This window comes from Ectopseudomonas toyotomiensis (assembly GCF_900115695.1).
GTDB lineage: Bacteria > Pseudomonadota > Gammaproteobacteria > Pseudomonadales > Pseudomonadaceae > Aquipseudomonas > Aquipseudomonas toyotomiensis.
The window spans coordinates 1-230,686 of sequence record NZ_FOXK01000009.1; the positions used below are offsets into that span (position 1 = coordinate 1).

Annotated in this window: 201 protein-coding genes, 1 tRNA gene and 4 pseudogenes (1 of these 206 cut by a window edge); 102 read left to right on the forward strand and 104 right to left on the reverse strand. The window is 63.6% G+C overall.

Annotated elements, in window-relative coordinates:
* Positions 1–314, forward strand: a pseudogene (locus tag BM186_RS26765) (hypothetical protein); the annotation flags it as partial.
* Positions 315–404: 90 nt separating this feature from the next.
* Here BM186_RS26765 and tyrS read toward each other — a convergent pair.
* On the reverse strand, positions 405–1,604 hold the full coding sequence (gene tyrS / locus BM186_RS18195; RefSeq protein ID WP_074917175.1) for a tyrosine--tRNA ligase: 1,200 nt from the start codon (positions 1,602–1,604) through the stop codon (positions 405–407).
* Between the two features lie 181 nt (positions 1,605–1,785).
* On the opposite strand from tyrS, the gene BM186_RS18200 reads away from it, so the two are divergent.
* Positions 1,786–3,213 carry a peptidoglycan DD-metalloendopeptidase family protein gene (locus BM186_RS18200; protein ID WP_074917176.1) on the forward strand — a complete coding sequence of 476 codons (1,428 nt, stop codon included), beginning with the start codon at positions 1,786–1,788 and terminating at the stop codon, positions 3,211–3,213.
* Positions 3,214–3,216: 3 nt separating this feature from the next.
* Entirely contained in the window at positions 3,217–4,308 is a 1,092-nt protein-coding gene (locus tag BM186_RS18205; RefSeq protein WP_074917178.1) for an anhydro-N-acetylmuramic acid kinase, read from the forward strand.
* Between the two features lie 50 nt (positions 4,309–4,358).
* Here the strand turns inward: BM186_RS18205 and erpA are convergent, their stop codons facing one another.
* The 4 genes from erpA to argC all read right to left on the reverse strand — a co-directional run bounded on the left by erpA (position 4,359) and on the right by argC (position 6,956).
* Positions 4,359–4,709, reverse strand: coding sequence for an iron-sulfur cluster insertion protein ErpA (gene erpA, locus BM186_RS18210; protein ID WP_003463426.1), 351 nt, complete (start codon positions 4,707–4,709; stop codon positions 4,359–4,361).
* Between the two features lie 72 nt (positions 4,710–4,781).
* Positions 4,782–5,192 carry a bactofilin family protein gene (locus BM186_RS18215; RefSeq protein WP_072425059.1) on the reverse strand — a complete coding sequence of 137 codons (411 nt, stop codon included), beginning with the start codon at positions 5,190–5,192 and terminating at the stop codon, positions 4,782–4,784.
* Positions 5,182–5,925, reverse strand: coding sequence for a DUF6776 family protein (locus tag BM186_RS18220; RefSeq protein WP_241519896.1), 744 nt, complete (start codon positions 5,923–5,925; stop codon positions 5,182–5,184). Before BM186_RS18220 ends, BM186_RS18215 begins: the two co-directional genes overlap by 11 nt.
* The gene (argC, locus tag BM186_RS18225) at positions 5,922–6,956 is read right to left on the reverse strand and encodes an N-acetyl-gamma-glutamyl-phosphate reductase (protein WP_072425058.1); all 1,035 of its coding nucleotides are present in this window, start codon (positions 6,954–6,956) and stop codon (positions 5,922–5,924) included. The genes BM186_RS18220 and argC overlap by 4 nt, the downstream gene beginning before the upstream one ends.
* Positions 6,957–7,090: 134 nt before the next feature.
* Between argC and hemJ the strand changes: the two genes are divergently transcribed.
* The 5 genes from hemJ to BM186_RS18250 all read left to right on the forward strand — a co-directional run bounded on the left by hemJ (position 7,091) and on the right by BM186_RS18250 (position 11,636).
* Entirely contained in the window at positions 7,091–7,519 is a 429-nt protein-coding gene (gene hemJ, locus BM186_RS18230; RefSeq protein WP_017675639.1) for a protoporphyrinogen oxidase HemJ, read from the forward strand.
* 10 nt (positions 7,520–7,529) lie between these two features.
* Entirely contained in the window at positions 7,530–8,492 is a 963-nt protein-coding gene (locus BM186_RS18235; RefSeq protein ID WP_072425057.1) for an NAD(P)H-dependent flavin oxidoreductase, read from the forward strand.
* On the forward strand, positions 8,489–9,751 hold the full coding sequence (locus tag BM186_RS18240) for an alanine racemase (protein WP_074917180.1): 1,263 nt from the start codon (positions 8,489–8,491) through the stop codon (positions 9,749–9,751). The genes BM186_RS18235 and BM186_RS18240 overlap by 4 nt, the downstream gene beginning before the upstream one ends.
* A 124-nt stretch (positions 9,752–9,875) precedes the next feature.
* Positions 9,876–10,838 carry a DUF805 domain-containing protein gene (locus tag BM186_RS18245; RefSeq protein WP_074917182.1) on the forward strand — a complete coding sequence of 321 codons (963 nt, stop codon included), beginning with the start codon at positions 9,876–9,878 and terminating at the stop codon, positions 10,836–10,838.
* 9 nt (positions 10,839–10,847) lie between these two features.
* A complete protein-coding gene (locus BM186_RS18250; RefSeq protein ID WP_072425055.1) occupies positions 10,848–11,636 on the forward strand; it encodes an SDR family NAD(P)-dependent oxidoreductase in 789 nt (262 codons plus the stop codon).
* Positions 11,637–11,644: 8 nt separating this feature from the next.
* Here BM186_RS18250 and BM186_RS18255 read toward each other — a convergent pair whose 3' ends face one another.
* Positions 11,645–13,126, reverse strand: a complete 1,482-nt coding sequence (locus tag BM186_RS18255) for an AAA family ATPase (protein ID WP_093051928.1) — start codon at positions 13,124–13,126, stop codon at positions 11,645–11,647.
* A 123-nt stretch (positions 13,127–13,249) separates the two neighbouring features.
* Here BM186_RS18255 and BM186_RS18260 point away from each other — a divergent pair, with 123 nt between their 5' ends.
* Entirely contained in the window at positions 13,250–14,077 is an 828-nt protein-coding gene (locus BM186_RS18260) for a formylglycine-generating enzyme family protein (RefSeq protein WP_074917184.1), read from the forward strand.
* 61 nt (positions 14,078–14,138) lie between these two features.
* Positions 14,139–14,786 carry a 2-polyprenyl-3-methyl-6-methoxy-1,4-benzoquinone monooxygenase gene (coq7, locus tag BM186_RS18265; RefSeq protein WP_074917186.1) on the forward strand — a complete coding sequence of 216 codons (648 nt, stop codon included), beginning with the start codon at positions 14,139–14,141 and terminating at the stop codon, positions 14,784–14,786.
* 45 nt (positions 14,787–14,831) lie between these two features.
* Here coq7 and BM186_RS18270 read toward each other — a convergent pair whose 3' ends face one another.
* Positions 14,832–15,254, reverse strand: a complete 423-nt coding sequence (locus tag BM186_RS18270; RefSeq protein ID WP_017675647.1) for an OsmC family protein — start codon at positions 15,252–15,254, stop codon at positions 14,832–14,834.
* A gap of 234 nt (positions 15,255–15,488) precedes the next feature.
* Here BM186_RS18270 and crp point away from each other — a divergent pair, with 234 nt between their 5' ends.
* Positions 15,489–16,133: a cAMP-activated global transcriptional regulator CRP gene (gene crp, locus BM186_RS18275; RefSeq protein WP_017675648.1), complete on the forward strand. Its 645-nt coding sequence runs from the start codon at positions 15,489–15,491 to the stop codon at positions 16,131–16,133.
* A gap of 49 nt (positions 16,134–16,182) precedes the next feature.
* Here the strand turns inward: crp and trpC are convergent, their stop codons facing one another.
* From trpC to BM186_RS18355, 16 genes and pseudogenes are all read right to left on the reverse strand, one after another.
* On the reverse strand, positions 16,183–17,022 hold the full coding sequence (trpC, locus tag BM186_RS18280; RefSeq protein WP_072425051.1) for an indole-3-glycerol phosphate synthase TrpC: 840 nt from the start codon (positions 17,020–17,022) through the stop codon (positions 16,183–16,185).
* On the reverse strand, positions 17,019–18,065 hold the full coding sequence (gene trpD, locus BM186_RS18285) for an anthranilate phosphoribosyltransferase (protein ID WP_072425050.1): 1,047 nt from the start codon (positions 18,063–18,065) through the stop codon (positions 17,019–17,021). Before trpD ends, trpC begins: the two co-directional genes overlap by 4 nt.
* On the reverse strand, positions 18,062–18,658 hold the full coding sequence (locus BM186_RS18290) for an aminodeoxychorismate/anthranilate synthase component II (RefSeq protein WP_021488787.1): 597 nt from the start codon (positions 18,656–18,658) through the stop codon (positions 18,062–18,064). Before BM186_RS18290 ends, trpD begins: the two co-directional genes overlap by 4 nt.
* A 13-nt stretch (positions 18,659–18,671) precedes the next feature.
* Positions 18,672–20,162, reverse strand: coding sequence for an anthranilate synthase component I (gene trpE, locus BM186_RS18295; RefSeq protein ID WP_072425049.1), 1,491 nt, complete (start codon positions 20,160–20,162; stop codon positions 18,672–18,674).
* A 67-nt stretch (positions 20,163–20,229) separates the two neighbouring features.
* Positions 20,230–21,050 (reverse strand): annotated as a pseudogene (locus tag BM186_RS18300) (phosphoglycolate phosphatase).
* The gene (rpe, locus tag BM186_RS18305; protein WP_012019851.1) at positions 21,047–21,721 is read right to left on the reverse strand and encodes a ribulose-phosphate 3-epimerase; all 675 of its coding nucleotides are present in this window, start codon (positions 21,719–21,721) and stop codon (positions 21,047–21,049) included. The pseudogene BM186_RS18300 and the gene rpe overlap by 4 nt, the downstream one beginning before the upstream one ends.
* Positions 21,722–21,915: 194 nt before the next feature.
* Positions 21,916–23,376: an NADP-dependent succinate-semialdehyde dehydrogenase gene (gene gabD / locus BM186_RS18310; protein ID WP_074917190.1), complete on the reverse strand. Its 1,461-nt coding sequence runs from the start codon at positions 23,374–23,376 to the stop codon at positions 21,916–21,918.
* A 54-nt stretch (positions 23,377–23,430) separates the two neighbouring features.
* A complete protein-coding gene (locus BM186_RS18315) occupies positions 23,431–24,810 on the reverse strand; it encodes a hypothetical protein (protein WP_072425046.1) in 1,380 nt (459 codons plus the stop codon).
* A gap of 77 nt (positions 24,811–24,887) precedes the next feature.
* Complete coding sequence (locus tag BM186_RS18320) at positions 24,888–26,036, reverse strand: iron-containing alcohol dehydrogenase (protein ID WP_074917192.1); 1,149 nt, start codon at positions 26,034–26,036, stop codon at positions 24,888–24,890.
* 177 nt (positions 26,037–26,213) lie between these two features.
* Entirely contained in the window at positions 26,214–27,584 is a 1,371-nt protein-coding gene (locus BM186_RS18325) for a sigma-54 interaction domain-containing protein (protein ID WP_072425044.1), read from the reverse strand.
* 103 nt (positions 27,585–27,687) lie between these two features.
* Positions 27,688–28,515 (reverse strand): ABC transporter permease, encoded by an 828-nt coding sequence (locus tag BM186_RS18330; protein ID WP_017675659.1) that lies wholly within the window; start codon positions 28,513–28,515, stop codon positions 27,688–27,690.
* 172 nt (positions 28,516–28,687) lie between these two features.
* Positions 28,688–29,935 carry an ABC transporter permease gene (locus BM186_RS18335; RefSeq protein WP_074917194.1) on the reverse strand — a complete coding sequence of 416 codons (1,248 nt, stop codon included), beginning with the start codon at positions 29,933–29,935 and terminating at the stop codon, positions 28,688–28,690.
* A gap of 66 nt (positions 29,936–30,001) precedes the next feature.
* Positions 30,002–31,033, reverse strand: coding sequence for an ABC transporter substrate-binding protein (locus tag BM186_RS18340; protein ID WP_074917195.1), 1,032 nt, complete (start codon positions 31,031–31,033; stop codon positions 30,002–30,004).
* A 53-nt stretch (positions 31,034–31,086) separates the two neighbouring features.
* On the reverse strand, positions 31,087–32,184 hold the full coding sequence (locus tag BM186_RS18345) for an ABC transporter ATP-binding protein (RefSeq protein WP_074917197.1): 1,098 nt from the start codon (positions 32,182–32,184) through the stop codon (positions 31,087–31,089).
* A gap of 237 nt (positions 32,185–32,421) precedes the next feature.
* On the reverse strand, positions 32,422–33,051 hold the full coding sequence (locus BM186_RS18350) for a response regulator (protein WP_074917199.1): 630 nt from the start codon (positions 33,049–33,051) through the stop codon (positions 32,422–32,424).
* A complete protein-coding gene (locus BM186_RS18355) occupies positions 33,048–35,453 on the reverse strand; it encodes a PAS domain-containing sensor histidine kinase (RefSeq protein ID WP_074917201.1) in 2,406 nt (801 codons plus the stop codon). Before BM186_RS18355 ends, BM186_RS18350 begins: the two co-directional genes overlap by 4 nt.
* Positions 35,454–35,566: 113 nt before the next feature.
* On the opposite strand from BM186_RS18355, the gene BM186_RS18360 reads away from it, so the two are divergent.
* On the forward strand, positions 35,567–36,556 hold the full coding sequence (locus BM186_RS18360) for an alpha/beta hydrolase family protein (protein ID WP_074917203.1): 990 nt from the start codon (positions 35,567–35,569) through the stop codon (positions 36,554–36,556).
* A 20-nt stretch (positions 36,557–36,576) separates the two neighbouring features.
* Here BM186_RS18360 and BM186_RS18365 read toward each other — a convergent pair whose 3' ends face one another.
* Genes BM186_RS18365 through BM186_RS18375 form a run of 3 tightly spaced genes read right to left on the reverse strand, consistent with a single transcriptional unit; the run spans position 36,577 to position 39,032 of the window.
* Positions 36,577–37,338 carry a DnaJ domain-containing protein gene (locus tag BM186_RS18365; protein ID WP_074917205.1) on the reverse strand — a complete coding sequence of 254 codons (762 nt, stop codon included), beginning with the start codon at positions 37,336–37,338 and terminating at the stop codon, positions 36,577–36,579.
* Positions 37,339–38,010 carry an N-acetylmuramate alpha-1-phosphate uridylyltransferase MurU gene (gene murU, locus BM186_RS18370; protein WP_074917207.1) on the reverse strand — a complete coding sequence of 224 codons (672 nt, stop codon included), beginning with the start codon at positions 38,008–38,010 and terminating at the stop codon, positions 37,339–37,341.
* Entirely contained in the window at positions 38,007–39,032 is a 1,026-nt protein-coding gene (locus BM186_RS18375; protein ID WP_074917208.1) for an aminoglycoside phosphotransferase family protein, read from the reverse strand. The genes murU and BM186_RS18375 overlap by 4 nt, the downstream gene beginning before the upstream one ends.
* 124 nt (positions 39,033–39,156) lie before the next feature.
* Between BM186_RS18375 and BM186_RS18380 the strand changes: the two genes are divergently transcribed.
* The 11 genes from BM186_RS18380 to BM186_RS18430 all read left to right on the forward strand — a co-directional run bounded on the left by BM186_RS18380 (position 39,157) and on the right by BM186_RS18430 (position 53,449).
* The gene (locus tag BM186_RS18380) at positions 39,157–41,985 is read left to right on the forward strand and encodes an LPS-assembly protein LptD (RefSeq protein WP_074917210.1); all 2,829 of its coding nucleotides are present in this window, start codon (positions 39,157–39,159) and stop codon (positions 41,983–41,985) included.
* Positions 41,966–43,258, forward strand: a complete 1,293-nt coding sequence (locus BM186_RS18385) for a peptidylprolyl isomerase (protein WP_093051895.1) — start codon at positions 41,966–41,968, stop codon at positions 43,256–43,258. The genes BM186_RS18380 and BM186_RS18385 overlap by 20 nt, the downstream gene beginning before the upstream one ends.
* Before the next feature lie 96 nt (positions 43,259–43,354).
* On the forward strand, positions 43,355–44,350 hold the full coding sequence (pdxA, locus tag BM186_RS18390; protein WP_074917214.1) for a 4-hydroxythreonine-4-phosphate dehydrogenase PdxA: 996 nt from the start codon (positions 43,355–43,357) through the stop codon (positions 44,348–44,350).
* 113 nt (positions 44,351–44,463) lie between these two features.
* Positions 44,464–45,273, forward strand: coding sequence for a 16S rRNA (adenine(1518)-N(6)/adenine(1519)-N(6))-dimethyltransferase RsmA (rsmA, locus tag BM186_RS18395; RefSeq protein WP_059392267.1), 810 nt, complete (start codon positions 44,464–44,466; stop codon positions 45,271–45,273).
* A gap of 29 nt (positions 45,274–45,302) precedes the next feature.
* The gene (gene apaG, locus BM186_RS18400; RefSeq protein WP_074917216.1) at positions 45,303–45,683 is read left to right on the forward strand and encodes a Co2+/Mg2+ efflux protein ApaG; all 381 of its coding nucleotides are present in this window, start codon (positions 45,303–45,305) and stop codon (positions 45,681–45,683) included.
* Positions 45,683–46,501 carry a symmetrical bis(5'-nucleosyl)-tetraphosphatase gene (locus BM186_RS18405; RefSeq protein ID WP_074917218.1) on the forward strand — a complete coding sequence of 273 codons (819 nt, stop codon included), beginning with the start codon at positions 45,683–45,685 and terminating at the stop codon, positions 46,499–46,501. The genes apaG and BM186_RS18405 overlap by 1 nt, the downstream gene beginning before the upstream one ends.
* 38 nt (positions 46,502–46,539) lie before the next feature.
* Positions 46,540–46,869, forward strand: a complete 330-nt coding sequence (glpE, locus tag BM186_RS18410) for a thiosulfate sulfurtransferase GlpE (protein ID WP_074917220.1) — start codon at positions 46,540–46,542, stop codon at positions 46,867–46,869.
* Between the two features lie 283 nt (positions 46,870–47,152).
* Entirely contained in the window at positions 47,153–49,075 is a 1,923-nt protein-coding gene (locus tag BM186_RS18415) for a PrkA family serine protein kinase (RefSeq protein WP_074917222.1), read from the forward strand.
* 230 nt (positions 49,076–49,305) lie between these two features.
* A complete protein-coding gene (locus BM186_RS18420; protein WP_021488764.1) occupies positions 49,306–50,577 on the forward strand; it encodes a YeaH/YhbH family protein in 1,272 nt (423 codons plus the stop codon).
* Between the two features lie 10 nt (positions 50,578–50,587).
* A complete protein-coding gene (locus tag BM186_RS18425) occupies positions 50,588–52,153 on the forward strand; it encodes a SpoVR family protein (RefSeq protein ID WP_072425026.1) in 1,566 nt (521 codons plus the stop codon).
* A 57-nt stretch (positions 52,154–52,210) separates the two neighbouring features.
* Positions 52,211–53,449: a multifunctional CCA addition/repair protein gene (locus BM186_RS18430; protein WP_074917224.1), complete on the forward strand. Its 1,239-nt coding sequence runs from the start codon at positions 52,211–52,213 to the stop codon at positions 53,447–53,449.
* A 130-nt stretch (positions 53,450–53,579) separates the two neighbouring features.
* On the opposite strand, the gene folK is transcribed toward BM186_RS18430, so the two are convergent.
* Both folK and folB read right to left on the reverse strand, forming a co-directional pair.
* Positions 53,580–54,113 carry a 2-amino-4-hydroxy-6-hydroxymethyldihydropteridine diphosphokinase gene (gene folK / locus BM186_RS18435; RefSeq protein WP_072425024.1) on the reverse strand — a complete coding sequence of 178 codons (534 nt, stop codon included), beginning with the start codon at positions 54,111–54,113 and terminating at the stop codon, positions 53,580–53,582.
* Complete coding sequence (gene folB, locus BM186_RS18440; RefSeq protein ID WP_003463543.1) at positions 54,104–54,460, reverse strand: dihydroneopterin aldolase; 357 nt, start codon at positions 54,458–54,460, stop codon at positions 54,104–54,106. Before folB ends, folK begins: the two co-directional genes overlap by 10 nt.
* 75 nt (positions 54,461–54,535) lie before the next feature.
* Here folB and plsY point away from each other — a divergent pair, with 75 nt between their 5' ends.
* Positions 54,536–55,105: a glycerol-3-phosphate 1-O-acyltransferase PlsY gene (gene plsY, locus BM186_RS18445; protein WP_041980093.1), complete on the forward strand. Its 570-nt coding sequence runs from the start codon at positions 54,536–54,538 to the stop codon at positions 55,103–55,105.
* Positions 55,106–55,161: 56 nt separating this feature from the next.
* Here the strand turns inward: plsY and tsaD are convergent, their stop codons facing one another.
* Positions 55,162–56,187 (reverse strand): tRNA (adenosine(37)-N6)-threonylcarbamoyltransferase complex transferase subunit TsaD, encoded by a 1,026-nt coding sequence (gene tsaD, locus BM186_RS18450; RefSeq protein ID WP_074917226.1) that lies wholly within the window; start codon positions 56,185–56,187, stop codon positions 55,162–55,164.
* A 203-nt stretch (positions 56,188–56,390) separates the two neighbouring features.
* Here tsaD and rpsU point away from each other — a divergent pair, with 203 nt between their 5' ends.
* The 12 genes and pseudogenes from rpsU (at position 56,391) to egtD (ending at position 72,490) form a co-directional block, all read left to right on the forward strand.
* Positions 56,391–56,606, forward strand: coding sequence for a 30S ribosomal protein S21 (gene rpsU, locus BM186_RS18455; RefSeq protein ID WP_003290642.1), 216 nt, complete (start codon positions 56,391–56,393; stop codon positions 56,604–56,606).
* A gap of 146 nt (positions 56,607–56,752) precedes the next feature.
* Positions 56,753–58,753, forward strand: coding sequence for a DNA primase (gene dnaG / locus BM186_RS18460; RefSeq protein WP_074917241.1), 2,001 nt, complete (start codon positions 56,753–56,755; stop codon positions 58,751–58,753).
* Between the two features lie 67 nt (positions 58,754–58,820).
* Positions 58,821–60,668 (forward strand): RNA polymerase sigma factor RpoD, encoded by a 1,848-nt coding sequence (gene rpoD, locus BM186_RS18465; protein ID WP_074917243.1) that lies wholly within the window; start codon positions 58,821–58,823, stop codon positions 60,666–60,668.
* Between the two features lie 155 nt (positions 60,669–60,823).
* Positions 60,824–64,558 carry a bifunctional diguanylate cyclase/phosphodiesterase gene (locus BM186_RS18470; protein WP_074917245.1) on the forward strand — a complete coding sequence of 1,245 codons (3,735 nt, stop codon included), beginning with the start codon at positions 60,824–60,826 and terminating at the stop codon, positions 64,556–64,558.
* Between the two features lie 16 nt (positions 64,559–64,574).
* Positions 64,575–64,651: transfer RNA gene (locus BM186_RS18475), tRNA-Ile, on the forward strand.
* Between the two features lie 267 nt (positions 64,652–64,918).
* Positions 64,919–65,179: a helix-turn-helix transcriptional regulator gene (locus tag BM186_RS18480; RefSeq protein ID WP_074917247.1), complete on the forward strand. Its 261-nt coding sequence runs from the start codon at positions 64,919–64,921 to the stop codon at positions 65,177–65,179.
* Between the two features lie 2 nt (positions 65,180–65,181).
* Positions 65,182–66,516, forward strand: a complete 1,335-nt coding sequence (locus BM186_RS18485) for a type II toxin-antitoxin system HipA family toxin (RefSeq protein WP_074917248.1) — start codon at positions 65,182–65,184, stop codon at positions 66,514–66,516.
* Positions 66,517–66,873: 357 nt separating this feature from the next.
* A pseudogene (locus BM186_RS18490) lies at positions 66,874–67,643 on the forward strand (nuclease-related domain-containing protein).
* 69 nt (positions 67,644–67,712) lie between these two features.
* Positions 67,713–69,077: an AAA family ATPase gene (locus BM186_RS18495; protein ID WP_074917251.1), complete on the forward strand. Its 1,365-nt coding sequence runs from the start codon at positions 67,713–67,715 to the stop codon at positions 69,075–69,077.
* Positions 69,078–69,108: 31 nt separating this feature from the next.
* Complete coding sequence (locus tag BM186_RS18500; protein ID WP_074917253.1) at positions 69,109–69,900, forward strand: DUF4435 domain-containing protein; 792 nt, start codon at positions 69,109–69,111, stop codon at positions 69,898–69,900.
* A 344-nt stretch (positions 69,901–70,244) separates the two neighbouring features.
* Positions 70,245–71,525 (forward strand): ergothioneine biosynthesis protein EgtB, encoded by a 1,281-nt coding sequence (gene egtB, locus BM186_RS18505; RefSeq protein ID WP_074917255.1) that lies wholly within the window; start codon positions 70,245–70,247, stop codon positions 71,523–71,525.
* Between the two features lie 2 nt (positions 71,526–71,527).
* Positions 71,528–72,490 (forward strand): L-histidine N(alpha)-methyltransferase, encoded by a 963-nt coding sequence (gene egtD / locus BM186_RS18510; RefSeq protein ID WP_074917256.1) that lies wholly within the window; start codon positions 71,528–71,530, stop codon positions 72,488–72,490.
* Positions 72,491–72,698: 208 nt separating this feature from the next.
* On the opposite strand, the gene BM186_RS18515 is transcribed toward egtD, so the two are convergent.
* A complete protein-coding gene (locus tag BM186_RS18515; protein WP_003084988.1) occupies positions 72,699–72,857 on the reverse strand; it encodes a YqaE/Pmp3 family membrane protein in 159 nt (52 codons plus the stop codon).
* Positions 72,858–73,016: 159 nt separating this feature from the next.
* On the opposite strand from BM186_RS18515, the gene BM186_RS18520 reads away from it, so the two are divergent.
* Entirely contained in the window at positions 73,017–73,652 is a 636-nt protein-coding gene (locus tag BM186_RS18520) for a LuxR C-terminal-related transcriptional regulator (RefSeq protein WP_072425011.1), read from the forward strand.
* A gap of 3 nt (positions 73,653–73,655) precedes the next feature.
* Here BM186_RS18520 and BM186_RS18525 read toward each other — a convergent pair whose 3' ends face one another.
* Entirely contained in the window at positions 73,656–75,287 is a 1,632-nt protein-coding gene (locus BM186_RS18525; protein WP_074917258.1) for a hybrid sensor histidine kinase/response regulator, read from the reverse strand.
* Positions 75,288–75,483: 196 nt separating this feature from the next.
* Between BM186_RS18525 and BM186_RS18530 the strand changes: the two genes are divergently transcribed.
* Positions 75,484–75,852 (forward strand): hypothetical protein, encoded by a 369-nt coding sequence (locus tag BM186_RS18530; protein ID WP_017675741.1) that lies wholly within the window; start codon positions 75,484–75,486, stop codon positions 75,850–75,852.
* Positions 75,853–75,859: 7 nt separating this feature from the next.
* On the opposite strand, the gene BM186_RS18535 is transcribed toward BM186_RS18530, so the two are convergent.
* The 4 genes from BM186_RS18535 to BM186_RS18550 all read right to left on the reverse strand — a co-directional run bounded on the left by BM186_RS18535 (position 75,860) and on the right by BM186_RS18550 (position 79,962).
* Complete coding sequence (locus BM186_RS18535) at positions 75,860–76,960, reverse strand: GGDEF domain-containing protein (protein ID WP_074917259.1); 1,101 nt, start codon at positions 76,958–76,960, stop codon at positions 75,860–75,862.
* A gap of 83 nt (positions 76,961–77,043) precedes the next feature.
* The gene (locus BM186_RS18540; RefSeq protein WP_074917261.1) at positions 77,044–78,339 is read right to left on the reverse strand and encodes a TRAP transporter large permease; all 1,296 of its coding nucleotides are present in this window, start codon (positions 78,337–78,339) and stop codon (positions 77,044–77,046) included.
* Positions 78,329–78,805, reverse strand: coding sequence for a TRAP transporter small permease (locus BM186_RS18545; protein ID WP_072425007.1), 477 nt, complete (start codon positions 78,803–78,805; stop codon positions 78,329–78,331). The genes BM186_RS18540 and BM186_RS18545 overlap by 11 nt, the downstream gene beginning before the upstream one ends.
* Positions 78,806–78,960: 155 nt before the next feature.
* Complete coding sequence (locus BM186_RS18550; protein ID WP_074917264.1) at positions 78,961–79,962, reverse strand: DctP family TRAP transporter solute-binding subunit; 1,002 nt, start codon at positions 79,960–79,962, stop codon at positions 78,961–78,963.
* 298 nt (positions 79,963–80,260) lie between these two features.
* On the opposite strand from BM186_RS18550, the gene BM186_RS18555 reads away from it, so the two are divergent.
* From BM186_RS18555 to BM186_RS18565, 3 genes are all read left to right on the forward strand, one after another.
* Complete coding sequence (locus BM186_RS18555; protein ID WP_074917266.1) at positions 80,261–81,721, forward strand: sigma-54 interaction domain-containing protein; 1,461 nt, start codon at positions 80,261–80,263, stop codon at positions 81,719–81,721.
* A 386-nt stretch (positions 81,722–82,107) separates the two neighbouring features.
* Positions 82,108–83,493 carry a GntP family permease gene (locus tag BM186_RS18560; protein ID WP_074917269.1) on the forward strand — a complete coding sequence of 462 codons (1,386 nt, stop codon included), beginning with the start codon at positions 82,108–82,110 and terminating at the stop codon, positions 83,491–83,493.
* A gap of 74 nt (positions 83,494–83,567) precedes the next feature.
* Positions 83,568–85,121 carry an acyl CoA:acetate/3-ketoacid CoA transferase gene (locus BM186_RS18565; protein ID WP_074917272.1) on the forward strand — a complete coding sequence of 518 codons (1,554 nt, stop codon included), beginning with the start codon at positions 83,568–83,570 and terminating at the stop codon, positions 85,119–85,121.
* 155 nt (positions 85,122–85,276) lie between these two features.
* Here BM186_RS18565 and speB read toward each other — a convergent pair whose 3' ends face one another.
* Together speB and BM186_RS18575 are read right to left on the reverse strand one after the other, a co-directional pair.
* On the reverse strand, positions 85,277–86,242 hold the full coding sequence (gene speB, locus BM186_RS18570) for an agmatinase (RefSeq protein ID WP_074917273.1): 966 nt from the start codon (positions 86,240–86,242) through the stop codon (positions 85,277–85,279).
* Positions 86,243–86,293: 51 nt separating this feature from the next.
* Entirely contained in the window at positions 86,294–87,367 is a 1,074-nt protein-coding gene (locus tag BM186_RS18575; protein WP_074917274.1) for an extracellular solute-binding protein, read from the reverse strand.
* Positions 87,368–87,507: 140 nt separating this feature from the next.
* Between BM186_RS18575 and BM186_RS18580 the strand changes: the two genes are divergently transcribed.
* From BM186_RS18580 to BM186_RS18595, 4 genes are all read left to right on the forward strand, one after another.
* Entirely contained in the window at positions 87,508–88,401 is an 894-nt protein-coding gene (locus tag BM186_RS18580; protein WP_074917275.1) for a LysR family transcriptional regulator, read from the forward strand.
* Positions 88,402–88,482: 81 nt separating this feature from the next.
* On the forward strand, positions 88,483–89,037 hold the full coding sequence (locus BM186_RS18585) for an NADPH-dependent FMN reductase (RefSeq protein ID WP_074917276.1): 555 nt from the start codon (positions 88,483–88,485) through the stop codon (positions 89,035–89,037).
* 105 nt (positions 89,038–89,142) lie between these two features.
* Positions 89,143–89,724, forward strand: coding sequence for a TetR/AcrR family transcriptional regulator (locus tag BM186_RS18590; protein WP_074917277.1), 582 nt, complete (start codon positions 89,143–89,145; stop codon positions 89,722–89,724).
* Complete coding sequence (locus BM186_RS18595) at positions 89,721–90,599, forward strand: alpha/beta hydrolase family protein (protein ID WP_074917278.1); 879 nt, start codon at positions 89,721–89,723, stop codon at positions 90,597–90,599. The genes BM186_RS18590 and BM186_RS18595 overlap by 4 nt, the downstream gene beginning before the upstream one ends.
* A 95-nt stretch (positions 90,600–90,694) precedes the next feature.
* Here BM186_RS18595 and BM186_RS18600 read toward each other — a convergent pair whose 3' ends face one another.
* The 6 genes from BM186_RS18600 to BM186_RS18625 form a co-directional block, all read right to left on the reverse strand.
* The gene (locus tag BM186_RS18600; protein ID WP_074917279.1) at positions 90,695–92,650 is read right to left on the reverse strand and encodes a PhoX family protein; all 1,956 of its coding nucleotides are present in this window, start codon (positions 92,648–92,650) and stop codon (positions 90,695–90,697) included.
* A gap of 160 nt (positions 92,651–92,810) precedes the next feature.
* Positions 92,811–93,599, reverse strand: a complete 789-nt coding sequence (locus BM186_RS18605) for an energy transducer TonB (protein ID WP_074917289.1) — start codon at positions 93,597–93,599, stop codon at positions 92,811–92,813.
* Positions 93,596–94,045 (reverse strand): protein TolR, encoded by a 450-nt coding sequence (gene tolR, locus BM186_RS18610; protein WP_012019904.1) that lies wholly within the window; start codon positions 94,043–94,045, stop codon positions 93,596–93,598. The genes BM186_RS18605 and tolR overlap by 4 nt, the downstream gene beginning before the upstream one ends.
* Positions 94,046–94,055: 10 nt before the next feature.
* Positions 94,056–94,766: a protein TolQ gene (gene tolQ / locus BM186_RS18615; protein ID WP_074917291.1), complete on the reverse strand. Its 711-nt coding sequence runs from the start codon at positions 94,764–94,766 to the stop codon at positions 94,056–94,058.
* A 94-nt stretch (positions 94,767–94,860) separates the two neighbouring features.
* Positions 94,861–96,822 (reverse strand): phytase, encoded by a 1,962-nt coding sequence (locus tag BM186_RS18620; protein ID WP_074917293.1) that lies wholly within the window; start codon positions 96,820–96,822, stop codon positions 94,861–94,863.
* Between the two features lie 61 nt (positions 96,823–96,883).
* Complete coding sequence (locus BM186_RS18625) at positions 96,884–99,394, reverse strand: TonB-dependent receptor (protein WP_074917295.1); 2,511 nt, start codon at positions 99,392–99,394, stop codon at positions 96,884–96,886.
* A 364-nt stretch (positions 99,395–99,758) separates the two neighbouring features.
* Here BM186_RS18625 and BM186_RS18630 point away from each other — a divergent pair, with 364 nt between their 5' ends.
* From BM186_RS18630 to BM186_RS18640, 3 genes are all read left to right on the forward strand, one after another.
* Entirely contained in the window at positions 99,759–100,676 is a 918-nt protein-coding gene (locus BM186_RS18630; RefSeq protein WP_074917297.1) for a GGDEF domain-containing protein, read from the forward strand.
* Between the two features lie 10 nt (positions 100,677–100,686).
* Positions 100,687–101,718 (forward strand): AraC family transcriptional regulator, encoded by a 1,032-nt coding sequence (locus BM186_RS18635; RefSeq protein ID WP_072424989.1) that lies wholly within the window; start codon positions 100,687–100,689, stop codon positions 101,716–101,718.
* Positions 101,719–102,166: 448 nt separating this feature from the next.
* Complete coding sequence (locus tag BM186_RS18640) at positions 102,167–102,826, forward strand: endonuclease (protein WP_074917300.1); 660 nt, start codon at positions 102,167–102,169, stop codon at positions 102,824–102,826.
* A 128-nt stretch (positions 102,827–102,954) separates the two neighbouring features.
* On the opposite strand, the gene hutC is transcribed toward BM186_RS18640, so the two are convergent.
* From hutC to hutI, 6 genes are all read right to left on the reverse strand, one after another.
* Positions 102,955–103,668 (reverse strand): histidine utilization repressor, encoded by a 714-nt coding sequence (gene hutC, locus BM186_RS18645; protein ID WP_074917302.1) that lies wholly within the window; start codon positions 103,666–103,668, stop codon positions 102,955–102,957.
* Between the two features lie 88 nt (positions 103,669–103,756).
* On the reverse strand, positions 103,757–105,292 hold the full coding sequence (gene hutH / locus BM186_RS18650) for a histidine ammonia-lyase (protein ID WP_074917304.1): 1,536 nt from the start codon (positions 105,290–105,292) through the stop codon (positions 103,757–103,759).
* A 13-nt stretch (positions 105,293–105,305) separates the two neighbouring features.
* Positions 105,306–106,967 (reverse strand): urocanate hydratase, encoded by a 1,662-nt coding sequence (hutU, locus tag BM186_RS18655; RefSeq protein WP_074917311.1) that lies wholly within the window; start codon positions 106,965–106,967, stop codon positions 105,306–105,308.
* Positions 106,968–107,005: 38 nt separating this feature from the next.
* Complete coding sequence (locus BM186_RS18660) at positions 107,006–108,331, reverse strand: YjiH family protein (RefSeq protein ID WP_074917313.1); 1,326 nt, start codon at positions 108,329–108,331, stop codon at positions 107,006–107,008.
* Between the two features lie 88 nt (positions 108,332–108,419).
* A complete protein-coding gene (hutG, locus tag BM186_RS18665) occupies positions 108,420–109,355 on the reverse strand; it encodes a formimidoylglutamase (RefSeq protein WP_074917315.1) in 936 nt (311 codons plus the stop codon).
* On the reverse strand, positions 109,345–110,562 hold the full coding sequence (gene hutI / locus BM186_RS18670; protein WP_074917317.1) for an imidazolonepropionase: 1,218 nt from the start codon (positions 110,560–110,562) through the stop codon (positions 109,345–109,347). The genes hutG and hutI overlap by 11 nt, the downstream gene beginning before the upstream one ends.
* A gap of 266 nt (positions 110,563–110,828) precedes the next feature.
* On the opposite strand from hutI, the pseudogene BM186_RS18675 reads away from it, so the two are divergent.
* The 4 genes and pseudogenes from BM186_RS18675 (at position 110,829) to BM186_RS18690 (ending at position 113,743) form a co-directional block, all read left to right on the forward strand.
* Positions 110,829–111,322: pseudogene (locus BM186_RS18675) on the forward strand (HutD/Ves family protein).
* A gap of 67 nt (positions 111,323–111,389) precedes the next feature.
* Entirely contained in the window at positions 111,390–112,550 is a 1,161-nt protein-coding gene (locus tag BM186_RS18680; RefSeq protein ID WP_072424978.1) for a Na/Pi symporter, read from the forward strand.
* 19 nt (positions 112,551–112,569) lie between these two features.
* Positions 112,570–112,797, forward strand: a complete 228-nt coding sequence (locus tag BM186_RS18685) for a hypothetical protein (RefSeq protein ID WP_072424977.1) — start codon at positions 112,570–112,572, stop codon at positions 112,795–112,797.
* A 4-nt stretch (positions 112,798–112,801) separates the two neighbouring features.
* Positions 112,802–113,743 carry a PstS family phosphate ABC transporter substrate-binding protein gene (locus tag BM186_RS18690; protein WP_074917318.1) on the forward strand — a complete coding sequence of 314 codons (942 nt, stop codon included), beginning with the start codon at positions 112,802–112,804 and terminating at the stop codon, positions 113,741–113,743.
* Positions 113,744–113,819: 76 nt separating this feature from the next.
* On the opposite strand, the gene ppk2 is transcribed toward BM186_RS18690, so the two are convergent.
* The 11 genes from ppk2 to bioB all read right to left on the reverse strand — a co-directional run bounded on the left by ppk2 (position 113,820) and on the right by bioB (position 126,180).
* Positions 113,820–114,752, reverse strand: coding sequence for a polyphosphate kinase 2 (ppk2, locus tag BM186_RS18695; protein WP_083431627.1), 933 nt, complete (start codon positions 114,750–114,752; stop codon positions 113,820–113,822).
* A 250-nt stretch (positions 114,753–115,002) separates the two neighbouring features.
* Positions 115,003–116,781 carry an acyl-CoA dehydrogenase C-terminal domain-containing protein gene (locus BM186_RS18700; RefSeq protein WP_074917319.1) on the reverse strand — a complete coding sequence of 593 codons (1,779 nt, stop codon included), beginning with the start codon at positions 116,779–116,781 and terminating at the stop codon, positions 115,003–115,005.
* 166 nt (positions 116,782–116,947) lie between these two features.
* Positions 116,948–118,267 carry a GGDEF domain-containing protein gene (locus tag BM186_RS18705; RefSeq protein ID WP_394327908.1) on the reverse strand — a complete coding sequence of 440 codons (1,320 nt, stop codon included), beginning with the start codon at positions 118,265–118,267 and terminating at the stop codon, positions 116,948–116,950.
* 115 nt (positions 118,268–118,382) lie between these two features.
* Positions 118,383–120,188, reverse strand: coding sequence for a phenylacyl-CoA dehydrogenase (locus BM186_RS18710; protein ID WP_072424973.1), 1,806 nt, complete (start codon positions 120,186–120,188; stop codon positions 118,383–118,385).
* A 170-nt stretch (positions 120,189–120,358) separates the two neighbouring features.
* On the reverse strand, positions 120,359–121,096 hold the full coding sequence (locus BM186_RS18715; protein WP_072424972.1) for a putative metalloprotease CJM1_0395 family protein: 738 nt from the start codon (positions 121,094–121,096) through the stop codon (positions 120,359–120,361).
* Between the two features lie 54 nt (positions 121,097–121,150).
* A complete protein-coding gene (locus BM186_RS18720) occupies positions 121,151–121,450 on the reverse strand; it encodes a hypothetical protein (RefSeq protein ID WP_072424971.1) in 300 nt (99 codons plus the stop codon).
* A 99-nt stretch (positions 121,451–121,549) separates the two neighbouring features.
* Positions 121,550–122,236, reverse strand: coding sequence for a dethiobiotin synthase (gene bioD, locus BM186_RS18725; RefSeq protein WP_074917321.1), 687 nt, complete (start codon positions 122,234–122,236; stop codon positions 121,550–121,552).
* A gap of 59 nt (positions 122,237–122,295) precedes the next feature.
* On the reverse strand, positions 122,296–123,129 hold the full coding sequence (gene bioC / locus BM186_RS18730) for a malonyl-ACP O-methyltransferase BioC (protein ID WP_074917322.1): 834 nt from the start codon (positions 123,127–123,129) through the stop codon (positions 122,296–122,298).
* A 19-nt stretch (positions 123,130–123,148) separates the two neighbouring features.
* Positions 123,149–123,871: an alpha/beta fold hydrolase gene (locus tag BM186_RS18735; protein ID WP_074917323.1), complete on the reverse strand. Its 723-nt coding sequence runs from the start codon at positions 123,869–123,871 to the stop codon at positions 123,149–123,151.
* Positions 123,864–125,033, reverse strand: a complete 1,170-nt coding sequence (gene bioF, locus BM186_RS18740; protein ID WP_074917324.1) for an 8-amino-7-oxononanoate synthase — start codon at positions 125,031–125,033, stop codon at positions 123,864–123,866. Before bioF ends, BM186_RS18735 begins: the two co-directional genes overlap by 8 nt.
* A gap of 88 nt (positions 125,034–125,121) precedes the next feature.
* Positions 125,122–126,180: a biotin synthase BioB gene (gene bioB / locus BM186_RS18745; RefSeq protein ID WP_074917335.1), complete on the reverse strand. Its 1,059-nt coding sequence runs from the start codon at positions 126,178–126,180 to the stop codon at positions 125,122–125,124.
* A 196-nt stretch (positions 126,181–126,376) separates the two neighbouring features.
* On the opposite strand from bioB, the gene BM186_RS18750 reads away from it, so the two are divergent.
* From BM186_RS18750 to rarD, 5 genes are all read left to right on the forward strand, one after another.
* A complete protein-coding gene (locus BM186_RS18750; protein WP_072424965.1) occupies positions 126,377–126,670 on the forward strand; it encodes a hypothetical protein in 294 nt (97 codons plus the stop codon).
* A 43-nt stretch (positions 126,671–126,713) separates the two neighbouring features.
* Positions 126,714–127,454 carry a ComF family protein gene (locus BM186_RS18755; protein WP_074917337.1) on the forward strand — a complete coding sequence of 247 codons (741 nt, stop codon included), beginning with the start codon at positions 126,714–126,716 and terminating at the stop codon, positions 127,452–127,454.
* A 61-nt stretch (positions 127,455–127,515) separates the two neighbouring features.
* Positions 127,516–128,280, forward strand: coding sequence for a TOBE domain-containing protein (locus BM186_RS18760; RefSeq protein WP_074917339.1), 765 nt, complete (start codon positions 127,516–127,518; stop codon positions 128,278–128,280).
* Positions 128,281–128,378: 98 nt separating this feature from the next.
* Positions 128,379–129,353, forward strand: coding sequence for a serine/threonine protein kinase (locus BM186_RS18765; protein ID WP_074917341.1), 975 nt, complete (start codon positions 128,379–128,381; stop codon positions 129,351–129,353).
* 271 nt (positions 129,354–129,624) lie between these two features.
* Positions 129,625–130,518, forward strand: coding sequence for an EamA family transporter RarD (rarD, locus tag BM186_RS18770; RefSeq protein WP_074917343.1), 894 nt, complete (start codon positions 129,625–129,627; stop codon positions 130,516–130,518).
* 295 nt (positions 130,519–130,813) lie between these two features.
* Here rarD and BM186_RS18775 read toward each other — a convergent pair whose 3' ends face one another.
* Both BM186_RS18775 and BM186_RS18780 read right to left on the reverse strand, forming a co-directional pair.
* Complete coding sequence (locus tag BM186_RS18775; RefSeq protein ID WP_074917350.1) at positions 130,814–131,332, reverse strand: glycine cleavage system transcriptional repressor; 519 nt, start codon at positions 131,330–131,332, stop codon at positions 130,814–130,816.
* A 34-nt stretch (positions 131,333–131,366) separates the two neighbouring features.
* Positions 131,367–131,816 (reverse strand): GNAT family N-acetyltransferase, encoded by a 450-nt coding sequence (locus BM186_RS18780; protein ID WP_074917352.1) that lies wholly within the window; start codon positions 131,814–131,816, stop codon positions 131,367–131,369.
* A 356-nt stretch (positions 131,817–132,172) separates the two neighbouring features.
* On the opposite strand from BM186_RS18780, the gene BM186_RS18785 reads away from it, so the two are divergent.
* From BM186_RS18785 to BM186_RS18795, 3 genes are all read left to right on the forward strand, one after another.
* On the forward strand, positions 132,173–134,350 hold the full coding sequence (locus BM186_RS18785) for a malate synthase G (protein WP_074917354.1): 2,178 nt from the start codon (positions 132,173–132,175) through the stop codon (positions 134,348–134,350).
* Between the two features lie 221 nt (positions 134,351–134,571).
* Positions 134,572–136,503 (forward strand): putative nucleotidyltransferase substrate binding domain-containing protein, encoded by a 1,932-nt coding sequence (locus BM186_RS18790; protein ID WP_074917355.1) that lies wholly within the window; start codon positions 134,572–134,574, stop codon positions 136,501–136,503.
* On the forward strand, positions 136,500–137,201 hold the full coding sequence (locus BM186_RS18795) for a 3'-5' exonuclease (RefSeq protein ID WP_074917357.1): 702 nt from the start codon (positions 136,500–136,502) through the stop codon (positions 137,199–137,201). Before BM186_RS18790 ends, BM186_RS18795 begins: the two co-directional genes overlap by 4 nt.
* A gap of 198 nt (positions 137,202–137,399) precedes the next feature.
* Here BM186_RS18795 and trhP read toward each other — a convergent pair whose 3' ends face one another.
* The 4 genes from trhP to BM186_RS18815 form a co-directional block, all read right to left on the reverse strand.
* Positions 137,400–138,707 carry a prephenate-dependent tRNA uridine(34) hydroxylase TrhP gene (trhP, locus tag BM186_RS18800; RefSeq protein ID WP_074917359.1) on the reverse strand — a complete coding sequence of 436 codons (1,308 nt, stop codon included), beginning with the start codon at positions 138,705–138,707 and terminating at the stop codon, positions 137,400–137,402.
* A 244-nt stretch (positions 138,708–138,951) separates the two neighbouring features.
* The gene (locus BM186_RS18805; RefSeq protein ID WP_074917361.1) at positions 138,952–139,458 is read right to left on the reverse strand and encodes a hypothetical protein; all 507 of its coding nucleotides are present in this window, start codon (positions 139,456–139,458) and stop codon (positions 138,952–138,954) included.
* A gap of 91 nt (positions 139,459–139,549) precedes the next feature.
* On the reverse strand, positions 139,550–141,319 hold the full coding sequence (locus BM186_RS18810) for a sodium:solute symporter family protein (protein ID WP_074917363.1): 1,770 nt from the start codon (positions 141,317–141,319) through the stop codon (positions 139,550–139,552).
* A 6-nt stretch (positions 141,320–141,325) separates the two neighbouring features.
* The gene (locus BM186_RS18815) at positions 141,326–141,586 is read right to left on the reverse strand and encodes a DUF4212 domain-containing protein (RefSeq protein ID WP_074917364.1); all 261 of its coding nucleotides are present in this window, start codon (positions 141,584–141,586) and stop codon (positions 141,326–141,328) included.
* A 246-nt stretch (positions 141,587–141,832) separates the two neighbouring features.
* Between BM186_RS18815 and BM186_RS18820 the strand changes: the two genes are divergently transcribed.
* Positions 141,833–143,965 carry a TonB-dependent siderophore receptor gene (locus BM186_RS18820; RefSeq protein ID WP_074917366.1) on the forward strand — a complete coding sequence of 711 codons (2,133 nt, stop codon included), beginning with the start codon at positions 141,833–141,835 and terminating at the stop codon, positions 143,963–143,965.
* Positions 143,966–144,066: 101 nt separating this feature from the next.
* Here BM186_RS18820 and BM186_RS26655 read toward each other — a convergent pair whose 3' ends face one another.
* The 4 genes from BM186_RS26655 to BM186_RS18835 form a co-directional block, all read right to left on the reverse strand.
* Complete coding sequence (locus BM186_RS26655) at positions 144,067–144,231, reverse strand: hypothetical protein (RefSeq protein ID WP_158234279.1); 165 nt, start codon at positions 144,229–144,231, stop codon at positions 144,067–144,069.
* Positions 144,228–144,530 (reverse strand): hypothetical protein, encoded by a 303-nt coding sequence (locus BM186_RS18825; protein WP_072424951.1) that lies wholly within the window; start codon positions 144,528–144,530, stop codon positions 144,228–144,230. Before BM186_RS18825 ends, BM186_RS26655 begins: the two co-directional genes overlap by 4 nt.
* A gap of 48 nt (positions 144,531–144,578) precedes the next feature.
* Positions 144,579–145,922, reverse strand: coding sequence for a cell envelope integrity protein CreD (gene creD, locus BM186_RS18830; protein WP_074917368.1), 1,344 nt, complete (start codon positions 145,920–145,922; stop codon positions 144,579–144,581).
* A gap of 179 nt (positions 145,923–146,101) precedes the next feature.
* The gene (locus BM186_RS18835) at positions 146,102–146,485 is read right to left on the reverse strand and encodes a phage infection protein (protein ID WP_074917370.1); all 384 of its coding nucleotides are present in this window, start codon (positions 146,483–146,485) and stop codon (positions 146,102–146,104) included.
* 247 nt (positions 146,486–146,732) lie between these two features.
* Between BM186_RS18835 and BM186_RS18840 the strand changes: the two genes are divergently transcribed.
* Complete coding sequence (locus tag BM186_RS18840) at positions 146,733–148,364, forward strand: VRR-NUC domain-containing protein (RefSeq protein WP_074917372.1); 1,632 nt, start codon at positions 146,733–146,735, stop codon at positions 148,362–148,364.
* Positions 148,361–150,649, forward strand: coding sequence for an ATP-dependent DNA helicase (locus BM186_RS18845; protein WP_074917374.1), 2,289 nt, complete (start codon positions 148,361–148,363; stop codon positions 150,647–150,649). Before BM186_RS18840 ends, BM186_RS18845 begins: the two co-directional genes overlap by 4 nt.
* A 14-nt stretch (positions 150,650–150,663) precedes the next feature.
* Here BM186_RS18845 and creC read toward each other — a convergent pair whose 3' ends face one another.
* The 6 genes from creC to BM186_RS18875 form a co-directional block, all read right to left on the reverse strand.
* Positions 150,664–152,088 (reverse strand): two-component system sensor histidine kinase CreC, encoded by a 1,425-nt coding sequence (gene creC, locus BM186_RS18850; RefSeq protein WP_074917376.1) that lies wholly within the window; start codon positions 152,086–152,088, stop codon positions 150,664–150,666.
* A 3-nt stretch (positions 152,089–152,091) separates the two neighbouring features.
* Positions 152,092–152,772, reverse strand: coding sequence for a two-component system response regulator CreB (gene creB, locus BM186_RS18855; RefSeq protein ID WP_074917378.1), 681 nt, complete (start codon positions 152,770–152,772; stop codon positions 152,092–152,094).
* 268 nt (positions 152,773–153,040) lie between these two features.
* On the reverse strand, positions 153,041–153,481 hold the full coding sequence (locus BM186_RS18860; RefSeq protein ID WP_017675802.1) for a CBS domain-containing protein: 441 nt from the start codon (positions 153,479–153,481) through the stop codon (positions 153,041–153,043).
* Positions 153,482–153,539: 58 nt separating this feature from the next.
* Positions 153,540–155,570: a methyl-accepting chemotaxis protein gene (locus BM186_RS18865; RefSeq protein WP_074917380.1), complete on the reverse strand. Its 2,031-nt coding sequence runs from the start codon at positions 155,568–155,570 to the stop codon at positions 153,540–153,542.
* 162 nt (positions 155,571–155,732) lie between these two features.
* Positions 155,733–156,242, reverse strand: coding sequence for a retropepsin-like aspartic peptidase RloA2 (rloA2, locus tag BM186_RS18870; RefSeq protein ID WP_074917382.1), 510 nt, complete (start codon positions 156,240–156,242; stop codon positions 155,733–155,735).
* Positions 156,243–156,322: 80 nt separating this feature from the next.
* The gene (locus BM186_RS18875) at positions 156,323–157,564 is read right to left on the reverse strand and encodes an HD-GYP domain-containing protein (protein ID WP_074917387.1); all 1,242 of its coding nucleotides are present in this window, start codon (positions 157,562–157,564) and stop codon (positions 156,323–156,325) included.
* Positions 157,565–157,754: 190 nt separating this feature from the next.
* On the opposite strand from BM186_RS18875, the gene BM186_RS18880 reads away from it, so the two are divergent.
* From BM186_RS18880 to aauR, 7 genes are all read left to right on the forward strand, one after another.
* Complete coding sequence (locus BM186_RS18880; RefSeq protein WP_074917392.1) at positions 157,755–158,648, forward strand: acyltransferase; 894 nt, start codon at positions 157,755–157,757, stop codon at positions 158,646–158,648.
* A gap of 257 nt (positions 158,649–158,905) precedes the next feature.
* A complete protein-coding gene (locus BM186_RS18885) occupies positions 158,906–159,814 on the forward strand; it encodes a glutamate/aspartate ABC transporter substrate-binding protein (RefSeq protein ID WP_074917394.1) in 909 nt (302 codons plus the stop codon).
* A gap of 240 nt (positions 159,815–160,054) precedes the next feature.
* On the forward strand, positions 160,055–160,801 hold the full coding sequence (locus BM186_RS18890) for an amino acid ABC transporter permease (protein WP_072424940.1): 747 nt from the start codon (positions 160,055–160,057) through the stop codon (positions 160,799–160,801).
* On the forward strand, positions 160,798–161,466 hold the full coding sequence (locus BM186_RS18895) for an amino acid ABC transporter permease (RefSeq protein ID WP_162843951.1): 669 nt from the start codon (positions 160,798–160,800) through the stop codon (positions 161,464–161,466). The genes BM186_RS18890 and BM186_RS18895 overlap by 4 nt, the downstream gene beginning before the upstream one ends.
* Positions 161,463–162,197 carry an amino acid ABC transporter ATP-binding protein gene (locus tag BM186_RS18900; protein WP_017675811.1) on the forward strand — a complete coding sequence of 245 codons (735 nt, stop codon included), beginning with the start codon at positions 161,463–161,465 and terminating at the stop codon, positions 162,195–162,197. The genes BM186_RS18895 and BM186_RS18900 overlap by 4 nt, the downstream gene beginning before the upstream one ends.
* Positions 162,198–162,270: 73 nt before the next feature.
* A complete protein-coding gene (locus BM186_RS18905) occupies positions 162,271–164,139 on the forward strand; it encodes a sensor histidine kinase (RefSeq protein ID WP_074917396.1) in 1,869 nt (622 codons plus the stop codon).
* Positions 164,136–165,455 carry a two-component response regulator AauR gene (gene aauR, locus BM186_RS18910; protein WP_072424937.1) on the forward strand — a complete coding sequence of 440 codons (1,320 nt, stop codon included), beginning with the start codon at positions 164,136–164,138 and terminating at the stop codon, positions 165,453–165,455. Before BM186_RS18905 ends, aauR begins: the two co-directional genes overlap by 4 nt.
* Positions 165,456–165,610: 155 nt before the next feature.
* Here aauR and fdhA read toward each other — a convergent pair whose 3' ends face one another.
* From fdhA to BM186_RS18950, 8 genes are all read right to left on the reverse strand, one after another.
* Positions 165,611–166,810 (reverse strand): formaldehyde dehydrogenase, glutathione-independent, encoded by a 1,200-nt coding sequence (gene fdhA / locus BM186_RS18915; RefSeq protein ID WP_021490386.1) that lies wholly within the window; start codon positions 166,808–166,810, stop codon positions 165,611–165,613.
* Positions 166,811–167,081: 271 nt separating this feature from the next.
* Positions 167,082–167,945: a formyltetrahydrofolate deformylase gene (gene purU, locus BM186_RS18920; RefSeq protein WP_072424936.1), complete on the reverse strand. Its 864-nt coding sequence runs from the start codon at positions 167,943–167,945 to the stop codon at positions 167,082–167,084.
* Between the two features lie 123 nt (positions 167,946–168,068).
* The gene (locus tag BM186_RS18925) at positions 168,069–168,698 is read right to left on the reverse strand and encodes a sarcosine oxidase subunit gamma (protein ID WP_072424935.1); all 630 of its coding nucleotides are present in this window, start codon (positions 168,696–168,698) and stop codon (positions 168,069–168,071) included.
* Positions 168,691–171,714, reverse strand: coding sequence for a sarcosine oxidase subunit alpha (locus tag BM186_RS18930; RefSeq protein ID WP_074917398.1), 3,024 nt, complete (start codon positions 171,712–171,714; stop codon positions 168,691–168,693). The genes BM186_RS18925 and BM186_RS18930 overlap by 8 nt, the downstream gene beginning before the upstream one ends.
* Positions 171,711–172,037, reverse strand: a complete 327-nt coding sequence (locus tag BM186_RS18935; protein WP_072424933.1) for a sarcosine oxidase subunit delta — start codon at positions 172,035–172,037, stop codon at positions 171,711–171,713. Before BM186_RS18935 ends, BM186_RS18930 begins: the two co-directional genes overlap by 4 nt.
* A gap of 234 nt (positions 172,038–172,271) precedes the next feature.
* Positions 172,272–173,522, reverse strand: a complete 1,251-nt coding sequence (locus BM186_RS18940) for a sarcosine oxidase subunit beta family protein (protein ID WP_021490391.1) — start codon at positions 173,520–173,522, stop codon at positions 172,272–172,274.
* A 66-nt stretch (positions 173,523–173,588) separates the two neighbouring features.
* Positions 173,589–174,842, reverse strand: a complete 1,254-nt coding sequence (gene glyA / locus BM186_RS18945) for a serine hydroxymethyltransferase (RefSeq protein ID WP_074917399.1) — start codon at positions 174,840–174,842, stop codon at positions 173,589–173,591.
* Positions 174,843–175,535: 693 nt separating this feature from the next.
* A complete protein-coding gene (locus tag BM186_RS18950; protein ID WP_074917401.1) occupies positions 175,536–175,841 on the reverse strand; it encodes a hypothetical protein in 306 nt (101 codons plus the stop codon).
* A gap of 238 nt (positions 175,842–176,079) precedes the next feature.
* Here BM186_RS18950 and BM186_RS18955 point away from each other — a divergent pair, with 238 nt between their 5' ends.
* Positions 176,080–177,120 carry a threonine aldolase family protein gene (locus BM186_RS18955; protein ID WP_074917415.1) on the forward strand — a complete coding sequence of 347 codons (1,041 nt, stop codon included), beginning with the start codon at positions 176,080–176,082 and terminating at the stop codon, positions 177,118–177,120.
* Positions 177,121–177,196: 76 nt separating this feature from the next.
* On the opposite strand, the gene gbcB is transcribed toward BM186_RS18955, so the two are convergent.
* Positions 177,197–178,300 carry a glycine-betaine demethylase subunit GbcB gene (gene gbcB, locus BM186_RS18960; RefSeq protein WP_072424929.1) on the reverse strand — a complete coding sequence of 368 codons (1,104 nt, stop codon included), beginning with the start codon at positions 178,298–178,300 and terminating at the stop codon, positions 177,197–177,199.
* A gap of 313 nt (positions 178,301–178,613) precedes the next feature.
* On the opposite strand from gbcB, the gene gbcA reads away from it, so the two are divergent.
* The gene (gene gbcA / locus BM186_RS18965) at positions 178,614–179,906 is read left to right on the forward strand and encodes a glycine-betaine demethylase subunit GbcA (protein ID WP_074917417.1); all 1,293 of its coding nucleotides are present in this window, start codon (positions 178,614–178,616) and stop codon (positions 179,904–179,906) included.
* Positions 179,907–180,073: 167 nt separating this feature from the next.
* Here the strand turns inward: gbcA and typA are convergent, their stop codons facing one another.
* Together typA and thiI are read right to left on the reverse strand one after the other, a co-directional pair.
* The gene (gene typA, locus BM186_RS18970) at positions 180,074–181,897 is read right to left on the reverse strand and encodes a translational GTPase TypA (protein WP_072424927.1); all 1,824 of its coding nucleotides are present in this window, start codon (positions 181,895–181,897) and stop codon (positions 180,074–180,076) included.
* A 150-nt stretch (positions 181,898–182,047) separates the two neighbouring features.
* Positions 182,048–183,502 (reverse strand): tRNA uracil 4-sulfurtransferase ThiI, encoded by a 1,455-nt coding sequence (gene thiI / locus BM186_RS18975; RefSeq protein ID WP_072424926.1) that lies wholly within the window; start codon positions 183,500–183,502, stop codon positions 182,048–182,050.
* 328 nt (positions 183,503–183,830) lie between these two features.
* Between thiI and glnA the strand changes: the two genes are divergently transcribed.
* The 5 genes from glnA to ntrC all read left to right on the forward strand — a co-directional run bounded on the left by glnA (position 183,831) and on the right by ntrC (position 189,407).
* Complete coding sequence (glnA, locus tag BM186_RS18985; RefSeq protein ID WP_072424925.1) at positions 183,831–185,237, forward strand: glutamate--ammonia ligase; 1,407 nt, start codon at positions 183,831–183,833, stop codon at positions 185,235–185,237.
* A 273-nt stretch (positions 185,238–185,510) separates the two neighbouring features.
* The gene (locus BM186_RS18990; protein WP_072424924.1) at positions 185,511–186,077 is read left to right on the forward strand and encodes a DUF4124 domain-containing protein; all 567 of its coding nucleotides are present in this window, start codon (positions 185,511–185,513) and stop codon (positions 186,075–186,077) included.
* A gap of 5 nt (positions 186,078–186,082) precedes the next feature.
* Positions 186,083–186,700 (forward strand): DUF4124 domain-containing protein, encoded by a 618-nt coding sequence (locus BM186_RS18995; protein WP_072424923.1) that lies wholly within the window; start codon positions 186,083–186,085, stop codon positions 186,698–186,700.
* 188 nt (positions 186,701–186,888) lie between these two features.
* Positions 186,889–187,977, forward strand: coding sequence for a nitrogen regulation protein NR(II) (gene glnL, locus BM186_RS19000; RefSeq protein ID WP_017675830.1), 1,089 nt, complete (start codon positions 186,889–186,891; stop codon positions 187,975–187,977).
* Positions 187,974–189,407: a nitrogen regulation protein NR(I) gene (gene ntrC / locus BM186_RS19005; protein ID WP_072424922.1), complete on the forward strand. Its 1,434-nt coding sequence runs from the start codon at positions 187,974–187,976 to the stop codon at positions 189,405–189,407. The genes glnL and ntrC overlap by 4 nt, the downstream gene beginning before the upstream one ends.
* 212 nt (positions 189,408–189,619) lie before the next feature.
* Here the strand turns inward: ntrC and BM186_RS19010 are convergent, their stop codons facing one another.
* A complete protein-coding gene (locus tag BM186_RS19010) occupies positions 189,620–190,018 on the reverse strand; it encodes an NINE protein (protein ID WP_021490398.1) in 399 nt (132 codons plus the stop codon).
* A gap of 146 nt (positions 190,019–190,164) precedes the next feature.
* Here BM186_RS19010 and BM186_RS19015 point away from each other — a divergent pair, with 146 nt between their 5' ends.
* Both BM186_RS19015 and BM186_RS19020 read left to right on the forward strand, forming a co-directional pair.
* Complete coding sequence (locus BM186_RS19015; protein ID WP_074917419.1) at positions 190,165–191,376, forward strand: putative DNA modification/repair radical SAM protein; 1,212 nt, start codon at positions 190,165–190,167, stop codon at positions 191,374–191,376.
* Positions 191,376–192,263 (forward strand): TIGR03915 family putative DNA repair protein, encoded by an 888-nt coding sequence (locus tag BM186_RS19020; RefSeq protein ID WP_074917421.1) that lies wholly within the window; start codon positions 191,376–191,378, stop codon positions 192,261–192,263. Before BM186_RS19015 ends, BM186_RS19020 begins: the two co-directional genes overlap by 1 nt.
* Here BM186_RS19020 and BM186_RS19025 read toward each other — a convergent pair.
* Entirely contained in the window at positions 192,229–193,374 is a 1,146-nt protein-coding gene (locus BM186_RS19025; protein WP_045735677.1) for a PilT/PilU family type 4a pilus ATPase, read from the reverse strand. The genes BM186_RS19020 and BM186_RS19025 overlap by 35 nt on opposite strands.
* 127 nt (positions 193,375–193,501) lie before the next feature.
* Positions 193,502–194,536 carry a type IV pilus twitching motility protein PilT gene (pilT, locus tag BM186_RS19030; protein WP_003463935.1) on the reverse strand — a complete coding sequence of 345 codons (1,035 nt, stop codon included), beginning with the start codon at positions 194,534–194,536 and terminating at the stop codon, positions 193,502–193,504.
* Between the two features lie 71 nt (positions 194,537–194,607).
* Between pilT and BM186_RS19035 the strand changes: the two genes are divergently transcribed.
* From BM186_RS19035 to BM186_RS19085, 11 genes are all read left to right on the forward strand, one after another.
* Positions 194,608–195,300: a YggS family pyridoxal phosphate-dependent enzyme gene (locus tag BM186_RS19035; RefSeq protein ID WP_074917423.1), complete on the forward strand. Its 693-nt coding sequence runs from the start codon at positions 194,608–194,610 to the stop codon at positions 195,298–195,300.
* Between the two features lie 17 nt (positions 195,301–195,317).
* Positions 195,318–196,136 carry a pyrroline-5-carboxylate reductase gene (proC, locus tag BM186_RS19040; RefSeq protein WP_074917424.1) on the forward strand — a complete coding sequence of 273 codons (819 nt, stop codon included), beginning with the start codon at positions 195,318–195,320 and terminating at the stop codon, positions 196,134–196,136.
* 11 nt (positions 196,137–196,147) lie between these two features.
* Entirely contained in the window at positions 196,148–196,741 is a 594-nt protein-coding gene (locus tag BM186_RS19045; RefSeq protein WP_074917427.1) for a YggT family protein, read from the forward strand.
* Between the two features lie 145 nt (positions 196,742–196,886).
* Entirely contained in the window at positions 196,887–197,177 is a 291-nt protein-coding gene (locus tag BM186_RS19050; protein WP_074917609.1) for a DUF167 domain-containing protein, read from the forward strand.
* A 181-nt stretch (positions 197,178–197,358) separates the two neighbouring features.
* A complete protein-coding gene (locus BM186_RS19055; RefSeq protein WP_074917429.1) occupies positions 197,359–199,335 on the forward strand; it encodes a dynamin-like GTPase family protein in 1,977 nt (658 codons plus the stop codon).
* Between the two features lie 85 nt (positions 199,336–199,420).
* A complete protein-coding gene (metX, locus tag BM186_RS19060; protein ID WP_074917431.1) occupies positions 199,421–200,560 on the forward strand; it encodes a homoserine O-succinyltransferase MetX in 1,140 nt (379 codons plus the stop codon).
* A 2-nt stretch (positions 200,561–200,562) separates the two neighbouring features.
* A complete protein-coding gene (gene metW, locus BM186_RS19065) occupies positions 200,563–201,183 on the forward strand; it encodes a methionine biosynthesis protein MetW (protein WP_241519878.1) in 621 nt (206 codons plus the stop codon).
* 14 nt (positions 201,184–201,197) lie between these two features.
* Positions 201,198–201,614, forward strand: a complete 417-nt coding sequence (locus tag BM186_RS19070; protein WP_074917435.1) for a DUF4426 domain-containing protein — start codon at positions 201,198–201,200, stop codon at positions 201,612–201,614.
* Complete coding sequence (gene rdgB, locus BM186_RS19075) at positions 201,607–202,203, forward strand: RdgB/HAM1 family non-canonical purine NTP pyrophosphatase (RefSeq protein ID WP_074917437.1); 597 nt, start codon at positions 201,607–201,609, stop codon at positions 202,201–202,203. The genes BM186_RS19070 and rdgB overlap by 8 nt, the downstream gene beginning before the upstream one ends.
* Positions 202,200–203,360 carry a radical SAM family heme chaperone HemW gene (gene hemW / locus BM186_RS19080; protein WP_074917439.1) on the forward strand — a complete coding sequence of 387 codons (1,161 nt, stop codon included), beginning with the start codon at positions 202,200–202,202 and terminating at the stop codon, positions 203,358–203,360. Before rdgB ends, hemW begins: the two co-directional genes overlap by 4 nt.
* Positions 203,361–203,688: 328 nt before the next feature.
* Positions 203,689–204,012: a DUF3392 domain-containing protein gene (locus tag BM186_RS19085; protein WP_017675845.1), complete on the forward strand. Its 324-nt coding sequence runs from the start codon at positions 203,689–203,691 to the stop codon at positions 204,010–204,012.
* 128 nt (positions 204,013–204,140) lie between these two features.
* Here the strand turns inward: BM186_RS19085 and BM186_RS19090 are convergent, their stop codons facing one another.
* The gene (locus tag BM186_RS19090) at positions 204,141–206,039 is read right to left on the reverse strand and encodes a methyl-accepting chemotaxis protein (RefSeq protein WP_072424909.1); all 1,899 of its coding nucleotides are present in this window, start codon (positions 206,037–206,039) and stop codon (positions 204,141–204,143) included.
* A gap of 302 nt (positions 206,040–206,341) precedes the next feature.
* Positions 206,342–206,890, reverse strand: a complete 549-nt coding sequence (locus BM186_RS19095; RefSeq protein ID WP_074917441.1) for an AAA family ATPase — start codon at positions 206,888–206,890, stop codon at positions 206,342–206,344.
* Between BM186_RS19095 and BM186_RS19100 the strand changes: the two genes are divergently transcribed.
* Entirely contained in the window at positions 206,889–207,350 is a 462-nt protein-coding gene (locus BM186_RS19100; RefSeq protein WP_079782570.1) for an N-acetyltransferase, read from the forward strand. The genes BM186_RS19095 and BM186_RS19100 overlap by 2 nt on opposite strands.
* A gap of 7 nt (positions 207,351–207,357) precedes the next feature.
* Here BM186_RS19100 and BM186_RS19105 read toward each other — a convergent pair whose 3' ends face one another.
* From BM186_RS19105 to BM186_RS19125, 5 genes are all read right to left on the reverse strand, one after another.
* A complete protein-coding gene (locus BM186_RS19105; RefSeq protein ID WP_074917443.1) occupies positions 207,358–208,701 on the reverse strand; it encodes a DUF1329 domain-containing protein in 1,344 nt (447 codons plus the stop codon).
* Positions 208,702–209,087: 386 nt separating this feature from the next.
* Positions 209,088–209,804, reverse strand: coding sequence for a tRNA (guanosine(46)-N7)-methyltransferase TrmB (gene trmB / locus BM186_RS19110; RefSeq protein WP_074917445.1), 717 nt, complete (start codon positions 209,802–209,804; stop codon positions 209,088–209,090).
* An 88-nt stretch (positions 209,805–209,892) separates the two neighbouring features.
* The gene (locus tag BM186_RS19115) at positions 209,893–210,687 is read right to left on the reverse strand and encodes a thiazole synthase (RefSeq protein ID WP_072424905.1); all 795 of its coding nucleotides are present in this window, start codon (positions 210,685–210,687) and stop codon (positions 209,893–209,895) included.
* Positions 210,688–210,705: 18 nt separating this feature from the next.
* A complete protein-coding gene (gene thiS / locus BM186_RS19120; protein WP_061240208.1) occupies positions 210,706–210,906 on the reverse strand; it encodes a sulfur carrier protein ThiS in 201 nt (66 codons plus the stop codon).
* Between the two features lie 102 nt (positions 210,907–211,008).
* A complete protein-coding gene (locus tag BM186_RS19125) occupies positions 211,009–211,380 on the reverse strand; it encodes a DUF423 domain-containing protein (protein ID WP_074917447.1) in 372 nt (123 codons plus the stop codon).
* Positions 211,381–211,616: 236 nt separating this feature from the next.
* Between BM186_RS19125 and mtgA the strand changes: the two genes are divergently transcribed.
* Positions 211,617–212,345 (forward strand): monofunctional biosynthetic peptidoglycan transglycosylase, encoded by a 729-nt coding sequence (gene mtgA, locus BM186_RS19130; RefSeq protein WP_074917449.1) that lies wholly within the window; start codon positions 211,617–211,619, stop codon positions 212,343–212,345.
* Between the two features lie 94 nt (positions 212,346–212,439).
* Here mtgA and BM186_RS19135 read toward each other — a convergent pair whose 3' ends face one another.
* The 5 genes from BM186_RS19135 to ftsY all read right to left on the reverse strand — a co-directional run bounded on the left by BM186_RS19135 (position 212,440) and on the right by ftsY (position 217,112).
* Entirely contained in the window at positions 212,440–213,051 is a 612-nt protein-coding gene (locus BM186_RS19135) for a hypothetical protein (protein WP_074917451.1), read from the reverse strand.
* Positions 213,052–213,113: 62 nt separating this feature from the next.
* Positions 213,114–213,968, reverse strand: coding sequence for an RNA polymerase sigma factor RpoH (gene rpoH, locus BM186_RS19140; protein WP_072424901.1), 855 nt, complete (start codon positions 213,966–213,968; stop codon positions 213,114–213,116).
* 143 nt (positions 213,969–214,111) lie between these two features.
* Entirely contained in the window at positions 214,112–215,128 is a 1,017-nt protein-coding gene (gene ftsX, locus BM186_RS19145; protein WP_017675857.1) for a permease-like cell division protein FtsX, read from the reverse strand.
* A complete protein-coding gene (gene ftsE, locus BM186_RS19150) occupies positions 215,128–215,796 on the reverse strand; it encodes a cell division ATP-binding protein FtsE (protein ID WP_017675858.1) in 669 nt (222 codons plus the stop codon). The genes ftsX and ftsE overlap by 1 nt, the downstream gene beginning before the upstream one ends.
* Positions 215,793–217,112, reverse strand: coding sequence for a signal recognition particle-docking protein FtsY (gene ftsY, locus BM186_RS19155; RefSeq protein WP_074917453.1), 1,320 nt, complete (start codon positions 217,110–217,112; stop codon positions 215,793–215,795). The genes ftsE and ftsY overlap by 4 nt, the downstream gene beginning before the upstream one ends.
* A gap of 142 nt (positions 217,113–217,254) precedes the next feature.
* Between ftsY and BM186_RS19160 the strand changes: the two genes are divergently transcribed.
* The 4 genes from BM186_RS19160 to BM186_RS19175 all read left to right on the forward strand — a co-directional run bounded on the left by BM186_RS19160 (position 217,255) and on the right by BM186_RS19175 (position 221,743).
* Positions 217,255–218,622, forward strand: coding sequence for a M16 family metallopeptidase (locus BM186_RS19160; RefSeq protein WP_072424899.1), 1,368 nt, complete (start codon positions 217,255–217,257; stop codon positions 218,620–218,622).
* Positions 218,619–220,079 (forward strand): M16 family metallopeptidase, encoded by a 1,461-nt coding sequence (locus tag BM186_RS19165; protein WP_074917455.1) that lies wholly within the window; start codon positions 218,619–218,621, stop codon positions 220,077–220,079. Before BM186_RS19160 ends, BM186_RS19165 begins: the two co-directional genes overlap by 4 nt.
* Positions 220,079–220,696: a 16S rRNA (guanine(966)-N(2))-methyltransferase RsmD gene (rsmD, locus tag BM186_RS19170; RefSeq protein WP_074917457.1), complete on the forward strand. Its 618-nt coding sequence runs from the start codon at positions 220,079–220,081 to the stop codon at positions 220,694–220,696. The genes BM186_RS19165 and rsmD overlap by 1 nt, the downstream gene beginning before the upstream one ends.
* A 66-nt stretch (positions 220,697–220,762) precedes the next feature.
* Complete coding sequence (locus BM186_RS19175) at positions 220,763–221,743, forward strand: hydrolase (protein ID WP_074917459.1); 981 nt, start codon at positions 220,763–220,765, stop codon at positions 221,741–221,743.
* A gap of 42 nt (positions 221,744–221,785) precedes the next feature.
* Here BM186_RS19175 and BM186_RS19180 read toward each other — a convergent pair whose 3' ends face one another.
* Positions 221,786–222,445 carry a TetR/AcrR family transcriptional regulator gene (locus tag BM186_RS19180; protein WP_074917461.1) on the reverse strand — a complete coding sequence of 220 codons (660 nt, stop codon included), beginning with the start codon at positions 222,443–222,445 and terminating at the stop codon, positions 221,786–221,788.
* A gap of 209 nt (positions 222,446–222,654) precedes the next feature.
* Here BM186_RS19180 and BM186_RS19185 point away from each other — a divergent pair, with 209 nt between their 5' ends.
* The 6 genes from BM186_RS19185 (at position 222,655) to ggt (ending at position 229,203) form a co-directional block, all read left to right on the forward strand.
* The gene (locus BM186_RS19185) at positions 222,655–224,085 is read left to right on the forward strand and encodes a coniferyl aldehyde dehydrogenase (protein ID WP_074917463.1); all 1,431 of its coding nucleotides are present in this window, start codon (positions 222,655–222,657) and stop codon (positions 224,083–224,085) included.
* A gap of 42 nt (positions 224,086–224,127) precedes the next feature.
* Positions 224,128–224,673, forward strand: a complete 546-nt coding sequence (locus BM186_RS19190; RefSeq protein ID WP_074917464.1) for a twin-arginine translocation pathway signal protein — start codon at positions 224,128–224,130, stop codon at positions 224,671–224,673.
* A 124-nt stretch (positions 224,674–224,797) separates the two neighbouring features.
* On the forward strand, positions 224,798–226,396 hold the full coding sequence (locus BM186_RS19195) for a GMC family oxidoreductase (RefSeq protein WP_074917466.1): 1,599 nt from the start codon (positions 224,798–224,800) through the stop codon (positions 226,394–226,396).
* A gap of 104 nt (positions 226,397–226,500) precedes the next feature.
* Complete coding sequence (coaD, locus tag BM186_RS19200; RefSeq protein WP_017675875.1) at positions 226,501–226,983, forward strand: pantetheine-phosphate adenylyltransferase; 483 nt, start codon at positions 226,501–226,503, stop codon at positions 226,981–226,983.
* 199 nt (positions 226,984–227,182) lie between these two features.
* Complete coding sequence (locus tag BM186_RS19205; RefSeq protein WP_074917468.1) at positions 227,183–227,434, forward strand: YfhL family 4Fe-4S dicluster ferredoxin; 252 nt, start codon at positions 227,183–227,185, stop codon at positions 227,432–227,434.
* 110 nt (positions 227,435–227,544) lie between these two features.
* On the forward strand, positions 227,545–229,203 hold the full coding sequence (gene ggt, locus BM186_RS19210; protein ID WP_074917470.1) for a gamma-glutamyltransferase: 1,659 nt from the start codon (positions 227,545–227,547) through the stop codon (positions 229,201–229,203).
* A gap of 94 nt (positions 229,204–229,297) precedes the next feature.
* Here ggt and BM186_RS19215 read toward each other — a convergent pair whose 3' ends face one another.
* Positions 229,298–230,686, reverse strand: the 3' portion of a protein-coding gene (locus BM186_RS19215) for a Na/Pi cotransporter family protein (RefSeq protein WP_074917472.1). The gene runs 447 nt beyond the window's last position; 1,389 of the gene's 1,836 nt are visible here — the last part of the coding sequence; its start codon lies beyond the right edge, outside the window; its stop codon occupies positions 229,298–229,300.

Below are 230,686 nucleotides of genomic sequence, written 5' to 3' on the forward strand. Positions count from 1 at the left end.
AGTTGGTTAAGCCTTTCGTCTCAACCGAGGCGCGCATTCTACAGCAGCCTCTCTACCTGTCAAGCTGTTTTTCGATTTTGTTTCCGGAGAAACTTCTTTCTACTCAACCACTTGCGCCTTCGATCAGAACTTCTTCTCTCCAGCGGGAGGCGCATTCTACAGCGTTCAAAACCGCTGTCAACCACCTCTTTCAAACCGCTTTCGATCCATTCGACCGAAACTTCAACAGGATCAAACCACCACCCCGTCGACCAGCGCGCATTCTACACGCCAGATCCAGCTTTGCAAGCCCTTCACTCAACTTAACTTATTGATTAACAAGCAGTTTTTGAAGCGCTTCATCGCTGAAGTGGCGCGCATTCTACCGCCAGCAGAATGCGCGTCAAGCTTATTTTGCAGTTTTATTACTCGGCCTTGAGGGTGATGCGCGCAAAGGCCTTCTTGCCAGCCTGACAGACATGGGTCGAACCCACCTTGAACAGGAAAGCGCGATCAACCACCTCACCATCAACACGCACGCCACCCGAACCCAGCAGATCGCGAGCCACGGCAGCATTCTTGACCAGACCTGCCTTATTAAGGACGGATGAGATCGGCATATCTTCAATCGAGGTCAACTCAACCTCGGGCAGATCTTCCGGCAGCTCGCCATCTTTCATACGGTTACCAGCGGAACGGTGAGCATTGGCCGCAGCCTCTTCACCGTGAAAGCGCGCCACGAGTTCTTCGGCCAGCTTGATCTTGATGTCACGTGGATTGGCGCCCTGCTCGACATCACGCTTGAACTGCTCGATCTCTTCCATGGAACGGAAGCTGAGCAGCTCGAAGTAACGCCACATCAGCGCATCGGGCATGGACACCAGCTTGTTGTACATCACACCCGGCGCTTCCTGGATACCCACATAGTTGCCCAGCGACTTTGACATCTTCTTCACACCGTCGAGACCCTCCAGCAACGGCATGGTGACGATGCACTGCGACTCCTGGCCATAGGCGCGCTGCAGCTCGCGCCCCATCAGCAGGTTGAATTTCTGATCGGTACCGCCCAGCTCGACATCAGCCTTCAGCGCTACGGAATCATAGCCCTGCACCAAGGGATAGAGAAACTCGTGAATGGCGATCGGCTGGTTGCTGCTATAGCGTTTGTCGAAGTCATCACGCTCAAGCATCCGCGCCACTGTGTACTGCGACGTCAGACGAATGAAATCGGCAGGCCCCATCTGGTCCATCCAGGTGGAGTTGAAAGCCACCTCGGTCTTGGCCGGATCGAGAATCTTGAAGACCTGCTGCTTATAGGTCTCAGCATTATCCAGAACTTGCTCACGGGTCAGCGGCGGACGAGTAGCGCTCTTGCCGCTGGGGTCACCGATCATTCCGGTGAAATCCCCGATCAGAAAGATCACATGGTGACCGAGCTCCTGAAACTGACGCAGCTTATTAATAAGCACGGTGTGACCGAGATGCAGATCCGGCGCGGTAGGGTCGAAACCCGCCTTGATCCGCAGCGGCTGACCACGCTTGAGCTTTTCGACCAGCTCAGCCTCAACCAGAACCTCTTCTGCACCGCGCTTGATCAGCGCCAGCTGCTCTTCGACCGACTTCATGACAGAACCCGCAACTACTGGAAATTGAAAGGGAACCAACCATACAAGATCGCGGACTAATTACAAGTTTTGCCCAGGGTAAGCGCCCTGAGCGTCCGTTCGGCATGTCAAGGGTTGCCCCAAGCCGATTTTGGTTATATTTTATACAGTTAATGCATATTCCAAGAAAACGCCTCACGCCATGACGCAAAATATTCCTAAAGCCCCGCCCTACCCTAAAAGCCATATCCTGGCTGCTAGCGGTGTAGCTGCGCTGCTGAGCCTGGCTCTGCTGGTGTTTCCTTCGCGTGAAGTCGAAGCGCAGAAAACCTTTCTCGATCTGGATCTCGGTAACGATACCGAGCAGGTGCTGCAGGAAAAGGATGACCTCCGAGCGGGACTGCCAGTGCCTGGTGCCGCTTCGCCCTTCGCCAAGATCGAGCAAAGCGCGAACACCGCCGAAAACAGCGCAGAAGACGCTGACGAAGATCTCCTAGAAACAGCCGACACCACTCCTCCTTCCGACCCCAACCACCACAACATCACGGTCAGTAATGGCGATACGCTTTCTACCGTGTTCGCCAAGGTCGGTCTGAACGCCAATGATCTGCATGAAGCGCTCAATAGCAGCAAGGACGCCAAGCAGTTCAGCCGCCTCAAAGTGGGCCAGGTGCTGGACTTCGAATTGAACGAAGACGGCAAGCTGAAGAGTCTGCAGAGCAAGCTCAGCGATCTGGAAACCATTCGCCTCAGCCGTACCGACAAAGGCTTCGATTTCCAGCGCGACCAGGTCAAGCCTGAGGTGGTCACCGCATACAGCCGCGGCGTGATCAACAGCTCGCTGTTCCTTTCCGCCAAGCGTGCGGGCCTGTCTCATAGTCTGACCATGGACCTCGCCAACGTGTTTGGCTACGACATCGATTTCGCCATGGATATTCGCGAAGGCGACGAGTTCGAGGTGATCTATGAAGAGAAGGTGGTGAACGGCAAGCGCGTTGGCACCGGCAACATTCTCTCGGCGCGCTTCACCAATCGCGGCAAGACCTATACCGCCGTGCGCTACACCAGCAAGCAAGGCACCACCAGCTACTACAATGCCGATGGCGAAAGCATGCGCAAGGCATTCATCCGCACGCCGGTGGACTTCGCTCGTATCAGCTCGCGCTTCTCCACTGGTCGCAAGCACCCGATCCTGAACAAGATCCGCGCACACAAGGGTGTCGACTATGCTGCGCCACGTGGCACGCCGATCAAGGCGGCCGGTGACGGTCGCGTGACGCTGGCAGGTCGTAATGGAGGCTACGGCAATACTGTGATCATCCAGCACGGCCAGCGTTATCGCACCCTTTACGCACACATGCAGGGTTTTGCCAAAGGTGTGCGCAACGGTGCGAACGTCAAGCAAGGCCAGATCATCGGTTATATCGGTACTACCGGACTCTCCACCGGACCGCACCTGCACTATGAGTTCCAGGTCAACGGCGTACACGTCGATCCGCTCAGCCAGAAGCTACCGATGGCCGACCCGATTGCAGCGAGCGAGAAGCAGCGCTTCATGCAACTGAGCAAGCCGCTGATGGCACGCATGGACCAGGAAAAGGCCACCATGCTAGCCGCCAACCAGCAGTAAGCCGTGCCCCTCTATATTGGCGTGATGTCCGGCACCAGCCTGGATGGGCTGGACATCGCGCTGATCGATCAAGATCAGCGCCCTCATCTGCTTGCCACCCTCTATCGCCCCATGCCAGAACAGCTGCGTAGCGACCTGCTGGCGCTGTGCACCTCGGGTGATAATGAACTGGCGCGCGCAGCCATTGCAGAACAGCGCTGGGTCGAACTGGCCGCTGCCGCTATCAACGAACTCCTGCAGCAACAGAACCTGACCGCGCAGCAGATTCGCGCCATCGGTAGCCATGGCCAGACCGTGCGCCATGAACCGGCGCGCGGCTTCACCATCCAGATTGGCAACCCGGCATTGCTGGCCGAGCTTACGGGCATTTGCGTGGTCGCAGACTTTCGCCGTCGCGATGTGGCTGCAGGCGGTCAAGGGGCTCCCCTGGTCCCAGCCTTCCACCATGATCTGTTCGGCAATAGCCAGCGGCAGGTCGCCGTGCTCAATGTCGGCGGTTTCAGTAACCTCAGCCTGCTTTCACCCGGCCAGGAGGTTCTGGGATTCGACAGCGGCCCTGGCAACGTTCTGCTCGACGCCTGGATTCAGCATTGCCAGGGCCTGGCCTATGACCGTGATGGTGCCTGGGGAGCCAGCGGTACCGTCCACCCGGAGCTATTGAAACGGCTGCTGAGCGATCCCTTCTTCGCCACTCAGGGACCGAAGAGTACCGGTCGCGAGCTGTTCAATCTCGACTGGTTGCTTGGCCATCTGCAAGCATTGCCACAGTTGGCCGGCGAAGACGTTCAGGCGACCCTGGTAGAACTCACTGCGCGCAGTGTCGTCAGCGCCTTGCGCAACGCGCAAGCTCACACGGACGCTCTGCTGGTGTGTGGTGGCGGCGCTCACAACGCTTGCTTGATGAAGCGTCTGAACGAGATGCTGGCAGGAACCGAGGTCAGCAGCACCGCGACTGAGGGTGTAGACCCGGACTGGGTCGAAGCCATGGCCTTCGCCTGGCTGGCACATTGCGCACTTGAAGGCACTGCTGGCAATCGCCCGAGCGTAACCGGCGCCAAAGGCCTGCGCGTGCTCGGCGCCATCTACCCGGCCTGAAAACGAAAACGCCGCGCATCGAGCGCGGCGTCTGTCATCAGGCGGAGCATTCAGATCGAGAAGGACGACCCGCAACCACAGGTAGTGGTGGCATTGGGGTTCTTGATCACGAAACGCGAACCTTCCAGCCCTTCCTGATAGTCGACCTCCGAACCAGCCAGATACTGGAAGCTCATGGCGTCGACCACCAGACTCACGCCTTCACGCTCGACGATGGTGTCGTCCTCGGCCACGTCCTCATCGAAGGTAAAGCCGTACTGAAAGCCCGAGCAGCCGCCGCCCGTGACGAACACGCGCAGCTTCAGACGCGGATTGCCCTCTTCATCGACCAGGTTCTTCACCTTGCTGGCCGCGCCTTGGGTAAAGTGCAAGGGGGCAGGGGTGAAGGTTTCGACGCTCATTCTGGACTCCCGGCGCCATGCGCCATACTGCTTTGGGCGTGCATTATCCGCTTGCCCGACGAAATTGGTCAACTATTGCTCGATTTCCAGCGTAGCGGGAAGCTCGAGTGGCCGCTCACCATCCTTGAGGTGACAAAGGCGCCCCTCGATCTGCGCCCCCATGGCCATCTCCATCAGGCCGTAATGCAGGTTGCCGCGAACCCGTGAGCGTGAACCCAGCTCAAGATGGCTGCTGGCGAACACATCACCACTCACCTCTCCATCGATCACTATATGGGGTGCGCGTATCTCACCTTCAACCAGGCCGCCTGCACTTACACGCACCAGCCCTTCGGTAGCCAACAGATTACCGGTGACCCGACCATCCACTTGCACCGCGCCCTGAAAGCGCATGTCGCCCACCAGCTCGGCGCCAGCGGCAATCAGGCTGGTCTTACCGCTGAAGCGCTGCAAGTCGGGTTTGGTCTTGTCTTTACTCCACATGGGTGGCTATCGCTCCTGATTTTATCCATTCGAATGTACGGCTCAGCGGTTTGTCGCCCTCGACCTCCGCCTGAACCTTGACCTGACGCGGCTCGAAGCCCTCAGGTAGTTGTAGCTCGCCGAAACGCCCCGCTTCGGGGAAGGACTGGAAGTGCTTGAAAGAGAAGGCAATGCTGCTCTCGCTGACCTCGTCGGACAGCGCCGCCAGCTCCAAGGTGGCCGGCTTACCGTCCTGCAGTCCTTCGACCGTGACACGCAAACGCCCCTGCAATGCCTCATCACTGGTACCGACTCGGCTCATCAGCAATTTGTAGCGGAATCGCTGCGGCGCGTCCGTGGCTTGCAGCTCAAAGGCGCGAATACGAATGCCTTCACGACGACTGGCAGGCGCCAACACGCCTTTATAGAAGGCCAGATCCTGCTGCTGCTTGAAGATCTGCTCCTCCAGCAGCTTGATGGTGCGGCGATTCTGCTCCATGGCCTGCTGAGTGACCTTGTCACTGCTGCCGACCACAGCCAGGCGCTGGCGCAACAGCTCCAGTTCCTGCTCCTGTTCGGCAACACGGGTCAGCAGTGCGTGCGTATCCTCGGGCGTCCGCTGAGGCTGCACCTGTGGCCAGTACCATCCCAGGGCAAAGGCCGCCGGTACGGCGAGTACCAGCAGCAGTTGCAGCCAACGCCGTCTGCGCTCACGACGCGGATCGCTGAGGCGGACCTCCCAGCCCGGTATCACGGCAGCAGGGCCGCGTGCGACAGGCCGAGACGCTCGTCGAGACCGAAGAGGATGTTCATGTTCTGCACCGCCTGGCCGGAGGCCCCCTTGACCAGGTTGTCGATCACCGAGAGCACCACCACCAGGTCGCCGCCCTGCGGACGGTGCACGGCGATGCGGCAAACGTTGCCTCCGCGCACGCTACGGGTTTCCGGGTGGCTGCCCGCAGGCATCACATCGACGAAAGGCTCGCCAGCGTAACGCTTCTCGAACAGTGCCTGCAGATCGACCGAGGCATCGGCCACGCGCGCATAGAGGGTCGCGTGAATGCCACGAATCATCGGTGTCAGGTGTGGCACGAAGGTAAGGCCGACATCGCTACCTGCTGCCTGGCGCAGCCCCTGGCGAATCTCCGGCAGGTGACGGTGGCCCTTGACCGAGTAGGCCTTCATGCTCTCGCCGGCCTCACAGAACAGCGAGCCAACGCTGGCACCACGGCCGGCACCGCTGACGCCGCTCTTGCAGTCAGCGATCAGGCTGCCGGCATCGGCCAAGCCGGCTTCCAGCAATGGGATCAGCCCCAGCTGAGTGGCGGTCGGGTAGCAGCCGGGTACGGCGATCAGGCGCGCAGTCTTGATCGCCTCACGATTGACCTCGGGTAGACCGTACACCGCCTCGCTCAGCAGCTCGGGAGCCCCATGCGGCTGGCCGTACCACTTGGCCCACTCCTCGGCATCCTGCAGACGGAAGTCAGCGGAGAGGTCGATCACTCGCGTGCCCGCAGCGAGCAACTCACCAGCCAGCGCATGGGCCACGCCGTGCGGGGTGGCGAAGAACACCACATCACAGGCGCCCAGGGTGGCGACATCCGGCACGCTGAACGCGAGTTCGGGGTAGTGGCCGCGCAGATTGGGGTACATCTCGTCGACGCGCAGGCCGGCCTCGGAACGGGAAGTGATCACGCTCACCTCTGCCTGCGGGTGTTGCGCCAGCAGACGCAGCAATTCGACACCAGTGTAGCCCGTGCCGCCGACGATACCGACCTTGATCATCACATGCCCCTTTGCAAAAGCGATTGGAAAGTTGCCGATGATAAAGCCGCATCGGCCAAGCTCCAACCGCGGAGGTGACGCAGACCGTCAGCTGCCTCTACTATCGAGGCCATTTTTCAGCGCGGGAAGCGAAAATGCTCTATCTCTGGCTCAAGGCTCTGCACATCATCGCCATGGTCTGCTGGTTCGCCGGCCTGTTCTACCTGCCGCGTCTGTTCGTCTATCACGCCATGAGCAGCGATGCCGCCAGCCACGAACGCTTCTGCATCATGGAGCGCAAGCTGTATCGCGGCATCATGATCCCCTCGATGATCGCCACGCTGGGCCTGGGCATCTGGTTACTCAGCCTCAATTCGGCTTACTACTTCACGCAAGGCTGGATGCACGCCAAGCTCACGCTGGTAGTGGCGCTGGTGATCTATCACCACCTCTGCGGCGCTCAGCTCAAGCGCTTTGCCCGCGGCGAGAACAGCCGTAGTCACGTGTTCTATCGTTGGTTCAATGAAGCGCCGGTGCTGGCCCTGCTGGGCATCGTCATCCTGGTCGTCGTCCGCCCCTTCTGAGGAGTTCGCCATGTCTCTGCCTGCCCTGCTCGATCAACGCCTGCGCCTGCCTCTGGTAGCTGCGCCGATGTTTCTGGTGTCCAACCCGGCGCTGGTCAGTGCCTGCTGCAACAGCGGCATCGTCGGCAGCTTTCCGGCGCTGAACCAGCGCGAGAGCGCCGGTTTCGCCGCCTGGCTCGACGAGATCGAAGCCAGCCTGGCGAGCAACGCCGCGCCCTATGCCGTCAATTTGATCGTGCATAACAGCAACCCACGCCTGCAGGCGGATCTGGCCATCTGCGTCGAACACCGCGTGCCCATCGTCATCACCAGCCTGGGCGCGGTGAAGGAAGTGGTCGATGCGGTGCACAGCTACGGCGGCCTGGTGTTCCATGACGTGACCACCCGCCGCCATGCCGAAAAAGCTGCCGAGGCCGGCGTGGATGGCCTGATCGCCGTGGCAGCCGGCGCTGGCGGCCACGCCGGGACCTGGAGCCCCTTCGCCCTGCTGGCCGAGATTCGTCAGTTCTTCGACAAGACCGTGTTGCTGTCCGGCTGCCTCAACCACGGCCACGAAATTCTCGCCGCGCAGTTGCTCGGTGCCGACCTGGCCTATATGGGCACCCGCTTCATCGCCACGACCGAGAACAATGCATCGGCCGATTACAAGGCGATGATTCTCGAAGCGCGGGCCGCCGACATCATTCACACACCCGCCGTGTCCGGTGTACCGGCCAGCTTCATGCGCCAGAGCCTGGAACAGGCCGGCTACGACCTGAAACAGCTGCAGAACAAGGGCGATATCAACTACGGCGAGAAGCTCAAGCCGATGGATGAAGAAGCCAAGGCCTGGAAAACCGTCTGGTCGGCCGGCCAGGGCGTCGGTGGCATCGACGACCTGCCGTCGGTGCAGGAGCTGGTGTCGCGACTCGACCATGAATATCGCGCCGCACTGACACGTAGCCAAGCACTGGGGCAACGCTGGCCGCGATGAAGCGTCGCCATCTGCTGGGCCTGGGCGCGCTCGGTCTGCTCGGCGGCTGGGCGCTGCGCCCAACTGATCGAGGCCGCGAGCATGACGCCTACTTCGCCGAGCTCAACCGGCAGCTGCAGCGCGATGGCGAGGGCATCCCCACCCTGCTGCTCGACCTCGATCGCCTCGACGCCAACGCCGACCTGCTGGCCGTAAGACTGGGCGGTCACCTCCAGCTGCGCCTGGTGGCCAAATCACTGGCCAGCACCGGCCTGCTGGAATACCTGGCCAAGCGCCTGCAGACCCAGCGCTTCATGGTCTTTCATCAGCCGCAATTGAATCGCCTGGCCAGGAGTTTTCCCCAGGCCGACCTGCTGCTTGGCAACCCCATGCCGGTTGCCGCTGCGCTGAACTTCTATCGCCAGCTTGCGCACCACCTGGATTTCGATCCCGACCGCCAGGTTACCTGGCTGATCGACAGCCAGCAGCGCCTGATGCAATACGGTGAATTGGCCAAGGCGCTGGGGCGACCGCTGCGCATTGCGCTGGAAATCGACGTCGGCCTGGAGCGCGGCGGTTTCGCCACCCCGCAGGCGCTGGCTCAGGCGCTGCTGCAACTTCGTCAGCTGCCGGCACTGCGTCTGCAGGGGCTGATGGGATATGACGCGCATGTCGCACACAGCCCGCCCTGGCAGAATCAGTTACGAGCATTCAGCGAGACCGATGAGCGCTATCGACTATTCATCAGCAGCGCTCAGGGGTTCAGCGATCTTTGGCCAGCAACGCCGCTGCTCAACGGTGCCGGCAGCCTGACCTACCTGCTGCACAGCCAGCAGGAGACTTCGCTCAAAGAAGTCGCCGTCGGTTCCGCCCTGCTCAAGCCCGCGGAGTTCGACACGCCACTGCTCAAGGAGCATCAGCCAGCGCTGTGGATCGCCAGCCCCGTACTCAAGGTGGTCGACGGCGCCCTGCCCTACCTGCAACCGCAGCAGCCTCTGATCAGCGCCTGGAACCCCAACCGAGAGAACGCCTACTACCTCTACGGCGGTCGCTGGCCGGCACAGCCCGTCTCACCGGCCGGGCTCGACTACGACGAACTCTACGGCCGTAGCGCCAATCAGGAGCGCCTGGTGGGTGGTAAAGGCACACGACTGACGAGCAACGATTGGGTATTTCTGCGCCCCGCGATCAGCGAAGGTGTGCTGGGCGATTTCAGCGAAATACGTCTACTACGCCGCGGCCAGCTGGTCGGCCGCTGGAGCACAATAGGCGACAGCTGAAAAATAGCCATGAGCGGCGCTTCAGGCCGCTTGTATATTGGCCTCGCGGCACTCTAGGCTTATGCCTCGCTTGCTGCTCAACGGGCACTTCGCTCCCCCACTTCCCGCCGACAAGGAAGCTCGCATGAATCAACCGCGTTACAAGATCGTGTTCGACGGCCAACTGATGCCCGAGGCATCGTTGGAAATGGTCAAGACAAACCTGGCCCGCCTGTTCAAGAGCGACCTTGCCCGTATCGACAGTCTGTTCAGCGGAACGCCGGTGGCGCTCAAGCGTGATCTGGGCGAAGGCGAGGCGGAACAGTACCTCAACGCTCTGCAGAAGGCAGGGGCCAAGGTGCGCAAGGAGCTGGATCAGGCCGCCAGCCTGAGTCTGGTGCCAACCGAAGCCGAAACAGAGCAGGCCGTGGACGCGGCCACGCCGCATATGACCTGCCCCAAATGCGGTCATGAGCAGGCCAAGGCGAGCGAGTGCTCCGCCTGCGGCATCATTATCGAGAAATACCTCGCGCGCCAGGCACAGCTGGCCGAAGCCGCTCCGGCCCCAGCCCCTGTCGCAGCGGCTGCATCGCCCTATGCACCGCCACAGGCAAATGTCGCCGAGCAATTGCCGCAGTACTCCGAGCTCAAGGTCCTCGGCGTCAACGGCCGGATCGGCCGCGTGCGTTACCTGGGCTGGCTGATGGCGATGACGCTGTGTTTCATCCCGATCATGTTGATCGGTACCGGCATTGCCGCGATGTCCTCGACCCTGGCCATGTTGGCGCTGGGCATCGTCAGTATTGCCGCGGTGGTGATCGGCATCTTCATCGGCGTACAGCGTCTGCATGACATCGGTTGGTCCGGCTGGCTGCTGCTGGTGCACCTGATCCCGGTGGTCGGCAGCGTGTTCGCCCTGCTGATGCTGATCATCCCGGGCACTCAAGGCGCCAACCGCTACGGCCCACCACCGCCCCCCAACAGCACTGCAGTCAAGGTACTGGCCTGGTTGTTCCTGCTGGTACCAGTGACCGGTATCGTCGCCGCCATCGCCATTCCCCAATATCAGGGTTATGTCGAGCGTGCCGCCGAATATCAGGAGCAGTAATTCCCGACCATGCGCAGCTATGCATTGATCACCGGAGCGTCCAGCGGCATTGGCCTGGCCTTGGCCGAAGCCCTGGCACGCCGGGGGCGCAACCTGATCCTGGTGGCGCGCCGGCGTGATGCCCTGGAAAGCATCGCCTGCGAGTTGGCCCAGCGCTTCGGCGTCGAAGTGCTGTTTCGTCTCTGCGACCTGAGCGAGCCGCTGCAATTGTCCGGCCTGCTGCTGGAGCTGGAAGAAGGCCAGTGGCATGTCGATCTGCTGGTGAACAACGCCGGCCTCGGCTGCGCCGGTCCGTTCCTGGAGCAGGACTGGAGTCGCGAGCTGGAGCAGTTGGAAGTCAACGTGCTGGCGCTGACCCGCCTGTGTCACGCACTTGGTCAGCGCATGGCCGAGCACGGCAGCGGGCAGATTCTCAACGTCGCCTCGGTCGCGGCCTTCCAGCCCGGCCCCTGGATGAGCAGCTACTACGCCAGCAAGGCCTATGTGCTGAACTTTTCCGAGGGGTTGCGCGAAGAGCTGAGAAACCGCGGTGTGCGTGTGTCAGTACTTTGCCCCGGTCCGACCCACAGCGCCTTTTTCCGTGCAGCGCAGATGGACGTCACGCGGATTGCCGGCAGCAAGCTGATGATGAGCGCCGAGGAAGTGGCGCTGATCACCGTGCGTGCATTGGAAAAGAACCGCGCCATCATCATTCCCGGCTGGCGTAACCGCCTGCTGGCCCTGAGTCCACGCCTCGCGCCGCGCTGGCTGGTACGCAAACTCAGTGCTCGCCTGACCCGCCCCTTCACTGGCGCCTGACCGGGTACTCAGCCGGCATTGACCGTGCGCCCATCGGCCCACTCTCGCAACGCCATCAACCGCTCGGCCATTACCACCGACAGCGGCGCGGTGCTCTGCAGTGCGCGCAGCAGCAACCCCTGATCGACCGCCTGCTGCTGCGCCTGACCAGCGTACAGCGCGCTGACCACTGCCTGCTCGATCTCGGCACCCGAGTAGCCCTCGCTGGCAGCAGCCAGCTGCGCGAGATCGAAGTTGCCTGGTTCCAGTTCACGGCGTTGCAGGTGGATACGGAAGATGTCGGCCCGCACCTCGGCACTGGGCAGGTCGACGAAGAACAGCTCGTCGAAGCGCCCCTTGCGCACCAGTTCCGGCGGCAGACGGTCGATGGCATTGGCCGTGGCCACCACGAACACCGGTGCCTTGCGCTCGGCCATCCAGGTCAGCAGGGTGCCGAGCACGCGCTGGCTCACGCCACCGTCGTGGTCGCCACTGGCCAACCCCTTCTCCACCTCGTCCATCCACAGCACGCAGGGCGCCATCTGTTCGGCCAGACGTAGCGCCTCACGCAGATTACGCTCGGTCTCGCCGAAGAACTTGTTGTACAGGCAGGCGAAATCCAGACGCAGCAGCGGCAAGCCCCAGAGTCCGGCCACGGCCTTGGCCGCCAGGCTCTTGCCCCCGCCCTGTACGCCGACCAGCATCACGCCTTTCGGCGCATCCAGAAGCTTGCCTTCGAGAAAGCCGGCCTGACGTTCGGCCAGCCATCGCTTGAGGTTGACCAACCCGCCGACTTCTGCGAAGCGCGCAGTGTCGTATTCGAAGCTGAGCACACCCTCCAGATCCAGCAGCTGAAACTTGGTCTTGTTCAGCTCCGGGATGTCTTCCTGGGTGATCGCGCCATCATCGCAGATCACGTTGCGCGCCAGCGCCCGCGCCTCGGCATGACTGAGGCCGCGCAGGTTCTTCACCACCTGCTGCAAGGTACGGTTGTCGGTGCGCACGCGTGCGCCGCGATTGCCTTCGCTCCAACGCGTCGCCTCGTCACGCACGATGCTCAGCAGCTCGTCTTCCGACGGCAGCGCAAGACTGAAACGAGCCGCGAAACGCTGTACTTCGGCAGGCAGCTTGAGCGCATGCGACACCAGCACCAGCGTCGGCTTGTGCGCGGCCTCGCTCATGGCGATTTCCTTGAGCAGGCGCACCAGCCTGGGGTTGTCATCGAGGAAGGGATGCAGGTCGCACATCACGTAGAGGTTCGGCTGCGGATCGACCTTGATCATGCGCAGCGCCGCTTCGGGCTCCAGGGTCGGTGACTCGTCCACTGGTGCGCCGCCGAAACCCAGACGCTGCAGGCCCTCGGTCACCGACCAGGTGTGCAGACCGAGGCCGCGCTTGATCGCCAGGCCAGTCAGGGTCTCCAGCACGCGCAGCTCGTCCCAGGACTCGATCACCACCAGCTTGACCTTGGAGTCCAGCACCAGTCCAAGATCATGAATATCGTTCTTCAACACCGACTCCTTGTGAGATTTGGCCAGCCAGGCACGCAGGGTTACCATCCGCGGTTTCACAGAATCGAGAACTTACAGCATGGACCGCCTGAACACGCAGATCGTCGCCGGAGGCATCACGCCGTGCAAGTGCTGAAAGCGCGTTGCGTCACAGTATCCATGGCCATCGCAGCCGGCCTGCTGGTTAACCTGCCGGCCGTTGCTATCGAAACCATCAGCGACCCGTTGCCCGGCGGCGCTCAGGGCCCCGAAATGGTAGTGATTCCGGCTGGCGAGTTCCGCATGGGCGATGCCAGCGGTCGCGGCAATGACAACGAGCGGCCGCAACGATCGATTGCTTTCGATCAACCCTTCGCCATCGGCCGCTACGAAGTCACCTTCGCCGACTGGCAGAAGTACGCCGACGCCAACCAGTTGCCCATGCCTGACAACGAGGGCTGGGGCCTTTCGGCGCAGCGCCCGGTGATTCATGTGTCCTGGCGTGACGCTCACGCCTACACCCAGTGGTTGTCACGCGAGACGGGCGCGCGCTATCGCCTGCCGACCGAAGCCGAATGGGAGTATGCAGCGCGCGGAGGCAGCCAGAGCTACTACTGGTGGGGCGAGCAACTCGACAGCAGCGAGCAGGCGCCACGCGCTCACTGCCGCGGTTGCGCCAGCTCGCGCCTGTTACGCAACAAGACGGCAGCCGTCGGCCAGTTCCCGGCCAATGGCTTCGGCTTGCACGACACTGCGGGCAACGTCTGGGAATGGACGGCCTCGAACTTCACCCAGCGCTTCGACGGCAGCGAAACTCAGAGTGCCGGCCTGCTCGACAATAGCCCGCGCGTGGTGCGCGGCGGCGCCTGGAACAGCGGCCCGGTCTACCTGCGCAGCAGCATGCGCGACCTCAAACAGCCGCATCATCGCGACTATGCGCTGGGGTTTCGCGTGCTGCGCGAGTTGCCCTGAACGCGGACGACCTGGCGACTTTGCAGTAGACTAGCGCTGTTGTTACCTCTGGAGGTGCCCCATGGCCAGCGAACGCCAGTATTCCCCCGTCGACCGCCTGCTGCTGCAAGCCGATGCCGCGCTGCGCACGCTGCTGCCATTCAGCGGCGCGTCGAGTCGCCCCTCGCCTGCCATCGTGCAGAACGAGACCGAGCTGAGCAGTGAGGAGTCGCGCCACGTCGCCGGCCTGATGCGCATCAATCACACCGGTGAAGTCTGCGCCCAGGCGCTCTATCAGGGCCAGGCGCTGACCGCCAAGCTGCCGCAAGTGCGTAGCGCCATGGAGCATGCGGCCGATGAGGAACTCGACCACCTGGCCTGGTGCGAGCAGCGCATTCGTGAGCTGGGCAGCCAACCCAGCGTGCTCAACCCGCTGTTCTACGGTCTGTCGTTCGGTGTTGGCGCCGTTGCCGGGCTTGTCAGTGATCGCGTCAGCCTCGGCTTCGTCGCCGCCACCGAAGACCAGGTGTGCAAACATCTGGACGAGCACCTGGAGCAACTGCCCGAGCATGACGCCAAGTCGCGCGCCATCCTCGAGCAGATGCGCATCGACGAACAGCAACATGCCAACAGTGCCCTGGCGGCGGGCGGTGTGCGCTTCCCGGCGCCGATCAAGTTCGGCATGACCTTGCTGTCGAAGGTGATGACCAAGAGCACCTACCGCGTCTGAAACGAACGAGGGCGCCATTGGCGCCCTCGTCATTTTCAGCGAACCTCAGCCCAGTTCGACGATTTCGTAATCGTGGCTGATATCGACGCCGGCACGACCCAGCATGATCGAGGCCGAGCAGTACTTCTCCGCCGACAACTCCACCGCCCTTTTCACCTGAGCCTCTTTCAGTCCACGGCCCTTGACCACGAAGTGCAGGTGAATCTTGGTGAACACCTTGGGCTCCTCGCCTGCGCGCTCGGCGTCGAGGAACACTTCGCAGCTTTCTACCGGCTGACGGCCCTTGCGCAGAATGCTGACCACATCGAAGTTGCTGCAGCCACCGAGGCCGATCAGCAGCATCTCCATCGGTCGAACACCGAGATTACGACCACCGGCATCGGGCGGACCGTCCATCACCACGGCATGGCCACTACCGGACTCGCCGAGGAACAGAGCTTCACCGGCCCATTGCACACGCGCTTTCATCGATATTGGCTCCCAGAGTGGAAAAGTTCGGCAGATTAACACAGGCAGGCCGCGATCCGATGTGCGCCGAATGCGCGAAAGTTCCGCATAGTTACGTTACCCAGGTCGCAAAAAACTACCTAGTCATAGTATGTCTGTTAAGCTGGCGTCGGAATGCTGGCACACTTGGCCGGATAACAAATAAGAAATTGCCGTTGGACAAAGGCCTTCACTTTTCATATTCGGGACTCGGGCATGGTTGCTATTACCCTTACACCAAAAATCAAGAACCTCGACAAGCTTCTTGCGCATTGTCATCGTCGTCGTTACACAGCCAAAAGCACCATCATCTACGCAGGTGATCGCTGCGAAACCTTGTTCTTCATCGTCAAGGGCTCGGTCACCATCCTGATCGAGGATGACGATGGCCGTGAAATGATCATCGCCTATCTCAACTCTGGCGACTTTTTCGGCGAGATGGGCCTGTTCGAGAAGGATGGTTCAGAGAAGGAACGCAGCGCCTGGGTTCGCGCCAAGACCGAATGCGAAGTCGCGGAAATCAGCTACGCCAAGTTCCGCGAACTGACCCAGCAAGACCCCGAAATCCTCTTCGCCCTCGGCAGCCAGATGGCCGAGCGCCTGCGCAATACCACGCGCAAGGTCGGCGACCTGGCCTTCCTCGATGTCACTGGCCGTGTTGCGCGCACCCTGCTCGACCTGTGCAAGCAGCCGGACGCGATGACCCATCCGGATGGCATGCAGATCAAGATCACGCGTCAGGAAATCGGCCGCATCGTCGGCTGCTCCCGTGAGATGGTCGGCCGAGTGCTCAAGTCCCTGGAAGAGCAGGGCCTGGTACACGTCAAAGGCAAGACCATGGTGGTCTTCGGCACACGCTGAACAGCCCCAATAGAAAAAGCCGGCTTGATTGCCGGCTTTTTCATGCGCGTTATTCCGGGTCCGTACCGATCACTGCTGGTCGCCCACGCTCGGGAAAGAATAGACGCTGCAATTCGCTACCCGGACTTTCCGCCCTCATGAAAGCTTCTCCGACCAGGAAGGCATAGACCTGGTTGATCTCCATCAGCTCGACATCAGCGCGATTGAGAATGCCACTTTCGGTCACCACCAGGCGATCACGCGGAATACGCGGCAGCAGATCGAGGGTGGTTTCCAGGCTGACATCGAAGGTGTGCAGGTTGCGGTTGTTGATCCCCACCAGTGGTGTGTCCAACGTATTCAACGCCCGCTCCAGTTCGGCGCCGTCATGCACCTCGACCAGCACGTCGAGGCCGACGTCCTTGGCCACCGAGGCCAGCTCGGCCATGCGCACGTCATCCAGGCAGGACACGATCAGCAGCACGCAGTCGGCGCCCAGTGCGCGGGCTTCGACGATCTGGTACGGATCGACCATGAAGTCCTTGCGGATCACCGGCAACGCACAGGCCGCGCGGGCCTGTTGCAGGTACTGGTCGGCACCCTGGAAGAAATCGATATCGGTCAGCACCGACAGGCAGGTGGCGCCACCCGCCTCGTAGCTGCGGGCGATATCCGCTGGCACGAAGTCGGCGCGCAGCACGCCCTTGCTCGGCGAGGCCTTCTTGATCTCGGCGATCACGGCCGGTTGCTTGCGCGCCGCCTGCTCGAGCAGCGCACGAGCGAAGCCACGCGGTGCGTCGGCACTGCGCGCAGCAGCCTCGACCTCGGCCAGGCTGACCTGAGCACGGCGCGCCGCGACTTCCTCGAACTTACGGGCGACGATCTTCTCCAGTACGGTTGGCACGCTCACCCTTCGTTCTCCTGTTTGAATACCGCGGTAAAGGACACCAACTCTTCCAGCTTCTCGCGCGCCAGGCCGGTGTGCAGGGCGTCATGCGCCAGCTGCATGCCTTCGCGCAGGCTGCTGGCATGGTCAGCAGCATAGAGCGCCGCGCCAGCATTGAGCACGATCATATCAGCGGCTTTCTGACCGTTGTCGGTCTTGCGCCGGCCGAGGGCATCGTGGATCAACGCCAGCGACTGCTCGGCGTTGTCGACGGTCAGGCCGATCAGGCTCTGACTCTTGATACCGAAATCCTCGGGCTGGATGCGGTACTCGCTGACCGTGCCATTCCTGAGTTCGGCAATGAAGGTCGGCGCAGCCAGGCTGATCTCGTCCAACCCATCCTGCGCGTGCACCACCAGTACGTGCTCGCTGCCCAGACGCTGCAGCACTTCGGCCATCGGCCGGCACAGCGCCTGGCTGAATACACCGATGACCTGATGCCTGGCACCTGCCGGGTTGGTCATCGGGCCAAGCATGTTGAAGATGGTGCGCAGGCCCAACTCGCGGCGCGGACCGATGGCGTGCTTCATCGCCCCGTGATGAGACGGCGCGAACATGAAGCCAACGCCCACGCTCTCGACGCAGCGCGCGACCTGCTCGGGTTTGAGCCCCAGGTAGACGCCAGCGGCTTCCAGCAGATCGGCGCTGCCACTCTTGCCGGAGACTGCGCGGTTGCCGTGCTTGGCCACCTTGCCACCGGCCGCGGCGACGACGAAGGCCGCGGCGGTGGAGACGTTGAAGATGTTCATGCCATCGCCACCGGTGCCGCAGGTGTCGACCAGCCGCTCGGCGTCGATGACCACCGGTGCGGCCAGCTCACGCATGACGCTGGCGGCACCGACGATCTCGTCGATGGTTTCGCTCTTCATGCGCATGCCCATGAGGAAAGCGCCGATCTGCGCATCGGTGCACTGACCGGTCATGATCTCGCGCATCACCGCCTGCATTTCCTCGGTGGTCAAATCGAGCTGGGCGACGATGCGGCCCAGGGCTTCCTTGATATTCATGCGCGCACGCCTCCGGTCTGCTTGAGGAAGTTGGCGAACAGTTCGTGGCCCTGCTCGGTGAGGATGGATTCGGGGTGGAACTGCACGCCCTCGATGTTCAGGGTCTTGTGGCGCAGGCCCATGATCTCGTCGACCGAGCCGTCTTCATGCTGGGTCCAGGCGGTGATCTCCAGGCAATCCGGCAGGGTTTCGCGCTTGACCACCAGGGAATGATAGCGGGTCACGGTGAGCGGGTTGTTGAGGCCGGCGAACACGCCCTTGTCCTCATGAAACACCGGGCTGGTCTTGCCATGCATCACCTGGCGCGCGCGCACCACATCACCGCCATAGGCCTGGCCGATGCTCTGGTGGCCGAGGCAGACACCCAGGATCGGCAGCTTGCCGGCGAAATGCAGGATGGACTCGATGGACACCCCCGCCTCGGTCGGCGTGCAGGGGCCGGGCGAAACGACGATGCGCTCGGGCTGCAGAGCCTCGATCTCAGCGATGGTCAGTTCATCGTTACGAATCACGTGCACGTCGGCACCCAGCTCACCCAGGTACTGCACGACGTTGTAGGTGAAGGAGTCGTAGTTGTCGATCATCAAAAGCATGGTACGGCTCCTCTTATTCCTGGGCCTGGACGGCAGTCTGTTCGGCGAGCGCGACGGCGCGGAACATCGCGCGGCGCTTGTTCAGCGTTTCTTCCCACTCCAGCGCAGGCACCGAGTCGGCGACGATGCCGGCGCCGGCCTGTACGTGCAGCTCGCCGTCCTTGATCACCGCGGTGCGGATGGCGATGGCGGTGTCCATGTTGCCGTTCCAGGCGTAGTAACCGACTGCACCGCCATAGACGCCGCGCTTGACCGGCTCCAGCTCGTCGATGATTTCCATGGCGCGAATCTTCGGTGCACCGGACAGGGTGCCGGCCGGCAGGATGGCGCGCAGGGCGTCCATCGAGGTCAGGCCCTTTTTCAGCTCGCCGGTGACGTTGGAAACGATGTGCATAACGTTGGAATAGCGCTCGATGACCATCTTCTCGGTCAGTTTCACCGAACCGATTTCCGAGACGCGTCCGGTGTCGTTACGGCCCAGATCGATCAGCATCAGGTGTTCGGCGACTTCCTTGGCATCGGCCAGCAGGTCTTCTTCCAGCGCCAGGTCGGCCTCCTCGGTGGCGCCACGCGGACGGGTGCCGGCGATGGGCCGCACGGTGACCAGGTTGTCCTCGACGCGCACCAGCACTTCCGGCGACGAACCCACCACGTGGAAGTCGCCGAAGTTGAAGAAGTACATGTAAGGCGTCGGGTTGATGCAGCGCAGCGCGCGATAAAGGTCAATCGGTGCAGCCTTGAACGGGATCGACATGCGCTGGGAAATCACCACCTGCATGCAGTCGCCAGCCAGGATGTAATCCTTGATGGCGCTGACCGAGCGTTCGTAATCCTCGCGGCTGAAGCTGGAGCGGAACGCCGGCTCGGCACCTGCCGGCTTGTTCAGGTCCACGCCCAGGCGCGGGGTGAACGGCTGACGCAGCTTGTGCAGGATGTCCTGCAATTGCTGCTGGCCACGCTCGAAGGCATCGCTTTCAGCCGGATCGGCCAGGACGATGGCGTGCATCTTGCCGGCCAGATTATCGAACACCACCACAGCATCGGAGACGTTGAGCAGGATGTCCGGCGTGCCCAGCGCGTCGGGATTCACTCCGGCAGCCAGCTTGGGTTCGACGTAACGCACGCTGTCATAGGCGAAGTAACCGACCAGGCCACCATTGAAACGCGGCAGCCCGGCGATGGTCGGCACCTTGTAGCGCGCCTTGAACTGCTCGACGAAGGCCAGCGGATCGGCGCACTCATGACGCTCGACCTCGACGCCGTCGGTGGTGACCACGACCTCATGACCCTGCACACGCAGCACGGTACGCGCCGGCAGACCGATGATCGAGTAGCGGCCCCACTTTTCGCCGCCCTGCACGGACTCCAGCAGGTAGGAGTTGGGCGCATCGGCCAGTTTCAGGTAGATCGACAGCGGCGTGTCGAAGTCGGCGATGGTTTCGCAGGCAAGCGGAATGCGGTTGTAGCCTTCAGCGGCTAAACGCAGGAATTCTTCATGGGTCATGATCAGCCTCATGGCTCGGGGTAAACGGTCGGGTGCAAACGGGCCGCGCGGCGGCGGCAGGACGAGATCAGGCGCGCCAGCGCCAACGGGCCAGAGCCTTGATCACTTTCATCCAGAGTTTGCAGCTAACCACCACGGTGCGATCTCGACAGGCGGGGGAATAAGGAGAGCGGCCACGGTAGCGCAGCCGCTCGGGCTAAGCAACTATCAGAGCAACTCGGCCAGGCTATCGACCACCAGGCTTGGCCGCTCTTCAGCAATCGGCCGGCCGTGGTTGTAGCCGTAACTCACGGCGATGCAGGGCACCGCGGCAGCGCGCGCGGCCAGCACGTCGTTGCGCGAGTCGCCGACGAACAACGATTGCGCCGCCTCCACCCCAGCCAGACGCATCACCTGCAGCAGCGCCGCCGGGTCAGGCTTCTGCTGCGGCAGGGTGTCGCCACCGATGATCCAGCGGAAGTAACCGCCGAGGCCGACCTGCTCCAGCAGCGGCGCGACGAAGCGCTCCGGCTTGTTGGTCACCACGGCGAGCTCGACAGCCGCTGTGCTCAGCGCTTCGAGCAGCTCGTGCACGCCCGGGTACAGCGCGGTCAGGTTGTGGCAGTCGGCATAGATATCAAGAAAGCGCGCCAGTGCCTCTTCCGTCTCGACCTCGCCCACTGCAGCGTGATCCAGGCCGCCTGCCAGGGCACGGCGCACCAGCACCCGCGCGCCGTTGCCGACCCAGTCACGGACTCTTTCAACGCCAGCCGGCGCGCGCCCCAGTTCGACCAGCGTGCGGTCGACCGCTTCGGCCAGATCCGGTACCGAGTCGATCAGCGTGCCGTCCAGGTCGAACATCACCAGGCGCGGCAACTCACCGCCACACAGCGCGCGCAGCGGTTTCATCCACGCACCTGGGCCAGTTCGGCGCGCATGGCGTCGATCACGGCCTTGTAGTCCGGCTGGTTGAAGATCGCCGAGCCGGCGACGAAGGTGTCAGCACCTGCTTCGGCGATCTCGCGGATGTTCTGCACGTTGACGCCACCGTCGATCTCCAGGCGAATCTCGCGGCCACTGGCATCGATCAGCGCACGGGCCTCACGCAGCTTGTCGAGGGTACCGGGGATGAACTTCTGCCCGCCGAAACCGGGGTTGACGCTCATCAAAAGGATCATGTCGACCTTGTCCATCACGTACTTGAGCACGTCCAGAGGGGTGGCCGGGTTGAACACCAGGCCAGCCTTGGCGCCACCCGCCTTGATCAGTTGCAGCGAACGGTCGATGTGCTCGGACGCTTCCGGATGGAAGGTGATGTAGGAAGCGCCGGCCTCGATGAAGTCACCGATGATGCGATCCACCGGCTTGACCATCAAATGTGCGTCGATGGGTGCAGTGATGCCGTACTTGCGCAGCGCTGCACAGACCATCGGGCCGATGGTCAGGTTGGGCACGTAGTGGTTGTCCATGACATCGAAGTGGACGATGTCCGCCCCGGCGGCGAGTACGTTGTCCACTTCCTCACCCAGACGGGCGAAGTCGGCGGAAAGGATCGACGGGGCGATGGCGAAGGGTTGCATGGCGCACCTCTAAGGGCTTTGGTCACGGTGGCGCGCATTGTAGCGGCTGTAGAGCCTTCAATCGACCGGAGCCAGCTTCGCGTAGGGTGCGATATGCCGAAACTTTGTCCACCATGGGCCGGCAGCGGCGCAGTAAGAAAGGTGGACAAGCTTCGCGTTGTCCACCCTACGCACTCGCGCAATAGCGACCTGATTCAGATACCGCCGAGGCAGAGGTACTTGATCTCCAGGTACTCATCCAGGCCGTACTTGGAGCCTTCGCGACCCAGCCCTGAAGCCTTCATACCGCCAAATGGCGCCACTTCGTCGGAGATCAAGCCGGTATTGATACCGACCATCCCATACTCCAGCGCTTCGGCGACACGGAAAGTACGACCCAGATCGCGGGTATAGAAGTAGCCGGCCAGGCCGAACTCGGTGTCATTGGCCTGGCTCACCACCTCGGCTTCGTCGCTGAAGCGGAACAAAGGCGCCAGCGGGCCGAAGGTCTCTTCACGGGCCACGCGCATATCCGCAGTGACACCGGCGATGACCGTAGGCTCGAAGAAATTCCCGCCCAACGCATGCTCCTTACCGCCCTGCAGCACCTTGGCGCCCTTCTCCAGCGCATCGGCCAGATGAGCCTGCACCTTGGCCACAGCATTGCCGTCGATCAACGGGCCAATGACGACGCCTGCTTCATCACCCGGGCCAACCCGCAGTTTGGCCACGGCCGCGGCCAGTTTTTCGGCAAAGGCGTCATAGACGGCCTCGTGCACATACAGGCGATTGGCGCAGACGCAGGTCTGCCCGGCGTTGCGGTACTTGGCCACCAGCGCGCCTTCGACCGCGGCATCGAGATCGGCATCCTCGAAGATGATGAACGGCGCGTTGCCACCGAGCTCCAGCGAGAGCTTCTTCAGGGTCGGCGCACATTGCTCCATCAGCTTGATGCCAACGCCGGTGGAGCCGGTGAACGACAGCTTGCGCACGATGGGGTTGGCGCACAGCTCGGCGCCGACTTCGCGGGAACGCTCGGCATCGGCCGGCAGTACGCTGAACAGCCCAGCCGGGATGCCCGCGCGCTCGGCCAGCACAGCCAGCGCCAGCGCACTGAACGGTGTCTGCGGCGCCGGCTTGAGCACCATGGCGCAGCCAGCGGCCAGCGCCGGGCCGGCCTTGCGGGTGATCATCGCCGCCGGGAAGTTCCAGGGGGTGATCGCCGCGGTCACGCCAATGGGTTCCTTGGTCACGATCAGGCGCTTGTCCGGCTGATGACCGGGAATGGTGTCGCCGTAGACACGCTTGGCCTCTTCGGCGAACCACTCGATGAAGGATGCCGCGTAAAGCACTTCACCACGGGCCTCGGTCAGCGGCTTGCCCTGTTCGGCCGTCATGATCCGCGCCAGGTCTTCCTGATTGGCCAGCATCAACTCGTACCATTTGCGCAGCCGCGCCGCGCGCTCCTTGGCCGTCAACGCACGCCAGGCGGGTTGGGCAGCCCGCGCCGCCTCGATGGCCTGACGGGTCTGCGCGCCACCGATGTTCGGTACGCTGCCCAGCGACTTGCCGTTGGCAGGATTGAAGATTTCAGTCACATCGCCATTGCCGGCGTCGCACCACTGGCCGTCGATATAGGCCTGATGGCGCAGCAGATCGGGATCGTTCAGTTGCATGATTGTCTCCTGTTGCCGAGATCACCCCCTCGGCTGAATTAGGGATGGAAGGCCTCACTCAGCGGGCGGCAGATCCTTGGTAAAGGTCTGGTCGTTCTCGCCACGGAACATCCGTGCCCCATAGATCAGCGCGCACAGGCCAACGCCAATGGCGAAAGCCCAGCCGGCGCCCTTGATCGCCAGCACCGCACCGATCACCCCGGCGATACCCAGGTCGCGCTGGCTGCGTGCCTCCATGATGCCCAGGCGCACACTGACGTAGCCCTGGATCAACAGGGTCAGCGCCAGCGCAACGCCGAGGATCGGCTGCACCAGCGTGACCACCGGCAACAGCAGCAGACCGGTATTGGTGCCCCAACGGAACGAGCCAACCCCGCCGTAGATCGATTTCATCGCCTTGGCGCCACCCTTGAAGCGTTCGGTGATCACCACCTGCATGGCCGACCATTGCGGGCCACACATGGCCACGTCCGGCCCGAAGATGCTCATGAAGGCATTGCGCCCACCGAAGATCAGGTGCGAGCGATTGGGGTTGAAGTCGACCTTCTCGTCACGCCGTACATGGTCAGCTTCGCCGAGGATCGCCCTGGCGCCGAGCACGTCGCCGAACACCACCAGATAGGCGGCGAACACGGTGGGAATGGCGGTGACGAACATCATCAGTGGCGGCATGCCGAGGCCGAACACGGTGTATTCGTTCCACAGGGTGACGAAGTCCGGCTGGCTGATGCCCCACTCGATGCTGGGCCAGGGTGCCTCGCCGAAAATCGGCGCGACGATCACCGCCAGCAGGATGATCGGGAAGATGCCCAGCTTGGCGAAGTTCCACCAGAAGCGATTGCGCTTCTTCAGCTCCTGGAAATGGATGGAGAACACCAGGTAGAAGGCGATGCCGATGGCGATGGAAATGGTCCAGGGGAAGCTGTCGAAACGACCGCCTTCCTTGAATACCGTCACCACCGCGCTAAGGCCAGCGCCCATGATGATGCCGGCCTTGAGCGCCGAGGGCACCAGAGACACCACCTTGCGCGCCATGCCCGTCATGCCCAACCCTATAGAAAACGCGCCCAGCATCAACTGGAAGGCAATCAGCGCATGCACCCGCTCCGGGCCCTCCGGAAACTGGCTGCAGTAAGCCATCAGCAAAGGAATCGCCGGGGTGATCCAGCCCGGAACCACGGGGTCACCCAGCAGGTGGTGGGTCAGATACAGCAGACCGTTGAGCATGACCACCGCCAGCGCCACCTCGAAGGGCATGCCGAGAAATTCGGTCATCAGCGGAATCGCCGCCAGGTCCACCGCACACATGAGCAGGCCCTGCATGTAGTCGGAGATCTCGAAGCGGTAATGAATGAAAGGCAGACGCACCTTGAATGGCCCCACCGGCCAGTAGGGGGCTTCCACACCAAGGTCTTGTTGATGCAGTTCGGACATTTGAGTCACCCAGCTTTATTAGAGTTGTATTTCAGCCGGCCCCAGCACGCTGGGGCCTTTCATCTTCGTTGCGGTAATCAGTAGGCAGCGCGGTAGATCTGTTCGATGTCGCCAGCCGTCAGGCGCCGCGGATTGTTGCGCATCAGCCGGTCGATCTTGCTCGCTTCCTCGGCCATGGCCGGGATGGCGTCTTCCGGCACGCCGAAGCTGCGCATGCCCTTGGGAATGTCGACGCTGGCGCACAGTTCGGCCATGGCCTCGACGGCCAGGTCGGCGGCGGCCTTGTCGCTCAGGCCATGCGTTTGCACACCGAGAGCAGCAGCGATCTCGGCCATGCGCTCGACGCAGGCCAGCTTGTTCCAGGCCATCACGTAGGGCAGCAACAAGGCATTGCTGACGCCGTGAGCGATGTTGAAGCGTCCGCCCAGGGGGTAAGCCAGCGCATGCACGGCGCCCACGCCAGCATTGCCGAAGGCCATGCCGGCCATCAGGCTGGCGGTGGCCATGTCTTCGCGAGCGACCAGATCCGCCGGGTTGGCATAGGCCTTGGGCAGCGCCCTGGCGATCAGCTTGATGGCGCCAATGGCCAGGGCGTCGGTGATCGGCGAGGCGTTCACCGACAGATAGGACTCCACCGCGTGCACCAATGCATCGACGCCGCTGGCAGCAGTCACGCCGCGCGGACAGGTCAGGGTCATCAGCGGGCTGACCAGGGCCACATCGGGCAGCAGGTAGTCGCTGACGATGCCCTTTTTCAGTTGCGCCTGCTTGTCGGAGAGGATCGACACGTTGGTCACTTCCGAGCCGGTGCCGGCGGTGGTCGGGATGGCAATCAGCGGCGGCCCCTTGCGCTTGATCTGATCGACGCCGAACAACTCTTCCAATGCACCGTCATGGCCGACATAGCCGGCCACGGCCTTGGAGATATCGATGGCGCTGCCGCCACCGACGCCGATCAGACCGTCGTGACCGCCGTCGCGATAGACCTTGGCGCAGGCTTCGACGATAGCGATCTCCGGCTCCGGCTCGACACCGTCATAGATGCCATAGCGGCGCTCGCCGAGCTGCTTGAGGACATGCTCGACCGTACCGGACTTGATCAGGATGGTGTCGGTGACGATCAGCGGGTTGGTGATATTCAGTCGAGGCAGTTCGAGCGCCAGTTGCTCCACGGCACCCTGGCCGGTCAGCAGCTTGTTGGCGATCTTGAATGCGGCAGTGTTCATCAGCAGGCCCCTTATGCGTTGTTGTGCTGAGCGGGTTCGGGGCTTGCCATAGCCATTCCTGTGCCAGCTCGCCGAAAGCGGCGTGGTAGAAGGCTTGCGTCGATTTGTCACAGCACCCTGCGGGCTGCGCTTGATCAGAAAACCAATCAAAAGACCGTAATTCGATCCATTTTCCAATCAACCCTGTTCCCAGCGCTTCATCTTCTGCACCAGGGTCGCCTGGCTCAGACCGAGCACCTTGGCCGCTTCGCGGGTGGTCTTGTGCTGCATCAGCGCACGGCGGATGAGACGCCGCTCGAGGTTCTCCACCTGCTTGCGCAATGGCAGCAGGTCGTCTTCGCTGGCGTCGCTGCGGGCGATGCGCATCTCCTCCGGCAGGTCGAACAGCTCGATGCGTTCACCACTGCAGGTGACCACCAGGCGCTCGACCAGATTGATCAGCTCACGGATGTTGCCGGGCCAGGCGTAGTCGGTCAGTGCATCGAGCGCTTCGAGTTCCCAGCTCAGCGCTCGACCATAACGCTGGTTGAACTCGGCCAGGTAGAAATCCAGCAGCGGCTGAATTTCCTCGGGGCGCTCGCGCAGCGCCGGGATGTGGATCGGCACCACGTTGAGTCGGTAATAGAGGTCGGCGCGAAAACGCCCCTCGGCGACCATCGTACGCAGGTCGTGGTGGGTGGCGGTGATGATGCGTACGTCCACCTCTTTCAACTCCAGGCCACCGACCGGAATGAAGCGGCTCTCCTCGATCACCTTGAGCAGCTTGACCTGCAGCGGCAGCGGCAGATCACCGATCTCATCGAGAAAAACCGTGCCCTGGTGCGCCAGCTCCAGCAGACCGCGCTTGCCCTTGCTGCCGGCGCCGGTGAACGCGCCTGGCACATAGCCGAACAACTCGGCCTCGATCAGATTCTCCGGCAGCGCACCGCAGTTCAGCGCCAGAAACGGCTGCGCCGCGCGCGGGCTGCTCTTGTGGATGTACTGGGCGATCAGAGTCTTGCCGACGCCGGTCTCCCCCTGCAGCAGCACCTTCACGTCGCTGGCCGCGACCTGCCGCGCCTGCATGAAGACTCGCCCCGAAGCGGGCTTGTCGGCGACCGGGGAGGCATCGAGCAGATCGTCACGCTGCCCGGCATGCAGCCTGGCCGTGCTGTTGCGCAACTGCTTCAGCTGCTGCAACTCATCGCGCTCGTGCTTCATGCGCAGCAGCTCGGTCATGTCGCGCACGGTGCTGACCACGTAGCGCACGCGGCCATCGGCGGCGAAGATCGGCGTACCACTGACCAGCAGGCGCTTGCCCTGGCTGACGCTCTGCATCAGCGACAGCGCCTTGCCTTCCTTGAGCACACGCAAGGACACCGACTGCGAGATCACGCCCTGCTCTACCAGCGCCTGCATGTGCTGGCCGACGACATCCTCGGCACGCAGCCCGGTCAGGCGCTCATAGGCACTGTTGACCTTGAGGGTGATGCCATCGGCGTCAGTGATGTAGACGCCATCGTGCAACGCGTCGATCAGCTCACGAAAACCGGGATCATCGAAGTCCATCTGGCCGCCTTGTTACGAAGGAGAAACTACACATTCTACGCCCGGAAATGAGCAAGGCCCCGCCGGTTTCCCAGCGAGGCCTTGAACATGCAGCTACGGCGATTTATTCCGGCGTCGAAGTTCGCAGCTTCTCGCTACGCCCACGCAGCCACTCCAGAGTCAGCAGCAGCAACACCGAGAAGCCGATCAGCAGGGTCGCGGCGGCGGCGATGGTTGGCGACAGGTTCTCGCGGATGCCGCTGAACATCTGCCGTGGCAGGGTGGCCTGCTCGGGGCCGGCGAGGAACAGGGTCACCACCACTTCATCGAACGAGGTGGCGAAGGCGAACAGTGCACCCGAGATCACGCCCGGCGCGATCAGCGGCAGGGTCACCCGGCGAAACGCCGTCAGCGGCGAGGCGCCGAGGCTGGCGGCGGCGCGCACCAGGTTGTGGTTGAAGCCCTGCAGCGTGGCCGACACGGTGATGATCACGAACGGCACGCCGAGCACCGCGTGTACCAAGATCAGCGACAGGTAGCTGTTGCCCATGCCCAGCGGGGCGAAGAACAGGTAGCTGGCGACACCGATGATTACCACCGGGACGATCATCGGCGAGATCAGCAGGCTCATCACCAGCGCCTTGCCACGGAATTCGCCACGGGTCAGACCGATGGCCGCCAGGGTACCGAAGACCATGGCCAGCAGTGTGGCGGCCGGGGCGATGATCAGGCTGTTCTTCAGCGAGCGCATCCAGTCGGCGGACATGAAGAAGTCCTCGTACCAGCGCAGCGAGAAGCCCTGCAACGGGTAGACCAGGAAGGTGCCGGAGTTGAACGACAGCGGCACGATCACCAGCACCGGCAGGATCAGAAACAGCAGCACCAGGCCGCAGAGAATGCGCAGGCCGTAGTACCAGAGGCGCTCGACGGGTGACATGTAGGGGCTGAGCATGAGTTTTACTCCAGTGAGCTTTCAAGCTCCCCTCTCCCGCTTGCGGGAGAGGGGTTGGGGGCGCCCGGCGTAGGGGAGAGGGTTGAGTGAACAGCCACCCTCTCCCGCCCTTCGGGCACCCTCTCCCATAAATGGGAGAGGGTCATCAGATGGTCTGCTGCGCAGACCGCTTTTAGCCAAGCCTCAGCTTGCTGGCGCCAACCAGCCAGCTGTACACCACGTAGAGCACCAGGGTCGCGGCCAGCAGCAGGCCGCCGAGGGCCGTTGCCATGCCCCAGTTGATGGTGGTGTTGGTGTAGAAGGCGACGAAGTAGCTGATCATCTGGTCGTTCGGACTGCCCAGCAGTGCCGGGGTGATGTAGTAGCCGATGGACAGGATGAACACCAGCAGGCAACCGGCACCGACACCGGCCAGGGTCTGCGGGAAGTACACCCGCCAGAAGCTGGCGAACGGGTGGCAGCCAAGCGACACCGCCGCCCGCATGTAGCTGGGCGAGATGCCCTTCATCACGCTGTAGATCGGCAGGATCATGAACGGCAGCATGATGTGGACCATGGCCACGTACACGCCGCTGCGGTTGAACACCAGTTGCAGCGGTTGCTCGATGATGCCCAGCGATATCAGCGCACTGTTGATCAGCCCGCCGGACTGCAACAACACGATCCAGGCCGCCACCCGCACCAGAATTGAGGTCCAGAAAGGCAGCAGTACCAGAATCATCAGCAGGTTGCCCTGCCGCGTGGGCAGGTTGGCCAGCAGGTAAGCCAGTGGGTAAGCCAGCACCAGACAGATGGCGGTTATCACCAGACTCATCCAGAAGGTACGGGCGAAGATGTCCAGATAGATGGCCTGATCCGGCGTGGCCTTGGCCAGTTCGCCGAGGTCGTCGATGCGGTGATCGAGCGCGGCCAGCAGGTAATAAGGCGTTACCGACGAGGCATTGCGGCGGATCACCTGCCAGTAGGCAGGGTCGCCCCAGCGCTCGTCCATATCGAGGAAGGCCTCTTGGTAGGACGCCGGTTCCTCGCGCAGCGGCAGCTTGCGTGCGGTGCTGCTGACCAGGCTACGGAAGCCCGCCAGCTCCATGTTCAGGCGCTTGGACAGATCGCCCAGGCTCTGGTTGCGCCGCGCTTCGAGCATATCGCCGGCAATCGCCCGGTACGCCGCCTCATCCGGCAGGCCACGGCCATCCCAGGCAGCAATCGCCTCGACGGTGCGCGGCAGGCTGCCGACCACTTCCGGATTGTCCACACTGCGCAGCAGCAAGGCGCCGATGGGCAGCAGAAAGGTCAGCAGAAGAAACAGCAACAGCGGCAGGATCAGCGCCTTGGATTTCAGGCGATTGAAACGCTCGGCACGAGCCAGTCGCTGCTTCAGGCTCGGCCCGGGCAAATCATTGGCAGGCAGTACGGCGGCCATGGACAACTCCGCAAGCAAGAAAGAAATTCAGACGGCCCCGCAAAGAGGCGGGGCCGGATAGGCGACTTAGCGCGCGGCCCAAGCGTTGAAGCGCTGCTCCAGCTGCTCGCCGTAGTCAGCCCAGAAGGTCACGTCGATGGCCACCTGGTTGGCGATGTTTTCCGGGGTGGTCGGCATCAGGTTCAGACGTTCCGGCGCCAGCAGCTCGATGGCCTGCTTGTTGGCCGGGCCGTAGGCGATGTTCTCGGAGTAGGTCTTCTGCGCTTCGGGTTTGACCGAGAAGGCGATGAATTCCTTGGCCAGCTCCACGTTCTTGGCACCACGCGGGATGGCCCAGGAGTCGAAGTCGTAGATGCCACCGTTCCACACCACTTGCAGGTTGCTCTCGGCTTGCACGGCCGCGATACGACCGTTGTAGGCCGAGCTCATCACCACGTCGCCGGAGGCCAGGTACTGCGGCGGCTGGGCACCAGCTTCCCACCACTGGATATTGGGTTTCAGTTCGTCGAGCTTCTTGAACGCTCGATCCTGACCTTCCTTGGTGGCGAGCACCTTGTACACGTCCTTGACCGGCACACCGTCGGCCATCAGGGCGAACTCCAGGGTGTACTTGGCGCCCTTGCGCAGGCCACGCTTGCCCGGGAATTTCGCCACATCCCAGAAGTCGGCCCAACTGGTCGGTGCAGCGCTGAGTTTGTCGGCGTTGTAGGCGAGCACCGTGGACCAAACGAAGAAGCCCACGCCGCATGGCTGGATGGCGCCTTCGATGAAGTTGGACTCATCGCCGAACTGGGCAGGATCGAGCTCCTCGAACAGACCTTCGTCGCAACCGCGAGCCAGTTCCGGCGACTCCACCTCCACCAGGTCCCAGCTCACGCTGCGGGTGTCGACCATGGCTTTGACCTTGGCCATTTCACCGTTGTATTCGCCGCCCAGCACCTTGTTGCCGGTTTCCTTCTCGAAGGGTTCGTAGAACGCCTTGACCTGCGCCGCCTTGTTCGCGCCGCCGAAGGATACCGCTGTCAGGTCCACCGCCAGTGCCGGCATGGCGCAGCTAACGCCCAGGGCCAATGCCGCTAGCTTCAGGGATTTCGTCATTCTTATCAGCTCCTCTGTGTTACGGGGTAAAGGTGAAGCACTGCGCGAAGCGCTCACTCGGCTTGGAGTGGGTCGAGCGCGCGGACATGCTCGACAGACCAGCCGAGCGGAACCAGGTCACCAACCGCCAGCTGCGGATCGAGCTCGGCCACGGGTTGCTTGACGTAGAAATCGGATTTGCCGCAGACCTCCATGCGGATGCGCACGTGGTCGCCCAGGTAGATGAACTCGGCAATGCGCCCGGAGAAACGGTTCGGGCAGGCCTCGCTGTGGCCGTTGAGGCGGATGCGCTCGGGGCGGATCGACAGGCTCACCGCCTCACCCACGGCGCCGACGTTGACCGCCGTAGCACGCACTTCTTCACCCCGCGCCAGGCGTACCACGCACTGTTCGCCATCGCGGCTGACCAGCTCACCAGCCAGACGATTGTTCTCGCCAATGAACTGGGCGACGAAGGTGTTGTGCGGCGCTTCGTAGAGTTCGCGCGGCGGCGCGATCTGCTGGATCTCGCCCTGATGGAACACGGCTACGCGGTCGGACATGGTCAGCGCCTCGCCCTGATCGTGGGTGACGTAGACCACAGTCACGCCCAGGCGCTGGTGCAGGTGCTTGATCTCCATCTGCATGTGTTCGCGCAGTTGCTTGTCCAGTGCGCCGAGGGGTTCGTCCATCAGCACCAGTTGCGGTTCGAACACCAGCGCACGGGCCAGGGCCACACGCTGCTGCTGACCGCCGGAAAGCTGGCCGGGGTAACGGTTGCGGAAGCTGTCGAGCTGCACCATCGACAGCGCACGCTTGACCCGTTCGCTGATGTCGGTACGCGACATGCCGCGCACGCTCAGCGGGAAGGCCAGGTTCTCGGCAACGGTCATATGCGGGAACAGCGCGTAGTTCTGGAACACCATGCCGATGTCGCGCTTGTGCGGCGGCAGTTTGTTCAGCGAGCGGCCATCGAGGAGGATCTCGCCGGCAGTCGGCGTCTCGAAACCGGCCAGCATCATCAGGCTGGTGGTCTTGCCGGAACCGGATGGGCCGAGCAGGGTCAGAAACTCACCCTTGCGGATATCCAGGTTGAGGTCTTTGACGATCAGCGTTTCGCCGTCATAGCTCTTCTGCACGCCACGGAAACTCACCAGTACATCGTTTGCCATCACACCACACCCTTGTTCTTGTCTCAGGCCGATGACCCAAGATTAGGTCGGCGAGACAGGGTGAAAAATCGGGCGGGATGACAAGCTGATATCAGGCGCGAGGAGAATCTCGTGTAGGGCTTGCCCTACAAATTCCGAGTAGGCATCTCGGGCATCACGCCCGTAGGGTGTCACGGGGCCGCCTAGGCTGTGCGCACCAATATTCCGCCTCCAAGGCGTTGGTGCGCACGGCGCACCCTACAGCAACCGGTGCTCCATCGCGTAACGCACCAGATCGGCCATCGAATGGACGCCGAGCTTCTGCATCAGGCGCGCCTTGTGCGTGCTCACGGTCTTGTTGCTGATCGCCAGGTGCAGGGCGATATCGTTGACGCCCTCCCCGCGCACCAGACGCTCGAACACCGAAAACTCGCGTTCGGAAAGCTGCGCGTGGGGCGGGCGCGAATCAGTCAGGCCGACCTCGAAGACCATGCGGTCGGCCAGCGCCGGATCGATATAACGACCACCGCTGGCCACCTTGCGAATCGCAGTGATCAGCAGCGCCGGGTCGCTGTCCTTGGTCGCGTAGCCGGCAGCGCCAGCCTTGAGCGCACGCGCCGCCATCTGCGCCTCGTCGTGCATCGACAGCACCAGAATCGCCGGGGCCTCGGTCAGCGCGCGGATACGCGGAATGGCCTCCAGACCGTTGATGCCGGGCATGGAGATATCCAGCAGCACCACGTCGCAGGGCGTGCGACGCAGCACCTCGATCAGCTGCTCGCCATTGCAGGCTTCGCCAGCCACCTCGAGATCACGTGCCATGCCGATCAGTTGCTTGATGCCTTCCCGCACGATGGTGTGGTCTTCGGCCACCAGTACCCGAATCACGCTGCGATCTCCTCTTCCAGATTGATGCGCGCGCACAGGGTAGTGCCCTCGCCCGGCTGACTGTCAATCTGCAACTGGCCACCGAGCATGAGCATGCGCTCCTGCATGCCGACCAGGCCGAAGGATTGCCCGGGCTTGCGCAGCGCCGGATCGAAGCCCTTGCCATCGTCGACCACCGACAGACACAGGCTGCCGCCCTCCTGCCACAGACGCACCTCGACGCTATGCGCGCCAGCGTGGCGCATGACGTTGGTCAGCGCCTCCTGAAGAATGCGGAACATGCCGATGGCCTGGGCATCCGGCAGATGCGGCAGGTGCTCCGGCACCTCGACCAGGCAAGGAATCTGCGTGCGCTCCTCGAAGCGCCGCACTTGCCACTCGATGGCCGAGGCAATGCCGGCATCGAGAATCGGCGGCCGCAGCGCCGTGGCCACATCACGCACCAGCTGGAACAACTGCGCGATCAGACGCTTCATGCTGGCCAGGCGCTCGTCCAGCTCGGGCATCTGCCCGGCGCAAACCAGCTCGCACATCGCCGTCTCCAGCTTGAGCACGGTCAGCACCTGGCCCAGCTCGTCATGCACTTCGCGGGCGATGCGCGCCTTCTCTTCCTCACGCACGCTTTCCAGATGCGCCGACAGTTCGCGCAGGCGCGCCCGCGAATCGGCCAGCGCAAGCTCGGCCAGCTTGTTCTCGGTGATATCCCAGAGGATGCCGTCCCACACCACTCGGCCATTGCCCAGCGGACGCGCGGTGGTACGAATGTCCGCCCACAGCATCTCCTGCTCGGCGGTAAGGATGCGCCCCTGCCAATACCAGTCGCTCTCGCCTTCCAGCGCCAGCGTCTGGCTGTTCAGATAGCTGCTCAGATCCTGCGGGTGCACCAGGCTGCGAATGCCGCGCTCCTCACGCTGCAGCTCCTGCGCCGGCCAGCCGACCATTTCCTGACTGGCCTCGCTGATGTAGGCAAAATTGACCACCGCTCCCGGCCCGGCGCGCTCCAGGCGAAACACCAGGCCAGGCACGTTGCCAGCGATGCCCTTGAAGCGCGCCTCGCTCTCCTCCAACGCGGCACGCGCACGGCGGCGCTCGGTAACGTCACTGAGAAACACCACCAGGTACTCGGCCTGGCGATAGCGTAGAAAACTCAGCGATACGTCAGCCGGCATGCGGCTTCCATCGGCGCGCAGGCAGTCGACCTCGAAGCTGGGTGAACCCTCGTCCTGCTCGCGCACGCGCTTCCACAGGTTGAGCCAGCGGTCCATATGCAGGCCGGGCTCCAACTGACTCAATGGCTTGTCCACCAGCTCACCAGGGGCGTAGCCGAGCATGCGTTCGGCAGCGCGGTTGGCGTAGCGCAGGTGACTGTCCCAGTTGACCCAGAGAATGCCCACCGTGCTGTGGTCGATGGAGAACTGACTCAGGCGCAATGCCTCGGCGGCCTGCTGGTGACGATCCAGCTCGCCACGTGCGCCCAGCAGCCCTCGCTCGAGCAAACGCGTCTGCTGTCGTTGCCGATAAAGCGCGGTTGCCCCCAGCATCAGCAGCAGGCCGAAAAATAGCGCGAGCGTCTTCCAGAAGCCGACGAAATCGGTGGACTGCGGATAGCGCAAAGGCATCCAGGTGTCGCGCAATTCCTCCAGCTCGCGAGCCGGCAGTGTCTTCAGGGTCTGATCGACGATGCCGGACAACAGCGCTTGATCGCGGCGCGTGGCCAGGCGCAGGAGCTGCGGCAAACCGATATCGCCAACGATGCTCAGGCTGGAGAAACGTGATTCGCGCAGCAGCAGGCTGAGGCTCGCCTCGTCCAGCACCGCATAGCTGACCTCCTGATTCAGCACCAGCAACAGCGCCGAACGCTCCGAAGACGTCGCCCGCAGACGCAGGTTGGTATGAGTACGCTCCAGGTATTCGGCAGCCTGGCTCGGCGAGCGCAGGGCGACCATCTGCTCCAGCGGCAACTGATCGAGATCCACCGCACCATTGCCGCTGCGCTCGCCGACCACCAGGTGCGGCACGCGCAGGTAAGGCATGGAGTAATGCCAGATGCGCAGGCCGGCCGGCGTCTGCTGCAGGCCTGGCGCCAGATCCACCTCGCCCGCACTGGCGGCACGCTCCAGGGCCTCCAGATTCGGATACAGGCGCCAGTCAGGCGCGACGCCCATGCCTTCGAGCAGACGCTGCATCAGCTCGACATTGGCGCCCGTCAGCTGCCGGTTCTGGCCACGCAGAACCCAAGGTGCCTGCTGGATCAGGCCCACGCGCAGCACGGGATGCTCCTTGAGCCAGGCGCGCTGCTCGGCATCGAAAGCCGGGCGCAATGGCATGCGCGCGCTCTCCGCCCAAGCGGTGGAAACAGCCAGCATCAGCAGCAGGGCGAGGGAACGAAGAAGGGAATTCATGCACGGCGAATCCGGTGACGCGATCCCCTACCTTACTCCAGTCTTGCGCCAATCGCCTGACAAAAGCGGAGCCCGGCATTAGGCTCTGTAGCAGACGATCAGGAGCCTCATCGATGCGCCTTCATTCACTAGCACTGCTCGGTTTCTGCCTGCTCTCCTGTCCCGCCGCCTGGGCCGAGGAGCCGCCCGAGAATGCGCCGGCTGATAGCGCCGACGCCCCCGCAGCGAGCGAACGTCCTCTGTTGCCCGAACGCAGCGTCAGCGACGCGCAGACGCTGGAGCAACGTCTGGACAAACGTGAGCAGCAGATGCTGCAGGCCGGCGCCGAAAGTTTTCTCGCCCTGTGGCTGCCTGCCAACGTCGGCGAGCCCAGTGGTGCGGTGATTCTGCTGCCCGGTGATGTGGAAAACGCCGACGGCGCCGCCGCGATCGGCCCGCTGCGGCGCAAGCTGCCCGACGCCGGCTGGCACAGTCTGAGCCTGACGCTGCCGGACCCGGACGGTGACCCGCTGCCACTGCGCACTGCCGCCACTGCAACAGCGGCACCGCAAAGCGATGCCCCCACTACCGAGAGCGCCCCTGCCGCCGAAAGCCCGCCTGAAGCGGCCGTAGCCGAGGCTACACAACCAGCCGACAGCGGCGCGATCAGCCGAGAGCAAAGGCGTCAGGCGCATGTCGAGCGGGTGATGGCCCGCATCGATGCCGCCATCGCCTTCGCCAACCAGCAGCAGGCCAAGGAAATCGTCCTCCTAGGTCATGGCAGTGGCGCCTACTGGGCTGCGCGCTACCTGAGCGAGCGCCAGCCGGACAACGTGCAGAATCTGCTGATGGTGGCAGCCGAACTACCTGCCGGCTTTGCGCCGCCACTGGATGAGATGGTCGCGCAGCTGGCCGTGGCCACTGGCGACTTCTTCTACAAGGACCAAGCCACAGACCGCATGGCTGCGTTGAAACGCCTGCAGGCGAGCAAGCGAGCCAAGCTGCCCACCTACATACAGGTATCGATGAAAGCCCTGCCGGGTAACCTGGATGTTCAGCAAGAGCAGCTTTATCGCCGTCTACGTGGCTGGTTGACGCAGCATATTCGCACCGCAGGCAGCTAGCAGTCCGTTGAAACTACCTGCTAGCGAATGCCTCGGCGCTGGCGAATCAGCGCGTAGGCCTGATGCAGTTGGCGCGTGGTGTCGGTGGCTTCACGAATGCGCTCAGGCGAGGCGCCGGAGCCGGCCAGTTTGTCCGGGTGATGGCGGCTGAGCAGGCGCCGGTAGGCGCGCTTGATCTGCTCAGGCTCGCTGCCTTCATTCACGCCCAACAGCCGCAGCGCCTCCTGGTAACTGCCGCCAGCCGGTGCCGGCTGCTGACTGCGACGCGGCGCGTATTCCTCGCCCAGGCTATCGAGCCGGGTGCTGTCCCAGCCGAGCCACTTGCCCCAGAGCAGAATCAGCTCATGCTCACTGGCCGATACCCGTCCATCGACCCAGGCCATGCGCCAGCAGGCCCGCAGCATGGCATCGGCGAGCTCACGCTGACGCTGCAGCGGCGTACGCAGGTTGTCACGCCCGGTCTTGCCCCGGGCGAAGGCCTCGATGGCACGTCGCTGAGCCGCAGCGTCCAACCCCAGCCTTTGCATTTCCGAGCGAGCCTGCTGGATATGGCTCTGCACCACCCGACCGTCACTCTTGGCCAGACGCCCCAGCATCAGAAACAGCAGGTCGTCATCCGACGGCGCCGCACGACCGCCCAGACGCTCGCGCAGATTGTCCCAGCCATGCAGGCGCAAACGACGATCCAGCACCTGCCCGAGCAGACCGCCCAGCAGAGCACCTGGGATGCTGGCCAGGGCGAGCCCGGCCGCTGCCCCGAGCATGGTGGCCGGCCACAACACCTAGCGTGCCTCCTGCAGCAAGCGCTCGACTTCGGCCAGGCGCTCGTGCGTACCGACATCGATCCAGCAGCCACCATAATGCTCGCCGCTGACCTGCCCGGCCGCCATCGCCTCACGCAGCAGCGGCGCCAGCTTGAAGGCGCCGGGTTGAGAAGAGCCGAACAGACGCGGATGCAGCACGGCAAGACCGCTATAGGTCAGCCGCTCACCCATCGTGCCGCTGTCCTGCACCTGGCCGGCCGCCAGAACGAAGTCGCCCTGCGGGTGATGCGCCGGGTTATCCACCAGCACCAGATGCGCCAGACCGACGAGCGGCTCGCGTAGCGCGGCGAAGGCGTAGTCGGTGAAGATATCGCCATTGACCACCAGAAATGGCTCTGTACCCAACAGCGGCAGCGCCTTGAAGATGCCGCCACCCGTTTCCAGCGGCTCACCTTCGGGGGAATAGACGATACGCACACCGAAGCGCGAGCCATCGCCGAGGTAATCCTCGATCTGCTGGCCCAGCCAGGCGTGGTTGATCACCAGCTCGGTGAAGCCTGCAGCAGCCAGGGCGCGTATGTGGTACTCGATCAACGGCACGCCCGCCACCTGCACCAGCGGTTTGGGCGTATGCAGCGTCAAAGGACGCATGCGCTCGCCCTTGCCCGCCGCCAGAATCATCGCCTTCATGCACGTGCCCCTTCATCTTTCGCCAGGCTGGCGAACAGCTCACCCAACTCGGCGAGCTCCGGCCGACGTGCCAGCACAGCCTCTATATAAGAGAAGAAGCGCGGCACGTCGCCGAGGTATTTGGGCTTGCCATCGCGGTGGCAGATGCGCGCGAAGATGCCGATGACCTTGAGGTGGCGCTGCACGCCCATCAGGTCGCTGGCACGCAGAAAGTCTTCGAACGATGCCTGTAGCGGAATACCCGCCGCCTTGGCACGTTCCCAGTAGCCGTGCAGCCAGGCCTGCACGCGCGCCTCGGGCCAGCTGAGGAATGCATCCTTGAACAGGCAGGTGATGTCATAGGTGACCGGGCCGTTGACGGCATCCTGGAAGTCCAGCACGCCGGGGTTCGGTGCACTCTGCATCAGGTTGCGCGGCATGAAGTCGCGGTGCACCACCACCTTGGGCTGCGCCAGGGCGCTGTCGATCAACAGGCGACTGATACGCTGCCAGGCGACCTCCTGCTCGGGTGTAAAGGTAAGCCCCAGGTGGCGTTGTACGTACCACTCGGGAAACAGTTGCAACTCACGACGCAGCAACGCCTCATCGTAATGCGGCAGATGGCTGTCGAGGGGCAAGCGCTGCTGCAACAGCAAGGCCTCGATGGCATCGTCGAACAACTCGTCGGCATTGTGTTCGTTTATCACGTCCAGATAGGTCTGGCGGCCCAGGTCATCGAGAATCAGGAAGCCCTGCTCAAGATCGGCAGCCAGCACCTGCGGCACATGCACACCGGCGCTGGACAGCAATGCCGCGATACGCACGAAGGGCTCGCAGTTTTCCTGAGGTGGCGGCGCATCCATCAGGATCAGGCTGCGCTCACCGGCCTGCCAACGAAAATAGCGGCGAAAGCTGGCGTCGCTGCTGGCGGGAGTGAGCTCGGCCTCAGGCACCACTCCCCATTCGCGAGCTGCGAAGAGAGGGGGCAGTTGCTCGGCGAGCCAGGTTTGCAGCTGTTGCAGTCGTACATCGTGTTCAGACATCAAGGGGTCTCCGACGGCGCTAGCCGTTGCGCGGGTCATGCTTTATTATCCAGCATCTTTTTCAGCCCATCGAGAGGCGTGCGGCCCCTGGGCCGATAGCGCGCAGGAAGCCCGGACTAACAAGATGGCAGTAAAATACCCCGCGTTCCGCAAGAAATTCCCGCTGCTGGTCACCGGCAGCCTCCTGGCCTTACAGCCTGCGTTCAGCCTACAGTCCTTTGCCGCCGAGCAATACGATTGCCAGGCGTCGCCCACGGGCGGCTGGGCCTGCGCGCCGAAATCAGCGGCCAGCGCCCTGCCTCCGCGCCCGGTGCACAGCCGTGATGCTGTCAGCACCAGCGGTGCCACCAGCGAGGCGGTAGCCAAGCAGGATGCCGCCCCGGTGCTGGTCACCGAGAGCAAGGGCCGCGCCCTCGCTTCGCGCAGTCCCGATTACAGTCACTTGGACTGGGTCCCGCGCGATAAGTTGACTGCCGCGCAACTGGCAGAGGCCGGTCCTTACTGCGCAGGCGCCTACGTCGAGCCGCTGCGTCCGGGCATGGATGACACCACGCCGCTGGACGAGTCGCCGATGTACGTTTCCGCCAAGGCCTCGCGCTTCGAGCAGGAAAAGCAGATCGCCACCCTCGCCGGTGACGTCGTCCTGCGCCAGTCCGGTATGCAGGTCGAGGCCGACGAGGCCAGCCTGCACCAGACGGAAAACCGTGGCGAGCTGGTCGGCAACGTACGCCTGCGCGACAAGGGCATGCTGGTGGTCGGCGACCGCGCCGAACTGCAACTGGATAACGGCGAAGCCCGTATCGACAACGCCGAATACGTGATGCATCAGGCTCATGTGCGCGGCAGCGCGCTCTACGCCAAGCGCGAAGAGACCGCGATCATCCGCCTCAAGGATGGCACCTATACCCGTTGCGAACCGGGCGACAATGCCTGGCACCTGAAGGGCAACAACGTCACCCTGAACCCGGCGACCGGCTTCGGCACCGCGACCAACGTGACGCTGCGGGTCAAGGACATTCCGGTGTTCTACACCCCATACATCTACTTCCCGATCGACGACCGTCGCCAATCCGGTTTCCTGCCGCCGAGCATCGGCACGTCGAGCAGCAACGGCTTCTCGCTGCAAACGCCGTACTACTTCAACCTGGCGCCGAACTACGACGCCACGCTGTACCCGACCTACATGGCCAAACGCGGCCTGCTGATGGAAGGTGAGTTCCGCTACCTGACCGAGAGCAGCGAAGGCCAGATCGGCGCGGCCTACCTCGACGACAGCGAAGACGAGCGCAAACTACAGTCCGAGTACGAAGATCAGCGCTGGATGTACAGCTGGCAGCACAAGCAGGGGCTGAACTCGCGCCTGCTCGCCGAAGTCGACTACACCGACATCAGCGACCCCTACTACTTCCAGGATCTCGATACCGATCTGGGCATCGACAAGCAAACCTACGTCGACCAGCGCGGCACGCTGACCTATCGCGGTGACAGCTATACCGCACGCCTGAACGTGCATGCATACGAACTGGCCAACATCACTGATGTGACGCCGTATGACCGTCTGCCGCAGATCACCCTGGACGGCAAGCTGCCGTTCAATCCGGGTGGCCTGGACTTCACCTATGGCACCGAGTACGTGCGCTTCGATCGCAACCTGCGCTCGGGCTTCTTCGTCGACAAGGATGGTGTAACCGGTCGCCCGCAGGACCTCTGGTACGACGAGCGCCTGACCGGTCTTAACCGCGCAGACGGCGAACGCCTGCACCTGGAGCCGGGTATTGCCCTGCCGCTGAACTGGAGCTGGGGCTTCGTCAAGCCTCAGGTCAAGTACCTGCAAACGCAGTACCAGGTAAACCTGGACGGCCAGGGCAAGGCGGATCTTGCCAGCGCAACAAACGACCCCCTCAACCCGAACAGTCAGTGGTTCGGCGTCGACTACAATCGCTCGCCCAACCGCGGCGTTGGCCTGTTCAGTGTCGACAGCGGCCTGTATTTCGACCGCAACACCCAACTGTTTGGCAAGGACACCCGTCAGACCCTGGAACCGCGTGCGTTCTACCTCTATGTGCCGGAAGAAGACCAGACCGATATCCCGGTATTCGACACGGGCGAGCCGACGTTCAGCTACGCCTCGCTGTGGCGTGAAAACCGCTTCAGTGGCAAGGATCGCATCGGTGACGAGAACAAGCTGTCGCTGGGTGTGACCAGCCGCTGGATCGAGTCGAATGGCTTCGAGCGTCAGCGTTTCAGCATCGGCCAGGCCTTCTACTTCGAAGACCGCAAGGTACAGCTGCCGGGCATCGACTACCGTGCCCGCCAGGAAGCCACCGCCGACGTCTCGCCTTATGCGCTGGAGTACCTGTATCGCTTCAATCGCGACTGGCGCTTCTCCTCGACTTTCAACTGGGATCCGGACCAGCACGCCACCCGCTCGGGCAGCGCAATGTTCCATTACCAGCCGGAAGCCAATCCGAACAAGATCGTCAACTTCGGTTATCGCTATCGTAACGACACCGTGCGTTATGACCGTGACAGCGGTACCTGGACGACCAACCCGGACTACGGTAGCGAGACCCTTGCCGACGGCTCGCCGAACCCCAACTACATCAAGAACTACTACAAGATCGACCAGCATGACTTCTCCGTCATCTGGCCGCTGGCTCCGCAGTGGAGCCTGATCTCGCGCTGGCAGTACGACTATGGCCGCAACCGTACCCTGGAAGCCTTCGGTGGTTTCGAGTACGACAGCTGCTGCTGGAAACTGCGCCTGATCAACCGCTACTGGATCGATTACGACGAAGTCAGCCTCGACCCATCGCGCAACGACGAGCCGGACCGCGGCATCTTCCTGCAGATCGTCCTCAAGGGCCTCGGCGGCGTTGTTGGCAACAAGGTGGAATCTTTCCTCGACCAAGGCATTCAAGGTTACCGTGAACGTGAAGACCAAGCTTTCTGATCGCCTGCGCCCCCTGCTATTGGGCGCAGCACTGCTGGCAGCAATGGCTCAGGCCCAGGTTCGCCCACTGGATCGCGTCGTGGCCATCGTCGACAACGACGTGGTCATGCAGAGCCAGCTCGACGCTCGCCTGCGTGAAGTACAACAGACCATCGACAAGCGCGGTGGCGCCCTGCCTCCGGAGAACGTACTCAGCCAGCAGGTGCTCGAACGCCTGATCATCGAGAACATCCAGCTGCAGATCGGCGACCGCTCCGGCATTCGTATCACCGACGAAGAGCTGAACCAGGCCATGGGCACCATCGCCCAGCGCAACGGCATGAGCCTGGAGCAGTTCCGCGAAGCGCTGGCTCGTGATGGCCTGTCCTATGCCGATGCCCGTGACCAGGTGCGTCGCGAGATGATCATCAGCCGTGTGCGCCAGCGCCGCGTGGCCGAACGCATCCAGGTCACCGACCAGGAAGTGCAGAACTTCCTCGCCTCGGACCTGGGCAAGATGCAACTGTCGGAAGAGTTCCGTCTGGCCAATATCCTGATTCCGGTTTCCGAGGGCGCGTCCTCCAACGAAATCCAGGCCGCCGAGCGGCAGGCGCAGGAGGTGTATCAGCAACTGCAGCAAGGCGCAGACTTCGCCCAACTGGCGATTTCCCGTTCGGCCAGTGAAACCGCGCTGGAAGGCGGCGAAATGGGCTGGCGTAAAGCCGGTCAGCTGCCGCCGCCGTTCGACAACATGATCAGCCAGCTGAGCCCGGGCGAAGTCACCGAGCCGGTGCGTACACCGGGCGGCTTCATCATCCTCAAGCTGATCGAGAAGCGTGGTGGCGATACTCAGGTGCGTGACGAAGTGCATGTTCGCCACATCCTGATCAAGCCCAGCGAGATTCGCAGCGAAGAAGAAACCCGTCGCCTGGTCGAGCGCCTGTATCAGCGCATCGTCGATGGCGAAGACTTCGCCGAACTGGCGAAGAGCTTCTCCGAAGATCCGGGCTCTGCGCTCAATGGTGGCGACCTGAACTGGATCGACCCCAACGCGCTGGTGCCCGAGTTCCGTGAAGTGATGAACAACACTGCCAGCGGCGAGCTGTCCAAGCCGTTCAAGAGTCCTTACGGCTGGCACGTGCTGCAGGTCATGGGCCGCCGCGCCACTGACAGCAGCGCGCAGTTCCGCGAGCAACAGGCCGCAAACCTGCTGCGTAACCGCAAATACGACGAGGAGCTGCAGGCCTGGCTGCGCCAGATCCGCGACGAAGCCTACGTCGAGACCAAGCTGTAATAGCGGTATCGTCCCAAAAGCCCGGCCAAATGCCGGGCTTTTTCGTTATTGGCCCGGCAGCGTAAACTGACGCCCCAGCCCGCACAGAGAGCGACCATGACTGCGCAGCACTGCTTTGCCCTCACACCTGGCGAGCCCGCCGGTATCGGTCCTGATCTCTGCCTGCTGCTGGCCCGCCAGGCGCAGCCAGCGCCTCTGGTCGCCATCGCCAGTCGCGAGCTACTGGCAGAACGCGCTAAGCAGCTGGGGCTGAATATCGAATTGCTGACCGTCGGCCCGCAGCGATGGCCAGACAGCCCCGCAGCGGCTGGCAGCCTCTACGTCTGGGACACGCCCCTGGCAACGCCTGCCATACCCGGCAAACTGACGCCCGCCAACGCCGCCTACGTGCTGCAGACCCTCACCCGCGCAGGCCAAGGCTGCCTGGACGGAACATTTGCCGGGATGATCACGGCGCCCGTACACAAGGGCGTGATCAACGAAGCGGGTATCGCCTTCTCTGGCCACACCGAATTTCTCGCCGAACTGACCCACACCCAGCAGGTGGTGATGATGCTGGCGACCCGCGGCCTGCGCGTGGCGCTGGTCACCACTCACCTGCCACTGAAGGATGTCGCAGCAGCCATCACCGCCGAACGTCTGGAGCGTGTGACGCGCATCCTGCATGCCGATCTGCAAAGCAAGTTCGGCATCGCCGAGCCGCGCATCCTGGTGTGCGGGCTCAATCCGCACGCAGGCGAAGGCGGGCATCTGGGACGGGAGGAAATCGAGATCATCGAACCGACGCTGCAGCGTCTGCGCAGCGAAGGCATGAACCTGATCGGCCCGCTGCCGGCCGACACCCTGTTCACCCCCAAGTATCTCGAACATGCCGATGCCGTACTGGCCATGTACCACGACCAGGGCCTGCCAGTGCTCAAGTTCAAGGGCTTCGGTGCGGCGCTCAATGTCACGCTGGGCCTGCCGATCATCCGCACCTCGGTGGATCATGGCACTGCCCTGGATCTGGCCGGTACCGGCAAGGTGGACATCGGCAGCCTGCAGGTGGCACTGGAAACCGCCTACCAGATGGCCGCCAGCCGCCCGGAATGAACCACTGAGACCACGGCCCGCGCCCGCGGCGCCATTCGCTGGTAGACTGTGCGACTTTCTTTTTTGCATCCAGCCTCGAGCAAAACGCCTCGAGGCGCTGCGCGGAGCCGTACATGTCCGAATACCAACACCGCGCGCGCAAGCGCTTCGGCCAGAACTTCCTGCATGATGCCGGGGTGATCGACCGCATCCTGCGCGCCATTCGCGCCAAGGAAGACGAACGCCTGCTGGAAATCGGCCCAGGCCAGGGTGCCATTACCGAAGGGTTGCTCGGCAGCGGTGCGCAGCTCGACGTGATCGAACTCGACCTCGACCTGATCCCCATCCTGCAAGGCAAGTTCGGCGACAATCCGCGCTTTCGCCTGAATCAGGGCGACGCGCTGAAATTCGACTTCGCCCGCCTCGAAGCTGCGCCACGCAGCCTGCGCGTGGTCGGCAACCTGCCCTACAACATCTCCACGCCGCTGATTTTCCATCTGCTGGACAACGCGCCACTGATTCGCGACATGCACTTCATGCTGCAGAAGGAAGTGGTCGAACGCATGGCCGCCGGCCCGGGCGGTGGCGATTGGGGGCGGCTGTCGATCATGGTGCAATACCACTGCCGCGTGGAGCATCTGTTCAACGTCGGCCCTGGCGCCTTCAACCCGCCACCCAAGGTCGACTCGGCCATCGTCCGTCTGGTGCCGCATGAAACCCTGCCGCACCCGGCCAAAGACCATCGCCTGCTCGAACGCGTCGTGCGTGAGGCCTTCAACCAACGCCGCAAGACCTTGCGCAACACGCTCAAGCAGTTGTTGCCCGCCGATGCCATCGAAGCGGCAGGCGTCGACGGCAGCCTGCGCCCCGAGCAGCTGGATCTGGCCGCCTTCGTCCGCCTGGCCGACCAGCTGGCCCTGCAGCCTTCGGCCGAGCAGGACTAAACTGCAATCACGCCCAACGGATCATGCGCATGTCCGACCCTCGCTATCAGATCGACGTCAGTGTCACCACCCGCTACCTGGCTGCGCAGTCGCAGCCGGAGCAGAACCGCTACGCCTTCTCCTACACCGTGACCATCGTCAATAACGGCGAGCTAACGGCCCAGTTGCTGTCGCGTCACTGGGTCATCACCGACGGCGATGGCCGCGTGCAGGAAGTGCGTGGTGCCGGGGTGATCGGCCAGCAGCCGCATATCGCTCCCGGCGCCAGCCACACCTACAGCAGCGGGACGGTAATGGCCACACAGGTCGGCACCATGCAGGGCAGCTACCAGATGCTCGCCGAGGACGGCAAACGCTTCGACGCAACCATCGCGCCGTTCCGCCTGGCTGTACCGGGAGCCCTTCACTGATGGCGGTGTATGCCGTCGGCGACCTGCAGGGTTGCCTCAAACCGCTCAAGTGCCTGCTCGAGCAAGTGTCCTTCGATCCCGCACAAGACCAGCTGTGGCTGGTCGGCGATCTGGTCAACCGCGGCCCGCAGTCGCTGGAAACCCTGCGATTCCTCTACTCCATTCGCCATGCGATCACCTGTGTGCTGGGCAACCATGACCTGCACCTGCTGGCTGTCGCGCACAATATCGAGCGCCTGAAGAAGGGCGATACCCTGCGCGAGATTCTCGATGCGCCGGACCGCAACGATCTGCTCGATTGGCTGCGCATGCAGAAACTGGTGCACCACGACGCCGAACGCAAGGTGACCCTGGTACATGCCGGCATCCCGCCGCAATGGACGCTGAGCAAGGCACTGCGTCGCGCAGCCGAAGTCGAAGAAGCGTTGCGTGACGATGCCCGTCTACCGCTATTTCTCGACGGTATGTACGGCAACGAACCGGCCAAATGGAACAAGGAACTGCACGGCGTCACCCGCCTGCGGGTGATCACCAACTATTTCACCCGCATGCGCTTCTGCACGGCAGATGGCATGCTGGATCTGAAGAGCAAGGAAGGCGTCGGCAGCGCACCGCCAGGCTTCGCCCCCTGGTTCAGCCACCCGCAGCGAAAGATGCGCGGCGAGAAGATCATCTTCGGTCACTGGGCAGCGCTGGAAGGCAACTGCACGGAACCCGGCCTCTACGCGCTGGATACCGGCTGCGTCTGGGGCGGTGCGATGACCCTGCTCGACGTCGACAGCGGAGCACTTCACCGCTGCACCTGCCCCAAGGCATAAGCGCCCGAGGCGCACCACGAATCCAAAGGTCTGCGAACATGAGCGAATTCAAGCGTATTTCCCCACAACAGGCGCAGGAGCTGCGCACCCAGGGCGCCGTCGTGGTCGACATTCGCGACCCGCAGAGTTTCGCCAATGGTCATATCAGCGGCTCGCGTCACCTGGACAACCACTCGCTGCATGATTTCATCAGCCACGCCGACCTCGACGCGCCATTGATCGTCTCCTGCTACCACGGCAACTCCAGCCAGGGCGCCGCAGCCTACCTGGTCGGTCAGGGTTTCTCCGAGGTGTACAGCCTCGACGGCGGTTTCGAGCTATGGCGCGCCACCTACCCAAGCGAGACCGCGCAAAGTTCCGAAGAATAAATTTCTTCACGCGGCAAGCCGCGTCCGCTCTGGCCTGCCGCCACTTCCCGACGTACGGTAACATCCCGTTATCGTTGTCTCGCCCTTGACGCTCTGCAGAACGAACTATTCTGTTACTCAGGCCATCCCACTGAAGGTAGAGCCGGCAAACCGGCATCGGGCCATCGGTAACGACTTTTAGGTTTTGGGGGATTGTTCCCGACTTCTTCGGAGCCGGAGTTACCCAGCACCTGCACGCACGACCGATCCCGAGCCAGCTTTCAGCATCGAGCGAGGTGAAGTCATGAGCATTTTCAGTCACTTCCAACAACGTTTCGAGGCGACCCGCCAGGAGGAGTACTCGCTGCAGGAGTACCTCGAACTGTGCAAACAGGATCGCAGCGCTTACGCCACTGCGGCCGAGCGCCTGCTGATGGCCATTGGCGAGCCGGAACTGCTGGACACCTCCAGCGATTCACGGCTGTCACGCATCTTCTCCAACAAGGTCATCCGCCGTTACCCGGCCTTCGCCGACTTCCATGGCATGGAAGAGTGCATCGACCAGATCGTCTCCTACTTCCGCCATGCCGCTCAGGGCCTGGAAGAGAAGAAGCAGATTCTCTATCTGCTCGGCCCGGTGGGCGGCGGTAAATCCTCGCTGGCCGAGAAACTCAAGCAACTGATGGAGAAGGTGCCCTTCTACGCCATCAAAGGCTCACCGGTATTCGAGTCGCCCCTGGGGCTGTTCAACGCCACCGAGGACGGCGCCATCCTCGAAGAGGATTACGGCATCCCACGGCGCTACCTCAACTCGATCATGTCGCCCTGGGCCACCAAGCGCCTGCAGGAATTCGGCGGCGACATCAGCCAGTTCCGCGTGGTCAAACTGTACCCGTCGATCCTCAACCAGATCGCCGTGGCCAAGACCGAGCCGGGCGACGAGAACAACCAGGACATCTCCGCCCTGGTCGGCAAGGTGGATATCCGCAAGCTGGAGGAATACCCGCAGAACGACGCCGACGCCTACAGCTACTCGGGCGCGCTGTGCCGGGCCAACCAGGGCCTGATGGAATTCGTCGAGATGTTCAAGGCGCCGATCAAGGTGCTGCACCCGCTGCTGACCGCCACCCAGGAAGGCAACTACAACAGCACCGAAGGCCTCGGCGCGATTCCCTACAGCGGCATCCTGCTGGCCCACTCCAACGAGTCCGAGTGGCACAGCTTCCGCAACAACAAGAACAACGAGGCCTTCATCGACCGTATCTACATCGTCAAGGTGCCCTACTGCCTGCGCGTGACCGACGAGATCAAGATCTACGACAAGCTGTTGATCAACAGCTCGCTGGCCAGGGCCCATTGCGCGCCGGACACCCTGAAGATGCTTGCCCAGTTCTCCACCCTGTCGCGCCTGAAGGAACCGGAGAACTCCAACATCTACTCGAAGATGCGCGTCTACGACGGCGAGAACCTCAAGGACACCGACCCGAAAGCCAAGTCGATTCAGGAGTACCGCGACAGCGCGGGTGTCGATGAGGGCATGAACGGCCTGTCGACCCGCTTCGCCTTCAAGATCCTGTCCAAGGTGTTCAACTTCGACCCGCACGAGATCGCCGCCAACCCGGTACATCTGCTGTACGTGCTGGAGCAGCAGATCGAGCAGGAGCAGTTCCCTGCCGAGGTGCGCGAGCGCTACCTGCGCTACATCAAGGAATACCTGGCGCCGCGCTACATCGAGTTCATCGGCAAGGAAATCCAGACCGCTTATCTGGAGTCGTACAGCGAATACGGGCAGAACATCTTCGACCGCTACGTGCTGTACGCCGACTTCTGGATTCAGGATCAGGAGTACCGCGACCCGGAGACCGGCGAGATCCTCAACCGCGTGGCGCTCAACGAGGAGCTGGAGAAGATCGAGAAACCGGCCGGCATCAGCAACCCGAAGGATTTTCGCAACGAGATCGTCAACTTCGTGCTGCGCGCCCGCGCCAACAACAACGGCAAGAACCCCACCTGGCTCAGCTACGAGAAGCTGCGCGTGGTCATCGAGAAGAAGATGTTCTCCAACACCGAGGATCTGCTCCCGGTCATCAGCTTCAACGCCAAGGGCAGCAAGGAGGATCAGCAGAAGCACAACGACTTCGTCAAACGCATGGTCGAGCGCGGCTACACCGAGAAGCAGGTGCGCCTGCTGTCGGAGTGGTACCTGCGGGTTCGCAAGTCTCAGTAAGCCCTACCCGGCGCGCGGCGCGCGCCGTGTCATTCGCTGCTCGCCCGTGGCCACGGGCGGGCAAGAACCTGTTCAAAGTCTCGCGAGCTAGAGCGCTGCCAGGCGAAAACAGGTGAGGACCGGTCGGAGTCGCGTTCGACTTTACGAGCGATAAATGAGCAGTCCGAAACTGTTTTCAACGCAACAGGGCCGACGCGCAGCAGACTCTGAACAGGTTCGAAGGAGATGTCATGAGCTACGTGATCGACCGACGCCTCAACGGCAAGAACAAGAGCACGGTTAACCGCCAGCGCTTCCTGCGGCGTTACCGTGAACACATCAAGAAGGCGGTGGAGGAAGCCGTCAGCCGACGCTCCATCACCGACATGGAGCACGGCGAGCAGATCAGCATTCCCGGTCGCGATATCGATGAGCCGGTGCTGCATCATGGCCGCGGCGGCAAGCAGACCATCGTCCACCCCGGCAACAAGGAATTCACCACCGGCGAACGCATCCCACGACCACAAGGCGGCGGTGGTGGGCGCGGCAGTGGCAAGGCGAGCAACTCCGGCGAAGGCATGGACGAGTTCGTGTTCCAGATCACCCAGGAGGAATTCCTCGATTTCATGTTCGAGGACCTGGAGTTGCCCAATCTGGTCAAACGCCACCTGACCGGTGCGGAAACCTTCAAGACCGTGCGCGCCGGTATCAGCAACGAGGGCAACCCCTCGCGCATCAACATCGTGCGCACCCTGCGTTCGGCCCACGCACGGCGCATCGCCCTGTCTGGTTCCAGCCGCGCCAAATTGCGCGAAGCCAAGGCCGAACTGGAGCGATTGCGCCGGGAAGAGCCGGACAACTTCGGCGATATCCAGGCCATTCAGGAGGAAATCGAACGCCTCAGCGCGCGCATCCATCGCGTGCCGTTCCTCGACACCTTCGACCTCAAGTACAACCTGCTGACCAAGCAGCCCAATCCCAGCTCCAAGGCGGTGATGTTCTGCCTGATGGACGTCTCCGGCTCCATGACCCAGGCCACCAAGGACGTGGCCAAACGCTTCTTCATCCTCCTGTACCTGTTCCTCAAGCGCAATTACGACAAGATCGACGTGGTCTTCATCCGCCACCACACCAGTGCCAAGGAAGTGGACGAGGAGGAGTTCTTCTACTCCCGCGAAACCGGCGGCACCATCGTTTCCAGCGCCCTGAAGCTGATGCAGGAAGTCATGGCCGAGCGCTACCCGATCAACGAGTGGAACATCTATGCCGCCCAGGCGTCGGACGGCGACAACTGGAATGACGATTCACCGGTATGCAGGGATATATTGATCAACCAGATCATGCCGTTTGTGCAGTACTTCACCTACGTCGAGATCACCCCACGCGAACACCAGGCGTTGTGGTTCGAGTACGAACAAGTGGCCGAAGCCTTCGCCGACAGCTTCGCCCAGCAGCAACTGGTGTCCGCCGCGGACATCTACCCGGTGTTCCGCGAACTGTTCCAGCGTCGCCTGGTGAGTTGAGGGCCAAGCCATGAATGCCAGCAGCAGAAAGCGCGAGCCGATCTCCACCGGATCGGAGTGGACCTTCGACCTGATCCGCCAGTACGACAAGGAAATCGCCCGCATCGCCGAGCGCTATGCGCTGGACACCTACCCCAACCAGATCGAAGTGATCACTGCCGAGCAGATGATGGATGCCTACGCCTCGGTGGGCATGCCGCTTGGCTACCACCACTGGTCATACGGCAAGCATTTCCTTTCCACCGAAAAAGGCTACAAGCGCGGGCAGATGGGCCTGGCCTACGAGATCGTGATCAACTCCGATCCTTGCATCGCCTACCTGATGGAGGAAAACACCATCTGCATGCAGGCACTGGTGATCGCCCACGCGTGCTACGGCCACAACAGTTTCTTCAAGGGCAACTACCTGTTCCGTACCTGGACGGACGCCAGCTCTATCATCGATTACCTGGTGTTCGCCAAGCAGTACATCATGCAGTGCGAGGAGCGCTACGGCATCGATGCGGTGGAGGAGCTGCTCGACTCCTGCCACGCGCTGATGAATTACGGCGTCGACCGTTACAAACGCCCCTACCCCATCTCCGCCGAGGAAGAACGGCGCCGGCAGAAAGATCGCGAAGAGCACCTGCAGAAGCAGATCAACGACCTGTGGCGCACCATTCCCAGGAACGCAGACAAGGGCAGCGAGAAGGACAGCAAGCGCTTCCCGGCCGAACCGCAGGAAAACATCCTCTATTTTCTGGAAAAACACGCGCCCTTGCTGGAGCCCTGGCAGCGCGAGGTGATCCGCATCGTGCGCAAGATCGCCCAGTACTTCTACCCGCAGCGCCAGACTCAGGTGATGAACGAAGGCTGGGCCACCTTCTGGCACTACACCCTGATGAACGATCTATACGACGAAGGCCTGGTCACCGACGGCTTCATGATGGAGTTCCTGCAGTCGCACACCAGCGTGGTCTACCAGCCGCCGTTCGACAGCCCCTACTACAGCGGTATCAATCCCTACGCCCTGGGTTTTGCCATGTACCGCGACATCCGCCGTATCTGCGAAAACCCCACCGAAGAGGACAAACGCTGGTTCCCGGACATCGCCGGCAGCGACTGGCTGACCACGCTCAAGTTCGCCATGAACAGCTTCAAGGATGAGAGCTTCATCCTGCAGTTCCTCTCGCCCAAGGTGATTCGTGACTTCAAGCTGTTCGGTATTCTCGACGACGACCAGAAGGACGAACTGCTGGTGCCGGCCATTCATGACGAACCGGGTTACCGCACCATCCGCGAACTACTCGCCGCGCAGTACAACCTGGGCAACCGCGAACCCAACGTGCAGATCTGGAACATCGACCGCCGCGGCGACCGCTCGCTGACCCTGCGCCATCAGCAGCACGACCGCAAACCGCTGGGCGACTCCACTGGCGAAGTACTCAAGCACCTGCACCGGCTGTGGGGCTTCGACATTCATCTGGAGGTCTGCCAGGGCGACCAGCTGATCACCACCCAGCATGTACCACCACGCGGCAGTTCGGAGAACGACAGCGAATACCCGAGGCTGGACCTGATCATTCCGCCGATTTGATCGCCTGCGCGCTCGACACGTTCTTCGGTATCCTCTGCGCTCAGTGGAGGAATATACATGCAGATCTACAAAGTCGGCGGCGCCGTGCGCGATCGCCTGCTTGGCCGCCCCGTCAGTGAAGTGGATTGGGTCGTGGTCGGCGCCAGCGCCGAGCAGATGCTCGAACTCGGCTACCGCCCGGTGGGCGCCGACTTTCCGGTGTTCCTGCACCCGCAAACGGGCGAGGAATATGCTCTGGCCCGCACCGAGCGCAAGAGCGGGCGCGGCTATGGCGGTTTCACCTTCCACGCCAGCCCCGACGTCACCCTGGAACAGGACCTGATCCGCCGCGACCTCACCGTCAATGCCATGGCCGAGGACGACCAAGGTAACCTGATCGATCCCTATAACGGCCAGCAGGATCTTGAAGCCCGCGTCCTGCGTCACGTTTCCCCGGCGTTCGCCGAAGATCCGCTGCGTGTCTTGCGCGTGGCCCGCTTCGCCGCGCGCTATGCGCCGTTCGGCTTCAGCGTCGCGCCAGAAACCCTGATGCTGATGCGTGAGTTGGCCGAGTCAGGCGAACTGGCCCACCTCACCGCCGAACGCAGCTGGAAGGAAATCTCCCGCGCCCTGATGGAGCCGCGTCCAGACGTGTTCGTCCAGGTGCTGCGCGACTGCGGCGCGCTGGCCGCCCTGCTGCCGGAAGTGGACGATCTGTTCGGTGTGCCACAACCGCAGGCACACCATCCTGAAATCGATACCGGCGTGCATGTGCTCAGCGTGCTGCGCCAGTGTGCGGAGCACGACCAGCCGCTGAACGTGCGCTGGGCCAGCCTGCTGCATGACGTCGGCAAAGGCCTGACGCCCGAGGATGAGTGGCCGCGGCATATCGCTCACGAGCAAAAGGGCCTGCGCCTGATCCAGGCGATCAACGAACACTGCAAAGCACCCCGTGACTGCGCCGAGCTGGCAATGCTGGTCGGTGAGTTTCACACCCATGGCCATCGCGCGCTGGAGCTGCGCCCCTCGACGCTACTGGAACTGCTGCAACGCTTCGACGTGTTCCGCCGCCCGCAGCGCTTCGCCGAATTCGTCGCCGCCTGCGAGATGGATGCGCGTGGTCGCCTGGGCCTGGAGCAACGCGACTACCCACAGGGCGCCTACCTGCTGGGCGCCGCCGAGGCAGCACGGCAGGTACCGGTCAAACCGTTACTGGAGAAGGGATTCAAGGGCGCCGAGTTGGGCGAAGCGCTCAACCGCGAGCGCCTGGGGGCACTCAAGGCCTATAAGGAACAGCAAACAACGGGGCCCGGATGAAATCCGGGATAGCACCCGACGCAAGTCCCGGGTCTCATCCGGGCTACAACCGCAGGGTGTCGCGGGGCCGTGCGCGTACCGGTAACCGTGGTGCGCGCGGCGCACCCTACAAAGGCCTGGCCGCAGCCAACTAGACCGAATGCGTCTGCAGCAGCTCTGCCGGCGTCAGCTCGGTGCCACGCCACTGGAAAGCCGCCGGCCATAGCTGCTGATCGATCTGCGCCGACGCCCATAACTCGGCGAAGGAACGGCCAGCCACCGGGTGCTGCAGCTGCGGCGCCAACAGTGCCAGCGGCCAGAGCACGAAGGCGTTCTTGAGAATTTCCGCGCGCGGCAGGATCAGGCCGTTGAAGTTGCCGACCTGTTCGCCATACAGCAGCACGTCGATGTCCAGCGGCAAACCCTTGCGGTCCGGCGCGTAGCGGCCATTGTCGGCTTCGATGAATTTCAGCCGGCGGTCCAGCTCCAACAGCGGCAGCTCCGTCTCACCGACCACCACCAGGTTGAAGAAGTTACCGCTCTTGATTCCCACCGCATGGCTCTCGAACACCGGCGAGCAGCGCATGTCGCTGAGCAGCCCCGCCAACGCATCGAGACCGGCGGTGAGGTGAGCCTCGCGCTCGACATTGCTGCCGAGGCCGAGAAAGACCCGAGTCAGAGGCATCCGCGCTCGATCTCCACGCCCACGCCACCGCGAGCGGCTGGCACCGCGCCGGGCTTGGTCAGCTTCAGACGCATCCAGGGAATGTTGAACTCTTCCATCAGGGTCTGCACCAGGCGTTCGGCGAAGGTCTCGACCAGAATGAACTGCGACTCGGCCGCGAAGGCCTGGATGCGCGTGGACACGCTGGCGTAGTCGAGCGCCAGGTTGAGGTCATCACCGGCGGCGGCGGGGCGGTTGTCCCAGGCCATCTGCAGGTCCAGGCGCAGGCACTGGCGAATCTCGCGCTCCCAATCGTAGGCGCCGATCACCGTGTCGACTTCCAGCCCCTCGATAAATACTCTGTCCACCCGCACTCTCCGCGCCACGACAAGGGCGCTGCACCTCGTTAGAATCGGGCCACCCCATGCCCTGGAATGGCCACCATGTTCTGGCTTCTGGCAATCCTTGCCTACCTGCTCGGTTCGCTGTCCTTCGCCATCCTGCTCAGCCGCCTCGCTGGCGGGCCAGACCCGCGCGCCAGCGGCTCGGGCAACCCCGGCGCCACCAACATGCTGCGCGTGGCCGGCAAGAAGCTCGCTGTGATGACGCTGATCGGCGACCTGCTCAAGGGCCTGCTACCGATCCTGATCGCCAAGCTGCTCGGCCTCAGCCTGCACCAACAGGCCTGGATTGGCCTGGCGGCCGTCGTCGGCCATCTCTACCCGCTGTACTTCCGTTTTCGTGGCGGCAAGGGCGTGGCCACTGCCGCCGGCATGCTACTCGGCCTCTACCCACCGGCGGCCTTGCTCGCCCTGGCGGCCTGGGCCCTGGTATTTCTGCTGACCCGCACCAGCTCGCTGGCCTCGCTGATCGCCACACCGCTGACGCTACCGCTGCTGGCCTGGCAACAACCGGCGGCCCTGCTGCCGGCCTGCGTACTCACCGGGCTGATTGTCTGGCGTCACCGCAGCAATCTGCGCGATCTGTTCGCCGGCCGCGAGCGGCGTTTTTAAGCAACCGGTCGGACTGCAAAGCGCGGCTGAAGCCGCTCCTACAGAGCCTCGACTCGTTAAATCGCCGGCAGCGACTCCATCGGCCAGCGCGCCTGCACCTTGATCGCCAGATCCTCATGCTGCCCGGCCAGTAAACGCTGGCAACCGGCGTAGGCGATCATCGCGCCGTTGTCGGTGCAGAAACGCGGACGCGCGTAGAACACCTTGCCCTTCATTTCACCCAGCATGCGCTCCAGATGCTCACGCAGCGCCTTGTTGGCACTCACGCCACCAGCGATGACCAGGCTTTTCAGCCCGCTCTGCTTGAGCGCGCGCTTGCACTTGATGGTCAGAGTCTCAACCACCGCCTGCTGGAAGGCCAGCGCGATGTCGCGGCGGGCTTGGTCGAGGTCGTCACCGCTGTCGCGGCATTGCTGCCAGGTATTGAGCGCAAAGGTCTTGAGGCCGCTGAAACTGAAGTCCAGCCCCGGGCGATCGGTCATCGGCCGCGGGAAGACGAAGCGCCCCGGCGTGCCCTGCTCGGCCAGCCTGGCGATTTCCGGGCCGCCCGGATAATTCAGCCCCATCAGCTTGGCGGTCTTGTCGAAGGCCTCACCGGCGGCATCGTCCAGCGACTCGCCAAGCAACTGGTACTGGCCGATGCCATCGACTCGCACCAACTGGGTGTGGCCGCCGGACACCAACAAGGCGACGAACGGAAAGGCTGGAGGCTGCTCTTCCAGCATGGGTGCCAGCAAATGACCTTCCATATGATGCACGCCGATGGCCGGCACGCCCCAGGCAAAAGCCAGCGCCTGGGCGCAGGAGGCACCAACCAGCAGCGCGCCGACCAGGCCGGGGCCTGCCGTGTAGGCCAGGGCGTCGATATCGCTGGCCTGCTTGCCCGCCTCACCCAGCACCTGGCGGATCAGCGGAAGCATGCGCTTGACGTGATCGCGCGAGGCCAGTTCCGGCACTACGCCGCCGTAGACGCGATGCAGGTCGATCTGGCTGAACAGGGCGTCAGCCAGCAGGCCGCGCTCGCTGTCATAGAGCGCGACGCCGGTTTCATCGCAGGAGGTTTCCAATCCCAGTACGAGCATGGAGCTTGAGCCTTGATTTGCCGCGTGGAACAAAGGCGCGCATGATAAGCGCCGCCCGGCGGAGCGGCCAGCGCTTTTCGATCAGAGGCCTTTGCATTCCTCGGCTCGAGGGGGTAACATCCGCAACCCTTAAAAACCGACGCAACCCGAGCCATTTGCCGGGAGCGCGTTGAACACCGGTAATTAACGAAGGTACGACCTGGATGCCAGCCGTCAAAGTTAAAGAGAACGAACCCTTCGACGTAGCCCTGCGTCGTTTCAAGCGCTCCTGCGAAAAAGCCGGCGTACTGGCTGAAGTCCGTAGCCGCGAATTCTACGAAAAGCCGACCGCTGAGCGTAAGCGCAAGGCCGCTGCCGCTGTTAAGCGTCACGCCAAGAAAGTGCAGCGCGAACAGCGTCGCAGCGTCCGCCTGTACTAATACCGTACACGCAGCGCTCGAATGCCCGGCCCTGGCCGGGCATTGCATTTGAAAGACTCCGCCTCGCACCTTAGCGAGTGAGCGGAGTTTTTGCTTTTCTACCCATCGTTGTCCCGCGCTTGCGCCGGGCAGTATGCTGAGCGCCTATGGCCGGCCTGATACCGCAATCCTTCATCGATGACCTGCTCAACCGCACCGACATCGTCGATGTGGTGAGTTCGCGCATCCAGCTGAAGAAGACCGGCAAGAACTACAGCGCCTGCTGCCCGTTCCACAAGGAAAAGACCCCCTCCTTCACCGTCAGCCCGGACAAACAGTTCTACTACTGCTTCGGCTGCGGCGCCGGTGGCAACGCCCTCGGCTTCGTCATGGACCACGATCAACTGGAATTTCCCCAGGCGATCGAGGAGTTGGCCAAACGCGCCGGCATGGACGTGCCGCGCGAAGAAAGCGGCCGCGGACACAAACCCAGACAGCCGGTCGACTCACCGCTCTACCCGCTGCTCAATGCCGCCGCCGAGCACTATCGCCAGGCGCTGAAAAGCCATCCGCAGCGCAAATACGCGGTGGACTACCTCAAGGGCCGCGGCCTGACCGGCGAAATCGCCCGCGACTTCGGCATCGGCTTCGCCCCGCCCGGCTGGGACAACCTGCTCAAGCAACTGGGCGCCGACGCCCTGCAGCAGAAGGTCATGATCGACGCCGGCCTGCTGATCGAGAACGCCGAGAACGGCAGGCGCTACGACCGCTTCCGCGACCGCATCATGTTCCCCATCCGCGACAGCCGCGGCCGGGTGATCGCCTTCGGTGGCCGCGTGCTGGGCGACGACAAACCCAAGTACCTCAACTCGCCGGAAACCCCCGTGTTCCACAAGGGCCAGGAGCTCTACGGCCTGTACGAGGCGCGCAAGCACAACCGCGATCTCGACGAGATCATGGTGGTCGAAGGCTACATGGACGTCATCGCCCTGGCCCAGCAAGGCCTGCGCAATGCCGTGGCGACCCTGGGCACGGCCACCAGCGAAGAGCACCTCAAGCGCCTGTTCCGCATCGTGCCCAGCGTGCTGTTCTGCTTCGACGGCGACGCTGCCGGGCGCAACGCCGCCTGGCGCGCCCTGGAGTCCACCCTGTCGAGCCTGCAGGACGGTCGCCGCGCGCGCTTTCTGTTCCTGCCCGAAGGCGAAGACCCGGACACCCTGGTGCGCGCCGAAGGCACCGACGCCTTCCGCGCACGCATCAACCAGCACGCGCAACCGCTGGCCGACTACTTCTTCCAGCAGCTGTGCGAAGAAGCCGACCCGCGCTCACTGGAAGGCAAGGCACACCTGGTGACCCTGGCCGCGCCGCTGATCGACAAGATTCCCGGCAACAACCTGCGCGCCCTGATGCGCCAGCGCCTTAGCGAAATCACCGGCCTTTCCGGCGAAGCGCTGAGCCAGGTCGCCAGTGCACCGCGCAGTCACGCGCCGAGCACCACCAGCCAGGCGCCCAGCAGCGATTACCCGGATTACGGCGACATCCCCGACAGCGCCTACTACGACAACCTGCCGGACGTCGGCGGTTACGAGCAGCCCGCACCGCCCCAGCAGCACTACGAGCGCAGCAACGAAGGCGGTAAGGGCAGCTGGAAAAAAGATGGCGGCGGCAAATGGAACAAGAAGGGCAAGGGCGATTTCGCCCCACGTGCCCCGCGCACTGCCGTGAGCGTCGAATCACCGCACCTGATCGCCCTGCGCACGTTGCTGCACCATCCGCATCTGGCGCAGAAGGTCGAAGATGTCAGCCATTTCGCCGACGAAAACGACACTTACGCTCAGCTTCTCGTGGCCTTGGTCGGTGCCCTGCAGAAAACGCCCAACCTGCGTTCGCTGCAACTGATCGCCCGCTGGCACGGCACCGAACAAGGTCGCCTGCTGCGGGCGCTGGCGGAGAAGGAATGGCTGATCCAGGGCGACAACCTTGAACAGCAGTTTTTCGACACCATTACTACACTTGCAAATAGTCAATCGCAGAGGCGGCGTGAAAAGGCGCTCCGCAGCATCATTCATAAAAGCCCCAGCGAGCTCACAGACGAGGAAAAGACATTGCTCAGAGAGCACTACAGCCTGACCTCCTCGCAGAGCAGCAAGTCCCCAACTGGCGCCTAAAGCCAAAACCGAGGTATAATCCTCGGCTTGTTTTCAGCCCGCCAAGACCTTCAGTGGATAGGGTGTTATGTCCGTAAAAGCGCAGCAGCAATCTCGTATCAAAGAGTTGATCACCCTGGGTCGTGAGCAGAAGTATCTGACTTACGCAGAGGTCAACGACCACTTGCCTGAGGACATTTCAGATCCTGAGCAGGTGGAAGACATCATCCGCATGATCAATGACATGGGGATCCCGGTACACGAGAGTGCTCCGGATGCAGACGCCCTGATGCTGGCCGATGCCGACACCGACGAGGCTGCAGCCGAAGAAGCAGCTGCTGCCCTCGCCGCCGTCGAGACCGATATCGGCCGCACCACTGACCCGGTGCGCATGTACATGCGCGAAATGGGCACCGTGGAACTGCTGACCCGCGAAGGCGAGATCGAAATCGCCAAACGCATCGAGGAAGGCATCCGCGAAGTCATGAGCGCCATCGCTCACTTCCCCGGCACCGTCGACGGCATCCTCGCCGAGTACACCCGCGTCACCACCGAGGGCGGCCGCCTGGCCGAAGTCCTCAGTGGCTACATTGACCCGGATGACGGCAGCGTGCCTGACGAAGCCGCCGCCCCCGTTCCCGTCAAGGAAGGCGCCGCCGCTGAAGAAAGCGACGACGAAGAAGAAGACGAGAGCGGCGACGACGAGGAAGAAGAAGGCGATGGCGGCCCGGACCCGGAAGAAGCGGCTCGCCGTTTCACTGCCGTGGCCGAGCAGCAGGACAAAGTCCTCAAGGCGCTGAAGAAGCATGGTCGTGGCAGCAAGCAGGCCACCGAAGAGCTGGCCACCCTGGCCGAGCTGTTCATGCCGATCAAGCTGGTGCCCAAGCAGTACGACGCCCTGGTCACCCAGGTGCGCGACGCCCTCGACCGTCTGCGTGCGCAAGAACGCGCCATCATGCAGCTGTGCGTGCGTGATGCGCGCATGCCGCGTGCCGACTTCCTGCGCCTGTTCCCGGGCAACGAAATCGACATGGACTGGGCCGCCGACCTGGCCAAGGGCAAGGCCAAGTACGCCGAAGCCCTGGGCAACCTGCAGGGCGACATCCAGCGCTGCCAGCAGAAGCTGGCCGATCTGGAAGCCGAGTGCAGCCTGAGCCTGGCCGAGATCAAGGACATCAACCGGCGCATGTCCATCGGTGAAGCGAAAGCTCGCCGCGCCAAGAAGGAAATGGTCGAGGCCAACCTGCGTCTGGTCATCTCCATCGCCAAGAAGTACACCAACCGCGGCCTGCAGTTCCTCGACCTGATCCAGGAAGGCAACATCGGCCTAATGAAGGCGGTGGACAAGTTCGAATACCGTCGCGGCTACAAGTTCTCGACCTACGCCACCTGGTGGATTCGCCAGGCGATCACCCGCTCGATCGCCGACCAGGCGCGCACCATCCGTATTCCGGTGCACATGATCGAGACCATCAACAAGCTCAACCGCATCTCCCGTCAGATGCTTCAGGAAATGGGCCGCGAGCCCACTCCGGAAGAGCTGGGTGAGCGCATGGAAATGCCCGAGGACAAGATCCGCAAGGTATTGAAGATCGCCAAAGAGCCGATCTCCATGGAAACCCCGATCGGCGACGACGAAGACTCGCACCTGGGCGACTTCATCGAGGACAGCACCATGCAGTCCCCGATCGACGTAGCCACGGTCGAAAGCCTCAAGGAAGCCACTCGCGAAGTGCTGGCCGGCCTCACTGCCCGTGAAGCCAAGGTCCTGCGCATGCGCTTCGGTATCGACATGAACACCGACCACACCCTCGAGGAAGTGGGCAAGCAGTTCGATGTCACCCGTGAGCGTATCCGCCAGATCGAAGCCAAGGCGCTGCGCAAGCTGCGCCACCCGACGCGAAGCGAGCATCTGCGCTCCTTCCTCGACGAGTGATACCAGAACCCCCGGCCCAGGCCGGGGGTTTTGCTTTCTGGGCCGTGCGCCCGCTCACTCGCCAGCCAAAGGCAGCGCAGACGCTGCAATCAAACTGCCATCCCGGCAATGGCCGATCTACACTACGACGATACTGATCGCGAAACGAGGCCGTTATGCCCCGCTTGCCGGCCATTGTGCTGTTGTGCCTGGCGTACTGGATGACCCCGGCCCTAGCCCTGACACTCAACGAGGACGAGCGCACCTGGCTGGCAGCACACCCCGAACTACGTCTGGGTGTCGATGCATCCTGGCCCCCTTTCGAGTTTCGTGACGAACAGGGTAACTATCACGGCCTGACCGCCGCCTATGTACGGCTGATCGAAGAGCGTCTTGACGTGACGCTGCAACCCGTCGAGCCCAGCAACTGGAGCGCGATACTGGAGCAGGCGCGCATGGGCCAGGTCGACCTGCTCCCCGGCGTGATGTCGACACCCGAACGCCGGGAATACCTGATCTTCACCCGCCCCTACCTGGACTTTCCCATCGTCATCCTCGCCCGCAACGGCGGGCCGCAGCCGAGAACGCTCAATGAGCTGTACGGTTTGAAGATTGCCGTGGTGGCTGACTACGCCCCGCACGAGCTGCTGCGCCAGCAACACCCCGATCTCAACCTGCTGCCGCTGCGCAACGTCGCCGCCGCCCTGCAGGCGCTGGCGACCAACCAGGTCGATGCCATGGTCGGTGATCTTGCCTCCAGCGTCTGGAGCCTGCGCCAGCTCAAGCTCGACGGCGTCTACATCAGCGGCGAGACGCCCTATCGCTACCAGTTGGCCATGGCCGCCCCGCGTGACCAGAGCATGCTGGTCGGCATTCTCGACAAGCTCTTCGCCGAGCTCAGCGCCGAAGAAATCGCCGCCTTGCAGGAACCCTGGGTCGGCAGCGTGCTGGACAAACGCAGCGTCTGGCACGAAACCCTGCTCTACGGCCTGCCAGCCCTGCTCGGCCTGCTGGCGGTCATCGCCATCATCCTGCGCATCAACCACCGCCTGAAACGCGAGATGCGCAACCGTGAAGCGCTGGAGCAGGAACTGCGTAACCGCGAGCAGCACTTTCGCGACATGGTCGAAAGCCTCTCGGCCATCACCTGGGAAACCGAGTCCAGCGGGCTCACCTACACCTATGTCTCGCCCCATGCGGAAAAATTGCTGGGCTATCCCCTGCACGAATGGCTGGAGCCCGGCTTCTGGCAGTGCCACCTGCACCCGGACGATCACCAGCGTACCCTGCGCACCTGCCTGGAACAATGCTCGGCCGGCAACGACCACGCCCTGGAATACCGCCTGCTCGCCGCCGACGGGCGCACGGTGTGGGTGCGCGACATCGTCACCCTGCTGCAACGCGACGACCGCCAGGTGATTCGCGGCGTGATGGTCGACATCAGCGACGCCAAGCAGACCGAGCAGGCACTGCGCCTGTCGGAGCAGAAGTTCGCCTCGGTGTTCCAGCAATGCCCGGACATCCTGATCATTGCTCGACGCGTCGACGGTGTACTGCTGGAGGTCAACACCGCCTTCACCGAACAGACCGGCATCAGCGTCGAACAAGCCATCGGCAAGACCGCCACCGAACTCGATCTATGGGGCGTGCCTGGCATCGGCCCGAGCTTGCTGCTGCGTCTGCAGGACGAAAGCCTGCGCAACCTGGAAATGCCCTTCCGCCGCGCCGATGGCAGCCTGTTCACCGGCCTCATCTCGGCCAGTCAGTTCATGCTCGACAACACCCTGGCACTGGTTGTGGTGGTGCGCGACATCAGCCAGCTCAAGAGCACCCAGCAGCAACTGCAGATTTCCGAAGAGAAGTTCGCCAAGGCCTTCCACGCCTCGCCCGATGGCCTGCTGATCACCCGTCTGCGCGACGGCCTGCTGGTGGAGGCCAACGAAGGTTTCAGCCGCATCACCGGCTACAGCCTCGGCGAGATTGCCGAACAAAGCACCCTCAGCCTGGGCATCTGGGCCGACCCGAAAGATCGTGAACGCCTGGTGCAACGCATTCGTGAGCAAGGCAGCGTGCGCGACCTGATCGCCCCGGTGCGCACCAAGAGCGGCCAGTTGCGCCTCTGCGAACTCTCCGCGCAGCCGCTGCCCATCGGCGGCGACGAGTGCCTGCTGACCATCGCTCGCGACATCACCGAACGCCAGCAGATGCAGGAAGAACTGCAACAAGCCGCCACCGTTTTCGAAAGCACCGCCGAAGGCGTGTTGATCACCGACCTCGAACAGCGCATCACCGCGGTCAACCGCGCCTTTACCCAGATCACCGGTTACAGCGAGGCCGAAGCTCTAGGCCAGCGTCCCAACCTGCTCTCCTCCGGCCAGCACGACAACGCCTTCTACGCCGCCATGTGGCACAGCCTGGCGGCCAACGGCCACTGGCAGGGGGAAATCTGGAACCGGCGCAAGAACGGCGAGCTGTACCCCGAATGGCTGACCATCAGCGCCGTGCGCAACTGCGATAACCAGATCACCCACTTCGTCGGGGTATTCGCCGACATCTCCAGCCTCAAGCATGCCCAGGCACGCCTCGATCATCAGGCCCACCACGACCCGCTGACCGGCCTGCCCAACCGCCTGCTGTTCGAGAACCGTCTGCGCAGCGCCCTGGATGGCTCACGCGCCGACGACCAACTGGGCGCCGTGCTGTTTCTCGACCTCGACCGCTTCAAGCAGATCAACGACAGCCTCGGCCACCCGGTCGGCGACCAGTTGCTCAAGGCCATCGCCGCGCGCCTGAAACTGCAACTGCGCGATATCGACACCGTCGCCCGTCTCGGCGGCGACGAATTCATCATCCTGCTGCCCGGCCTGCACCAGCCGCAGGACGCCGAACAGGTCGCGCAGAAACTGCTCGAATGCTTCCGCGCACCGTTCCAGCTCGACAACCACGAGTTCTTCATCAGCGCCAGCATCGGCATCAGCCTCTACCCCAAGGACGGCCTCGACGTCGCCACCCTGGTCAAGAACGCCGACGCGGCCATGTACCAATCCAAGGCCAAGGGCCGTAACCGCAGCGAGCTCTATACCCGCTCGCTGACCTTCCAGGTCAACGAACGCATGGCCATGGAACAGGAACTGCGCCGCGCCCTGGAGCGCGACGAACTGTGCCTGTACTACCAGCCCAAGCTCTGCCTGCGCAGCCAGAGCCTGGTCGGCGCCGAAGCGCTGGTACGCTGGCCGCACCCGGTGTTCGGCGACATCCCGCCGGATCGCTTCATCCCGGTGGCCGAAGAAAGCGGGCTGATCCTGCCGCTGGGCGACTGGGTGCTGGAACAAGCCTGCCGCCAACTGCAGGACTGGCAGGAAAGCGGCCACGGCTTCGGCGCCCTCTCGGTCAACCTCGCCGGCGCCCAGCTGCACCAGCCCAGCCTGCTGCCGCGCATCAGCGCACTGTTGCAGCAATACAACCTGGCGCCGGAGCTGCTGCAACTGGAGATCACCGAGAACTTCATCATGAACCAGGCCGGCGAAGCGCTGGACATCCTCCACCGCCTCAAACAGCTCGGCGTGCAACTGGCCATCGACGACTTCGGCACCGGCTACTCCTCACTCAGCTACCTAAAGCGCCTGCCGCTGGACGTGCTGAAGATCGACCAGTCCTTCGTCCGTGGCCTGCCGGACGACCCGCACGACCTGGCGATCACCCGCGCCATCATCGCCCTTGGCAACAGCATGCAACTGACGGTGATCGCCGAAGGCGTGGAGACCAAGGCCCAGGAACTCTGCCTGGCCGCCGAAGGCTGCCTGCAAATCCAGGGCTACGTGGTCAGTTGCCCGCTTTCCGCCGAGGCCTTCACCCGGAAATTTCTCCCACCAGGTCAAGCGGTTGGCGCTGGCGAGAGCGCGCCGGTATAATCCGCCGGCCTTCTGGGGGCCTATAGCTCAGTTGGTTAGAGCAGAGGACTCATAATCCTTTGGTCCACGGTTCGAGTCCGTGTGGGCCCACCACCTTCAAAGCCGCGCATTGCGCGGCTTTTGTGTTTTTGCACACCTCAAATGGAACCACCCTCCTCACTCGCCGCTACGCCTCCACGCTCTGAGAAGCTGCGCAGCCATTGCCTACGAAAAATGTAGCCCAAGAGCCACAAGAAACGATTACCAGGCGTATCCTGTAGCCCACGAGACACAATAATTGATTCAGGCTACTTGTATAGCTGTAGCCCACGAGCTACATTTTTCGGCAATACTTCGATTTTTGACGCCCAAGGGCTACAAATGACCTCTCTTTACGACGTTTCGGAAATGCTGAAACAGGCGCGCGGTGACGCGAAACTGAGCCAGGAAGCGCTGGCCAGTCGTGCTGGCGTCTCGCGCACCACCGTAGCCCGTATGGAAACCCTGGCCAAAGGCGATATGAGCGTCTCGGTGCTGGTTCGCCTGCTGGAGGCGGCAGGCTACGACCTGAAGCTGGTCAAAGCCGGGCATCAACGCACGGTTGAAGACATCCTCGACGAGCAACGCTCAGGGAGTGCTTGAGCATGATCCTCGACGTCCACGTCAGCTCACGGCGGGTGGCCAAGCTCTATCGGGAGCGCGATGAATATGTGCTGAAGTACCTGCCGGGCACAGTAGCGGAAGACTTCGTCAGCCTGACGATGCCGGTACGGGAAGAAGCATGGCGCTGGCCGCGCGACCTTTTCCCGTTCTTCCGGCAGAACCTGCCCGAGGGGTATCTGCTGGGCGTCATTCGCGAGGAATTTGGCCCGCTACTCGATGGTACCGATCTGTCACTGCTGGGGGTGGTGGGCGGCACCGGTATCGGCAGAGTCTCGGTCACGCCAGCGGGTGTTCAACCCGGCGTCGATATGGCGCCGCTGGAGATAGAACACCTGCTCAAAGCGGAAAACACCAGCGAACGGTTCGCCGCACTGGTGCGGCAATACGCTCGGGTCGCCGTATCGGGGGTCGTGCCAAAGTTCATTGCCACCGACACCGTCGCCCCTCGGGAGCCGCTGGGCAAACCGACCCTGCGCACCGGCTTTCACATCATCAAGGGCTCTGACGAAACTACCCCTTTTCTGGGCTTCAACGAGTTCTACACCATGCGCGTACTGGAGCGGCTGAATGTCGTGCCGGTCGCTGCCTGCCGCATGTCTGACGACGGCAAGGTCCTGGTAGTGGATCGCTTCGACGTGGACGAACACGGCATCCCCCGCTACGGCGTCGAGGATGCCTGCGGGCTGCTGGGTTTACCGCCCCATGAAAAGTACGCGCCCACCACCGAACGGGTGTGGAATGCCACACGCGCCTATATCCCCGCTGACCGCTTGCAAGCGCAGCGCGAGCACCTGGGCTGGCACCTGCTGACCAACTACGTGGTACGCAATGCCGACTGCCACGCGAAGAATATCGCGCTGTTCTACTCCTCCCGATCTGACGTGCGCTTCACGCCGGTCTATGACCTGGTGACCACTCAGGCCTACCCGCGCTTTGCCAGCAACCCGCCTGGCCTGTCCGTTGGAGGCAGGCAAACCTGGACACCGGGTCGATCCCTGGAAACCTTCTTCAAGGCCGTACTGGGCATTGCCCCGAGCAAATACGCAGCCATGCTCGAGCAACTCTGCGAGTCCGCCGTAGAGGTCGGTAAGGAAGTCATCGAAGCCGCGAAGAACGAACTCGCCTGGCGCGAGGTAGCCAAACATATGGTGCACGCCTGGAACGAAGGCATGGAAACAGTCCGCAGCCCCAAAGCCGCCGCACACTTTCGTGGCCTCGATAGCGCCATCGAAGACGCCGGCTTCTCCGGCCCGCGCAAACCTGAACGCAGCAGAGAAGTGATTGGCCGCTCCGAATTGCTGGCGAAGAAGCGCTGACCAGCAAGCGACACGACAGTCCAACGAACATCAGGTGAGAAGACGGTGAGCCAGATAGCCATTATTCGGCTCACCAAATGAGCCGAATAGGTGCGCTAATCGGCTCATGAACAAAAACTCCTGCCAAATGACCCCGGCCTGGATCGGACAGCTATCTTGTCGGGCGCGCTCAGCCCTGCGCAATGCCCCCAAACCTGGCGTAACCGTCTAGCGGCCATAGGACAATGGTCGCGATCCCCTTGAGCGATTGAAAGCAATTAGCCATTATCCAGATCAGTGCCAGGCAACTGGATTTTGGCACGCCTGCTCGCTCGTACAACGAGCGCCACTCAAGCGGCTTTGCTCACGGAAGAAAATATGGACGTAGGCCTCATTCTTCGCCCGCTTATAGACAGCCTGCTCTGGCTGATCCCAGCAGCCCTGCTGATCGGCCTGCTCAAATCGCCCTGGGCCAAGGGACAGATCGGTGAACTGCTGGTGCGCCTGTTCGCCCATTGGCAGTTGGATAAGCAAACCTACCGCCACCTGCACAACGTCACCCTGAACACGCCGGACGGCACCACGCAGATAGACCACGTATTCCTCTCGCCCTACGGCATCTTCGTGCTGGAAACGAAGAACATGAGCGGCTGGATCTTCAGCAGCGAGAAGCAGGCGCAGTGGACGCAGAAGCTCTACAAACGCAGCATCAAATTCCAGAACCCGCTGCGGCAGAACTACAAGCACCTCAAAGCCCTGGAAGCCACCCTTGGCGTTAACCCCGAGCACCTGCACTCGGTCATCACCTTCGTCGGCGGCAGCACCTTCAAAACCGAAGTACCGGCCAACGTGACCCAGGGCATCGGCTTTATCCGCTATATCCAGTCATTTCAGCAGCCGGTATTCAGCGAGGCTGAAGTCGACGCCATGCTGCACGCCCTGCAAACCGGCCGCCGCGCGCCAACCCTCGCTACGCACCGCGAGCATGTACAGAACCTTAAGCGTCGAAGTGATCCGACAGCCGAGCGGCAGTTTCCGAAATGCGGTAATGCGCTGCTGGTTTGCAGCGTGAAGATAGGGCCAAAGGCGGCGCAGCAGTTTTGGGGATGCTCCGCGCCCCAAAATGTCGGCTCCGGCAAGTTACCTAAATACCAATCTCGGTAAAAAACTTAGTTACCCCCAATTATTCAATACACCTACATGCAAAGGAAAAATGAATGGAAAATCATCAAGAGGATGATTCAATCACAAGCAACACAGCAAGACTTATTGAATATGAGATCCACGGCTTATATGGACTTTACAATCACAAAATCACACTTAATCATATAGACGGTGTCACAATCGTACACGGCCCAAATGGAGTAGGAAAAACCGCACTCCTAAAAAGCATTAGCAATTTATTTAGCTGCGACTATGACTCTCTAGCCTCAATTCCTTTCTCGCAAATCAATGCACGCTTGAGTACCGGATGGGAGATAGTCGTGAAGCGAGTAGGCGTATCGGTTTCACAACTGGTACGTCGAAAGCACATGGGTCACCGCCTTGAAGTCGAAATAAAAAAAGACAAGAAAACACATGCTTCCCATAACTTCTCTGAAGAAGTGAATGTAGGTGGTCGAATTCCACCTTGGTACAATAGAATTGCACCTGGAGTATGGTTTGACGAACGCACCGGCGAAGAAATAAGCCACGACGAGATAGATGCCTTTCTGCACCGACCAAGCAGATCAAAGGAGAAGCGCAGGAATATAGAATCAATAGCTACAATACTTAAAACAGTTAGCGTTCACCTCGTAGAAACAAACAGACTTTACAAACCAATACAAGCCAATGAGTGGGGTAAGAAAGGCACAAAATTGGTTTCTGCAGTCAACGACTGCTCAGCGAAACTAGCTAACAACATCGGGACCGCTCTGAAAGACTATGGAAAACAATCTCAAGAGCTAGATCAGTCATTCCCTCATCGGTTTATTACAAAGTCCGCAAAGCCCCTAGAGCTCCTTGACTTAAAAACCAGACTCACCGAGCTAGCAAAACAACTTGAGAACTTAAAAAATCTAGGAATTCTAGATTCAGAAAACTTTCAATCATTCAACATTCAAGTCCTAGACCATGTAGACCCTCAAAAACTCGAAATCATGAGTCTATACGTTGAGGATAGCGAAGAAAAATTAAAAGCTTTTGAATCACTAGCCGACAGAACCGAGCTCCTTTTAAACAGCCTTAAAGACAAATTTAAAAACAAGAGAATCCGGTTAAGCAAAGACAAAGGCCTTTACGCTGAAGGCCCCGGAGACCTTGAAATACCACTAGACTCACTGTCATCTGGAGAGCAACACGAAATCGTCCTGCTATACGAGTTACTATTTAAGGTATCCAAAAATACCTTAGTACTAATTGACGAACCCGAGCTATCCCTCCACGTTAATTGGCAGAAAGCTTTCTTACCGGAGTTACTATCCATATCCAAGGTTTCTGATTTTTACTCAATAGTAGCAACACACTCCCCGTTCATTGTGGGTGGTCGGGACGATTTAATGACAGCCTTGGATGCGAACACCGATGAATCAATGGAATAAGAGTGTCGGAGATCTCATTGCGGAAATAAAGATGATGCAGACCGATTTCAAAGGTTTTTTCTGGCTTGTCGAAGGCCCTAGTGATATACGCTTTTTCGAATGCCGGCGGTACAAGGGAGTTGCGCTGGTTGCTGCCGGCGGGAAAAAAAATGTGATAGAAACTGTTACTGCTCTTACGCAAGACCCTGTAAGTTCTAAGCTCGTCGGCGTTGTAGATGCTGACGTAGACTGGCTGAAACCAATCGAAAATCGCCCATCAAATATTTTGTCAACTGATCCTCGCGATCTTGAGGGGCTATTGATCAGATCTAGATCATTGGACAAGCTACTGAGCGAGTATGCTGCCCCTCAAAAAATTGAAAACTTTGAAGCAAAAACTAAAAAAACAGTACGCGAATACGTACGAGATGTTAGCGAAAAATTCGGAAAAATAAGAGCAGCCAACTTACTTCACAATGACATTTCTTTAAAGTGCCTAAAACCACAAAATTTTATTCTCCCTAACAAATGGGATTACGATTTAGATAAGGTATATGAATTTTGCGTATCACGTGGCGCAGCAGCTAGCACAGATGAGCTCAAAGCACTTGTAGCAGGCCTGCCCTGCACAGACGCTTGGAACTATGTCAGAGGGCATGATGCGATAGGAATTCTAACTGGTGGCCTAATGACAGAAATTGGCCGCGGAGGAAGAATAGATAACTCAAGAGTTGAATCAGCACTCCGAATAGGAATAGAAGATGAAGAATACAAACTCAGCTATATTAGCCAGCAACTAAATCACTGGCACCCGACTGACACAAAAATAAATCAACACACCTAAAACATACTTACACAGCACAAAGATTATTAATACAGTTACAACCCAACAGCAAAGGCCAGGCATTGCGTGGCCTTTGTTACCTTCCATCACTCCCAAAACATCAAACAATCGAAACAACTGGAGAAAGACCACGATTACTTTAGGCTGAAACGATTCGCTTGCACAAAACTGTGCATGATCGGGTCAGCGCACACCTGATTGCCGCCATCAGAATGGCGGTATGAGGTAGCCCGTTGCTGCCCCCTGCCACGTAAACGCAACATTTTTCCCTGAACCTTTGCCCTTATTGCCCAGTCGGCTTTAAGTACCGTCGTGCTTCGCGGCGCCAGCAAAGGATGCGTGTTATGCGAGACCGCACCAGCAGGATCGCCGTTTCATCGCCGCACCTCGAACAGCTATGGCAACGCTACCAACGGGTGCGCGCTGCCAGTGAGCGGCTCTGTGAGCCGCTGGAGGCTGAAGATTATGTGATCCAGAGCATGGCGGACGTCAGCCCGCCGAAATGGCATCTGGCGCATGTCACCTGGTTCTTCGAGGCTTTCGTGCTGCAGCCCTTTCTGCCGGGCTATCGCCCGCTGGATGAGCGCTACGACCATCTGTTCAATTCCTACTACAAGACCCACGGCATGCCCTTCGAGCGGGCGCGGCGCGGGTTGTTGTCGCGGCCGACGGTAAGCGAGGTGTACGCCTATCGCAGCCATGTCGACCTGGCCATGGCGCAGTTGCTCCAGTCAGGCGGCGACCTTGCCGACGAGGTGCTGCAGCGGGTCGAGCTGGGGCTGGAGCACGAGCAGCAGCATCAGGAACTGCTGTTGATGGATATCAAGCACATCCTGGCGCAGAACCCGTTGCGTCCGGTCTATCGTCACGACCTCAAGCCGGGCAACGCGGCGGCCGGCGAAATGCGATGGGTCGAGTTTCCCGCTGGGCTGCGGCATGTCGGCCATGCCGGCGATGGCTTTGCCTTCGATTGCGAGCGGCCGCAACACCGGGTGTTCGTCGAGGCCTTCCAGCTGGCCAGCCGGCCGGTAAGCAATGGTGAGTATCTGCAGTTCATCCGCGATGGCGGTTATCGCAGCACGGCGTTGTGGCTGGCGGACGGCTGGGACCATATCCAGCGCGCCGGCTGGCAGGCGCCGCTGTACTGGCAGCGCGATGGTGACGACTGGCTGGAGCTGACCCTGGGCGGCCCGCGCGAGTTGGATCTGCATGCGCCGGTCTGCCACCTGAGCTATTTCGAGGCCGAGGCTTTCGCCACCTGGGCGCAGGCGCGTTTGCCACGCGAAGAGGAATGGGAAGTGGCCGCTCAGGACGAACCGCTGTGGGGCAACTTCGTCGAGAACGATCACCTGCAGCCGGTGGCGGCGGGCGCGGGTGATGGCCTGCAGCAGCTCTATGGCGATGCCTGGGAATGGACGGCCAGCGCCTACCGGCCCTACCCCGGCTTTCGGCCGCTGGGCGGCAGCCTGGGTGAGTACAACGGCAAGTTCATGTCCGGGCAGATGGTGCTGCGTGGCGGCAGCTGCGCCACGCCTGAAGACCACGTGCGCCCCACCTATCGCAACTTCTTCTACCCCACGATGCGCTGGCAGTTCTCCGGCCTGCGCCTGGCCAAGGAGCTCTGAGCATGGCATTGGCAATCCGTACCCACGAACAGTCGATCAGCCCGGAACTGGAGTCGCTGCGCGAGGAAGCACTGCGTGGCTTCGCGGCCAGCCCGAAGGCGATGTCACCGAAGTTCTTCTACGATCATCGCGGCTCGCAGCTGTTCGAGCTGATCTGCCTGCAGCCGGAGTACTACCCGACGCGCACCGAGGAAACCATTCTGCGTCTGGCGGCGAGCGATATCGCCGAGCTGGCCGGGCGCAACGCCAGCCTGGTGGAGCTGGGCAGCGGCGCCAGCCGCAAGATCCGCCTGCTGCTCGAAGCACTGCGCCCGGCGCGTTACCTGGGCATCGATATCTCCCGCGAGTTTCTGCATAGCAGCACCCGTCGCCTGGCGGCCGACTATCGCTGGCTCGACGTGCACGCGCTGTGCGCCGACTTCAGCCAGCCCTTGAAGCTGCCCGCCGAGGCGCTGGGGCAACGGCCGTTGGCGTTCTTTCCCGGCTCCAGCATCGGCAACTTCGACCCGGATCAGGCCCGCGCCTTTTTGCGCAACCTGCATCAGGCACTGCCGGCAGGCAGTGGCTTGCTGATCGGCGTGGATCTGGTCAAGGACCGCCAGGTGCTGGAGCGCGCCTACAACGATGCGGCCGGGGTGACTGCGCTGTTCAACCTCAACCTGCTCGAGCGCATTCGCAACGAGCTGCACAGCGACATCGACCCGCGCCGCTTCCAGCATAGGGCCTTCTACAACGAAGCCGAGTCGCGCATCGAGATGCATCTGGTCAGCCGGCAGGCGCAGCGAGTGCGCATCGAGGATCGCGTGTTCGACTTCGCCGCTGGCGAAACCCTGCACACGGAGAATTCCTACAAATACACGCCGAGCGGCTTTCGTGATCTGGCGGGCGCATGCGGCTTCGCCTCGGTCGCCATGTGGCGCGACCCGGCGCAATTGTTCAGCGTGCATTTTTTGCGGAGGGAATGAGGGGGCTTCGCCAGGGGCGAGATAAGCAAATTGCTGCGTGATCTTCTGCCCTCTCCCCCAACCCCCACCCTGTGCCCCAGCCCTTCGCAGAGCTCAGGTCGCGACAGCGGGCGAAGCAGTGCTTCGCTGTTTCCGCTGTCGCCCCGCAAGCGGGTGAGGGGAGCAAAGCGCTTTCGACATTAGTAGGCGAGCGCGCTCGGGACAGGCCTCAGCGTTTGGCGATGATGTACACCGCGTGGACGATGCCGGGGATGTAGCCGAGCAGGGTGAGCAGGATGTTCAGCCAGAACGCGCCGCCGAAACCGACCTGGAGAAACACGCCCAGCGGTGGCAGCAGGATGGCGATGAGGATGCGGATAAGGTCCATGCGGTACTCCTTTACATTCCATAAGGGGTACCTGAACAGACTGCGGCTGGCGCCTTGCAGTTCACTCGGGGCGACCAAGCCAGCGGCAATACTGAGAACCAGACGCTGGCGCCGCCAGGGATATGACCTTAGTCTGGCGCCAGGATGGAAGCGCCCAGTATGTCCGAACAATCACCACAAGAACGCATCATCGTCGCCGACGATCATCCGGTTTTCCGCGATGGCCTGTGTCGTATCGCCCAGCGCGTCTTCCCCCAGGCGTGCGTTGTGGAAGCCGGAGACATGGATGAAGTGCTGAGCCTGGCGCAAGCCGGCACGGCGCCAAGCCTGTTCATGCTCGACCTGCTGTTCCCCGGCCAGTCGCCGCAGGCCATCAGCGCGCTGCGCCAGACCTTTGCACGCAGCTCGATCGTGATCGTGTCGATGGTCGACAACCGCGAGTTGATCGATGAAGTGATGGCGGCAGGTGCGGACGGTTTCATCGGCAAGGCGACGCCGCCGGATGAAATCGCCGATGCCTTGCTGGCCGTGCGCGCCGGGGAGTTCGTCCTGACCCTGGGCCCTGCCGGCGTACCGGCCTTCGCCGAGGACCGTCATCTGCTGGAGCAACTGACGCCACGTCAGCAGGAGGTCTTGCGGCTGGTGGTGCGTGGTCTGTCGAACAAGGAAATTGCCCGCGAGCTGGCGATCTCGCCCTTTACCGTACGCATCCATGTGTCCTCGCTGCTGCGCACGCTGGACGTCAGCACCCGTGCCGCAGCCGCCGCCAAGGGAGCCAAGGCCGGGCTGGTGTGAGTATCACGCGGTCTTGAGCTTGAGTTTCAAGGCCACCAGCAGCGAACGCAGCTCGGCGGGCTGCACCGGTTTCGACAGGATCGGAATTTCGCTGTCGCCCACCTGCTCCTGCACACGACGCACGTCGTGCCCGGTCATGATGATCGCCGGTACCTTGCGCCCACTGCTGCGCCGCACATGCTGGATGCAGTCGGCCCCCGACGCTTCGGTGCCGAGGTCGAAGTCCGTCACCACCAGATCGAAATGCGCAGAGGCATCGGGCAGCGTGCTGAAGGTGGCGACTTCGCAGCCCCACTTCTGCAGCAAGGTGGCAGTGGCCAGCAGTACGTTCTGGTCATCTTCGATCAGACACACACGCAAGCCATCGAGCATGCGCGGCGCCTGCAGGCTGCTGCCCTTGGCGGAGGACATGGCGCGCGGCGCCTCGACGCGCTGCAGGCCGTCGATCACCGCCCGTGTGCCGCGGGCCTCCACGGAGTGAATGCTCACACGCATGTCCATCAGCGTGCCCAGGCGCCTGACGATGGCCAGGCCCAGGCCCATTCCCTCGACGTCGCTGTCTCGCTCCTGGCGCACGCGGTAGAACTCCTCGAAGACGCTGTCGAGATGGCCAGCGGCGATGCCGCGGCCCTTGTCGTAGATCTCGATGGCAATGCCTGGCCCACGACGGCGGCAGGCGATCAACAGCGGTTTGCCCGGCGCGTATTTCAGGGCATTGGACAGCAGGTTCTGCAGCATGGTGGTGAGCAGCACCGGGTCGGCCCGCACATGCAGCGGCGGGCAACGCAGGCGCATCTCGACCCCGGCCCAACGCGCCGCCTCGGCATTCTGCTGGATGAATTGCTGCAACAGGCTGCGCAGCTCCAGCGACTCCAGTTGCGGCACCACCTTGCCGCTGTCGAGCGAGTACATATCGAGAATCGTGCGGAATAGGCGTGCGACGCTGTGCAGTGATTTATCGATGTTCTCCACCAGGCGCCGCTGCTCGGTGCCCAGGCTGCTGTCGCGCAGGCAGGCGGTGAACAGGCTGATGGAATGAATGGGTTGGCGCAGGTCGTGGCTGGCCTGGGCGAGAAACTGCGACTTGGCCCGGTTGGCCGCCTGCTCGGCCTCGGCCGCCTGGCGCGAACGCTTGAGCAGGGCGTGCATGTAGGCCGGCGCCAGCAGGGTGGTGAGCAGCAGCGTGACGATCAGGTAGGGCTGCGATTGCCAGTGTGCCGACAGGCTGGCGGCCACGCTCAGCGACAGCAGCGCCATCAGGGTGGCCAGCAGCAGGTAGCCGGAACCGTAGCGCAAGCCATAGCCGATGGTGACCCACAGCAGAATCGCATAGACCGGCAGCATGGCTGCGCCGCCAAGCGCCATGGTCACCGCGATGCCGGCGTAGTCGGTGAGCATGGTGATCAGGCGGCGCCCACGATGGTTACCCGGACGCCGCCGGATATCGAACCAGATCAGCGTGGCGACGACGCTGAAGACGCACTCCAGGAGGAAGATCTTCCATACCAGCGCCGGGTCGATCAGCGACAGATGGTAGAGGATCACGATGTAGCAGGCCGCGACCGACATGAAGATCATCCGCACCCCGGCCTGGGCGCGTTCGGTGTCATACGCGGCGAAGACAGTCCCGGACATGACGTTTCCCTGCTGATTACAGCTCATGTTGTGGTGTCGGCACCTTAGGCCGGAGCTTGCGGCCGGCGCAAGGAACTGGTTGGCAGGCAAAGAGGCACTAGTACACCCGTACTATTTCGTGCGCCCCCAGCCATTCCTAGAATCCGGGCAACGCCTCGGCACTGGGTCGGGGCCCGGTCATAGAAGGGAATGTCTGATGAACATCAAAGGAACCCTGGGCGTCCTCATGAGCGCCACCGTGCTGGCCTCGCTGAGCGGCTGTCTGGCGCAAAACACGCAAACCCAGGGGCTGCAGAATACCCAGCTGGCCAACGATCCATGCGCGCCGAGCGCGACCAGCAACCTGATCGCCACCGGGCGCAGCCTGCTGGATATGGCCAACACGGTGCTGGAGACGCAGCAGAGCTTCAACGGCAACACCGCGACCTATGCCAAGCGCATGGAAGTTGCGGAAAACGCGCAGAAGGTCAACCAGGGCCACAACGTGCTGAATAACGTCGAGAACCTGGCCGGTGCCGGCCAGCAGCCCTGCGTGCCCGCTGCACCTGCCAACGCAGCACGCTAGCCGGCCCTCAAAGCCGCACGTCGAATTTGTCCAATAGCAGCTCGGTCGGTATGTCGGCGCTGACCAGCTGGTTGCGTCCGCGCTGCTTGCCGCTGTACAGGCGACGATCAGCAGCGCGGTAGAGCTCGGCGGCGCTGCGGCCGTCCACGGGCCAGGTGGCCAGGCCGAAGGTGGCGGACAGCGCGATCTGCTCACCGTCGTACTCAAGCGGCTGTTCGGCGATCTGCTTGCGCAGTTTGTCCACCAGCGGGTCGGCGCCGGTGCTGTCGGTATGACGCAGCAGCAGGCCGAACTCCTCCCCACCCAGGCGACCGAGAAAATCGGTCACGCGCAGGCGCTGCTGGAGGATCTGACAGATGTGCTGCAGCGCCATATCGCCCGCCTCGTGCCCCCACTGATCATTGACCTGCTTGAAGTGATCGACGTCGAGCAGCACCAGTACCAGATGTCCGTTGCTGCGCTCGGCCTCCTGGATGCTGCGTTGCAGGGCGTGCTGGAAGCTGCCGCGGCTGGCCACGCCAGTGAGCGAGTCGGTCTGCGCCAGGCGCTGCAGCTCCTCATAGGCCTGCATGCGCAAACCGTCGTAGATATGCACGAACACCAGGATCAGCACACCACACAGGGCGGCGTTGCCCAGGTCGATCAGGCCGTGTGTGTCCAGGGTCAGGTGGTTGTCGGCGAAGTACAGCAAAAGCCCGGCGCCCATGAACGGCGCGGTGAGCAGGAAGGCGCGCTGCTTGCCCAGCAGCAGGTAGGCCAGCAGCGGGATCATGTACAGCCAGACGAACGCCGCCGCTGAGGCGTCCGGCATGACGATGATGTAGAGGATGAAGCAGAAGGTCGGGATCAGGTACAGGTAGATCCACAGGTACAGATGGCGAGCGCGTTCGATGCGCCAGGCGCCGAACAGCAGCAAGGCGGTGCACAGCACTTCGAGGATGGCGAAGGGGTAGTTGCCGGCCAGGGCCTGCAGCACGGCAAAGCCGCCCAGGGTCAGGCCGGTGGCGAGCAGGATGGTGCGCATCAGCTTGCGCTTGCCCGATTCGCGCAGCCCTTCGCAGTGCCCTGCGCCTACATCCCTGTGATCGTTATAGTTGCCGTCACTCATCTTGGTGCCCAGCGCTGCCGCCCTCAGCGGTGCGCAGCCCCCCGCTGCGCACCATCAGGCAACTATAGACGGCCTTGCCTGTTTTACACCGCGTAACCCAGCACGCGCGGCAGCCACAGGGCGATTTCCGGGAAGATCGCCACCAGTAGCAGGGCGCTGGACATCACCAGCACGAACAGCAATGCCCAGCCCACGGTCTGTTCCAGGCGTATCTTGGCCACCTCCGCCGTGACCATCAGGTTGATCGCCACCGGCGGGGTGAACTGGCCGATGGCGATGTTCATCGCCAGCAGGATGCCGAACCACACCGGGTTCCAGCCGAAGTGCTGCATCACCGGAATCAGGATCGGCATCAGGATCAGGTAGATGGAAATGGCATCGAGCAGCATGCCGGCCAGCAGCACGGCGAGCATCACCAGCGCCAGCAACACCCAGCCGTTGTCCGACAGCGAGATCAGCCATTCGGCCAGATGACGGAAGGTGCCGAGCATGGTGCCGGCCCAGGCGAAGATGCCGGCCAGGGCGATGATCAGCATGACCACCCCGGAGATTACCCCGGCCTCGCCACACAGGCGCCAGAGGCTGCGCCAGTCCAGCTCGCGGGTGACGAACAGGCCGATCAGCACGCCGTAGGTCACGCCGACCACGGCGGCTTCAGTGGGGGTGAACAGGCCGCTGCGCAGGCCGCCGAGAATCAGCACCGGGGCGAACAGCGCCGGCAGCGCCTGCTTGAAGCTCTCGCCCAGCGGCGGACGCTCGCCCTGCTCCGGCGACTCCCAACCGTAGTGGCGCGACAACAGCCAGGCCGGCAGCAACAGCACCAGGCCGGCGAGAATGCCGGGGAACAGGCCGGCGGCGAACAGCGCGCGCAGGTCCACGCCTGGCACCACGATGGAGTAGAGAATCAGCGCGATCGACGGCGGAATCAGGATCGCCGTCGAGGCCGAAGCGGCGATCAGCGTGGCCGAGAAGGGTTTGGGATACCCCGCCTTGGTCATGCTCGGCAGCATCACCATGGCCACGGCGGCGGCATCGGCCGGGCCGGAGCCGCTCATGCCGCCCATGATCAGGCACACCAGCACCGCGACCATGGCCAGGCCGCCGTGACGCGGGCCGATCAGCGCCTGGGCGAAGCGCACCAATCTGAGTGCTACTCCGGCTTTCTCGAACACCAGGCCGGTGAGGATGAACAGCGGAATGGCGATCAGCGGGTACTTGGCCACGCCGTTGTAGGTGTTGGTGCCGAGGGTGGCGAGCATGTCCGGCGACAACCCGGCGATGATACCGATGGCCCCGGACAGGCCGAGGGCGAAGGCCACCGGCACACCGAGTGCCAGCAGCACGGCGAAACTGAGGATCAGCCAGAGATCAGGGCTCATCACTGATTCTCCCGCGCAGGCGATCGACGGTCATCTGGGTCAGGCGCACGAACACCAGCAGCGCCAGGATCGGCAGCCAGATCACGTACCACCAGTTGGGCAGGCCAAGGCCGGGCGACTCGGAATCCCACTGGAATTCCTCCCAGGCGAACTGGCCACCGAACCAGCACACCAGCCCCAGCACCAGCACGCCGGCCAGCCACTGCAGCAGGATCAGCGGCGTGCGCAGGCGCGGGAACAGGCGCTCGAGCAGGCCGATACGAATGTGTCGGTTGCTGCGCATGGCCACCGAGGCACCGGCGAAGGTGAGGATGACCAACAGGAACACCGAGATTTCCTCGGTGAAGGCGAAGGATGCATCGGTGAAATAACGCACCACGACGTTGGCCAGGCTGATCAGGCTGATGATCACCAGGGCCAGGGTGGCGAGCACGCGCTCCAGCGGCGCGTCGATTGGCTTGCTCATAGGAACCTCGAATGACCGGAGCAATGCGCGCCAGTGGTGACGCCCCTGCCCTCTCCCCCAGCCCCTCTCCCGCATGCGGGAGAGGGGAGCAGAGCGGGCTGCGGGACATCCATCACTACGCCCCGCAGTGTGGGCTTCCGGTCAGATAAAACGAATCAGGGCTGGGCCACGGCCTTGCGCGCGGCGTCCATCAGCGCATCGCCGATGCGCGGTGCCCATTTCTCATGCACGCTGGCGGTGGCTTCGACGAAGGCCGCGCGCTCGGCGTCGCTCAGTTCGATCACTTCCACGCCGCGCTCACGCACGTCGACCAGGCGCTGCGCCTGAGCGCCACGCGACAGCTCGATCTCCCACTTGCCGGCGTCGATGGCTGCCTGGCTGAGCAGCTCGCGATCTTCCTCGGGCAGGGATTTCCATACGCGCTGGTTGACGGCGAACACCAGCGGGTCGGCCATGTAGTCCCACAGGGTCAGGTACTTCTGGCCAACCTGGTCGACACGCGCCACGTCGAAGACCGACAGCGGGTTTTCCTGGCCGTCCACCGCGCCGGTGGTCAGTGCCGGCTTGGCATCGGCCCAGCTCATTTGCGTGGGGTTGGCGCCAAGGGCGGTGAAGGTGTCTTGGAACAGTGGCGAGCCGACCACACGGATCTTCAGGCCGGCCATATCGGCCGGGCTACGAACCGGCTTGGACGAGTTGGACAGTTGGCGAAAGCCGTTCTCACCCCAGGCCAGCGGCACGATGCCGCGCTGTTCGATGGCGGCGAAGGCCAGCTTGCCGGCTTCACCCTGGGTGATGGCGTCGAGGTCGGCATCGTTCTTCATCAAAAACGGCAGGGAGAACAGGTTGAGTTCCGGCACCTGCGGCGACCAGTTGATGGTCGAGCCCACGGCCATGTCGATCAGGCCGGAGCGCATGGCAGAGAATTCCTTGGTCTGGTCGCCGGCGACCAGTTGCGCATTGGGGTATACGCGCAGGGTGATGCGCCCCTCGGAGCGCTCGTTGACCAGATCGGCCCATTTCTGCGCGGCCTGGCCCCAGGGGAAGGCGTCGGAAAGTACGGTGGAAACGGAGTATTCACGCGCCTGCGCGGTGGCGCACAGGGCGGTCAGCGCAGCGCCAGCGGCGAGCGCGGAGAAGAGTCGTTTGAGTTTCATCGGGGCGTCCTTGTATGGATCTTGGTCATTGTCGTTGTGGCACCGGCAAAGCGGTGCGGATCCAGCGGCGAGCGGATGGCTCGCCTGGCGCGCCTGGTCGGCACGCGAAAGGGACACGGCAGGTGTCACGGCTGCCGGGCAGGCCTTGTGGGCGATCGGCAGGTGCCGGCGGGTTACGCGCGGCCGCCCAACTATTCCAGAAGCGCGCGGCGAATGCCATTGTCTGATGACTGTTGACGTTGCCCGGCCTGATCGGCGCTGCCCATAATCACCGGCATCTCATTTTCGGACAGTCCCCATGGCCATTTCCCGCGACGACCTCGACCAGCACGGCCTGATCATCGGCGTGTCGCCCGAGCGCTTTCGCGCGGTAGCCATGCCGCTGCTGTTCGATCACCTCAATGCTCAGTGCGAGGGCACCATCGCGGTCAATCGCCAGGCGCGCATCGTCTGGATCAACGACAAGTACGCACAGAAGGTCGGCATCGCCGATGCGCGCACGGCGCTGGGCAAGGAGATCGAGGAAGTGCTGCCGGCCAGCCGCCTGCGCGAGGTGGTGGAAAGCGGCCAGCCGAGCATGCTCGACCTGATGGCCTTCGGCAGCGAGCACTTCGTGGTCACCCGCATTCCGCTGCGCGACGAGGATGGCACCCTGGTCGGCGCGCTGGGCTTCGTGCTGTTCGACCGCGCCCGCCATCTCAAGCCGCTGATGGCCAAGTACGCCAACCTGCAGACGCAACTGCTCGCCACCCAGCACGAGCTGGCCAAGGCGCGTCGGGCGCGCTACACCATCGCCGGTTTCATCGGCGCCAGCAATGCAGCCAGTGAGGTAAAGCGCCAGGCCCGCCGTGCTGCGCAGCTCGACTCCACCGTGCTGATCCGCGGCGAGACCGGCACCGGCAAGGAGCTGCTGGCGCAAGGCATCCACAACCTGTCGCCGCGCGCCAACGGGCCATTCGTCGCAGTCAACGTCGCGGCAATTCCGGAAACCCTGGTGGAGGCCGAGCTGTTCGGCACCGCGCCCGGCGCCTTTACCGGCGCCGACCGCAAGGCGCGCATCGGCAAGTTCGAAGTGGCCAACGGCGGCACCCTGTTTCTCGACGAGATCGGCGACCTGCCGCTGCCGTTGCAGGCCAAGCTGCTGCGGGTGCTGCAGGAGCAGGAGGTGGAGCCGCTCGGCTCCAACCAGGTCAAGCCGCTTAACGTGCGGGTGATCGCCGCGACCCATATCGACCTGGAAGCCAAGGTGGCCGCCGGGCAGTTCCGCGATGACCTTTACTACCGCCTCAACGTGCTGGCCCTGCGCGTGCCGCCATTGCGCGAGCGTGCCAGCGACATTCCCGCACTGATCGAGCACCTGCTCGATGACCTGGCCAACCGCTCCGGCCTGGCACCCATGGAGCTGACGGACGATGCCCTCGCCCTGCTCTGCGCGCAACCGTGGAAGGGCAACGTGCGTGAGCTGCGCAACCTGCTGGAGCGGGCGCAGCTGGCGGTCGATGGGCGGCTGGATGGCGAAGCCTTGCGCGGTTTGCTGGTCGACCCAGTCGCACCGAGCGAGCCAGCGCCCGCTGTGCCAGTGGTGACGAGCATGGCGCAGACGCTGGCCGAACAGCTGGCGCAGGCCGAGCGCCAGGCGCTGCAGGCGGCACTGGCGGCCTGTGGCGGCAATCGCCAGTTGGCCGCCGAGCGCCTGGGGATCTCCCGCGCCGGGTTCTACGCCAAGCTGGCGCAGCATGGGCTGGGGCGAAAGGGCTGAGCACTTCGCAGAGCGTGTTGTAGGAGCGGCTGGGCGGCACTCCGCTTTAGCCGCGATGCTCCCAACAATGCTTCGCGGCTGAAGCCGCTCCTACAAATACCGTTGTCGGCTGCGCGTCCATATTTATGGAATTCTCTCCAAATAAATCCAAGAAACTAGACTAAGTCCAGAAAAATGGACACTTATCTACATCCGACCTACCTGCCCTGCACTCGGCACGAAAGCCTGAAATCCCCTGCCCACAAGCCTTCCCGCCCTATCGACCAAAGTCTCACCCCAGCCTGGCACGACTCTGGCTCTATATCCGGCAAAGGCGCGCTGCCGCATCCGCGCCTTCCCGATAAAACGGCCTCGAGCCGCTAGAACAACAACAAAAGGAACCACCCATGGGTACCCTCGGTATTCTGATTTCCCTCGCATTGTTGATGTACCTCGCCTATCGCGGCATCAACGTCCTGATCCTCGCCCCACTGCTGGCTCTGCTGGCGTTGCTGTTCGCCGGCGATATCGCTCTGCTGCTGCCCACCTACACCCAGGTGTTCATGAAGGCCATGGGCGGCTACGTGATCCAGTTCTTCCCGCTGTTCCTGCTCGGCGCCCTGTTCGGCAAGCTGATGGACGATTCGGGATCAGCGCGCGCCATCGCCCACGGTATCGTCGCCAAGGTCGGCAGCGAGCGCGCCATCCTGGCTATCGTACTGGCCTGCGGCATTCTCACTTACGGTGGCGTATCGCTGTTCGTGGTGGCCTTCGCCGTGTACCCGATCGGTGCCGCACTGTTCCGCGAGGCGGGCATTCCCAAGCGTCTGATCCCCGGTGCCATCGCCCTCGGCTCGTTCACCTTCACCATGACCGCGCTGCCCGGCACGCCGGCGATCCAGAACGCCATTCCCAACCCCTTCTTCGGCACCGACGCCTTCGCCGCGCCGGGCTTGGGGGTGATCGCCGGCCTGATCATGTTCGGCCTCGGCACCTGGTGGCTCACCGTGCAGTCGCGCAAGCTGATGGCCGCGGGTGAAGGCTATGGTGAGCACCGCGACGACCCGGTCGTCGAAGAGCGCCGCGACATTCCCGGCTTCTGGCTGGCGCTGCTGCCAATCTTCGTGGTGATCGCGCTGAACTTCCTGATGGCCAAGCAGATTCTGCCGGCGGTAGATACCAGCTACCTGGCCAAGCCGGAATACGGCGGCCTGCAGGACGCCAAGTCGCTGATCGGTATCTGGTCGATCATCGTCGCCCTCAGTGCCGCCATCGTGCTGCTGATCGCCCTGCACTGGAAGCGCTGGATGGACCTGAAGAAGAGCGTCAACGATGGTGCCTTCGGCTCCATGCTGCCGATTCTCAACACTGCCGCCGAGGTGGGTTACGGCACAGTGATCGCCTCCTTGGCCGGCTTCGTCATCATCCGTGACCTGGTACTGGGCGTCTCCAGCAACCCGCTGATCTCCGAAGCGGTAGCGGTGAACATCCTCGCCGGTATCACCGGCTCGGCCTCCGGCGGTATGTCCATCGCGCTGAAGACCCTCGGCGCGCAGTACCTGGAAATGGCCAACGCCGTCGGCATCAGCCCCGAGCTGCTGCACCGCGTCGCCGCCATGGCCTCGGGCTGCATGGACACCCTGCCGCACAACGGCGCGGTGATCTCGCTGCTGGCGATCTGCAAGCTCACCCACCGCGAGTCGTACAAGTTCATCTTCGTCAACACCGTCGCCTTCCCGATGGTAGCCCTGGCCGTGGTGATCACCCTGGGCACGCTGTTCGGCAGTTTCTGACGGGCCTGGCATGGCGCCCTCGGGCGCCATGCTGCCTGTACACCGTGTTGTTCAATCGCTTTCGAGTACCCGCAATGAGCAAGATCATGACCGCCGCCGAAGCCGTGGCGCGCATCCCGGACAACGCCAACCTGGCCACCGGCGGCTTCGTCGGTATCGGTTTCGCCGAGCAGATCGCCATCGCCCTGGAGCAGCGCTTCATGGCTGAACAGGCGCCGCGCGATCTGACCCTGGTGTATGCCGCCGGCCAAGGTGACGGCAAGGGTCGCGGCCTCAACCACCTGGCTCATGAAGGCCTGGTGCGCCGGGTGATCGGTGGCCACTGGGGCTTGGTGCCGGGGTTGCAGAAGCTGGCGGTGGACAACCGCATCGAAGCCTACAACCTGCCGCAGGGGGTGATCTCCCAGCTGTTTCGCGATATCGCTGCCGGCAAACCGGGGCAGCTGTCGCGGGTAGGCCTGGGCACCTACGTCGACCCGCGCCATGGTGGCGGCAAGCTCAATGCGCTCACCACTGCCGATCTGGTGCGGTTGATGCCCATCGATGGCGAGGACTACCTGTTCTACCCAACCTTCCCGATCAACGTCGGCATCGTTCGCGCTACCAGCGCCGACCCTGACGGCAACCTCAGTTTCGAGCGCGAGGCGCTGACCATCGAGAGCCTGGCCATCGCCATGGCCGCGCGCAATAGCGGCGGCCTGGTGATTGCCCAGGTCGAGCGGGTGGTCGAGCGCGGCTCGCTCAACCCACGGCAGGTGAAGATTCCCGGCATCCTGGTAGATTGCGTGGTGGTGGCCGAGCCGGCCAATCACCAGCAGACCTTCGCCACGTCCTATAACCCCGCCTTCGCCGCCGAAACCCGCGTACCGGTGGACAGCCTGACCCCGATGCCGCTGGACGTGCGCAAGCTGATTGCCCGTCGCGCAGCGCTGGAGCTGAAAGCGGACGCGGTGGTGAATCTCGGCATCGGCATGCCCGAAGGCGTCGCCGCAGTGGCCGCCGAAGAAGGTGTGATCGAGCGCCTGACGCTGACCGCCGAGCCCGGCGTGATCGGCGGCGTGCCGGCCTCGGGCCTAGACTTCGGCGCGGCGAGCAACCACAGCGCTCTGCTCGATCAGCCCTACCAGTTCGACTTCTACGACGGCGGCGGCCTGGATATCGCCTTCCTCGGTCTGGCCCAGGCCGATGCGGCGGGCAACCTCAACGTGTCCAAGTTCGGTAGTCGCCTTGCGGGGGCTGGCGGTTTCATCAACATCAGCCAGAACGCCAAGCAGGTGGTGTTCGTCGGCACCTTCAGCGCCGGTAAGCAGGACATCCGCATCGAAGACGGCCAGTTGCGCATCATCGAGGACGGCGAGTTGCGCAAGTTCGTCGCCGAGGTGGAACACCGCACCTTCGCCGGCCGCCTGGCCGCCGAGCGCGGCCAGCCGGTGCTCTACGTCACCGAGCGCTGCGTGCTGCGCCTGACTACCGAAGGGCTGGAACTGATCGAAGTGGCGCCGGGGGTGGACATCGAGCGCGACATCCTCGCGCGCATGGACTTCGCCCCCATCGTCCGCCAGCCGAAGCTGATGGACGCACGGCTGTTCCGGCCCGAGCCGATAGGCCTGGCGCAATGCCTGGACTAGCGCAAGGACAATCTTTGAGCGTGAACTCACGGGCCTGAACAGGCCCGTTTTTTGCCAGAAACTTATCGCGAATCGTAGGGTGGACCACGCTTCAGCAGTCCACCATGGGCAGCCGGCGCGAACACCCCAGGTGGAAATGAACAGCGCTTTCCACCCTAGATCCGTTCACCCAGCTTATGCCGCGCGGCATACAGGCAGATCATCTCCATCGCCAGGGTCGCGCCGGCCAGCGCGGTGACCTCGGCGTTGTCGTAGGGCGGCGCCACTTCCACCACGTCCATACCGACCAGATTGATGCCGCGCAGCCCGCGCAGGATCTCCAGCGCCTGATGGCTGGAAAGGCCGCCGCACACCGGTGTTCCGGTGCCGGGGGCGAAGGCCGGGTCGAGGCAGTCGATGTCGAAGGTCAGGTACACCGGATGCTCGCCCACCCGCGCGCGGATGCGCTCGGCGATCTGCTCCGGCGTGCTGCGGTGCACCTCGCGGGCATCGAGCACCTGGAAGCCCATCACGTCGTCGTTGGTGGTGCGCAAGCCGACCTGCACCGATCGCGCCGGGTCGACCAGGCCTTCACGCGCGGCGTGATAGAACATGGTGCCGTGGTCGATACGCTTGCCCTCCTCGTCCGGCCAGGTGTCGCTGTGTGCGTCGAAGTGGATCAGCGCCAGGGTGCCGTGTTTCTTCGCATGGGCCTTGAGCAGCGGGTAGCTGATGAAGTGGTCGCCGCCCAGGGTCAGCAGCGCGCTGCCGGCCTCGAGAATGCGCGTGGCGTGCGCCTCGATCAGCGCCGGGGTGTCCTGCGGCGTGCCGTGGTCGAAATAGCAGTCGCCGTAGTCGACGCAGGCGAGCACATCGAAGGGGTCGAACTCCCAGGGAAAATGCCGCGCCCAGGCCGACTGGATCGACGCAGCGCGGATCGCCCGCGGGCCGAAGCGGCTGCCGGGCCGGTTGGTGGTGGCGGTGTCGAAGGGCACGCCGCTGATGGCCAGGTCCACGCCGGTCAGGTCACGACTGTAACGCCGACGCATGAAGCTGGTGATGCCAGCGTAGGTGGGTTCGGCGGCGGTGCCGTAGAGGCTGGCGCGGGTGATGGCCTGGTCGTTATCGAAGGCTTGATCCATGGTCGGGTACTCGTTCGGTGATGTTCGCGAGCAAAGCTCGCTCCTACAGACTCAGTACTGGCTGCGGAAAGCTGTCCACAGGCGGGTGCGCTGACGCTGCTCGCGCAGGCTCAGCACCTGCTCGGCGAACAGGCGCTCGCGCACGGCTTCGGGCGGGTAGATATCCGGGTCGCCGCTCACCACCTCGTCCAGCAGGGGCGTGGCGGCGTGGTTGGCGTTGGCGAAGAACAGTTCGTTGGTCAGCTCGGCGATGGCTTCGGGCTGCAGCATGAAGTCGATGAAAGCGCGGGCATTGCCCGGATGCGGCGCATCGGCGGGAATGGCCATGGTGTCGAACCAGATCAGCGTGCCTTCACGCGGAATGCGGTAGAGCACCTCGAAGGGTTGCCCGGCCTCGGCAGCACGCGCAGCGGCCATGCCGGCGTCGCCAGTGTAGGTCAGCGCCAGGCAGGTCTCGCCCTTGGCCAGATCGTCGATCTGCCGGGCATTGCCGATGTAGCGCAGGTTCGGTTGCAGCGCCGCGAGCAAGGCGCTGGCCGCCTCCAGATCGGCGCCTTTGGCGCTGTAGGGCGGCTTGCTCAGGTAATTGAGGGCGATGGCGATCACCTCCTGCGGCGAGTCGAGCACGGAGATACCACAGTCCTTGAGCTTGCTGGCGTACTCGGGCTTGAACAGCAGGTCGAGGCTGTCCAGAGCCACGCCGGGTAGACGCTGCTCGACAGCTTGCTTGTTGATCGCCAGGCCCACCGTGCCCCAGGTGTAGGGCACACCGTACTGGTTACCGGGGTCGACGCTGGCCAGCTTGGCCAGTAGTTCGGGGTCGAGGTTGCCGGCGTTTTGCAACGCCCCCACCGGCTGCATCGCCTTGGCCTGGATGGCACGCGACAGGCCGCTGGAAGCGGGAAAGACCACGTCATAGCCGCTGCCGCCGGTCATCAACTTGCTCTCCAGCACATCGGTGCTGTCGAAGGTGTCGTATTTGACCCGGATGCCAGTCTCGGCCTGGAAGCGCGCGAGCGCCTGCGGCGCCACGTAGTCGGCCCAGTTGTACAGGTTAAGCTGTTTCGGCTCCGCCATCAGGGGCGTGGCGACGGCCAGGAGCAGCAGGCTTGCAGCAAGACGCATGGTTCTATCCTCGGGCAGACTTGGTTGGCCGTGCCTCTCTGCTGGAGGCTGGGATGTCTGCATCCTGCGCCCGGCGTTGCTTCGGATAAATACGAAGTGTTCTACTTCAACATTGACAGCTATCAATGTATGGAGCCCGCATGCTCAGCCAACTGCGCGACCTCGACCTGCAACTGTTGCGGCTGTTCGTCACCGTGGTGGAGAGCGGCGGCTTCAGCGCCGCGCAGGGTGAGCTGGGCATCGGCCAGTCGACCATCAGCACGCAGATGGCCAAGCTGGAAACACGCCTGGGCTTTCGCCTGTGCGAACGCGGCAAGGCCGGCTTTCGCCTGACGCCCAAGGGCGAGCAGGTGCTGGCCGCCACGCGCAAGCTGTTCGCCGCCATCGAGACCTTCAAGGGCGAGGCCCAGGGCATGGCCGACAAGCTGCTCGGCGAACTGCGCATCGGCCTGTCCGAAGCGTTGTCGGACGAGGTGCTACAGCGAATCGGCGAGGCCATCGGGCGTTTTCGCCAGCGCAACCAGGCGGTACAGATCGAGCTGGTCAGCGCCATGCCCGCCGAGCTGGAGCGACGTCTGCTGCAGGACCAGCTACAACTGGCCATCGGCTATTTTTCCGGCAGCCAGACGGCTCTGGACTATCAGCCGCTGTTCGACGAACGCCAGCGCCTGTACTGCGGCCGCCAGCATCCGCTGTTCGACCGGCAAACGCCGAGCGCCGATGACCTGCAGGCCTGCGACCGCGTGGTGCATCCCTATCGGTTCATCGCTGCCGACGAACCCTGGCAAGGCGGCAGCAGCAGCGCGCGCTGCGAACAGGTCGAAGGCAGCCTGGCGTTCATCCTCTCCGGTGCTCACCTGGGCTATCTGCCCGAGCACATCGCCCTGCCCTGGGTAGAGCGCGGCGGCTTGCGCGCGCTGCCCGGCAAGTGGGATTTCACCGTGCAGTTTCGTCTGGCCAGCCATCGCGGCCATCCCGCCAGCGAGGCGCAGAAGGCCTTCGCCGACGATCTGCTGGACGCGTTCGGCGAGTGACGAGGCGCGAACCCTGCACCTGCTGAAACATCCGGGGTCTATAGTGGTTGTTCCTTCCTCACCACACCTTCTGGAGTACACATGAGCAAGACCTACAACGTCGCCGTGCTGATCGGTAGCCTGCGCAAGGCTTCCATCAATCGCAAACTGGCACTGGCGCTGGCCGACCTGGCGCCGGCCTCGCTGAACCTGGAAATCCTCGAGATCGGCGACCTGCCGCTGTACAACGAAGACGCCGATGGCGATACCGCTCCGGCCTCCTATGCGCCGTTTCGCAGCAAGCTCAAGGCGGCCGATGCGGTGCTGTTCATTACCCCCGAATACAACCGCTCGATACCGGCGCCGATGAAGAACGCCATTGATGTCGGCTCACGCCCTTATGGCCAGAGCGGCTTCAGCGGTAAACCAGGCGCCGTGCTCAGTGCCTCGCCGGGCGCCGTTGGTGGCTTTGGTGCCAACCATCACCTGCGCCAGTGCCTGGTGTTCCTCGACGTGCATGTGCTGCAGCAGCCGGAGGCTTATCTCGGTGGCGCCGGCAACTTCTTCGACGAGAACGGCGTACTCAGCGACGGCATCAAGCCGTTCCTGCAGAAGTTCATCGACGCCTATGCCGCCTGGGTAGCCAAGCAGGCCTGATACCGCGCGCCGCCCACCGGGCGGCGCTTCACTATGCCGATATGCCCTCATCTGCGACCTGAATGACACTGGCCACTAGACCGACCGGTCTACATAATCCAGGCCATGACCAAGACCACTCGCGACAAACTGATCGACGCCATGATCGATGCCCTGCAACGCAAGGGTCTGCATGGCGTTGGTTTGAACGAACTGCTGGCCGCCGCCGATGCGCCCAAGGGCAGCCTTTATCACCACTTCCCGAACGGCAAGACCGAACTGGCCGTGGCCGCCATCGAGCGTGTCGGCCAGCGCGCCGAGCAGGCATTCGCTGCGCTCTTCGAGCGTCAGTCCGATCCACTCGATGCGCTGACTATCTGGCTACAGGGCGCGCTTGGCCAGTTGCAGGAAAGCGCCTTCGAGCGCGGCTGCCCGCTGGCCACCGTGGCCCTGGAAAGCGGTCCGCAGGATCATGAAATTCGTGCAGCCCTGGCCAATGCCTTCACCTCCATTCGCCAGGCACTGCAGCAGCAACTGCAACGTCACGGTTACCCACAGCCAGAAGGGCTCGCGGCCTTGTTCGTCGCACTCTACGAAGGCGGTCTGCTGCAAGCGCGTGTCGCCGGCAGCAGCGAGCCGCTGAAACAGGCCGTCGCCACCCTGCTCCACCTGACCCGCCAGCACCGCACGGAGTCCCCGCCAGCATGAACACAGCCATCCGCCGCGAAACCCTGCCCCTGCTCGCCCTCGACGACTACCAGCTGGCCGCCACGCGCTATCACGCCGAGCGCCCCCAGGCGCAACTGCTGATCGCCGGCGCCACTGGGGTGCCGCAGGGGTTCTACCGGCGATTCGCCGAGCATGCGGCCAGTCGCGGTTTCAATACCCTGACCCTGGACTACCGCGGCATCGGCCAATCCAGGCCAGACAGCCTGCGTGGCTTCGAGATGGAGTATCTGGACTGGGCCCATCTCGACCTGGCCGCGGCAGTGGATCAACACCGGCACGCCGAGCGCCCGCTGTTCATGGTCGGCCATTCCTTCGGCGGTCACGCCTTTGGCCTGCTGCCCAACCATGATCAGGTCGCCGGCTTCTACACCTTCGGTACCGGCGCCGGTTGGCATGGCTGGATGCCTAGGGCCGAACAGCTTCGCGTGCTGGCCATGTGGCGAGTGATCGGCCCGCTAATGACGCGCTACAAGGGCTACCTGGCCTGGAGCAAGCTGGGCATGGGTGAGGACCTGCCGCTGGGCGTGTACCGCCAGTGGAAACGCTGGTGCCGCTTCCCGCGCTATTTCTTCGACGACCCGCAGATGCCGGGGCTGGCCGAGCGCTTCGCTCAGGTGCGTACACCCATTGTGGCGCTCAACGCCCTGGACGACCTGTGGGCGCCACCCGCCTCGCGCGATGCCTTCATGGCTGCCTACGTCAACGCGCCCTATCGGGCGCGCACGCTCGACTCGCAGGCCGAGGGCCTGGGCGCGATCGGTCATATGGGTTATTTCCGCCCTGCGGCGCAGCGTCTGTGGGACGAGACGCTGGACTGGTTCGAGCAGCTGCACGCCGAGCGCCGCGCGGCCTGACCTCGTAGGGTGCGCTGCGCGCACCAGCCAAGGCGGGCACAGGCATCGGTGCGCGCGGCGCACCCTACGGAGAGGCTGCGTCGCTGCAGCAGCGATCAGCTGCCGATCACTCCGCCGTCGAGGCGGGTCACCAGCACGGTGGTCGAGCGCGGGCGGCTGCGGCCATCGCTGGCCGGGTAGCTGAGGCTCGGGTGCTGGATATTGGCCCACATCGCCTTGCCGTCCGGGCTCCAGGCCAGGCCGGTGATCTCGCAGCCGCGCGGGCCGACCATGAAGCGGCGCACCTCGCGGGTAGCGGGGTCGGCGCAGAGCATCATGTTGCAGCCCATGCCCTGCATCGGCGCCTCTTCGTCGTCATAGTCGGTCTGGATCCACAGCCGCCCAGCGGCGTCGAAGGCCAGACCGTCCGGCGAGGAGAAGATGTCACCGTTGACGGTGCCGGTGAGGTTGGCCGGCATTGGCTCGCCGCCAGCAGTCCGCGCGCCCCTGGCCTCGCCGGCCAGGAGGAACAGCTCCCAGGTGAAGGCGGTGGCGGTCGGGTCGCCGCCCTGCTCGTTGAAACGCAGGATCTGCCCGTGCAGGTTGTGCGGACGCGGGTTGGCGGCGTCCGTGGGCTGCTTGTCGCCACGGCCGTCGTTGTTGGTCAGGGCGACATAGACCTCGCGGGTGCCGGGGTGCACCGTGGCCCACTCGGGGCGATCCATCGGCGTGGCGCCGGCGCGATCGGCGGCGGCGCGGGCGTTGAGCAGCACCTCGGCCTGGCTGGCGAAGCCGTGCTCGGCGCTCAGGCCGTTCTGCCCGTGAACCAGGGCCAGCCACTGGCCGCTGCCGTCGGCATCGAAACGCGCGGCATACAGCGTGCCTTCGTCCAGCAGATCGCGGTTGGCCCGTGGATTGGCGGCGTCGAAGCGCCCGCTCGGGACGAACTTGTAGACGTACTCGCCGCGGGCGTCGTCGCCCGAATAGAAGGCCATGCGCCCGTCCTCGCCGAGCGCCAGCGCCGCGCACTCGCGACTGAAGCGGCCGAAAGCGGTGCGCTTGATCGGCTGCGCGCCGGGGTCGAAGGGATCGATCTCCACCACCCAGCCGAAACGGTGCGGCTCGTTGACATGGCCGCCGTGGGGCTGGTCGGCATAGGGCGTGGCGTCGAAGCGCGCGTCGGCGGTTTCCCAGGCGTAGTTCTTGCTGGTGCCCTCGGTGGCCAGGCCGTAGCGCTTGTGCGACACACGACGCTGGTAATCCTGTTGGTCGCGATTGATGAAGTAGTTGTGCCAGTTCTCCTCGCAGGTGAGGAAGGTGCCCCAGGGCGTGACACCGGTGGCGCAGTTGTTCAGGGTGCCGAGCACCGTCAGGCCTTCGGGGTCGCTGGCGGTCTTCATCATCTCCAGCCCGGCCAGCGGCCCGGCCAGGCGCATTGGCGTGAGCATGCTGATGCGTCGGTTGTAGGGCGAATCCATGACTCTGTGCCATTGGCCGTCCGAGCCTTTTCTCACCTCGATCACCGAGACGCCATGGGCGGCCTGCTCCTTGCGCACCTCGTCCAGCGGCCGCGGTCGGCTCTGATCGATCACCCCGGACGGATGCAACGGCGGGTTGACGTACTCGTGGTTCATCACCAGCAGGCCACGATCCTCTTCGCCCTCGAAGGCGAAGAAATTCATGCCGTCATGGTTGTCGCCGGCCTGCTTGAGCTGGGCCTGCCAGTCGTCGCTGGCGTCCGGACGCCAGTCCGTCGCGCCAGGCTCCACCGCATCGCCCCAGGAGAAGAACGGCACGGCGCGGTAGCCCGGTGGCACCAGCACCTGGTCGAACTGGGGATCGAACTGCAGCGGCACGCTGGTGAAGTTCAGCAACGGGCTGGCCGACGCCTTGCTACAAGCGGCCAGGCCGCCACCGAAGAAACCCAGGGCGGCCAGACCCAGGCCGCCCTTGAGCAGGTTGCGCCGGGTGGGGTCGATCAGCGTCGCCAGCGACGGGTTGGCGCTGGGGTTGATCGACTGGTCGTCGTGGGCTTCGAGGCGTTGGTGAAAGTCCTGCGGATCGTGCTTCATCGAGCTTCTCTGTGCTGGCTGGTGTTCCCGGATTGCATCCGGGTCGGGGATACGCGGTTAAATGCCCCCTCTCCCTAACCCTCTCCCCAGAGGTGCGAGGGGACTGATGGTGCGCGCGTCGGCCGGCTGCGTATGGGCCAGGTTCTGTTGCGCTGCGTGGTCATTCGATGCGGTAGGTGAAGGTGTTCCTCACGCTCTCCACCACCACGGCGCGGCCATCGATCACCCTTGGCTGGTAGCGAAAGCTCTTCGCCGCGCTCAGCGAGGGGCGGACGAACAGTGGGTGGCAGTCGGGTTCGGCCTCGGGGTTTTCCACCCGGCCCTGCTCGTTGACCCGGTAACGCACCGTGCACTGTCCTTCGAGGCCTTTGTCCAGGGCGCGCTGCGGATAGGCCGGGGCCTGCTTGGCAATCGGCAGGAACTCGCGGCTGGCGGCGGCCGCAGCCTCGGCCTGGCGCGCGCGTTCGGCTGCCGCAGCCGCCTGCTGACGCTCGACCTGTTCGCGCTGCTCGGCCAGGCGCTGCTGCTCGAGCTGCTCGCGGGCCTCGGCCTCGCGGCGCTGGTGCTCCTGTTCACGCCGCTGCGCCTCGCGCTGGCGTTGCTGCTCCTGTTCAAGGCGCTGCTGCTCGGCGCGTTTGCGCGCCAGGGCGGCCTGTTCCAGACGCTGGCGTTCGATGGCCGGATCGGGTTGCGCCGGCTGCGTCGGCTCGGGAATCACGGCAGGCGGCTCCGGCGGTACCGGCGGGGCCAGGGTCAGCAGTTGCAGCTGCACCGTGCTGACCTGCGGCGCGAGAGGCTCGCCGATCTGCCAATGGGCGAGCAGCAGTGCGCCCAACCCCAGGTGCAGGGCCAGGGTGGCCGCCAGCGCGCCGCAACGACGGCGCCAGTGCACGGACGGCACGAACGGGCGTCGTATGTCGTGCTCGGCGGGCAGGGTCAGGCTGCTCATTGCGGCGCCTCGGTGATCAGTCCCAGGCTGCTCACCCCGCCCTGCTGCAGGGCGGCGATACCGGCCACCACACTGGCGTAGTCGGCGGCCTGGTCGGCGCGGATGTACACCTGGGTGTCGCCCTGCTCGGCGACCAGTTGCGCCACTCGCGCACTCATCACCGCCAGGTCCACGGCCTGCTCGCTGGCCGCGCCCAGTTCGGTGTCCAGCTCGCTGCCGAGGTTCCAGTAGTAGCTGCCGTCGGCCTGCACCGACAGGGTGAGGATGCGCTGCTGGTTATCGCTGGGCAGCGCCTCGGCGGCCACCTTGGGCAGCTCGATATGCACCCCCTGGGTGAGCATGGGCGCGGTGACCATGAAGATCACCAGCAGCACCAGCATCACGTCAATGTAGGGCACCACATTCATCTCGGCCTTGGGGCCATGCTTGCTCTGCGGCCTGCGCATGACGTTCCCCTCAGGCCGCTACGGCGACGCGGCTGGCGCTGCTGTGCAGCCTGCGCTGCAAGCGTCCCTGCAGCTCGTTGCCGAAGCTGTAGTAGCGCGCGCCGAGGCCTGCCACGCGCGCGGAGAAGCGGTTGTAGGCGATCACCGCGGGAATCGCGGCGAACAGGCCGATGGCGGTGGCGATCAGCGCCTCGGCGATGCCCGGGGCGACGGTGGAGAGGGTGGCCTGCTGCACCTGCGACAGGCCGATGAAGGAGTTCATGATGCCCCAGACGGTGCCGAACAGGCCGACGTAGGGGCTCACCGAGCCGACCGTGGCGAGCAGCGGCAGGCCCTTTTCCAGGCGCTCCTCCTGTTCGGCGATGGCCACCAGCAGGCTGCGCTCGACCCCTTCGATCACCGCGTCGGCGGCAATACCGGGCTCGCGCTGCAGCTGCAGGTACTCGCCGTAACCGGCCTGAAACAGCTGCTGCACACCAGCGTCCTGATCGGCTTCGGCGGCGCACTCACGTTGCAGCTGGGCCAGCTCGGCGCTGCCGCGAAAGCGCTGCAGGAAGGCTTTCGCCTCGCGTTCGCTGCGGCGCAGCACGGCGCTACGCTGGACGATCAGGTACCAGCTGACCAGCGACGCCAGCACCAGGCTGAGCATCACCGCCTGCACCAGCAGGCTGGCCTCGCTGACCAGGCCCCAGACGGTCATCTGTTCGAGTGAACTGTGCATCTTCGACTCCTTGCTTGCTGCGCCCGCCATGGGTGGCGGGCACTCTCTTTATTGCTACCCGGAGCCCGGACAAAATCCGGGCCGTGAAAAGCGTTCACTCCAGGCCCAGGGCCTCGGCCACTGCGCTCCAGGGCAGGTATTTGTAGTTCTGCCGGCCTTCGGGCATGCGCTTGCGGCCGTCCTGCACCACCAGCATCCCCTGACTCCAGGGGCCGCCGAGGTTGGCCGAGGTCACTTCCAGGCCGTCGGTTTCAGACACACCGTCGATGCCGCGCGCGGCGTCCAGGCCGATGCGGAAGGCACCACGCACGGCGTACGGCGCCTGGCCGTCGAGCACCACGTAGCTGTCGTTGCCCTGGCTGGAGATCACCAGGTAGTCGCGCTGCGCGCCCTGGTAGAAGGCCAGGCCCTCGATATCGTCGTGCACCACCTCGCCGACGCCGATCACCTGCTGCAGCTCGGCCGGTGCTTCGGCGCGGGCGTCCAGCACCCAGACCGCGACATCCTCCTCGCCGACGAACAGGCGCTGATTACGGTCATCGGCGACGCAGCCTTCCGGCTGGCTGGCGACCTTGAACTGGCGCGCCAGCGTGGCCTGCACACGGCCGCTGCTGCCGTCCAGGCGGTACTGCAGGAAGGTGCCGTCCTTGTCGTTGGCGATGGCGTGAATGGCGCCATCGGGTTCCTGGAACAGGCACAGGCCGTAGATATCGGTCAGCTCGGTCGGCGCCTGGCCAAGGTCGCTGAGCTCGCCACTGGCGCGGTCGATGGCGAAGAAGTGCAGGCTGTTATGGTCGCGATTACTGGCCACTGCCAGATCGACGCGCTGCCCGCCAAGCTCGAAGCCGGCACGCAGATCGACATTGTTCATACGACCGACGCGCAGGTCCTGCAGCTGCCTGCCCTGCAGGTCGTACACCAGCAGGCCGCCCTGTTTGTCGGTGCCCAGCACGCGGCTGCGGCTCGGCTCCTGCGGATGCAGCCAGATCGCCGGGTCGTCCGCCGCGTCGCCCAGGCTCGGCACCTCGTCGGTCTGTACCAGCGGCGTCAGCACCGGCAGCGGCCTGGCCAGCGCCGGCGCGGCCGGTGCCCAGTCGAGCTGGGCGCGGTACAGGCCGTTATCGCCGCTGATCAGCAGCTCCAGGCCACCCTCGACCGGCCGCGCGCCGAGGCGCTCCGGCTCGTCCAGCCCTGTCAGCGGCAGCGGCGTCTCGGCGCGCCAGCCTTTACCTTGGTGGGCGTAACGGTGCAGCACACCGGCCTCGGGATCGAGGGCGAGCACCCCGCCCGGTACCACCGCCATGCCGGCCATGGCCTCGGCGATATCGCCGAACGGCTGACGCAGGCCAACCGGCTGGCGGATCAGGTCATCCTCGGCGCCGGCGGCATAGGCCCACAGGCCGACGTTCTCCTCGTTGACGTAGAGCAGCTCGGCGCCATCATCCACGCGGCAATGCTCGCTGGCCGGTGGCAGACTGAGGCGCCGTACCAGGCGCGGCTCGGCCAGCGGCTGCAGGGCCTGGGCCACCAGCCACTGCTCGCCGATGCCTTCTTCGCCGACCAGGAACAGGAACTGGTTGTCGGCCGCGTCGCGCGACAGGCACAGGCCGTCCACCTTGAAGCTGGCGCGCGGCAGGTACACCGGCTCGCCCCAGCGCCGGTCGGCGCCGCGCAGGGCCACCAGCATGGGTTGCTGGCGATCGATGTCGACGCTGGCCAGCAGCAGGCCCTCGGCATCGCTGCGCTGGTCCAGGGCGCCGAAGCGCCCGGGCAGGTGGGCCAGCTTGGTGCCCTGCTCGTCGAGCAGGTAGAGGCCCTGCTTCTCGCTGCTGAGCAGGAAGCGTGCGCCCGGCCAGAACGAGGTTTCGCTCAACAGCTGCAGGTCTTCGACGGCGATCTCGGTGGCCGGCTGCCAGGCCTGTGGCGCCAGCGGCGCAGTCTCGACTGCCGCGGGCTGGGCCTGGGCAGCCGGCGCCTGTGGCTCACAACCAGCGAGGCTCAGGACACCGGCGAGCAGGCCGAGGGCCAGGGGAGTGGGAGAAAAGACACGGTTCATCAGAGGGGCGATCCTTTTACGGGTCGCCCTGCGCTACCCGGCGGGCGCGCAGGGCAGTGCATTAGAAGTGGGTGAAGGTCAGGCCGAGCTTGTAGGTCGGGCCGTATTCCTCGTACTGGGCGTTGTAGCGACGGTTGCCGGTATAGAGGTAATAGGACTCGTCGGTGAGGTTCTGCGCCTCGAACTTGAGCTGCAGGTTGTCGCTGAGGAAATACCCGGCGCTGAAGTCGACGAACAGCTGCGAATCGGCATAGAGGTCGTGAGCCTTGTCGTCCACCGCTGCCACTTCGGCCAGGTACCTGGATTTGTAGTTGGCCGCCAGGCGCAGGCTGAGCTTGTCGCTCTCCCAGCCCAGAGTCAGGTTGCCGACTTGGTCGGACTGGTTCGGCAGATCGATGCTGCGCTTGCTGCCCTGACCTTCGATGCGCGCATCGGAGCGGCTGAAGGTGGCGTTGGCGCCGAGTAGCAGGCCGTTCCAAGGTGCCGGCAGCCAGTCGAATTTCTGCGAGTAGGCCAGCTCGATGCCGTACAGCTTGGCGCTGGCGCCATTGGCGAAGGTGTTGGCCTCGCTGAAATCGGCCCAGGCGCCGCTGCCGGCCAGGTCCGTGGCGTAGACGAAGTTGTCGATGTCCTTGTAGAAGGCGAAGGCCGAGACCACCCCGGCGCGGCCCAGGTAGCGCTCGATGCCGAGGTCGAAGTTGCTCGACTCCAGCGGCTTGAGATCGGGGTTGCCGAAGCTGGCCTCATCGCCATCGATGACGAAGCCGGGTGCCAGCTGGCCGAAGGTCGGACGCACCACCGAGTTGGTCCAGGCGGCGCGGATCTGCGTGTGGTCATCGAGCTGGTAGCGTGCGTGCAGGCCCGGCAGCCAGTGGTCGTAACGCTTGCGGCTGCTGATCGACTCATAGGCGTCGTCGCGCAGGCCGGTGCCCTTGGCCTCGAACTCGGTGCCCTCGTAGCGCATCCCGGCGATAAAGCGCCAGTCGTCGATGTCGACGCTGTTCATCAGGTAGGCGGCGTTGATGTCCTCGCGCATCTTGAAATCGTTGATGCGCGACTCCTCCTCGTCGTAGAAGTCAGCCTTGTTCAGCCCGGCGAGCAGGCGCTCGATGGCCTTGGCGCTGATGCCCGGGCCGAAGCGGCCGAGACCGTAGTCGACCTCACCCTTGACGAACTGGCCGAGGTTGAGCTGCTCGTCCGTCAGGCCGAAGTCGCCCAGGTCTTCGTAGACCCACGCCTCCAGGTCGTTGTCCTTCTTGCGCCGGCTGAGCTTGCCACCGAACTTGGCCTGTGCTGCATAGCCGCTCAGCTCGTAGTCGCGGGCCAGGTCGAGCTTGATGTTCTTTTCGGTGTCGGTGGTCTTCTGTTTCTCCCACTGCACCTCGTCGAGGGTGAAGTTGGCCGGGTCGTAGAAGGCCGAGCCGATGGTCAACTTCGGCTTGCGCGTGCCGCCGAAGCCGACATCGGCAAAGTCTTCGTTGCCCTCGAAAGTGGCGCCGGCGATGCCTTCCGGGGTCTTCTCGCTGGCCTTGCTGTAGCCGAGCTGGCCACTGACCGTCCACAGGCCCAGGCTGCGCTCGCCGCCGAACACGTAGGACTGGATCTGCTGGGTTTCTTCGCGGCTCTTGAGCTCACGCCAGCCTTCGGCCTCGCCGCTCTCACCGGGCAACTGCGCGTCGGCGAACTCGACGCCGGCGGCGTTGCGCGTTTCCGTGTCCTTGTAGCGGCTGTAGAGCGTGCGCAGGTAGTAGCTGGAGGCGTCGTCCGGCTTGTAGTCGAAGTTCAGACCGAAGCCGGTGCGCTCGCGGCGGATGTCGTAGGCGCGCTGCTCCAGCTCTTCGAGCCGGGCACCGTCGCTGAAATCCCAGGCGCCGCCGGTTTCCACGTTGTCCGAAGCGAAATCGCGTTTTTGCCAACTCAGCGCCGCAGCCACACCGAAGTTGTCGATACCGTCGCCAAGACTGAAACGCTCGCTGATCGCACCGGAGAATTTCGGACTGGTCTGGCTACTGTTGTCGTCGTAGCTGGCCTCGCCGCTGAGGGTGTAGAAAAGCCCGTCGTGGTCGAAGGCCGAGAGGCTCTCGACCTGCACGGTGCCGCCGAGGGAGTTGGCGTCCATGTCCGGGGTCAGGGTCTTGACCACCGACAGCGACTGCACCAGCTCGGACGGCAGCACGTCGAGGGCCACGGCGCGGCGGTCACTCTCAGGCGACGGCACCAGGGTCCCGTTGATGGTCACGGCGTTGAGATCCGGGCCGATACCGCGCACGCTGACAAAGCGGCCTTCGCCCTGGTCACGCTCCACCGACAGGCCGGGAATGCGCTGCAGCGCCTCGGCGGCGTTGTCATCCGGCAACTGGCCGATGCCATCGGCGTGCACCACGCTGGTGACGCTGTCGGAGCGGCGCTGATCCTGCAGCGCCTTGTCGATGCTCACCGCCTGGCCGACCACCTCGATGTGCTCGAGAAGCACTGGCTCCTCGGCCAGGACGACGGTACTGGCGGCGATGGCCAACGCCAGGGTGCTGATACGAAAGCCCGCATGGCGGGTGCTGCTGTGACCTAGGCGCATGGCCTGCTCTCCCCAAGAGTGAAATCCACCGGCACGGGGCCGGCTCGCTGGAGGCGCAAGCTAGGTGGGGCGAATGACGCTTCTGTGACAGCCCTGCAGCGCATGCGGTGAAATACCGGGTTTTGTCGGCAATATCCGCAGCAGATGAGCCAAAATGACCTGACGCAGCACAGCTCAGAGCCCGATGGGCGCCTGCAACGAGCCCGGCGCTACAGGTGCGCGCCCCCAGAGTCGGTGCGCGCAGCGCATCCTGAGCAAAAAAATCGTGCAACTGACCTGAGCCAAATCGACCTCCCCCGCTGCAACCAAAGTGTCATGAGCCTCTGTTCTGCTGGCCGTCATTGAAGCCTGCGGAGCCCGCCCGATGCCGCCCCTGTTGAAACTGCATGCCTGGAAACTCGCCGGCCTGTTACTGCTGGCCAACCTCGGCCTGCTCGCTCATCTGATCGCCGGCCATATCAAACCCACCAGTGAATGGAACTGGACCGATATCCTCGGCGAAGGTGGCTCGGCGCTGCTGGTGCTGCTGTGGATCGGCCTGCTACTGAAAAGCCGCCCGGCCGGGCGGGTGACCAACCTGCTGTTCTGCGGCCTGGCCTGCCTGTTCTTCTCGCTGTGGATGGATTCGGTGGACGAGTTCGTCCAACTGCCGGCCAGCGTCCACTGGGACAAGTGGCTGGAGTCCGGACCGATGCCGGTAGGCTTCATTCTCATGACCCTGGGCATCTACCACTGGCACCGCGAGCAGCTGGCGATCAGCGCGCAGATGGAAAAGCGCGAGCGGCTGTTCCGCGAACACCGCCTGTTCGACAAACTCACCCCACTGGGCGGCGCCGAGTACCTGCGTCTGCAGGTGCAGCAGGCGCTGCAGCAGAGCCACGAACAGGGCCAGCCCCTCGCGTTGGTGATTCTCGATCTGGATGGTTTCGACCGCCTCAATCGCGAGCATGGTCATGCCGAGGGTGACCTGGTCTTGCAGAACCTGACCCAGCTGTTGCTGCTCAACCTGCGTCGTCAGGATCTGCTCTGCCGTCTGGCCGGCGATCGCTTCGTCGCGCTGCTGCCAGGCACCGGCGCGCAGCAGGCGCAACAGATCGCCGGCGAGCTGCAGGATGCCGTACGCCACCTGGCCTACCGCAGCAGCCGCAACGGCGAACGCCTGTATCTGTCAGCCGGCGTGGCCAGCGTGCTGGCCCAGGACGAGGATGGTGACAGCCTGCTCAGGCGCCTCAACCTGGCCCTGGCGCGCGTCAAGCAGACGCCCGCAGCCAAGCGCGCCTGAGGAAGACGCCATGGCCGTCAAGGGCAGTTGGTACGAACGCGACAGCCGCTTCATCGCCGCCCACCATCAACCGGCGCTGTTGCTCGACCTGGCCCTGGCGCGCGAGCTGGACAGCCATCGCCTGCTGCGCGGTAGCGGCCTGTTTCACGAAGACATTCTCAGCGGCCAGGCGCGCATCAGCCCGCAGCAGTTCCTGCAACTGATCGACAACGCGCGACGCCTGCTGGATGCCGACGACAGCAGCTTTCTGTTCGGCCAGCGCCTGCTGCCGGGCCACTACGGTGCCGCCAGCCAGGCCCTGCAGCAGGCCGCCGACCTGCAACAGTCGCTGGAGCTGCTGGTGCGTCTGCGCGCCCTGCTCAGCCCGCTTTTGGCGCCACGCCTGCTACTCGACGAACAGCGCGTCTACATCGTCTGGCTGGATGCCTGCGGCTGCGGCGAGCAGCGACGATTCCTGCTCGAGGCGAGCATGACCGCGCTGGCCTCGAGCAGCCGCTGGCTGGCTGGCGAACGCCTGCCCTGGCAGTTCGAGTTCGCCCATGAGCAGCCACGCTATATCGAACAGTACTGGGTACACCTTGGCGAGGACGTGGCGTTCGCGCGCCAGGTGGACATGATGAGCCTGCCACGCGAATACCTGACCCGTCCCTGGCCCGGCGCCTCGCTCACTGCCGGGCAGGTGGCCGAACAACAGAGCCTGGCGCAACTGGAGGCGCTGGGATTTTCCGCCAGCCTGCTGGATCGCCTTTACGACCACCTGCACGAGCAGATTCGCGAGACACCGAATCTGGACAAGGTGGCGCACGCTTTCGCCATGAGCCCCGCTACCCTCAAGCGCAAGCTGGGCAAGCACGACAGCCACTTTCAGGAACAGCTCGACCTGGTGCGCAAGCACGTGGCGTTGTACCTGTACCGGGTAAAGGGCTACAGCAACGACGAAGTGGCCGCCTACCTGCAGTTCCACGACAGCACCAACTTCCGTCGCTCGTTCAAGCGTTGGACGGGCCTGTCGCCCAGTGCGCTAAGGCAGTTGCTGGGTTGAGATCGCGCCGATCAGCGTAAAAGTCCGGCACGCGCGGCGCGCACTAGGTGGGTAATGCGAGGGAGGATTGAATGAATGTGGGCGAGCGCCCAAAAAAGAAAACCCCGCGATTGCGGGGCCTTGCAGACTGTTGTCCTGACATCCTTGATCTGCTCACCATCCTGGCGGCTGTCCAGCGTGTCCCTGTTCGTCTAGGCGCTTCCTGCGCTGAATCCATGTACAGCAGAGTACGCCCGTACCTGATCGACCGACAGTGGCGAAAATCGTGACATCGTGTAAGCCATGGCTTACACGAATTCTCCCTCTGTCAGCCGCCTGACTTTGCTCGGGCCATTCCAGATTGGGAGAAAGCATTTGGCCATGTTTTTTGTGACGTACGTCTTGCTAGACTGCATCTTGTCCTACAAAAACAACAGACTCCGACAACGGCGGTCACTGGGGCTAGAGTATGCGCGCAGTCACCTTGCTTCTTGGTTGCCTGGCAACCTGCATCAGCAGCTTCTCCCTGGCCAATGGCCAGACCCAACTGGGCGACGTCAAACAGGCCATTGCTCAGGCGTTCTGGCAGGATCTTTACGGTAATGGCGGCACCACGCTCTATTGCGGCCAGACCTTCGCTCGTGAAAGCGGCACCCTCACTGCCAGCCCGATCTACAGCAGCAAGCAGCTCAAGAGCGCGATGCGCTGCGTCACCGACCGCCAATGCACCATCATGAACCCGCGCTATCCGTACATCGTCGCCGACCTGCACAACTACTACCCGGCGCTGAGCCGCGTGGAGCTGGCACGACGCAATGCCCAGTTCGCCGAACTGGCCGATGACATACCGAGCAAGTTCGCCGATATCGGCTGCGATCTTAAAACCAGCTTCCAACTGGTGGAGCCGCGCGACGAAGCCAAGGGCAATATCGCCCGCGCGATCTTCTACATGCACATCGAATACGGTTTGCCCATCGTCGGCCTGGTGCCAATGTACAAGGCCTGGCACCGCATGGACCCGCCGGATGCCGAGGAAAAGACGCGCAACGACAAGATCGAGGTGCTGCAGGGCACGCGCAACCGCTTTATCGACGATCCGTCACTGGTGGATCAGCTGATCACTGATTGAGGTCTCGCTGCTTTCGATATCGCGACGCCGCTCCGTAGGGTGTCGCGGGGCCGCCTAGGCCGTGCGCACCGAATCTGTCTGCTGAACTACAGCGTGCTTGGTGCGCACAGCGCACCCTACCAATCGCCCTACGCTCTGCGCTTATGTAGCGAACGCAGCTTGTAGCGGTCGCCGGGATGGATCAGCCGCGCGTAGCTGATCAGGTGATCGTCCGACCAGGTGCGGCGAATCACGCTCAGGCAGGGCATGGCCGGATTGATCTGCAGCAGCTCGGCCGTGCGCGCGTCCACCAGTACCGCTTCGACCACATGCTCGACATCCGAGATCGGGCAACTGGCGACCAGCACCTCGTTGGGCGTGACCTGGGTGAAGTCGCTTTGCAGGTAATGCGGCACCCAACGCGGGTTGACGAAGCGATCCTCGAGCTGGATCGGCAGACCGTCCTGCAGGTGCACGAGGATGCTGTGAAACACCTCGGCGCCCAGGCGCAGCCCCAGGCGCAGGGCCACTTCGTCATCGGCGGCGATGGCTTCACAGCGCACCACTGCGTTGCTGTAGGCATGACCGCGGCCGCGCACTTCGCTGGCGATGTTCATCACCTCGTGCAGCGGCGACTCGGCCTTGCGGTCGGTGACGAAGGTGCCGAGCCCGGCCTGGCGCACCAGATAGCCCTTCTGCACCAGGTTCTGGATCGCCTTGTTGGCGGTCATGCGGCTGACGGCGAAATCGCGCGCCAGCTGTTCCTCGGGTGGAATCTGATGATTGACCGGATAGGCGCCGCCGTGAATGCGCTCGAGGAGGAAATCCTCGATGGCCTTGTAGCGCGGGGTGGGACTGGTCACGGCTGCTCCTTGGATATGCCCGGTGCGCGGATGATAGCGGAGCTTGCGCCGCGCTCCCACTTGCGGGGGCGGGCGCAAGCCAGGCGTATCAGCCTACCGAGGGCAACATGCCGACCGGCAGCAGCGGCGTCAGCACACGCTCGGCGAGCAGAGCGTCGGCCGCGGCGATGTCCGGGGCGAAGAAGCGGTCCTCGACGTAGTACGGCACCTTGGCGCGCAGCGCCTGCCGCGCCTGTTCCAACGCTGGGGTGCTCTTCAGCCCTTCACGGAAGTCCAGGCCCTGGCAGGCGCCGAGCCATTCCACGGCCAGCACGCCACGGGTGTTGGCGGCCATGTCCCACAGGCGCTTGCCGGCAGCTGGAGCCATGGAAACATGGTCTTCCTGGTTGGCCGAAGTCGGCAGACTGTCGACGCTGTGCGGGTGGGACAGCGCCTTGTTCTCGCTAGCCAGTGCCGCGGCAGTGACCTGGGCGATCATGAAGCCAGAGTTGACCCCGCCATTGGCCACCAGGAACGGCGGCAGCTGCGACATGTGCTTGTCCATCATCAGCGAGACGCGGCGCTCGGACAGCGAGCCGATCTCGGCGATGGCCAAGGCGATATTGTCGGCGGCCATGGCCACCGGCTCGGCGTGGAAGTTGCCGCCGGAAATCACCTCCCCTTCGGCGGCGAACACCAGCGGGTTGTCCGACACGGCGTTGGCCTCGACGCCGAGCACCTCGGCAGCCTGACGCAGCTGGGTCAGGCAGGCGCCCATGACCTGCGGCTGGCAGCGCAGCGAGTACGGGTCCTGCACCTTGTCGCAGGCGGCGTGGGAGCGGCCGATCTCGCTGCTATCGCCGAGCAGGTGACGGAAGGCGGCGGCTGCGTCGATCTGTCCGCGCTGGCCACGGGCGGCATGGATGCGCGCATCGAAGGGCGAGCGCGAACCCAGCAGCGCTTCGACGCTGAGCGCGCCGCAGACGCTGGCGGCGGCGTACAGGTCCTCGGCCTCGAACAGCCCGCGCAGGGCGTAGGCGGTGGACACCTGGGTGCCGTTGAGCAGGGCCAGGCCCTCCTTGGCGGCCAGGGTCATCGGCTCCAGGCCGGCGATGGCCAGCGCCTCGGTGGCCGGCAGCCATTCACCCTTGTATCGCGCCTGGCTTTCGCCGAGCAGCACCAGCGACATATGCGCCAGCGGCGCCAGGTCACCGGAGGCCCCCACTGAGCCTTTCAAAGGAATGTGCGGGTAGACCTCGGCATTGACCAGGGCGATCAACGCGTCGATGACCTTGCGGCGAATGCCGGAGAAACCGCGCGCCAGGCTGTTGATCTTCAGCAGCATGATCAGGCGCACCATTGCGTCATCCAGCGGCTGACCGATGCCGGCGGCGTGGGACAGCACCAGCGAACGCTGCAGCTTTTCCAGGTCGTCGTTGGCGATGCGGGTCGAGGCCAGCAGGCCGAAACCGGTGTTGATACCGTAGGCGGTACGGCCCTCGGCGATGATCTGGTTGACGCAGGCAACGCTGGCCTCGATAGCCTCATGGGCGGCGGGGTCCAGACGCAGTTGCACGGGTGCCTGGTAGGCGGCGCGCAGGTCGGCCAGGGTCAGCTGGCCGGGTTTCAGGTTAAGCGTATTCATGGAATCTCTTTCCTCAGCCGATCATCGGCAGGTTCAGGCCCTGCTCGCGGGCGCAATCGATGGCGATCTGGTAACCAGCGTCGGCGTGACGCATCACGCCGGTGCCCGGGTCGTTGGTCAGCACGCGGGCGATACGCGCGGCGGCTTCGTCGGTGCCATCGCAGACGATGACCATGCCCGAATGCTGGGAGAAGCCCATGCCCACGCCGCCGCCATGGTGCAAGGACACCCAGGTGGCGCCGCTGGCGGTGTTGAGCAGGGCGTTGAGCAACGGCCAGTCGGACACGGCGTCGGAGCCGTCGGCCATGGCCTCGGTCTCGCGGTTGGGGCTGGACACCGAGCCGCTGTCCAAGTGGTCGCGGCCGATCACGATGGGCGCGGACAGCTCACCCGAGCGCACCATCTCGTTAAAGGCCAGGCCGAGTTTGGCGCGCAGACCCAGGCCGACCCAGCAGATACGCGCCGGCAGGCCCTGGAAGCTGATGCGCTCGCGGGCCATGTCCAGCCAGCGGTGCAGGTGGGCGTCGTCCGGGATGAGTTCCTTGACCTTGGCGTCGGTCTTGTAGATGTCCTCGGGGTTGCCGGACAGCGCCGCCCAGCGGAACGGGCCGATGCCGCGGCAGAACAGCGGGCGGATATAGGCCGGGACGAAGCCGGGGAAGTCGAAAGCGTTGGCCACGCCCTCCTCTTTCGCCATCTGGCGGATGTTGTTGCCGTAGTCGAAGGTCGGCACGCCCATCTTCTGGAAGTCGAGCATGGCCTGCACGTGCACGGCCATGGACTGCTTGGCGGCCTTGACCACGCCAGCCGGATCGGTGGCTGCACGATCCTTGTATTCGGCCCAGGTCCAGCCGATCGGCAGGTAACCGTTGAGCGGGTCGTGGGCGCTGGTCTGGTCGGTGACCATATCCGGGCGAACACCGCGCTTGACCAACTCCGGCAGGATCTCGGCGGCGTTACCCAGCAGGGCGATGGAGATGGCCTTGCCTTCAGCGGTATACTTGGCGATGCGCGCCAGGGCGTCGTCCAGATCAGTGGCCTGCTCGTCGACGTAGCGGCTGCGCAGACGGAAGTCGATGCTGCTCTGCTGGCACTCGATGTTCAGCGAGCAGGCACCGGCCAGGGTCGCAGCCAGCGGCTGGGCGCCGCCCATGCCACCCAGGCCTGCGGTCAGCACCCAGCGGCCTTTGAGGTTGCCGCCGTAGTGCTGGCGACCGGCTTCGACGAAGGTTTCGTATGTGCCCTGGACGATGCCCTGGCTGCCGATGTAGATCCAGCTACCGGCGGTCATCTGCCCGTACATGGCCAGGCCCTTGGCATCCAGCTCGTTGAAGTGCTCCCAGCTCGCCCAGTGTGGCACCAGGTTGGAGTTGGCGATCAGCACGCGCGGCGCGTTGCTGTGGGTCTTGAACACGCCGACCGGCTTGCCGGACTGCACCAGCAGAGTCTCGTCGTCGTTCAGGTTGGTCAGGCTCTCGACGATCTTGTCGTAGCACTCCCAGTTGCGCGCGGCGCGGCCGATGCCGCCGTACACCACCAGCTCCTTGGGGTTCTCGGCCACGTCCGGGTCGAGGTTGTTCATCAGCATGCGCAGCGGCGCTTCGGTCAGCCAGCTCTTGGCGGTGAGCGTGTTGCCGCGCGGGGCGCGGATTTCGATGTCGCGGTACTTGGTCATTTGCGGGCTCCTGTGGAGAACGAGTTAAGGGTGGGCGGTCAGAGCCAGCCCAGAAATTGCGCGAGGTAAGCCAGGGGGATGGCCAGCAGCAGGCTGAGCAGGGTGCGCAGCAGCCAGATCAGCAGCAGGTGGCCCAGGCTCAGGGGAATTCGCGTGGCCAGCACGCAGGGAATCGATGCGGAGAGAAACAGCACGCTGCTCACCGAAACGATGGCGGTGACGAACTTCACCAACACGTCGGCGTCCTTGAGCAGCATCGCCGGCAGGAACATCTCCGCCAGCCCGGCGGACATGGCGCGGGCCACCTGCATGGGTTCATCCAGGCCGAACATCCAGGTCAGCGGGTAAAGCAGTACGCCGAGGGCATCGAACAGCGGGGTGTACTTGGCGGCGAGCAAGCCGAGCAGACCGACAGCGAGAATGCTCGGCAGGATGGCGGCAGTCATGCGCAGGCCATCGACGAAGGTTTCGCGCAGTGCCGAGCCCAGCGACGGCGCGTTGCTCGCCTGCTGCAGGCCGGCGCGCCAGGCGCTGCCCAGACGGCTGTCACCGGGTTGCAGTTGCGCCTCGGGCTTGGACTCGGATGGCAGACGTGACAGCGGATAGATACGCGCGCTGATCGCGGTGACGGCGAATGTCACCGCCATGGCGCCCCAGAAATACAGGTTCCACTGGCCCATCAGGCCCAGGGTCTTGGCGATGATCACCATGAACGGTGCCGACACGGTGGAGAAACCGGTGGCGATGATCGCCGCCTCGCGCACGCTGTAATGGCCCTGCTGGTACATGCGGTCGGTGATCAGCAGGCCCACCGAGTAGCTGCCGACGAAGGATGCCACGGCGTCGATCGCCGACTTGCCCGGCGTGCGCCAGATCGGCCGCATCACCGGCTGCATCAGCACGCCGATCAGCTCCAGCAGGCCGAAGCCGATCAGGAACACCAACGCCAGCGAGCCCAGCGGCACGATCAGCGCCAGGCTGAGCACCAGCTTGTCGAACAAAAACGGCAGCATGCCCGGCTGATACAACGCCTGCGGGCCGAGCTGCAGCAGATAGGCGACGCCGATCAGCAGGCCGAACACCTTGAGCACGCTGAATACGCTATGGGTCAGGCTGCGCCGCCAGCTGCCGTCGAGCCAGGGCGCCAGCGCACCGTAGAGCATGAACAGCAGCGCCACGCCGATCACCAGCGGCCGCGCATGCAGTTGCAGGGCGCTGGCCGCATGGTCGAGAAGGATGGTCGAACGCCCGGCGATCTCGAACGGCACGAAGAACAGCAGCAGACCGATCAGGCTGTAGCCCAACAGGCGCGCCAGGGCGCGCGAGCGCGACACGCCGGCGCTCAACGGCAGGGACTCAGACATGGCGCGACTCCTGGCCGCGGCGGGCGGTGGTGAACATCGGGTATTCCTCGTAATTGTTGTTGTGCGAGAAAGCGCGGTTCTTGCCTGCTCAGAGGCTGAGCAGATGGATCAGCCGCGCCGCCACCTTGGCGGTACGGTTGTCGATGTCGTGTTCGGGGTTGATCTCGGCCAGGTCGGCCAGGCGCACCTTGCCGCTGGCCTTGAGCCGTTCGAGCAGCGGCTCCAGCAGTTCCAGGCGCACGCCACGGGCGGCCGGCGCGCTGACGCCCGGCGCCTCGCAGGCCGGCAGCACATCGATATCGAGGGTCAGGTAGAGCGCGTCGCAGCCGGCGGCGAAGGCGTCCAGCTCGGCGCCGATGGCATCGAGGGTCGACTCGCGAATTTCGTGATCCTCGCGCACCAGCACGTTCAGCTCGGCTGCCTTGGCGAACAGCGCGCGGGTGTTGCTGGCGCGGCTGACGCCCAGGCAGGCGTAGCGGAACGGCCATCCGCGCGCGGCGCATTGCTCGGCGATCTGCGCGAAAGGGGTGCCGGAGGAATGCACATGGGCCGGGTCGCGCAGATCGAAATGGGCGTCGAAGTTGACGATGCCAATCTTCGGCGCAGGGTTGCCGGACAGGTGTTCGGCCAGACCCGACCAGCTGCCGAAGGCCACCTCGTGGCCGCCGCCTATCACCAGCGGCAGGTGGCCGGCATCCAGCAGCGCACAGACGTTGCGACCGAGGCGAACCTGGGCCGCTTCCAGGTCGCCGTCCTCGCAGGTGACGTCACCGGCGTCATAGGCCGGCGCCTGACGATGCCAGGCCAGGTTGGCCAGCGCCTTGCGCACGCTCAGCGGCGCAGCAGCCGCGCCGACACGACCATGGTTGCGGCGTACACCCTCGTCGCAGGCGAAGCCGAGCAGAGCCATGCCCGGCTGGCTGTCTTCGGCCAGCGGCTGGATACGTTGGTGCCAGCGCGCGCTGTCGGTTTCAGGATCGATGCGGCCGGTCCAGGCGCTCATGCAATGACGGTCAGCGTGCATAAACCACTTCTCCATTGAATACGCGCTGGCGCAGGCGCCCGGCCTGCACCGCATAGGCCAGTTCGGCCGGTTGCTGGATATCCCACAGGCACAGATCAGCAGGCGCGCCGACCTCGATTCGCCCCAGGTCGAGGCGGCCGAGGGCGCGGGCAGCCTGGGCGGTCATGCCGCTCAGCGCTTCGCGCGGGGTCAGCCGGAACAGCGTGCAGGCCAGGTTGGCCATCAGCGTCGGCATGCAGATGGGCGAGGTGCCGGGGTTGGCGTCGCTGGCCACGGCCATGGGCACGTCGTAGCTGCGCAGCAGCTCGATGGGCGGCAGCTGGGTTTCGCGCAGCACATGGAAGGCGCCGGGCAGCAGCACGGCGACGGTGCCGGCCTCGGCCATGGCGCGCACGCCGGCCTCGTCGAGGTATTCGATATGGTCGGCCGACAGCGCACCGTAACGCGCGGCCAGGGCGCTGCCACCCAGATTGGACAGCTGCTCGGCATGCGCCTTGATCGCCAGACCATGGGCCTTGGCCGCCTGATAGATGCGCTCGCACTGTGCCGGGGAGAAGCCTATGCCTTCGCAGAACACGTCCACCGCATCGGCCAGGCCTTCAGCTGCGGCGGCCGGAATCATCTCGTCGCAGACCAGGCTCACGTAGTCGTCGGCGCGGCCGGCGTATTCCGGCGGCAGCGCGTGGGCGCCGAGCAGCGTGGTGATCACCCGCACCGGGCGCAGCTCACCGAGACGACGCGCTACGCGCAGCATCTTCAGTTCGTCGGCGACGGTCAGGCCGTAGCCAGACTTGATCTCCACCGTGGTCACGCCATCGGCCAGCAGCGCATCGAGGCGCGGCAGGCTGGCGGCGATCAGCTCGTCCTCGCTGGCCGCGCGAGTGGCGCGCACGCTGCTGAGGATGCCGCCACCGGCGCGGGCGATCTCTTCGTAGCTGACGCCCTCCAGGCGCTGCTCGAACTCGCCGGCGCGGTTGCCGGCGTAGACCAGGTGGGTGTGGCAGTCGACCAGGCCGGGGGTCAGCACCCCGCCGCGGCCGGCGCAGGCGGCGCCCTCGGCACGCGCCTCGTTGAATTCGCCTGACGGCCACAGGCCGGCGATGCGCCCGTCCTCGACCAGCACGGTCATCGCCTCGTCCAGCTGCACCAGGCCATCGAAGACCTGCACGTCGCGCCACAGCTGTTTCGAAGTTGATTGCGTCGGCATGGGATTCTCCCTGCTTGTTTTGTATATACAATATGAGTGGTTCGATCGGCCGTCAAGCCATGCCGGCTCGTCTGACCAGATGGTCATCCGACGGCGAGCGCTGTCCATTCAACGAGCGAAGCCCCTGACACAGAGCCGCTACGACTATCAGATAGAGACTGCGCGCCGGCGCAATCAATAGCTGCCATTCGTCGCCTCATGATCATGTATATACATTTGGAGAAAGCATGCCCTGCACCCTGCTCGACCTCGCCACCGCCCGCGTCATGCCCTGGAAGAACGGCGGCGGCGAAACCCTGGAACTGGCCATCGCTCCGGCAGGCGCCGGGCTGGAGGATTTCGCCTGGCGCATCAGCAGCGCGCGGGGCTGCGCCTGCAGCGGGGCGACGGCGGCGTCGAGGAGCTGCATGCCGGCGGCGCGGTGGCGGCGTTTGCTGGCGAGGAGGCGATCACCGCGGAGCTGGTAGACGGCCCGGTCGGCGACCTCAATCTGATGACTCGCCGTGGCGCCTGGCGCCATCGCCTCGCCCCGCTGCGGCTGCATGGGCGGCAGGACGTGGAGAACGATGCCGAGGTGATGCTGCTCTGGTGTCAGGCTGGCGCGAGCATCGAATGCCGGCTGGCGAATGGCGAAAAGCGGCTATTGGAAATCGGCCAGGGGTTGCTGCTGGAAAGCCTGCCCGGCCCGCTTGCGCTGCATGCCCAGCAACCCGCCCTGCTCTATCTGGCCTGGCTGTGGCGCGAGACCAACGGTAGCTGAGCGGTCATCAAACCTTAACCCCGCGCCGCCAGCATCGAGCCATTGCTGCCACTAGGGAGAATGGCCGATGACCGCCAATGCCGATGCCTTGACCGTCGAACCCTCGCTGCCGGCCACGCGCCAGTGGCTGTCCTGGTTGCTGGTGGTGGCGCTGATCTACCTGCTGCTGGCCGGCGTCGGCGCCATCGGCGACGGCTTCAAGGCCGCCACCGGCAACAACGCCCGCGAACTGTTCGCCTTCGCCACCAACCCGCTGGTCGGCCTGATGATCGGCCTGGTGGCCACGGCACTGATCCAGAGTTCCAGCACCGTGACCTCGATCATCGTCGGCATGGTCGCCGGCGGCCTGCCGATTCCCATCGCCATTCCGCTGATCATGGGCGCCAATATCGGCACCTCGCTGACCAGCACCATCGTCAGCCTCGGCCATATTCGCAGCGGCGAGGAGTTCCGCCGCGCCTTCTCGGCAGCCACGGTGCACGACGCCTTCAACATCACCGCGGTGGCCATCCTGCTGCCGCTGGAGCTGCTGTTCCAGCCACTGCAACGCTTGTCGGAATCGCTCGCCGGCCTGCTGGTCAGCGATGCCAGCGTCGACATGAAGAGCGTCAACTTCATGAAGACCCTGCTGTCGCCAGCCTCCGACCTGCTCGCGGGCAGCGTCAGCTGGCTGCCAGGCGCCGTGTGGAGCGGCGTCGCGCTGATCCTGATCGGCGTGGCGATGATCCTGTTCGTGGTCACGGCCATCGGCAAGGTCCTGCGCAAGGTGATGGTCGGCCGCGCCAAGGACATCATGCATGCCAGCGTCGGCCGCGGCCCGCTGTCGGGCATTGCCTCGGGCAGCGTGATCACCGTGCTGGTGCAGTCGTCCTCGACCACCACGGCGCTGATCGTGCCGCTGGCCGGCAGCGGCGTGTTCAGCCTCAAGCAGGTCTACCCCTTCACTCTCGGCACCAATATTGGCACCTGCGTCACCGCGTTGCTGGCGGCCACCGCGATCACCGGGCCAACCGCGGAGCTGGCCATGCAGATCGCCCTGGTGCACCTGCTGTTCAACCTGCTGGGCATCCTCATCATCTACGCCCTGCCCTTCCTGCGTGGCGTGCCGCCGATGATCGCCGAGGGCCTGGCCACGCTGGCGCAGCGCAGCAAACTCTACGTGGCTGCCTATATCGCCGGCGTGTTCTTTGCCCTGCCCCTGCTGCTGATCGGCGCCAGCCAGATCTGAGCCCTGCCAAGGAGTTGCCATGAGACGCGAACAGAGTCGCCACGAAACTCAGCAGCGCATCCACGAGCTGCGCGAAACCCTCAACGAGCTGGAGACGCAACTGGCCGGGATGGAAGCGCAGGAGCAGGCCCAGCACCAGCAGATCGATCACCTCGACGACTATATCGATGCCGTCGACACCAAGCTCAGCAGCCTGCAGCTGTTCTGGAACTCGCTTAAACAGGAATGGCGCAAGCCCAAGGCGTGATCCCATGACAACCCGACTCTCTCTCGCCAAGACCCTGCTCGGCGGCCTCGCCGTCAGCCTGCTCAGCGCCTGTGACGAGGCGCCACCGCTGACTTCGGCCGCGGCCGAGCTGCACATCGACGGCTCCAGCACGGTGTTTCCGCTGAGCCGCGAGGCGGCGCGACGTTTTGAGCGCACGGTCGGGGGCAGCCGTATCGCAGTGGACTTCTCCGGCACGGCAGCCGGCTTTCGCCGCTTCTGCGCCGGCGAGACCGACATCAGCAACGCCTCGCGGGAAATCAATGCCGAGGAACTGGCCCAGTGTCAGGCCAACGGCATCGACTTTCGCGTCGTGCCGCTGGCCATGGACGCCATCGCCGTGGTGGTCAATCCGGCCAATACCTGGGTCGATGCCATCAGCGTCGAGGAGCTGAAGAAACTCTGGTCGCCGGCCGCCGAGAAGAAGCTCAACAGCTGGCGCGACCTGCGTCCGGACTGGCCGGATGAGCCCATCGTGCTGTTCGGCCGCGGCCAGGACTCCGGCACCTACGACGTCTTCACCCAGGCCATAGTCGGTGCCACGCACAGCAGCCGGCAGGATTACCAGGCCAGCGAGGACGAGGAGTTTCTCGCCAAGGCCATCGCCGCGGAGCCCAATGCCCTGGGCTTCTTCGGCATCGGCGCCTACCACCGGCACTGGGACGAGCTGAAGCTGGTCGCCGTCGACGCCGGCAACGGCGCGATCTTTCCTACCCTGGAGACGGTCGCGCAGAACCGCTACCAGCCGCTGACCCGGCCGCTGTTTCTCTACGTCAGCCAGCGCAGTCTGGCGGACAAGCCGGTGCTGGACAGCTTCCTGCGGCACTACCTGGACGGCCTGCCCGGCTGGATTCACTTCACCGGCTATATGCCGCTGGCCCGCGACAGCTACCGCAGCAGCCTGGAGGCCCTGAGCAAGGCGCCCTGAGGCTGTCCCGCAGGGCGCCGCGAGGCTGCCTGGACAGCAGCACGCGCGGTGCGACCCTCCCCCATGACCGCGGAGGCTAGTAGCGCGACGGCACCAGCATGCTGTCCGGTACCGGCATGCGCAGATAGTCCGGGTTGTAGACCCGCGCCGGCAGTTGCACCTGTGCCCGCGGCACCGTCTGGTAGGGAATCTGACTGAGCAGGTGGGCGATGCAGTTGAGCCGTGCGCGCTTCTTGTCGTCGGCCTCCACCACCCACCAGGGCGCCTCGGGGATATGCGTGCGCTCGAGCATCACTTCCTTGGCCTGGGTGTAGGCCTCCCAGCGTCGCCGCGACTCCAGGTCCATCGGGCTCAGTTTCCACTGCTTGAGCGGATCGTGAATGCGCGCGAGGAAGCGGCGGTTCTGCTCGTTGTCGGTGATGGAGAACCAGTACTTGATCAACAGGATGCCGGAACGCACCAGCATGCGTTCGAACTCCGGCACCGAGCGGAAGAACTCCTCGTACTCGGCATCGCTGCAAAAGCCCATGACCTTCTCGACGCCCGCGCGGTTGTACCAGCTGCGGTCGAACAGGACCATTTCCCCGGCGGCCGGTAGGTGCGGCACGTAACGCTGGAAGTACCACTGGGTGCGTTCGCGGTCGTTGGGCGCGGGCAACGCCGCGACCCGGCAGATACGCGGGTTGAGGCGCTGGGTGACGCGCTTGATCACCCCGCCCTTGCCGGCGGCGTCACGGCCCTCGAACAGCACCACCACCTTGAGCTGGTTGTGCACCACCCAGTCCTGCAGCTTGACCAGCTCGCCTTGCAGGCGCAGCAGCTCGGAGAAGTAGGTGCGCCGCGACAGATCACCCGGTTGTAGCGGTACGCCGCCCTCGGCGCGGGCGATAAGGCCATCCATGCGCGCATCGTCCAGCTCCATTTCCAGTTCCTCGTCGAGGCTGTCCTGGAATTCGGCCTGCAGCAACTGCTCGTAGGCCTGTAACGAACTGTGCATCTGATCGGTCATGACCGCTCCTCGCTGACTGGATTGCCCGGCTGGGTCGCCCCAGGCTAGCGAGCAGCAATGACAGGGGCGTGAACGGCAAAACCCGCCATGTAGGGTGCGCCGCGCGCACCGGGGGGCTCACGGCTCTGCCCCGGATTGCATCCGGGCTACGAAGCGACGCGATATGGCATTGGTTGCACCTCGCACCAGAGGCCCAGAACGCAAAAGCCCCGGCACTGGGGCCGGGACTTTCGGGTGGTGCCGGAGGCGCTTAGAACTGCGCGGCGTCGAGCAGGTACAGCGACTCGCTACCGGCCTTGACCGACGCACTCAGCGAGTGAATGCGCGGCAGCAGGCGGGCGAAGTAGAAGCGTGCGGTGCCCAGCTTGCTGGCGTAGAACTCGTCCTGCCCTTCCTTGCCCAGCGCAGCCCTGGCCATCAGCGCCCACATATAGGCATAGGCGGTGTAGCCAAACACGTGCAGGTACTCCACCGACGCCGCACCGATCTCGTTGGGGTTGCTCTTGGCACGGTCCAGTACCCAGGCGGTCAGCTCATCCAGGTTCTGCACGGCAGCTGCCAGCGGCTTGCTGAACTCGTCGAGACTGGCATCGGCCGAGGCGACGAAGGCCTTGATCTCGTCGGCCAGGTGCTTGTAGTAGCTGCCGCCGCTGCCGACGATCTTGCGCCCCATCAGGTCCAGCGACTGGATGCCGTTGGTGCCTTCGTAGATCTGGGTGATTCGGCAGTCGCGCACCAGCTGCTCCTGGCCCCACTCGCGGATGAAGCCGTGGCCGCCGAAGATCTGCTGGCCATGCACGGTGGTTTCCAGCGCCATGTCGGTGAGGAAGGCCTTGGCTACCGGGGTCAGCAGCGCCACCAGCTCGTCGGCGCGCTTGGCGGTGTCCTTGTCCTCGCTGTACTTGGCGGTATCGAGCTGCATGGCGACGTAGCTGGAGAAGGCACGACCGCCCTCGTTCAGCGCCTTCATGGTCAGCAGCATGCGGCGCACGTCCGGATGCACGATGATCGGGTCGGCGGCTTTGTCCTTGGCCACCGGACCGGTCGGTGCGCGGCTCTGGATGCGCTCGCGGGCGTACTCGATGGCGCTCTGGTAGCTGCGCTCGCCCAGAGCCAGGCCCTGGATGCCAACGCCCAGGCGCTCGTAGTTCATCATGGTGAACATGGCATTGAGGCCCTTGTTCACTTCACCGACCAGATAACCGGTGGCGCCGTCGAAGTTCATCACGCAGGTGGCCGAAGCCTTGATGCCCATCTTGTGCTCGATGGAGCCGCAGCCGAGCGCATTCTTATCACCGAGAGAGCCGTCGGCATTGACCATGACCTTGGGCACGATGAACAGCGAGATGCCTTTCGGGCCCGCCGGCGCGTCCGGCAGCTTGGCCAGCACCAGGTGGATGATGTTTTCGGTCAGGTCGTGCTCGCCACCGGTGATGAAGATCTTGGTGCCGCTGATCTTGTAGCTGCCATCTGCCTGAGGTTCGGCCTTGGTGCGGATGATGCCGAGGTCGGTGCCGGCGTGCGGCTCGGTCAGGCACATGGAGCCAGCCCAGACACCGGCGTACATGTTCGGCAGGTACTGCGCCTTCAGCTCTTCGCTGGCGTGATTGAGGATCGACAGGCAGGCGCCGGCAGTCAGCATCGGGTACAGGCCGAAGGACAGGTTGGCCGAGTTGACCATCTCCTCGACCTGGGCGCCGATCACCTTGGGCATGCCCATGCCGCCGAACTCCGGCGAACCGCCAACACCGACCCAGCCACCCTCGGCGTAGGTCTGGTAGGCCTCGGGGAAGCCGGCCGGGGTCTTCACCGCGCCATTATCCCAGGAGCAGCCCTCTTCGTCACCGCTACGGTTCAGCGGCGCGATGCTGCCGGCAGTGACTTTGCCAGCTTCTTCCAGAATGGCACTGGCGGTATCGGCATCGACCACCTCGGCCAGGGCCGGCAGCTCGGCCCAGAGCTTGGAGACTTCGAAGACTTCATTGAGCACGAAGCGCATGTCGCGCAGGGGGGCTTGGTAATCGGCCATGACACATCCTCGGAAAAACGGACTTACGTGAGAGGACCGAGTTTACTTGAACAACTTTACAGACACATAGGGTCGTGTTGTGACCATTAATTCACTGCAGGTCACTAACTATCTGATTGACTGAGGGCAAGGAAAACCCCTGCTGACCGCTCGTCTGCCAGTGCAGCTATTCGCGCCCGGAGGCCAGCTTCACAGCCCCGCGACGCTGGCCAGCGCTACGGATGCAATTGCGCCCGGCCGCCTTGGCGCTATACAGCGCCTTGTCCGCCTCCTTGATGACTTCCTGCGGGCTGCGCTGCTCGGCCTGACGCTCGGCAACGCCCATGCTCACGGTCACCGACACCTCGCTGGCGGCCTTGCCGGCCCGGCGCTGCTTGCCTTCACGGTCATCACGCGGGCGGCTTTGCGGATCACGCAGTTGCATGCGGTACTGCTCGATGGCCAGACGCACTGCCTCGATGTGCGGCAGGGATTGCTCCACGCTCTTGCCGGGAAACAGCAAGGTGAACTCCTCACCGCCATAGCGGTAGGCCTTGCCGCCACCGCCAACCTTGCGCAGCTGACCGGCGACCAGGCGCAGCACCTGGTCGCCGACATCATGGCCGTGGGTATCGTTGAATTTCTTGAAATGATCGACGTCGACCATGGCGATCACATACTCGCGCCCCAACCGCTGCAGGCGCTCGTTGAGCGCCCGCCGCCCAGGCAATCCTGTGAGCTCGTCACGGAAGGCCATCTGGTAGGCCTCGTGCGCCACGGCAGCCACCAGCATGAGCATCACCATGCTGATCATCACCTGCAACGCGTTGGCCAGGATGAACACCTGCGGCAACATCCACAGCAGACCGCACAGCCCCACCAATTGCGCCGCATGCAGCGGCCTGGGCTTGCGCAGGTACTGCACTGACAGAGCGATGAAAGCGAGCAGGAACGCCAGATAGACCAGTTGTGCCAGGTTCATCCAGGCGCCGTGCAGCGACGGCCAGTGAATCTGTGCCAGCCAGTCGGCGATACCCTGTGGGTAACGGCGCGCCAAGCCGAAAGCCACTGCGCTGACTGCCAGTAGCACCAAGGCGCGGGCGAGCATGTCCTGCGCCAGGTGCGAGCGCTCCTCCCAGCAACCGTAGAGGGCGTAGAGCAGCGGCAGCAACAGGCAGATCAGGTGAAAGACCAGAGCCGCATCGTCGCGTATCTGGCCATTGTCACGGAAGTGATCGACCTGGATATCCAGCAGGAAGTAGCCGACATACAGCGCCAGCAGCAGAAACACCTCGCGCTGACGGCCATAGACCAGACAGAACGCACCGCCGAGCAACAACAGCAGCGTCGGCAATACATTGAACAGGGAGATGAAGAACTCGCTCAGCACTGGCAGCAGAGCAGCCACGATCCCACCGGCCAGCAAAGGCAGCGACGAGAAGAAGTGACTGAGGCGCAAATTGGCCGGACGGATCACGCTGACATCCTGGGCGAGAGATGAAGGCATTCTGCCTGCTTCGCCTGTTGAAAACAGCGACAGGATGCGACATTCCCTTCAGTACCCGGCGCAAAAACGACAACGCCGCCCCGAGGGGCGGCGTTGCGGTTCAACCGATCAGGACTTAGAAGCCGAGCGCGAAATGCTCTTCATCCATCTCCATCAGGTTGTTGGCACCGGACAACATAGCTTCGACGTGCGCGCGGGTGCGCGGCAAGATACGTGCGAAGTAGAAGCGCGCGGTCTGCAGCTTGGCCTTGTAGAAGGCCTCGTCGTCAGTACCGGCAGCCAGCTTCTCGGCAGCCAGACGCGCCATGTCGGCCCAGAAGTAGGCCAGGCAGGCGTAGCCGGAGTACATCAGGTAGTCCACGGAGGCGGCACCGACTTCCTCGCGATCTTTCATCGCGGCCATGCCGATCTTCATGGTGATGTCGCCCCACTCCTTGTTCAGCTTGGCCAGAGGCTCGACGAATTCCTTGACGGAGTCGTTGCCTTCGTTGGCCTGGCAGAACTTGTGCACGATCTTGGTGAAGTTCTTCAGGGCGCCGCCCTGAGTCATCAGCACCTTGCGGCCCAGCAGGTCGAGCGCCTGAACGCCGGTAGTGCCTTCGTACATCATGGAGATGCGGCAGTCGCGCAGGTTCTGCTCCATGCCCCACTCGCTGATGAAGCCGTGGCCACCGTAGATCTGCATGCCGTGGGAAGCGGCTTCGAAGCCCACTTCGGTCATGAAGGCCTTGGCGATCGGAGTCAGGAAGGCCAGCAGTTCGTCGGCGGCTTTCTTCTCTTCTTCGTTCTGGCTGTGCTGAACGATGTCCACCTGCTTGGCGGTGAAGTAGACCATGGCACGGTTGCCTTCGGCGAACGCCTTCATGGTCAGCAGCATGCGGCGTACGTCCGGATGCACGATGATCGGGTCAGCGGCTTTTTCTGGTGCTTTCGGGCCGGTCAGCGAACGCATCTGCAGACGCTCGCGAGCGTACTTGATGCCACCCTGGAAACCGACTTCGGCATGGGCCAGGCCTTGCAGCGCGGTACCCAGACGAGCGGTGTTCATGAAGGTGAACATGCAGTTCAGGCCCTTGTTGGCCGGGCCGATCAGGTAGCCGGTGGCGCCGTCGAAGTTCATCACGCAGGTGGCGTTGCCGTGGATGCCCATCTTGTGCTCGATGGAGCCACAGGAAACGGCGTTGCGCTCGCCTACGCCGCCTTCGGCGTTGGGCAGGAACTTCGGCACGATGAACAGCGAGATACCTTTGGTACCAGCCGGTGCATCGGGCAGGCGGGCCAGAACGATATGGACGATGTTGTCGGCCATGTCGTGCTCACCAGCGGAAATGAAGATCTTGGTGCCGGAAACCTTGTAGCTGCCGTCGGCCTGCGGTTCGGCCTTGGTACGCAGCATGCCCAGGTCGGTGCCGCAATGCGGCTCGGTCAGGCACATGGTGCCGGTCCATTCGCCGGAAACCAGTTTGGTCAGGTAGGTGTGCTTCTGCTCGTCGGTACCGTGAGCACCAATGGTGTTCATCGCGCCATGGCTCAGGCCCGGGTACATGCCCCAGGACCAGTTGGCCGAACCGACCATCTCGCTGATGGCCAGGCCGAGGGATTCCGGCAGCCCCTGGCCGCCGTGCTCGACGTCATGGGCCAGGCTCGGCCAGCCGCCTTCGACGAACTGCTGATAAGCCTCTTTGAAGCCGGTCGGGGTCTTCACGCCGGATTCGCTCCAGGTGCAGCCCTCGGTGTCACCCACACGGTTCAGCGGCGACAGCACCTGCTCGCAGAACTTGGCGCCTTCTTCGAGGATGGCGTCGACCATGTCCGGAGTGGCGTCCTGGCAGCCAGGCAGGCTCTGGTAGTGCGCTTCATAACCCAGCAGTTCGTCACGAACGAAACGAATGTCACGCAAGGGGGCCTTGTAGTCAGGCATAACGGTAAACCTCTGCGGTGGATTCCTAGTAGTTGGGGGTGACCGTCTTGGCGGTCGCTCTCGGGATCACTCCCGGCTGCCTGGCCACGAGGCTGCGGCCGAAGCAATCAAACAGGCGTTTGAAACATACGTTTACGCCACCCCCTTGTCAAGCGCTGCCAATCGGCCGGCTACGCGACCAGATCGATGCGAGGCTCCGGCGCTGGCAACTCACCCAGACGCCGATACAGATCAAGATTAGGCGCTGGCGGTAAAGCCTGCTGCGACTGCTCGGCGGGCTGCTCATCCGCTTGCCTGGCTTCTTCACGTGCCTTGCGCTGCTCGACGGCGTTGGTGGCTTCCTCTCGCCGCTGCTCGGCCAGTTCAACGCGCGCCTGCGCCGCCTGCGCCTGAGCCAGAGCAGCTACACGCAGGTCCTGCGGGGAAGGTTCGATGGGTGCGAGTGCTGCGCGCAGGACGATTTCCATCTTGCGCAACGTCGCTTCGGGATCATTGGGGATTGGAGCGGTATCGATGCTGACTTCGCCGGAAACGGCGTAACGCTGCCCATCAGGACCGCGCTTGAAACTGTAGGTGGGCGCACCGGCGTATTGCCCACCAACGGCCGCGTGCGCCTGCTCGTGGGTGCGCACCTCGCGGTCACGTTGCACGAGATCGGCGATTTCCAGCTGCTGCTGGCGCTGCTCCCGGGGACTTGGCTCGGGCTCGCCTGCTGGCGTCGATGAGTTGGCGTCGCGATCCGCCTCCTCTCGACCGGAGGCAGCGGAGTCGGCCTGTTGCTCCTGTGGCGCGGCGACAGGCGCCTGGTCGGCACGGGCAATATCAGGGGAAACATCGGACGACAGCGGTCTCGCCGAACTGGCGGACGGCGCGGGAGTGAAAGGTGGCAGACTACTGCCGATCTGCATGAGCGCCCTCCTGCCCCGCCGCTGGCCGCATTCGCGCGGCCGGGATGAGACGACTTAAGCGCGGGTATCGATCAGGGTGCCCAGGACCTCGTCAGCCGTGTCGACGACACGCGCATTGGCGCGCACTTCGTTTTCACCGACACGCAGGGCGACGAGGCTTTCAGTCAGGTCGGGACGGCTACGCTCGGCAATCTGTGAGCTCGGGTTGACCTGATTCTGCGGCGGGGTCTGCGTGGCCTGCTGAGACGGGTTGATGGTGTTGCTGGCGATATCAGCGGCTGCCTGTTCGACACGGCGTTGCCCGGCCTGAATACCGTTCAAACCCGAATTGAATGCATTGGCGGAGATTTCCATCAGCAGCCCCCTGAGGGATGTAGAACCTAATGGCAGGTATTGAAGCAGAAAACGGCTAAAAAACGTACAGGCAAAAGGCTATGGTCACTTTACTGTTTATTACCAGTCTGCCAACAACTCGAGATTGAGGTGCTCCGCCACCGCCGCAGCCGTCGCTTTGCCCAGGTGCGGCACACGCCCCAGGCAAGGCGCTGGCAGCCGCTCGCTGAGGGTGGCGAGATTGTCTTCCAGGCGTGAGGTCTTAGGCTCGACGATATTGGCCACCCAGCCGGCCAGCCTGAGTCCGTCGCGCTCGATGGCTTCGGCACTGAGCAATGCATGGTTGATGCAACCCAGGCGCACACCCACCACCAGAATCACCGGAATGCCCAGCGCCATCGCCAGGTCTGACAGGTTTTCCTCGCCGGCCAGCGGTACACGCCAGCCGCCTGCGCCCTCCACCAGAGAGAAGTCCGCGCCCTTGGCCAGGATCGCCCGTACCGGCGGCAGCAAGCTGGCAACATCCAGTTTGACGCCCACTTCGCGCGCCGCCAGGTGCGGGGCAATGGCCGGCTCGAGGGCCAGCGGGTTGACCTCGTCATAGCGCAGCGGCAACGAACACTGGGCGAGCAAGGCCAGCGCGTCGTCGTTGCGCAGCCCATCGGCGGTTCGCATGCAACCGGAAGCGACCGGTTTGGCCGCTGCGGTGCTCAGACCCTGCTGGCGAGCCGCATGGAGCAGACCAGCGGCAATAGTGGTCTTGCCGATTTCGGTATCGGTTCCGGTGACGAAGTAGGCTTGGGTCATCTGATCCACCGTGGCAGCGAGTTCTGCTCGCGAAGCTTGTTGGCGAGCGCGGCTCGTTCCTATGAAGGTTTCTGTAGCACGCCGAACACCACCTGGTAGGTTGCCGGCAGTCCTTGAGGCTGACGAAAACGCTCGTAGGCCTCGATCAGCGCACGAATGCGTGAGCGCCCGGTCAATCCGCCCGGTCGCCCCGGATTGAGGTTATGCGCGCCGAGCTCCTTGAGCGAGGTGGTCAGGCTGCGCAGATCCGGGAAATGCAGCACCTCGGCCTGACGCTGTAGCGTCAGCGGCTGCAAGTCACTGGCCGCGCACAGCTGCTGGTAATCCTCGAAGCGGCGAAAACGATTGACGTGGACGAAACCATCGACCGCCAGCCAACTGTCACGCAGCTCCTGCAGGGTACCGACGCACAGGCTGGAGAACGCCAGCACACCACCGGGGCGCAACACCCGCTGCGCTTCGCTCAGCACACGCGGGAAGTCAGCACACCATTGCAGCGCCAGGCTGGAGAACAACAGCTCGACGCTGTCGCTTTGCAGCGGCAGAGCCTCGGCATCGCCAGCGATGAAATGTGCAGCACCGCCCTGCGGGCGGGCGTGGCGCAACATGCCCTCGGCGATATCCACAGCCAGCCCTTCGCCTGGTGCATAACGCTTGGCCAGGGCGCGGGTGAAATAGCCCGTGCCGCAGCCCAGGTCCAGCCAACGACGCGGCTGCAGCGAGGCCGGCAAACGCGCCAACAGCTGCGTGCCGACGTTGCGCTGCAACTCGGCCACAGCATCGTAGCTTTCCGCCGCGCGGGAAAAGGACGCCGCGACTTGACGCTTGTCCGGCAACGCCGCATCACCCTGGGGTGCGCTGTGCGCACCAATGGATTGGTAAAGCGGGTCCATGCCATGTACCCCACGCAGCTCAGACATCCTTGGCCTCGCGGATGAAATCGAGCATCAAGGCCGCCAGAGCATCCGCCTGGTCAAGTACGAAGGCGTGACCACAATCTTCCAGCACGTCCACCTCACCCGTTGGCAACAGCGCCAGCAGCGCATCACCCGCCGCAGCCGGCACCAGCGCATCCTGCTCGGCCAGCAGGTGCAATTGCGGCCCGGTGAAAGCCGCCAGCGCCGCGCGATTATCCAGACTCGCCAGCAAGCGCAGCCCGGCCAACAAGGATGGCTCGTCGCTGGACGGCAGATGGTTCTGCAGCTGTCGTGACAGACCGCGCGTGTCGGCGCAGCCTTGGGCGCAGAGCATGGCGAAACGCTTGAGCGTAGCGCCGGCGTTCTCCTGGCAGCCCTCATAGAAGGCTGCGTAAGTCTGCGCCGGCATTGCCGTCGGCCAGGTAGCGCTGGCGACGAAACAGGCGTTACTGGCCAGGGTGATCAGGCCACGACAACGCTCGCCGCGACGTGCCGCCAGGGCAGCGGCCAACATGCCGCCGAGCGACCAACCGGCCAGCCAGCAATCATGTGGCAAACGCGTATCCAGCTCGTCGAGCCAATCGGCCGCTGCCGCACTGCTCAGGCGCGGCAAGGCCGACACCTGTACCTGCATATCGCCACCCAGCGCTTGGGCCAGCGGTTGCAGCAAGGCGCCGTCCAGGCCCCAGCCCGGCAATAGAATCAGCGTCTCACGCATCGGTCTGCACCTGCGGCCAGCACTCGGCAAGCGCTTCGAGCAGCAGCTCGAGCTGCGCATCGCTGTGCGCAGCGGACAGCGTCACGCGCAAGCGGGCACTACCAGCAGGCACGGTCGGCGGGCGGATGGCGCCGACCAGCAGGCCGCGATCCTTGAGCAGCGACGAGAGTTTCAGCGCCCGCGCGCTGTCGCCCACCAGGATCGGCTGAATCGGCGTGGGGCTGTCCATCAGGCTCAGGCCGATTTCGGCGGCGCCCTGACGAAAGCGAGCGATCAACCGCTGCAAGTGTTCGCGACGCCAGCTTTCACTGCGCAGCAGTTCCAGGCTCTGCAGCGTGGCGCAGGCCACCGCTGGCGGCTGACTGGTGGTGTAGATGTAGGGGCGGGCGAACTGGATCAGCGTCTCGATCAGCTCCTCGCTGCCGGCGACGAAGGCGCCGGCGGTACCAAAGGCCTTGCCCAGGGTGCCGACCAGCACCTGCACGTCATCCTGGCCCAGACCGAAGTGCTCGACGATGCCACCGCCGGTGGCGCCCATTGGGCCGAAGCCATGGGCGTCATCGACCATCACCCAGGCCTGCGTGGCGCGCGCCTCGGCGCACAAAGCCGGCAGATCGGCCAGATCGCCGTCCATGCTGAACACGCCATCGGTGACCACCAGACAGTTGCCCGTAGCCTTGCGCAGGCGGTTGGCCAGGCTCACCGCATCGTTGTGCAGGTAGCGCGAGAACCGCGCGCCGCAGAGCAGGCCGGCATCGAGCAGCGAAGCGTGGTTGAGACGATCCTGAATTACGCTGTCGCCCTGGCCAAGCAGCGCGGTGACGACCGCCAGGTTGGCCATGTAACCGGTGGAGAACAGCAGAGCACGTGGCCTGCCGGTGAACTCGGCCAGTGCTTCTTCAAGTTCATGGTGCGGCGTGCTGTGGCCGATCACCAGATGCGAAGCACCGCCACCGACGCCCCATTTTTCCGCGCCCTGCTGCAGGGCGCGAATCACCTCGGGGTGGTTGGCCAGGCCGAGATAGTCGTTGGAACAGAAGGCCAGCAGCTCCTGATCGTCCGCGCGCACCTGCGGCCCCTGCGGGGTCTGCAGCAGCGGGCGTTGGCGGAACAGATCGGCGGCCTGACGCTCGGCCAGGCGGCTAGCGAGATCGAAACTCATGCACGTTTCCCGTAGGAGCGAGCGTCGCGAGCGAAAAACCAGGGCAGGAGGTCATTCGCGAGCAGAGCTCGCTCCTACATAAAAGGAATCAGGCCGAAGCGGCGTTGTAGAACAGCTTGGAATCGCGCTGCTCGACCAGCGCCTGCTCGATGGCCGCCTGGTGCACCTCATCGGCATGCTCTTCGCGCTCTTCGGGTTTGATGCCGAGGCGCTTGAACAGGGCCATGTCCTTGTCCGCCTGCGGGTTGGCGGTGGTCAGCAGCTTCTCGCCGTAGAAGATCGAGTTGGCGCCGGCCATGAAGGCCAGGGCCTGCATCTGCTCGTTCATCGCCTCGCGGCCAGCAGACAGGCGCACATGGGATTTCGGCATCATGATGCGCGCCACGGCCAGGGTGCGGATGAAGTCGAACGGGTCGACGTCCTTCTCCTCGGCCAGCGGCGTGCCCTTGACCTTGACCAGCATGTTGATCGGCACGCTTTCCGGGTGCTCCGGCAGATTGGCCAGCTGGATCAACAGCCCTGCACGGTCGTCCACCGACTCGCCCATGCCGAGGATGCCGCCGGAGCAGATCTTCATCCCCGCCTCGCGCACGTAGGCCAGGGTTTGCAGGCGTTCGCCGTAGGTGCGGGTGGTGATGATGTTGCCGTAGAACTCCGGCGAGGTATCGAGGTTGTGGTTGTAGTAGTCCAGCCCCGCTTCGGCCAGCGCCTGGGTCTGCTCCTGGTCGAGACGGCCGAGGGTCATGCAGGTTTCCAGGCCGAGCTTCTTCACGCCTTTGACCATTTCCAGCACGTAGGGCATGTCCTTGGCGGACGGGTGCTTCCACGCTGCGCCCATGCAGAAGCGCGTGGAGCCGATGGCCTTGGCCTCGGCGGCGGCCTCCAGCACCTTCTGCACCTCCATCAATTTTTCCTTGTCCAGGCCGGTGTTGTAGTGGCCGGACTGCGGGCAGTACTTGCAGTCTTCGGGGCAGGCGCCGGTCTTGATCGACAGCAAGGTCGACACTTGTACGCGGTTTGCATCGAAGTGCTGGCGATGGACGGTCTGCGCCTGGAACAACAGATCATTGAACGGCTGCTCGAACAGCGCGCGAACCTCGGCGAGGCTCCAGTCGTGGCGGGTGGTGATTGCAGCGGTTGCGCTCATCTGAGAAGTCCTTCGACGCTTGGTGGCATCTGTTGTCAGGCCCACAGGGGGCATTCAGGCTTTGGTCATCATATGTGGCGATTGGATGCTGTCAACCACGACAAAGGCACGGGTTTACATCTGATCAAATAACAATCAATAGAACTTATGTCATGGCACAAGGCCAAATGCTTACCCCTCCCACAGGATGTTCTGCATGCAGGTTGAAGGTTTCTTCGAAGGGCTCGGCGAAGCGCTGGGCCGTGCCATCCGTTTCATCGTCGACATGCTGTCCGGCGTGCTGGGCGCCATGGCCGATGCCATCGACGACTTTCTCCATGGCCTGGCCAGGGCCATTGGTATGGACGTGTCGATTTTCAGCATCATCCTGCTGATCATCGGCCTGCTGTTTCTGTTCAGCGGCGCTCGTTCGCTGTTACGCGGCTCGATCATCGGCGGGGTGATCTGGCTGTTTCTCGGTCTGATCGTAATGGGCTGGCTCATCCGCTGACGCTGACTAAACTTCAGGCACCACTGCTCATGGACGAGCTGCCATGCCTCCGTGTGACCTCACCGTTCCGCAACGCCTTGCCTGGTTACGTCAAAGACGCCATTGCCAGCTCTGCGACGAAGCCACCGATCACCCCACGCACAGCATCTGCACGGCTTGCGAATCCGAACTGCCCTGGCTCGGGGCTCATTGCCAGATCTGTGCGGTGCCATTGCCGGCACACGGCATGATCTGCGGCGCCTGCCAGAACAAGCCGCCAAGTTTCAGCCGTGTGGAAGCGCCCTGGCGCTATGCCTTTCCCGTCGACAACCTGATCACCCGCTTCAAGCATCAGGCGCAATGGCCGCACGGTCGTCTGCTCGCCGAGCTGCTGGCCGAACACCTGCGCCATGCCTTCGATGAGGGCCTGCCCCGCCCCCAGGCGCTGCTGCCGGTGCCGCTGGCCCGCAAGCGCCAGCGTCGACGCGGATTCAATCAGGCACAGATGCTCGCCGACTGGCTGGGCGCCAGCCTGAAGCTGCCGGTGCAACATGAATGGCTCCAGCGCCGCGTCGATACACCCGCACAGCAAGGGCTGGATGCCGCAACGCGCAAGCGCAATCTGCGTCAGGCCTTCAGCCTGGACCTGCAAGCCAAGGTCACTGGCGCTCATCTGGCGCTGGTCGACGACGTGCTCACCACCGGTGCCACGGCGGGCGTGCTCGCCCACCTGCTGCGTCGCGCCGGCGCCCTGCGCGTCGATGTGTATTGCCTGGCCCGCACGCCACGACCGGGCGATGGCTGACTTGACGCGCCAGGCACAGTCACGCACCGTGCCCAACATACTCCCTGGCCACGCCTGACTCATGTCGCAGCTCGATTCCATCGCCCAATTGCTCAGCCGCCGCCCGAAACGCCTGGCGCTGCTCGAGCAGATCGCCGAACAAGGCTCCATCACCCGCGCTGCCAAGGCCGCCGGGCTGAGCTACAAGGCCGCCTGGGACGCCATCGATGAGCTGAACAACCTGTCCGAGCAGCCCCTGGTCAGCCGCAATGTCGGCGGCAAAGGTGGCGGTGGCGCACGCCTGACCCCCGCTGGCGAGCGCCTGCTGGCACTGCAACAACGCCTGCAGGCGCTGCAGGTGCAACTGCTGCAGGCCGCCGGTGACGACGCCGACCTGGAGCTCCTCGGCCGCCTGATGCTGCGCACCAGCGCGCGCAACCAACTGACCGGCCGTGTGCGCGCGATTCACGCCCATGGGCACAACGATCTGATCGACATCGAACTGCCCGGCGGCAGCCGGCTGCAGGCGCAGATCACCCATGACAGTACGGAAAACCTGCAGCTGAGCGAAGGCAGCAGCGTGGTCGCGCTGATCAAGGCTGGCTGGCTGGAATTGCAACCACTACAGACTCCCCGTGCAGAACAGCACAACGCACTCGAAGGCCGTATCGAACAGATTCTGCCGGCCAACGACGGCCCCAGCGATGTGCGCATCAGTCTGCCTAACGGTCAGACCCTGTGCGCCCTGCTCGACTCCGCTCGCCTGGCCGAGCTGGGCCTACGCGTCGGCGATCCGGTGCGCGCGCAGTTTGCCGCCAGTCAGGTGCTGCTCGGCACACAGCTATAGGGCGGGTGCACCCCGCTAATAACGCCAACGGCGGGTTACACCCGCCCTAGGTTTAGCGCAAGCCGGTAGACTGGGCGCCCACTCACGCGGAGTCGCTCATGAGCCATCCTTTTTCCACCCTCACCCCGGATCTGGTGCTCGATGCCGTGGAGAGCCTTGGCTACCTCAGCGACGCCCGCGTATTGGCACTCAACAGCTACGAGAACCGCGTCTATCAAGTCGGTATCGAGGACGAAACGCCGCTGATCGCCAAGTTCTATCGCCCGGACCGCTGGAGCGATGCGGCGATCCGCGAGGAGCACAGTTTCAGCGCCGAGCTGGCCGAGCATGAGGTCCCGGTGGTAGCGCCGCTGGAGCGTGATGGCGAGACGCTGTTCGAGCACGGCGGCTTCCGTTTCGCCCTGTTCCCGCGCCGGGGCGGTCGCGCACCCGAGCCGGGCAACCTGGATCAGCTGTACCGCCTCGGCCAGTTGCTTGGACGCATGCACGCCATCGGCGCCAGCCGTCCTTTCGCTCATCGCGAAACCCTGGCGGTGGACAACTTCGGCCATGCGGCCCTGGCCTCCCTGCTCGACGGCGGCTTCGTGCCGCGCAGCCTGCTGCCCGCCTACGAGTCGGTAGCGCGCGATCTGCTTGCCCGCCTCGATGAACTGTTCGCCCGCGTGCGCTATACGCCGATTCGCCTGCACGGCGACTGCCACCCAGGCAACCTGTTGCACCGCGACGACGCCTTCCATGTCGTCGACCTCGACGACTGCCGGATGGGCCCTGCCGTGCAGGATCTGTGGATGATGCTGGCCGGCGAACGCCATGAACGCCTTGGCCAGTTGGCCGAACTGGTCGACGGCTATCAGGAGTTCCATGATTTTGCCGCCCGCGAGCTGCCGCTGATCGAAGGCCTGCGCGCCCTGCGTCTGATGCATCACAGCGCCTGGATCGCCCGCCGCTGGGACGACCCGGCCTTCCCCCTGGCCTTCCCCTGGTTTGCTGGCGAGCGCTACTGGGGCGATCAGATTCTGTCGCTGCGCGAACAGATGGCCGCACTGGATGAAGAGCCGCTGCGACTGTTCTAAGGCGCCATCTCGATGCCGTCAGGTAGGGTGCGCCGTGCGCACCGCGGACTACCCAGGCGGCTGCAAGGGTCAGCCATCTCCCAGACCAGCGCGAGACTGATCACCAGGCAGCGCAGCGCGCCGACCGATACAGTTGCACACGCCGCGTAAAGTTTGCCTTACGAATTTGCCGGCACTTCGGTATACGGAAAAAGCTGAACGAACAGACAAGGCGGCGGACAGAACGCTAGAATTTCGCGGCAACCGTTAGCTGCCTAACCAAGGATTCTCGATGGCTACCGCCAACCCGCAACGCGGGTACGTTCTGGGCCTTACCGCCTACATCATCTGGGGCCTGTTCCCGCTCTACTTCAAAGCCCTGCAAAGCGTCCCGGCGATGGAGATCATCGTGCACCGCGTGCTCTGGTCCGCGCTGTTCGGTGGCCTGCTGCTGCTCGTCTGGAAGCACCCTGGCTGGTGGCGCGAGCTGCGCGACAATCCCAAACGCCTGGCAGTGCTGGCCGGCTGCGGGCTGCTGATCGCGACCAACTGGCTGGTGTACGTGTGGGCGGTAAACAACGACCGCATGATCGAGGCCAGCCTGGGCTACTACATCAACCCGCTGATCAACGTGCTGCTCGGTCTGCTGATTCTCGGCGAGCGCCTGCGCCGCCTGCAATGGCTGGCGGTCGCCCTGGCTGCGCTGGGCGTGCTGCAGCAGCTTTGGCAGGTCGGCAGCCTGCCCTGGGTGTCGCTGGTACTGGCGCTGACCTTCGGTTTCTACGGGCTGATTCGCAAGCAGGCGCCCGTGGCAGCACTACCCGGCCTGGTGGTGGAAACCTGGCTGCTGGTGCCGGTAGCGCTGGCCTGGCTGGCTCTGCACCCTGCGGCGATGAGCAGCCAGGCAAGTTTCTGGACCAGCAGCGAAGCACTGTGGTTGGCCGCCGCCGGGCCGATCACCCTGGTGCCGCTGGTGTGCTTCAACGCCGCGGCTCGGCATCTGCCCTACACCACGCTGGGCTTCCTGCAATACCTGGCTCCGACCCTGGTACTGCTGCAAGCCATCCTGCTGTTCGATGAGCACTTCTCACCGAGCACCCTGCTGGCATTCGCCTGCATCTGGGCCGGGCTTTTTGTATACAGCCTGGATATCTGGCTGAACCTGCGCAAGCGCGCCAACGCTTAACCCGGCGGTGCGCACGGCGCACCCTACGATTCCGCGCAGAGCATCCTTGTAGGGTGCGCTGCGCGCACCGGCTTCTCTTTCACTGAACAAAAAATATCCATCCACCGCCAGGCCGCGCCAGCCTTGGGGCGGCGCCTGTCACCCCCGGCTTATCCACAGATCCATCCCCGGCATTTGTGCACAAGACATTGATCCTGTTGAACTTTTAGCCAGCCAATGAAAAACCCCGGGGCACTAAGCTGTGCGCCGGGGTTCCCCAGTTTATCCACAGGCTGATCCACCTATACCGGGGATATCAATCCTCGGCGCGCAGGTTCAGCTCCACCATCAGATCGTCGGCCAGGGTCTCCAGACGCGCCTGCAACTGCTCCAGGGGCAGCGTCTCCGGCACGGCCAGCAGCGCTTCGGCGGTGAACAGCAGTTCGCCGCTCATCGGCGCCGGCGCCACTTCGGTCAGCAGGTTCTCCAGGTTGACGCCCTGCTCGGCCAGCACGCGGGTGATGTCGCGGACAATACCGGGGCGGTCGTTGCCCACCAGCTCCAGACGAATCGAGGTGAAACGCCCACCCGGCTCGCTACCGCTGGCCGCCAGCTGCACGCGGATGCCCTGGGTGCTCAGCGCTTCCAGGTCCTTGATCAGACCGCCGTGCGCCTCGGCCGGCACGTCTACCCGCACGATCCCGGCGAACTGCCCGGCCATGCGCGCCATGCGGCTCTCCAGCCAGTTGCCGCCGTGCGCGGCGACACAGCCGGCCAGACGCTCCACCAGGCCGGGCTGATCCGCGGCAATCACTGTCAATACCAGATGATCCATATACGGCCTCTCTCATTCATGTAGTGCAAGGGTTTCAATTCTGTAGTGCCAGCCAGTAAGTCAGAAACTGCTCGTCGCGCACATAGCCCAGGCGTTCGTACAGACGCTGTCCGGCCAGGTTGGTCTTCGCTGTCTCCAGTTGCAGGCCACAGGCCCCGCTGGCTTCGGCATGAGCGCGCGCCGCATTCATCAATGCCTCACCGACGCCCATTCGACGGGCGGACTCGTGCACATACAGATCGCTGAGCAGCCAGGCCGGTTCAAGGGCCAGTGATGACTGGAAGGGGTAGAGCTGGACGAAGCCCAGGGCGAGGCCCTGCGCGTCACGCGCGATGAGCAGTTGCGAATCACCACGTGTCAGGCGCTCGCCGAGAAAGACGGCGATCTGCGCCTCGGCCTTCGGCACCTCGTAGAAACGCAGGTACCCGGCAAACAGACGGGTGAGGTCCTGAAGATCGGCAGTTACGGCGACAGATACCAACATGGCAGGCTCCAACGGCTTGGCCGCAGTATAGGTGAAGGTGGCGTAGGCTATATTCGGCCCGTTGTCAGTATCCCGCGCAATTAATCGTGTACGTTTTTGCATATCTTATGAAACAATAGCGAACTTTTTTGAACACAACGCGTACTACTCGTGACCGTAACTAGTCTTTTGGTCGCGGTCTGACGTATACCCACTGCATTTCCCCGGAATCTTGATGTAGTATGCCGCGCCACGGACTACAAGACGGCCAGACCGTCTCCGACGAGCCTCTCTGAAAGCGCAGGCGTTGACCCGCAGGTCGTTTTCAGAGGTGCCCGAAGCGGCGATTGAGTAAAGCTCAGATAGTGAGGCAAGTGATGACTGAACGCGTTCAAGTCGGTGGCCTGCAGGTCGCCAAAGCCCTGTACGACTTCGTGAACAACGAAGCCATTCCCGGTACCGGCATCGCTGCCGACAAGTTCTGGGCCGGTGCCGCTGCGGTCATCAAGGACCTGGCGCCTAAGAACCGTGCCCTGCTGGCCAAGCGCGACGAGCTGCAGGCGCAGATCGACGCCTGGCACAAGGCGCGCAAGGGCCAGGCCCATGACGCCGCCGCCTACAAGGCCTTCCTCCAGGAGATCGGCTACCTGCTGCCGGAGCCGGAAGACTTCCAGGCCACCACTGCCAATGTCGACGAAGAGATCGCCCGCCTGGCCGGCCCGCAGCTGGTGGTGCCGGTGATGAACGCGCGCTTCGCCCTGAACGCTTCCAACGCCCGCTGGGGCTCGCTGTACGACGCGCTGTACGGCACCGACGTGATCAGCGAAGAAGGTGGCGCCGAGAAGGGCAAGGGCTATAACAAGGTACGCGGCGACAAGGTCATCGCCTTCGCCCGCGCCTTCCTCGACGAAGCCGCGCCGCTGGCTGCCGGCTCGCACGTCGATTCCACCGGCTATGCCATCGTCGGCGGCAAGCTGGTCGTCGCCCTCAAGGGTGGCAGCAACAGCGGCCTGCGTGACGACGCGCAACTGGTCGGTTTCCAGGGCGAGGCCAGCGCGCCGATCGCCGTGCTGCTCAAGCACAACGGCCTGCACTTCGAGATCCAGATCGACGCCTCCAGCCCCATCGGCAGCACCGACGCCGCTGGCGTCAAAGACGTGCTGATGGAAGCCGCGCTGACCACCATCATGGACTGCGAAGACTCCGTCGCGGCCGTCGATGCCGATGACAAGGTGGTGGTCTACAAGAACTGGTTGGGCCTGATGAAGGGCGACCTGGCCGAGGAAGTGTCCAAAGGCGGCAAGACCTTCACCCGCACCATGAACCCGGACCGCGTCTACACCCAGCCGGACGGCTCCGAGCTGACCCTGCATGGTCGCTCGCTGCTGTTCGTGCGCAACGTCGGCCACCTGATGACCAACCCGGCCATTCTCGACGCCGAAGGCAACGAGATTCCGGAAGGCATCCAGGACGCGCTGTTCACCAGCCTGATCGCGGTGCACAACCTGATCGGCAACACCAGCCGCAAGAACACCCGTACCGGCAGCGTGTACATCGTCAAGCCGAAGATGCACGGCCCGGAAGAAGTCGCCTTCACCAGCGAAATCTTCGCCCGCGTCGAGGATGTGCTGGGCCTGGCCCGCAACACCCTGAAGGTCGGCATCATGGACGAAGAGCGCCGCACCACCGTCAACCTCAAGGCCTGCATCAAGGCTGCCAGCGAGCGCGTGGTGTTCATCAACACCGGCTTCCTCGACCGCACCGGTGACGAGATTCACACCTCCATGGAAGCCGGCGCCGTGGTGCGCAAGGCCGCCATGAAGAGCGAAGCCTGGATCGGCGCCTACGAGAACAACAACGTCGACGTCGGCCTGGCCACCGGCCTGCAGGGTCGCGCACAGATCGGCAAGGGCATGTGGGCCATGCCGGACCTGATGGCGGCGATGCTCGAGCAGAAGATCGCGCACCCGCTGTCCGGCGCCAACACCGCCTGGGTCCCCTCGCCGACCGCCGCCACCCTGCACGCGCTGCACTACCACAAGGTCGACGTGTTCGCCCGTCAGGCCGAACTGGCCAAGCGCACCCCGGCTTCGGTGGACGACATCCTGACCATCCCGCTGGCCAAGGACACCAGTTGGTCAGCAGAAGAAATCCGCAACGAGCTGGACAACAACTCGCAAGGCATCCTCGGCTACGTGGTGCGCTGGATCGACCAGGGCGTCGGCTGCTCCAAGGTGCCGGACATCAATGACGTCGGCCTGATGGAAGACCGTGCCACTCTGCGCATCTCCAGCCAGCTGCTGGCCAACTGGCTGCGTCACGGCATCGTCACCGAGGCGCAGGTGGTCGAAAGCCTCAAGCGCATGGCACCGGTGGTGGATCGCCAGAACGCGGGCGACCCGCTGTATCGCCCGATGGCCCCGGACTTCGACAACAACGTCGCCTTCCAGGCCGCGCTGGAGCTGGTAGTCGAAGGCACCAAGCAGCCCAACGGCTACACCGAGCCGGTACTGCATCGCCGTCGTCGCGAGTTCAAGGAAAAGAACGGCCTGTGATTCGGGCGCTGCTCGAATAGAAAACCGCCCTCCGGGGCGGTTTTTTTATGGGAAGTCGCGGCTAAAGTCTCTCCCGCAGCCCTGTAGCTCGGTTGACAGCCTGGCTACAAGTTTCGCCAGCAGCCTTCATGCAGTCCCAAAGCACCCTACTTAGGTGCAATGGGCAATCCGGCCGGCCAGGGCCACACTGACAGCATCCCGAAACTGCGAGGCGCACGCCCATGAGCAAGGCCGACGCGATGGCCGATGCGGGCAAGACTGCGGTGCTGCAGAACATCCACGGCACCATGGAGTTCCTGCAGAAGTTCCCGCCCTTCAACCAGATGGACACTGCTCACCTGGCATTTCTGGTCGAGCACTGCCAGCTGCGTTTCTATGCCGAGGGCGACTCGATCATCAAACCGAGCGATGGCCCGGTCGAGCACTTCTATATCGTCAAGCAGGGCCGTGTGCACGGCGAGCGCCCGCACAGCGCCCGGCGTGGCACCGAGACCACCTTCGAGATCACGGCCGGTGAGTGCTTCCCCCTGGCGGCGCTGATCGGCGAGCGCGCCACGCGCACCGAGCACCTGGCCGCCGAAGATACCTTCTGCCTGCTGCTGTCCAAGCTCGCCTTCGTCAAGCTCTTCGCCGTCTCCAACCCGCTGCGCGATTTCGCCCTGCGCGGGGTCAGCAGTTTGCTCGATCAGGTCAACCAGCAGGTGCAGTTGCGTGCGGTGGAAACCCTCGGCGCGCAGTATTCGCTGGATACCCGCCTGGGCGAACTGGCCATGCGCCAACCCATCGGCTGTGCGCCGCAGACGCCGTTGCGTGATGCCGTGCGCATGATGCATGAGCAGCACGTAGGCAGCATCGTGGTGCTCGACCCGGCCGCTAGACCACTGGGTATCTTCACCCTGCGCGACCTGCGCCGGGTGGTGGCTGACGGCGTCGATCTGGCCCAGCCCATCGACAACCTGATGACGCCCAACCCCTTCCATCTGGCGCCGGATGCCAGTGCCTTCGATGCCGCCATCGCCATGACCGAGCGGCACATCGCTCACGTCTGCCTGGTGGAGCACGAGAAACTCTGCGGGGTGATTTCCGAGCGCGACCTGTTCAGCCTGCAGCGCGTCGACCTGGTGCATCTGGCACGCACCATCCGCCATGCCGGCAAGGTAGAGACCCTGGCCGGGCTGCGCAGCGACATCCGCCTGCTGGTCGACCGCATGCTCGCCCACGGCGCCAGCTCGACGCAGATCACCCATATCGTCACCCTGCTCAACGACCACACCGTATGCCGGGTGATCGAGCTGACCCTCGAGGACATGGGCGATCCGGGCATCCCCTTCACCTGGCTGTGCTTCGGCAGCGAAGGCCGCCGCGAGCAGACCCTGCACACCGATCAGGACAACGGCATCCTCTTCGAGGCCGAAAACGCCAGTGAGGCTACTGCCATCCGCGAGCGCCTGCTGCCGATCGCCCGCGAGATCAACCAGCGCCTGGCGCAGTGCGGCTTTACCCTGTGCAAGGGCAACATCATGGCCGGCAACCCCGAGCTGTGCCTGTCGCGCGAGGAGTGGTCGCGGCGCTTCGCCGGCTTCGTCCTCGAAGCCACGCCGGAAAATCTGCTGGGCTCGACCATCTATTTCGACCTGCGCGCGATCTGGGGCCCGGACGAAGGCTGCGAACAGCTACGCGAGGAGCTGCTCGGACGCATCGCCAACAACAGCCTGTTCCAGCGCATGATGGCGGAGAACGCCCTGCGCCACCGCCCGCCGGTTGGACGCTTCCGCGACTTCGTGGTGGCCCGTTCGGGCGCCGACAAGGACACTCTCGACCTCAAGGTGCAGGGCCTGACGCCCTTCGTCGACGGCGCCCGTTTGCTCGCGTTGGCCAATGGCATCAGTGCGGTCGGCACCCTGGAGCGCCTGCGCGCGCTGGTCGCCAAGGGCGTGATCGAGGCCCTGGACGGCGCCGCCTATGAAGAGGCTTACCACTTCATTCAGCAGACGCGCATGCAGCAGCATCAACTGCAGGCGCGTGACGAGCTGCCCTACTCCAATCGGGTCGACCCCGACCACCTCAATCATCTGGACCGGCGTATTCTGCGCGAGTCGTTCCGCCAGGCGCAGCGCCTGCAGAGCAGCCTGGCCATGAGGTATCAGCTATGAGCAAGTTCACCTGGTTCACTGGCCGTGGCCCGGCCCTGACCCAGCAGCAACTGCAACGCCGCGAGGCCTTGAGCGCTCCGGCAGCGTTCGACGAACGTCCGCTGCACCAGCAGCGCTTCGTCGTCCTCGATCTGGAAACCACCGGTCTGAACATGCGCCGCGATCAGGTGCTGGCCATCGGCGCAGTGGTGATCGATAACGGCGCCATCGACTTCGCCGAACAGTTCGAATGTACCCTGCACCGCCCCGATCACCAGGCCAGCGCCAGCACCCTGATCCACGGTATCGCCCCCAGCGAAGTGGCCCGTGGCGTGGAGCCAGCCGAGGCACTGCTGGATTTCATGGAGTTCGTTGGCAGCAGCCCACTGCTGGCGTTTCATGCCGAGTTCGACCAGCGCATGCTGGCTCGCGCGCTGCGCCAGAGTCTGGGCTATCGCCTGCAGCACCGTTTCTTCGATGTCGCCGAAATCGCCCCGCTGCTGTGCCCACAATCGCGCATTCGCCAGGGCGGGCTCGATGAGTGGGTCGCCGAATTCGGCCTGCAGGTGCACCAGCGCCACAACGCCAGCGCCGACGCCCTGGTGACCGCTGAACTGGCGCTGATGCTGTTCAGCAAGGCACGCCGTCAGGGCATCGACAGTCTCTGCGAGCTGGAGCGCCAACTGGCTAGCCAACGCCGGCGTCAACACGCCATGTAGCATCGCGCCCCTGGCCACCACAGCGTAATCGCAACGCCTCCTTGGCCCTGCAAGAAAACAGTTCACCATCCCCCGGTGCGCACGGCGCACCCTACGAATTGGCGTGCGCGTAAGGTGCGCCGCGCGCACCAACACTTTCGGCACTGTCCACGTGCCCTACAGCACGTAGGGAGGATGGCACTTCACCCTAAGAAAGGCCTAGAGGTCACGCATCAGCAGCCCGTAGTTCAACTGCACATCTGCCGGCAGTGGCAGGTACAGGACGTGGCCATCGCCCGGCGCCACTTGCTGCGCCTGCCCCTGTGCATTCTGCAGTTGCTCCAGAGTGAAGCGCAGGTTGCCCTGCGGGGTCATCAGCTCCAGCCCATCGCCCACGGCGAAACGATTCTTCACCCGCACCTCGACCAGTTCGCCACGGCGCTCGCCGGTCAGCTCGCCGACGAACTGCTGACGCTCCGACACCGAGCTGCCGCGCTGGTAATTCTGGTATTCGTCGTGAACATGGCGGCGCAGAAAGCCCTCGGTGTAACCACGATGCGCCAGCGATTCCAGGCTGCCGAGCAGGCTCGGGTCAAAGGGTTTGCCGGCCAGCGCATCGTCGATGGCGCGGCGGTAGACCTGCGCAGTCCGCGCCACGTAGAAGTGGCTTTTGGTACGCCCCTCGATCTTCAGCGAGTGCACGCCCATGCGCACCAGCCGCTCGATGTGCTGCACCGCGCGCAGGTCCTTGGAATTCATGATGTAGGTGCCGTGCTCGTCCTCATAGGCGGCCATTTCCTCACCCGGACGCCCAGCCTCTTCGAGCACGAAGGCCTGGGTCGTCGGTGCGCCCTGCCCTAGCGTCGGGTCGACCACGCGGACGATCTCGCCCAACTCGTTCTCATTCGCGGGCGTGGCCTGGTATTGCCAGCGGCAGGCGTTGGTGCAGGTGCCCTGGTTGGGGTCGCGACGATTGATGTAGCCCGACAGCAGGCAGCGCCCGGAATAGGCCATGCACAGGGCGCCGTGGACGAACACCTCCAGCTCCATGCCCGGCACCTCACTGCGGATCTCCTCGATCTCTTCCAGCGCCAGCTCACGCGACAGGATCACCCGCGTCAGTCCCTGCTGGCGCCAGAACTCGACGCTGGCCCAGTTCACCGCATTGGCCTGCACCGAGAGATGAATCGGCATCTGCGGATAATGCTGACGCACCAGCATGATCAGGCCCGGGTCGGACATGATCAGCGCATCCGGCGCCATCTCAATCACCGGCGCCAGGTCCTTGAGGAAGGTCTTCAGCTTGGCGTTGTGCGGAGCGATGTTGACCACCACGTAGAACTGCTTGCCCTGCGCGTGCGCCTCAGCGATGCCAAGGGCCAGGTTGGCGTGGTCGAACTCGTTGTTGCGTACGCGCAGGCTGTAACGCGGCTGCCCGGCATACACCGCATCGGCGCCGTAGGCGAAGGCGTAGCGCATGTTCTTCAGGGTGCCGGCTGGCGACAACAGTTCGGGGAAACGGGGCATGACCGCAAGCTCGAAAAATCAGGGCTGGCGATTCTATGCAGGTGACAGGCGTGGATATTGACCTGGGTCTATCGGGCGCTGAAAAGCGGCCGAGTCAGGCACCATCGGTGAAGAGTCGGTGCGCACGGCGCACCCTACAGTGAAAGGCGTTCGCAAATAGGGAGTGGCCGCCCAGGTCACGCGCACCGATGCGCTTTCGGCCAGGGTGCGCTGCGCGCACCACCCCCGTAACGCACGGATAGCGCTAGCGACACACCTGACGATACAGCGCGTCTTCCTTGTCGATACGCTTGAGCTGGGCCAGCTGAGGCTGTTTCTTCTCGTCCAGCGGCAACAACTCGCCGGTTGCGCAATTGAGCAGATGGGCGCGATGCGAAACGTGGTCGATGTGCTGCTTCTCGAAGCGATAGAGCATGAACTCGGCCACCGGTGCGTCCGCCACCTGCTCGCGCACGACGCTCTTGCTGTCGAGCACGGTGAAGGCGGTGATCATCGGTACGAAGTAGCTCCACGGGCGCCAGAATACGTGGCCCGCTTCGGTCGCGACCACGACCGACTCCTTGGGCTGGCGCGCCTGCTGATGCTCGAACCAGGAATACTCGTAGAACACCTGATAACCCAGCATCCCCAGACCACCGAACAGCGGCACGATCCACTTCGGCAGTTTGTTACGCGTCAGTTTGCGCAGCAGCAGAGCGATACCGGCAGCGCCGAGCCCCGCCACCACGATGGCAAGCAAAGTCCACAACATATGGTTGTTCCCGAAAAAAGACGGGCCTCCAGTGGAGGCCCGTCTGTCAGACCCTGGACCATCGACAGATGGCGTCAGGCCAGGATTATGCTTAGTGGCTCAGAGCGGCACCAGCACCTTTGGGGGTACGTACGCTTTCCACCAGATCCTGGATTTCCTGCGGCGGCTCGGCGGTGACCATCGATACGCCGTAGGCCACGGCGAAGTTGATCAGGGCGCCGACGGTACCGAAGGAAGCCGGGGAGATACCCATGAACCACTGGTCCGGGGTGTTTGGCAGCATGTTGGTCCCCGGAACGAAGAACCATCCCAGGTAGGTGAAGATGTACAGCAGGGTGATCACCAGGCCGGCGACCATACCGCAGATCGCACCCTTGTCGTTCATGCGCTTGGAGAAGATCCCCATCATCAGCACCGGGAACAGGGTCGCCGCGGCGATACCGAAGGCCAACGCCACCACCTGTGCGGCGAACCCTGGTGGATTCAGGCCCAGGTAGGTCGCCAGCAGAATCGCGCAGGCCATGGAGATCCGCGCTGCGCGCATTTCCCCCTTCTCGCTGATCTTCGGATTGATCAAGGTCTTGATCAGGTCATGACTGATCGCCGAAGAAATCGCCAGCAACAATCCCGCAGCCGTCGACAGTGCCGCCGCAATGGCGCCCGCCGCGATCAAGCCGACCACCCAACCAGGCAGGTTGGCGATCTCCGGGTTGGCCAGAACCAGGATGTCGTTGTTCACGGTCAGCTCGTTACCGCTCCAGCCACGCTCCTGAGCGGTCGCGGTGAAGGCCGGTGCAGCATCGTTGTACATCTGGATGCGACCGTCGCCGTTCTTGTCTTCCCACTTGATCAGACCAGTCTGTTCCCAGTTCTTGACCCACTGCGGACGCTCGTCATAGGACAGCGCCGGAGCAGAAGCGCCTTCCGGATAGATGGTGGTGACCAGGTTCAGACGCGCCATCGAGGCAACGGCCGGAGCGGTGAGGTACAGCAGAGCGATGAAGATCAGGGTCCAGCCAGCCGACCAGCGTGCGTCGGAAACCTTCGGCACGGTGAAGAAGCGGATGATCACGTGCGGCAGACCGGCAGTACCGATCATCAGCGACATGGTGAACAGCACCATGTTCAGCTTGTTGTCGATATCGGCGGTGTAGGCAGCGAAGCCCAGGTCACGCACCACTTCATCGAGCTTCTGCAGCAGCGGCACGCCGGACTCGACGTGGTCACCGAACAGGCCCAGCGGCGGGATCGGGTTACCGGTCAGCTGCAGGGAGATGAAGATCGCCGGGATGGTGTAGGCCACGATCAGTACCACGTACTGAGCGACCTGGGTGTAGGTGATACCCTTCATGCCGCCAAATACGGCGTAGGCGAATACCACCGCTGCTGCGATCCAGATACCAGTGGAGTTGCTCACTTCGAGGAAGCGCGAGAAGGCAACACCGGCACCGGCCATCTGACCGATCACGTAGGTCACGGAGATGATCACCAGGCAGATCACCGCAGTCAGGCGCGCGCCACGACTGTAGAAGCGATCACCGATGAAATCCGGCACGGTGAACTTGCCGAACTTGCGCAGGTAGGGTGCCAGCAGCATCGCCAGCAGCACGTAGCCGCCAGTCCAGCCCATGAGGAAAGTGGAGTTGGCATAGCCGCCGGCGGCAATCAGGCCCGCCATGGAAATGAAGGATGCAGCGGACATCCAGTCAGCGGCTGTCGCCATGCCGTTGGTGACCGGATGCACACCACCGCCAGCGACGTAGAACTCTTTGGTGGAGCCGGCACGCGCCCAGATGGCGATACCGATGTAGAGCGCGAAGGACGCGCCTACGAACAACATGTTGATGACGAATTGGCTCATGACCACTTACTCCTCGACGCCAAATTCTTTATCGAGTTTGTTCAGTCTCCACGCGTAGTGAAAAATGAGCCCGATAAAGAAGAGGATGGAGCCTTGCTGCGCGAACCAGAATCCGAGGTCGGAACCGCCGACGGAGATTCCCGCGACCATCGGGCGCAGAATCATGGCGAATCCGTAGGAAACCAGCGCCCAGACAATCAGGCTCCAGGTGATGAGCCGCACATTGGCCTTCCAATAGGCCGCGGCATTTGTTTGTTCAGAAGTCATAGACGCCTCCGGTTATTGTTATTCTGATGCAGCTTCAAGCTAGCAGCAGGCCAGCACCGACCGACAGATAGACATTGGTATTAGCCGCATCGCGACGTTTCGTGGATTCATTGCAAACGCTGAAAACCCTAGTAGAGAAGCGTCATCTTTCAAGCGATTCACTGCGATAAATCCGCATTTGATAATGATTCTCTAAAACACTAGAATCCCGGGCCCTCACCTACCCCCGGCCCAAGGATTCACACCATGCGACGCCTGGTCGTACCGCTCCTCGCCCTGCCCGCTCTCACTTGCCACAGTGCCTTTGCCAGCACCGATAACGACACACCGCTGGCACTGGAAGAAATGCAGATCACCGCCCCTTCGGAACAAGCCGATGGCCCGGTAGACGGCTATCGGGCCACCCGCTCGGCCAGTGCGACCCGTACCGATACGCCGATCCATGAAATCCCACAGTCGATCAGCGTGGTCCCGGAACAGGTGGTGCAGGACATCGGCGCGGTGCGCCTGGAAGATGCGCTGGACTACGCCGGCGGCGTGGAGCGCGGCAACAACTTCGGCGGCCAGGGCCTGACCGAATTTCTGATTCGCGGCTTCAACAGTCAGGAGTTCTACCGCAACGGTTTCGCCGTCAACCGTGGCTACCCGAACATGCCCGACGCCAGCACCATCGAGCGCATCGAAGTGCTACGCGGCCCGGCGGCCATGCTCTACGGCCGCAGCGATCCTGGCGGCACCTTCAACATCGTCAGCAAGCAGCCACAGGCCGAGCGCCGCACCGTACTGGGTAGCCAGGTCAACAGCGAAGGCCTGCGTCGTGGCACCCTCGACACCACCGGTGCCCTAGACGAGCAAGCCGCCTTCACCTACCGCCTGAACCTGGTGGCCGAGGGCGGCGACAGCTTCCGCGATGATGTCGAGAGCGAGCGCTACAACGTCGCCCCAGTGCTGCGCTGGCAGCTCAACGAGGACACCTCCGTCACCCTCGAAGGCGACTACCTGCACAACCGCCACCCGCTCGACCGTGGCGTCACCCGCTATTCCAACCAGAACGGCAAGCTGCCGCGCGACCGCTTCCTGAGCGAGGAGTCCGCCGGCAAGCTGACCAACGAGAACGCCAGCACGCAACTGCGCATCGAGCACCTGCTCAATGACAGCTGGACCCTGCGCGGCGGCGTGCAGTATCTCGATGGCAAGATCTACGGCGGCGCCGTGGAGAACAACAGCAACGCCTACACCGGCTTGCCTGCAGGCGCCAGCAGCGTCGGGCGCAACTACAACGAGCGCTGGCTGAACTGGAATGACGTCAACGCCCAAGCCAACGCCGAAGGCAACTTCGACCTCGGCGGCTTCGCCCACACCCTGCTGGTGGGCGTGGAGTACGACAAGTTCAACTACAACTCGCTGATCATCCGCTCGCCGGGCGGCGGCGCTTACCCCATCGACCTGTACAACCCGGTGCACGGCCAGCCGCTGCCGGCGCTGACCCGTACCACCACGCATGATGCCGAAACGCTGGAGTCCTACGCCTTCTACCTGCAGGACCAGATTGCCCTGACCGAACGCCTCAAGGCGCAGGTGGGTGCGCGTATCGAGCGCTTCGAGCAGAGCTACGAAGACAAGCTCACCACCAGCGGTGACTGGGATCAGGCGCACAACGCCGTCACCCCGCGCTTCGGCCTGATCTACGACCTCACCGACGAGCTGGCGGTTTTCGCCAATACTTCGCGTTCGTTCAAGCCCAACCGTGGCGCTGACCGCCTGGGCAATGCCTTCGACCCGGAAAAAGGTGTCGCTCACGAGGTCGGTATCAAGTACGACATGGCCGATCGCGACCTGAGCCTGACCGCCGCGCTGTTCCATATCGTCAAGGAAAACGTGCTGACCAGCGACCCGCTGGATAGCACGCGCAGCGTCGCCGCCGGTGAAGTACGCAGCCGTGGTTTCGATATCAACGTGGCCGGCAATATCACTCCGCAATGGCGGGTTATTGGCGGCTATGCCTACGTCGACGCCGAAGTCACCGAAAGCACCAGCGCCACCATGCCGGCAGGCTCGCGCCTGGCCAACGTGCCACGCCACAGCTTCAACCTGCTCGACACCTACGAGTTCGACAGCGGCACCCTGGCCGGCCTTGGCCTAGGCGTTGGCCTGAAATACGTCAGCGAGCGTCAGGGCCAGACCAGCAACAACACCTTCGACATGGACGGCTATGGCCTGGTCGACCTGTTGGCCTACTACCCGCTTACCGAGAACGTGCGCCTGAACCTCAACCTCAACAACGTCTTCGACAAACACTACGAAGAACGCGCCTGGAACGTCTGGAGCTATCCGGGCGAGCCGCGCACGCTGCAGGCGGGGATTTCGGTCAGCCTGTAAAGAGAAACGCCAGGTGGGCGCCACCCACCTGGCGTATGACGTTGTAGCCCGGATGCAATCCGGGACTTTTGTAGCCGCCCAATCCTCGGATTTCATCCGGGCTACGAGATCGCCTCACCACTCAAGCACGCCTTCTGCCGCACCTCGGTATATCCCTCCTGACATGCCTGTTGTTGAATCTGCCAGCGACGAAACAACCCGGCAATCCGCCGCGCCAGCAGTTGCCCGGCACGCGCCTCCTCGCGCAAACCGATATGCCCGCTCATGCCCGATACCACAGGCGCATGAAGCCCAGCGCCAACAGCAGGCCAACCTGGCCCAATGCCGCGCATAGAGACAGAAAGGAACGCAACGTGCTGTTTTGCGCCGCGTCCTGAATGCCGGTCAGCGTGCTCCAGAAGCCCTCCGGCAGCACCATCAGGCTCAGGCTGGCCAGCGGTTTGCCGGTCAGCAGCAGGCCGTCGATCAGGTTGAACCAGCCACAGAACATCAAGCCGATCAGGATCATCACCGCCACCACCAGGCCGAGGCCCAGGCAGGCGGAAAATTGCATGAGAAGACGCATGGGATCACCTCCAGAGAAGGGGCGCGACACTCGCCGCGCCGATTGGATTCAGGCTTGCGCAGCGCTGCGACCGACGCCGTACCAATCCAGTTTGCGGGTCAGCACCATCACGCTGCCGAGTACGCCGAACACCAGCAGCGAGCCCATCAGCAAGGCGTAGTCTTCGGCATTGAGCAGGCCGTAGAGCATGGCGTACAGAGCGGCCAGCAGGCTGCCGAAGCCCAACCCGCGCCGCCAGCTGTGGAGCACGAAGCTGACGTAGAAGCCGATAAGGCCGACGCAAGCGCTGGCTGACAACGCATAGGCCAAGGCGAAGTCCAGATGCTCGGAGAGCGACAACAGCAGCAGGTAGAACAGCGCCAGCGACAGGCCGACCAGCGCGTACTGCACCGGGTGCACAGCCAGGCGCTTGAGCACTTCGAAGAGGAAGAAGGTGGCGAAGGTCAGGGCGATGAACAGCAGCGCATATTTGATTGCGCGATCGGTCTTCAGGTACTGATCCACCGGGTCGACGAAACTCACCCCGAAGTTGCGCCCGAACAGATCCTGGCAACGGTCAGCCCCCACGCAGCCGCGCAATGCCTCTTCCAGATTGGTGGCGAAGAAGCTGGTCTGCCATTCGGCGCTGAAGCCCTTGTCAGAGATTTCGCGGCGGCTCGGCAGGTACTCACCGACGAAGCTCGGGTGCGGCCAGTCGGAGGTCAAGTTGACCCGGCTATCACGCCCCACAGGCACGATCGACAATTGCTCGGTGCCCTGCAATTTGAGGTCGAAGGCGAAATCGAGGGTCTGCCCACCCTGCGCGTCCAGAGCGGGGAGCGGCGCATGCACACCGGCGCCGAAGTTATCGTCAGCACTGCCTGGCGCGAAGCTCAGGGTCTGGCCATTCAGACGCAGTTGCAGGTCGTTGCTGATGCCACGGATATCGCTGATGCCGACCGAGAGGAAGGGTTTCTCGAAGCGGTAGAAGCCCAGCTCGTCACCCAGCCCCAGGCGCGCCGGCAGGCGGAATTGGCCGCTGACCTGGCTGTCACTGCGGTACAGGCGCGCTTCATAGATGCCACGGGCACGCAGCTCGGTACCCACCTGACCTTCAAGCACGAAGCGCTCCGGAAGGAAGTACAGGCGACCGCGACGCTGACGCTCTTCGCTATAGCGCTCACCGGTCTTCTCGTTGGTCTTCCACTCATGGGTGGTCTTGATATACGGCAGCACCAGGATCGGCCCGGTGATCTGCTGGCGGTAGCTGGAGCTGCGGGCGATATCCTGCAGCACCTCATGGCGCAGGCCTTGGCGCTCGTCGACCAGGCCATCGATCATCAGCAGGGGAATCATCAGTAGCAGAATCAGCAGGGCAATGGCGCCCAGCTTGAAGCCCAGGGAACGGGTCATGGTACGGCTCTCCGTAGCGAGTGAAGGTACGGCAGAGTCTGGGCAGGGGCGGTGGGAGGCGTATGGGGCGAGCGTGGAGATTGTGTGGAGAATGGGTGAAAGAGAAAGGGCGCCGATTCGGGGCGCCCTTTCTAACTGCAATGCGGCATAAGACTGCTCCCGCGTGATGGATATCCGGATCAGCTAATACGGCTGGCACCTACGCGATCGGCACCATCTTCGGCTACACGGTTCAGGCCTACGCGGTCAGCACCACCTTCGGCTACGCGGTTCGGACCAACGCGATCAGCACCACCTTCAGCTACGCGGTTCAGGCCCACGCGGTCAGCACCACCTTCGGCAACACGGTTCGGACCAACGCGATCAGCACCATCTTCAGCTACGCGGAAACGCTCCAGAGTACGTTCGGCACCGCCTTCGGCTACACGATTCACGCCGACACGATCTGCGCCACCTTCAGCGACTACAGGGGCTGCGGACTGTTGAGCATTGATCTGCGGCAGGGCGAAAGCACTGGCGGACAGGGCGGCGATGACGAGGCTGGCGAGGATTTGCTTTTTCATGTTCGTTCTCCTGAGAGGGGTGAGTAACTGGCTACGGTTGCCATGTTACGCACGCCCCAGAACGGCAAAAGGCACATCTCGGGATAGTGACAATCGACGCTATCGATACCTGAAAAAGTGCTTATCGATCAGACAGATAGTTGCCACAGGCAGCAGAACAATACCGCCCTCGCCTTTCATCCACCTCAGTACTCCAGCCGGTGAACGGCACTAGCATCTGTATAAAAAACCAGTGAAACTTTGCAGCATGCTCAGCCTCGACGCCCCCGAACTCTATTACCTGGCCAATTTCCGCAAGGCCCTCGCCTGGCTCGACGCCCATCACCGTGACCTGATGGATGACGTCGAGCACGCCTTCGTCGCGGACTTCCCCCAGGTGCCACTGCCCGCCCAAGCGCTGCTGGTACGTCTGGTGATGCGCAAGGGCGTGCACTTTCGTGTCAGCAAACTGCGCTATGCCGAGATCGGCGACATCCCGACCGCTGCCGCTCCGCTGCTGGAACTGGGCTGGCTGATCGACTGCGCCGCACTGAGCTTCGACGAACTCGGCGCCCTGCTGCTCAAGGACGAACTTACCGCGCATTTCGCCAGCGACCTGCCAGGCGGCAACCTGAAGAAAAGCGAAGTGCTCGACCATCTGCGCGAGCTGCACAGCGAACCGCGCAGCCTGGCCGACTGGTGCCCGCAGTTGGACGAGCGCCTGCTGAGCCTGGCCATCGGCCCACTGTGCGACCGCCTGCGCCTGATGTTCTTCGGCAACCTGGCGCAGGACTGGTCGGAATTTGTGCTGGCCGACCTGGGCATTTTCCGTTACGAGCAAGTTCCGATCACCCCAGGTTCGCGCGGCTTTCGCCATCGCCAGGACGTCGACGACTACCTGCACCTGCGCACCTGCCGTGAGGCCTTCGAGGCGGGCATGGCGGTTGCCGAGGTGCTGCAGCAGCTCGGCGATTTCAGCAGCGACAGCGCCCATATCGGCGAACGCCACCAGCGCCTGCTGCTGCAACTGGCGCAGCATCTGGAACGTGCCGGTGAACTGGACTCAGCGCTTGCGCTGTACCGCGACACCCGCGCGGTAGGCTCGCGGCAACGGCAGATCCGCGTGTTGGAGCGCCTCGGCCAGGATGCCAAAGCATTAGCGCTGGCCGAACAGGTGATCGCGGCGCCGCACAACGCCGAAGAGGCGCAACTGGCCGAACGAGCCCGCACACGTCTGCGCAAACGCCTCGGCCTGCCGCCAGTAGCCAAGGCGGCGAAGCTGATCGAAGATCGCCTCGACCTGCGCCTGCCGCGCGCCGCCAGCGTCGAACTGGCCGTGGCCATGCACCTGACCGAGCCGGATGCGCCCGTGCATTACGTGGAGAACACGCTGATCTGCGGGCTGTTCGGCCTGCTCTGCTGGGAGGCGATCTTCGCCCCGCTGCCCGGCGCCTTCTTCCACCCCTTTCATACCGGCCCGGTGGATCTGCACCGCGCCGACTTTCACGCCCGCCGCGCTCCACTGTTCGCCGCCTGCCTGGCACGCCTGGACGATGGCAGCTATATCGACGCCATACGCCGCACCCACGCCGAGAAATTCGGCATCCAGTCGCCCTTCGTGTTCTGGGAGCTGCTCGATACCGGACGCCTGGAACAGGCGCTGGCCTGCCTGCCACCGGCGCACCTGGGCGCCTGGTTCCGCCGCCTGCTGGCCGACATCCGCGAAAACCGCGCCGGCATGCCTGACCTGATCCAGTTCTGGCCCGCCGAGGGCCGCTACCGGATGATCGAGGTGAAAGGCCCCGGCGACCGCCTGCAGGACAACCAGAAACGCTGGCTGGCCTTCTGCGCCGAGCACGGCATGCCGGTCAGCGTCTGCTACGTGGAGTGGAGCGATTGAGCCTGCGCATCGCAGTGCGCGAGCTGTGCGAGTTCACCGCCAAGGAAGGTGACCTCGACCTGCGCTTCACCCCCTCACCCACCGCACAGGAGGGCATGGCCGGGCACGCCACGGTGGTGGCCCGGCGCGGCCCGGATTACGTTTCCGAGCTGCCACTGATCGGCCAGTTCGAGGGGCTGACGGTCAGCGGCCGCGCCGATGGCTTCGACCCCGAATTTCGCCTGCTGGAAGAGATCAAGACCCACCGCGGCGACATCTCGCGCATCCCGGCCAACCACCGCCTGCTGCACTGGGCGCAGGTGAAGATCTACGGTTGGCTGCTGTGCCAGGAACTGGGCTTCGAGGAACTGGATCTGGCGGTGGTGTACTTCAACGTCATGACCCAGCAAGAAACGGTATTCCGCGAGCGCCACAGCGCCGCGTCGCTGGGTGAATTCTTCGCCCTGCACTGCCGCCGCTATATCGATTGGGCGCGGCAGGAACAGGCGCATCAGCAGGCACGCAATCAAGTACTGGAGAGTTTGAGCTTTCCCTACGGCGAATTCCGCCATGGCCAGCGGCAACTGGCCGAGGCTGTGTATCGCGCTGCGCGTGACGGCCATTACCTGCTGGCGCAGGCCACCACCGGCATCGGCAAGACTCTTGGCACCCTGTTCCCGCAGCTCAAGGCCATGCCCGGCCAGCAGCTCGACCGCCTGTTCTTCTTGAGCGCCAAGACGCCGGGCCGGCGCCTGGCACTGGATGCCCTGCAACGCCTGCGCGAACCAGAAACGCCGCTGCGCGTGCTGGAACACGTGGCCCGCGACAAGGCCTGCGAACACCCGAGCAAGGCCTGCCATGGCGACTCCTGCCCGCTGGCCAAGGGCTTCTACGACCGCCTGCCGGCAGCGCGCAGTGCGGCGCTCAAGGAACGCTGGCTGGATCAGCAGGCCGTGCGCAATATCGCCATCGCCCACGGCGTGTGCCCCTACTACCTGAGCCAGGAGCTGTGCCGCTGGAGCGACGTGGTGGTGTGCGACTACAACTACTACTTCGACCTCGGCGCCCTGCTGCACAGCCTCACCCTGATCAACCAGTGGCGCGTCTGCCTGCTGGTGGACGAAGCGCACAACCTGGTGGAACGCGGGCGCGGCATGTACAGCGCCGAGCTGGATCAGGCGCGCTTCAAAGCCATGTGTCGCGACGCGCCGAAACGCCTGAAAAGCGTGCTGGAACGGGTCGACCGCCACTGGGATCAACTGCACCGCGAGCAGGAGGTGCCCTATCAGGTCTACCCGCTGGCGCCGGACTTGCTGCTCGCAGCCCTGGGCAAAGCCGTCAGCGCCATCACCGACCTGCTTACCGACCAACCGGAAGGCAACGCTGGCGAACTGCTCAGCTTCTATCTCGACGCCATGCTGTTCTGCCGCCTGGCGGAAAGCTTCGGCCCGCACTCGCTGTTCGATATCAATCGCGACGAGGCCGGCAACGGGCGTAGTTATTCGACCCTGTGCATCCGCAATATCCTCCCGGCGCCCTTTCTCGGCCCGCGCTTCGAGGACGCCCACAGCGCCACGCTGTTCTCCGCCACCCTCAGTCCCAGCCACTACTACCTCGACCTGCTCGGCCTGCCGGAAGAGACCCAATGCCTGGACGTGGCATCACCGTTCAGCGCCGAACAACTGCACGTGCAGGTGGTGCGTAACCTGTCCACCCGCTACCAGCACCGCGACGCCTCGTTGGCGCCGATCTGCCAGTTGATGGCGCGCCAGTACGCCGAACGCCCGGGCAACTACCTGGCCTTCTTCAGCAGCTATCAATATCTGGAACAGGTACTACAGGAGCTGCGCCGCGATCACCCGCAGATTCCGGTATGGACGCAGTCACGCCAGATGGACGAAGCGGCGCGTCAGGGCTTTATCGAGCGCTTCCAGATCGGCGGCCGCGGCATCGGCTTCGCCGTACTCGGCGGCGTATTCGGCGAAGGTGTCGACCTGCCCGGCGAACGCCTGATCGGCGCCTTCGTCGCCACCCTCGGCCTGGCCCAGCTCAACCCCATCAACGAAGAAATCCGCCAGCGCATGGACGCCCTGTTCGGCAATGGCTACGACTACACCTACCTCTACCCCGGCCTGCAAAAGGTCGTGCAAGCCGCTGGCCGGGTAATCCGCACGCCGGAAGATCAAGGCGTGCTCTACCTGATCGACGACCGCTTCGCCCGCCCGGAAGTACGCAGACTGCTGCCGACCTGGTGGCAGGTTGAGCTGCTGCGCTTGCCCGTCACGCTGCCTTTGCTGGAAAGCTGACAACACGCACCAGATCAGGCGCCCGGCAGCTGCAGGATGACCTCCACGCCGCCCTCGACATTGCCGATGCGCAGCTCGCCGCCATGCAGCTCGGCCACTTCCTGCACGAAGTTCAGGCCAAGCCCGGTGCTCTTGCGGCCCCCATTGGGGCGCGGCAGGGAGTAGAAGCGTTCGGTCAGACGTGCCAGGGCGTAGTCGGGTATGGCTTCGCCCTGGTTGAACAGGCGCAGGACGATGCGCTCGCCATCGCGCTCGGCGGCGATGCGGATATGCCCGCCGGGCGGAGTGAAGTCGAGGGCGTTGTCCAGCAGATTGGCCAGTGCCTGGCGTAGCAGGAAGCGCTCGCCGCGCAGGCTGAGGCCTGCTGGCACAACCTGTTCAATCTGCAGGTTGGCGGCGGTGATACGCGCCTGCTGCGCTTGCAGCAGCTCGCCCACCAGCGGCGCCAGCGGCACTGCCACGCGCTCTTCCAGACCTTGACGCTGCTCCACTTGAGCCAGGTGCAGCAGGCGTTCGATCAGGTTCTGCAGGCGCGCGCTTTCCTGCTGGATATTGGCCACGAACCGCTGGCGCTGCTCGACCGGCATGTCGCCGTCGAGCAGTTCGGCGGCGCCGCGGATGGCCGCCAGCGGGCTCTTCAGCTCGTGGGTCAGGGTGTGCACGTAGCGCTCGACGTAGGCCTTGCCTTCCAGCTCGGTGCGCATACGCTCCACCGCCTTGGCCAGTTGCCCCAGTTCGCCGCCGCGCACAGTGGGCATCTCGGCGCGTTGGCCCTCGCTGACAGCCTGGGCGTAGCGAGTGAGCTTGCCCAGTGCGGCGCTGAGCCACCAGGACAGCCCCGCACCAATCAACAGGCCAAGGCCGATCAACCCGGCACCGAGCCAGCCAAGACGCGTTTGCGAGCGCTCGATATAGGGCTGCAGGGTGCGGTTGGGTTTGGCCACCGAGACCACGCCGATGATTCGCTCGCCGTCCTTGATCGGCGCGGCGACATACATCACCGAAGAGTCGGGATCGTCCGGGTCTTCGCGGGTCGAGCGGGCGCCGTACTGGCCGCGCAGGGTCAGCAGCACATCGTTCCAGCGCGAATAATCCTGGCCGACCGCCAGGCCTGTGGAGTCGAGCAGGACGATGCCCTGGGCGTCGGTGACGTAGATGCGGTGGTTGACCTCGGCCTTGGTCAGCCCCCAGATGCTGGCCTGCGGCTGGCGCCGGCCATAGGCTTCCAGCGCTTCGTGCAGACGGCCTTGGCCGAGGGTGCCGGCCTTGACCTCGTCGCGCAGGATCTCGGCCAGCAGGTTGGCGGTATCGACCAGGGTTTCCTCGGTGCTCTGGCGTACGCCGGGGCGAATCTCGTCCATCACCGTGCTCAGCACGAACCAGCCGGCCAGGCCAACGAAGAGGAAGTAGACGAGGAAGATGCGCACGCCCAGTGGCATGACTCAGGCCTCCGGTTCGAAACTGTAGCCCAGCCCGCGATGGGTCTGGATCGGCTCTTCGCTCGGGGCGATGGCGCGCAGTTTGGCGCGCACACTCTTGATATGGCTGTCGATGTTGCGCTCGTAGCCGGCCTCGCTGGCCACGCCGAGGGCATCGAGCAATTGCTCGCGCGAATAGACCCGGCGTGGCTGACCGAGCAGCGTGCGCAACAGGCGAAATTCGTGACGAGTCAGACTCAGGGCTTGGCCATGGTAGTGAATGCGAAAGGCGGCATCGTCGATCTGAAAGGTGCTTGGCGCGCTGGCTGCTGGTGCTTCGCGCGGCGCCACGCGTTTGAGGATGGCCTTGACCCGAGCGGCCACCTCACGCGGGCTGAAGGGTTTGACCACGTAGTCGTCGGCGCCGATTTCCAGGCCCACCACACGGTCGATCTCCTCGCTGCGTGCGGTGAGGAAGATCACCGGCACCTCGGAGAAACGGCGCAGGCGCTTGCACAGTTCGAAGCCGCTGATATCGGGCAGGCCGACATCGAGAATCGCCAGGTCGAAGGTGCCGTTTTCCAGTAGCGTCAGCGCCTCGCCGCCCAGGCTCGACCAGTGTGTGACGAAGCCTTCGGCCTGCAGGGCATAGACCAGCGTATCGGCAATCGCGGCTTCGTCTTCGACTATGAGTATCTGCGGCATCGGGCGTCCTGCACCTGTTGGGCAACGGCGGCAGACTGCCGGGGGCCGGATCATGCGTCAAGCGGGCGATAGCGTAAGACTGGGGCAAGCCGCCAAAGGTGCCACCCTACGCGACAAGTGCCGCTGCGACTGCATGGAGGCAGGAGGTAGAACGAAGCAGGATGCCAGAGTCGAAAGCGCCTCCCGCAAGGTTTTCGCTCACCTGTCGCCCGGATGCGATCCGGGAAATCGTGCCATTCGTTCCCTGGATTGCATCCGGACTACGCGTTCAGGGAATCTCACCGCGGATGTACTGCTCCAGCTGACGGATCAGGTCGGCCTGTTCGGCAATGGTTTCCTTGACCAGGTCACCGATGGACAGCAGGCCGATCAGTTCGCCCTCGGCCAGTACCGGCAGGTGACGCAGACGGCGCTCGGTCATCAGCTCCATGCAGTACTGCACGCTGTCACGCGGACCGACGCTGATGACGTCGCTGGTCATGATTTCACTGATCTTGGTGTTGAGCAGCGAACGCTCGGCCAGCGCTACCTTGCGCACGTAGTCACGCTCGCTGACGATGCCTACCAGGCGCCCGCCGGAGAGCACCACCAGTGCCCCGACACCCTTTTCGGCCAGCACACGCAAACCGTCGAGCAGCGAATCCTCACGGTCGACGCTGTAAACGTAGGCATGGGCTTTATTGCGAAGAACTTCTGCGGCGGTTTTCATGCTGGCGACTCCTTTTGTTGTTATCCGTTTTTAGCAGAGTTGGCCGCCGCGGTCAGCCTCACTCGAGGCTGAATCGTCCAGTATTCTGCGCCAGCCCTTCGCTGCCTCGGCGCAATTGCTCGGCGGCGCTGCTCACGGCCTGGGCGCCGTCGAGCAGTTGTCCGGCGGCCTGATCGACCTGCTGGATGTTGCCACTGACCTCATCGGCGGTGGCCGCCTGCTGCTCGGCGGCCGTAGCGATCTGCGCCAGGCGGTCGCTGACGCGTTGCACCGAGTCAACGATGTTCTGCAGTTCATCACCCATGGCCAACACGCTGCCGATATCGCCGTCGGCCTGGCTGCAGGCTTCTTCCATCAGGGTGACCGACTGACCAACCACGCGCTGCAGGTTGTCCACGGTCTGGGCGATTTCCTGGGTCGAGTCCTGGGTGCGTTTGGACAGCGAGCGCACTTCGTCGGCAACCACGGCAAAGCCTCGACCGGCCTCGCCCGCGCGCGCCGCCTCGATGGCGGCATTGAGTGCCAGCAGGTTGGTCTGCTCGGCAATACCCTTGATCACCTCGACCACGCGGTTGATCTGCTGGGTCTGATCACGCAATTGCTGCAACGCTGCGGCGCTGTCGCCGAGACGGCTGCTGAGGTGGCGCATGCTGGCGCTGGTGCGCTCACTGCGCTGGTTGCTGCTCAACGCCACCTCGCGGGTCTGCTGCGCTTCCACCGCTGCCTGCTCGCAGCTTTGCGCCACGCTCTGCGCGGTGGCGGCCATCTGCGTCGCGGCGGTGGCGATCTGACTCATCTGCGCCTGCTGCTGTTCGACGGCGTCCAGGGCATCACGCGCCTGACCACCGAGCAGTTGCACCGTGCTGTCCAGTTGCTGGCTTTCGCGGTTGACGCCCTGCAGCGAGTCGCGCATCTGCTCGACCGCAGTATTCAGCGCCTGGGCGATGGCGGCCAGGTCATCACGGCCGTTGACCTCCATGCGCACGCGCAGGTCGCCGTCACGCAGACCACGCGCAGCTTCGATGATGTTGCTGGTGCTGATGCGGATCGAGGCGTTCAGGCATATCAGTACGTACATCGCCAGCAGGGTGAGCGCGATGAAGGCGCCGATCACCTGGACCATCGAGTGCAGCGCCTGCTGCCGGTAATAACCGAGGCTGGCGCTGAACTGCTGATAGAGCGCTTGCTGCAGGCCCTGCAACTGGCTCTCCAGCGCCTCGACACGCTGTACGAACTGCTCGGGCGTGAGCGCCATGGGGCTGGCCTCGAACATGTCGCGGTCGATCTGGGTGAGGAAGTCGTCGAATGCCTTGAGCGAGGCGTCAAAGGGCGCGCTCAGCTGGCGCATGGCCTGCGGCGCCTCGCGTGACAGGGTGATTTGCGCCTTGACCAGTTGCGCCCGCTGCTCGTCCAGGCTGCGGCGCAGGTCGCGGATCAGCACCCGGCTCTGCAGGGTGAAATGCTGCGAGACCACGGCGCCATGGCCCTGAGCGGCGAAGGTGCCGAGCTGCTCGAGCAGACGCGGCATGATGTAAGTGATCTGCTCCATCATCAGGTAGGTGTCGAGGCGCGGATCGAGAATCAGGGTGCTGTCGGTCGCCACCTGCTCACGCAGAGCGATCAGCGACAGCAGTGCCTTCTGGTAGCGTTCCAGCGCGTCGGGCAGGGCCACCTTGGTCAGCCCTGCAGCTCGCAAGCCGTCGCGTTCGCCCTGCAGGGCCTGGAAATGCTGGCGCGCCTGATCACTGATCAGCTCGCTCTGCAGCGGCTCGGCGGCCTGCTGCAAAGCCTCGTCGAGCCTGGCCTCGCGCTGCTGCAGCAGCCCCTGCGCGGCATTCTCGGTGCCTTTCCAACGCGCCAGCAGGGTGCGCTGGGCAATCAGCTCATGCTGCACCTGCGCCATGCGCTCCAGCGCTTGCGCACCTTCCACCTCGAAGTCCACGGACTGCAGACGTGACAAGTAATCACTGCTGATGACCCACAACGCGTATCCGAGCGGAAGCGCGAACAACAGGAACACCAGCTGAAACTTGTGGGCAAAACTGAAACGCTGCAGCAGCCGTACACCCGGCTTGAGTACTCCCGTCATAGCGACACCTCAACGACCTAAAGGGCCTACAGGCCTGGCAAAGAATTGCATATAGCAAAAAGCAGGCCCGGCGCCCCTTGGGGCAAGGAAGTCGATACTGGGCACTCTCGACGAGTGTAATGGCCAATGGGTATCAGCCTTTTCCGAAATGCGACAATTAACTCAGCATTGGGGACGATCGCGGGTGTAACGCTCGGCCGGGTCCACGGCTGCACCAAGATCGCGCATGGCGCTGGCACCGATCAGCAGCGGATAGCTGAAGGTGCTGCGATCCGTCAGGTTGACTTCGATGGTGCGTTCCTCCTCGCCCAGGCAGATCGGCATCTCGATCACCGGACGCTGCGAATAGGCGACTTCCTTGATCTCGGCGTCACTCTCTTCAGCGCGCTTCTTGATCTCGGCGATGCGCACCAGCGGGTGTTCGTAAACCGCATCTTCGGCGCCATCGACGGCCAGGCGGAAGCGTACCCAGTCTTCACCGTCGCGTTTGAAGGGTTCGATGTCTTTGGCCGATAGCGAGGCGGTCATCGCGCCGGTGTCCATCTTGGCCTTGAGGGTCTGGCCCAGAGCAGGGAGCTTGATCAGTTCATAGCGGCCGTAAAGGTCCGGTTGTTCATCGGCCATGGTCGGCAGAGTGATGGCGGCGGCCAGCAGGAGCAGAGCGTATTTCAAGGTCAGGTCCTCTCGTTTGCGGTAACCGAACCTACGACTGCCAGGCGCCTGGCATGTTCCCCTGCAAGAATGACAAAGCATTACTGGCGGGTTCGCTGCTGAGGCATGCCGCTCCAGAGTTCGTCCAGGTTCTCGAAACCCCAGGCCGCCGCCGACTCGCGCCCGACGATACGATCCTGAGCCGTAGGTTTGCTCAGATCGATCACCACCGGCGGAATCTGCACCTTCGATTTGACCAGAAAGAATGCCTTGACCTTGGGCACCAGCAGCGACTTGGCATTCTGCTCCAGCACCACTGCCAGACGACCGCTTTCCAGACGCACCAGCGCTCCAACCGGATAGATACCGACGGTCTTGACGAAGGCCTGGAATACCGCCTCATCGAAGTGTCCCTTCCACTCGGCCATCTTACGGATCGACTCGGCCGGGTCCCAGCCGGGCTTGTAGGGGCGGTTGGAGGTGATGGCGTCGTAGACATCACAGACCGCGCCCATCCTGGCGAACAGGCTGATCTGCTCGCCCTGCAGGCCGTGCGGGTAGCCGCTACCATCGACTTTCTCGTGGTGATGCAAGCAGACATCCAGCACCAGTGCGCTGACCTGCTTGCCAGCCAGGAGTATCTCGCCGCCGGCTTCGGGATGGCGGCGCACTGCCGAGAACTCCGCGTCGCTGAGTTTACCGGGCTTGTTCAGCACGTCCGGGTCGATGGCCATCTTGCCTACGTCATGAAGCAGCCCGGCGAGGCCGGCCTCGCGTACCGCCCCCTCACCCAGACCAAGCTGCCGTGCAAGGGCGATCATCAGTGCGCAGACCGCCACCGAGTGCATATAGGTATATTCGTCGGCATGTTTGAGTCGCGCCAGGCTGATCAAGGCATTGGGGTGGCGCATCACCGAATCGGAGATTGCCTCCACCAGCGACTCGGCCTGTTCGAAATTCAGAGCCTTGCCCATACGCGCATCGCAGAACATGCTCAGCACTGCCTGCTTGGAACGGGCACAGAGCTTGGCGGCGCGTTCCAATTCAGTATCCATCGATGCACTCAGCGCAGTGCTACGGGGCAGCGCCGCCGCCATCAGCGTGGCCTCGACCTCCTTCTGCGCCTCTGCCTCGGTACTGACAACGGCACCGGCCTCGACATCCAGGCCCTTGCTGACGTCGATCCACACTTCACCGATGCTGCTGGCCTGGATGCGCTGCAGATCCTGCGGTGAGTTGAGGAGAAATTTCGACTTCCAGAACGGATGATCCATCCATGATCCGCAAAACTCCTGGACGTACATGCCGATGCGCAGATCGGCTACCGCAATGCGTTTCAACATCGAGATAATCCAGAGCAGGTTGGCGGGAGGGTTCGAGCACATACCTCAAATGTTCGAACAATCCCCTTACATTCCACACTGATCAGCATCAAGGCTGCCGCGAAAAATGGCCATAGGCCACTAGTCGCATTTTTGAGACAAATTCTTCAGATGCTTATGATGGCCCCTTCGCGCCCGCCAAGGAGTTGATATGCGTCCCCTGCTGACCGGCTTAGTCAATATAGTCCTGCTGTTGAGCAATACCTTGCTGCTGATCGGTCCCTTGCTTCTGATTGCCCTGGCCAAGTTCGTCCTGCCTGGCCAGGCCGCCCGCGACAGTTGCTCGCGCGGGGTAATGTGGGTGGCCGAATTCTGGGCGGAGAACTGCAAACGTATCTTCGCCCTGCTGACGCCGACACACTGGGACATCCGCGGCAACGCCGAGTTGCGCAGAGACCGCTCCTACCTGGTGATCAGCAATCACCAGTCCTGGGTCGACATTCCCGCCCTGGTGCAGGCCTTCAACCGCAGGACCCCCTACTTCAAGTTCTTCCTCAAGCAGCAACTGATCTGGGTGCCCTTTCTCGGCCTGGCCTTCTGGGCGCTCGATTACCCCTTCATGAAGCGTTACTCCAAGGCGTTCCTGGACAAGAACCCGCACATGAAGGGCAAGGATCTGGAGATCACCAAGGCTGCCTGCGAGAAGTTCAAGCGCCTGCCGGTCACCGTGGTCAACTATCTCGAAGGTACCCGTTTCACTGCGGCCAAGCAGGCGCAGCAGCAGTCGCCCTACCGCTACCTGCTCAAGCCCAAGGCCGGCGGCGTGGCGTTCGTACTCGCGACGCTGGGTGAACAGATCGACGCCGTGCTGGACGTGACGCTGGTGTATCCCGGCAGGCAGGTGCCAGGGTTCTGGGCACTGCTCAGCGGCCAGGTGCCGAAGGTGATCATGGATATTCAGACACTCGAACTCGACCCGGCGCTGTGTCAGGGCGATTACGAGAACGACCCGGCTTTCCGCCTGCAGGTGCAGGACTGGGTTTCGGACCTGTGGCTGGCCAAGGACAAACGCATCGAGCAGTTGCGCAGCGAAAAACACGACTGACCGTCGGCACCGCACCGGGCATCGTTCGGATTTCCGAATACGCCCGCACGCGATGGTCGGAAGAGCGAACGAGCAACAAATGAAGACAACCTGAAGTTAAAAACTTAATTCATACAAATCAAATAGTTAATGAATTATCGAAGCCCTCGAACACGCTGGCACACAACCTGCTCAAGTCACTGCAGGAATGCAATAGACCTTCCATGAGCAAAGTGGCGCACCCCGCCATCACAACAACAACATCGAGGATTCGATTCATGCGTACCTTCCACCGTGTACTGAGCGTGGCCATTGCCGCCGCCGTCCTTTCCACCCCGGTAACCGCTGCGGAACTGACCGGCACCCTGAAGAAGATCAAGGACAGCGGCACCATCACCCTGGGCCACCGCGACTCGTCCATTCCCTTCTCCTACTTCGGCGACAACTCGCGCCAGCCGATCGGCTACTCCCATGACCTGCAGCTGAAGGTGGTCGAGGCGATCAAGCAGGAACTGGGCATGCCGGACCTGAAGGTACGCTACAACCTGGTCACTTCGCAGACCCGCATCCCGCTGGTGCAGAACGGCACCGTCGACCTGGAATGCGGCTCCACCACCAACAACATCGAGCGCCAGCAGCAGGTCGATTTCTCCGTTGGCATCTTCGAGGTGGGCACCCGCCTGCTGACCAAGAAGACCAGCGGCATCAACGATTTCGAAGACCTCAAGGGCAAGAACGTGGTGACCACCGCCGGTACCACGTCCGAGCGCCTGATCAAGTCGATGAACGCCGAGAAGAAGATGGGCATGAACGTGATTTCCGCCAAGGATCACGGCGAGTCCTTCCTGATGCTCGAATCCAACCGCGCCGTCGCCTTCATGATGGACGACGCCCTGCTCGCCGGCGAAATGGCCAAGGCCAAGAAGCCGGATGACTGGGCCGTGGTCGGTACCCCGCAGTCCTTCGAAATCTATGGCTGCATGGTGCGCAAGGGCGATGCCGGCTTCAAGCAGGTGGTCGACAAGGCCATCAGCGCCACCTTCGCTTCCGGCGAGATCAACGACATCTACGCCAAATGGTTCCTCCAGCCGGTTCCGCCGAAGGGTCTGAACCTGAGTTTCCCCATGAGCGACGAGCTGAAGAAGCTGATCGCCAACCCGACCGACAAATCTGCAGAACAGATCTGACGGTGATGCGCCGCCATGCTCACAAGGCGTGACGGCGCGGGGACTCCGGGGAAGCCAGCGGCTTCCCCTACCTAATTCCTGACGAAGCCGAGACCGTCCGCCCAGGCGGAAACGGGCAGCTGTTGCCCGCCTTACGCTTCGCCATCGTCGCCGTACCCAGGATCTCGCGAGCCAGAGCCCACTTTCAACGCAGCAGGGCCGACGCGCAGCAGATCCTGTCCTCACGAGAGGGTATCTGTAATGAATTACAACTGGGACTGGGGTATTTACTTCAAGTCCACCGGCATCGGCAGCGAAACCTACCTGGACTGGTTCATCACCGGCCTGGGCTGGACCATCGCCATCGCCCTGGCCGGCTGGATCATCGCCCTGGCGCTGGGCTCGCTGCTCGGCGTGATGCGTACCCTGCCGAACCGCTGGCTGTCTGGCCTGGCCACCGCCTACGTGGAAATCTTCCGCAATGTGCCGCTGCTGGTGCAGCTGTTCCTCTGGTACTTCCTGGTGCCGGACCTGCTGCCCGAACCACTGGAACTGTGGTTCAAGCAGGATCTCAACCCGGCCACCTCGGCCTATCTCTCGGTGGTGGTGTGCCTCGGCCTGTTCACCGCCGCGCGGGTCTGCGAACAGGTACGCACCGGCATCGAGGCGCTGCCCAAGGGGCAGACTGCCGCCGCTTACGCCATGGGTTTCCGCCTGCCGCAGATCTACCGCAACGTGCTGCTGCCGCAGGCCTTCCGCATCATCATTCCGCCGCTCACCAGCGAGTTTCTCAACATCTTCAAGAACTCTTCGGTGGCCTCGTTGATCGGCCTGATGGAGCTGCTGGCGCAGACCAAGCAGACCGCCGAATTCAGCGCCAATCTGTTCGAGGCCTTCACCCTGGCCACGCTGATCTACTTCACCCTGAACATGAGCCTGATGATGATCATGCGCATGATCGAGAAGAAGGTTGCCGTGCCCGGCCTGATCTCCGTAGGGGGTAAATGATGGATTTCAGCGAAATCATCCCCGCCCTGCCGGGCCTGTGGGACGGCATGGCGATGACCCTGCAACTGATGGCCCTAGGCATCCTCGGCGGGGTGGCACTGGGCACTCTGCTGGCCCTGATGCGTCTGTCGCACAGCAAGCTGCTGGCCAACATCGCCGCCACTTACGTCAACTACTTCCGCTCGATCCCTTTGCTGCTGGTGATCACCTGGTTCTACTTCGCGGTGCCGTTCATCCTGCGCTGGATCACCGGCGAGGACACCCCGGTGGGCGCCTTCAGCTCCTGCCTGGTGGCCTTCGTGATGTTCGAGGCGGCCTACTTCTGCGAGATCGTCCGCGCCGGCATCCAGGCCATTCCCAAGGGTCAGATGGGTGCCTCCCAGGCGCTCGGCATGAGCTACGGCCAGAGCATGCGCCTGATCATCCTGCCGCAGGCCTTCCGCAAGATGACGCCGCTGCTGCTGCAGCAGAGCATCATCCTCTTTCAGGACACCTCTCTGGTGTACACCGTGGGCCTGATGGACTTCCTCAACGCCGCCCGCTCGCGTGGCGACATCATCGGCCAGCCCCATGAGTTCCTGATCTTCGCCGGCCTGGTCTACTTCACCATCAGCTTCGCCGCCTCGCGCCTGGTCAAGCTTCTGCAAAAAAGGTTAGCCGTATGATTTCCATCCAGAACGTCAACAAGTGGTACGGGGACTTCCAGGTGCTGACCGATTGCAGCACCGAGGTGAAGAAGGGCGAAGTGGTCGTGGTGTGCGGACCGTCCGGCTCGGGTAAATCGACCCTGATCAAGTGCGTCAACGCGCTGGAGCCGTTCCAGAAGGGTGACATCAACGTCGACGGCACCTCCATCGCCGACAAGAAGACCAACCTGCCCAAACTGCGCTCGCGCGTCGGCATGGTGTTCCAGCATTTCGAGCTGTTCCCGCACCTGACCATCACCGAAAACCTGACCATCGCCCAGATCAAGGTGCTCGGCCGCAGCAAGGAAGAAGCCACCAAGAAGGGCCTGGCCCTGCTCGATCGCGTCGGTCTGGCTGCCCATGCGCACAAGCATCCTGGTCAGCTCTCCGGCGGCCAGCAGCAGCGCGTAGCCATTGCCCGTGCCCTGGCCATGGACCCGGTGGTAATGCTGTTCGACGAGCCGACCTCGGCGCTCGACCCGGAGATGGTCAACGAAGTGCTCGACGTGATGGTGCAGCTGGCCCAGGAAGGCATGACCATGATGTGCGTGACCCACGAGATGGGCTTCGCCCGCAAGGTCGCCGACCGGGTGATCTTCATGGACGCCGGGCAGATCGTCGAGGACTGCCCCAAGGAGGAGTTCTTCGGCGACATCAACGCCCGCTCCGAGCGCGCCCAGCAGTTCCTGGCGAAGATCCTCCAGCACTGACCTGTCGCGCCTGACGTAGCCCGGATGCAATCCGGGCTACACATCCACATATCTGGCCAGTCTGGGGAGGACTATGATGCAATGCCTGCCCGCCCCTTCTCGCGCCGATCTGACCGTGAAACCGCGCCTGCTCCGTCACCTGTCGCTGATTCTGCTGTTCCTGCTGCTGGTGCTCGGCTGCGGCTACGCCGCCTATCACATCAGCGACCGCGCCGGCATCCGCGCGCTGGCCGAGAACGGCGAGCGCCAGCTGGAGCTCAACGCTCGCGCGGTGGAAAGCGAAATCACCAAATACACCTACCTGCCCAGCCTGCTGGAGCTGGAAGGCAACGTCTCGCGCCTGCTGCTGGCGCCTACGGCCTATCGCCGTCATCACGTCAACATGTACCTGCAGGGCCTCAACGAACGTAGCGGCAGTCTGGCCATCTACGTGCTCGACCCGGACGGCCGGGTGATCGCCACCAGCAACTGGGACGAGGCCGACAGCTACCTCGGCGAGGACCTGTCGTTCCGCGCCTACTACCAGGACGCCATCAAGGGCCGCCCGGGCCGCTTCTACGGTATCGGCAGCACCACCGGCGAGCCTGGCTACTACCTGGCTCATGGCCTGCGCGAGGGCAATCGCATCATCGGCGTGGCGGTGGTCAAGGTGCGCCTCGACGCCCTCGAGGAGCGCTGGCAACGCGCGCTGCTGGAGGCCTACGTCAGCGACGAGAACGGCATCATCATCCTCGCCAGCGATCCGATGGTGCGCCTGAAGTCTGTGCGTCCGCTCGACGATGCAACCAAGGAGCGCCTGGCGCGCAGTCTGCAATATCACTGGGCGGCGCTGGAAGAACTGCAGCTGTTCAACCGCTCGCCGCTGGATGAAGGCATCGAACAGGTCAGCTTCGCCACCGCCGGCGTGCCCGCCAACTATCTGCTGCAGACGCGCCGCCTGGAAGACACACCCTGGCACCTGACCCTGCTCAGCCCGCTGCAGGAACAACGCAGCGCGGCCATGAGCCACGGCATGCTGGCGGCCGTGGCGGCGGCCCTGCTGGCCTTTCTGCTGATTGCCTGGAACGAGCGGCGCAAGGTCATCGCCACCCGCCTGGCCGCCCGCGAGGCGCTGCAGGCGGCCAACGACGAGCTGGAACGCAAGATAACCGAGCGCACCGCCGACCTGCAGGCCAGCAACGAGCGCCTGCAAGCCGAGGTGCGCGAGCGCCAACAGGCCGAGACCACCCTGCGCCAGGCCCAGGACGAGCTGGTGCAAGCCGGCAAGCTGGCGGTGATCGGGCAGATGTCCACCAGCATCGCCCACGAACTGAACCAGCCGCTGGCAGCACTGCGCACCCTGTCCGCCAATGCCGTGCGTTTTCTCCAGCGTGGCGCCCTGGATGTTGCCAGCAGCAATCTGCAGAACATCGCCGAGCTGGTCGATCGCATGGGCAAGATCACCGCCAGCCTGCGCGCCTTCGCCCGCCGTAGCGGCGACCAGGGCGAGGCGTCGCTGCAACAGGCGGTGGACGCGGCGCTGCTGCTGTTGCATCCGCGCCTGCAGCGCACCCGCGTACAGATCCACCACGCGTTCACCGAGACGCGCCTGAATATCGAGCAGATTCGCCTCGAGCAGATCCTGGTCAACCTGATCAGCAACGCCCTCGACGCCCTGCAGCCGCAGACCGACCGACAGATCTGGCTGAGCGGTGCCAGCGAGGCCGAGCATTACCAACTGGAGGTGCGCGACAATGGCCCCGGCATCGCCCCGGAGACTCGCGCGCACCTGTTCGAGCCCTTCTTCACCACCAAGCCGGGTGAGCAGGGCCTGGGGCTCGGCCTGACCCTTTCTGCCAGCCTCGCCGCCGCTGCCGGCGGCAGCCTCACCGTGCGCCATCCCGAGGAAGGCGGCACCGCCTTCGTCATCAGCCTGCCCTACCCGCGAGAGCCACAAGCATGAGCGACCGCCTCACCGTCCTGATCGTCGAAGACGATCCCCATGTGCTGCTCGGCTGCCAGCAGGCCCTGGCGCTGGAAGACATCCCCAGCATCGGCGTCAGCAGCGCCGAAGAAGCGCTGGCGCAGGTCGATGCGGACTTCGCCGGCATCGTCGTCAGCGACATCCGCTTGCCCGGCCTCGATGGTCTGGCGCTGCTCACCCGCCTCAAGCAGCGCGACGCAAGCCTGCCGGTGGTGCTGATCACCGGCCACGGCGATATCGGCATGGCGGTCAGCGCGATGCGCGACGGCGCCTATGACTTCGTGGAAAAACCTTTCTCCCCCGAACGCCTGGTAGACGTCGCCCGCCGCGCTCTGGAGCAGCGCAGCCTGGCCCGCGAGGTCAGCGCCCTGCGCCGCCAACTGGCCGGGCGCCAGGCGCTGGAGCAGCGCATCATCGGTCGTTCGCCAGCCATGCAGCAGTTGCGCGAACTGATCGCCAACGTCGCGGACACCAACGCCAACGTGCTGATCGAGGGCGAAACCGGTACCGGCAAGGAGCTGATCGCCCGCTGCCTGCACGATTTCAGTCGACGCCAGCATAAGCAGTTCGTCGCGCTCAATTGCGGCGGCCTGCCGGAAAGCCTGTTCGAGAGCGAGATCTTCGGCCACGAGGCGCATGCCTTCACCGGCGCCGGCAAACGCCGCATCGGCAAGATCGAACACGCCGACGGCGGCAGCCTGTTCCTCGACGAGATCGAGAGCATGCCGATCAACCTGCAGATCAAGCTGCTGCGCGTGTTGCAGGAGCACAGCCTGGAGCGGCTTGGCTCGAACCAGTCGATCACGGTCGACTGCCGGGTGATCGCCGCAACCAAGGCGGATCTCGGCGAGCTGGGCAAGCGCGGCGAGTTTCGCAGCGACCTGTATTACCGCCTCAACGTGGTGACTCTGGAGCTGCCACCGTTGCGTGAACGCCGCGAGGACATCGCCCTGCTGTTCGAACACTTCCTGCAACTGGCGGCGCTGCGCTTCGACCGCGGCGTGCCGGAGCTGGATCGACACACCCTGGCGGCGCTGACCGCCCACGACTGGCCCGGCAACGTGCGCGAACTGCGTAACGTTGCCGAGCGCTTCGCCCTCGGCCTGCCTGTGTTCAAGAAAAGCGGCCAGACCGACAGCAACGCGCTGGGCTTCAACGAAGCCGTGGAGGCCTTCGAACGCAACCTGCTGGGTGCGGCCCTGGAGCGCCACGCCGGCAACCTCAGCCAGGCGGCGCAGGCACTCGGCCTGGCCAAGACCACGCTGTTCGACAAGGTGAAGAAGTACGGGCTGTAACCACTGCTCCCGCGGTAGGAGCGGCTTCAGCCGCGAAAAAGGCGAACCCGGAATGGCCTCATACCATACAAAAAGGGAGCCCGCAGGCTCCCGAAAGACGACGCCAACAACTGCGCCTTTGCCGTGAAAGGTAGCGGCCTGGGACTAAGCCCAGGTCACGCCGCACTGAAGGTCTTGTGCGGGTCGATGACGAATTTCTTCGGCACGCCAGCATCGAACTCGCCGTAACCACGCGGCGCATCGTCCAGGCTGATCACCTGCACACCGACCACTTCGGCGATGTTGATGCGATCCCACATGATGGCCTGCATCAGCGCGCGGTTGTACTTCATCACCGGCGTCTGGCCGGTGTGGAAACTGTGCGACTTGGCCCAGCCGAGGCCGAAGCGAATGCTCAGGGAGCCGATCTTCGCCGCCGCATCCACCGCGCCCGGATCTTCGGTGACGTAGAGGCCGGGAATGCCGATCTTGCCGGCTACGCGCACGACACCCATCAGCGAGTTGAGGACCGTGGCCGGCGCCTCCTGCTGGGCACCGGCATGGCCGTGGCCACGCGCTTCGAAGCCCACGGCATCGACCGCGCAATCCACTTCCGGCTCGCCCAGCAGATCGGCGATCTGTTCGTGCAAGGGGGTGTCCTTGGACAGGTCGGCGATTTCGAATCCCTGAGCCTTGGCATGAGCCAGGCGCGTTGGATTCACGTCACCGACGATCACCACCGCAGCACCGAGCAGGCGCGCCGAGGCGGCAGCGGCCAAACCGACCGGACCCGCGCCAGCGATATACACCGTGCTGCCCGGTCCGACACCGGCAGTGACCGCGCCGTGGTAGCCGGTGGGCAGGATGTCGGACAGGCAGGTCAGGTCACGGATCTTTTCCATGGCCTTGTCGCGATCCGGCAGCTTGAGCAGGTTGAAGTCGGCGTAGGGCACCAGCACGTATTCGGCCTGGCCACCGGTCCAGTCGCCCATGTCGACGTAACCGTAGGCGCCGCCGGCACGCGCCGGGTTGACGGTCAGGCAGACACCCGTGTGCTGCTCCTTGCAGGAGCGGCAACGGCCACAGGCGACGTTGAAGGGTACCGACACCAGATCACCGATCTGCAAACGCTCGACGTCGCGGCCCTTCTCGATCACCTCGCCGGTGATCTCATGGCCCAGCACCAGGCCGACCTGCGCAGTAGTACGGCCACGCACCATGTGCTGGTCGGAGCCGCAGATATTGGTGGAAACGACTTTGAGGATGACCCCGTGCTCGATCTTCTTGCCGCGCGGGTCCTGCATTTTCGGGTAGTCGATCTTCTGCACTTCGACCTTGCCCGTACCGAGATAAACCACACCACGATTACCAGACATGCGTAACTCTCCTTTCTTGTTGTGGACACAAGACGCGACCGATTGGCCACGCTGCCTTGCACTGGAGCTTGTTGCGTCTGTTGCCGGAAACCGCCATTGAAACTTGGCAGGGCGGGTTCCGTAGGGTGCGCTATGCGCACCGATGTTCTTGCATTGACTGCCGGTGCGCGCGCACCGAATAGCGACCGTAGGGTGGGCCGGGCGGCGTTCCGCTTTAGCCCACCGAAAAGACCTGTGGGCTGAAGCCCACCCTACGCGGCTGCAATTGCCCTCAAGCGTTGAGCACCACCGTGCGGTTGGCGTTTAGGAACACACGGCGGTCGATGTGGTAGCCGACGGCGCGGGCCAGCGTCAGGCATTCGATATCGCGGCCCTTGGCGATCAGGTCTTCGGGGTAGTGGGCGTGATCCACCGCCTCCACGCCCTGGGCGATGATCGGCCCCTCGTCGAGGTCATTGTTGATGTAGTGCGCCGTGGCGCCGACCAGCTTGACGCCCTTCTGGTAGGCCTGGTGGTAGGGCTTGGCGCCTTTGAAGCCGGGCAGCAACGAGTGGTGGATATTGATTGCCCAGCCGTCCAGTCGGCGGCACAGCTCGGGCGAGAGCACCTGCATGTAGCGGGCGAGCACCACCAGTTCGGCGCCGGTGTCCTCGATCACCTGCAGTACCTTGCGCTCTTGCGCCGGCTTGTCGGCCGGATCGAGCGGGAGATGGTGATAAGGAATGCCGTGCCAGCGCGCCAGCGGTTCGAGATCCGGGTGGTTGGACACCACCGCCACCACGTCCATGGCCAGTTGGCCGATGCGCTGGCGATAGAGCAGATCGTTCAGGCAATGATCGGCCTTGGATACCATCAACACCACCTTGGCGCGGTAGCCCGGCGGGGTAAGCTCGACCTGCATGTCGAAGGGCGCCAGGCGCTCGGCCACACCAGCACGGAAGGCGGCCTCGTCGAAATCCTGCGGCTGACGGAATTCGACACGGATGAAGAAGCGCGAGGACAACCGATCATCGAAGCTGTGATGCTCGGTGACGTAGCAGCGCTGTTCGAAGAGAAAGCGCGTCACCGCGTCCACGGTGCCGAGCACGCTAGGGCAATGAGCGGTGAGAATCCAGGTGTCAGGGGTGCGGCTCATGGTAGGGGCTCCGCTGAATGGCTCCCCTCTCCCATTTATGGGAGAGGGGCTGGGGGAGAGGGTAAAGCGGCCCTCTCCCTAACCCTCTCCCGCAAGCGAGAGAGGGGACGGTTCGCGTGCGGCTCAGGCCTCGACCGCCAACCCATACTCGGCACTGGCATCCTGCAGCCACAGCCAGAAGTAGTCGGCGAAGCTACGACGGATCACCAGCTCCCAGGTCTCCTCGCCAGTGTGGCGAATCACCAGCTGGGACTTGGCGAACACGGTGCCCACCGCCTTGCCCACCGGGAAGTTGCTCGGATGCACGTCGTAGCTGGTGGACTTCATCAGCAGCTCGCGCACCTTCGGCCCGGACAGCTCCAACAGGGTCTGCCCGCCGCTGACGTTGACCACCGAGAAGTGCTGACCGTCCAGCGCCGCACGCAGTTTGCGCTCGACCTCGAACTCGCTGCCGCCAGGCACGATCAGCAGCCACTCGTCCGGGCCCAGCCACTGCAGCGAGGTATCGCCGTCGGCGACCAGAGTCAGCGCCACCGGCAGCTCCAGACCCAGGGCCTTGTGCACGCCGCCAGAGAAGGCGGTGTCGCGGGCGTCGCCACGGATCACCAGGTGACCGCGCAGCTTCTTCTCGCGCAGGGTGATGCCAGCGTTCTTGCGGCCCTTGCCGACCAGCTCATGCAGGCCGGCGTGGTGCAGCGGCGATTGCCCGGCGATGTCGGCGGGGCGTTGTTGGTAGACGTTGACGTTAGACATTCTGGCGATCCCCTTTCGGGTCATAGAACACGGAGCTGCAGATTTCGGCTTCGATCACGCTGCCATCGGCCAGCGGCGCGAACACGCGCTCGCCCATGCGCTTGAGGCCGCCTTTGACCACCGCCATGGCGAAGCTGTAGCCCATGGCCGCGCTCATGTAGCTGGAGGTGACGTGGCCGACCATCTGCATCGGGATGGACTGTTTCGGATCGAACACCAGTTGCGCGCCTTCCGGCAGCACCTGGTTCGGGTTGACCGGTTTCAGCCCGACCAGCTGCTTGCGGTCCTCGCGCAGGCAGTCGTCGCGGTTCATGCCACGCTTGCCGATCCAGGAGAAAGGTTTGGTGCGACCGACGCACCAGCCCATGTTCAGATCGTCCGGGGTCACAGAGGCATCGGTGTCCTGGCCAACGATGATGAAGCCTTTCTCGGCACGTAGTACGTGCATGGTCTCGGTGCCGTAGGGAGTCAGGTCGAACTCCTTGCCGGCTTCGATGATCTGCTCCCACACGCCCAGGGCGTAGTCGGCCTGCACGTTCACCTCGTAGCTCAGCTCGCCGGTGAAGGAGATGCGGAACACCCGCGCCGGCACGCCGCCGACCAGGCCTTCCTTCCAGCTCATGAAGGGGAAGGCGTCCTTGTCCAGGTCGATGTCGGTGACCTTGGCCAGCAGCTTGCGGCTGTTGGGGCCGGACAGGGTCATGGTGGCCCAGTGGTCGGTGACCGAAGTGAAGTACACCTTCAGCTCCGGCCATTCGGTCTGGTGGTAGATCTCCAGCCATTCCATCACCCTCGCCGCGCCGCCAGTGGTGGTGGTCATGACGAAATGGTTGTCAGCCAGGCAGGCAGTGACGCCGTCGTCGAAGACCATGCCGTCTTCCTTGCACATCAGGCCGTAGCGCGCCTTGCCCACGTCCAGCTTGGTCCAGGCGTTGGTGTAAACGCGATTGAGGAACTCACGGGCATCCGGGCCCTGAATGTCGATCTTGCCCAGGGTGGAGGCATCGAGGATGCCCACGCTGTTGCGCACGGCCAGGCATTCACGAGCTACGGCGGCATGCAGATCCTCGCCATTTTTCGGGAAGTACCAGGGGCGCTTCCACTGGCCAACGTCCTCGAACTCGGCGCCGTTCTTCACATGCCAGGCCTGCATCGCGGTGTAGCGCTTGGCATCGAACAGCTCGCCACAGTGGCGACCGGCTACAGCGCCGAAGGTCACCGGCGTGTAGTTCGGACGGAACATGGTGGTACCCATCTGCACGATGCTGATGCCCATCGAGCGCGCGGCGATGGCCAGGCCGTTGATATTGCCCAGCTTGCCCTGGTCGGTACCGAAGCCCAGTGCGGTGTAGCGCTTGACGTGCTCGACCGACTCGAAGCCTTCACGCGTTGCCAGCTCGATGCCGGCCGCGGTGACGTCGTTCTGCAGGTCGACGAACTGCTTCGGCGCACGCGCCGTGGACTTGTCGTGCGGCACCTGGAACAGCGCCAGCATCGGTTCTTCCTGACGCACCTCGGCCTGTGGCAGGCTGCCACTGACGGCCTTGTAGCCGGTATCGGCAGCCGCCTTGGCGCCCGCCTCGAAGCCATTGGCAAGCACGTCGCCGAGGGCGAACACGCCATTCACCGCACCGGCGTCGATGCGCTGCTGGATGCCGTTGCCCGGCCCGGGCACGAAACCGAGGATGTCGTCGCGCCATTCGGGGCGACCACCCAGGTGCGACGCCAAGTGCACCACCGGGCTGTAGCCACCGGAGCTGACGATCAGGTCGCAGTCGAGCACTTCACCAGGGCTGGTGACCTTGTGTGCCTTGGCATCGATGGCGCAGATGCGCGCACCGGTGACGCGCTTGCTGCCACGCGCCTCGACCACTGCGCTACCGGTGAGGATGCGCACGCCACGCGCACGCGCTTCCTCGACCCAGCTGCCGCGCGGGTTGCTGCGCGTATCGGCGACAGCCACCACCTTGCGCCCGGCATCGAGCCAATCGAGCACCACGCGGTAGGCGTAATCATTGTTGGTCGACAACACCAGTTCCTGCCCCGGCGCCACGCCATAACGACGCACGTAGGTCGACACGGCGCCAGCCAGCATGTTGCCGGGTACGTCGTTGTTGGCGTACACCAGCGGCCGCTCATGGGCGCCACTGGCCAACACCACACGCTTGGCACGCACGCGGTGCATGCGCTGACGGGCCTGGCCCATCGGCGCAGTTTCACCGAGGTGGTCGGTCAGACGCTGGTGGATGGTGAGGAAGTTGTGATCGTGGTAGCCGTTGACCGTGGCGCGGGGCAGCAGGGTCACTTCCGGCATTGCCTGCAACTCGGCGATGGCCTGCGCCACCCAGTCGGCGGCGGGCTTGCCGTCGAGGGTCTCGCGGGTATCGAGCAGGCTGCCGCCGAACTCTTCCTGTTCGTCGGCGAGGATCACCCGCGCGCCGCTACGGCCAGCAGCCAGCGCGGCGGCGAGACCGGCCGGACCAGCGCCGACGATCAGTACGTCGCAGTGCTGGTTGAGCTGGTCGTAGATGTCCGGGTCGACCTCGGTGGGCGAACGGCCTAAGCCTGCGGCCTTGCGGATGTACTTTTCGTAGGTCATCCACAGGTTCTGTGGATACATGAAGGTCTTGTAGTAGAAACCGGGCGGCATCATGCCGCCGCCAACCTTGCCGAGGATGCCCATCAGGTCGGTGTTGACGCTCGGCCAGCCATTGGTGCTGTTGGCCACCAGGCCGCTGTACAGCGCCTGCTGGGTGGCGCGCACGTTGGGGATCTGCGCCGCCTCGGTGGAGCCGATCTGCAGCACGGCATTGGGCTCTTCCGCGCCCGCAGCGACGATGCCGCGTGGGCGCGAGTACTTGAAGCTGCGGCCGACGATGTCGACGCCGTTGGCCAGCAGCGCGGCAGCCAGGCTGTCGCCGGCGAAGCCCTGATAGGTCTGGCCATTGAAGGTGAAGCTCAGAGCCTGGCTGCGGTCGATGCGACCACCCTTGGCAAGACGATTGACCTGGCTCATGCCGTTACTCCTTCTGCCACGGCTTGCTTGTCGGTGGCCCCGGCTGCGGTGACCGAAGGCTTCTCGCCGACCTTGTAGGTCTCGAGGATCTCGTAGGTCACGGTGTGGCGGGTGACGTTGAAATACTTGCGGCAACCGGCCGCGTGCACCCACAGCTCGTGGTGGATACCGCGCGGGTTGTCGCGGAAGAACATGTACTCGCCCCACTCTGCATCCGTGCAGGCATCGGGATCGAGCGGGCGAGCGATGTGCGCCTGGCCCTTGGCGTGGAATTCCTCTTCGGAGCGCAGTTCGCCACAGTAGGGGCAGAAGATGTGCAGCATATTGGCCTCCTGAAACGCTTCCCCGCTCGCAGATGCCAACGGGGTTTATCTTGCCTCCCCTCTCCCTTCGGGAGAGGGGCTGGGGGAGAAGGTTTTTGTCTCCCCTCTCCCACTTGTGGGAGAGGGGTCGGGGGAGAGGGCATTCGGTGTGAACCGCAACGCCCTCTCCCGGCCCTTCGGGCCACCCTCTCCCATGAATGGGAGAGGGTCATCAGCTTTGCGCTACGCGCGCTTTTAGTGAGCCACGGCAGCGGCGCCGTGCTCGTCGATCAGTGCGCCGGTGTGGAAACGGTCGATGGAGAACGGCTTGGCCAGTGGATGCATTTCACCCTTGGCCAGGCTGGCGGCGAACACGTGGCCAGAACCTGGCGTGGCCTTGAAGCCACCGGTACCCCAACCGCAGTTGAAGAACAGGTTGTCCACCGGGGTCTTGGAAATGATCGGGCATGCGTCGGGGCTGGTATCGACGATGCCGCCCCACTGGCGGTTCATGCGTACCCGCGAGAGCACCGGGAACATCTCGACGATGGCCTGCAGGGTGTGTTCGATGGTGCCGTAGGAGCCGCGCTGGCCGTAGCCGTTGTAGCCGTCGATGCCGGCACCGATGACTAGGTCGCCCTTGTCCGACTGACTGATGTAACCATGCACGGCGTTGGACATGATCACGCTGTCGATGATCGGCTTGATCGGCTCGGATACCAGCGCCTGCAGCGGGTGGGACTCCAGCGGCAGGCGGAAGCCAGCGAGCCCCGCCATATGCCCGGAATTACCGGCAGTGACCACACCGACGCGCTTGGCACCGATGAAACCCTTGTTGGTCTCGACACCGATCACCGCACCGTTCTGCTTGCGGAAACCGGTCACCTCGGTGTTCTGGATCAGGTCGACGCCCAGGGCATCGGCGGCACGCGCGTAACCCCAGGCCACGGCGTCATGACGGGCGACGCCGCCGCGACGCTGCACGGTGGAGCCCATCACCGGATAACGGGTGTTCTTGCTGCAGTCGAGGTAGGGAATCTCCTCGGCCACCTGCTTGGCATCCAGCAGTTCGCCATCCACGCCGTTGAGGCGGTTGGCACTGACGCGGCGCTCGGCGTCACGCATGTCCTGCAGGGTGTGGCAGAGGTTGTACACGCCACGCTGGGAGAACATGACGTTGTAGTTGATGTCCTGCGACAGACCTTCCCACAGCTTCATGGCGTGTTCGTAGAGCTGCGCGGACTCATCCCACAGGTAGTTGGAACGCACGATGGTGGTGTTGCGTGCAGTGTTGCCACCGCCGAGCCAGCCCTTCTCGACCACGGCGACGTTCTTCACGCCGAATTCCTTGGCCAGGTAATAGGCCGTGGCCAGGCCGTGGCCGCCACCACCGACGATGACCACGTCGTACACCGGCTTGGGCGTCGGGTTGCGCCACATGCGCTGCCAGTTCTCATGGTGGCTGAACGAGTGCTTGAACAGGCCGAAGCCGGAATAACGTTGCATGGGCATGCTCCAGGGTTCTGCTCCCCTCTCAGCGTTACGCGAGAGGGGCCGAGAGAAAGGGTTGGCTTAGCGATACACCGGGTAATCCGCGCACAGCCCGGCCACCAGCTTGGCCACCTGCGCCTCGACGTCGGCATCGCCGAGGTGATCGAGGATGTCGCAGATCCAACCGGCCAGCGCCTGGCACTGGGCGACCTTGAAGCCGCGGGTGGTGACGGCCGGCGTACCGATGCGGATGCCCGAGGTCACGAACGGCGATTGCGGGTCGTTGGGCACGGCGTTCTTGTTCACGGTGATACCGGCACGGCCCAACGCAGCGTCAGCCTCCTTGCCGGTCAGGCCCTGCTTGATCAGGCTGAGCAGGAACAGGTGGTTGTCGGTGCCGCCGGACACCACCTCGTAGCCGCGCTCGATGAACACCCTGGCCATGGCCTGGGCGTTGTCGATGACCTGCTGCTGGTAGGCCTTGAACTCAGGCTCCATGGCTTCCTTGAAGCACACCGCCTTGGCCGCGATAACGTGCATCAGCGGGCCACCCTGGGCGCCGGGGAAAACGGCGGAGTTGAGTTTCTTCTCGATCTCTTCGTTGGCCTTGGCCAGGATCAGGCCGCCGCGCGGGCCGCGCAGTGTCTTGTGCGTAGTGGTGGTGACCACGTCGGCAAAGGGAATCGGGTTCGGGTACAGACCTGCTGCGACCAGGCCCGCCACATGCGCCATATCGACGAACAGTAGCGCGCCGACCTTGTCGGCGATGGCTCGAAAGCGCGGGAAGTCGAGGGTCTTGGAGTAGGCGGAGAAGCCGGCGACGATGATCTTCGGCTTGTGCTCCACGGCCAGGCGCTCGACCTCGTCATAGTCGATCAGCCCGGTGGCGGTGTCCAGGCCGTACTGCACGGCGTTGTAGAGTTTGCCCGAGGACGACACCTTGGCGCCGTGGGTCAGGTGGCCGCCGTGGGCCAGGCTCATACCGAGGATGGTGTCGCCGGCATTGAGCAGCGCCAGGTACACGGCGCTGTTGGCCGAGGAACCGGAGTGCGGCTGGACGTTGGCGTAGTCGGCGCCGAACAGCTGCTTGGCGCGGTCGATGGCCAGTTGCTCGACCTTGTCGACGTACTCGCAGCCACCGTAATAACGCTTGCCCGGATAACCTTCGGCGTACTTGTTGGTCAGGCCGCTGCCCTGCGCTTCCATCACCCGCTGGCTGCAGTAGTTCTCCGAGGCGATCAGCTCGATGTGCTCTTCCTGACGGCGTTCTTCCTGATCGATCGCCGCGAGCAACTCGTCGTCGTAACCCTGAATCTGATCCTGCTTGCTGAACATCTCGACTCTCCTGCAGCGCCTATGGGCGGCGGTCTTGGACGGGCGGGCCAGCAAGGCCCTGTGCAGCGATGGTAGGGCCGCCCCTGCCCCCTCAAATGCCTGCCAACGCCGCGAGAGCATTCGTTTGCGACATGGCCTTGTCGCAATCAGGCGCGTCGCGGGTGCGCCGCTGGTTTGCACACAAATCACGGGGATCAAGCTGTGGATAAGCCGTGCATAGCGCGTGTCGCCCCAACAACTGCAAGGGTTTCCTGGCAGCGCTCATTTCCTGATCGATATCAATCAGTTAACAATGCAGAGAATGCACAGAAGCGGTGGACTAGCCTGTGGAAAAGCTGTCAGCAGATGGCTGCCGCCCTCGCCAGCTCTGCACGTGAGAGCGCTGTTCGATATCCATACACGCACGCCGGCTCCCTGGCTTATCCACCAGCGACATGAACGAGAGGCGGGATCGGTTGGGGATATGCACAGAAGATGTGGATGAAACTGTGCATAGGCTGTTCGACAAGGGCGCGCGCCCAGAGCCACCGCGGCCTGTCGGGATACGGCTAAAAATCGAACAGGATCAAGGAGATAGATCAGGCTTGTGCACAAATACTGTGGGCGGCGCTGTGCATGGCCTGTGGAAACATGGCGCCAGGCAAGGGCCCATGGGGCTCCGGCGCCAGCGCCTGCTATTTGCTCAACGACGCCTTACGGCTTGAGCTTGCCAGCACAGCTGCTGGAGGCATTCACCAGACGCTGCTGCATGGCAGGGTCAGGTGGGGACTGGCGGCTGATTTCCTGCAATTCAGCTTCACTGAATTCCTGGCTGACCTTGGTCGCGGCACAGTCGCAATAAGCGCGCAATTGTGGCTCCTCGTAGCCTGCCGGTGCGCCAGCGATGCACTGCTGAACGAACTCGGTCTTGGCATTATCCGACCACTCGGCGGCGGCAACGGGCAGCGCCACGGCCAGCGGCAGGGCAAGGGCAAGGGCGAGCAGGTGACGATAAGTCATGGGAAACTCCTTCTCTTGATTGCGGAGAGCGGATCGACTGCCGCCCTCTGGTAAGTGTGAACCCCGCTGCAAGCCCCAAGTTCCATCTGCGAGCCGAACGGTTGGCCACGAACCGACCCGGCAGTACGCTTCAGCGCAACAACTCGTCGCCGCGACGGACGCCTGACCGCCAGCCGCAGGTTAAAGTGAGCGCTTTGTCGGCAGACCCGCCGGCAGGTTTTTCAGAAGGAACGCGCCAATGCCCGACAATGCCCAGCAATTCGCCAGCGACAACTACTCCGGCATCTGTCCCGAAGCCTGGGCCGCCATGGCCGAGGCCAACCAGGGCCACCAGCGCGCCTACGGCGATGACGAATGGACGGCGCGTGCCGCCGACCACTTCCGCCGCCTGTTCGAGACCGACTGCGAAGTGTTCTTCGCCTTCAACGGCACCGCCGCCAACTCCCTGGCCCTGGCCTCACTGTGCCAGAGCTACCACAGCGTGATCTGCTCGGAGACCGCCCACGTCGAGACCGACGAGTGCGGCGCGCCGGAGTTCTTCTCCAACGGTTCCAAGTTGCTGCTGGCCGAGACCGAGAACGGCAAGCTGACCCCGCAAGCCATCCGCGAAATCGCCCTCAAGCGTCAGGATATCCACTACCCGAAACCGCGCGTGGTCACCCTCACCCAGGCCACCGAAGTCGGTACCGTGTACCGCCCGGAGGAAGTCCGCGCCATCAGCCAGGTCTGCAAGGAACTGAATCTCAACCTGCACATGGACGGCGCGCGCTTCTCCAACGCCTGCGCCTTTCTTGGCTGCAGCCCGGCGGAGCTGACCTGGAAGGCTGGCGTGGACGTGCTGTGCTTCGGCGGCACCAAGAACGGCATGGCGGTAGGTGAAGCCATCGTCTTCTTCAACAAGGATCTGGCCGAAGACTTCGACTATCGCTGCAAGCAGGCCGGCCAGTTGGCCTCGAAGATGCGCTACCTGTCCGCGCCCTGGGTCGGCATCCTGCAGGATGATGCCTGGCTCAAATATGCCAACCACGCCAACCGCTGCGCGCAGCTGCTGGCTACGCTGGTCGAGGACGTGCCCGGTGTCAGCCTGATGTTCCCGGTGGAGGCCAATGGCGTGTTCCTGCAACTGTCGGAGCCGGCCATCGCCGCCCTCACCGCTCGCGGCTGGCGCTTCTACACCTTCATCGGCGCCGGCGGCGCGCGCTTCATGTGCAGCTGGGATACCGACGAAGCCCGCGTGCGCCAGCTGGCCGCCGATATCCGTGAAGTGATGAGCGCCTGAAACGCCATAAGCCCCACGAGTGGGGCTTATGGCTAAGTAGCCCGGATTTCATCCGGGCTACAAACCTTCATGGCGATCAATAGTCGATCGCCACATCCCCTTTCGGCACACTGCAGCACGACAGGATGTAGCCCTCGGCGACGTCCTCGTCGGTGATGCCGCCGTTGTGCTCCATCTCCACTTCGCCCGCTGTCTTCATTACCTTGCAGGTACCGCAGATGCCCATGCCGCAGGCCTTGGGAATATGCAGGCCGAGTTTGGCGGCAGCGGCGTGCACGGTTTCGCCGGGCACCACACGAATGCTCTTGCCAGTGCTGGTGAACTCCACCTGGTGCAGGTCGGCCAGCGGCACATCCGGCGCATCGGCCGCCTCGGCAGCCAGCTCCTTGACCTCGGCGCGAATCTCCGGCGGCGTCGGGCCGAAGGCCTCCTCGTGGTAGCGATTCATGTCGTAGCCAGCCGCCTCGAGCAGGCGCTTGATGGCGCTCATGTAGGGCGTCGGGCCGCAGCAGAAGATTTCGCGATCAAGATAATCCGGAGCGATGAGCTCCAGCATCGGCTTGTTCAGGTAACCGCGATAACCCGCCCAGGCTTCACCCAGGCCGTGCTTCTCGCAGATAACGTGCAGGCTGAAGTTGTTGATGCGCGCCGCCATGTGCTCCAGCTCGCGCTGGTAGATGATGTCCTTCGGCGAACGAGCGCTGTGCACGAAGACCATGTCGACATTGGCGTTGGTGTCGTAGAACCAGCGCGCCATCGACATCACCGGGGTGATGCCGACACCACCGGAAAGAAACAGCACCTTGTCGGTGGGAAAATCGATGGCATTGAACAGGCCTACCGGCCCATGCACTGGCACCTCGTCGCCTTCCTTGAGGTTGTCGTGCAGCCAGTTCGATACCTTGCCGCCCGGCACCCGCTTGATGGTAATGGAGAAGCTGTAAGGCACCGAAGGCGAGCTGGAGATGGTATAGGAGCGCATGATCGGCTGGCCGTCGATCTCCAACTCCAGGGTGACGAACTGCCCGGGTTTGAAGAAGAACAGCACGGGCTGGTCGGCCATGAAGCAGAAGGTGCGCACGTCCCAGGTTTCCTGGATCACCTTGACGCAACGCACCAGATGGCGACCGTTGGTCCAGGTCTGCGTCGTAACCGGATTGAGGAAGGCATTGGTGGTCATGAACGGCTCTCCACGCGGCCGGATATCGGCCCATATGCGGCGGATTGTGCGAAAGGCTGCCGGTCGTCATTTATCTACCAGCGACATCCGCATGCTTATCGCGACCTGCCCGATAGCACGGGGCCTGGCGCGTCGGAAACAAATCTGGCCATGTCGCCCATGGATAAGGTTTTACCTGTTGCCGGCTCCACACTCCGCTCACCAAGCATGCACGCCCATTGCAGGCAGCAGCGAACGATTGAGACCTTGCGGCACATACCGTATCAGCCACTATTTCCGGCAGGCGCGAGGCGCCCGCCAATGAGGAGCCACCATGGACTGCACCCAAAACCTGAGCCTGGGCGACCCGCTGGAACCCGTGCGCAAGGCCACCGCACAGATGCTGAACGAACGCGACCACAGCTTCTCGCTGCCGCAGCCGTTCTACAGCGACGAACGCCTGTTCCAGGTCGACATGCAGGAGATCTTCCACAAGGAATGGCTGATCGCCGGCATGACCTGCGAAATCCCGGCCAAGGGCAACTTCCTCACCCTGCAGATCGGCGATAACCCGATTCTGGTCATTCGCGGCGCCGAAGGACAGATCCATGCCTTCCACAACGTCTGCCGTCACCGTGGCTCGCGCCTGTGTGTCTCGGACAAGGGCAAGGTCGCCAAGCTGGTATGCCCTTACCACCAGTGGACCTACGAGCTGGACGGGCGCCTGCTGTTCGCCGGCACCGAAATGGGCGCCGACTTCGACCTCAAGGACTACAGCCTGAAACCGGTGCAGTGCAAGACCGCTGGCGGCTACATCTTCATCTCCCTGGCGGAAAATCCGCCGGCCATCGACGAGTTCCTCGCCACCCTGGCGCATTACATGGAACCCTATGACATGGAGAACACCAAGGTGGCCGTGCAGACCACCCTGATGGAAAAGGCCAACTGGAAGCTGGTGCTCGAGAACAACCGCGAGTGCTACCACTGCAATGGTTCGCACCCAGAACTGCTCAACACCCTGCTGGAATGGGATGACGTCACCGATCCGCGCGCCAGCCAGGCGTTCAAGGATCAGGTCGCCGAATGCACCACCCGCTGGGACAAGGACAAGATCCCCTACGCCCACGTCAGCTTCGGCCTGCGCAACCGCATCGTGCGCATGCCCCTGCTCAAGGGCACCGTATCCATGACCATGGACGGGAAGCAGGGCTGCAAGAAACTCATGGGCCGCATCACCGACCCTGACCTGGGCTCCATGCGCATCCTGCACCTGCCGCACTCGTGGAACCACTGCATGGGCGACCACATGATCGTCTTCACCGTTTGGCCGATCAGCGCGCAGCAAACCATGGTCACTACCAAGTGGCTGGTGCACAAGGATGCCGTCGAAGGTGTCGACTATGACGTCGCCCGCCTGCGCCAGGTGTGGGATGCCACCAACGACCAGGATCGCCGCCTGGCCGAGGAAAACCAGCGCGGCATCAACTCTACCGCCTACCAGCCGGGCCCGTACTCGAAAACCTACGAGTTCGGCGTGATCAACTTCCTCGACTGGTACAGCGAGCGCATGCTCAACAACCTCGGCGACACCCCGGCGCAATCGCTGCGCCAGGTGGCGGGCGAGTGATGACGCTCAGCCTGCTGGTGGTGATCGCGCTGGCCGCCTATGGGCTGCTCGCCTGTAGGCCACAGCGCGGCTGAAGCCGCTCAACACCTAACGGCGCCCCAACAAAAAGCCCCGCCAGATCGCTCTGGCGGGGCTTTTCGTTTACAGCCGAGGCGAGTCGCTAAGCGTCAGGCCTTGTTGGCTTTCTTGGCAGCGCGGGTGCGCTCGCCTTCGTCGAGGATCTTCTTGCGCAGACGGATCGACTTCGGCGTCACTTCGCACAGCTCGTCATCCTGGATGAACTCCAGCGCCTGCTCCAGGGTGAAGCGAACCGGCGGTACCAGGGCGATGGTTTCGTCCTTGCCCGAAGCGCGCATGTTGTCGAGCTTCTTGCCTTTGGTGGGGTTGACGCCCAGGTCGTTGTCACGGCTGTTCAGGCCGACGATCTGACCGTTGTAGATTTCCTGGCCATGCTCGACGAACAGCTTGCCGCGCGCCTGCAGGGTTTCCAGGGAGTAGGTCAGGGCCTTGCCGGTATCGATCGACACCAGTACGCCGTTCTGACGCCCAGACATGCTGCCCGGCTTGACGGTGTCATAACGGTCGAAGATCGAGGTCAGGATGCCGGCGCCGTTGGTCAGGGTCAGGAACTGGTTACGGAAACCGATCAGACCGCGAGCCGGGATGTTGTATTCCAGGCGCACGCGGCCTTTGCCGTCCGGCGACATGTTGGTCAGGTCGCCCTTACGCAGGCCCATTTCTTCCATGACCTTGCCCTGGGATTCCTCAGGGATGTCGATGGTGACGTTCTCGAACGGCTCCTGCTTGACGCCGTTGACTTCGCGAATGATGACTTCCGGACGGCCAACGCCCATTTCGAAACCTTCGCGACGCATGGTTTCGATCAGAACCGAGAGGTGCAGCTCACCACGGCCGGAGACCTTGAACTTGTCGGCGCTGTCGCCTTCTTCGACGCGCAGGGCCACGTTGTACAGCAGCTCCTTGTCCAGACGCTCCTTGATGTTGCGGCTGGTGACGAACTTGCCTTCCTTGCCGCAGAACGGCGAATCGTTGACCTGGAAGGTCATCGAGACGGTCGGCTCGTCAACGGTCAGCGGCTTCATCGCTTCGACGTGGTTGATGTCGCACAGGGTATCGGAGATGAACAGCTGGTCCATACCGCTGACGCAGACGATGTCACCGGCGGTGGCTTCTTCGACATCGACGCGGTGCAGGCCGTGGTGGCCCATCAGCTTGAGGATACGGCCGTTACGCTTCTTGCCGTCGACGTCGATGGCAGTCACCGGGGTGTTCGGCTTGACCTTGCCGCGAGCGATGCGGCCAACGCCGATGATGCCGAGGAAGCTGTTGTAGTCCAGCGCGGAGATCTGCATCTGGAACGGGCCGTCGAGGTCGACGTTCGGCGCCGGCACGTGATCAACGATGGCCTGGTACAGCGGGGTCAGGTCTTCGGCCATGGCGGTGTGGTCGAGACCGGCAATGCCGTTCAGGGCGCTGGCGTAGACGACCTGGAAGTCGAGCTGCTCATCGGTGGCACCGAGGTTGTCGAACAGGTCGAAGATCTGGTCCATGACCCAGTCAGGACGCGCGCCCGGACGGTCGATCTTGTTGATCACGACGATCGGCTTGAGGCCGGCTTCGAAGGCCTTCTTGGTCACGAAGCGGGTTTGCGGCATCGGGCCGTCCTGGGCGTCGACCACCAGCAGTACGGAGTCGACCATCGACATCACGCGCTCGACTTCGCCACCGAAGTCGGCGTGGCCGGGGGTGTCGACGATGTTGATGCGGTAGTCGTTCCACTTGATGGCGGTGTTCTTGGCCAGAATGGTGATGCCGCGCTCTTTTTCCTGGTCGTTGCTGTCCATCACGCGCTCGTCGTTGAGCTCGTTACGCTCAAGGGTGCCGGACTGACGCAGCAGGGCGTCGACGAGGGTGGTTTTGCCATGGTCGACGTGGGCGATGATGGCGATGTTGCGCAGATTTTCGATCACTGTGTGTATCTCGATCAGAGGATTCGGTGTGTCGCCCAGCCTGGACGACGAATATGAAGAAAACTGTTTCAGCAAGCTGAATGGGGTGTCACCGCTGGCGAACGGTCGGGAGGGCGATGGCGGATACTTCCGCCATTGAGCCCCGGCGTTCTATGCCGGACGATAAACGCGCACATTGGCATGTCCCTCGCTCAGCAGATGGTGGGCATGCAGACGGCTCATCACGCCCTTGTCGCAATACAGCAGGTACTGGCGATTCTCATCCAGTTCCTTGAATTTGTTGTTCAGCGCATAGAACGGCAGCGCCTGCACTTCGATGCCTGGCACGTCCAGCGGCTCGTCTTCGGCGGCATCCGGGTGGCGGATATCGATGACGATCTGGCCGGCCAGCGCTTCACGTACTTCCTCGACCTGCACGTCCTTGCCCAGCTCGTCGATCACGCGGTCGATGGGCAGTTGGGTGGCGCGTTCGAGGGCGCGTTCGAGGATGGCCATGTCGAACTGCGCCTCCTCGTGCTCGATGCGGTAACCGCGTGCCTTGGTGGTCGGGTTGACCGAGATCACGCCGCAGTACTCAGGCATGTTCTTGGCGAACTCGGCGGTGCCAATGCGCGTGGCAGTGTCGATGATGTCCTGCTTGTGGCTGGCGATCAGCGGGCGCATGACCAACATGTCGGTGGCCGAGTCGATCACCGCGAGGTTGGTCAGGGTCTGGCTGGAAACCTGGCTGATCGCCTCGCCGGTGACCAGCGCCTCGATCTGCAGCTTTTCGGCGACACGGGTGGCAGCGCGCAGCATCATGCGCTTGAGGATCACGCCCATCTGGCTGTTGTCGACCTTGCCGAGAATCTCGCCGACCACTTCCTCGAACGGCACGCTGACGAACAGCACGCGCTGCGAGCGGCCGAACTTCTGCCATATATAGTGCGCCACTTCCATCACGCCCAATTCGTGGGCACGACCGCCGAGGTTGAAGAAGCAGAAGTGGCTGACCAGGCCGCGACGCATCATCTGGTAGGCCGCCACGGTGGAGTCGAAGCCACCGCTCATCAGCACCAGGGTCTGCTCCAGCGAGCCCAGCGGATAACCGCCGAGGCCTTCATGACGGTTGTGCACCACGAACAGGCGCTGGTCGCGAATCTCCATGCGCACTTCGACGTCCGGCTTCTTCAGGTCAATGCCGGCAGCGCCGCACTCGAGGCGCAGGCGCGAACCGACATGACGCTCGACATCGATGGAGGAAAACGCGTGCTTGCCACCGCGCTTGCAACGCACGGCGAAGATCTTGCCCGGCAGCTGCTCGGCGTAGTGACGCTTGCAGTGCTCGGTGATGTCGTCCAGATCGCCCAGCGGGTATTCATTGACCTCGAGGAACAGACCGATACCCGGCGTGTTGCGCAGGCGTTCGGTCATCTCGGCAAGCAGCTTGGGATCGTCCAGATCGGTTTCGACCTCGAGGTTGTCCCAGACACCGGTCACCCGCAGTTCGGGGTCAAGATCGCGCAGCACGGAGCGAATGTTCTTCCCCAACTGGCGGATGAACTGCTTGCGCACCGGGCGGCTCTTGATGGTGATTTCCGGGAAAACTTTGACGATGAGCTTCATGAATAGGCCGCCCACTTGGGGGACGAAAAAACAGGGGCGCGGATTATAGCGGAAATTGTTCAAGCTTTGACCAAAAATACTGCACCAACCACACAGCGCACCAAAATGGATCTTCATCGAAATTAAAGGCCCTTAAATGGTGCAAATATTCCTGGCGAATTACCGCGCAGACGGCGCAGCACCTGAGTTTCGCGGCTTCTGCCCAATAAAGGGCACTGGCATGCAATTTGCTCCCTTGTGAGGCAGGTCGCCCTGGAGGACTATCCCGCCGGGCTTCACCGCATCTTCAAGGCTTATCGATAAGAGCCTTTTCCACCTGGAGGACAACATGTCTAAGGCTGTTCAACTGATCAAAGAACACGACGTGAAGTGGGTAGACCTGCGCTTCACCGACACCAAGGGCAAGCAGCACCACGTGACCATGCCGGCCCGTGACGCCCTGGACGAAGATTTCTTCGAGCACGGCAAAATGTTCGACGGCTCCTCCATCCATGGCTGGAAAGGCATCGAAGCCTCCGACATGATCCTGATGCCGGTAGACGATACCGCCGTTCTGGACCCGTTCACCGAAGAGCCTACCCTGATCCTGGTCTGCGACATCATCGAGCCGAGCACCATGCAAGGCTACGACCGCGACCCGCGCTCCATCGCCAAGCGCGCTGAAGAGTTCCTCAAAGGCACCGGCATCGGTGACACCGTATTCGTTGGCCCGGAGCCCGAGTTCTTCATCTTCGACGAAGTGAAGTTCAAGTCCGACATCTCCGGCTCGATGTTCAAGATCTACTCCGAGCAAGGCTCCTGGATGACCGACGGCGACGTCGAAGGCGGCAACAAGGGCCACCGTCCGGCCGTCAAAGGCGGTTACTTCCCGGTTCCGCCGTGCGACCACGACCACGAAATCCGTACTGCCATGTGCAACGCCATGGAAGAAATGGGCCTGGTCGTCGAAGTGCACCACCACGAAGTGGCCACTGCCGGTCAGAACGAAATCGGCGTGAAGTTCAACACCCTGGTCGCCAAGGCTGACGAAGTTCAGACCCTGAAGTACTGCGTACACAACGTCGCCGACGCCTACGGCAAGACCGCCACCTTCATGCCGAAGCCGCTGTACGGCGACAACGGCTCGGGCATGCACGTGCACATGTCGATCTCCAAAGACGGCAAGAACACCTTCGCTGGCGAAGGCTATGCCGGCCTGTCCGAAACTGCTCTGTACTTCATCGGCGGCATCATCAAGCACGGTAAGGCCCTGAACGGCTTCACCAACCCGTCGACCAACTCCTACAAGCGTCTGGTTCCGGGCTTCGAAGCTCCGGTGATGCTGGCCTACTCGGCTCGCAACCGTTCCGCCTCGATCCGCATCCCGTACGTTGCCAGCCCGAAAGCCCGCCGCATCGAAGCGCGCTTCCCGGACCCGGCTGCCAACCCGTACCTGGCCTTCGCTGCCCTGCTGATGGCCGGTATCGACGGCATCCAGAACAAGATCCACCCGGGCGATGCAGCCGACAAGAACCTGTACGACCTGCCGCCGGAAGAAGGCAAGCTGATCCCGCAGGTTTGCGGCAGCCTGAAAGAAGCCCTGGAAGAGCTGGACAAGGGCCGCGCGTTCCTGACCAAGGGCGGCGTGTTCTCCGACGATTTCATCGATGCCTACATCGAGCTGAAATCCGAAGAAGAAATCAAGGTGCGTACCTTCGTACACCCGCTGGAATACGACCTGTACTACAGCGTCTAAGCCAGTCTGCGCCGCCTCGTGCGGCGCTCTCGAAAGCCCCGCCCGGCCCTGCCTGGCGGGGCTTTTTCATGGGCACTCAGCGGCACCATGCCCTGTAGGAGCGAGCATCGCGAGCGAACCTGGCGACCTGAAGAGCTTCGCTCGCGACGCTCGCTCCTACGGCAGATCCGAGTCCACTTTTTGTAGCCAAACATCACAGCCATGGCGCCCTGCGCTTGCCAGGAACCGCCAGCAGTGCAAGGCTTAGCGCATCATCCGCGGAAGGATCGGCCCATGCGCCCGTTACTCGCCTGCCTGCTGCTTGCCCTGGCCTTGCCGGCCAGTGCGCAGATCTACAAATACATCGACGCCAACGGCAATACGGTCTTCACCAACCAGCCGCCCGATGGCGCAGCAGCCGAGAGCGTCAACCTGCCGCCAACCAATACGGTAGAGATGCAGACGCCCAGCATTCCTGCAGACACCAGCGGCGACACCTCAGCACAGAGTGCGGCCCCTTACTCCGTGTTGAGCCTCACCGGTATCCCGGATGATGAAGCCATGCGCGCCAACAACGGCACCTTCGTCGTCGGGGTGAACATCCAGCCACGCCTGCAACCCGGCCACCAGCTACGGCTGATTCTCGATGGCGAGCCATACGGCCAGGCCAGCAATGTACCGAGCCTGCAGCTGACCAATGTCGAGCGCGGCGAGCACAGCCTGGCGGTGGCAGTGGTCTTGGGTGACCGCATCATCCAGCAGAGCGCCACCGAAACCTTTACCGTGCAGCGCATCAGCGTCAACAGCCCTGCCCGTCCACCTGTCACGCCACCGCGTCCGACCCCAAGACCTGCGAACTGATCACGATGCGTACACTGCTGCTCTGCCTGCTGTTCATCACCCAAGCAGCTTCGGCTCAGGTCTATACCTATATCGATGCTGAAGGTAACCGCGTTTTCACTGACAAACCGCGCAGCAGCAATGCCGAACGGGTGATGCTCGCGCCATCCAACAACGCGCAAATGAGCCAGCCCCAACCCACGGTGCGCATGGCCCCGCCACCTGCGGTAAGCAAACCGACCGTGCACTATCAGGTGCTGCGCATTCTCGTGCCGGAGCCGGACGCCTCGATCCATAACGGTTCCGGCGACATGATCGTCACCCTCAACAGCGAGCCGGGCCTGCTGCCCGGCCACAGCTATCGGTTGCTGCTTGATGGCGAGCCCCAGGGTGAGACAAGCCGCAGCCCGGTCTTCTCCCTGCAGCACGTCGACCGCGGTACGCACCAACTGGTGGCAGAAATCATCGACTCCGCTGGGCTCATCGTCGAACGCACGCCAGCACAGCCCTTCCACATGCACCGCATGACCCTGGCGCAGAAGCGCAAGATCAATCCGTGCAAGAAGGATGAATACGGCGTTCGCCCCGAATGCCCGCTGAAAGACAAACCCAAGGAAGAGGTCAGCATCCTTCCCTTCTTCTGAATTCGATCGCACCTTAATGGTGCAATCTAGCGCACCACCTCCTAAGCTCTCCCTGTTTTGGGTCGCTTTTCCCCGCCCTGCTTCACCGCAGCACCACCAAAACCTGGCAGACCGCACAAATAATGCGTCTTTTCGGGGCCTTGGTTTGCTTCTTGCATTTTCCTGCCCATTGCCGGAAAGCACTGCCTATGACCATCAATGACGCGCTGCACCGCCTGCTACTCGACAACCTGACCACCGCTACCCTGCTGCTCAACAGCCAGCTGTGCCTTGAGTACATGAACCCGGCGGCGGAAATGCTCCTGGCCGTCAGCGGCCAGCGCAGCCATGGTCAGTTCATCAGCGACCTGTTCACCGAATCGCCAGAGGCGCTGTCGTCGCTGCGCCAGGCGGTGGAGCAGGCACATCCGTTCAACAAGCGTGAAGCCGTACTGACCTCGGTCACTGGCCAGACGCTGACCGTGGACTACGCCGTCACCCCACTGTTCAGCAAGGGCGAAACCCTGCTGCTGCTGGAGGTGCACCCGCGTGATCGCCTGCTGCGCATCACCAAGGAAGAGGCGCAGCTGTCCAAGCAGGAAACCACCAAACTGCTGGTGCGCGGCCTGGCCCACGAAATCAAGAATCCACTCGGCGGCATTCGCGGCGCAGCACAACTGCTGTCGCGCGAACTGCCCAACGAAGAGCTCAAGGACTACACCAACGTCATCATCGAAGAGGCCGACCGCCTGCGTAACCTGGTCGACCGCATGCTCGGTTCGAACAAGTTGCCGTCGCTGGCCATGACCAACGTGCACGAGGTGCTCGAGCGCGTTGCCAACCTGATCGAAGCGGAAAGCCAGGGCAGCATCACTTTGGTGCGCGATTACGACCCGAGCATTCCGGATCTGCTGATCGACCGCGAGCAGATGATCCAGGCCGTGCTCAATATCGTGCGTAACGCCATGCAGGCCATCGCCGGGCAGAAGCACGACATGGGCCTCGGGCGCATCAGCCTGCGTACCCGCACCCTGCGCCAGTTCACCATCGGCCACACTCGCCACCGCCTGGTGGTCAAGGTCGAGATTATCGACAACGGCCCCGGCATCCCGCCTGAGCTGCAGGAAACCATCTTCTATCCCATGGTCAGCGGGCGTGCCGACGGCACCGGCCTGGGCCTGGCCATCACCCAGAACATCATCAGTCAGCACCAGGGCCTGATCGAGTGCGAGAGCTATCCCGGCCACACCGTATTCTCGATCTTCCTACCGCTGGAACAAGGAGCGCCCACGCCATGAGCCGCAGTGAAACCGTCTGGATTGTCGACGACGATCGTTCCATCCGCTGGGTACTGGAAAAGGCCCTGCAACAGGAAGGCATGACCACCCAGAGTTTCGACAGTGCAGACGGTGTACTCGCCCGCCTGACCCGCCAGCAGCCGGACGTGATCATCTCCGACATCCGCATGCCCGGCGCCAGCGGCCTCGACCTGCTGGCCCGCATCCGCGAACTGTACCCGCGCCTGCCGGTGATCATCATGACCGCGCATTCGGACCTGGACAGCGCGGTAGCCAGCTACCAGGGCGGTGCCTTCGAATACCTGCCCAAGCCGTTCGACGTCGACGAGGCCGTCTCGCTGGTCAAGCGCGCCTTCCAGCACGCCCAGGAACAACAAAGCCTGGCCGCGCCCGCTGCACAGGCGCGCACCCCGGAAATCATCGGCGAGGCGCCGGCGATGCAGGAGGTGTTCCGCGCTATCGGCCGCTTGAGCCATTCCAATATCACCGTGCTGATCAACGGCGAATCCGGCACGGGCAAAGAGCTGGTGGCGCACGCCCTGCACCGCCATAGCCCACGCGCAGCAGCGCCGTTCATTGCCCTGAACATGGCGGCAATTCCCAAGGACCTGATGGAGTCCGAGCTGTTCGGCCACGAGAAAGGCGCCTTCACCGGCGCGGCCAACCAGCGCCGCGGGCGCTTCGAGCAGGCCGATGGCGGCACCCTGTTCCTCGACGAAATCGGCGACATGCCGGCCGACACCCAGACGCGCCTGCTGCGCGTACTGGCCGATGGCGAGTTCTACCGCGTCGGTGGCCACACCCCGGTGAAGGTTGACGTGCGCATCATCGCCGCCACCCACCAGAACCTGGAAACCCTGGTACAGGCCGGCAAGTTCCGTGAAGACCTGTTCCACCGCCTCAATGTCATTCGTATCCACATTCCGCGCCTGGCCGACCGCCGCGAGGACATCCCTACCCTGGCTCATCACTTCCTCGCCCGCGCCGCGCAGGAACTGTCGGTAGAACCCAAGCTGCTCAAGAGCGAAACCGAGGATTACCTCAAGCACCTGCCTTGGCCGGGTAACGTGCGCCAGTTGGAGAACACCTGCCGCTGGATCACCGTCATGGCCTCAGGCCGTGAGGTGCATGTCGACGACCTGCCACCGGAGCTGCTGACCCAGCCGCAGGACGCCGCACCAGTGACCAACTGGGAGCAGGCGCTGCGCCTATGGGCCGACCAGGCCCTGGCACGCGGCCAGTCCAACCTGCTCGACAGCGCCGTGCCGGCCTTCGAGCGCATCATGATCGAGACCGCGCTCAAGCACACTGCTGGCCGCCGCCGCGACGCCGCCCTGCTGCTGGGTTGGGGTCGCAACACCCTGACGCGCAAGATCAAGGAGCTGGGCATGAAGGTCGACGGCGGGGATGACGACGACAGCGACGACTGATCCCGCCAGCATTACGAAAAAGGGCATCCCATGGGATGCCCTTTTCATTTCCCCGGGTTGCATCCGGGCTACGACGCTTGTCTCCCCTCTCCCGCTTGCGGGAGAGGGGCCGGGGGAGAAGGTCTATCCGGTAACACCGAATCGAATCGCCTGAACCACCCTCCCCCATAAATGGGAGAGGGGGCAGATCGTGCAAATCACTTGCCTCTGACTCAACCGCGCTGCGCGTTCTTGATCGAGATCTGCGTATTGAGCGTCCAGAAGTCGTAGAGCACGCCGATCAGGAACAGGCCGCCGGTGAACAGATAGATGATCCCGGTGATCCACTTGCCCTGGTACATGCGGTGCACACCGAACACACCGAGGAAGGTCAGCAGTATCCAAGCCACGTTGTAGTCGGTATCGCCGGCGGTAAAACGCAGGTCGGCCTCGCGATCCATCGAAGGAATCAGAAACAGATCGATGATCCAGCCGATGAAGAACAATCCCAGGGTGAAGAACCAGATGGTGCCGGTGACCGGCTTACCATAGTAGAAGCGGTGGGAACCGAGAAAACCGAAGATCCACAGCAGGTAACCAATCAGCTTGCTGTGCGTATCCTGTCGTTGCATGGCGAACTCCTTGTGCGAGATGCAGCTATGACGCTGCGCTCCTAGTGAAGGTTTCATCTGCAATGAGGCAGCGCAATACAAGAATGGCTTGATAGCTGTACGACGCCCATATACTGTATAAAAAAACAGTACAGATATCGACTGCCATGCAACTGATCGAAAAGCTCACCATCCTCGCCGACGCCGCCAAGTACGACGCCTCCTGCGCCAGCAGCGGCGCACCCAAGCGCAGCTCCAAGGGCAAGGACGGCATTGGTTCGACCAATGGCATGGGCATCTGCCACAGCTACACGCCGGACGGTCGCTGCGTGGCATTGCTTAAGATCCTGCTGACCAACTTCTGCCTGTACGACTGCCAGTACTGCATCAACCGACGCTCCAGCGACGTGCCGCGTGCGCGTTTCACGCCCGAGGAAGTGGTGACGCTGACCTTGGACTTCTACAAGCGCAACTGCATCAGCGGCCTGTTCCTAAGCTCCGGCATCATCCGCTCGGCCGACTACACCATGGAGCAGTTGATTCGCGTCGCTAAGCTGCTGCGCCAGGAGCACCAGTTCCGTGGCTACATTCATCTGAAGACCATCCCCGATGCCGCGCCGGAACTGATCGCGGAGGCCGGGCTGTACGCCGATCGCCTCAGCGTCAATATCGAGCTGCCGACCGAGACCAGCCTGGTGCGCCTGGCGCCGGAAAAGAACGTCGGCAGCATTCACCAGGCCATGCACAACATTCATCTCGGCGAGCGCGAGGCCAAGGAAGAACGCCGCGCACCACGTTTCGCCCCGGCCGGGCAAAGCACGCAGATGATCGTCGGCGCCGATGCCACTGATGACAGCACCATCCTGCACAACGCACAGAGCCTGTATCAGGGCTATCGCCTGCGCCGCGTCTATTACTCGGCCTTCAGCCCCATCCCGCAGAGTCCGAAGACCGTGCCGTTCGAGGCGCCACCGCTGCTGCGCGAGCACCGTCTGTACCAGGCTGACTTCCTCATGCGCGGCTACGGCTTCAGCGCCACGGAGCTGCTGGCCGGCCCCGGCAACCTGGCACTGGATATCGACCCCAAGCTGGCCTGGGCCCTGGCCAATCGCGAGCAGTTTCCGGTGGACCTGAACCGCGCCGACGAGTCGCTGATCGCCCGCGTGCCCGGCATCGGCGTGCTCAGCGCCAGGCGCCTGAGCGCGCTGCGGCGTGAACGGCGCATCCGCTACGAGGACCTGACCCGCCTGCGCTGCGTGCTGGAAAAGGCCAAGCCCTTCATCGTCACCCAGGACTACCGACCGCCGCGGGCCGAACACGAGTCCGTGGTGCTGCGCCAGCAGTTGCGCGACACCCCGGCGCAGATGGCGTTGTGGTGATGCACAGCCTGCGTTTCGACGGCACCTTCGCCACCTGGCGCCAGGCCGCGCGCCGTGCCCTGCTGCAGGGCCTGGCACCGCACCAGTTGCAGTGGCTGGACGAAGAAGCGGCGCCTGGCCTGTTCGACCAGCCCGCCGAACGCGCGCCGGAGCCCAATGGCCGCCTGCGCGTCTCGCCCGAACTGCTGGAGCTGCTGGAGAGCGCTGCACAGTACCGTGGTGAGGAGCGCTGGAGCCTGCTCTACCGCGTGCTCTGGCGCTTCGTGCAGGGTGAGCGCAGCGCCGTGCTGGCCGGCGACCCCGACGGCAGCGAGCTGCATCGCCGGCTCAAGGCGGTGCGGCGCGAGGCCCATCACCTGCATGCTTTCGTGCGCTTTCAGCCGAGCAAGGCGCAAGGCGCGCCGGACTTCGTCGCCTGGTTCGAACCGGCACACGACATCCTGGCCTCGGCCAGTGGTCACTTCGCCGAACGCCTGGGCAAACACAGTTGGCTGATCGCAACGCCGCGCGACGGCGTGTACTGGGATGGCCAACACCTGCAGCACGAGCGCCGCTGCCCGGCGCAATGGCAAGCCTGGGCACAGCAGCCCGGGGATGACGGTCAGGCCCTGTGGCGAGCCTATTACGGCAGCACCTTCAACCCGGCGCGGCTTAACCGCACGGTAATGCAGCAACATCTGCCACTGAGATTCTGGAAGCACCTGCCAGAAGGCCCGCTGATTCCGCAACTGATGAGCGAAGCACGCGCCGGCGCGCAGCGCGATGGCCAGGCATTGGTGCTGGCCGGCAGGAAGGGCAAACGCATCGCCCAGATAAACGAAGGGGACGCAGCGCGTCCCCCGTCAGGCAGCGTCAGCGGAAGCGACGCCCCGGATCTTCCTCGCTGACCTCCAGCGCCAGGCCCTGGGCCATGCTGGTCAGGTGATCGCCATCGGTTTCCGAGCCGAGCTTGATCATCAGGCGCAGGTCGTTGGCCGAGTCGGCGTAGAGCAGCGCATCTTCGTAGGTGATCTCGCCCTGGGTGTAGAGGTTGTACAGCGCCTGGTCGAAGGTCTGCATGCCCTGCTCGGTGGAGCGTTTCATCAGGCCCTTGAGCTCGTGCACCTCGCCCTTGCGGATCAGGTCGGCGGCCAGCGGGGTGTTGATCAGCACCTCGATCACCGCACGACGGCCCTTGCCGTCCGGGGTGGGCACCAATTGCTGGGCGACGATGGCCTTGAGGTTGAGCGACAGGTCCATCCACACCTGGTTCTGCCGGTCGGCCGGGAAGAAGTTGATGATGCGGTCCAGCGCCTGGTTGGCGTTGTTGGCGTGCAGGGTGGCCAGGCACAGGTGGCCGGTTTCGGCGAAGGCCACGGCGTGGTCCATGGTCTCGCGGGTGCGCACCTCACCGATGAGGATCACGTCAGGCGCCTGACGCAGGGTGTTCTTCAGCGCCACTTCGAAGGACTCGGTATCGATGCCCACTTCACGCTGAGTGACGATGCAGCTCTGATGCTGGTGAATGTATTCGATCGGGTCTTCGATGGAGATGATGTGGCCACTGCTGTTCTTGTTGCGGTAGCCGATCATCGCCGCCAGCGAGGTGGACTTACCGGTACCGGTGGCACCGACGAACAGCACCAGACCGCGCTTGGTCAGCGCCAGCTTCTTGAGGATCTCCGGCAGCTTGAGGTCATCGATGGTGGGGATATTGGTCTCGATCCGGCGCAGCACCATGCCCACCAGGTTGCGCTGGTAGAAGGCGCTGACGCGGAAACGACCGATGCCGCGGGCACTGATGGCGAAGTTGCACTCATGGTTCTCGGCAAAGTCGCGGCGTTGTGCCTCGTTCATCACACCCAATACGGTCTCGCGGGTCTGCTCCGGCGACATGGCATTCTTGGTCACCGGCATGATCTTGCCATTGACCTTCATCGACGGCGGTACGCCAGCGGTAATGAACAGATCGGAGCCGCCTTTTTCGACCATCAGGCGCAACAGTTTTTCGAATTCCATCGTCGTTCTCGCAGCTTCGTGTGCAATACCGTTCGGCAGCCATCTGCCGAATCATGGGAGCGAGCTCTGCCCGCGAACAGGGTGACGCCAAAAGCGTCGCGAGCAGGGCTCGCTCCTACACCTGTTCCTAGAAGTTTTCCGGGCTCTTGGCCTTCTCGCGCGCGCTGTCGCGGCTGACCAGCCCTTTGGACACCAACGTCTTCAGGCAGGCATCGAGGGTCTGCATGCCCAGCGCGCCGCCGGTCTGGATCGCCGAGTACATCTGCGCCACCTTGTCCTCTCGGATCAGGTTACGGATAGCCGGCGTGCCGATCATGATTTCGTGTGCCGCTACGCGACCGCCGCCGATCTTCTTCAGCAGAGTCTGCGAGATCACCGCCTGCAGTGATTCCGACAGCATCGAACGCACCATCGACTTCTCCTCGGCCGGGAACACGTCGACCACACGGTCGATGGTCTTGGCCGCAGAGGTGGTGTGCAGGGTGCCGAACACCAGGTGACCGGTTTCCGCGGCGGTCAGTGCCAGGCGGATGGTTTCCAGGTCGCGCATCTCGCCCACCAGGATGATGTCCGGGTCTTCACGCAGCGCCGAGCGCAGGGCTTCGGAGAAGCCGTGGGTGTCGCGATGCACCTCACGCTGGTTGACCAGGCACTTCTTCGACTCGTGGACGAATTCGATGGGATCTTCGATGGTGAGAATGTGGTGGTACTTGTTGCTATTGAGATAGTCGAGCATTGCCGCCAGGGTGGTCGACTTGCCCGAACCGGTAGGGCCGGTGACCAGCACCAGGCCGCGCGGCACGTCGGTGATCTTGCGGAACACTTCGCCCATGCCCAGGTCTTCCATGGTCAGCACCTTGGACGGAATGGTACGGAACACCGCACCGGCGCCACGGTTCTGGTTGAAGGCGTTGACCCGGAAACGTGCCACGCCCGGCACTTCGAAGGAGAAGTCGGTCTCGAGGAACTCTTCGAAGTCCTTGCGCTGCTTGTCATTCATGATGTCGTAGATCAGCGCGTGTACCTGCTTGTGATCCAGCGGCGGCAGGTTGATGCGGCGTACATCGCCGTCGACGCGGATCATCGGCGGCAGACCCGCCGAGAGGTGCAAATCCGACGCGCCTTGCTTGGCGCTGAAGGCAAGCAGCTCAGTGATATCCATGGGACTCCCCAATTACAAGCAAGCAGGTAGAATGCCGCGAACGCAACGGCCAGGCTTATAGAGCGCAGGTAATGTCCACGATAGCAGAGAATATTGCAAAGGTCGGAGCGCGCATCCGTGAGGCGGCGCAAGCCTCGCAACGTAATTTGACGGATATCGGCCTGCTCGCGGTGAGCAAGACCAAACCGGCAGCGGCCATTCGTGAAGCTCATGCGGCTGGTTTGTGCGATTTTGGCGAGAACTACCTGCAGGAAGCGCTGGAAAAACAGGCCGAACTGAGTGATCTGCCCTTGATCTGGCATTTCATCGGCCCCATTCAGTCGAACAAGACCCGGCCTATCGCCGAGCATTTCGACTGGGTACATTCGGTGGATCGCCTGAAAATCGCCCAACGCCTCTCCGAGCAGCGCCCCGCCCACCTGCCGCCGCTGAATATCTGCCTGCAGGTCAACGTCAGCGCTGAGGACAGCAAATCCGGCTGCAGCCCGGAAGCGCTGCCAGAGCTGGCCAAGGCTGTAACCGCCCTGCCCAACCTGCACCTGCGTGGGCTGATGGCGATTCCCGAACCGACCGACGATATCGCGGCGCAACATGCTGCCTTCGCCCACTTGCGCCAATTGCGTGATGACCTGGCGCTGGACCTCGATACCTTGTCCATGGGCATGAGCCATGACCTGGAGGCCGCCATCGCTGAAGGTGCCACCTGGGTTCGCATCGGCACCGCCCTGTTCGGCGCCCGCGATTACGGCCAGCCCACTCACTGAATGAAGGATTTTCTGCAATGAGCAACCCGACCATCGCCTTCGTCGGCGCCGGCAACATGGCCGCCAGCCTGATTGGCGGCCTGCGCGCCCAGGGCGTCGCAGCCAGCGCCATCCGCGCCAGCGAGCCCGGCAGCGAACAACGCGCCCGCCTGCAACAGGAACACGGCATCGCCACCTTCGCGGATAACGGTGAAGCCATAAAAGGCGCCGACCTGATCGTGCTGGCGGTCAAACCACAGATCATGAAAGTGGTGTGCCTGGATCTGGCGCCACACCTGGCTCCCAATCAGGTGATCATCTCCATCGCCGCCGGCATCAGCTGCGCCAGCCTGGAAAACTGGCTGGGCCAGCGCCCAGTGGTGCGTTGCATGCCCAACACGCCGGCGCTATTGCGTCAGGGCGTTTCCGGCCTGTTCGCCAACGCCCGCGTCAGCGCCGCACAGAAAGCCCAGGCCGAACAGGTGCTGAGCGCCGTAGGCCTGGCCCTGTGGCTGGACGACGAAGCACAGCTCGATGCGGTGACCGCCGTCTCCGGCAGCGGCCCGGCCTACTTCTTCCTGCTGATCGAGGCCATGACCGCGGCCGGCGAACAACTCGGCCTGCCGCGCGAAACCGCCGCCCGCCTGAGCATTCACACCGCCCTGGGCGCCGCGCGCATGGCCAGCGAGAGCGATGTGGAGGCCGCCGAACTGCGCCGCCGTGTGACCTCGCCGAACGGAACCACCGAGGCGGCGATCAACACCTTCCAGGCCGGCGGCTTCGAAGCGCTGGTACAACAGGCACTGAACGCCGCCGCCAATCGATCGGCCGAACTGGCCGAACAACTGGGTCAATAAAGGAAGCACACATGTCCGGACTCATCGAAGCCCTGATCTACATCATCCAGACCCTCGGCAGCCTGTATCTGCTGATCGTCCTGCTGCGTTTCATCCTGCAACTGGTGCGCGCCGACTTCTACAACCCGTTGAGCCAGTTCATCGTCAAGGCCACGCAACCGCTGCTGACGCCCCTGCGCCGCGTCATTCCGGGATTCGCCGGGCTGGATCTGGCCTCGCTGGTGCTGGCCATCCTGGTGCAGCTGCTGCTGATGGTCATCACCCTGACGCTGATGGGCTACAACGTCGGCGGCTTCATCCTGCAACTGCTGGTGTGGTCACTGATCGGCGTGACCTCGCTGTTTCTCAAGGTGTTCTTCTTCGCCCTGATCATCAGCGTGATCCTGTCGTGGGTCGCCCCGGGCAGCTACAACCCCGGCGCGCAGCTGGTGAATCAGATCTGCGAGCCGCTGCTGGCGCCGTTCCGCAAGCTGCTGCCGAACCTCGGCGGCCTGGATATCTCGCCTATCTTCGCCTTCATCACCATCAATCTGATCGATCGCTTCGTGATTGGCGGCCTGGCGGCCTCCACCGGGCTGCCACCGATGCTCAGCCCCTTCCTCTGAGAGCCTGTTCAAAGGCTCGCGAGCTAGCGCGATGCAAGGCAAAAACAGGTGAGGAAGCGGAGTTTACGAATGATAAATGAGCATTCCGAGCCTGTTTTTAACGCAGCAAAGCCGACGCGCAGCAGACTTTGAGCAGGTTCTCGGCATGAGTTTCTACCGCTGGGATGGCGAAGACCTGATCCTCGACTGTCACCTGCAGCCCAAGGCGAGCAAGGACGAGTTCGCCGGGCTGCAGGGTGATCGGTTGAAGATCCGCCTCACCGCCCCACCGGTCGAGGGCAAGGCCAACGCCCATCTGCTGGCCTTTCTAGCCCAGGCGTTCGGCGTGGCCAAGAGCCAGGTGAGCCTGGAAAGCGGCGAACTCAATCGACACAAGCGCCTGCGCATCCGCACACCACGTAACCTGCCAGCGATTCCCGGCTTGCAGAACCCCTGATGACCATTCAGCCGCCATACCCGACCACAAGGCGGGACTGTATAAGCAGCCAATTGACGGCCGCCCTGTACCTCGCATAATGCAGGTTATTCCCGCGAATGCCGTGCTTCCTGGCGGCAACACCAACTGAACAATCACGCAGCCCCAGCAAGTGGATGAACTTGCCGAGAGGAGAGCCAGGATGAGCATGGAACGTCTCAGCCAGCAGGTTGACGCCTACGTCGCCTGGAAACGCGAACTGATGCGCGAGATCACGCGTTATCGCAGCTGGCTGGAACACAATCGGCTCAACTCCGAGGCCGTTCAGGCAAAACTCGAACGCGCGCTGAAGATCCTGCGTACCGATCACATCACCCTGGCCTTCGTCGGTGAGTTCTCACGCGGCAAGACCGAGCTGATCAACAGCCTGTTCTTCTCCGAATACGGCCAGCGCATGCTGCCTTCGCATGCCGGGCGTACCACCATGTGCCCCACCGAGCTGTTCTTCGACCCGCGCTCGGAACGCCCCTACATTCGTCTGTTGCCCATCGAGACGCGCACGGCCTCGGCCAGCGTCGCACAGTTCAAACGCATCCCGCGGCACTGGGTGAACATCCCGCTGGATACCAGCGACCCGGCCAATATGGCCCTGGCTTTCAGCCAGGTGGCCAAAACCAAATCCATGCCGGTGGAACAGGCGATCCAGCTCGGCTTCCACCCGGACATGCTCGAAGGCACCGGCAAACGTGGCCAGGTACTGGTGCCGGCCTGGCGCCATGCGATGGTCAACTTCGACCACCCGTTGCTGCGCCAGGGCCTGCGCATTCTCGATACCCCCGGGCTCAACGCCCTCGGTAGCGAGCCGGAGCTGACCCTGTCGATGCTGCCCAATGCCCAGGCGATCATCTTCCTGTTGGCCGCCGATACTGGCGTCACCGCCAGCGACATGAGCATCTGGCAGCAGCACATCCGGCAGCTCGACGAAGACGCCCAGACCAGCCTGTTCGCCGTGCTCAACAAGATCGACGTGCTGTGGGACGACCTGGCAGGCGAGACCTTCGTGCAGAACGCCATTGGCCAGATCCAGAGCGCCACCGCCAAGCAATTGGGCATCGCCAAGCAGGACGTACTGCCGCTGTCGGCCAAGCAGGCACTGTTGGCCAAGGTGCGCAGGGACGAAGAGCTGCTGGCACGCAGCCAGATGGCTGGTCTGGAAAACCTGCTGTGCGAGCGCATCGTCGCACAGAAGGAACGCCTGATCGAAGATAACGTGGTGCGTCAGGTGCTGGCGCTGGTGAACAACAGCCAACATGTGCTCAACCTGCGCCTGGAGAAAGTCAGTGAGCAGTTGGCCCTGCTCGGCAACCATCAACAGGACAACGGCCAGCTGCTGTTCGAGCTGACCGCCAAGACCAAGGAAGACCACAGCCTGCACCACAAACGCCTGCTCGGTCTGAAGACCAACCAGCGCCTGCTGCAGCGTCAGGGTCAGCTGCTGCGACACGCCGCACGCGCCGAACGCCTGGAGGAACACCTGAGCGAGGTGCGCCGCAATCTCACCGGCAGCTGGACCACCCTGGGCATCAACCAGGCCATCCTGCATTTCTTCCGCGCCATCGAACAGGATCTGCACAACCTGCAGCACGAAGCCGACATGGCCAACAAGATGGTTGCAGCCATCTATCGTCGACACAACGAAGACAATCCGCTGGGCGGGGTCGACGCGCCGCAGTTCAAGATCCAGCGTTATCTGCGTGAGCTGAAGAAACTGCAGGAAAAGGGCGACCAGTTCCGCCTGCACCTGAAGACTCTGCTCACCGAGCAGCGCAGCCTGACCCGACGCTTCTTCGCCACCCTGGCCCAGGAAGTGATCGGCCTGCACCAGCGCCTGCGCCTGGACGCCGAGCAATGGGCCGCCGATGCGCTGATGCCGCTGATGCAGCACACCCTGGAACACAAGCAGATGCTGGAAAGCCACATGCTGCGCCTCAAGGCGCTGGCCCAGGAAACCCAGCAGACGCGCAAACGCAGCCTGCAACTGGCGCGCTACCGGGAAGAGCTGGAACAGCAGCTGGCCCTGGCCAGCGACATGCTGCGCGTGCTGCGTCGTCCGGCACCGGTGCAGCGCCAGGGCAAGGTGGTCAGCCTACCGACGGCGGCGCGCCCACAAAGCCTGTAGAGCGGAGCGGGCGCCCAGCTCGCTTGCCGCTCGGGTCGGTGCTCTTTAGACTGGCGCCCTCCTCCGATTCATTAGCAGCGCCTCAATGCCCACTGCATTTCCCGAAGATTCCGTCGGCCTGGTCAGTCCCCAGGTGTTCCGCTTCAGCGAACCCTTGGCGCTGGCCTGCGGTCGCAGCCTGGCCGAGTACGAACTGGTCGTCGAGACCTATGGCGAACTGAACGCCGCGCGCAGCAATGCGGTGCTGATCTGCCATGCCCTGTCCGGCCATCATCACGCCGCCGGCTACCACAGCCCGGATGATCGCAAGCCCGGCTGGTGGGACAGCTGCATCGGCCCCGGCAAGCCCATCGACACCAACAAGTTCTTCGTCGTCAGCCTCAACAACCTCGGCGGCTGCAACGGCTCCACCGGCCCGAGCAGCGCCAACCCGGCCACCGGCAAGCCCTACGGCGCAGACTTTCCGGTAATGACGGTCGAAGACTGGGTGCACAGTCAGGCGCGTCTGGCCGATGTGCTCGGCATCGAGCAATGGGCGGCGGTGATCGGCGGCAGTCTCGGCGGCATGCAGGCCATGCAGTGGACCATCAGCTACCCCGAGCGTGTGCGTCACTGCCTGGCCATCGCCTCGGCGCCCAAGCTGTCGGCGCAGAACATCGCCTTCAACGAGGTGGCGCGCCAGGCGATTCTCACCGATCCGGAATTTCACGGTGGGCATTTCCAGGAACAGGGTGTGATCCCCAAGCGCGGGCTGATGCTGGCGCGCATGGTCGGCCACATCACCTACCTGTCCGACGACGCCATGGGCGAGAAATTCGGTCGCGGTCTGAAGAGCGAGAAGCTCAACTACGACTTCCACAGCGTCGAGTTCCAGGTGGAAAGCTACCTGCGCTATCAGGGCGAGGAATTCTCCGGCCGTTTCGACGCCAACACCTATCTGCTGATGACCAAGGCGCTGGACTACTTCGACCCTGCCGCTGCGCACGATGGTGATCTGGCCAAGACTCTGGCCGTGGCCAAGGCGGACTTCTGCGTGATGTCCTTCACCACTGACTGGCGCTTCTCTCCCGCCCGCTCGCGGGAGATCGTCGACGCCCTGACGGCGGCGAAGAAGAACGTCTGCTACCTGGAGATCGATGCGCCGCAGGGCCACGACGCCTTCCTCATGCCGATCCCGCGTTACCTGCAGGCATTCGGCAGCTATATGAAGCGAATCGAGGTATGAGCATGCGAGCGGATCTGGACATCATCCAGGAATGGATCGCCCCGGGCAGCCGTGTGCTCGACCTGGGCTGCGGCGACGGCGAGCTGCTCGCCTGGCTGCGCGACAACAAGCACGTGGCCGGCTACGGCCTGGAGATCGACCCGGACAAGATCGCCCTGTGCATCGAGCGCGGCGTCAACGTCATCGAGCAGAACCTCGACCTGGGCCTGGGCAACTTCGCCAGCAACAGCTTCGACGTGGTGGTCATGACCCAGTCGCTGCAAGCGCTACACTACCCGGACAAGGTGCTGGCCGAAATGCTGCGGGTCGGCAAGACTTGCATCATCACCTTCCCCAACTTCGGCCACTGGCGCTGCCGCTGGTACCTGACGACGAAAGGTCGCATGCCGGTGTCGGACTTCCTACCCTATACCTGGTACAACACCCCGAATATCCACTTCTGCACCTTCGAGGACTTCGAGCGTCTCTGTCACGCCCAGGGTGCCCGTGTGGAAGAACGCCTGGCGGTGGACCGTGACCATCGCCATGGCCTGGCAAGCCGCATCTGGCCCAACCTGCTGGGCGAGATCGGCATCTACCGCATCAGCGGCGCGGACCTCTCCGTCCACCGCGTCGCGGTCTGAACGAGGAGAACATCATGCGCCGCATCATCCCCTTCCTGATCGCCCTGTGCCTGGCCCTGCCGGCCGCCGCCGAGCGCAAGCAGAGCTTCGGCGAGCTCGACGTGCACTACAGCGTGTTCAACTCCAGCTTCCTGCAGCCGGACATCGCCAGCGCCGCCGGCCTGGTGCGCAGCAAGACCCAGGGCGTGGTCAACGTTGCAGTGCTCAAGGCCGGTAAGGCCAGCACCGCGCTGGTCAGCGGCCAGGTGAAGAACCTGCTGGGGCAGAGCACCGCGCTGACCTTCAGGCAGGTCACCGAGAGCGGCGCCATCTATTACCTGGCACAGTTCCCCTTCTCCAGCCGCGAGATTCTCAGCTTCACCCTCGACGTACGCCAGGGCGACAACACGCACCGCATCACCTTCAATCAGGAAATGTTCCCGGATGACTGACTTCAAGGAACTGGTGCTGGCCAGCCATAACGCCGGCAAGCTCAAAGAGTTGCAGGCCATGCTCGGCGATGCGGTGCGCGTGCGTTCCATCGGTGAGTTCAGCCAGGTCGAACCGGAAGAGACCGGCCTGTCGTTCGTCGAGAACGCCATCCTCAAGGCGCGCAACGCCGCGCGCATCTCCGGCCTGCCGGCGCTGGCCGACGACTCCGGCCTGGCGGTGGATTTCCTCGGCGGCGCTCCTGGCATCTACTCGGCGCGCTATGCCGATGGCCAGGGCGATGCGGCGAACAATGCCAAGCTGCTCGCCGCCCTGAAAGACGTGCCGGACGCCGAGCGTGGCGCCCAGTTCGTCTGTGCCCTGGCGCTGGTGCGACATGCCGACGATCCGCTGCCGATCCTCTGTGAAGGCCTGTGGCACGGCAGCATCCTGCACGAAGCCCTTGGCGAGCACGGCTTCGGCTACGACCCGCTGTTCTGGGTGCCGGAAACCGCCTGTTCCAGTGCCGAACTGCCGGCCGAGCAGAAGAACCGCCTCAGCCACCGTGCCCGCGCCATGGCCCTGCTCAAGCAGCGCCTGGGGCTGGCATGAGCGATACCACTGGCGGGAGTTTCCTGCTCCCGCCCCTCGCGCTCTATATCCATATCCCGTGGTGCGTGCGCAAATGCCCCTACTGCGACTTCAATTCCCATGCTGCCGGGCCGACGCTGCCTGAAGAAGAGTATGTAGACGCGCTGCTCGCTGACCTCGATGCCGACCTGCAGCACGTCCATGGCCGTCCACTGACCTCGATCTTCTTCGGCGGCGGCACCCCCAGCCTGTTTTCCGACCGCGCCCTGGGCCGTCTGCTGGAAGGCGTCGAACGGCGCGTGGCCTTCGCGCCGGATATCGAGATCACCCTGGAAGCCAACCCTGGCACCTTCGAACAGGCCAAGTTCAAGGGCTACCGGGCATTGGGCATCAATCGCCTGTCCATCGGCGTGCAGAGCTTCCAGCAGGCCAAGCTCAAGGCGCTGGGGCGTATCCACGATGGCGACGAGGCCATTCGCGCCGCCGATATGGCGCGCGCTGCCGGCTTCGACAACTTCAACCTCGACCTGATGCACGGTCTGCCGCAGCAAAGCATCGAAGACGCCCTGTTCGACCTGCGAACCGCCATCGCCCAGACTCCCACGCACCTGTCCTGGTACCAGCTGACGATGGAGCCGAACACGGTGTTCTGGAGCCAGCCGCCCGAGCTGCCCGAGGACGATCTGCTGTGGGACATCCAGGAAGCCGGCCAGGCGCTGCTTGCCGCCGAGGGCTACGCGCAGTACGAGGTGTCCGCCTACGCCCAGCCCGGCAAACAGGCGCGGCATAACCTCAACTACTGGACCTTCGGCGACTTTCTCGGCATCGGCGCTGGCGCTCACGCCAAGCTGAGCACACCCGCAGGGCGCATCCAGCGCACCTGGAAAACCCGCCTGCCGAAGGACTACCTCGACCCGGCCAAGGCATTTCAGGCCGGCGACCGCCTGCTGGAAGCCGACGAGTTGCCCTTCGAGTTTCTGATGAACGTGCTGCGCCTGACCGAAGGCGCGCCTGCCGAGCTGTTCAGCCAGCGCACCGGCCTGCCATTGCAGCAACTCGAACAGGCACGCCGCGAAGCCGAACGTCAGGGTCTGCTGCAAGCCGACGAAACTCGGCTGGTCGCCACGGCCAAGGGCCAGCTGTTTCTCAATGATCTGCTGCAGCAGTTCCTGGCCTAGGGTCTGTACGAAAAGTCGCCGAGCCAAGGTCAGGCGATACCGATGGCGGCCCCGCAAAAACAGGTGAGGAACGGACTGGGCTCGCACTCGAGTTTACGAGCTGTAAATGAGCATTACTCACTTCGTTCGCCCTCCGGGCCGCGCTGAAGCGCGTTAGCTGCAAGCAGCTTGCCGAACTCGTTTTTAACGAAGCATCACCGAGCACAGGCACTTTTCGGACAGAGCCTAGATCACCCCACAGCGCAACAAGAATCCGTTAGGCTTAGGCGCTTCGCTCGCGCAGCCCTGATGCCGCTGCGCTGACCGTTACGCCTGCCAAGGAGCCTGAATGGATCTGCTACTGGACCTGATCGTCACCCTCTCGCGCTGGAGCCGCAGCCACCTCGGCGATATCTCCCTGGCCATCATGGCCACCCTGCTGGTGCTGTTCGGCCCAGCCATCAACGCCTGGGTTCAACGCACCATCGGCAACCTCAATTTCGTCCTGCGTACTCTGCTGTTCGTGGTGTTCTGCGCGGTCGGCTACGGCCTGGCGATCGTCTTCCTCACACCCTGGCTGGCCAAGGGCCTGGCGCACTTCAACAACTACACACTGGCGCCGGTGCTGATCCTGATCTTCGTGGTGATCGGCATATTGGCCGACAGGAACTAGGGTGACCGCGGAGCGCCATTGCAGTTGCGGCAAGAAGAACTGATTTCCCTTGTAGGAGCGGTGTCAGCCATGGACATTGGCTTTCGCGGCTGAAGCCGCTCCGTATGGCGAGGGGCGAACCGCTGTTTCTACAGCACGAACTTGGACACTTCGCTACCGATCTGCCGGCCTAGCGCCTGCAGGTTGGAGGCTGCTGCCGAGGCGGCATGGCTGCTCTGCGACATCTGATCGCCCATGGCGCGGATGTTCTCGGTATTGCGGTTGACCTCCACGGTGACACAGGCCTGCTCTTCCGCCGCCGAGGCGATCTGCGCAGCCATGTCGTTGATCTGCCCGACCGCATCGGTGATCTGCTGCAACAGGTCACTGGCCGCCTGGGCATCAGTCACACTCTGCGAAGCCTTGGCTGCGGCGTTGTCCATCACCCCGACTGCCTGGCGGGTGGCGTCCTGCAGCACCTGGATCATCGCCTCGATCTCGCGGGTCGACTCATGGGTGCGCTTGGACAGCACGCGCACCTCGTCGGCCACCACCGAAAAACCACGGCCGTGCTCGCCGGCACGCGCCGCCTCGATGGCCGCGTTGAGGGCCAGCAGGTTGGTCTGGTCAGCGATGCTGGCGATGGTGGAGAGAATCGAGCTGATCTCGTTGGAGTGGCGGTGCAATTCATCGATGATGCGCCCGGCCCCTTCGACTTCTTCAGCCAGCAGGGCGATGGACTGCTGGCTGCGCTCCACCTGGCGGCGCCCTTCCACACTCAGGCTGACCGAATCCACGGCCTGACCGGAGGCGGTCTCGGCATTGTGCGAGATTTCCTGTGTGGCGGAAGCCATCTGCGTCACCGCAGTGGCCACCAGGTGCAGCTCGGACTGGTGCTGCTGCACGTGCTGGTTCTGCGCTTCAGCATCCTGCGCCACCTGTCCGGACTCGTTGCTCAGCGCCACGGCAACCTCGCGCAGGCGGGAAATGATGCCGTGCAGCTGCTCGATGAAGCGGTTGAAGCTGCTCGATAGCTGGCCAATCTCGTCATTGGAGTTGACCGGCAGGCGCTGGGTCAGGTCACCATTGCCTTCGGCGATGGCGTTGAGGTTGTGACGGATCTGCTCGAGATCACGGAACAGCACACGGCCCAGCAGAGCCAGCACCAGAATGGCGACGGCCAGCATGCCGGTACCGATGATCAACTGCACAGCGAGCTGCTCACGCACCGGCGCGAGCACTTTTGCCTCATCCATGACCATCACGAAAGTCCATCGGGTATTGGGGATCTCGACGGCGTACAGCAGGCTATCGGTGCCCGCCACCTCAGCCTCAGTGAGACGACGCTGTTGCACCAGGGCCTTGAGCTGCTCGTCAGCCAGCGCTGGCGAAAAGTCGGCTGCCGACTTGGTGCGCCACTCCTTGTCGGGGTGCGCGATCATCTGTCCGCTTTGATCGATCAACAGCGCGTAGCCTTCGCCAGGGATGCTCAACTTGCCGATGGTCTCGGTCAACGTATCGAGCGTCAGGTTGGCGCCGACCACGCCAATCAGCGTGCCGTTACGACGTGCCGGGTAGGCGATGGTCACCACGTAGGCGCCATCGGTGAGCGATACGTAAGGGTCGCTGATGAACACATCGTTGTTCTTCTCGGCGCCCTGATACCAGCCGCGCTGGCGCGGATCGTAGTTCTGCAGGATCACCGTCGGGTCATTCTGCAGCATCTGTCCATCGACGGTGCCGATGTAGGTGATATTGAAGGCGAAGGTCGCCCAGGTCTGCTGCAGCAGAATGTGCGGGGCGATCTGCGGCTGCTGCACCAGGCTGCCCGCAGTGGTCTTCACGGCGTTGATGCGGTCGTTCATCCAGTTGCCCAGGTTGACCGATATCGACTGGGCGAAGCCGTCGATATCCCGCCGCAGGGTGTCATTGACGGTCCGGTCCAGGGAAGAAACGCTCTGCCAGATCAGCACAATGCTGACCAGCGATAACAGCGCCGCCGCCGTCAGGGTGATTTTCAGGCGCAGCGGCCAATCCTTGATATTCATGCACAGGACTCCATCGATGTCAGGCTCGAGCAGACACCTGTCGTTGAAAGCCAGATCCGTGAGCAAGCGACGCAGCGCGGAAGCGCGAGCCCCTGAGCGGGCTTTCAGCACAGAGCGTTATCACCGGGATCTGGGAAGCGGTTATGGGGTTGCCCGGGAACCTGGCCAGTTCTGACGGGCACACGCAGGTAATAAGCGACCGCACGACGGAAAACGTGAAGCCGAAAGCGTGCAAAACCGCTTAAAAGCACTGAGCTAGAGGGGTCTCTTAACTACGGCGCTGGATCTACTGAGCACCTCGCTCAGGACTGCAGCCAGCTCAGCACGCGCTCAGCCAGTTGTTCGGGCGTGTGCCGGGTGGAATCCAGCCGCAGCAGCGGGCAGCCCAGATGGCGGGCCATCCAGGTTTCGTGCATAAGCAGGCTGCGTGTGTGCAGGTCCCCCTGCTCGTAGCCGGCGGCCCATTGCAGGAAAGCCAGGCTCTGCCCGTGCATGTCACCTCCTGGCAGAATGCGTTCAGCGTAGCGCTGCGCTTCACGCTGCCGCAGTCGGCGCATGCGCTCCCGGTCGTCCAGGCGCAGGAACAGGGCATGGCTGAACGAAGGGATCAGCGCCTCGCCCCAGCTGCACAGCGAACCACTGAGCACCCAGCTGGGCGCCTGTGCGCTACGCTCGCGGATCAGCCTGACGCGCTCCTCGGGCGGCCGCTTGTGCTGATAGGGCGGCTCGCTAGGCAGCCAGTAGAAATCGTCGGTATCCAGGTGCAGCCAGCCATTGCGCTCGGCCAGCGTGCGGGCCAGCGTGGTGGTGCCCGAGCCGGATGCCCCGAAGATATGTAACCGAACCTCCATGGATGTCCCTCTCCTCGAACAGGATTTCATCATGATTCGCCCCTACCATCCCACAGACAGCGACGCGCTACTCGACCTCTGGCTGAGGGCCTCCCTCCAGGCCCACGACTTCGTGCCGGAGACGTTCTGGTACGAGCAGCTACCCGCCATGCGCGAGCTTTATCTGCCGCAGGCCGAAACCCTGGTGCTGGAGGAACAGGGCCAAGTGCTCGGCTTCGCGTCGCTGCATGAACAGCGCCTGGCTGCGCTGTTCGTCAGCCCAGACGCGCAAGGCCGCGGTCTGGGTAGTCAGCTGCTGGACGAAGCCAAACGCAGGCGCAACCGCCTGGAACTCGGCGTCTACCGCGCCAACACCCGGGCAGTGGCCTTCTACCGGGCAGGCGGGTTCGTGACGCTGGACGAGACGCGCGACCCGCACACCGGCCAGCCGGAGCTGACGATGCGCTGGTCGCGCCAGTGACGACGGTTCAGTTACCTTCGCGGCGCAGCGCCTGCGGGGTGAAGTCGCGCGGAGTCAGCCTGGCGTTGAAGTCGTACATCTTCTCGTTGTTATCCAGGCCGTCAGCGAAGTAGCGGCCACCCTTGAGGTCGTAAATGGTCTCCAGGGTCGAGCCGAACATCGGCACGTCGTAGTAGCTGATCGGGTGGGCCTCCTGCAGACCGATCAGGTTGCCGTTGCGGTCATACAGGTCGACAGCGAGGATCTGCCAGCTGTCTTCATCCAGATAGAAGCGGCGTTTGCCATAGGGATGGCTGAAACCGGTACGCAGATCCGCCTCGACCACCCAGACGCGGTGCAGCTCGTAACGCAACAGCTCGGGGTTGATGTGCTTGGCCTGCAGGATATCGGCGTAGGGAATGCCGCGCTGGTGCACGGCATAGCTGTTGTAGGGCACCAGCATCTCGCGCTTGCCCAACAACTGCCACTCGTAGCGATCCGGCGCACCATTGTAGGAATCCACCTGGTCGGCGGTGGCCATGCCATTGGTGTCAGGCTGCAGGGTGTCGTAGGCAAGCATCGGCAGGCGGCGCACACGGCGCTCGCCACGGTTGAAACGCCAGGCCTTGCGAATCGCCAGCACCTGATCGAGGGTCTCCTGCACCACCAGCGCCGAGCCAGCCAGCTTGGCTGGAGCTACCACCTTGTACTTGTAATAGAACAGGGTGTTGTCCAGGTCCTGCGGGGCGACGCCGTCACGACCGTAGACGAAGTAGATGTCGCGTTCGAGCTTGAGCAGGTTGTAACTACCGTTGCTGAGCACCGCCGCCTGATTGGTGGCCATGCTGATCTGGTCGCCGCGATACCGCATGACGTGGTTCCAGATCGCCTCCTGGCCGTTCGCCGGCAGCGGGAACGGCACGCCGGAAGCAGCGCCCTGAACGCCATTGCCACCGGCAATCAGCTCGGCATTGAGGGCGTTGAAGCGAGTGGCGTCGTAGATGCGTTGTGGCGCGGCCGCACTGCGCCGGGTCGGGAATACGCGCAGATAGAAACTGGGGTTCTGCTGCAGCAGGGTCTTGAGGCCGACCGGCAGCTGCTGTTCGTACTGCGCCAGGTTCTGACTGTCGACCCGGTACAGCAGTTTGTCGTCAGCATAGGGATCAGGGTGATGCATGCCCGGCTGGTAATTGGCCGGCGGCGTGGCCAGGCCGCCCGTCCAGGCAGGGATGGTGCCACTGGCATTACCGGCACGCTCGCCACCAAGCGGTGTCAGCTCCTGCCCCAGACGCGCGGCCTGGCTGGCATCGACCTTGGCCTGGGCCTGAAACGCCAGGGCAGTCAGCAGAAGAAGGGAAACCGATCTCAACACAATGCTCTCCTCGCGGCGCCTGCAAGCGGTGCCGCTATTGTCCGCGCCCCTTGTAGGTGCGCTTGTCTTTGTTGTGTTCTGAGAGCCTGCTCACGGCCTCGCGAGCTAGAGCGATACAAGGCAAAAACAAGCGAGGAACGGCCGGGGTCGCGGGCGACTGTACTTTTGTACATGAGCATGACTCGCTTCGCTCTCCCCTTCGGGGCCGCACCAGAGGCGCGTTAGCCGCAAGCGGCTTTCCGAGCTTGTTTTTAACGCAGTAGCGCCGACGCGCAGCAGATCGTGAGCAGGTTCTGAGGTGAGGCGCCGTCCTGGCCGTCGGGTTATCCCGATCTGATCGTGCATCCTGCCGGTTCTAATCAAACGCTTGTCGCTGGGTGAGTCAGTCACTCCTGACGCTGGAACTTCAGATCCCACACGCCATGGCCGAGACGCTCGCCACGACGTTCGAACTTGGTCACCGGACGCTCCTCGGGACGCGGCACGTAGGTGCCATCGGCCGCCAGGTTGCGATAGCCCGGCGCGGCATTCATCACCTCGAGCATGTGCTCGGCGTAGTTCTCCCAGTCGGTGGCCATGTGCAGTACACCACCGACCTTCAGCTTGCTGCGCACCAGCTCGGCGAAAGCCGGCTGGACGATACGGCGCTTGTGGTGCCGCGATTTGTGCCAGGGGTCGGGGAAGAACAGCAGCACGCGATCGAGGCTGGCATCGGCTACGCAGTCACGCAGCACCTCCAGCGCATCGCAGCTGTACACGCGGATGTTGCTCAGATTCTGCGCCATCGCGCCGCTCAGCAACGCACCGACGCCGGGTTTGTGTACCTCGACGCCAATGAAATCCTGCTCGGGTGCGGCAGCAGCCATCTCCAGGGTGGAGTGGCCCATACCGAAACCGATCTCGAAGGTGCGCGGCGCACTGCGACCGAACACCTGGTCGAAATCGCGCAAGCCATCTTCCAGCTCCAGGCCGAACAGCGGCCAGCCCTTGTCGATGCCGCGCTGCTGGCCTTCGGTCATGCGCCCGGCGCGCATCACGAAGCTCTTGATGGTACGGCGCTGGCGACCGTCTTCGGTCAGTTCGGGCTGTTGGGTATCGGTCATGCTGGGCTCTTGTCGAGTGTTTTACGACTCTGCGGGCTGAAGCCCTGCATTCAACGCAGCAGGGCCGACGCGCAGCAAATCGTCATCCTTAGTTGATCAGGCCAGTCAGCGGCGACGACGCACTGGCATAAAGTTTCTTCGGCATGCGACCGGCCAGGTAGGCCAGGCGGCCAGCCTCGACGGCATGCTGCATGGCCCGCGCCATCAGCACCGGATTCTGCGCTTCGGCGATGGCGCTGTTCATCAGCACGGCCTCGCAACCCAGCTCCATGGCGATGGTGGCGTCGGAGGCAGTGCCCACACCGGCATCGACCAGCACCGGCACGTTCGATTCTTCGAGAATGATGCGCAGGTTGTACGGGTTGCAGATACCCAGGCCCGAGCCGATCAGGCCGGCCAGCGGCATCACCGCGATGCAGCCGATCTCGGCCAGTTGGCGGGCGATGATTGGATCGTCGCTGGTGTACACCATGACGTCGAAGCCGTCCTTGACCAGCACTTCGGCGGCCTTGATGGTTTCGATGACGTTGGGAAACAAGGTTTTCTGGTCGGCCAGCACTTCCAGCTTGACCAGGTTGTGACCATCGAGCAGCTCACGGGCCAGGCGGCAGGTGCGCACGGCCTCGACGGCGTCATAGCAACCGGCGGTGTTGGGCAGGATGGTGTACTGGTCCGGGCTGATCACGTCGAGCAGGTTCGGCTCACCCGGATTCTGGCCAATATTGGTGCGGCGCACCGCCACAGTGACGATCTCGGCGCCGGAGGCGGCGATGGCGTCACGGGTCTCGTCCATATCCTTGTACTTGCCGGTACCGACCAGCAGGCGCGACTGGAACGTACGACCGGCCAGGGTGAAGGGCTTGTCGCTGCGAACTTGGCTCATGGAATACTCCTCGTGAGGTCAACCGCCGCCGATGGCGTGCACCACTTCCACCTGATCGCCCTCGGCGAGCTGGGTGCTGTCGTGCTGGCTGCGTGGAACGATGTCCTGATTGAGCTCGACCGCCACACGGCGCCCGGTCAGATCGAGGCGAACCAACAGGTCGGCGACGCTCTGGTTATCCGGCAGTTCGAAGGGTTCACCATTCAACTGGATACGCATGACGACTCGGTCACAACTGGAAAGAGGGCCGGCATTCTAGCCCGTTAACTGGCCACGACCAAGGCTAAAAGGCGCCATTCGTCCTCATTTCTGACGCCAGGGTCAGGCCAGCTTCCAGGCGCTCAGACCCAGGCACAGCCAACCAACGAGGAAGGCGACGCCGCCGAAAGGCGTGATCATGCCGAGCTTGCCGATGCCGCTGAGGGTCAGCAGATAGAGGCTGCCTGAAAACAGCAGGATACCCAGGGTGAAGGTGCCACCCGCCAGGTTCACCAGCCGTCCAGGCGCATGCATCGCCAGCAGCCCGACGCCGAACAGGGCCAGCGCGTGAATCAACTGGTAATGCGTACCGGTCTGGAACACCGCCAGATATTCGGGCGTCAGCCTGTGCTTCAGGCCATGGGCCGCGAACGCGCCCAGAGCGACACCAGTGAAGCCGGTGAATGCGGACAACAGCAGCCAGAGACGGGCCATGGAAACTCCTGAATAAATCGATCTGGACGCAGTTTAACCACTGAGGCCGAAGGAAAAATGGTCGCTATTGTCACACCTGCGCCCAACCCTGTGGTTCCGCAGGAACTGACTCGGCACTTTTTTGCTGCCCGCCGTCCTTGGTTGCAATCCTTCGGGCCGTCGCAAAGCGACGTCAAAAAATTGCTCCCGGCATTTTTTTGTTTTAATAGCGCCTCATCTGATCGTTGCGAGACCCCATGCTCCGAGCCCTAACCCGCCGCCTGCTGAAACTGCTGCTCTGGCTGATCCTGGCCAGCGTGCTGCTGGTGCTTGCTCTGCGCTGGGTACCGCCGCCCGGTACAGCGCTGATGATCGAGCGCAAGATCGAATCCTGGAGCAGCGAACAACCCATTGAACTGAAGCGCCAGTGGCGCCCCTGGAAAGAACTGCCGGATCACCTGAAGATGGCGGTGATCGCCGCTGAAGACCAGAAATTCGCCGAGCATTGGGGCTTCGACGTCGGCGCGATTCAAGCGGCGCTGGCACACAACCAGAGCGGCGGCTCGCTCAGGGGCGCCAGCACCCTCAGCCAGCAGGTGGCGAAGAACCTGTTTCTCTGGTCCGGGCGCAGCTGGCTGCGCAAGGGCCTGGAAGCCTGGTTCACCGCGCTGATCGAGCTGCTTTGGCCGAAGGAGCGCATCCTCGAGGTGTACCTCAATAGCGTCGAGTGGGGTGATGGCATCTTCGGCGCCGAAGCGGCCGCACAGCATCACTTCGGTGTCGGCGCGCCCTACCTCAATCGCCAGCAGGCCAGCCAGCTGGCAGCGGTGCTACCCAACCCGCTGCGCTGGAGCGCCGGCCGACCGGACGCCTACGTCAATCGTCGCGCCGCATGGATACGTCAGCAGATGACGCAGCTGGGTGGCAGCCACTACCTCAACCAGCTCAAACCGCAGCGCCCCGATTGGTGGCCGCGCTGGCTGTAGAAACCGCCAGCTGACGCTGCCGCAGTCGGTGCGCACGGCGCACCCTACGGTCGGAACGCCGGACGGCGTAGGGTAAGGGATATTGATCAACGCGCTAGCGGTGAGGCGAGAACGCACGCTTGGGCACCGCATGCAACAACGCGACGTCGTCACCGCGCAGATGCACAGTGAGCCCCCATTGCGGATAGACCCAGGCCCGGCCTTCGGTCAGCTCCAATGTCAGGCGTGGCTGCCCGAGACTGGCGGCCAGGCGTTCGCTGGTCAGCGAATCGGGCGCTTGCAAACTGAGGCTGGAGATGGCAAACCCAGCCATCTGCTCGGCTAGCGACTCGCTCAGCGGCAAATCGGCATCACCCGCCTTCACCCCCTGCGCCGCCATCAGACTGTCGCGCTGCTCAAGGCTTAACCTCACCTCCGCCTCGAGCAACCACTCGCCCTCTTCCCCGTCGAGCGACGCACGATAGAAAAGCCGTGCGCCGTCCAGGCGCGGCGCCAGCCACAGCTCGCCTGGCGCCAACGCCCGTACCTCACGTAGCGTCAGCTCGTCTTCGGCCAACGGCTGCAGCAGCGCATCGCGCCACTGCTGCAGATTGGCCAGTGGATGCACCTCACCGCTGCGCATCAACCAGGCGCCCCAGGCGAAGAACAACACGGCCACAGCCACGAATACCAGCAAGTGCTGCGCTTTCAGAGGGGGTTTGTTCAAGGCTATTGCTCCAGACAGCAAAAAGCCGCACCAGGGTGCGGCTTTTCGGGGTAACGGCAGGCTCAGGCAGCAATACAGCCCTTGAGCTTGTTCATCGCGTTCTTCTCGAGCTGACGAATACGCTCGGCCGACACATTGTACTTGGCGGCCAGGTCGTGCAGCGTTGCCTTCTCCTCGGCCAGCCAGCGCTGGTAGAGGATGTCGCGGCTGCGCTCGTCCAGGCTTTCCAGCGCTTCGTGCAGGTTGCTGCTGGAACTGTCGCTCCAATCGGCATCCTCGAGCTGACGGGCCGGGTCGTAGCGGTGGTCTTCCAGGTAATGTGCAGGCGACTGGAAGGCGCTGTCGTCGTCAGCATCGGCTGCCGGGTCAAAGGCCATGTCCTGGCCGGTCAGACGACTTTCCATCTCGCGCACTTCGTGCGGCTCGACGCCCAGGCTTGCGGCCACAGCGGTGACTTCATCGTTGTTCAGCCAGGCCAGACGCTTCTTCTGGCTGCGCAGGTTGAAGAACAGTTTGCGCTGGGCCTTGGTGGTGGCCACTTTGACGATGCGCCAGTTCTTCAGGATGAACTCGTGGATCTCGGCACGGATCCAGTGCACGGCGAAGGACACCAGACGCACGCCCATTTCCGGGTTGAAGCGCTTGACTGCCTTCATCAGGCCGACGTTGCCTTCCTGGATCAGGTCGGCCTGGGCCAGACCATAACCGGAGTAGCTGCGCGCGATATGCACCACGAAACGCAGGTGAGCCAACACCATCTGGCGGGCGGCCTCGAGATCCTGCTGGTAGTAGAGATTTTCGGCCAGTTCACGCTCCTGCTCGGGCGTCAGCAGCGGAATGCTGTTGACCGCATGCACGTACGCTTCCAGGTTGGCGCCTGGAACCAGAGCATGAACAGGTTGCAAGGAAGTGGACATTCGAATCCTCCGATTCACGAAACTCGTGCAGTGTAGCACTGTGCTATCTGATGCAGGGCCTGTGGATAAGTTCCCTGAGAGATAGTCAATATCAACCAAAACAATGACTTGTCAGCTTGCGTTCAGCCTTGCCGAACAGCGCCCTAACGGGGTGCAAGTTCGTTCAGATGACGCGCCACTGCCAGCCAGGCGCCAATATAGCCCAACAGCACGGCGCCAAGCAGCAGCGAAAAACCGTCGGAAGAAGGTACGCCACCCAGCGCGAAATCGCTACCGTAAAGGCCGGCCAAACGTACTACAGCATCGTTCAACCAATCCAGCCCGAAGGCCAGCAGCAACCAGGCGAAGATGCCTGCGCCAAAACCGTACAACGCGCCCATATAAAGGAAGGGACGGCGTACATAGCCATCGGTTCCACCTACCAGCTTGATCACCTCGATCTCGGCACGGCGATTCTCGATGTGCAGGCGGATGGTATTACCGATCACCAGCAGCAGCGCCAGGATCAGCAGCAGGCTGAGGCCGAAGACAAAACGATCACCCAGTTTGAGAATGGCGGTCAGACGCTCGACCCAGACCAGATCGAGCTGCGCCTGCTCCACCTTGGGCAGCTCCGCCAGGCGCTGGCGCAGGGCCTCGAGCTTGGCCTTGTCGACTTCCTTCGGCGTCACCAGGACCACGCCCGGCAGCGGATTCTCCGGCAGCTCCTTGAGCGCCTGACCCAGACCCGACAGCTGCTGAAACTCTTCCAGTGCCTGTTCGCGGCTGATCCACTCGGCATCGGAGACATCATCCATCGCTGCGATCTGCTCGCGCAGCGCCTGGCCATCACGCTCGCCAGCGGACATGTCGAGGAACAGGGAGATCTGCGCCGCACGCTGCCAGGAACCGCCGAGCTTCTCGACGTTGTCCAGCAGCAGCGACAGGCCCATGGGCAGGCTCAGCGCCACGGCCATCACCAGGCAGGTGAAGAAGCTGCCGATGGGCTGGCGCGCCAGGCGGCGCAGGCTGTCGACCAGACTGGCACGATGACTTTCCAGCCAGGCATGGAACAGCGTGCGGAAATCCGGTTCGTCGGCCGGGCCGTCGACCACCTTGTTGCGCGGCGCGGCGCCGACACGTTCGGCCGGTTGCGGCGTGGGCATCTTCGATGCACTCATCAGGCAGCCTCCCCGTCACCGATCAGGCGACCGCGTTGCAGGGTGAGCATGCGCTGGCGCATGCGCGCGATCAGCGCCAGGTCGTGGCTGGCGATCAGCACTGTGGTGCCCAGCTGGTTGATGTCTTCGAACACCCCCATGATCTCGGCGGCCAGCCGCGGGTCGAGGTTACCGGTGGGCTCGTCTGCCAGCAGCAGGGCCGGCCGGTGAACGATGGCGCGGGCGATGCCGACGCGCTGTTGCTGACCGGTGGACAGATCGCCGGGCGACTGCGCCGCCTTGTCGCTGAGGCTGACGCGCTCCAGTGCGGCACCGACGCGTTTGCCGATTTCCGGCTTGGACAGGCCGAGAATCTGCAGCGGCAGCGCGACGTTGTCGTACACGGTGCGGTCGAACAGCAACTGGTGGTTCTGGAACACCACACCGATCTGTCGGCGCAGGAAAGGAATCTGCGCGTTGGTGATGGTCGACAGGTCCTGCCCGGCCAGCAACAGCTTGCCGCTGGTGGGCCGCTCCATCGCCAGTAGCAGACGCAGCAGCGTGCTCTTGCCGGCTCCGGAGTGACCAGTGACGAAGAGAAATTCGCCAGGGCGAACGCGGAAACTCAGTTCGTGCAGCCCGACATGGCCATTGGGGTATCGCTTGGCGACCTGCTCGAATCGGATCATCCGCGCTCACGCTCCTCGAAGAGTGCCTGGACGAAGGCTTGCGCCTCGAACGGGCGCAGATCATCGATACCCTCACCCACGCCGATATAGCGAATCGGCAAGCCGAACTGCTTGGCCAGGGCGAAGATGACGCCGCCTTTGGCGGTGCCATCGAGTTTGGTCAGTGCCAGACCGGTGAGGTTCACGGTCTGGTTGAACTGCTTGGCCTGGTTGATGGCGTTCTGCCCGGTGCCGGCATCGAGTACCAGCAGTACTTCATGCGGCGCGGTTTCGTCCAGTTTGCCAATCACCCGACGGACCTTCTTCAGCTCTTCCATCAGGTTGTCTTTGGTGTGCAGGCGTCCGGCGGTGTCGGCGATCAGCACGTCGATGCCACGCGACTTGGCGGCCTGCACTGCATCGAAGATCACCGAGGCCGAATCGGCACCGGTGTGCTGAGCGATGACCGCGATGTTGTTGCGCTCACCCCAGACCTGCAGCTGCTCCACCGCAGCGGCGCGGAAGGTGTCGCCAGCGGCGAGCATGACCTTCTTGCCTTCGAGCTGCAGCTTCTTGGCCAGCTTGCCGATGGTGGTGGTCTTGCCCACGCCATTCACGCCTACGACGAGAATCACGTAAGGCTGTTTGGCAGTGTCGATGACCAGCGACTGCTCGACCGGCTTGAGCAGGGTCACCAGTTCTTCCTGCAGCGCCTTGTACAGGGCACCGCTGTCGGCCAGTTCCTTGCGCGCGACGCGCTTGGTCAGGTTGCCGATGATCGCGGTGGTCGCCTCGACGCCAACGTCGGCGGTCAGCAGGCGGGTTTCCAGATCGTCGAGCAGGTCATCGTCGATGGCCTTCTTGCCGAGGAACAGGCTGGCCATGCCCTCGCCGAGGCTGGCGCTGGTCTTCGATAGGCCTTGCTTGAGGCGGGCGAAGAAGCTCGGTTTTTCCTGAGTGGCTGGCGCAGCAACGGGAGCTGACGCAGCAACCTCGGGCAAAGCTTCGACGACAGGCTCAGGCACGAGCGGCGGCGGCTCAACGACAACTGGGGCGGCAACCAGCGGCTCAGGCTGTGGTGCTGGAGCAGGCGCGACCTCGGCCACCTCCGGCTCGACTACCGGCAAGGCTTCCGGCGCAGGCTCAGGCGTCGAAGGCTCCTCGGCAGGCGCCTGAGTAGCAGGTTGTTCGAAGGGCGCGGGCTGAGCAGGCTCGGCAGCGGCCTCTGCCGGTTTCTTGCGCCACCAGCTGAACAGGGATTTCTTTTCTTCGGTCACAGGCGGGGTCTGCGCGCCAGCCTCGGCCGGCGACTTCTTGTCGTCATTGGAACCAAACATGGGTCGCTTGCATCTCAGGGGAGCGAACGCTAACAGGCTGTAAAGCCTTGCCGCGCCGCCCCGGAAAAGGATGGGGTATCCTAGCACCTCTTCGCCCGTCGGCGGTACGACCGCCCAGGCTATCCGACAGGTCAGACTTTCGATGAATGCCATTGCCCGCCGTTCCCTCGGCCTGCTGTTCGGCGCACTCTGCGTGCCACTCGCAGCCTTCGCTTCCCCCGCTCAACCCACTCACGAATTCAAACTGGACAACGGCCTCAAGGTCATCGTCCGTGAGGATCACCGCGCTCCGGTGGTGGTTTCGCAGATCTGGTACAAGGTCGGCTCCAGCTATGAGACGCCCGGTTCCACCGGCCTGTCCCATGCGCTGGAACACATGATGTTCAAGGGCAGCGGCAAGTTCGGCCCCGGCGAAGCCTCGCGCATCCTGCGCGAACTGGGCGCCGAGGAAAATGCCTTCACCAGCGACGACTACACCGCCTATTACCAGGTGCTGGCCAGCGACCGCCTGGGCGTGGCGCTGGAGCTGGAGGCCGACCGCCTGGCCAGCCTGAAGCTGCCAGCAGACGAGTTCGCCAAGGAAATCGAAGTGATCAAGGAAGAGCGCCGTCTGCGTACCGACGACCGCCCCTCTTCGCTGGCTTACGAGCGTTTCAAGGCCATGGCTTACCCTGCCAGCGGCTACAGCATCCCCACCATCGGCTGGATGGCCGACCTCGACCGCATGCACATCGACGAACTGCGTGCCTGGCACCAGAAGTGGTACGCACCGAACAATGCCACCCTGGTGGTGGTCGGTGACGTGACCGTGGATGAGGTCAAGAACCAGGTACAGCGTTACTTCGGCGACATCTCGCGCGGTGAGGTGCCCACTGCCAAACTGCCGCTGGAACTGGCTGCGCCGGGCGAACGCCGCACCACGCTGCACCTCAAGACACAGTTGCCGAGCCTGATCATGGGCTTCAACGTGCCGGGCCTGGCCACCGCCGAAACACCACGCCAGGTCTATGCCCTGCGCCTGGCCGCCGCGCTGCTCGACGGCGGCTTCAGCGCTCGCCTGTCCACCCGCCTGGAACGTGGCGAAGAGCTCGTCTCCGGCGCCAGCGCCTGGTACAACGCCTTCACCCGTGGCGACAGCCTGTTCATCCTCTCGGCCACGCCCAACGTGCAGAAAGGCAAGACCCTGGAGCAGGCCGAAGCCGGTCTGTGGCGCGAGCTGGAAGAGCTGAAGAAAGCCCCGCCGTCCGCCGCCGAACTGGCCCGCGTACGCGCCCAGGTCATCGCCGGCCTGGTGTTCGAGCGCGACTCGATCACCAGCCAGGCCACCAGCATCGGCCAACTGGAAACCGTCGGCCTGTCCTGGCAACTGACCGATCAGGAGCTGGCCGAGCTGGAGGCCGTGACCCCAGCCGACATCCAGCAGGCTGCCCGTACCTTCTTCGTTCGCGACCGTCTGAGCGTCGCCCACGTACTGCCCGAAGAGTCCCGCAATGAGGAGTCCCGCCCATGAAGACTGAGCAACGCCGCCTGGGCCTGCTCGGCCTGATCCTGTCCAGCGCCCTGGCACTGGGCGCCTGCGCCAACCTGTCCGACAGCACCCTGACTGGCGATGCCGCCAAGCTGCAGTCGCTGGCTGCACTCGACGGCAAGGCGCCAACGCGCCGCACCCTGGATATCCAGACCTGGCAGACCGCGCAAGGCGCCAAGGTGCTGTTCGTCGAAGCCCATGAGCTGCCGATGTTCGACCTGCGCCTGACCTTCGCCGCCGGCAGCAGCCAGGACGGCGGCGTGCCAGGCCTGGCCACCCTGACCAACGCCATGCTCAACGAAGGCGTACCGGGCAAGGACGTTGGCGCCATCGCCGCCGGATTCGAGGGGCTCGGTGCCGAGTTCGGCAACGGCGCCTACCGCGACATGGCGGTGGCCAGCCTGCGCAGCCTGAGCGCGCAGGAGCAACGTAAGCCGGCACTGGCGCTGTTCGCCGAGGTGCTGGGCAGACCCACCTTCCCCGCCGACTCACTGGCACGGATCAAGAACCAGCTGCTGGCCGGCTTCGAGTTCCAGAAGCAGAACCCGGGCAAGCTGGCTAGCCTCGAGTTGTTCGAGCGCCTTTATGGTCAGCATCCTTACGCTCACCCGAGCGACGGCACGGCGCAGACGATCCCGGCCATCACCCGCCAGCAGTTGCAGGCTTTCCATGCCCGCGCCTATGCCGCCGGCAATGCGGTGATCGCGCTGGTTGGTGATCTGTCGCGCAGCGAAGCCGAGGCCATCGCCAATCAGGTATCCGCCGCCCTGCCGCAAGGCCCGGCCCTGGCCAAGATCGCCCAGCCGCAAGCGCCCAAACCGGGCATCAGCCATATCGAGTATCCGTCCAACCAGACCCACCTGATGATCGCCCAGCTCGGCATCGATAGGCGCGACCCGGACTACGCTGCGCTGTACCTGGGCAACCAGATCTTCGGCGGCGGCGGTTTCGGCACGCGCCTGATGAGCGAAGTGCGCGAGAAGCGCGGCCTGACCTATGGCGTCTACTCCGGCTTCAGCGCCATGCAGGCGCGTGGCCCATTCATGATCAACCTGCAGACCCGCGCCGAACTGAGCGAAGGCACCCTGGCGCTGGTCAAGCAGCTGCTCGCCGACTACCTGCATGACGGCCCCACCCAGCAGGAGCTGGACAACGCCAAGCGCGAGCTGGCCGGTAGCTTCCCACTGTCCACCGCAAGCAATGCCGCCATCGTCGGCCAACTTGCCTCGATGGGCTTCTACGATCTGCCGCTGAGCTATCTGGACGACTTCATGCGTGACGTGCAAAGCCTGAGCACCGAGCAGGTCAAGGCGGCGATGGCCAAACACCTCGATCCCGAGGCGCTGGTAGTGGTCACCGCCGGCCCGACGGTAGCGCAGAAGGAGCTGCCGCCGCCCACCGACCGCCCGGCCGAACTGCCCAGCGCGGTGCCCCACTGATGCGTGGTCGCACACCACCAAAACCGACCGCCAAGGCTCACGGCGGCCAGGGTCAATTGCGCATCATCGGCGGCGAGTGGCGGTCGCGGCGCTTTGCCTTCCCCGACGGGCCGGGCCTGCGCCCGACCCCGGACCGGGTGCGCGAGACGCTGTTCAACTGGTTGGCACCCTATGTCGAGGGCGCCCATGTGCTCGACCCTTTCGCCGGTAGCGGCGCGCTGCTGCTCGAAGCGCTGTCGCGCGGTGCTGCAAGCGGCCTGGCCTGCGACCTCAACCCCGCGTCGGTGGCCGCGCTGCGCGGGCATCTGACGACGCTGCAGTGCAGCGCCGGCGAGATTCAACTGGGCGACGCCCTGCAACTGCTGGCACGCCCGGCGCCGCGGCGCTTCGATATCGCCTTGCTCGACCCGCCGTTCCATAAGAATCTGCTGCAGGACGCCTGCAATCTGCTGGAAGCGCAGGGTTGGCTGAGCGACGACGCCTGGATCTATACCGAAAGCGAAACCGCGCCTTCGACGCTGGGTCTGCCCGGCAACTGGCGTCTGCACCGTGAAAAACATACCGGCCAGGTGCATTACGCGCTGTGGCAAAGAAGTTCATCGCAGGAGCCAGCGTAGTCCGGATGCAATTGGGAGCGCTGTCCCTGAATTTCATCCAGGCTACGTTTTGGATAGACCATACCCATGACGCCATTCCAACCCGCCTGGTGGCTCCCCGGCCCACATCTACAGACGCTGTGGAACCCCTTCTGCCGCAAGCCGCCGCAACTGGAACGGCAGCGCGAGCGGCTGTGGCTGGACGATGGCGATTTTCTCGACCTCGACTGGCACGGCCCGCATGACGCCCATGCGCCGCTGGTATTGGTGCTGCATGGCCTGACCGGCAGCTCTAGCTCGCTCTACGTGCTCGGCCTGCAACAGGCGCTGGCTGCACGCGGCTGGGCCAGCGTGGCGCTGAACTGGCGCGGCTGCTCCGGTGAGCCCAATCTGCTGCCGCGCGGCTACCACTCCGGTGCCAGCGAGGATCTGGCATCGGCCGTGGCCCACCTTCGCGCACAACGGCCGATGGCGCCGCTATTCGCCGTTGGCTATTCGCTGGGCGGCAATGTGCTGCTCAAGTACCTGGGTGAAAGCGGCGGGCAAAGCCAACTGCAAGGCGCAGTGGCGATCTCGGTGCCCTTTCGTCTGGATCAGTGCGCCGACCGTATCGGCCTGGGATTCTCGCGGGTGTATCAAGCGCACTTCATGCGCGAGATGGTCGCCTACGTGAACAACAAGCAGCGCCTGTTCAGCGAACAGGGGCAGAGCGAGCGCCTGTCGGTGCTGGAGCGCCTGGGCCCGCTGGACGGCATGCGCACCTTCTGGGACTTCGACGGGCGCATCACTGCGCCGCTGCACGGTTTCGCCGATGCCCACGACTACTACCGGCGCGCCTCCAGCCGCTTCTACCTGGGCGACATTCGCACGCGCACGCTGATCATCCAGGCCGAGGACGATCCCTTCATCTTCCGCCACAGCCTACCCGACGCCAGCGAACTGGCCCCCGGCACCGAGTTCGAGCTGCATGCCAAGGGCGGGCATGTCGGCTTCGTCGAGGGTACTCCGCGCCGGCCAGGTTATTACCTGGAACGGCGTATTCCGCAGTGGTTGGCAAGCCTCGGATAATCGCGGCTAAAGCCCCTCCCACGAATGCCGTGCGTGAGGTAATCACCCCAGCACCTGTTCCAGCGGCACATGCAGGCGGCCATACAGTGCCTCGACCGCATCGCGCGCGGAGGGTGCGATATAGCCGCCCTCCAGCGCCAGCACCTGGTAGATGCCGCGGCGCAGCATGTCCTGGCTGAGGTTGTCCGGGCTGGCGCCAGCCGTGCAGAGAAAGCGCACCCAGGAGGTCATGATGATCCAGGCGTTGAGCGTCAGCGCCTCGATCTGCGCCGGTGTCATCAACAGGATGCCGGCCTCGACGAAGCCTTGGTAGATCGACTGCGCCCCCACCAGGCAGCGCTGGGCGAAGGCGCGGTAACGCGCGGCCAGCTCGGCGTCCGACTCCAGCAGGTGCTCTAGGTCGCGGTGCAGGAAGCGGTAATGCCACATCGCCGCCAGCAGCGCCTCCAGATAGAAGGTCTTGTCCTCCACTGTCAGCGCGCGGCCCTCGGGGCGGCGCAGAAAGCTGTCGACCTGCGCTTCGTACTGGGCGAACAGCTCGGCGATGATCATCTGCTTGTTGCGGAAGTGGTAATACAGATTGCCCGGCGAAATGCCCAGGTGCGCGGCGATATGGTTGGTAGTGACGTTGCGCTCGCCCTGGCCGTTGAACAGGGCCAGGCTCTCGGCAACGATGCGGTCGCGGGTCTTGGGTGGCGCCATGACGCAGCTCGATCTCGACTTCAAAATTGGCAAAGGTACAGGCGAAACAGCCGAAGTGTTACCCCCCGATGCATCCCCCAGGCCCTGGCAGGCCTTTGGTTAGGGTGCGCCGGGGACGGCGTCGCGGCATCCTATTTGACACATTAGAGTAATTGCTCTAAAAATCCAGTTCAGCCCATGCAGCCCGCTGGAACGTCGAGGAGAAACCAATGGTCGCCGACATCGCCTACCTGCAGCAAAACCAACAGCAGATCAACCAGCTGGACGCCACCTTCGCCCTGCAGCGCACGGCCTTCGCCGCCAACCCGATGCCCTCGGCCGAACAACGCATCCAGTGGCTGAAATCCCTCAGCGAGCTGCTGACCGAGCAACAGGATGCGTTGATCACAGCGATCTCCGCCGACTTCAGCAATCGCTCGGCCGACGAGACCCTACTCGCCGAGCTGATGCCCAGCCTGCATGGCATCCATTACGCCAGCAAACGCATCAGAAAGTGGATGAAGCCTTCGCGGCGCAGCGTCGGCCTGCAGTTCATGCCCGCCGCAGCCAAGGTCATCTACCAGCCGCTGGGCGTGGTCGGCATCATCGTGCCGTGGAACTACCCGCTGTTTCTCGCCATCGGTCCTCTGACCGGCGCGCTGGCGGCCGGCAACCGGGTGATGATCAAGATGAGCGAGTCCACCCCGGCCACCTCGCAACTGATCAAGGATCTGCTGGCCCGCGTATTCCCCGAAGATCTGGTCAGCGTCGCCCTGGGCGAGGCGGAAGTCGGCATGGCCTTCTCCAAGCTGCCGTTCGACCACCTGCTGTTCACCGGCGCCACCAGCATCGGTAAGCATGTGATGCGCGCCGCCGCGGAAAACCTCACCCCGGTGACCCTAGAACTGGGCGGCAAGTCGCCAGCCATCGTTGCCGCCGACGTGCCGCTGGAGCACGCCGCCGAGCGCATCGCCTTCGGCAAGACCCTCAACGCCGGGCAGACCTGCGTGGCACCGGACTACGTGCTGGTCCCCAGGGATCGTGTCGAGGGTTTCGTCAGCGCCTACTGCGAGGTGGTGCAGCGTTTCTACCCGGCGCTCAAGGACAACCCCGACTACACCGCAATCATTAACGAGCGCCAGCTGGCCCGCCTCAACGGCTACCTGCAGGATGCCGAGGCCAAGGGCGCGCGCGTCGTCGCACTGTATCCCGAGGCCCAGGGCAGACGCCTGCCGCAAAGTCTGGTGCTCGACGTCAACGACGAGATGAAGCTGATGCAGGACGAGATTTTCGGCCCGCTGCTGCCGGTGGTGCCGTATGACCGACTGGAAGACGCCTTCGCCTACGTCAACGCGCGGCCCCGGCCGCTGGCGCTGTACTACTTCGGCTACGACAAGCGCGAGCAACAGCGCGTGCTGCACGAAACCCACTCCGGCGGCGTGTGCCTGAACGACACCCTGCTGCACGTGGCGCAGGACGACATGCCGTTCGGCGGCATCGGCCCCTCCGGCATGGGTCATTACCACGGCCACGAAGGCTTCCTGACCTTCAGCAAGGCCAAGGGCGTGTTCATCAAGCAGCGCTTCAACGCCGCGCGGCTGATCTACCCACCCTATGGCAAGGCGATCCAGAAGCTGGTCTACAAGCTGTTCGTACGCTGAACAACGCGGGCAGCGCCCGTTCTACGCCTGGTGATAAAAACAATGAACGACACCACCCTCAACGCGCCGCAGCTGTCGCGGCGCAACCTGCTCAAGGTCGGCCTGCTGGGCACGGCGCTGCTCGGCACCGCCGGGCTGACCGCCACCCTCAGCGGTTGCTCGGCCAGCACGCCGACCAACGGCTACCTGATCCTGCGCAGCAGTGACCTGCCCTTCCTGCGCGCACTGATCCCGGTGATGCTCGACGGCGCCGTCAGTGCCGAGCAGATGCCGCAGGCCATCGACGGCACGCTGAAGAGCCTCGACACCAGCCTGGCGCACCTGTCGCCGGAGATGCTCAAACTCACCGTGCAACTGTTCGACGTCCTCGCCCTGCCCATCACTCGCGGCCCGCTGACCGGTGTGTGGGGCAGCTGGGACAACGCCAGCGCCGATGACGTGCGCAACTTCCTCGCGCGCTGGCAAAACAGCAGCCTGAGCCTGCTGCGCATGGGCCACGCCTCGCTGCTGCAACTGGTGATGATGGCCTGGTACAGCCGCCAGGAAGCCTGGGCGCATTGCGGCTATCCGGGGCCGCCTACGGTCTGAAGACGTGTCGCGGATCCCGTAGGGTGCGCCGTGCGCACCGTAAAACAGGGTTGAGCCTCGGTGCGCGCAGCGCACCCTACCCACCCTGCCTCGCTCGCGGTGAATGACAAGAAGAGAGCCTGAAATGCCTGTACCCGATTTGTTCAAACAAGGCCTGGCCAGGGGCTGGAAGACATACGACGGTTCGCGTCTGGAAAACGACCTGACGCTGGAAGCCGATGTCGCCATCGTCGGCAGCGGCGCCGGTGGCGGCACCACGGCGGAAATCCTCAGCGCCGCCGGTTACAAGGTGCTGCTGATCGAGGAAGGTCCGCTCAAGACCAGTGACGACTTCAAGATGCGCGAGGCCGATGCCTACCCGACCCTCTATCAGGAAGGCATCGGCCGCATGAGCAAGGACGGCGCCATCACCATCCTGCAGGGCCGCGCCGTTGGTGGCACCACGCTGATCAACTGGACCAGCAGCTTCCGCACACCGCCGCAGACCCTGGCACACTGGGCCGAGGTGCACAGGGTGAAAGGCCACGACGTCGAGTCCATGGCGCCCTGGTTCGAGAAGATGGAGCAGCGCCTGGGCGTGGCGCCCTGGGCGGTGCCACCGAATGCCAACAACGAGGTGCTGCGCAGCGGTTGCGACAAGCTCGGCTATCACTGGGCGCCGATCCCGCGCAACGTGCGCGGCTGCTGGAACCTCGGTTATTGCGGCATGGGCTGTCCGACCAACGCCAAGCAGTCGATGCTGGTCACCACCATCCCCGCCACCCTCGACGCCGGCGGCGAGCTGCTCTACCTGGCGCGCGCCGACAAGCTGCTGATCGAAGGCGACCAGGTGGTCGGCATCGACTGCCTGGGCATGGACGAACGTTGCGTGGCGCCCAACGGCAAGCGCATCCGGGTCAAGGCGCGGCACTACGTGCTGGCCGGCGGCGGCATCAACACGCCCGGCATCCTGCTGCGCTCCAATGCGCCAGACCCGCACCAGCGTGTCGGCCGGCGCACCTACCTGCACCTGGTGAACTTCTCCGCGGCGCAGTTCGAGCAGGTCATCAACCCCTTCTACGGCGCGCCGCAGTCGGTCTACTCGGATCATTTCCAGTGGGACGACGGCGCCAGCGGGCGCCTCTCCTACAAGCTGGAAGTGCCGCCGCTGCAACCAGCGATGACCGCCACTCTGCTCGGTGATTTCGGCCGCGAGAATGCCTTGCGCATGGCGCAACTGCCGCACACCAACGTGATGCTCGCCCTGCTGCGCGACGGCTTCCATGAAGACAGCGCCGAAGGCTGCGTCGAGCTGCGCGGCGACGGCAGCCCGGTGCTCGACTACCAGATGACCGACTACACCTGGGACGGCGTGCGCCGCGCCTACCTGACCATGGCGGAAATCCAGTTCGCCGCCGGCGCCAAAGCGGTGATGCCAACCCATGCCGATGCACGTTATGTCGGCAGTTGGAAGGAGGCCCGGGACATGATCGAGAACCTCGACCTGGCGCTCTATCGCACACGTCTGGGCAGTGCTCACGTGATGGGCGGCTGCGCCATGGGCGAGGATACGCAGCAGGCGGTGGTCGACAGCCTGGGCCAGCACCATCACCTGGCCAACCTGTCGATCCATGACGGTTCGCTGTTCCCCACCAGCATCGGCGCCAACCCCCAACTGTCGATCTACGGCCTGACCGCCAAGCTTGCGACGCTGCTGGCCGAGCGCCTGAAAAGCCCGAGCTAGACGCCACTGTCCTGGCATGGCAGAACGCAACGCAGGCCGTGGCTTGGCCGCTGGCATGCGCTGCGCTACCATCCGACTCCTTTTCGACCCGCCAGGACGTCCCGATGAATCGAGTGTTATACCCCGGCACCTTCGACCCCATCACCAAGGGCCACGGTGATCTGGTCGAACGCGCCGCGCGCCTGTTCGATCACGTTATCATCGCCGTCGCCGCCAGCCCCAAGAAGAACCCTCTGTTTTCCCTGGAGCAACGCGTCGAGCTGGCCCGCGAGGTGACCAAGCACCTGCCCAACGTCGAAGTGGTGGGTTTTTCGTCGCTGCTGGCGCACTTCGTCAAGGAGCAGAACGCCAATGTCTTCCTGCGCGGACTGCGCGCAGTATCCGACTTCGAATATGAATTCCAGCTGGCCAACATGAACCGCCAACTGGCGCCGGATGTGGAAAGCCTGTTCCTCACGCCGTCGGAAAAGTATTCCTTCATTTCTTCGACCCTGGTGCGCGAGATTGCTGCCCTGGGCGGCGATATCACCAAGTTCGTCCACCCCGCCGTTGCCGACGCGCTGAACGAGCGTTTCCGCAAAAGCTAAGCAAGATCGACTTTTAGCAGGAGCCCCGCCCCGGGGCGAAGCTGGTCTGGCGCGCCCAAGATTCGCGGCGGGGCGCCGCTCCTACAGAGAGCGGCGCCTAACTGACCAGCCTCATGGCACAAGCCGCACCAATCCGGCACAATTTGCAGCATCAAAGCCCGTAAAGTGTCGAAGCCTGCGCTTCGACAGGAGTTGCCCCATGTCCCTGATCATCACCGACGATTGCATCAACTGCGACGTCTGCGAACCCGAGTGCCCCAACGGCGCCATTTCCCAGGGTGAGGAGATCTACGTGATCGACCCCAACCTGTGCACCGAATGCGTTGGCCACTACGATGAGCCGCAATGCCAGCAGGTGTGCCCGGTGGACTGCATCCCGCTCGACGAGAACAACGTCGAGAGCAAGGATGAGCTGATGCAGAAGTACCGCATCATCACCGGCAAGGTCTGACGCTTCCGAGGGGCCAGCGGCCTCCCGCTTTCTCCGCGCCCGTTGTGCCCCCCTTGCCCGAGCGAGGCTGTTAAGCTTCCAGCTTCCTTCAGCCGCCTCTGGTAGATCGCATGTTGCGCAAACTCCTGCTATCGACCCTGCTGCTCGGCGCCAGCCTGCTGGCCCATGCCGCCCCGCAACAACCCGCCATTGCCACCGCTCACCCCGCCGCCACAGCCGCTGCGCAGCAGATGCTCGACGCCGGCGGCAATGCCTTTGACGCCGCCGTCGCCGCCAGTGCGGCCCTGGCCGTGGTCGAGCCCTACGGCTCGGGCCTTGGCGGCGGCGGCTTCTTCCTGCTGCGCACTGCCGGCGATACACCAGGCTATGACTTCCTCGATGCCCGCGAACGCGCACCGCTGGAAGCCAAACCGAATCTCTATGTCCGCGATGGCAAGGTGCAGCGCGAGCTGTCGCTCAATGGCGCGCTGGCTGCCGCCATTCCGGGGTTGCCGGCAGCGTTGGTCGAGCTGGCCGAGAAGCACGGCCGCCTGCCGCTGAAAACCAGCCTGGCACCGGCGATTCGCCTGGCCAACGAGGGCTTCCCGGTCGATCGCGTCTACCGCGAGCGGGCGACCTGGCGCCTGGCTGCGCTGCGTGACGACGCCGAAAGCGCCAAGCTCTTTCTCGACCAGGGCGAAATCCCCGCCGAAGGCCATATGCTGCGCCAGCCCGACCTCGCCACCTCCCTGCAGGCGCTGGCCGAACATGGCCGCGCGGGCTTCTATACCGGCCCGGTGGCCGAACGTCTGGTCACGGGAGTACGTCACGCCGGTGGCATCTGGACGCTCGATGATCTGCGCGAATACCGTATCGCCCGCCGTGAGCCGCTGCGCTTCGCCCTCGAAGACGGCCGCGAGCTGATCAGTGCCCCACCACCCTCGGCCGGTGGCATCGCGCTGGCGCAGAGCCTGGCGATGTTGCAGCAACTGCCTTGGCGCGAGGCCGAGCCGGTGCAGCGTGTGCACTATGTGGTCGAGGCGCTGCGCCGTGCCTACCGTGACCGTGGCCTGCTCGGCGACCCGGACTTCGTCAAAAATCCAGTAGAGCAACTACTCTCGCCTGGACACCTGGCTGTACTGGCCGGCAGCATCGACCCCGAACGCGCCACACCCAGCACCAGCCTGCCGCCGGCCGGCACCTGGCACGAGGGCGACCACACCACCCACTTTGCCGTGCTCGATGCCGAGGGCAACGCGGTGGCCGCCACCCTGTCGATCAACCTGCCGTTTGGAGCGGCTTTCACCGTGCCCGGCACCGGCGTACTGCTCAATGACGAGATGGACGACTTCGCCGCCGACGTACAGGGCGCCAACGCCTACGGTCTGACCGGCAGCCAGGCCAATTCGATTGCCGGAGGCAAGCGGCCGCTGTCGTCGATGAGCCCCAGCTTTATCGAGAGCAGCGACGAATTCACCGCCTTCGGCACTCCCGGCGGTAGCCGTATCCCCAGCATGGTGTTGCTGTCGATGCTCGAGTACCTGGACGATCAGCCCATCGCGCGCTGGCCGGCGGTGGCGCGCTACCACCACCAGTTCCTGCCCGACGTGATCGAGCATGAGCCGGATACCTTCAACGATGAGCAGATCGCCGAGCTGCAACGGCGCGGCCATGAACTCAAGCGCCTGGACCGGCAGTACGGCAATCAGCAGGTACTGTTCTGGGACAAGGTCAGCGGCGAGGTGAAGGCCGCAAGCGATCCTCGCGGGATTGGTACGGCGACGCCTTGAAGCGCAGCGCCCAAATGTGGCCATAGCCCGTCAGAAGAAAGCCGGGGGTATCGAGGCCCACAAGCCCCGGATTTCATCCGGGCTACGTCTTGTGTCAGGAGAGCCGGATCAGGCTCTCCTGCTCCTCACCGAACTTGCGCAATTCGCGGAACAGCGCCTGCTCGCTCCCCAGCATCAGCACGTTGCGCAGGCTCTGGAAGATGCGGCTGACATAGCCCAGGTCGTTCATCAGCGAGCTGGTCTGCAGGCCATCAAGGTGGCCGTCGCGTACCTCGGCGAACAGACGCTGACGAAACCGCGCATCGAAGCTCGCCGCCTGCTCATCCAACCAACGCAGGCGTGACTGCCACATTTCGTCAGGCATGTCCGAGCGTGCCAGCTCACGCACCTCATGCAAGGTGGCGAGCAAATGGCGACGCAGTTCCACATAGGCATCGCGCACCGCCGAGGGTGGTGCGTCCAGATAATGGCCAAGGTTCTTCTGCAGGTGCTTGGCGTCCTTGACCGCATCCACCAGTTGCAGCGCCGCCAACTGGCAACTGACCCAGAACTGCTGATGCGCTTCATCCATAGGCAGCTCCATGCGCCCCATGAAGCTCAGCAGATCGCCATACACCCCCTTGATATGGAATTGGTACAAGTGCTCCGCGTCGAAGCCGCCCTGCGTGGGCTTGGCCTGCAGCAGTTGCTCATCCGCGTGAGCGCGCGCCAACTGATCAACCGGCAGATAGAGTGCATGGCAGATCACCTCCAAGCTCAAGCGACCCAGGTGCCCCAACTCCTGCACCACCGCGCCGGAAGCGGCATCCACCGAATCCAAGGCGCGCTCATTGAGGTAGCGCGCACGAGTTCGCTCGGGCTCGGCGACTTTCTCGCTCGCCAGTTCGGTGATCAGTACCTGTGGCTCGCTACGTTCCGGCAGCCAGCGGATCAACAGCAACGCCAGGCGCCCCTGCAGCGGCCAGAACAGCGCGACGCCCATGGCATTGAACAGGGTGTGGAACATCGCCAGCTGAATAAGGCTGTTCTCACCCAGGCCCATCGGTTCGGCCAAGGTGTGAACCAACCATGTCAGTGGGCCGAGCAGACAGAAGGCGAGCGTGCCGGTGGTGATATTGAACAGCACATGGGCCAGAGCCAGACGCTGACCGCTACGATTGCCGCCCAGCGAGCCGACGAAAGCGGTGGTCACGCTGCTGCCGATGTTTGAGCCAATGGCGATGGCCAGACTCTGACTCAGCTCCAACTGGCCGCCCGCCAGCGCCGCCAGGGTCAGCATCAGCGTGGCGTGGCTGGACTGCAACACTACGGTTATCGCCATGCCGATGGCGGTGAACAGCAGCGCCCCGCGCCAGCCGCCCTCCTGATAGCCGGTCATGTCCAAGCCGTCGCCGAAGCTGGCGAAGCCGTCCTTGATCTGATCGATGCCGAGGAAGATGAAGGCGATGCCCAGCACGATGCGTCCGGCCGCCTTGCTCCTGGG

Coding starts and splice junctions, on each gene's coding strand:
- tyrS (WP_074917175.1), bottom strand. CDS start 1,604: ATGAAGTCGGTCGAAGAGCAGCTGGCGCTGATCAAGCGCGGTGCAGAA.
- BM186_RS18200 (WP_074917176.1), top strand. CDS start 1,786: ATGACGCAAAATATTCCTAAAGCCCCGCCCTACCCTAAAAGCCATATC.
- erpA (WP_003463426.1), bottom strand. CDS start 4,709: ATGAGCGTCGAAACCTTCACCCCTGCCCCCTTGCACTTTACCCAAGGC.
- BM186_RS18215 (WP_072425059.1), bottom strand. CDS start 5,192: ATGTGGAGTAAAGACAAGACCAAACCCGACTTGCAGCGCTTCAGCGGT.
- argC (WP_072425058.1), bottom strand. CDS start 6,956: ATGATCAAGGTCGGTATCGTCGGCGGCACGGGCTACACTGGTGTCGAA.
- hemJ (WP_017675639.1), top strand. CDS start 7,091: ATGCTCTATCTCTGGCTCAAGGCTCTGCACATCATCGCCATGGTCTGC.
- BM186_RS18235 (WP_072425057.1), top strand. CDS start 7,530: ATGTCTCTGCCTGCCCTGCTCGATCAACGCCTGCGCCTGCCTCTGGTA.
- BM186_RS18240 (WP_074917180.1), top strand. CDS start 8,489: ATGAAGCGTCGCCATCTGCTGGGCCTGGGCGCGCTCGGTCTGCTCGGC.
- BM186_RS18245 (WP_074917182.1), top strand. CDS start 9,876: ATGAATCAACCGCGTTACAAGATCGTGTTCGACGGCCAACTGATGCCC.
- BM186_RS18250 (WP_072425055.1), top strand. CDS start 10,848: ATGCGCAGCTATGCATTGATCACCGGAGCGTCCAGCGGCATTGGCCTG.
- coq7 (WP_074917186.1), top strand. CDS start 14,139: ATGGCCAGCGAACGCCAGTATTCCCCCGTCGACCGCCTGCTGCTGCAA.
- BM186_RS18270 (WP_017675647.1), bottom strand. CDS start 15,254: ATGAAAGCGCGTGTGCAATGGGCCGGTGAAGCTCTGTTCCTCGGCGAG.
- crp (WP_017675648.1), top strand. CDS start 15,489: ATGGTTGCTATTACCCTTACACCAAAAATCAAGAACCTCGACAAGCTT.
- trpD (WP_072425050.1), bottom strand. CDS start 18,065: ATGAATATCAAGGAAGCCCTGGGCCGCATCGTCGCCCAGCTCGATTTG.
- BM186_RS18290 (WP_021488787.1), bottom strand. CDS start 18,658: ATGCTTTTGATGATCGACAACTACGACTCCTTCACCTACAACGTCGTG.
- trpE (WP_072425049.1), bottom strand. CDS start 20,162: ATGACCCATGAAGAATTCCTGCGTTTAGCCGCTGAAGGCTACAACCGC.
- rpe (WP_012019851.1), bottom strand. CDS start 21,721: ATGCAACCCTTCGCCATCGCCCCGTCGATCCTTTCCGCCGACTTCGCC.
- gabD (WP_074917190.1), bottom strand. CDS start 23,376: ATGCAACTGAACGATCCCGATCTGCTGCGCCATCAGGCCTATATCGAC.
- BM186_RS18315 (WP_072425046.1), bottom strand. CDS start 24,810: ATGTCCGAACTGCATCAACAAGACCTTGGTGTGGAAGCCCCCTACTGG.
- BM186_RS18320 (WP_074917192.1), bottom strand. CDS start 26,036: ATGAACACTGCCGCATTCAAGATCGCCAACAAGCTGCTGACCGGCCAG.
- BM186_RS18325 (WP_072425044.1), bottom strand. CDS start 27,584: ATGGACTTCGATGATCCCGGTTTTCGTGAGCTGATCGACGCGTTGCAC.
- BM186_RS18330 (WP_017675659.1), bottom strand. CDS start 28,515: ATGCTCAGCCCCTACATGTCACCCGTCGAGCGCCTCTGGTACTACGGC.
- BM186_RS18335 (WP_074917194.1), bottom strand. CDS start 29,935: ATGGCCGCCGTACTGCCTGCCAATGATTTGCCCGGGCCGAGCCTGAAG.
- BM186_RS18340 (WP_074917195.1), bottom strand. CDS start 31,033: ATGACGAAATCCCTGAAGCTAGCGGCATTGGCCCTGGGCGTTAGCTGC.
- BM186_RS18345 (WP_074917197.1), bottom strand. CDS start 32,184: ATGGCAAACGATGTACTGGTGAGTTTCCGTGGCGTGCAGAAGAGCTAT.
- BM186_RS18355 (WP_074917201.1), bottom strand. CDS start 35,453: ATGAATTCCCTTCTTCGTTCCCTCGCCCTGCTGCTGATGCTGGCTGTT.
- BM186_RS18360 (WP_074917203.1), top strand. CDS start 35,567: ATGCGCCTTCATTCACTAGCACTGCTCGGTTTCTGCCTGCTCTCCTGT.
- murU (WP_074917207.1), bottom strand. CDS start 38,010: ATGAAGGCGATGATTCTGGCGGCGGGCAAGGGCGAGCGCATGCGTCCT.
- BM186_RS18375 (WP_074917208.1), bottom strand. CDS start 39,032: ATGTCTGAACACGATGTACGACTGCAACAGCTGCAAACCTGGCTCGCC.
- BM186_RS18380 (WP_074917210.1), top strand. CDS start 39,157: ATGGCAGTAAAATACCCCGCGTTCCGCAAGAAATTCCCGCTGCTGGTC.
- pdxA (WP_074917214.1), top strand. CDS start 43,355: ATGACTGCGCAGCACTGCTTTGCCCTCACACCTGGCGAGCCCGCCGGT.
- rsmA (WP_059392267.1), top strand. CDS start 44,464: ATGTCCGAATACCAACACCGCGCGCGCAAGCGCTTCGGCCAGAACTTC.
- apaG (WP_074917216.1), top strand. CDS start 45,303: ATGTCCGACCCTCGCTATCAGATCGACGTCAGTGTCACCACCCGCTAC.
- BM186_RS18405 (WP_074917218.1), top strand. CDS start 45,683: ATGGCGGTGTATGCCGTCGGCGACCTGCAGGGTTGCCTCAAACCGCTC.
- glpE (WP_074917220.1), top strand. CDS start 46,540: ATGAGCGAATTCAAGCGTATTTCCCCACAACAGGCGCAGGAGCTGCGC.
- BM186_RS18415 (WP_074917222.1), top strand. CDS start 47,153: ATGAGCATTTTCAGTCACTTCCAACAACGTTTCGAGGCGACCCGCCAG.
- BM186_RS18420 (WP_021488764.1), top strand. CDS start 49,306: ATGAGCTACGTGATCGACCGACGCCTCAACGGCAAGAACAAGAGCACG.
- BM186_RS18425 (WP_072425026.1), top strand. CDS start 50,588: ATGAATGCCAGCAGCAGAAAGCGCGAGCCGATCTCCACCGGATCGGAG.
- BM186_RS18430 (WP_074917224.1), top strand. CDS start 52,211: ATGCAGATCTACAAAGTCGGCGGCGCCGTGCGCGATCGCCTGCTTGGC.
- folK (WP_072425024.1), bottom strand. CDS start 54,113: ATGCCTCTGACTCGGGTCTTTCTCGGCCTCGGCAGCAATGTCGAGCGC.
- plsY (WP_041980093.1), top strand. CDS start 54,536: ATGTTCTGGCTTCTGGCAATCCTTGCCTACCTGCTCGGTTCGCTGTCC.
- tsaD (WP_074917226.1), bottom strand. CDS start 56,187: ATGCTCGTACTGGGATTGGAAACCTCCTGCGATGAAACCGGCGTCGCG.
- rpsU (WP_003290642.1), top strand. CDS start 56,391: ATGCCAGCCGTCAAAGTTAAAGAGAACGAACCCTTCGACGTAGCCCTG.
- dnaG (WP_074917241.1), top strand. CDS start 56,753: ATGGCCGGCCTGATACCGCAATCCTTCATCGATGACCTGCTCAACCGC.
- rpoD (WP_074917243.1), top strand. CDS start 58,821: ATGTCCGTAAAAGCGCAGCAGCAATCTCGTATCAAAGAGTTGATCACC.
- BM186_RS18470 (WP_074917245.1), top strand. CDS start 60,824: ATGCCCCGCTTGCCGGCCATTGTGCTGTTGTGCCTGGCGTACTGGATG.
- BM186_RS18480 (WP_074917247.1), top strand. CDS start 64,919: ATGACCTCTCTTTACGACGTTTCGGAAATGCTGAAACAGGCGCGCGGT.
- BM186_RS18485 (WP_074917248.1), top strand. CDS start 65,182: ATGATCCTCGACGTCCACGTCAGCTCACGGCGGGTGGCCAAGCTCTAT.
- BM186_RS18495 (WP_074917251.1), top strand. CDS start 67,713: ATGGAAAATCATCAAGAGGATGATTCAATCACAAGCAACACAGCAAGA.
- BM186_RS18500 (WP_074917253.1), top strand. CDS start 69,109: ATGATGCAGACCGATTTCAAAGGTTTTTTCTGGCTTGTCGAAGGCCCT.
- egtB (WP_074917255.1), top strand. CDS start 70,245: ATGCGAGACCGCACCAGCAGGATCGCCGTTTCATCGCCGCACCTCGAA.
- egtD (WP_074917256.1), top strand. CDS start 71,528: ATGGCATTGGCAATCCGTACCCACGAACAGTCGATCAGCCCGGAACTG.
- BM186_RS18515 (WP_003084988.1), bottom strand. CDS start 72,857: ATGGACCTTATCCGCATCCTCATCGCCATCCTGCTGCCACCGCTGGGC.
- BM186_RS18520 (WP_072425011.1), top strand. CDS start 73,017: ATGTCCGAACAATCACCACAAGAACGCATCATCGTCGCCGACGATCAT.
- BM186_RS18525 (WP_074917258.1), bottom strand. CDS start 75,287: ATGTCCGGGACTGTCTTCGCCGCGTATGACACCGAACGCGCCCAGGCC.
- BM186_RS18530 (WP_017675741.1), top strand. CDS start 75,484: ATGAACATCAAAGGAACCCTGGGCGTCCTCATGAGCGCCACCGTGCTG.
- BM186_RS18535 (WP_074917259.1), bottom strand. CDS start 76,960: ATGAGTGACGGCAACTATAACGATCACAGGGATGTAGGCGCAGGGCAC.
- BM186_RS18540 (WP_074917261.1), bottom strand. CDS start 78,339: ATGAGCCCTGATCTCTGGCTGATCCTCAGTTTCGCCGTGCTGCTGGCA.
- BM186_RS18545 (WP_072425007.1), bottom strand. CDS start 78,805: ATGAGCAAGCCAATCGACGCGCCGCTGGAGCGCGTGCTCGCCACCCTG.
- BM186_RS18550 (WP_074917264.1), bottom strand. CDS start 79,962: ATGAAACTCAAACGACTCTTCTCCGCGCTCGCCGCTGGCGCTGCGCTG.
- BM186_RS18555 (WP_074917266.1), top strand. CDS start 80,261: ATGGCCATTTCCCGCGACGACCTCGACCAGCACGGCCTGATCATCGGC.
- BM186_RS18560 (WP_074917269.1), top strand. CDS start 82,108: ATGGGTACCCTCGGTATTCTGATTTCCCTCGCATTGTTGATGTACCTC.
- BM186_RS18565 (WP_074917272.1), top strand. CDS start 83,568: ATGAGCAAGATCATGACCGCCGCCGAAGCCGTGGCGCGCATCCCGGAC.
- speB (WP_074917273.1), bottom strand. CDS start 86,242: ATGGATCAAGCCTTCGATAACGACCAGGCCATCACCCGCGCCAGCCTC.
- BM186_RS18575 (WP_074917274.1), bottom strand. CDS start 87,367: ATGCGTCTTGCTGCAAGCCTGCTGCTCCTGGCCGTCGCCACGCCCCTG.
- BM186_RS18580 (WP_074917275.1), top strand. CDS start 87,508: ATGCTCAGCCAACTGCGCGACCTCGACCTGCAACTGTTGCGGCTGTTC.
- BM186_RS18585 (WP_074917276.1), top strand. CDS start 88,483: ATGAGCAAGACCTACAACGTCGCCGTGCTGATCGGTAGCCTGCGCAAG.
- BM186_RS18590 (WP_074917277.1), top strand. CDS start 89,143: ATGACCAAGACCACTCGCGACAAACTGATCGACGCCATGATCGATGCC.
- BM186_RS18595 (WP_074917278.1), top strand. CDS start 89,721: ATGAACACAGCCATCCGCCGCGAAACCCTGCCCCTGCTCGCCCTCGAC.
- BM186_RS18600 (WP_074917279.1), bottom strand. CDS start 92,650: ATGAAGCACGATCCGCAGGACTTTCACCAACGCCTCGAAGCCCACGAC.
- BM186_RS18605 (WP_074917289.1), bottom strand. CDS start 93,599: ATGAGCAGCCTGACCCTGCCCGCCGAGCACGACATACGACGCCCGTTC.
- tolR (WP_012019904.1), bottom strand. CDS start 94,045: ATGCGCAGGCCGCAGAGCAAGCATGGCCCCAAGGCCGAGATGAATGTG.
- tolQ (WP_074917291.1), bottom strand. CDS start 94,766: ATGCACAGTTCACTCGAACAGATGACCGTCTGGGGCCTGGTCAGCGAG.
- BM186_RS18620 (WP_074917293.1), bottom strand. CDS start 96,822: ATGAACCGTGTCTTTTCTCCCACTCCCCTGGCCCTCGGCCTGCTCGCC.
- BM186_RS18625 (WP_074917295.1), bottom strand. CDS start 99,394: ATGCGCCTAGGTCACAGCAGCACCCGCCATGCGGGCTTTCGTATCAGC.
- BM186_RS18630 (WP_074917297.1), top strand. CDS start 99,759: ATGCCGCCCCTGTTGAAACTGCATGCCTGGAAACTCGCCGGCCTGTTA.
- BM186_RS18635 (WP_072424989.1), top strand. CDS start 100,687: ATGGCCGTCAAGGGCAGTTGGTACGAACGCGACAGCCGCTTCATCGCC.
- BM186_RS18640 (WP_074917300.1), top strand. CDS start 102,167: ATGCGCGCAGTCACCTTGCTTCTTGGTTGCCTGGCAACCTGCATCAGC.
- hutH (WP_074917304.1), bottom strand. CDS start 105,292: ATGAATACGCTTAACCTGAAACCCGGCCAGCTGACCCTGGCCGACCTG.
- hutU (WP_074917311.1), bottom strand. CDS start 106,967: ATGACCAAGTACCGCGACATCGAAATCCGCGCCCCGCGCGGCAACACG.
- BM186_RS18660 (WP_074917313.1), bottom strand. CDS start 108,331: ATGTCTGAGTCCCTGCCGTTGAGCGCCGGCGTGTCGCGCTCGCGCGCC.
- hutG (WP_074917315.1), bottom strand. CDS start 109,355: ATGCACGCTGACCGTCATTGCATGAGCGCCTGGACCGGCCGCATCGAT.
- hutI (WP_074917317.1), bottom strand. CDS start 110,562: ATGCCGACGCAATCAACTTCGAAACAGCTGTGGCGCGACGTGCAGGTC.
- BM186_RS18680 (WP_072424978.1), top strand. CDS start 111,390: ATGACCGCCAATGCCGATGCCTTGACCGTCGAACCCTCGCTGCCGGCC.
- BM186_RS18685 (WP_072424977.1), top strand. CDS start 112,570: ATGAGACGCGAACAGAGTCGCCACGAAACTCAGCAGCGCATCCACGAG.
- BM186_RS18690 (WP_074917318.1), top strand. CDS start 112,802: ATGACAACCCGACTCTCTCTCGCCAAGACCCTGCTCGGCGGCCTCGCC.
- ppk2 (WP_083431627.1), bottom strand. CDS start 114,752: ATGACCGATCAGATGCACAGTTCGTTACAGGCCTACGAGCAGTTGCTG.
- BM186_RS18700 (WP_074917319.1), bottom strand. CDS start 116,781: ATGGCCGATTACCAAGCCCCCCTGCGCGACATGCGCTTCGTGCTCAAT.
- BM186_RS18705 (WP_394327908.1), bottom strand. CDS start 118,267: ATGCCTTCATCTCTCGCCCAGGATGTCAGCGTGATCCGTCCGGCCAAT.
- BM186_RS18710 (WP_072424973.1), bottom strand. CDS start 120,188: ATGCCTGACTACAAGGCCCCCTTGCGTGACATTCGTTTCGTTCGTGAC.
- BM186_RS18715 (WP_072424972.1), bottom strand. CDS start 121,096: ATGCAGATCGGCAGTAGTCTGCCACCTTTCACTCCCGCGCCGTCCGCC.
- BM186_RS18720 (WP_072424971.1), bottom strand. CDS start 121,450: ATGGAAATCTCCGCCAATGCATTCAATTCGGGTTTGAACGGTATTCAG.
- bioD (WP_074917321.1), bottom strand. CDS start 122,236: ATGACCCAAGCCTACTTCGTCACCGGAACCGATACCGAAATCGGCAAG.
- bioC (WP_074917322.1), bottom strand. CDS start 123,129: ATGGACCCGCTTTACCAATCCATTGGTGCGCACAGCGCACCCCAGGGT.
- BM186_RS18735 (WP_074917323.1), bottom strand. CDS start 123,871: ATGCGTGAGACGCTGATTCTATTGCCGGGCTGGGGCCTGGACGGCGCC.
- bioF (WP_074917324.1), bottom strand. CDS start 125,033: ATGAGTTTCGATCTCGCTAGCCGCCTGGCCGAGCGTCAGGCCGCCGAT.
- bioB (WP_074917335.1), bottom strand. CDS start 126,180: ATGAGCGCAACCGCTGCAATCACCACCCGCCACGACTGGAGCCTCGCC.
- BM186_RS18750 (WP_072424965.1), top strand. CDS start 126,377: ATGCAGGTTGAAGGTTTCTTCGAAGGGCTCGGCGAAGCGCTGGGCCGT.
- BM186_RS18755 (WP_074917337.1), top strand. CDS start 126,714: ATGCCTCCGTGTGACCTCACCGTTCCGCAACGCCTTGCCTGGTTACGT.
- BM186_RS18760 (WP_074917339.1), top strand. CDS start 127,516: ATGTCGCAGCTCGATTCCATCGCCCAATTGCTCAGCCGCCGCCCGAAA.
- BM186_RS18765 (WP_074917341.1), top strand. CDS start 128,379: ATGAGCCATCCTTTTTCCACCCTCACCCCGGATCTGGTGCTCGATGCC.
- rarD (WP_074917343.1), top strand. CDS start 129,625: ATGGCTACCGCCAACCCGCAACGCGGGTACGTTCTGGGCCTTACCGCC.
- BM186_RS18775 (WP_074917350.1), bottom strand. CDS start 131,332: ATGGATCATCTGGTATTGACAGTGATTGCCGCGGATCAGCCCGGCCTG.
- BM186_RS18780 (WP_074917352.1), bottom strand. CDS start 131,816: ATGTTGGTATCTGTCGCCGTAACTGCCGATCTTCAGGACCTCACCCGT.
- BM186_RS18785 (WP_074917354.1), top strand. CDS start 132,173: ATGACTGAACGCGTTCAAGTCGGTGGCCTGCAGGTCGCCAAAGCCCTG.
- BM186_RS18790 (WP_074917355.1), top strand. CDS start 134,572: ATGAGCAAGGCCGACGCGATGGCCGATGCGGGCAAGACTGCGGTGCTG.
- BM186_RS18795 (WP_074917357.1), top strand. CDS start 136,500: ATGAGCAAGTTCACCTGGTTCACTGGCCGTGGCCCGGCCCTGACCCAG.
- trhP (WP_074917359.1), bottom strand. CDS start 138,707: ATGCCCCGTTTCCCCGAACTGTTGTCGCCAGCCGGCACCCTGAAGAAC.
- BM186_RS18805 (WP_074917361.1), bottom strand. CDS start 139,458: ATGTTGTGGACTTTGCTTGCCATCGTGGTGGCGGGGCTCGGCGCTGCC.
- BM186_RS18810 (WP_074917363.1), bottom strand. CDS start 141,319: ATGAGCCAATTCGTCATCAACATGTTGTTCGTAGGCGCGTCCTTCGCG.
- BM186_RS18815 (WP_074917364.1), bottom strand. CDS start 141,586: ATGACTTCTGAACAAACAAATGCCGCGGCCTATTGGAAGGCCAATGTG.
- BM186_RS18820 (WP_074917366.1), top strand. CDS start 141,833: ATGCGACGCCTGGTCGTACCGCTCCTCGCCCTGCCCGCTCTCACTTGC.
- BM186_RS26655 (WP_158234279.1), bottom strand. CDS start 144,231: ATGAGCGGGCATATCGGTTTGCGCGAGGAGGCGCGTGCCGGGCAACTG.
- BM186_RS18825 (WP_072424951.1), bottom strand. CDS start 144,530: ATGCGTCTTCTCATGCAATTTTCCGCCTGCCTGGGCCTCGGCCTGGTG.
- creD (WP_074917368.1), bottom strand. CDS start 145,922: ATGACCCGTTCCCTGGGCTTCAAGCTGGGCGCCATTGCCCTGCTGATT.
- BM186_RS18835 (WP_074917370.1), bottom strand. CDS start 146,485: ATGAAAAAGCAAATCCTCGCCAGCCTCGTCATCGCCGCCCTGTCCGCC.
- BM186_RS18840 (WP_074917372.1), top strand. CDS start 146,733: ATGCTCAGCCTCGACGCCCCCGAACTCTATTACCTGGCCAATTTCCGC.
- creC (WP_074917376.1), bottom strand. CDS start 152,088: ATGCCACTGGGCGTGCGCATCTTCCTCGTCTACTTCCTCTTCGTTGGC.
- creB (WP_074917378.1), bottom strand. CDS start 152,772: ATGCCGCAGATACTCATAGTCGAAGACGAAGCCGCGATTGCCGATACG.
- BM186_RS18860 (WP_017675802.1), bottom strand. CDS start 153,481: ATGAAAACCGCCGCAGAAGTTCTTCGCAATAAAGCCCATGCCTACGTT.
- BM186_RS18865 (WP_074917380.1), bottom strand. CDS start 155,570: ATGACGGGAGTACTCAAGCCGGGTGTACGGCTGCTGCAGCGTTTCAGT.
- BM186_RS18875 (WP_074917387.1), bottom strand. CDS start 157,564: ATGTTGAAACGCATTGCGGTAGCCGATCTGCGCATCGGCATGTACGTC.
- BM186_RS18880 (WP_074917392.1), top strand. CDS start 157,755: ATGCGTCCCCTGCTGACCGGCTTAGTCAATATAGTCCTGCTGTTGAGC.
- BM186_RS18885 (WP_074917394.1), top strand. CDS start 158,906: ATGCGTACCTTCCACCGTGTACTGAGCGTGGCCATTGCCGCCGCCGTC.
- BM186_RS18890 (WP_072424940.1), top strand. CDS start 160,055: ATGAATTACAACTGGGACTGGGGTATTTACTTCAAGTCCACCGGCATC.
- BM186_RS18895 (WP_162843951.1), top strand. CDS start 160,798: ATGATGGATTTCAGCGAAATCATCCCCGCCCTGCCGGGCCTGTGGGAC.
- BM186_RS18900 (WP_017675811.1), top strand. CDS start 161,463: ATGATTTCCATCCAGAACGTCAACAAGTGGTACGGGGACTTCCAGGTG.
- BM186_RS18905 (WP_074917396.1), top strand. CDS start 162,271: ATGATGCAATGCCTGCCCGCCCCTTCTCGCGCCGATCTGACCGTGAAA.
- aauR (WP_072424937.1), top strand. CDS start 164,136: ATGAGCGACCGCCTCACCGTCCTGATCGTCGAAGACGATCCCCATGTG.
- fdhA (WP_021490386.1), bottom strand. CDS start 166,810: ATGTCTGGTAATCGTGGTGTGGTTTATCTCGGTACGGGCAAGGTCGAA.
- purU (WP_072424936.1), bottom strand. CDS start 167,945: ATGAGCCGCACCCCTGACACCTGGATTCTCACCGCTCATTGCCCTAGC.
- BM186_RS18925 (WP_072424935.1), bottom strand. CDS start 168,698: ATGTCTAACGTCAACGTCTACCAACAACGCCCCGCCGACATCGCCGGG.
- BM186_RS18930 (WP_074917398.1), bottom strand. CDS start 171,714: ATGAGCCAGGTCAATCGTCTTGCCAAGGGTGGTCGCATCGACCGCAGC.
- BM186_RS18935 (WP_072424933.1), bottom strand. CDS start 172,037: ATGCTGCACATCTTCTGCCCCTACTGTGGCGAACTGCGCTCCGAAGAG.
- BM186_RS18940 (WP_021490391.1), bottom strand. CDS start 173,522: ATGCAACGTTATTCCGGCTTCGGCCTGTTCAAGCACTCGTTCAGCCAC.
- glyA (WP_074917399.1), bottom strand. CDS start 174,842: ATGTTCAGCAAGCAGGATCAGATTCAGGGTTACGACGACGAGTTGCTC.
- BM186_RS18950 (WP_074917401.1), bottom strand. CDS start 175,841: ATGACTTATCGTCACCTGCTCGCCCTTGCCCTTGCCCTGCCGCTGGCC.
- BM186_RS18955 (WP_074917415.1), top strand. CDS start 176,080: ATGCCCGACAATGCCCAGCAATTCGCCAGCGACAACTACTCCGGCATC.
- gbcB (WP_072424929.1), bottom strand. CDS start 178,300: ATGACCACCAATGCCTTCCTCAATCCGGTTACGACGCAGACCTGGACC.
- gbcA (WP_074917417.1), top strand. CDS start 178,614: ATGGACTGCACCCAAAACCTGAGCCTGGGCGACCCGCTGGAACCCGTG.
- thiI (WP_072424926.1), bottom strand. CDS start 183,502: ATGAAGCTCATCGTCAAAGTTTTCCCGGAAATCACCATCAAGAGCCGC.
- glnA (WP_072424925.1), top strand. CDS start 183,831: ATGTCTAAGGCTGTTCAACTGATCAAAGAACACGACGTGAAGTGGGTA.
- BM186_RS18990 (WP_072424924.1), top strand. CDS start 185,511: ATGCGCCCGTTACTCGCCTGCCTGCTGCTTGCCCTGGCCTTGCCGGCC.
- BM186_RS18995 (WP_072424923.1), top strand. CDS start 186,083: ATGCGTACACTGCTGCTCTGCCTGCTGTTCATCACCCAAGCAGCTTCG.
- glnL (WP_017675830.1), top strand. CDS start 186,889: ATGACCATCAATGACGCGCTGCACCGCCTGCTACTCGACAACCTGACC.
- ntrC (WP_072424922.1), top strand. CDS start 187,974: ATGAGCCGCAGTGAAACCGTCTGGATTGTCGACGACGATCGTTCCATC.
- BM186_RS19010 (WP_021490398.1), bottom strand. CDS start 190,018: ATGCAACGACAGGATACGCACAGCAAGCTGATTGGTTACCTGCTGTGG.
- BM186_RS19015 (WP_074917419.1), top strand. CDS start 190,165: ATGCAACTGATCGAAAAGCTCACCATCCTCGCCGACGCCGCCAAGTAC.
- BM186_RS19020 (WP_074917421.1), top strand. CDS start 191,376: ATGCACAGCCTGCGTTTCGACGGCACCTTCGCCACCTGGCGCCAGGCC.
- BM186_RS19025 (WP_045735677.1), bottom strand. CDS start 193,374: ATGGAATTCGAAAAACTGTTGCGCCTGATGGTCGAAAAAGGCGGCTCC.
- pilT (WP_003463935.1), bottom strand. CDS start 194,536: ATGGATATCACTGAGCTGCTTGCCTTCAGCGCCAAGCAAGGCGCGTCG.
- BM186_RS19035 (WP_074917423.1), top strand. CDS start 194,608: ATGTCCACGATAGCAGAGAATATTGCAAAGGTCGGAGCGCGCATCCGT.
- proC (WP_074917424.1), top strand. CDS start 195,318: ATGAGCAACCCGACCATCGCCTTCGTCGGCGCCGGCAACATGGCCGCC.
- BM186_RS19045 (WP_074917427.1), top strand. CDS start 196,148: ATGTCCGGACTCATCGAAGCCCTGATCTACATCATCCAGACCCTCGGC.
- BM186_RS19050 (WP_074917609.1), top strand. CDS start 196,887: ATGAGTTTCTACCGCTGGGATGGCGAAGACCTGATCCTCGACTGTCAC.
- BM186_RS19055 (WP_074917429.1), top strand. CDS start 197,359: ATGAGCATGGAACGTCTCAGCCAGCAGGTTGACGCCTACGTCGCCTGG.
- metX (WP_074917431.1), top strand. CDS start 199,421: ATGCCCACTGCATTTCCCGAAGATTCCGTCGGCCTGGTCAGTCCCCAG.
- metW (WP_241519878.1), top strand. CDS start 200,563: ATGCGAGCGGATCTGGACATCATCCAGGAATGGATCGCCCCGGGCAGC.
- BM186_RS19070 (WP_074917435.1), top strand. CDS start 201,198: ATGCGCCGCATCATCCCCTTCCTGATCGCCCTGTGCCTGGCCCTGCCG.
- rdgB (WP_074917437.1), top strand. CDS start 201,607: ATGACTGACTTCAAGGAACTGGTGCTGGCCAGCCATAACGCCGGCAAG.
- hemW (WP_074917439.1), top strand. CDS start 202,200: ATGAGCGATACCACTGGCGGGAGTTTCCTGCTCCCGCCCCTCGCGCTC.
- BM186_RS19085 (WP_017675845.1), top strand. CDS start 203,689: ATGGATCTGCTACTGGACCTGATCGTCACCCTCTCGCGCTGGAGCCGC.
- BM186_RS19090 (WP_072424909.1), bottom strand. CDS start 206,039: ATGAATATCAAGGATTGGCCGCTGCGCCTGAAAATCACCCTGACGGCG.
- BM186_RS19100 (WP_079782570.1), top strand. CDS start 206,889: ATGGATGTCCCTCTCCTCGAACAGGATTTCATCATGATTCGCCCCTAC.
- BM186_RS19095 (WP_074917441.1), bottom strand. CDS start 206,890: ATGGAGGTTCGGTTACATATCTTCGGGGCATCCGGCTCGGGCACCACC.
- trmB (WP_074917445.1), bottom strand. CDS start 209,804: ATGACCGATACCCAACAGCCCGAACTGACCGAAGACGGTCGCCAGCGC.
- BM186_RS19115 (WP_072424905.1), bottom strand. CDS start 210,687: ATGAGCCAAGTTCGCAGCGACAAGCCCTTCACCCTGGCCGGTCGTACG.
- thiS (WP_061240208.1), bottom strand. CDS start 210,906: ATGCGTATCCAGTTGAATGGTGAACCCTTCGAACTGCCGGATAACCAG.
- BM186_RS19125 (WP_074917447.1), bottom strand. CDS start 211,380: ATGGCCCGTCTCTGGCTGCTGTTGTCCGCATTCACCGGCTTCACTGGT.
- mtgA (WP_074917449.1), top strand. CDS start 211,617: ATGCTCCGAGCCCTAACCCGCCGCCTGCTGAAACTGCTGCTCTGGCTG.
- rpoH (WP_072424901.1), bottom strand. CDS start 213,968: ATGTCCACTTCCTTGCAACCTGTTCATGCTCTGGTTCCAGGCGCCAAC.
- ftsX (WP_017675857.1), bottom strand. CDS start 215,128: ATGAGTGCATCGAAGATGCCCACGCCGCAACCGGCCGAACGTGTCGGC.
- ftsE (WP_017675858.1), bottom strand. CDS start 215,796: ATGATCCGATTCGAGCAGGTCGCCAAGCGATACCCCAATGGCCATGTC.
- ftsY (WP_074917453.1), bottom strand. CDS start 217,112: ATGTTTGGTTCCAATGACGACAAGAAGTCGCCGGCCGAGGCTGGCGCG.
- BM186_RS19160 (WP_072424899.1), top strand. CDS start 217,255: ATGAATGCCATTGCCCGCCGTTCCCTCGGCCTGCTGTTCGGCGCACTC.
- BM186_RS19165 (WP_074917455.1), top strand. CDS start 218,619: ATGAAGACTGAGCAACGCCGCCTGGGCCTGCTCGGCCTGATCCTGTCC.
- rsmD (WP_074917457.1), top strand. CDS start 220,079: ATGCGTGGTCGCACACCACCAAAACCGACCGCCAAGGCTCACGGCGGC.
- BM186_RS19175 (WP_074917459.1), top strand. CDS start 220,763: ATGACGCCATTCCAACCCGCCTGGTGGCTCCCCGGCCCACATCTACAG.
- BM186_RS19180 (WP_074917461.1), bottom strand. CDS start 222,445: ATGGCGCCACCCAAGACCCGCGACCGCATCGTTGCCGAGAGCCTGGCC.
- BM186_RS19185 (WP_074917463.1), top strand. CDS start 222,655: ATGGTCGCCGACATCGCCTACCTGCAGCAAAACCAACAGCAGATCAAC.
- BM186_RS19190 (WP_074917464.1), top strand. CDS start 224,128: ATGAACGACACCACCCTCAACGCGCCGCAGCTGTCGCGGCGCAACCTG.
- BM186_RS19195 (WP_074917466.1), top strand. CDS start 224,798: ATGCCTGTACCCGATTTGTTCAAACAAGGCCTGGCCAGGGGCTGGAAG.
- coaD (WP_017675875.1), top strand. CDS start 226,501: ATGAATCGAGTGTTATACCCCGGCACCTTCGACCCCATCACCAAGGGC.
- BM186_RS19205 (WP_074917468.1), top strand. CDS start 227,183: ATGTCCCTGATCATCACCGACGATTGCATCAACTGCGACGTCTGCGAA.
- ggt (WP_074917470.1), top strand. CDS start 227,545: ATGTTGCGCAAACTCCTGCTATCGACCCTGCTGCTCGGCGCCAGCCTG.